A 182,396-nucleotide genomic window follows, 5' to 3' on the forward strand; every position below is an offset into this window, starting at 1 on the left:
CCGCCCTCCCCCTCTCCCGCGGAGAAGGCAGCCCGAGCATGTTACCCGCTTCCGGCCCCGGGCGCAAGGGGGCATTTTCGAAAAGCTCGGAAAAGCTCGCTCAGAACGGCCCGGGGCGAGAGGGCGTGCGGCGCGAGGAGGGCGCATCCCCGTGCCGGCGGCACGCTCCAGAAGGCGTGCGGGCGCCGTCTGGCCGACGATGCCGCGACCGTCCTGTTTTGGGCCGGGACGATCGCCCTCATTCCCTCATATACAGCAAAGCGGGACGACCGATGGTCGCCCCGCCTTCCGAGTTATGGTTGACGCTACACGTTACCGCAAGCCGCAGCTTACATCATGCCGCCCATGCCACCGCCGGCACCGGCCATAGCCGCCAGAGCCGCCGGATCCGGATCCTTCGGGATCTCGTTGATGGTGGCCTCGGTGATGAGGATGAGAGCCGCGACGGAGGCCGCAGACTGCAGAGCCGTGCGGGTGACCTTCACCGGGTCGTTGACGCCCATCTCGATCATGTTGCCGTACTCGCCGTTGGCGCAGTTCAGGCCTTCGCCCGTAGCCATGCCCTTGACGCGCTCGACTACGACGCTGCCCTCGAAGCCGGCGTTCTGCGCGATAGCGCGCATCGGAGCTTCGAGCGCCTTGCGGATGATGGCGACGCCGACCTCTTCGTCCTTGTCGGCCGCTTCCACCTTGTCGAGCGCGGGCAGAGCGCCCACCAGAGCCACGCCGCCGCCGGCGACGATGCCCTCTTCGACCGCCGCGCGGGTCGCCTGCAGGGCGTCCTCGATGCGGGACTTCTTCTCCTTGAGCTCGGACTCGGTCGCAGCGCCCACCTTGAGCACCGCCACGCCGCCGGACAGCTTCGCCAGGCGCTCCTGGAGCTTCTCGCGGTCGAAGTCGGAGTCGACGCGCTCGAGCTCGGCCTTGATCTGACCGATGCGATCGTCGATGGCCTTTTTGTCGCCGGCGCCGTCCACGATGAGGGCGGAGTCCTTCGTGACCTTGACCGTCTTGGCATGGCCCAGCATGTCGATGCGGGCGTCGGCCATGGTCATGCCGAAGTCCTTGTCGATGACCTGCGCGCCCGTGACGGCGGCGATGTCCTCGAGGATGCGCTTGCGGCGATCGCCGAAGCCGGGAGCCTTGATGGCGACGCAGTTGAACGTGCCGCGCAGCTTGTTCAGCAGGATGGTGGCCAGCGCTTCGCCCTCGACGTCCTCGGCAACGATGAACAGCGGACGACCGGACTTCATGATCTCCTCCAGCAGGGGCACCATGTCCTGGATGTTGGTGACCTTCTGGTCGGTGAGGAGGATGTAGGGATCGCTGAGGACGGCCTCCATCTTCTCCATGTCGGTGGCCATGTACGGCGAGATGTAGCCGCGCTCGTACTGCATGCCCTCGACGATGTCCATGTCGATGCCGAACGTCTGGCTCTCCTCGACGGAGATGGCGCCGTCCTTGCCCACGGCATCCATGGCCTCGGCGATCTTCTCGCCGATCTCGGCGTCGCCGGCGGAAATGGTGCCGACGTTCGCGATCTGCTCCTTGGTGGAGACGGGGGTGGCGTCGGCCTTGATGGCCTCGACCACGGCGTCGGTGGCCTTCTGGATGCCGCGACGGATGCCCAGGGCATCGGCGCCGGCGGTCACGTTGCGCAGGCCCTCGGACACGATGACGTCAGCCAGCAGCGTGGCCGTCGTGGTGCCGTCGCCGGCGACGTCGTTCGTCTTCACGGCCACTTCGCGAACCAGCTGGGCGCCCATGTTCTCGATGGGGTCCTCGAGCTCGACTTCCTTGGCCACGGTTACGCCGTCGTTCGTGATCAGCGGAGCACCGTAGGATTTCTCCAGCGCCACGTAACGGCCCTTGGGCCCGAGCGTCACCTTGACGGCGTCGGCCAGCTTGTTGACGCCGGCAGCAAGCGCGCTGCGCGCGTCGGCTTCGAACTTAATCTCTTTAGCCATATTGCTCATATCCTTTCAACCTGACGGCTTTTCGTGGCGGCCTCCTAGCCGCTCAGAACCCGGGAGCTTTCGCACACGGCCAATAAGGCCGCTTAGCTCAAGCACCCGGAACCTTCGTGGCTATGAGCCTCACCACGAAAACCCTGCTATTACCAACGTTGAATCAACCGGCGCCTTTTATGCAAACACAGCGTAGAGGTCGTCACCGCGGAGGATCAGCACGTCCTCGCCTTCGACGTTGATCTCGGTGCCGCCGAACTTGCCGTACACGACCTTGTCGCCGACCTTCACGGGAACGGGAACGAGGTTGCCGTCCTTGTCGAGCTTGCCCTCGCCCACGGCCAGAACGGTACCGCTCTGGGGCTTTTCCTTCGCCTCCGTCGCGAGGAACAGACCCGAAGCGGTGGTCTCCTCAGCCTCGTCCTGCTTGACGATAACGCGATCACCCAGAGGTTTCAAATTCATAACGTTGCCTTCCTTTCGTCCGACGTATGCACGAACCCGTTTGTCGCATGTTCGCTATTTAACCACTCAGCAGTGGTGACTGCTAGCACTCATCGGTAACGAGTGCTAAACACTGCGTTATCATAGCATCATCAACACTGAATGCAAGGGCATTCAAAGAAATCTGAGCGCTCGTGACTGAGATTTTGCGCAATCGTCAAACGATCATCACAATTTACTCGAGTCGCCGTTTGGCATGCGGCATCAGTTCGCTTGCCACCGAACGGCTACCGGATGCCTGGCCTTACGAGGCCGCCTTCGTAGGCTCGGACAACGAGCTGGGCGCGGTCGTGGGCATCGAGTTTCGCCATGATACGGGCCAGGTGCGTTTTCACCGTGGCGGGCGAGATGAACAGCTCGGAACCTATTTCGTCATTCGTGAAACCTCGCGCAACCAGGGCGAGGATCTCGCGCTCGCGGTCGGTAAGAGTGCGTAGACCGGCCGCAACGGCTGCAGCACCGCCGAGCGAAGCCGGCCGTGCAGCGACGAACGTCTCTATAAGGCGGCGCGTGATAGAGGGCTCGATGAGTGCATCGCCCTGGGCGACGACGCGCACCGCGGAAGCGATCTCGTCGGGCTCGGCATCTTTGAGCAAAAAGCCGCTGGCCCCGGCGGCCAAAGCATCGTACACGTATTCGTCCAGATCGAACGTCGTGAGGATGAGCACATGCACGTTTTCAAGCGCGGCATCGTCGCGGATGGCGCGCGTGGCCTCGATGCCGTTCATACGCGGCATCCGAATGTCCATGAGCACCACGTCGGGATGCAGCCGCGACGCCAGTTCCACCGCTTCATGGCCATCGCGCGCCTCGCCTACCACGTCGATGCCGTCGTACGACATCAGTATGAGCTTGAAACCGCTGCGGACGAGATCTTGATCGTCCGCCACCAGCACCCGCACGCGCTCTTCCACTTACGCCTCCGCTCCCTTCATCGGCAAGCAGGCAACCACGCGGAAGCCGCCGCCGGCTCGATCGCCCGCCGAAAACGTGCCGCCCAACAGGTGCACGCGCTCGGCCATGCCGGCAATGCCGTGCCCCTCTCCGTCGACAGCCTGGGGCAGCGCGCCCGATGCGGCCGCGGACGCCGAGAGCCCGCACCCGACGCCATCGTCTTCCACCACCAAGCGCGCCCGTCCGTCCTCGACGGCCAGGCGGATGAGCGCCTTGCGCGCACCAGCATGACGCACGATGTTCGTAGCAGCCTCGCGGGCGATGCCGAACAACGCCATGTCCACGTGGGCCGGCACGTCCGCACGACAGTAGGCGGCCGCGTCGAGCGTGGTTTCGATTCCGGCGTTTCCGAGGTAGGCACGCAAATCGTCCAACCGCTCGGTGCCGGACGTCGGCGACGTTTCGGCCGCGTCATCGCCGCAGCGCAGCACGCCGATCATGCTGCGAATGTCAGCGAGCGCGCCTTTCGCAGTGGTGCGCACGGCGGAGATAGCCTCCTTCGCCGCGGCGGGATCGCGATCGATCATGCGCTCGGCAGCCGCCGCCTGAATGCTGACCGCCGACAGCGAATGCGCCGTGATGTCGTGGACTTCGCGCGCGATGCGCACGCGCTCCTCCTCCACACGCCGAGCCGCCTCTTCCTCGCGGGTGCGCTCGGCTTCGGCAGCGCGATCCTCGGTGGCCTTTACGTAGGCGCGATGCGTTCGATACGCATAGCCAGCCAAGCCGGCGGCCACCGCGAGCACAATATTCTGGAAACGCGTGAACAGCACCATGTTGGCCGTGGCGGCATGGGCATCGGTGAACAGAAGGCCGGCCACCGCTAGAAGTACCGCCGCGACCGTCTCGACACGACCGCGCTCGCTGGCGATGGTGTACAGGGCGACCACCGGGCCCACGATGGTGAGCGAGAACCCGTTGAACGCGTTCTGCAAACCCAGAAACGACACGAGGCAGAACAGGAACACGGGCCACGGGAACCTACGGCGCACGACGAGCGGCAACGTGGTGACCGCCAGCGCTACGAACACCTGCACGTTAGGCACCACGTTCACCATGCCGAGATACTGGCGCAGCGCCAGATCGGGAATCACGATGGACGAAGCGGCCAACATGAGCTGCACGCAGCCGAACAGGAACGCCGCTGCCGTTACCGCGACATCGAACCCCCAATCCTTGGGACCCATCGGTCGGTTGTTCATCAGAAAGGTATCCATGACCCCATACTACGCGACCCGCCCGAGGCGCGCCATACCCCAGCCGATGTATGTTCGCCCGATGGCGACCTTTCAACGCTCCAGAAGGTCAAGCAGTTCCTGGCGCGTGTGCACGTCGAGCTTGGAATAGATGTTGCGCACATGGCTGCGCACCGTGTTCTCGGTGACGAACAGCGCGTCGGCGATGTACGCCTTCGTCCTGCCACGTGCAAGGTAGACGAGGATCTCGGCCTCACGCTCGGTCAAGCCCCCTTCCCGGGCGACGCTTGCACAGCACGCGTCAAGCGTCGAGTCGATCTCGGGCACCGAAACCGAATCGGTTCCAACCGCGCTCTCGTTCGGCGCATCGGCAGAAGCCTCTTCGGCGCGTCGTCGCTTGCGGTCGCGCGAGAAGAACACGAGCGCCATGCACAGAGCATACAGCACCACGACGATGATCACGAGATAGCGCATCGTATGCTCGGCCTCGTCGCCCGGACCGCCGCCGGCGACCCCGGCCGCGTACCCCGACAACAGCGTCACGGCCAGGCATACGCGCGCGACGCCCATGGCCACGCCCATCAGCACGTAGGGCGATACCTTGCGCGTCTGTGCCGCCTCGGCGATAAGATAGGTGATGAGCAGCGCGACGAAGTAGTAGCTGCCGAGCAACAGCATGGAGAACACCAGGTTGTAGCGCTCGCTGAGAAACGGCAGGAACACCAGCATGGCCGCGAGCACGGGCATGACCACACGCGATACCGTGGACACCTTGGGGATGCGATGCGCAACGAACACGATGAAGCAGAACACGACGATTGCGCCCACAATGGCCGCAGCCGACACAGCTCCCGAGCCCTCGAAATCGATGGATCCCGCCAGCATGAAGCTGTTGAGCAACCCGATGACGGCTTCCAGCACGAAAAACGCCACCAGCGAGTCGCCCAACTCCAAAAACGCATCGCGATACGCGCCCCATCGAGCCCGCAAGGAAGTTTTCGAAGAAAGCGCTTCGGCAGGTTCGGCGGATACCGTTTCGGCGATCGGCCGTTCGTTATGCGTTTCCACCTCGCAGGAAGCGGCCCGCAACCGACGGCGCACGAACCACGCGCACAGACCCGAAACGAGCAGCAAAACGCAGCTCGAACGCATCTGGACGTCTCCGGGCAACGGAGATAGCACCGAGGAAACCACCACGTTCAGCAACATGCCGAGCGCAATCTGCACCACGATGGAGCTGGGCCGGCTCGCCGAGAGCACCTCGATCCAGAACAGCGACAGCATGACGCTGCCCGCACCGTACAGCAAGCCGGGAACCAGCAGCGCTAGATCAGGCGGCAGCGACAAGACCACGCCCAGCAACGCAGCGAGGTTCCCCGCCAACAACAATGCCGTCGGCAGCACGTATGGCATGGTGTTCGCCTTGAGACGCCCCGTCCAGGCAAGGGTGACAGCGACGGCCGAGCACACGATGATGGAACATGCCACCACTACGTTGAAGAACAGATCGGGCACGAACATGAAGGGCGCCTTCACGAACGCGTATGCGGAGAGGTAGACGTTCGAATTCACGCCGCGATACAATCCGAAACCCAAAATGACCACGGCTGAGTATACAGCGGGATGAGCCCACGCGCGCGACGGCTGCTTTTGTCTGTTCCCTCCCGTTTCCCTCATAGGGGCATCATACCGGAAACGTCGGAAGCGCACGAAGCAAACATGCAGGATTCCGGCCTTCCACAGCAATTTAGTCCGAAACGGACGGTGACGATTCCCCAGATCGAACGTAGGGTGAACCAGTCGTCGCTCAACCGCGACGCAAAGGAGCCATCATGCGACAACAGGGAGGAACAGTATGGAATCAGCAATGAATCGCCGCAATTTCCTGAAGGCAGCCATCGCCTCGGGTGCGGTTATCGCCGCAGGCGGCGCACTGGCAGGATGCTCGCCGAACGGCGGCTCGACCGGCGGATCCGGCGAGGCCGAACAGGTGGTTGGCACCGCCCCCGTCTCGTTCAGCGAAGAAACCGACGTTCTCATTCTGGGCACGGGCATCGCCGGCATGTCGGCAGCCATGGATCCGGTCGAAGCCGGCCATAAAGTGATGCTCGTGGACAAGCTCGACCGCGTGGGCGGAGAGAGCTTCATCGCTTGCGGCGTCATGAACGTCGTTGGATCAAAAATGCAAAAAGACGCCGGCATCGAGGGCGACCCCGAGCAAATGTGGGAGAAGTTCCTGCCCGTGCTCGAGAAAAAGGGCGAGACCGATGACATGGACTACAAGCACAACGTCTACGTCTACCAAACCGAATGGGCGAACCGCGTGGCCGCCGACTACGGTTCGGTATTCCAGCCCATCACCGACTACATGAACACGGGCGCGCCCACGTCCATGCTGTTGCCCGGCAACGGCATCGGCGACATGCAGGCGGTGCTGACGCCGCTGCAGAAGGGCTTGGAGCAGAAAGGCGCCACGTACAAGCTGAACCTGCGCGCCACGAACTTCATCGTGGACGGAGAGGGAGCGCCCATCGGCGTGCGCTTCAACGACGAGAAGAACAACAAGACCGTCGATATCCGCGCAAAGAAGATCATCGTGGCCACGGGCGGTTTCTCCTGCAACCAGGAGATGGTGTCCACGTACTTGCCCAGCCAGGCTCGCTTGGGGCCGCTGACCGTGAACTCCATGGGCGAAGGCCACCAGCTGTGCAAGGCCATCGGCGGCGTGTACACCCACATGGACATGGAAGCGAACCGCATGAGCGACCTCGCTCAGGTGACGGTGTGGGGCTACTTCTCGCCGCAGGTCCAAGTAACCCCGCAGGGCCGCCGCTTCATCAAGGAGGATCAGAGCCACGACTCGCCCGACAAGGCCGTCGAGTTGGGCTTGGGCTTCTGGTGGACCATCTTCGACGATCAAGCCATCAACAGCAGCCAGAAATGGAACGTCGAGATGAACATGAAGAGCAACGCCGACCGCCTCGTGGGCCCGTGCAACTCGCTCGATGAGCTGGCGGCAGCGATGGATGTTCCGGCCGACACGCTGAAGGCCACGTTCGAGACCTACGACGCCATGGTGGCCGCAGGCGAGGACACCGAGTTCGGCAAGAAGCTGTTCCTGCAGTCGCTTTCCGCACCGTATTACGCGATGAAGCACTTCCCGTACCGCTACAAGACGCACGGCGGCATGAAGATCACGACCGACAGCCAGTTGACGGACAAGGACGGCAATCCCATCCCCAACGTCTACTGCGCCGGTTCGACCGTGGCCGATAGCGGCAGCGATCTCTCTCCGAACGCGGGCAGCGGCCTCATCTCCGGCAAAGCCGTAGTCGAAGCGCTGAAGGCGTAAAGCATCCTGCCCCCTCCCTCAACGCCGGAAGGCTCCCGCTCCGGGAGCCTTCCGGCGCATTCTCTACCGATCTAGATATTCCAACACGGCATTCGCCGCCTCGCGGCCGCTGTTCACTTGATGGCCGAACGCGACGCCCGGCATGTTGACGGTGTACACGTTGCGGTACAGCATATTGCCGTCGTTGCCGATGGCATAGAGACCCTCGATAGGGTTGCGGCGCCCGTCCAGCACGCGATGCCGCCCGTCGGTGGTGATGCCGCCAACCGAGAAGAAGTAGTTGTACGACAGTTTTGCCAGGTAGAACGGAGGCGTCTCGATGGGCACCATGAGGCCGGCCGCCTTGCCGAAGTCGCTGTCAGCCCCCTCTCCGCACAGTTCATTGTAGCAATCGACCGCAGCCTTGAGCGCATCGGCGTCGAGGTTGAATCTTCCGGCGAGATCGGCCAAGGAATCGCTCTGGTAGATGCTGCCTCCGCCGTTAGCCTTGATCGCGTCGTAGAAGGCTTTCTTCGCATCGTCGTTTTTACCGAAAAACCGATCGAAGATGGCCTGGTCGAAAACCACGTAATTCCCCTTGTTGCCCTTACCCGGAAGGCACTGCAACGCGAGGTTGTCGTTCGCGAGGTCCTCGCGCGTGTAGCGCCGGCACGCCTCGTTCACCCACAGCACGGGGCCGCCCGAGGCGATGCCGAAATAGCCGTAGAGCGGGTTTTCAGCCGCATCGTGGAAGTCGATGGGAGGAAAAGCCTCGATAGCGTACAGGATGGACTGAGCCGAATCGGCCATGAAGCTGCATGCGCCGTTGTCCATGGCTATGCGATAGCCGTCTCCTGCAGCGTTCGGCGAGCCCACGATGCGCATGCCATCGGTGTTCCAACCCTGCTCGGCGACGATCTCCTCGTTGCCGCCGAAGCCGCCGGTTGCGAGCACCACCGCCTTCGCGCTGTACCGCACCACGCCCTCGCCTCCGTCTGCGTAGGCGCCGATCACCCTGCCGTTCTTCATGACGAGGCCGTTCACTGCGGTTTTGAGATGCAGCTGCACGCTCAGCTCTTCGAGCCGCGCCTTCATCGGCTCAACGTATCCCACAGCCGCCTTTCCGTCTTTGAACCAGTGGAACGTGGGGAATAGGCCGACGCGATAGTCGTCCACCTTGCCGGAGTACATGACGCCCTGCTCTATGCACCAGGTGATGTTGTCGGCCGACTTGCTCACAAAATCGAGCCATACATCGCCGTTTTGGCGATGCTGACCGCGCGAGAGCTCGGCTTCCATTATATCGGCGGGCTGCATGTCGATGCCTTGCTCCAGCTGCAACGTGGAATTGACGGCGAACATGCCCTCGACGAAGTTCGCATTGCCGCCCACCTGGTTGCTCTTGTCCACAAGAATGAGATTCGTTCCGTTAAGAGCCGCCTGCACGGCGCACGCCAAGCCGCTGCCGCCTGCACCCACGATAAGCAGATCGGCGTCGTAGGTCTTGTCCACCTTGCTTGGCGCCTTGCTGACGGGCACCGCGCCCCCGTTCGCGCCAGAACCGGTTCCGCCGGCGCCGCCGGGGCCGGCGTCTTGCGGCGGCGCGCAGGCGTTCAGGCCGCCCACCATCGCCGCAGCTCCGGTAACGCACGCGCCCGCCAGGAACGCGCGACGGGATATGCCCGCACCACGTTCATCCTCGCTTTCCCCGAACATAGAAGTCCTTCCATCCGCGTCTACGGCCTCTCAAGCAGCACGGATGCGCGCCGCATGCGGCTTTAGTAGGTATGGGGACATTCTGTCATGAGTCTATAGAGACGCGGTATCCGCCGCTTTGCACCTTGGCAACCCGTCGGCAACGCAAAGCGACACCCTGGGACATTAGTCAAAACGAGAAAGAGGGACAGGGTTAACGTCTCTTTAGTCAGAAGCTTGCTTCGCAGCATCTTCGTCGTCGAGTGCGGCGGCGACCGCTTTGCCCGCCAGCATGCCGAACGCGCCGTTCGACGCGAGGCCTCCGATGCTTGACGCAGCTGCCGCACCGCAACAGTAGACGTTGGGAATGACGGCGCCGACGACGCTGAGCACCTGACCGGACTGATTTGTTTTCACGCCGCCGTTGGATCTGTACCGCTGCGGCAGCTGTTTAAGCGCGTAGTAGGGACCTTCCAACTCCTCCAAGAACAACGTGCGCCCGAAATCGCCGTCCTTGCCGTCTTTCACGAAGCCGTTGTAGCGGTCGAACGTGGCGTTCAGCACGTCCGGCGAAACGCCCATGCCCTCGGCAAGCTCGTCCAGGTCGTCGAACGGCCCGATAAGACGCTTTGCGTTCTTGCTGGCCACTTCCGCAACGCTGCGCGATTGGCTGCTCTCGGTCAGCTGCTTTCCGAACACCGTCCACCAGTAGCCGCGCTCCTCCGAGAAGCAGGCGCCCGCCGCAGCGTTCGCGTCGTCCTCGCGCGCGAAACGCTTCCCCAGCGCATCCACGATGACCGTGGGGCCGAACAAGCCCCAGGCGGTCGCCTGCGGCAAGCTGCCGGTAAGCGGCGCAGCCTTGTCCATGTTCACCAGCTGACCGCCCAAAAGCGCGCACAGCTGCTGACCCTCGCCCATGGAGGCGACGGTGTAGCACCCCACGCGCTCATAATCGGGCGTATGCTCATGCACGAGCGGCTGGCTGCTGGCGAACCCGCCTGTCGCGACAACGATGCGCCGAGCCCGCACGTCGAGCACCGATGCGCCCGACCCTGCATAGAAACGCATCCCGCACGCCGCGCCGTCCTCATCCAAAATGAACGCGACCGCCCGATGGCCCGTAGAAAACGTGGCGCCTTTCGCCGTGAGGGCGTCTCGCAGCGGCATCATAATGCTCTGCATGTCACCGAGGCCGTTCTTGGGCAGCATGATAGCCGCATTCACCTTGCCGTCCACGAAGGTTTTCGGATCGGCGAACTGCGCCCCGTAATCGGATGCCAGGCGATTCGCCCATTCGGTGGCCGCGAAGAACAGGGTCTTTGCGAAATCAAGATCATCGTCGCCTGCAGCGCTCAACTCCTTTTTGCGCGCCCCCCATGCCTCGTCAACCGTCGCATTCACGCCCGCATCCTGCTGCGCAGTCGTGCCGGCGATGCGCATAACGCCGTTCGACTCGTAGCTTTCGCCGCCCAACAGATCAAGTTTCTCGACCACCATAACGGAGCGCTTCGCCTCGAGCGGATCCATGGCGGCAGACAACCCCGCTACCCCGCTGCCCACGATCAACACATCCACGTCAGCATCGAAGGCGATGGGCGGCTGCCCCATTACGCTTGATTGACCAGCGGTTTCGTTGGCTTTGTTCGTCGCCGCCAGAGGATTGTCCGGCAGCTTTCCCGCCTCACATGCGCCGAGGGTTCCGCCCACGGCCAATACCGCAGCGGACAAGCCTGCAAGTTTGAAGAACGAACGACGCTCCACGACGGACGACCTCCTTTGCGACGGAAACGGAAACGAACGGCCTCAGAGTATAGTGACGCGAAAACGTTTTGTCGTGAGGCGCCGACATGCCGTCACGCAATCTGCGCAATGGAGACTGCGAAACGAGCCCAGCGTGCCAAGGGAGGTGCCAAGGGGACGCTACTCGTAGAACGTGGCGTCGGGGCACGGGGGCTCCAAAGCTCGCTTGAATGCGGTCGCGCGCACCGTTCGCAGCACGCGCTCGACGTCGGCCGCATCGAACCCTTCGGACACCAACGCTGCGGCATCCAAGCCGCGATCCACATGCGCTTTCAACAATCGATCGAGCGTCGGGTAATCGATGCCCATGCTCTTCTCGTCTTCCTGGTCGGGTGAGAGCTCGGCGCTGGGCGGCTTTACGAACACATGCTCGGGAATAGGCGGAACCTCGCCGGCGATCTCCGCTTGTCGATTACGCCAGCGGGCGACGGCGAACACGTCGGTTTTGTACAGGCCGCCGATAGGAGCGAACGCGCCGGCCGTGTCGCCGTACAGCGTGGAATACCCCATCATGGCCTCGCTCTTGTTGCCCGTGTTCACCAGCATCCAGCCGTATGCGTTCGACAGCGCCATGAGGCACACCATGCGGCAGCGCGCTTGCGTGTTCTCGGCCGCCAGACCCGAGAGCTTGCCGCCGCACGCCTCGGCAAGCGCGGCCTCGAACGCCCGATACGGTTCCGCGATGGAGACGGTGCGCGTCCGGATTCCGAGGTTGCGAGCCAGATCGAGCGCATCGTCCACCGAGTGGTCGGTGGAGTACGGGCCCGGCATGAGCACGCCGTGCACGCGATCCGCGCCCAGCGCGTCCGCACACATCACGGCGACCAAACTCGAGTCCATGCCGCCCGACAACCCGATGACGACGTCGGAGAATCCAGCGTCGTCCATGAAGCCTTTGAGCGCGTTCACGCAGAGACGATACCGTTCGCTATTCTCCACGACTCCCTCTTCCTCCATCATCATCTCGCAGATCCACCAATATCAGCGAGAAGCGCCAAGGTGCCCGAGATCGCCCGTTTCGCCAGCTGCGCCGCGCGAAGCGCAAGTCCCTTTAGGGAAGCGTGCTTTCGCACGTGAGGGAAAGCGGAAAAGGGGCGAGATCGGGCGCATTGGCGCTTCGCAGCGTCGACTTCGTTCCGACGGCTGACAAGCCGTCGGAACTAAACGGCGCGAATGCGGTTCGCCAGCCACTCGGCCCAGGCGTCCACGCCGTCGCCTTTCGTGGCGGCGATGGGGAAGATGGGAGCCTGCGGGTTGAGCTGCGTGACCGCCGCCTCGAAGGCCTCGCGGTCGAAGTTGAACACGGGCATGGTGTCCACCTTATTGAGCACCACGGCCTCGGCGACCTGGAACACGCCGGGGTACTTGAGCGGCTTGTCGTCGCCCTCAGGCACCGACAAGATCATCACCTTGGCGTTCTCGCCCAAATCGAAGTCGGTGGGGCACACGAGGTTGCCCACGTTTTCCACGATGATGAGGTCGAGGCGCTCGAGGTCCAGCACGTCCACCGCGCGCTTGATCATGGCGCTTTCCAGGTGGCACGCTCCACCCGTGTTGATTTGCACGGCGGCGATGCCCTGCGCCTTGATCTTCTCGGCATCCACGCTGCTGGCGATGTCGCCCTCGATAACGGCGATGTTGAACTCGTCGCGCAGCGCGTCGATGGTGGCCAGGATGGTGGACGTCTTGCCCGAACCGGGGCTGGCAAGCAGGTCGAGCACGAACACGTGGTTCTCGGCGAAACGCTCGCGCAGTTCGGAGGCGATCGCATCGTTCTTCTGGAGGATAGGCTGCTTCAGATCGATTTGCATGGTTAGTCCTCGTTCTCCTCGTCATCGTCGGGAATGTCCACTTCGATGCTGTCGATTTGCAGTTCGCGACCGGCGATGAGCTCGGTGGCGAAGCTGCCGCATTCCGGGCACAGCATATGGAAACGATCGTGCTCGTATTCGGCACCGCATTCCAAGCAGCGGCTTTTCGGCTTCACCATGGTGATTTGAAGCTCGGCGTCTTCGCAAAGCGTGCCTTCCGACAGAGCCTCGAACGCGAACATGAGCGCGTCTTCGATGGCCTCGGTCATCTCTCCAACCGACAGGCTCACCTTCAGCACGCGCGTCGCACCGGCCTGTTGCGCCGATGTCGTCACTGCATCCATCACGCCCGTCATGATTCCCAATTCGTGCATGGTGCTCCTTCGTGCCCGTTCCGCCTCTATCGTTCATGCTTATAGTAGCCCAAGAGTTATTCGCGCGAAGGTATCGATGCGTCAACGGCGCGAATGACTCCTAGAAAAAGCAAAAAGGCCCGTCGATCTCGACGGGCCTTCACCATCAGAATAAGGCTACTTCGATTTCTTGGCCTTCTTGATGCCGAGCTCGGCAGCGCGTTCCTCCGCCTCTTCCGCGTCAAGCTCCTCGTTCTGCTTCTTGATGCGGTTTCGCAGGACGACGCGGGCGATGAGCAAGCTGCCTTCGTACAGCACCAGCAACGCCGCGAACATGAGCAGCATGGTGATCGGCGAAGCGTCCGGCGTGGCCATAGCCGAGACGACCATGAGCACGACGTACACCGTGCGCCAGCTGCCGCGCAGCTTCTTGTACGGGACGATGTCGAAGATGACGAGGTAGAACACGATGAGCGGTAGCTCGAACGCAAAGCCGAAGCCCAGCTCGAACTTGATGATCATGTCGATATAGGTCGACGCTCGCGGCACCACTTCACCCAGACCTGCAGCCTGATCCGTCAGCCACTGAAACGCGGGATCGAGAATAATGAGATAGCAGAAGATCGTGCCGAATATAAACAAGCTCACGGCCGCGGCAAACGTGGGAACGAACCACTTGCGCTCGCTCGGCTTGAGCGCCGGCAGAAAGAACGCAAGAATCTGCCATAGGATAACGGGAGAACAAGCAACGACCGAGGTCCAGATCGATATCTTGAAACGAGTCGCAAACGCCTCGAACGGATCGAGCACGATCGTGCCCGCCAACAAACCATCGGTACCCTCCGGCAGATACGGAGAAATCGGCTGAAGCAAGAACTGGCTGATAATAGGCGTTGCCATGTAGAACACGACTACGGCGATGGCAAGGCAAGCGATGATGCGCACCAGGCGCATGCGGAGCTCGCCCAGGTGATCGAATAGGGGCATTCGTGCCGGTCCGACGGGCATGGCTTACTCCCCCTTCTCGTTCTTGTTGGCCTTGGCGGCCGCTTCGGCGGCTGCCTTCCTGTTCGCCGCGCGCGTTGCAGCGGCCTTCTTCGCCGCGGCAGAGCGTGCGGCAGCCTTCTCGGCATCGGTCTTGGCCGTAGGCTTCGCAGCGCTCTTGGAAGCGGCGGCGGCTTTCGCAGCCGTCGGCTTGGTAGCCGGCTTCTTAGCGGCGGGTTTCGTGCCGTACAGCTCGTCGGGCGACGGCTTCGGCTTCGCGGCGGTCGACTCAGGCTTGGCGGCCGGCTTCGCAGTCTCCGCAGCCTTCGGCTCTTCCGGCTTGGCGAACGATCCGTCGGGCTTGGCCACCGGCTTGGCAGCAGCGGCGGTCGCCGTAGCGGCTGCGGCCGTCGTCGCAGTCGTTTCGGCAGCACCGGCCTTCTCGGCTTCGGCGGCCTTCTTGGCTGCGCGCTCCTTGTCGTAGCGAGCCTTGCGCTCGGAGAAGCTCTCGGTCTTCTCCTCCTTGTCGTCTTTGCCGATCTCGCCGACCTTCGACAGCGCCTCCAGCGGGTTCTTGAACGGCTCATCGGACGTAGGGTCGTAGACCTCCGTCTTGAGCACCTTGTTCATTTCTTCCTGTGCGCTTCTGAACTTGTTGATAGCCTTGCCCAGCGTCTTAGCCATAGCAGGCAGCTTGTCGGGTCCGAAGATCAAAAACCCGAACAGCAGAATGAGGAATAGCTCGAATCCACCTATACCAAACAAAGCAAACCCCTTTGTGCGGTTACTCTACTCTCGACTCCGCGCCCCGTGCGCGGCAACGATTCATAGTATCACAAACACTCCCCGTCGACCCGAACGAGATAGCTCTACAGAAAAAGCATGACGGATTCTCACACGGGAAACGCGAAGGGCGTCCGCAAGCGGGAGACGCTGCGAACGCCCTTCGTCATCGGGCGGAAGCTAGGAGCCGTTCCCCAGGAAGGCGAGGGCTACGGTGGGGATGCCCAAAGCCAGCACGAGGATGACGCACACGACGATGGTGAATATCTTCTTCGTGCGCGCGGCCGCCTCGCGACGCTCCTTTTCCTTGCGCTCTCGCTCCTGAGCAGCGCGGATGCGCTCGCTTTTCTGCTGTGCCGTTAACTTCTGGTTCGTTCCCATAGATTACAACCTCAACTTACCGCGGATTTCGATGATGCGGGCGATGTTCCTGGCAACCTCGACGCCCACGTTCCATTTGTTCTTCTCGTACAGCGCGGTGCCGTTCACCATGGTCATGAGGATGTCGGCGCCGCTGCAGGTGTTGACCACGGCCGAAACCGGATCGGTGGTGGGCGTCTGATGCGATCCGGACAGATCGACCGCGATGATGTCGGCCAGCTTGCCTATTTCCAGGGAGCCGATCTTGTCGTCCAGCTTGAGCGCGCGAGCGCCGCCGATGGTGGCCATCTCCAGCATGGTGGCCGAATCCAGGAACTCGCCCACGTTCACCGCGCGCTGCACCAGCATACCGATGCGCATCTCGGTGAGCATGTCGGTGGAGTCGGTTGCGGCCGGCGAGTCGGTTCCCATGCCCAAGCGCAGGCCGGCGCGCATGAACTCGTTGATGGGAGCCACGCCCATGCCCAGCTGCGCGTTGCAGCGCGGGCACACGGCCACGGCTACATCGTACTCTTTCAGCTTCTGCACGTCTTTGTCATCCACGTGCACGCAGTGGATGGCCAGCACGTTGTCGGACTCGAACGCGCCCCAGTTCAAAGCGTAGCGCACGGGCGTCGTGCCGGTGGGCAGCCACGGCGGGATCTCCACGAAGCCGCGCTTCTGGTCCATCGTGTGCACCGAGAACGGCGACGAGCCGTACTTGATGAAGTTGTACTCTTCGCGGTTGCCGGCCACGTGCATGGCGACAGGCACGTTCTCGCGCCGAGCGAATTCGGACACCTTCGAGAACATGGACGGATGGCAGGCATACATAGCCGCGGGAGCCACGCCGATGGTGATGCGGTCGCCGTCAACCTCTTCGCGCCAATGCATGATGTCGTTCTCGGCGATGCGCATGGCGTAGTCGACGCGGCGCTTGTCCATGGCACCCACCTCGCGGTAGATGACGCTGCGCATGCCCAGCTTCTGCGTGGCGGTGCATGCAGCGCCGGTGGCAGTGATATCGGCGACGCAGGTAATGCCGCTGGACAGCGCTTCAAGACCCCCGAGGATAGCGGAGTCGTACCAGTCGCTCACGTCCATCTTTGCGCTTTTCTCCAACATGGACGTGACCCACGTGGTATAGGGCACATCGTGCACGATGCCGCGCATCACGGAGTTCTCGAGGTGCGTGTGCAGGTCGACGAGGCCCGGCATGATAGCCGCCTGGCCGAAATCGACCACTTCTTCGTCGGGATAGCGCAGCTTGAGCATCTCGGCCGTGCCGATGTCGCGGATGACGTTGTCGCGGACAAGCACCGCGCCCTTCTGAAACGGCTCGGACGTGATGGGAAGAATGTATTGTGCGCACAAAAGCATGTCTGTCCCGCCAATCTCTTAGAATAATCGCATGATGAGTATGATAGCATTCCCGACCCGCTCTTCGGGGAAAGCACACAGGGGAATCGGCAGGCGCATGGGCGGAGTCGCTTGCTCGCGCATTGCCGCCGCCCCCGCTACGCCCGCGCGGCCAGCAGCGGGGTAATCTCGCCTTGCGCGAGCAACGTGATGCCGCGGGTGGCACGGGAAACGGTGGTGTACAGGCGACGGCGCGACAGCGGGTCGTCGGGAAACGCGCGCTCGCTGGCGTCGGGGACGATGACGTGGTCGAACTCCAGTCCCTTCGCCAGCTTGAGTGGCACCAGCACTACGCCGCTGGCGGGCAGCGTGGCGGCCGCGTCGATGAGCGCGGGAGCCGCGTCCCCCAGCTTCTTCCGCAGCAGCTTGGCCTGATGCTTCTGCGGCACCACCACGGCAGTGAGGCCGTCGTCGCCGACCGCTTGAGCAAGAACGCGCCGCAACTCACGGTCGTAATCCTGCTCGCTTGCGCACGCGATGATCTCCGGCGCGGTGTCGGCGCGCTGGATGGACGAGATGCTCAGGCGCTCGTCATCGTCCAGCAGGCTGGCGAACAGCTGCGTGATCTCGGGGGTGGAGCGGTAGCTGGTCATGAGGCGGCACTCCTCCAGCGGGCCGCGCACCTCCCGGAACAGCGCGCGCACCTGGTCGAACGTGGCGGTGCCCGGAGCGATGGCCTGGTTCTGATCGCCCAGCAACAGGAAGTGCGCGCGCTTGAAGTAGCGCGCCAGCACGGCCAGCTGGGCCACCGTGTAGTCCTGCACCTCGTCGATCATCACGTACTTCGCATCTGCGTTGCCGAGGCCCGTCAGCGCCATCTTGAGGTACAGCCACTCGACCGGAACGAGGTTCTCCACGCCCAGAAGGCGCATGCCGATGCGGTCGATGCGCAGCCAGTCGTCGTTCTCGACGGCTCGGCGCGCGTCGGCGAACCGCAAATCGACGTACTGCTGCGCCACTTCGCGCACCTGGCTCTCGTCGTGCGGGTCGAACGTTTCGCGGAACAGCTCCACCTGCTGGTCGAGGGTAAGCATCGAGATCTCGTCGAGCACTTTGTCCGAGGCCGCCAGCTGCTTCAAGCGGCTGTCCAGACGCCGCAGCAGCTCCTCGCGCATGAGCGTGACCAGGTGGGGGCCAGCAGGGATGTTTCTGAACTTGGCCGCTACTTGGAGGATTTGTCCAACCGTGACCAGGCGCTCGCCGTTGCAGTGGATCTCCTTGAAATCATGCTGGTCGAACGAGAACGTCGCGCACGCTTCGTCGATGCGCTCGAACGCGTCCAGCGACGCAGGCGCCTGTCCGCCGGACCGTTCGGGCGGCATGAGGCCTCGCAGGAACTCATCCCACGTGAGGCATTCGGGATTGCGCTCCCCCAGGTCGGGAAGCACGCCTTCAATGTAGCGCTCGAACACCGGGTTCGGCGTGATGAGGAACACCTCGCTGGGATCGAGGCTCTCGCGCTGCTGGTAGAACAGATACGCGATGCGCTGCATGAGCACCGACGTCTTCCCGCTGCCGGCGATGCCGTTCACCAGCAAGGTGGGCGCGTCCGCGTGGCGGATGACCTGGTTCTGCTCTTTCTGGATGGTGGCGGTGATGGCCTGCATCTGCGCCGTGCGGCGCTTCGACAGCGACGCCAGCAGCATGGCGTCTTGGATGGCGACGGTCGTGTCGAAGTAGGCGTTCAGCCGATCGGCTTCGATGTCGAACTGGCGGCGCAGCTTGAGATCGACGCGGATGGTGCGGCCGTTGGCCTCGTAGGACGTGGGGCCGTTCTCCTGGTTGTAGTACACCTCGGCCACCGGCGAGCGCCAGTCCACCACAAGGCGGCGGTAGTTCTCGTCGGCGATGCCGGCGGTGCCGATGTAGAGCTCCTTCGGCTCCTGCCCAGGCTTCATCTGCAGAACCACCTTGGCGAAATAAGGTTGCTTGAGCAGCACCTGGATGCTGGTCAGCTTTTCCGCATCGACGGTTTGCGCCAGGTTGTACGCGTCGATGACGCGGTTCACCGTGGCGAAGTCGGCATAGGTTTCCATGGCGTCGGCGTAGCTGGCCAGGTTCACCGACAGCTCGTCGACCATGGCCAGCTTGTCGGCGGCCGCGTCTTTGCTGTTAGCCTCCATCTTCGCCAGCAGATCGCGACCCATGGTCTGCAGCTTGGCATAGGTTTCGGTCAGATGCTGCTGCTCTTCTTCGAATACGGGGTCGAATTCCTGATCGAGTTCGGGAGTTTCATGCTCGTGTTCCAAAGGTGCTCCTCAATCTCCTTCGTGGGCTCGGGAGATTATACGCTCGCCCTGCGGAAAAAAGGAGCCTGTTCTCGCCAGGTTCCTTTCCTGTATAATAAAGACGCGCCCGAGAGGCGCACCCTTCCAATCTTTCCTGATCAACGGAGCATCACCTGTGAGCATCGATACCGCTACCGGCAAGGAAGCGCCCGCGGACATCTCGTCCGAACGCGTGAAAGACATCTTCTCCACCATCGCGAAAAAATACGAGCGGTTCAACGCCGTCTCCAGCTTCGGCGCGTACAAGACATGGCTGGCGGGCATGATGCGCCAGGCGCCCATCGACGAGAACGCCGACGTGCTGGACATCGCAGGCGGCACCGGCGATGTGACGTTCACCGTGGCGCGCGCGAAGCATCCGCGCCATATCCAGTGCACCGATCTCGTGGACGAGATGCTGGACGTGGCCCGCATGCACTATGCGGACGGCAAGGCCGAGGGCGTACCGGTTGACTTCGAGGTGGTGGATGCACAGCATATCCCCTATGCCGACGAGTCGTACGACGCCATCACCATGGCGTACGGCATCCGCAACATGCCCGAGCGCGACCAGGCGCTTTCCGAAATGTTCCGCGTGCTCAAGCCCGGCGGAGCGCTGGTGTGCCTGGAGTTCTCAACGCCGCCGAACGCCGTATGGCGCGCGCTGTACGGCTTCTACCTCAAGCACCTCATCCCCTTCTGGGGCGGCCTGATCACGGGCGACCGCGAGGGCTTCGTGTACCTGTCGCGCTCCATCAAGGCCTTCCCTAACCAGCAAGGCCTGGCAGCCATGATGGAGAAAGCCGGGTTCGAGGATGTGACCTGGAAAAACTATACCGGCGGCATCGCCGCCGTCCACGTGGCGAAAAAGCCGAAGGCGTAGACGCGGAATCGCCGCAGGCTCCCCTATCAGGATTCCACCTCGGAAACAAGACTTACAAACAAATGTTCTGCTTGATAAAATGAACTCGTACACGAGCCAGTGCAAGCGCTGCGCATAAGCACAGTCCGAAGAGGCGAAGGTGTTTCCCTTCCGCCTGACGCAACGCTTGCAAGATCCTCGCAGCCAGGGAACGAGGGGGCCGACTTAGGAACTCGCGCCCGCAAGGTAGGAAGATATATGGCACGTATCATGCATGAACGCGTACCGCTTGCCGTAATCGAAGGAGGTGAGAACATGGCAGAATTTCAACCTGATCCGTTTTTAACGTCCCTTGGGATGTCGGTCGACCAGCAACGTGCATATGATGCGTACTGCGATGCGATTGTAGACGCCTCGGAAGCCGAGATGAAGCGCACGGGGGTTACGTACACCCTCGACGAGGTCTTCGAACATGCACACGAGGAAGTCGAGCGCCTTAAGCGTGAATATCCCCGAGAAGATTGGGGGCGGCCATGTTCCCAGTAAGAACCACCGCTCGCTTCGATGTGAACATTCGGCGGATAACGCAGAACTTGTACTTTTCAGGGATCGAAGATCCCGACCAAGGCTTGAAAACAAGTCTTGTCGCCGCGCTCGTCAATGTGCGCACGTTCCCGGAAGCCTATCCTCGCACGGGCAAGGCAAGGCGACGCTTCGTCTTCGAATTCCGTTCGATTCCCCACGTGGTATTGTACGCATTCGACGGCGAGCTGGTCGTGCTGCACGATATCCACTTCGCCCGTTCGGCGCAAACGGCACACTGGCTGAGCGAGTGATCGGACGCAGTGTTCCTTCACGGCTCTGCTCGCGGAGGAACACTGCGTGACTTTAACCGACGATCTCTGCGACGGACTTGATGTCGGCTATGCGGAACAGGCGCTGCGTGGCGCCCTTCGCGCCGAACGGGGCGGGACACTCGATGAGCACCCATTCGTCGTCGGAGTCGAGGATGATACCGCGTCCTTGCGTTGACGGAGACTCGTCAGCAAAAATGCGCCCTGGCGCCCAGAGAGTGAACGCACACGCGCAACCGTGCAACTTGCGAAGCTGGGAGGCGACGAACACGGCGTTCCCCTTCTGCTCGCGCTCGAAGCGATCGGATACGCTCTCTTTCGAGGAATCGTTTTTCTTGGGCAGCCTGCTCAAAACGAAGCCGAGCTGCACGATGACGATAACCAGCAAAAGCTCCGTCACGAGATCGCCTCCTCGCACGTTGCCGCATGCGGACTATCATCCTCGTTCGGCCAAGCCAGTACGCTGTCGATGATATCGATGTCGATAAGGCGCACTGCGGTTTCCTTCTTCGACCAGGGCGCACCGCCGCCCAGCTCGTGTTCGACGCGCAGCCAACCATCGCTGACATCGAGCACGCGCGCTTTCTCGGGCATCGAAACCGCTTTGAAGATGTCGATTTCATCATGCGTATACCGATAGCAGATGCGGCATTGCTTGCCTTCCAGATGGCGGAGCACATGCAGGTCACGCGGCTTTCCAGCGGCCTGATCGGGATCGGCCACTACCACTTCCACCTCGTCGGCCACCAGATCGTCCAGGCTCACGCCGCACAGACGGGCGAGATCGGCCGCCTTGTCGAGCGACGGAGCACCCTGATCGCATTCCCAATTGGAAACGGTCTGCCGCGTCACGCCCAGCGCGGACGCCACCTCCTGCTGGCTCATCCCCCGCTTCTTCCGCAGCTTCATAAGCTTCTCGCCCACCATGCGCTATCCCTTTCCCAGCGATTCCATCGGGTACCATTCTCGCTGATCAGGGGCTTGCATTGAAGCAAATATTCCCGACATTTCGTCAAATTCGCTTGGCGGGACAAGCTCCTCGTCCCGTTTAATGGGCGGCATCACCATGCACATGACGAAAACCCGAGAATCCGACTCCCCGTTTAACGCATAATGCCGGATCGCGTTCTACGACCTCGCCTCCGGTGAAGGCATCGGCTGGAAAGATCCGCGCCGTCGCGTTCCCGACGCAGACGGGGGGGGCGTTCCCGCACGCCGACCCTTCCCTTGGCGAAAACACGTTCTGATGACGGTTTTGGTAGGGAAACCACCGGATCGGGTTCCCTTTCACCCGATCCGCGGAACGTTTTCCCAGTTCGAGAAACCTAAGCGGATGTCCGCAGGGGATTTTCTCTACCAAAACCGTCATCAGAACGTGTTTTGGTAGGAAGCTGGCGCGGCTCCGGGGGCGAGGAGCCTCTTCCGAGGATTATGCGCCACCCGGGGAGTCGGAATCGAGAAATCGAAAAGCGCCAAATCGCGCCAAATCGCGCCAAATCGCGCCAAATCGCGCCAAATGTTGTTATACTGAGTTTCCTCTGAATCACTCGGAAAGGGCGCCCATGGACGAAGCAGAATTGCGCAGCGACCTCGCAACCGGAGAGACCCCCTCCATCGAGTTCAAACGCTGCGGAAACTCGGTTGGAAGAGACACGTTCGAGACCATCTGCTCTTTCGCGAACAGCTTCGGGGGCAGCATCTACCTGGGAGTAGAAGACGATGGAAACGCAATCGGAATCCCCGAAGAGAATATCGTGCCCGTGAAAAGGAACGTGACCAACGTGGTTCACAATCCGAACGTTTTCGACCCGCCGGCCACCCTTGAGTTCGAAGACATCGTTTTCGAGGGCTCGTCGCTTGTTCGGATATGGATTCCTCCCAGTCCGTCGATCCACCGATACAAAGGGAGGATATTCGAGCGCATCGAGGACGCCGACGTTGTCGTGAGCACCGAAAGCCAGCTTACGGCTTTGTGCGTACGCAAGCAGAACATCTACACCGAGCAGCGGGTGTTCCCGTATGTGGAAGCAAGTGATTTGCGCATGGATTTGCTTCCCGCCATCCGAACGATGGCCACGGGAAAACGAACCCGACACCCTTGGAACGGCATGACCGACGAAGACCTCTTGCATTCGGCAGGGCTTTTCGGCAAGAACTTCGTCACGGGCGAAAAAGGATTCAACCTTGCAGCCGTCTTGTTGTTGGGCGATGCCGACGTCATTCGGTCGCTGTGCCCTTCCTATAAAACGGATGCCGTTGTCAGGATAAGCGACCAGGATCGATACGACGATCGCGTCATCGTCACAAGCAATCTGATAGAAGCCTTCGACCAACTCACCGGCTTTTGCACGAAACATCTGCCGGATCGGTTCCACCTTGAAGGCTCCGTTCGCGTGAGCCCTCGCGACATCATCGTTCGCGAGGTAATCTCGAACATGCTCGTGCATCGCGAATACACGAGCCCATTTCCTGCAAAACTCATCATCGACAATGAAAGGTTGCGCACGGAAAATGCAAGTCGCGCCCCTTTCATGGGTCGAATCACGCTGAGCGATTTCAATCCTATCCCAAAGAACCCCCTGATAGGCGCATTCTTCAACAACATCGGGCTGGCGGAAGAGCTGGGTTCCGGCACACGGAACCTGTACAAATACACCAAAGTCTACTCTGGGGCGGAACCGGTTCTCAACGAGGGGGCGATTTTCACAACGACGGTCCCCCTGCACGTCGAGAACGTCGAACCCGTCGCGGAGCGTCCTCACGATATGCTTTCTCTTGCAAGACAAATCGCCTTGGATCGTGGATATGCAACGGTTTCCGATCTCGAGCGCAAGGGAGTCGCCCGCAGAACCGCTCAGCGCGAACTGGCAGCACTCGCCCAACAGGGGACGCTGCAAGCGAAAGGAAACGGTCGGGCCCGAAAATATTTCCTGCCTTAAAACCCTATTCGACGATCGACCGAAAGAAGAAGAAGAAGAAGAAGAGAGAGAGGGGGGGGTCGTAAGCTCGAAGCGCTCCTATTCCACGCGCATCATGCGATACCCTACCCCTACGTGGGTTTGGATGTAGCGAGGGTTCGCAGGATCGGGCTCGATCTTCTTGCGAAGCGTGGCCATGAACACGCGAAGCGACGAGCGATCGGACGCGAGTATGGTGCCCCACACCTCTTTGAGCAGGTAGTTGTGCGTGAGTACCTTGCCGGTATTGCGCGCCAGCAGACAGAGGAGCTTGTATTCGAACGGCGTGAGGTGAATCTCCTCGTCGTCGCGCCACACGCTGCCTGCCGCATAATCGATGCGGAGGCTCCCGTTGCGGTAGACGGCTTCGTCCGCATCCCCCTTCATCGCTCGCTCCCGATCCAATCGGCGCAGCGCCACGCGCACGCGAGCCAGCAGCTCCTCGACTGAGAACGGTTTCACCAGGTAATCGTCCGCTCCGGCATCGAGCGCTTCCACTTTGTCGGCATCCTCCAAACGCGCCGATAGCACGATGACCGGCAGCGACGACCACCCGCGCAGCGTGCGAATGACCTCCACCCCGTCTCCGTCGGGCAAACCGAGATCGAGGATAGCCAGATCGGGCGGCTGCGACGACAGTTCGAGCAGCGCCTGCGACGCCGTACGGGCTTCCCGGTACGCATATCCGTGCAAATCGAGCGTGGTCGTCACAAGGCGCCGCACCGCCGCGTCGTCCTCTACCACCAGTATCCGGTACCCATCAGCCACGCGCTTCCTCCGTCGATCGCGCCACCACGTCCCCGGCCTCCACCGCTGCCAGCGTGAACGAGAACTCGCTACCGTGCGGGTTCACATTGCGCACGTCTAAAGTGCCGCCGTGCACTTCGACGATGGAACGGCATAGCGACAAGCCCAAGCCCATGCCGCGCTTGAAATCGCCGCTCTTTCCGCCCCGCCGGCCGGTGGAGCCATTGTAGAACATGTCGAAGATATGCTTGCGATCTTCCTCGGAAATGCCCGGGCCTTCGTCGGCAACCGCGATGCGCACCCGCGGACGATCGTGCTCCACGACCCGCCGCGCGCTCACGACTATGCGCCCGTCGGCCGGCGTGTACGATACCGCGTTGTTCACCAGGTTGATGATCACCTGCACGATCAAACGCGCATCCATGTCGGCCATAAGCAGCTCGTCTTCCAACTCCACGTCGACGCGGCGTCTCCCAGCGCGGCGATCGACGTGCTGGAGAGCCTCCCTCACGACATCCGCCACCAGCTCGGGCTGTTCGGCCAGCTGCAGCGTGCCGTTGTCGATACGCGTGATGGACAGCAGGTTCTCCACGAGCGTGACCAGCCAGCACGCGTCGTCGTGGATGTCGCGGTACAAGTGCTCCTTCTGCTGCGCCGACAGCGCGCCGCGATCGTGCAAAAGCATGTCCGCATCGCCCGAAATGCTGGTCAACGGTGTACGCAGGTCGTGCGAGATGGTGCGCAGCAGATTCGCCCGCAGCGTTTCCTTCTCCATGCGCATCTCCATGCGCCGCCTATCCTCGGCGAAGACGATCTGCTCGGTAGTCTGGCCGCATTCGTCCAGGATGGCCAGCAAAAGGTTCTTCTCGAAAGCCCCGAAGTCCTCCTCCCCGTCGATGTCGTCCATCGCGATGCCGGCTACTCCGAACACAGCGTCCTTCGAATGGATGGGCAGGTACAGGCATTGCGAATCGGCGAGCGTGTCGGTAGTGGCTCCGGCACGCTCGTTGTTCGCCGCAGACCATGCGGCGACCGCGGACTCTTCGGGCGATGCGAGCGCGCAGGCACCGGCATCGCCGCCCAGCGTCCCAGGGACGTCGTGCACCACGGGCTTCGCAAGACGACCGTCGATGCCCAAGCGGTACATGACCACCGGGCGGTTCAGCAGCTTGATGACCTGCTCGGCCGCAAGCCGGAAGCACTCGTCCGCATTGCGGGCACCCTGCAGCTTTCGGCTGGATTCCAGCAGCACTTCCATGCGATACGCACGGCGCGCGGTGCTCTCGGCCTGACGCTTCATGCGGATGGCCAGCGATGATGCAGCGAATGTGCCCACGAGCAGAAACGCGAAGATGATGGGATAGTTCAGCCCTACCGCATGAAGCGTGAACCGCGGGATGGTGAAAAAGAAGTTGTATGCAAACACGCTGCCCATCGACACGAACAGCGCATAGAAGAAGCCGTCGGCGCGCGTAGCGATGAGCAGAGCCACGATGAGGTAGAGCATGAGCACGACGGAACCGGCCAACCCAAGGGAATAGATGGCCAGTCCGATAGCCGTGGCGATGGCGACCGACGCGAGCGCACGCCAAACGTCAGCGCCTGTCAGGCGAAACCCTGTGGCTTCGGACAGCCGGCCATATTGCGCAGGCAAGTCCTTCGTCGGCACGACGTCGACCACGGCCCCATGCGCGAGCTTCATCAGCCGGCTCACCAGGCTCTCGCGCAGCAGGGAACGCACCGACAGGCCACCCGTGGCGTTGCCCACCACGATATGAGTCGCGCCGGCCGTCACCGCGTACTGCGCCAGCTGCTGGGCTATATCGTCACCGAACAGCGTGACTACGTGCGCACCCAGCTCTTCGGCCAGATCGATGTTGGCGCGCAGTCGTCCGCGCTGGTCGGAATCGAACTTCTTGCTCTGCGACGACTCGACCACCACCGCAGTGAGCGCCCCATGGTAGGACTCCGCCATATTCGCAGCGGCCCGGATGGCTTTCACGTTGCCCGTATTGTGCGTTACGTACACCAGCACGTCCTCGCCGGCCTCCACGCGCGCGCCCGCCTCGGTGCATTCGGCCTTGCGCGTCAGCCGATCGGCCATGCGGCGCAGCGCGATCTCGCGCAACGCCGCCAGGTTCTTCCGGGAGAAGAAGTTGCCGAGCGCCGTGCGGGCGCGATCGGGAAGGTATATCTTTCCTGCCTCCAAGCGCTCGATCAGATCGTCTGGCTCGATATCGACGAGCTCGACCGATGCAGCCTGGTCGAAGATACGGTCGGGAATGCGCTCGGCTACGCTCACGTGCGTGATGGCGGCGATCTTGTCATTGAGCCCTTCGAGGTGCTGGACGTTCACGGTGGTGAACACGTTGATGCCTGCGCGCAGCAGCTCCTCGACGTCCTGGTAGCGCTTCCGATGCCGACAACCCGGGGCGTTCGTGTGGGCCAATTCGTCCACCAGCACGATCTGGGGATGGCGCGCCAGCACGGCGTCCAGGTCGAACTCGCGCAGAGAGATGCCTCTATGCTGAACCGTCGATGGGGAGATCTGCTCCAGTCCGTCGACAAGCGCCATCGTATCGGCCCGCGTGTGGGGTTCGACGTAACCGACGACCACGTCGAACCCCTTTTCCAGCACGGCGTGGGCCTCCTCGAGCATGGCGTAGGTCTTACCCACGCCCGCCGCATAGCCGAAGAATATCTTGAGCTTGCCGCGCGTATCGCCCTCGGCAGCCTCCTCCTCGACGATTTGCCGCAGGATCGCATCGGGGTCGCGCCTTGCTTCGTAGTCCATAATCACACTCGCAGTCGTATCGGTGCCGCCATCATAGCACGCCGTCGAGCATCAGGTTCACTTTCAGCACGTTCACGCGCGCATCCCCCAGAAAACCGAACTGGGGCTGCTCGGTGCATTGCTTGATGATGTCGCGGATCTCGGACGCGCTCTTGCCGGTTGTCCTCGCCAAACGGTCCACCTGGTATTCGGCGGCAGCCGGCGAGATGTGCGGATCGAACCCGCTGCCGGAGTTCGTCACGAGGTCGCTGGGGATGGGCTTGTTCCCCATCTCGGGATGAGCCGCGCGGATCTGCTCGACGCGATCCTGCACCGCCGTCGCGAACTCGTCGCCCGCAGGGCTGAGATTGGACGGGGCGTACCACAGCACGTCGTTTCCCTCGGCATCGGTGAACGTGCTCGTGCTGGGGTTCATGGCGCGGCCCCAAAGGTGCTTCTCGTCGGTGAACCGCTGGCCCACCAGCTCGCTTCCGTACTTCGTTCCGTCGACTTCGATGATGGAGCCGTTCGCCTGGTGCGGAAAGAAAAGCTGCGCCAAACCCGTGCACGCCGCCGTGTAGATCACGCCGCACAGCACCGTGGTGACGAGGAAGAACAACGCCGCACTTCCCCAGGTCTTCGCTTGGTTTCCCAATTTGAACGTCATGATGGATCCTTTCCTTCCTACGCGACGCCCAGCGCCGTCAGGCCCATGTCCAGCAGTTTGATGGCGGCGAACGGCAAGACGATGCCGCCCAGGCCGTACACGGCCAGGTTGCGCTTGAGCAGGCTCTGGGACGTGGCCTCGCGGTACTTCGCGCCTTTAAGAGCCAACGGGATGAGCGCCACGATGATGAGCGCGTTGTATATGACGGCCGCCAAGATGGCGGTGGTGGGGCTGGTCAGGCGCATGATGTTGAGCGCCTCGAGCGCGGGGTACAACGGCACGAACAACGCCGGGATGATGGCGAAGTACTTCGCCACGTCGTTGGCGATGGAGAACGTGGTCAGGCTGCCGCGCGTCATGAGCAGCTGCTTGCCGATGCGCACGATGTCGATGAGCTTCGTGGGGCTGGAATCGAGGTCCACCATGTTGCCGGCCTCTTTCGCCGCCTGGGTGCCGCTGTTCATGGCCACGGCCACGTCGGCCTGCGCGAGCGCCGGCGCGTCGTTCGTGCCGTCGCCCGTCATGGCCACCATGTGTCCCTCGGCCTGGTACTGCCGGATGGCGGCAAGCTTCGTCTCGGGCGTGGCCTCGGCGATGAAATCGTCCACGCCGGCCTCGGCGGCGATGGCGGCGGCCGTCAGCGGGTTGTCGCCCGTGATCATGACGGTTTTGATGCCCATCGTGCGCAAGTCGGCGAAATTCTCCTTGATGCCATGCTTGACGATGTCCTTCAGATAGACGACGCCCAGAATACGATGATCGCGAGCAACAAGCAGCGGAGTGCCGCCTGCGCGCGAGACATGCTCAACCGCCGCGGCGCACTGAGCGCTGTACGTGCCGCCGCACGACTCCACATAACTCTTGACGGCATCGGCCGCCCCCTTCCGAATCTCGTGGCCCTCGAAGTCCACGCCGCTCATGCGCGTCTGCGCCGTGAACGGGATGGTCGTCATGCCCGACCCTTCCAGCACGCGGGCGCGGATGCCGAACAGCTCCTTCGCCAGCACCACGATGCTGCGGCCCTCCGGCGTCTCGTCGGTGAGGCTTGCCAGTTGCGCCGCGTCGGCAACCTCGCGCTCGCTTGCGCCGTCGACCGGGATGAACTCGGCCGCCTGGCGGTTGCCCAGCGTGATGGTGCCCGTCTTGTCCAGCAGCAGCACGTCCACGTCGCCCGCCGCCTCCACGGCGCGGCCGCTCATGGCCAGCACGTTCGCCTGGTTGAGGCGGCTCATGCCGGCGATGCCGATGGCGCTGAGCAGCGCGCCGATGGTGGTAGGCGCCAAACACACGAACAGCGCGACGAGCGAGGCGATGGTGGTGGGGTTCGCGATGCCCTCCTGGCTGGCGCCGAACCTGCTGAACGCGAACAGCGACACGGACACGACCAAGAACACGATGGTCAGCGCGATGAGCAGGATCTCGAGCGCGATCTCGTTCGGCGTCTTCTTACGCGCGGCCGATTCCACCATGGCGATCATCTGGTCGAGGAAGCTGTGACCGGCATCGGCCGTCACGCGCACCACCAGCCAGTCGGACAGCACTGTGGTGCCTCCGGTGACGGCCGAGCGATCGCCGCCGGCCTCGCGGATGACCGGGGCGGACTCGCCCGTGATGGCGCTTTCGTCAACCGACGCAGCTCCCATGACTATTTCGCCGTCGGCGGGAATCTGCTCGTTCGCCGCAACGTAGAACAGGTCCTTCTTCTTGAGGACGGCCGAACTCACCTCCTCGGCGTTGAGCCGGAAGAACTCGGCCGGGTCGTCCGCATGGGTGCCTTTGGCCACGAGGCCTTCGTTCAACTTGTGGGCATCGATGTCGCGCTTCGCGGCGCGCAACGAGTCGGCTTGAGCTTTGCCGCGTCCCTCGGCGAGCGCCTCCGCGAAGTTCGCGAACAGCACCGTGAGCCACAGAACCGCCGATACGGCGAAGATGAAAGCGGGATGCGCATCGGCGATGCCGAACAGCGACAGCGCGAACAGGCCGAGCGTCAGGATAGCCGAAATATACACCATGAGCATGACCGGGTTCTTCGCCTGCTCGCGCGGCGTGAGCTTCGCGAACGAGTCGATCACGGCGCGCTTGGCCAACGCGCTCATCGACGCCTTGCGCCCGGCGAGCTTGCCACCTTGCGGGCTTGCGCCCATAGGAGTTTCGTTCATTGCAGTAGTCGTCATCTTTCTTTCGCCCGCCTTCCTAGAGCACCATCATCAGCTGTTCGGCCACGGGACCCAGCGCAAGCGCGGGGAACATCGTGAGCGCGCCGATCAGCAGCACCATGAGCACGAGCAGGAACACGAACAGCGCATTGCTGGTGGACAGCGTGCCGGCACTCGTCGCCACCTTGGGACGCACGGCCAGGCTGCCGGCCAGCACGCACACCGCCGCGATGGGGATGAAGCGGTTCGCCAGCATCTCGAATCCCAACACCAGGTTGATCAGAGGCGTGTTGCCGTTGAATCCCGCGAAGGCCGAACCGTTGTTGCCTCCTGCGGACGTGGCCGCGTACAGCACTTCCGAGAACCCGTGCACGCCGGGATTGTTCAGGCTGTTCGCCGTTGCCGGGTCGAGGCTCATGATGCCCGCGCCGACTAGGATGAGCAGCGGCGTGGTGATGCACAGGATCACGGCCATGCGCATCTCCTTCGGGCCGATTTTCTTGCCCAGGTACTCGGGCGTGCGGCCCACCATGAGCCCGGCGATGAACACCGTGAGGATGACGAAGCCCAGCATGCCGTACAAGCCGCAGCCGACGCCTCCGAACACCACCTCTCCCAGCGCCATCAACACGATGGGCACCATGCCGCCGATAGGCGTGAAGCTGTCGTGCATGGCGTTGACCGAACCGTTCGAGGCGGCCGTGGTGAACGCGGCCCACAGCGACGAGTCGGTCACGCCGAAGCGCGTCTCCTTGCCTTCCATGTTGCCGCCGGATTGCCCGCTGGCGCCCATGTACACCTGCCCGTCGGCCGCCAGCTGGGGCGTGCCCATCTGCTCGAACACCGCGATGGCCACGAGCGCGCCTACCAGCAAGATGAACATGGCCGCGAACACGGCGCGCCCCTGGCGGCGATCCATGACGAAGCGGCCGAAGCTGAACACGCACGCCACGGGGATGAGCAGCAGCGACAGGCATTGCACCAGGTTGGTGAGGGGCGTGGGGTTCTCGAGCGCGCTAGCCGAGTTCACGCCGTTGTAGCCGCCGCCGTTCGTGCCCAGCTGCTTGATGGCGACCTGGCTGGCCTGCGGGCCCATCGGCACTGTCGCCTGGTCGATGGTTTCCACGGCGGCCGGATCGTCGGCATCGACGATGCTGCCATCAGCGGTCACGCCGACCGGCTCCAGCAGCTGCACCGTCTCGTACTCGTTGAAATTCTGCGGCGAGCCCTGCTGCACGTCGATCATCGTCACCACAAGCGACAGCGGGATGAGCACGAACAGCACCGCGCGCGTCACATCGACCCAGAAGTTTCCGAGGCCCGGATTCCCTTCGCTCACGATGCCGCGGAACAGCGCGAACAAAACGCCCAAGCCCACGGCGGGCGTGACGAAGTTCTGCACCGTCAGGCCGATCGCCTGGGAGAAGTAGCTGAGCGCGCTCTCGCCGCTGTACGCCTGCCAGTTCGTGTTCGTCACGAAGCTGACGGCGGTGTTGAACGCGAGATCCCAGGACATCCCGGGAATCCCTTCGGGGTTGAGCGGCAACAGGCCTTGCAGCATGAGAATGGCGAACAGCCCGACCAGGCAGATCGCCGAAAACGCGAACGCACTCACAAGGTAGCGCTTCCACCCCATGTCCTCGGACTTGTCTACGCGGATGCAGCGGTAGACCGCGTTCTCCACCGGAACCAGCACCCGCGAGAGCACGGTCTTCTGACCGGCCATGACCTTGTTGAGGTACGCGCTCAGCGGGATGGCCAAAGCCACCAGCAGCGCCAGGTACACGCCGTATTCGAACAGCTCGTCTATCACCGTTCGTCACCGCCCCTGAGAAGCTTGTAGAACAGGTAGAGCGCAAGGAAGATGCTCAACCCTCCTACGAAGCCTGCTACGAATTCCATCTCGATCCTTTCCTATCGGTCCTTTTGCGTGGCGGCGCATACGACAGCACCGCCACGAACCCAGCATAGGAAGAACCGCATGAGCGCGGCGTAAAGATGGAGGATGCGGGCGTTAAGATGAGGTTAAGACGGAGGTCGGCCGGGAGGGGCCGCGCGCCAGTCCGGGGGGGGTCGGGGAGGCCGCGCCAGTCGGGGGGGGCGCCAGCCGAGGGGGCCGGCCGCCGCGTTCGGCCCGAACGGGCTCGCGCCGGCATCGCCCGCAGAAGGCCGGGAAGCGGGGCGGCAGAGAACGCACGCTATGCACGATTATCGGGGCCTGCCGACGGAGGCGAGGAGGGAAACCCCAGGTCGGAAGAAATGGCGAGGGAGAAGAATCGTGCATAGCGCGCATTCTCTTCCATGCGCAGGGAAACGATCCGTCGCAGGGCGCTCGCCGGCGCGGGTCCCATCCTGCGCCCCCCCTCCAACGCGTACGGATGTTTCACGTGAAACATCCCGGCTGACCGGGATGCGCGCCGCCCCACGAGCCGGACGGGCGGCACGACGGCAGCCAAGGACCGGGGATTGGGAACCCGCGCGCCAACCGGGGGGTTGCTCCCTGATGTTCGTCGAAACGCGACACGGGAAGGATATCAAGGCGGAACGTGGGAAGAAAACGGGCTCCCGGGAGCGCCCTACGATGCCGTGATCTCGGTTCCCATCTGGGCTCCGTTGAGGGGCTGGGTAGGATCGTCCAGGCTGAAGGTCGATATCTCCACCGCGACGGGGTAGGTTCCCGCCTCCAGCGGGCGGTTCAGGCGAATCTCGGGAACGGCCTTGCCCGGCGGCACCAGCTCGGACTCGTAGAGCACCTCGCCGGAGTCCTTGAGCTTCACGGCGAACTTCATGTAGCAGGGGTTGCCCTCGGTGTTGACGAGGGGCACCTCCACGGTGTCGGAGCCCGCCTCCATGGTCCAGGCCGAGTACGTGGGCACGCGTATGCGGCCCCGCTCGGAGCCGTCGGGGTTGTCGTAGCCCGGGATGGAGTAGTCGACCGCCGCAGGATCCACCACAGGACCCGGCGCGGGCCTCAGGAGGAGGAACGCCGCAGCGGCGGCGAGGACGAGCGCGAGGAGGACGAGGACGACGGCGAGGATACGCCGGCGGCGCCTGCGTCGCCGCACGGTCTCAAGGGCTTCTTGCAGCAAGGTGGTTCCGCCTTTCCGGCTCGGTGGACAGGGCGCCCCCGGGGAGCCGGGGGGCGCTGGCGCGAGCCCCCGTCGGCGCGCTGGCGCTGCAGGGGACTCGAGGGCCCGCCGCGTCAGCGGCGGCGGCCCCGGGGCGCGTCGAGCCTAGGCGCCCGTCGTGTCCTCGTAGCTGAAGGTGAGGGTGTCGGTGTGCGCGCCGCCCTCCTTGGCGTCGCCCGTGCGCTTGGCTACGCCCGCCGCTGAGGGGTTGGTCTTGTCGAACGTGCCGATCGCGGCCTTGGCCGTGACCGTCTTGTCGAACTTGGCCTTGGTCACCCCGGCGCCCGTGTAGGCGATCTCGTAGTCGACCGGGTCCTCGGTGCCCTTCTGGAGCTGGAAGCCGTTGGCCGACTCCAGGTAGAGCTTCGCGCCGCCCGCCGGCAGCTTATCGATCTGGCCGACCGAGCCGCCGGGGGTCGTGTTGTACAGGTTCACCGACGCGTCCACGGTCGTGTCCTTGTTGGTGCCGAAGGGGATGGAGGTCGGGATCTCGAAGCCCCAGCCGTTGGTGCCGGGCACCTGCTGGGAGGACGAGTAGGTCACGCTCGTGGTGCCGCTCTGGTTCACGGCGAACGCCGGAACGGCGGTCCCGACGGTCAGGGCGGCGGCGCACGCCGTCGCCAGGAGCACACGTCCCATGTTGCGGTTCATCTTGACATCCATATTCTTCCTCTCTCTCGCGCGCCCTCGGGCGCGCACTGCTTGCTTGCTTCCGGGGTCGGCCTTCGGCCGGCCCTTCCTTCTATGTCCACGCGCTCTCGCGCGAGAAGGACCTCAAGCGGGCGCTCAGCGCCCGTCGTCGTCCATCGAGCCCGCCCCCTCGACCCGGCCCGGCGGCCCCTCAAGGGGCGAGGTTCCAGAGCCGTCGGCCGCCTCCGGACCGGACGGGCCGGCGGCTGCCGGGACCGGGGCGTTCGCGCGTCGGGCGAGGGCGGCCGCCGCCAGGGCGGACAGCGTCGCCAGGGCGAGCGCGAGCGGCGCGGCCCAGGGCAGCGCGTCGCCCGTGCGCGTCAGGCCGCCGACCCAGGCGGCCGGCCCGCCCGCGACCGGGGGCGCCCCGCCGGCGAACGCGGCCTCCACCCCGCCCGCCGCCTCCTCGGCCGAGAGCGAGAGCGAGCCGTCCGCAGCCGGGGAGGCATCGCGGCCGCCGACGCGCAAGGACGCGAGATAGGCCCCCTCGTCGGGCACGGCCCGCAGCGAGAGCTCGCCGCCCTCGGGGGCCTCGGCGAGGACGGTCCCGCCGCGCACGGAGAGCGCGACGGAGCCGGACGCGTCGACGAGTTCCAACCGCCCGGGGCCGGCTGCCGACAAGGGGACGGCGAGGGAGCGCGGAGCGTACTCGACGAGCGCGGTGCCCGAGCGCCCCTCGGCATGGGCGCGCGGCGCACCCGGCGCCGCCGGAGCGGCGAGGGCGAGGGCGAGCACGGCGAGGGCGAGGACGGCCGCGCGGGCCGGCCGCAGCGGGCGCGGGGCGATCACGGCGCCACCTCCCTGGTCGTCGCGGACACGATGTCGACCCGGAACTCCATGGTCCCGGAGTAGCGGGCGTTGGCGAGGAACGAGCCGACCGGGTCGACGCTCCTCAGGGAGAACGACCCGCTGCCGGCGGCCGGATCGTGCGGGTCGATCACCATGAGCGGCGCGGGCGCGGAGCCGTCCCCGGGGTCGTAGACCGTGCCCGAGGCGTCGAGCACCTCGAAGCCCCGAGCCCCTCCGCCTCCGGGGAGCGAGAGCGACAGCAGCGGCGCGCCCGCGGAGGGCCTCGTCACCGACACCCGGTAGGCCTGGCCGACCGGCCAGGTCGCGCCCGGCAGCTCGGGGGCGGCGGCCACGACCACGCTGTGGTCGCCCGCCGGGGCGGCGGGGTCCGAGGGCTCGGACCAGACCCTGTCGCCGTAGGGCTCCAGGGACAGGGAGCTCGGAATGGAGAGGAAGCCCAGGAGGGCCGGGTCGTCCGCGCCGTAGTCGACCGCCTTCCACTGCGCGAACAGCGTCAGCGCGCCGCCGTCGGCGGGGGCCGGGTCGGGCGTGGAGATCGGAGTGCCGGCGGCGAAGTAGTTGGAGCCCTGCTTGCGGTCGCCGACGGCGAGGTCCGGCGAGGTCGTCCAGCCGTCGAACTCGTAGCCGCCCATCGTGAACGCGTTCCCGGGCAGGTCGGCGGGCGCGCCGTAGGACAGGCTCCCGACGGGGTCCATCGTCCCCGACACGTAGGCGGTGTTGCGGACGATCTTGTCCGGATCGGCCGGGTCGGGCATGCCAAGGCGCCCGTCCTTCGCCACCATGGCGTCCCAGCCGTCGTCGAAGGACACGGAGTAGGAGTTCGCGATCCAGCGGTTCGAGTACGAGGGGTTCTCTCCCGCGTTGACGACGACGTCCTTGGGGACGACGGGCGCCTTGTCCCCGCTGCTCTTCCTCCATCCGGACTTCCTTGCCGCGTCGTAGGCCTGGGGGTCGGTGTGGTAGCCGGGCCTGTCGAGGCCGTAGTTCGGCACGCCGTGCAGGATCTCTTGGGGCGAGGAGCCGGAGGGCACCCACTGGAGGTGGGAGTCCCTGCGGTCGGAGTAGCCCTCGTCGTTGTAGAAAAGGAACTCGCAGGGAACGCCCTCCTCCACCTCGCCGAGGATCATGCTGCCGGCGGACACGGGGGTCGAGCTCCCCTGGCGGTATACGTTCATGCCGTAGGAGAACCGCGTGCCCGAGGCTCTGAGCGAATCATCCTTGAACGTCGCCCTCCCGCTGGTCTGCCAGTCGGTGTTGCTCGGATCCTCCGTGGAGCCGTCCACGAGCTTGAGGGCGACCGAGATCAGGTGAGAGACGGGGATGCCGTAGCCGGACTCGAGCGCGTCGAGGCGCACGTCGCCCACCGTATCGCTGGTGCCCTCGTACATCGCCGTGCCCTTGGGGAGCGTCTGGTCGGCCAGCACGTTCGCGCCGACGCCCGTGTCAAGCGCCGCGTTGTTCGGCAGCTCCAGGTAGGGGATGTGGTTGCCCGCGAAAGCTTTCTCGCCCACGGAGCGCAGCGTGGAGGGCAGCCTCACGTCCGAGATGTTCGCGTTCTCGAAGGCGCTCGCGCCGATCGTCTGGACCCGGTACTTGTCGAGGGGCAGGTAGCCCATGGGTTGGCCGGTCTGCGGATCCGGCAACGCGCCGAGGTTCGTGCCCTTGAAGGCGCGCGCGCCGATCTTGACGTTGAGGATCACCCCGCCGGCGCTGACCGCCTCGGGCATCTTGATGATCGAGAGCGCGACGCAATTCTCGAACGCGCCAGCGCCGAGCGTGACGGTCGCCGACGGCACCCCGCTGTAGGAGCCCTCCCCCATCATGACCGATTTCAGCGACGTGCAGCCCTTGAAGGCGTTCTCCCCGATTGCGGGATCGCTCGCGGAGCCGTCCGCCAAGGAGGTCTGCCCGAAGTCGATGCCCCCGAGGGAGATGCAATCCTGGAAGGCGCCGGCCCCGACGCGCGTGAACTTGCTGTTCGCAGGGATGACGACCTCCTTCAAGCCCGCCAGGCCCTTGAACGCGTCGCCGGGGATGAACCCCCAGAACTTCGAGATGATCACCTTCGTCACGCCCGGGTTGCCCGAGATCACGCCCCTCGCGGGGGCTGGGACGTTCTCGTCCTCGAAGGAGAACTCACCCGTCAGACTGTTGTCCGCGAACGCGTAGTCGGCCATGCCGAACCTCACCCCCTGGGTGAGGGGGTTGATCTTTATCTTGTTATTCTGGAAGCAGCTGCTGCCCAAGACGATCTTGTCGACCGTCGTGTTCAGGAAAGACACCTTCGTGATCAGATTGTTCTGGAACGCCGAAGCTCCCACCGAGTCCAGGGTCACCGGGAACGTGAGCGCGCCGCCGATCATGTTGCCTTTGAACGCGTCGACGCCGACCGTGGCGAGCTTCGTGTTCTCGAGGCCGAGAAGGGAGGTGAGCTTCGGGGCCAGGCTGACGCCATCCCTCGTGCCGCCGGCGAACGCGCTCTCGTTCACCCCTTTGAGGGATGACGGCAGCGCGAGCTCGCCCGCGAGCTTCTTGCAGTTGTAAAACGCCTTCGAGCCCACGGTCTCGAAGGCGGGGGGAAGGACAAGGCTCGTGATCTCCCCGCAGCTGACGAAGGCATTCGGGCCGATCGTGGTGAGGCTCGTGCACTTGGACAGGTCGATGACGCCCTTCGGTCCTCGCTGCTCGTATTCGTTCTGCATCTGAAAGGCGCTCGTCGATATGGTCTGCAGGTTGGTCGCCTGGGAGAAGTCGATGTTGCACTTCAGGTTCGAGTACGTGTTCTGGACCGAGCTCCCGCGGGCGATCTCGACGACCTTCTTGCCCGCGGGGCTGGTCGCCGGCACGTGTACCGTGTCGGTCGGCTGAACGGAGCCGGAAAAGCCGGTTATCTTGCAGGTGGTAGCGTCGATGTCGGTGAACGTCCACGAAAAGTTCAACGGATCGTCGTTCGCGCGCGGGTCGGCGCCGAGGGGACCGTCGAGCTGCGGCGCGGGGGCGCCCACGAGGGGGCCGTCCGCCTCGGAGCGCTGCGCGGCATCCTCCTGGACGGCGTCGGACGCGCCGGGGCCGAGCACGTCGGGCCGGCCGGCGTCGGGATCGGGCATGCCGGGGCCGGGGGCCGCGGCATCGGAGCCGGCTTCGGGAGCGGGCGCGGCCGGGGCGGCGGGCTCCGGGGACCGCGCGGTCTCGGCGGCGATCGGGACGATCGGAGCCGCCTGGGCCCGCGCGGCCGGAATCGGGGAGGCGTCGGCCTCCCCGGCGGGCGCGGGGGCCGGCCACAGGGCGACGGCCACGAGCGCGGCGCACGCGACGCGGGCGACGGCCCGCGCCGCGCGGCCCCTGGACGTGCTTCGTTTACGCTGCGTTCTATCCATTTCCACACTCCTGCGGGTCATGTCGGTTCGGTGCGCCCCCGCTCGAGGCAGAGGGCGCGCTCAGCCCCCCCCCCCGTCGCGAAGGAGGCCCTCGAAGGCTTCGGCGTCGAGCGGGGGCGAGCACAGGTAGCCTTGGAGCAGGTCGGCGCCCGCCTCCTCCAGGAACCGCGCCTGCGAGGCGTCTTCGACGCCCTCGGCCACCACGACCATCCCCAGCTCGTGGACGAGCCGCACCGCGGCGCCCACGACGACCGCGCCGCACCCTGGATCTGCGCGGAGGAGCGACGCGTCGAGCTTGACGACGTCCACCGGCGCGCCCTCGAGGGCGGACAGCGACGTGGAGGCGGTGCCGAAGTCGTCGACGGCCACGGAGAACCCCGCCGCCTGCAGGCGCATGAGCGCGCAGCGCAGCTGGTCGGGATCGAGCCTCCAGGCCTCCTCGGACACTTCGAGGTGCAGCAGGCAGGCCGGAAGCCTCCGCTCGCGCAGCAGCGCCTCGAGGCGCCGCGCGAGGAGGGGGTCGAGAAGCGTCGAGCGCGCCAGGTTCGCCGACACGGGAACCACGGGGAGATCGGCGTCTATCCAGGCGCGCAGGCAGTCGAGGGCGAGCGAGACGATGTGGAGGTCGTGGGCGGGGGCCAGGCCGGCCTCCTCCAGGAGCGGCACGTAGGCGCCCGGGCCGGGCGCGCCCCAGCGCGAAAGCGCCTCGGCGCCGGCGAGGCGCCCCGAGGGGCACTCGAAGACGGGCTGGAAGGCGGGGCGCAGGTCGTCCGAGGCCATGGCGGCGTCGAGGCCCTCGAGGGCGTCCTGGTAGAGCAGGGCCTCCTCCAGCATGGCCGGGCTGAAGCGGCGCACGCGCGGGCCGCGCCGCTCGGACTTGGCCGCGCGCAGGGCGAGCAGGGCGCGCTCGAGCGCGTCGGCGGGGCCGGGGGCGGAGGACCCCGGGCCGGCCTCGCAGGTGCCCATGCGCACGGCGCAGCGCGCCCCGGCGGGGCCGCGCGAGAGCGCCTCGGCGAGGGCCGCCTCGTCGAGCAGGGAGCGGGGAGCGAGGACGGCGAAGCGGTCGGCGCCCACCCGGCCCGCCACCGAGCGCGGGGGCAGGGCCTGCGCGAGACTCGCGCCGAGGTAGGACAGGAGCTCGTCGCCGGCCTCGCGGCCGTAGCGGGCGTTGTAGGCCGCGAAGCGCTCAACGTCGGCGCAGACGAGGACGTAACGGGTGCGGGGGTGAGCGATCAGAAGAGCCTCGGCATGCGCGAGGAAGCCCGGGCGCGCCTCGAGGCCGGTGAGGGCGTCTCGCGCGCAGGGGGAGGCGGCCGGGGCCGCGGACGCTAGGCGCGGGCGAGGCTCAGAGGAAGCCCCCCCCCCCCCCCGAGTTTTTTCGTTTTCCCACGTCAACGGCAAAGTAAAGCAGTGTAAATTCTAAGTGGGAAGCTCCTTGGACATCAGATGAACATAAGGGGCTGCAGACGTTTGAAAGCCTACCGATCACGTTAAAAAACAGTCCGTTTTGATGGATTTCGGTACATATTCTCAGTCAATTTTTACATTTTCCTTTACTTTCCTCACCGACGGCTGGCATAATAGTCAGTCGCTTTACACGAAATTCTTTCCTGTTTCTTTTCGCGCAATGCCAACGAATCAGAAAGCGGCTCGAGTCAAGCGCAATGCACGCCGCAGGAGCGGGTGCGACCGAAAAGCGCGCATCGAGCGCGCACGAAGAGAAACGGAAACGAATAATGCAGAATTTCGCCGACCTCGGCTTGTCCGAGGCTGCCCTTGCCGCCGTCGAACGCCTGGGCTACGAGAACCCCACCCCTGTGCAGCTGCAGGCCATCCCGTTGGTCCTGGAAGGCCGCGACCTCATCGCAGCCGCCAGCACCGGCACGGGTAAGACCGCCGCGTTCCTGCTGCCCATCCTGAGCACCCTGCCGCGCGGCAAGAGGGGCAAGCGCGCGCCCCGCGTGCTGGTGGTCAGCCCCACCCGTGAGCTGGCGCAGCAGATCTCGCAGACATGCATGCAGATCACCCGCAAGACGGGGCACTACGTGACCACCGTGTTCGGCGGTACGCCCTACGGCCCCCAGATCAACGAGATCCGACGCGGCACCGACGTGCTCATCGCCACGCCCGGCCGCCTGAACGACCTCATGAACAAAGGCGTCGTCGACCTCGGCGGCATCAAGTCCCTCGTGCTGGACGAAGCGGACCGCATGCTTGACATGGGCTTCCTGCCCGCCGTCACCACCATCGTAGACGCCACCCCCGCCGATCGCCAGACGCTGCTCTTCTCGGCCACGATCGACCATTCCATCCAGAAGAACCTGGGCTCGCTGCTGAACGACCCGGCCGTCGTGGAAATCGCCCGCAACGGCGAGACCGCCCAGACGGTCGAGCAGTTCATGATGCCCATCGCCAATTTCAAGAAGCCCGAGCTTCTGCAGGCGCTGCTGGAGGAGAAGGGCTCCGACCGCGTGATCGTGTTCGCGCGCACGAAGAACCGCACCGAGGATTGCGCCGAGGCACTGTGCGACGCAGGTTACCGTGCCGAATCCATCCACTCGGACAAGTCGCAAGGCCAGCGCAAGCGCGCCCTCGACAACTTCCGTCGCGGCCGCACGTCAATCCTCGTGGCGACCGACGTGCTGGCGCGCGGCATCGACGTGCCCGACGTGGACCACGTCATCAACTTCGACCTGCCCGACATGCCCGAGGACTACGTGCACCGCATCGGCCGCACGGGCCGCGCCGGAGAACAGGGCTTCGCGGTCTCGTTCGTCACGCGCGAGTCGCGCCGCACGATGAGCGACATCGAGAAGCTCATCGGCAAGAACGTACCCCTCATGGAGCTCGAGACCTACGAGCTGGACATGACCGTGCTGGAAAAGGGCAAGAAGGGCGCTCCGAAAAAGGGCGGCTACAAGGGCAACAAAGGCTCCGGACGCCCCGCGGGCGCCAAGCGCTCCGACAAGCGCGGCGGCGAGAAGCGCGACTTCGAGCGCCGTTCGGACAGCCGCGCCGAGGGCCGCTCGGACAACCGCCCCGGGCGCGGCAAGCGCGCCGAGGGCAAGCGATCCTTCGACGGCGCCGCCAAGCCCGACGGCCCGCGCAGCAACAACATGGATCACGCGAAGCGCCGCCTCGAAATGAACGAGAAGAAGCGCGAGAAGTCCGCTCCGAACGCGAAGGGCGCCGCCAAGCAGAACGGCTCCAAGAAGAAGGCGGGCGTCGGCGGCTACAACTACAGCAGGTTCGCGAACAACTAAGGCGCACTCGGGGCGAGCTGATCCGACTTCGTATCTCCCATATATATAGGTAAGCGCCGCGCATCGTTTCAAGATGCGCGGCGCTTCTTCGTTTCCGAAAGGGAACCTCTTCCTAGACGATGCGCTCAGGATGCGCGTACACGTTGAAGACGTCGCGCTTGGCGAATCCGACTAGCGTGACGCCCCAACGCTGGGCCAGACGCATCGACAAGCTTGTGGGCGCACCGGGAGACGCAACAACAGGGCAGCCGAGACGAATCACCTTCACGATGATCTCGCGCGGCACCCGGCCGCTGAATAGGAGCATCTTATCCGACGCATCCACCCCGTTCAAGAAGCACCAGCCGACCAGCTTGTCCAAAGCACTGTGGCGCCCGATATCCTCGAACCATGCAACCACCCCGCACTGGTCGACCAGAACCGCGCTGTGCACGCCGCCCGTGCGCCGAAACAGCAGCGAGCGGTCCTCCAGAAGAGCCATGCGCTCGACCACCTGAGCCGCTTGCAGCGTGAGATCGGACTCCATCGGCAAGAACCCTTCCGCATCGCACGAGGGATCTCCGCCGTCACCACGCTCGAACACTCCGGAAATCACCACCCCGCCGTCGCGCAGCGTTTCGACGTGTCGGCGACGTCGACGCGAAGCCCCGGCAACATCGACACGCACCGACACCGCACCCGAATCCAGATCGACGTCTATAGCGCTCACCTGCTCAGGATCCGTGACAACACCCGCCAAGAACAAGTTGCCTGCGACCAGCTCGCGCACATCCCAAGGCGAACATGTCGTGTCGCACTGCCGTGCGCCGTTCACGAACACGGTCAACTCCGCCTCCTGGATGACCGAATCGTCCCGCTTCGAAAAGCGCGCGTCTTCGTACCGCACGATAGGCATATGCGTGCATGCCGAAACCTTGGACTCCGTATCGACAAGGGCAAACGAACGGCTGCGGATCATGGAGCACCTCTTTTCAACCGATCGCATTCGCAACTCCGAGCGGGCGGCGCCCCGAAAAGGCCGCCGCCCGGAGAGGGAGGGAAGGCGAGATCAGGCATTCACCTTGTTGGGAAGGTACCAAACCGAAGGATTCGCCCCTTCGTCGGGAAGCAGCTGGAAGCCGGCGGCGGATTCGGCCTGCTTTTTCAGCGTTTCCAAGTCGCCGAACACGCGCGCGCCAGCCGGACATGCAGCCACGCACGCCTGAGGCTCGTTGCCGCCTGCATCGATACGATCGACGCAGAAGGTGCACTTGTCAACGCGCCCCTGCGGCATGGCGGTATACATGACGGCTTCGTACTCGTTAAGCTCGGACCCGAAATAGCCGTCCTCGTTCTCGCGGTAATAGCGCGCGCCGTAGGGGCAAGCCATGATGCAGGATTTGCAGCCGATGCACTTCTCCTTGTCCACCACCACGATGCCGTCTTCGCGTTTGTAAGTAGCGCCCTCGGTCGGACACGCCTCGACGCAAGGCGGATTCTCGCAATGCATGCACAGCATGGGGACGATATGCATCGTTGCGTCTGGATACTCGCCCTCAAACTCTCGCTTGACATGGGAGCGCGTTATACCCGGAGGGGTTCCATGCGCCTCCTTACACGCTACGGCGCATGCGTGGCATCCCACGCATTTCTTCAGATCGATCAGCATTCCGTAAGCCATGGTTCACTCCTCCCTTTATGCGATCTTCTCAAGCTTGACGCGAATGCACTGGTCGAACGCCGAGCACACATGATCCATGCGGTCAGGGGTCTGACCGGGAACCAGATGCACAACGGGAACGCCCTTGTCCTTCGCAATGGGCATATAGGCCGACTTCGAACCCCAGTGCCCGCCGATGACGGCCACGCATTCGGAATGCACGCCCTCGGACGTAGCCAGCACGCCCTCCACCGATACGCCGTCGACCGTGACAAGCCTCACCTTATCACCGCTGGCGAACCCTTTCGCCCGAGCCGTAGCGGCGTTGATCTCAATGGTGTAGCCGTAAGGGTTCTCTTCATTGATCTCGTTGATCCAGGGGTTCTCCATGAGCCACGAGTCGGTGTTGATCGCATCGGTGTAATACACGGGGAGGATGTCGAAGCCAGGATCGGTCACCTCATACCCGCAGCCGGGCTTCCAATCGGGAAGAGCCTGGTAGTCGTCGACCTCCCACGGAATGCCCAGCTCGGCGACCTTGGCCTCCACCTTGCTCTTCGCCTCCAACAGGAAGTCGAAGTACAGCGGCACGCGGCCAGGTTCACCGTTTGCCCAGATGTACACTTCGTCAACGGTGCGAGGATGATCGTACACAGCATGCTCTTTCAGCCATGCGAAGTCGTGCTCTTCGTCGATGTTGGATTTTAAGATGGAATCGGCGAAAGCCTCTACGTCGAGCTTCTGGTCCATGGGTACCGAATACTCGTCCTTCACGCGGAACATGCCGTTAAGCGTGGCGATGAATTCGGCGTTCTTTCCGGCGCGACTTGCCAATTCTGCGAACAGCTGCCAGCTGGAAGGCGCGCCGTCCTTCGGCTCGACGACCTTCTGCCACACGGGAACGGTCCACGGATTTTCCAAACCGCCGATGACACGATGGTTGCCTGCTGCATGCGGCAGCGGCTCGGTGCGCTCCAGATAGCAGCATTCGGGCAAGATCACATCGTAGAAATAGGACGACTCGTTCAGAAACATATCGATGCCTACAACGTACTCGTAATTCTTGAAGATTTCAGCCTGTTCGTCGTAGTTGCCCCACCATTTGATGGGATTGCATGCATAGCAGAGAGCGACCTCGGCGGCCTGCGTGCGATACAGGTCGGGATGAGCCTGGGCAATGTGCTCGAAGTGGTTGTCGTCGGACATGGGCTGGAGTTCCATCATGCCCATGGTCGTAGGCGTGTAATCGCCTTCGTACACCTTTTTATAGTAAGAGTTCGGGAATGCAAGCAGCAGACCGGCGCAGTCGATGAGCCCCTCGGGCTCCCATAAACCGGGGCGCCACGACATGGTCGGGTTGTCGTCGGCCCAGCCGTTGCAGATGGGATCGAAACCGCAGAAGCCGCCGACGGAGTTCGTCGAACCGATGAGGTTGTTCAGGCTGAACACGGCCCAGCAGCTATGGAAAGCGTGCTTATGGCGCGTGATGCCGGAAAACGCGTCGACGGCAGCAGGGCGATAAGGCAACGTCACGCCGTCGATCTCGGTGGTCTGGCCGATGCAGGCCGCTTCGCCAAGCTCTTTGGCAACCTGGCGGATAGTGGCCGCGGGAACCGTGGTTATGCTCTCCTGGTACTCGGGCGTGTAGGTCTTCAGATGCTCTTTATACAGGGTGAATCCTGTCGAGCACTGCCTGCCGTCCACCTCGAACGTACCCTCGAGTTGGGGGGCGCTGCACCGATCGTAAGGCTTCGCCTCGCCGTCGGAATCCATGTACAGCGAATGCCCTGTCTTCTCGTCGAAGACGATGCGCTTGGTATCCAGGTCGACCAGAGAAGGGCCGTTGGTACGATTCGCAAGGAACTCGATGTCGATGAGGTTTTCCTCGTGAACGAGCACGTACGCGATGGCAAGCGCCGCAGCGGCATCGGTGCCGGGGCGAATAGGCACCCAGAGATCGGCTTTCTCTCCCGCAGCGCCCATATGCGGATCGAACACCACGTGGCGCAAACCGTTCTTGCGACGCTCAGCGAAAGGCTCGACGGTCATGTTGTATCCATGACGGGTAGCCGTGCCCGCATTGGTGCCGAACTGGACGACGTAGTTGCAGTTGACATAGTCGGGACGCGCATTGCCCGTCCCCGTGAACAGGTATTCTATCTGATGGACCCCGGCTCCGCAGATATCGGAGCAGCTGCCTTCGGCGTTGCCGTAGATCACGCCGAGTGCCGTATGGCGCACCAGAGAGCCGATCTGGCTAGCCACCATGGACATGCCGGTGACGGCGTGCGGGCCGCTGCGCTCGATAGCCGCCTTCATGTGCTCGTCCACCAACCCGTAGGCCTCGTCCCAGCTGATCTCCTCCCAACCCGGATCCTCGTCGAAGCCCTTCTTGGGATTCGTGCGCTTCAGAGGCTTGGTGATGCGGTTGGGATCGTAGAGTTGCATGATGCCCGACGCGCCCTTGCCGCATATATGCCCGCGGCCGATGGAGCTGTCGGGATTGCCCGTCAGTTCTACCACAACGCCGTCGATGACATGCGCTTTAATGGAGCAGTTGTTGAAGCACATGTTGCAGGTAGTGGGGATCCACTCGCCCGCTTTCGGATCGTAGGCCGTTTTCTCGACCCCCGCCGTATGCTCGGACTCCTTTTCGGCGCCTGGCGCGCAACCGACGATACCGCCCGCTAGCCCTACGCCGAGCGCAGTCGCCCCCGCGCCCGCCACAAAACCCCTTCGGCTGATTCCCATGCCGTTCTCGCTCATGGTGCTACCCCCTTCAGCTCGTCTACGAGGGCACCCGCAACTTCAGCGGCTGTCCCCTCCGACACCGCTTAGTGTCTGCTGTCAAGGTACTCTATAGTTCTATGACAGTCAATCACTTTAATTATCCTATCTTGAGCATGAAGAAGAGTGTGCGTAGCCCCGCTGCCTGCGCGCATCGGCCATGGAAATGCTGGACCAAGCGACGGCCCAGGCAGCATACGCGATTCGAAGCAGATGCTTCATGAAACATCTGCGCTAGTTTCGCCCTACTTCAAGAAGCTGTCGATATTGTTGAACGCTTCGCCGAACGCGCTCGGGGCAATGACGAGACCGCCCTTCTCTTTGACGCTCTCATAGATGAGGTTCATCGTGCGAAGTTGGAGCGCCTTGTCGTTGCGATCGTAGACAGCCGCCGCATCGACAAACATCTCGGAGATGTCTTTTTCGATTTCTGCGAGCAAGAGTCGCGCGTTGCGCTCGCGCTCCGCCTGCGCTTCCTTGGACATGGCATCCTGCAGCTCTTTGGGAATAGCGATGTCGCGGATCTCCACCGATACGACCGAGATGCCCCACGAACGCGTCTTTTCGTCGAGGATATCCTTGATCTCACCGTCCAGCTGCTCTCGCCGCGTGGCAACTTCGGCCAGATTGATGCGCCCCACCGCATCACGCAGCGCTGTTTGCGCGGCCCACCAAATGGCCGACGCGTAGTCCTCTACCTCGACGCAGGCGTCTTTGGGATTCCACACCATCCAGAACAGCACGGCATCGATATCGAGCGGCACAAGGTCGGCGGTCAACGCCTCCTCCGCCGTGAACGGCGTGGTGATCATGCGCTGGTCAATGTGCGCAGTAGCATGTTCTACCACGGGAACGACGAAATAAAGCCCAGGGCCAGCAATGCGGTTGAAGTTGCCTAAACGCAGCACCACGACACGCTCCCACTGCGGCGCAATACGAATGCTGAACGCGGCCACCGCGCCAGCCATCACCGCGACGATAACCACCGTCGAGGTAAGCATGCTCCAAAGCGCAGCGAGAATGGCACCCGCAACGATAAGGAATACCGATGCCGCAAAAATGTATACGCTGTTGCGCGAGGTTTTCCGCCCGACGGGCGCAACCATACCTTTCGGCCGGACGGCCGACTCCACGCGCTTTTCTTCGTTTCGCTTCGATTTGCTTCGCATGATGGCTCCCCCGTTGCCCCAACCCCTTGGCCCGCGCCCCTAAGCTCCGCCCCCTAACAGCAATATCTGTTCGCTCACCAGGTCATGGATATCCTCGGATGTCAAACCCTTAGCAAGAGCCTGCTGGACGAAATCGATTGCAAGCGCCTCGACGTCTTGGCCGACAGCCGACAGATCGACATCCTTGAGGTCAGACACATACGTGCCACGTCCGCGCTTCGTGAAGATGTAGCCGTCACGCTCGAGATCCTGATACACTTTGTTGATGGTGTTGTAGTTCACACCCAATTGAACGGAAAGCTCGCGTACGGAAGGGAGACGCTCGCCACGTTCGTACTTTCCTGAAGTGATGAGGAACACGAGCCGCTTTCGAATCTGAATCCACAGAGGGACGCCGCTTCTTTCGTCCACTTGGAACGAACCCATGGCGTCGAACGCTACTTCTCTTTCGATAGTCTTCTCAATCATAGTGATTGTCATAGTATCACATATCGCAATGACAGACTGGCTACATCCAGAACGATAGCAGACTCATGTCGACGAGACAGAAGCGCTCGGCGGCCACGAGAAGGGAGAACCGCAGGCAGATGCCTCCGAGCAGCGTGCTCGCAGCCCCCACGACGAACAGTGAAGGGTTGGGCGAACGCAGGCATTCGACATCCACCGATAGCGGCACCACGATCCCCGCCAACACGACACCCAACCAAAACAGCATTGCAGAATGTCCCGATAGCAACTCAGCAGCCGAATGAGCGGCAGCTTCGTCGCCCATGAGCGAAACGACGATGAACGCCGCAATGGCGATAGCCTCGATCGCAACGAGAACCGCATCGAGCCGAAGCAGACTAGCGAAACCCCCGATCGTTTCATCGCGCGAAAACCTGAAGAAGCCTATGATCGTCAGCACGGCAGCTCCGGTTGCCAACGCCGACGCGACGAACACGATCGGCACAAGCGGTGAGTTGAGAAACGGCACGGCCGGATAGAGCGAGAGAAACACGCCGGCATACAGCACCACGAACAGAGCCAGCAAAGCGGCGAAGACACTGACCACGGTTTCGGCAACGCGCAAACCCGGCCCATCATCCGCGAACCCCATTAAAAACGCCGCGAACGCCGTCGCGCAGAACAACGCAAGTGCCCACGCCCCCGCTGAAAGCAGACTGCCGGACGGGGTAAGGAACAATCGGAAAGCCTGATCGGGAGCCCCTAAATCGAGCGTGAGAAACACCGTTCCGAGCGCGACGAGTACCGGGCCAGCCAGCAAACCCGCATCCGTCACCGCGCTGGCGCCGCGCAGCCACGATCGATTGCTGACGCGCAGTGCAAAGTCCACGAACGAACCGAGCAGAAATGCACCCCCTCCCGCACCCGCAAGAAACAGATACCACGCGATATACGAACTGACCATGACGAGCGCGCTCCCCTCGGCGATCGATGACCCCCTGCGCCCATTGTACGCCATCCGCACGGCAGACCTCAACGAAACGGAAAAGCGACGAAGAGCCGCACGGGTGCCACCTCGTCGCAGTAAAGAACCGGGCCGCAAGATGCGACCCGGTTCTTTACTGCGCGTCCACGTCGATGGGCGCGTTTTCCGCGTCACCCTTGCGGTGCTTGCGATCGCGCCACCAGCGGGACAGGCTATGCACGAGCCACTCCACTACGGGAATGGTGAGAAAGGCCACCCAGGCGGGATGCGGCTGGTTCAGCACGAACGCCATCCAGCAGAACCAGGCCACCACCGCGATGGGATACGCGCCCGACACCAGCGGCGCGAGGCGCTTGCGCCCGATGGCGTGACCCACCATGTAGTACAAGGGAATGGTCAGGAACAGAAACAACCCCATGGCCCACGCGCTGTTCAAAATGCCCAGCAGCAGGTACACGACGATGACCACGAGCGGATACGGGAACTTCACCCACGACTTCTCGAACTCGCGTAGGTAGTGCTTGCGCACGGGAATAGACTTCCCCACTTCGTCACCGTACTTGGCGCGAGCATCGTCGATGCTGTCGAAGCGCTCGCCCCGCACGGTGTAGCCGCACGGCTCGTACCAACGCTCTTCGCGATCCCATCCGTGATGGTACCGTGCATGCGCGTCCTGCCAGCTGTCGAACTGCTCGCCGTTAATGACCACCTTGGCGCCGTCGATGACCACATCATCGTCGCCTGCGCTGTTGCCGGGGCTCTTCACGTGCACGCCGTCCCAACCCACGTGCACTTCCTCGCCCTTCTTGGCGTCTTTCACGTGCACGCCGTCGCGCCACGACACGTGCACGTACTCGTCTCCGTCCTCCACGTGAATCCCGCCGGGACCGATGTGCACCTTGCCCTTCTTGCCGGACGATGCGGCTTCGGTTCCGCCCGACGCATCGGAGGCCGCAGCCACATCGGCGGGCGCTGGCGGGGGATCTGCAGGGGAAGCCGTCGCAGTCTCCTGCTCGGCCTGGCGCTTAGCGGCGCGATCGGCCGCCTCGAACGTGACGTCGTCGCGAATCTCTTCGTCGACGTACAGCAGATCGTCCAGCGACAGACCGTACAGCTGAGCCAGCGCGATGAGGTTGTCGGTGTCGGGGGACGACTCGGAGCGCTCCCACTTCGACACGGCCTGCCGCGACACGCCCAGACGCGCGGCGAGCGCCTCCTGCGAAAGCCCCGCCTGCTTGCGGCGCTCGGCCAAGCGTTGCGCGATCTCTACGTTCATGGTGTGCTGCCTTTCTCGTTTCGTCCATAGTAGCGTACCGAAAAGACTACGGTTGCGAGGAAGCGAGCGCGACCTATTTCAGTTGGAATTTTCCGCAATTATTGGTTGCGGAACGTTTGAACTGGGAAAAGAGAAGCTCCCCGGCGCTACAGCTTGCGCTTGCTGATGTCGAAGACCACCCATACCGACAGCACGGCCGCCCCCAGGTAGCCGAAGAACGCGAGCACCGGCACACCCAGCAGACGAGGCTCCATCGACGACAGCGACAGCATGCTCGATCCGATGAACAGCCCGGCTATGATGATGCCGATGGTCAGACGGTTGATGATCTTGGCCAGCTTCGACAGCGGCGCCTCGCTGCCCAGCACCTCCATGTTCATCTTCAGCTGGCCGCGCGTGAGCATCTTGAGCGTTTCGCCGGAATACCGTGCCGCGTCGAGCGCGCCGTGCGACGACGAGCGCAGCGCGAGAGCCAGATCCTGCATGGCCTGCACAAGCTCGTCGCCCTGGTTCTTCGAGCGCTGGATATGGGCGTTGATGATGGACACGACGTTTTGGTTCGGGATGAACGGCGCGATGGTACCCTCCAGCGTGACGATGCCGCGCGACACGCTGGTGATGGAAGACGGCAGCGTCACCTTGCACGACCGCGTGAGCATGAGGATGTCGTTCAGGAACGCTCCGATGTCGATATCGGCCACATCGCACGAGCCGTAATCGTTCAATAGCAGGTCGAGGTCGGCCAAAAAGCGCGTATGGTCGATAACCGAATTGTCCTTCGCGATGGCAAAGGACAATAGCGCATCCTTGAGCTCGGACGAGCTCTCCATGCCAACCGCCTGGATGATATTGCCGAATCCGGCGCGATCGCGCGGCGACAAACGACCCATGATGCCGAGGTCGATGTAGACGATCTTGCCGCTGCGAACGAGAAGGTTTCCCGGATGCGGGTCGGCATGGAAGAACCCGTGATCGAGGATCTGCGAGGCGTAGTTGTCGAGGATCTTCTCGCCGATCTCCTCGAGGTCGTAGCCCGCATTCCGCAGACGGTCGGTCGCCAGGATGGGAATGCCGTCGATGTATTCCATGACCAGCACGTACTCGCCGCACAGCTCGGTATGCACTTTCGGGCAATCGATGAAGGCGACGCCCTTGTTCAGGCGCGCGAATTCCTCGAGGTTAGCGGCTTCGCGCTGGAAGTCCGTCTCCTCGAGGAACGTGGCCCACAGCTCTTCCACCACGTCGCGCAAGTCGAGCATCTGCTCGTCCTTCATGAAACGCGCAGCGTAGCGCGCCACCATGCGCATGATATCGATATCCTGGGCCATCGTGGTCTTCACGCCGGGGCGTTGGATCTTCACGGCCACGATCTCGCCCGTGACAAGGCGCGCCTTGTGCACCTGGGCCAGCGAGGCGCTTCCCAGCGGCGTGGGATCGATGGCGTCGAACACGTCGCCCTGCGCGTCGCCGTAGATGTCGTCGAGCGCCTCGAGGATGGCCTCGAACGGCAGCGGGTCGCACTCCATCTGCAGCTTCGCCAGTTCGTCGCAGTACGCCTTCGGCAAAATCTCCGAGCGCGTAGACAGCGTTTGGCCGATCTTCACGAAGCTGGGGCCCAGGTCCTCCAGCATGGCGCGAAAGGCCTCGGGCGTGAAACCCTTCAGGAAGTGGTGCTTCCGCAGGATATCGGATATTTCCTTGAGGCGCCGCGTGCGTGTCTTCCGATTCAGATGGAACCGATCCTCGGGATCGACCTCCGAACCGGAGCTGAAAAAATAGCGCAGCAGCGTGTTCTCCGGCATGGACGGGCAGCTCGCAGCCGTGCGCTAGGCGCCCGGCGTTTGCGGCGCGGCAGCCGAAGCCGCCTCGTTGTCGACGGACACCGCGGAAGCGTCGCCCACTTCAGCCTCGGAAGCCGACTTCGCGTTCGCCTTCTCGGCGAACTCGGCAGCCTTGGCGACGAACGCCGCACGCTCCTCCGGCGTCATGGCGGCCATGCGAGCCTCCAGCACGTCGTAGCGCACGCTTGCAGCCACGTCTTCCGCCTTATGCTTCAATTCGGTGTTGATCTGCTTGCCCTGATCCACGGTGAGCTCGCCTTTGGAGATGAGCTGATCAACCAGATCCTTGGTTTTTTCGCCGGTTATGGCCATCGCGCCGATGCCGGCCAGGAAGATGTCTTTGAATCCGTCGCTGAGGGTAGCCATACGAGCCTCCTATGCTTGCGATTCACCGTCCGCGACGCGGACGGCCTCTGCATCCATGATGCACCAAATCGACGAAAAGGGCAATGCTCGCAACGCGAGCATGAGCGAAGCCGTCAAAGGAAGGTTGCCGCTTGTTCGCCTTGCGACCGCCCCGCCGAGGTCGACGGGGCGGCAGGCTTCGACCGGAGTCGGCCGATCGTCAGCCGCGCGTCATATGCGGCGGCCTGCGTCCGATGTCGGAGCGATACAGCTCGCTCAGCAGCTGCGCAACGCTCGCCTCGCTCGTCGAGCTCCCGCCTTTCGCGACGCGATCTTCGTCGCGAGCGGACGCCTCGGCCATGCCGAGCTGCTTCATCAGATTCTTCGCTTCGTCATTGGACAAGGGTTTCGATGCCATCAGACATGCACGCTCCTCCCGTATGGCGACAAGCTGTCAAGGCAGTTGTTACTACCTTAGTACTATAAAGAAGGATCGCGGGATGACGGGCGAGCAACCAACAATCGGTTAGACGTGGCCAGACGAAAGGAACGTTTCGCGGAAGCTTCGCTCACAGACGGCAGAAACGAAGCGGCGAGCGGAGACCGTCCGCTCGCCGTTCAGGATGCGAACAGGGGAACCGCATGCAGAAAAGACGCTTTAGGCCGCGCGCTCGGAAGCGAAAGACCGGCGCTCGGAAGGCGCAAGGTGGGACAGCTCCACTCCCGCCAGGGACGATTGAGCGCCGAACTCCGCGCCTTCGAACCACCCTTCCTCCAACGCGAGCGCATGCTCGGCCTGCGGTGCGAGCGAAGCCGCAGGCGCGCTTTGGCGACCCTCCACCCATGTGGCGGCTACGACGCTTGCCACGATGACCACGGCGCCAGCCATACCAGCCGCAGAAAGCGCTTCGCCCAGCAGCATGAACGAGAACGCCGCAGTGAACACGGGCTCGCCTGTGAGCAGCAGCGACACGGTGGAGGACGGCAACTCCGTCAGCGCCACGTTCTGCAGCATGAAGGTGAGGCAGGTGCTGAGCAGCGCCAGAAAGGCGATAGTGCCCCAGGCTACGGGCTGCACGGCCGCCACGTTCACGGGTGGCTCGAAAACCAGCGCGCACGCAAGAGCCACGACGAACGAGGCGACTATCTGCGTTCCCGCCACCGTGGTGGCGTCCAGCTGCTCCAAGCCGCGCTCGCCGAACACGAGCGCGCCGGCCAACGCCACGGAGGACAGCAGCGCGAGGATCTCGCCCAAGCCGAACGAAGGAGCTCCCCCGTTGCTGCACAAGAGGTAGAGCCCGACCACGACCGCCGCCTGGAACGGCAGGAAGGCCAGCGGATAACGACGGCGGTTCACCAGGCACGACAACAGCGGCGCGAACACCACGGGCAACGCCACGAGGAAGCCCACGTTGGTGGCCGTGGTCAAGTCGAGCGCTACATTGCAGGTGAGATACGCCAGCGCCATGCAAAGCGCTGCGGGCATCCAGGCGCCGATACGCGCGCCCTTTAGCTGGCGCACGATGCGCGGGCCGAAGAAGATCGCGAACACGAGCGCGGCCAAGCCGAACCTGATGGCGAGGCACCACATGGGCGTGATGCTCTCGTACGCCATCTTCGTGATAGCGTTACCCGATCCGAAGATAACGGTCTGCAGCACGACGCACGCGACATAGGGCCAGCGCTTGCTACGAGTTTTCACGGGGTGCCTCCTTTCGATCCGCAGCTTGCACGGCGCTCGGCAGCGCAAGACTCTCACGTCCCGCCCTCGCGGAACTTCACTGGATGATGTTCTAGGGTTGCTGGCACATGGTATGGGTTCTCCTGATAAAAGTAAAATGAGATTATCTTTTTAAGATTTTAAGAGTTTCTTGTTATTCCTTTTCAAGCTCCGTATAGTGACATACATCGAAGAACGGTGTGAAGATATTGTGAGCAAGAGAAGGAGCGATCTGTGGGCAACCAGAAATACGATGCGTTCCTAAAGGTGGCTGAAACGGGCAGTTTCAAACAGGCCGCCCACGACCTAGGATACACCCAGGCCGGCATCAGCTACCTCGTGATCACGCTCGAACGAGAACTGGACGTGCCGCTGTTCGTGCGCGACTACGGCGGCGCGCACCTCACCTCGGACGGCGCCGATCTGCTTCCCTGGGTGCAGAACGTGTGCAACAGCGAGCGCCAGCTGGAGATGCGCCTCGCCGAGCTCAAGCACCTCGAAAGCGGCATCGTGCGCGTGGCGGCGTTCACGAGCACCGCCATCCAATGGTTCCCCGGTATCGCGAAGCGCTTTCTCGCACAGCATCCAGGCATCGACTTGCAACTGATCTGCGTCGACGACGAAGATGCACTGGAAGAGGCCGTGTGGCGCGGCGACGCTGACTGCGGTTTCTTCGTCTACCCCATCAAGCACGACCTGCACGCCGTCCCGCTGCGGAAGGATCCGCTCCTCGTGGTGCTGCCGCCCGACCATCCTCTGGCCGACGCGCCGTTCGTGCCGCGCGAGGCGCTGGCGGAAGAGCCGTACATCCGCCTGGAAAGCGGCACGTCGTCGGAAATGGAAACGCTGTTCCGAGCGAACGACGTGGAGCCCAACGTGCGGTTCACCATCGACAGCGACTATGCGGTGATGAGCATGGTCAGCGCGGGACTCGGATTCAGCGTGCTGGCCGACCTCATCCTGCGCGATGCGCCGTTTCCCCTGGCCGTCAAGCAGCCCGAAGTGGAAACAAGCCGCGAGATAGCCATAGCGCTGCGCTCGCTGGAAACAGCTTCAACGGCTACGCGCGCGTTCTTGGACGCAACGCAAGCCTGGATAGCCGATACGTACGAGGAGTGAAAGGACTGCCATCCTGAGCGAAGGCGGCAGGCTGTCATCCTGAGCAGCCAGATCAGGATGGCAACTTGCTAGCAGCCAAGCAGCGGCGGAACGTCCGTGCCGTGGGCGCACACGTAAGTAGGACGCTCCGCTTCAAGCACGATCTGAGGGAACATACCCCATAGCGCCGCCGCGGTGGCGCAGCCCGCACCGCTTCCTGACTGCATGTCGAAGGGACTGTCGCCCACGTACAGGCACGTCTGAGGAGCCAGCCCCAGCCGTTCGCAGCCGTGCGCCACGGGACCGGGATGGGGCTTGTGCTCCGGCCAGTCGTCGGAGCCGATGAGGAAGTCGAAGTATCCGGTCAGGCCGAACAGGTCGAGGCCCCGCATGGCCACCTCGTGTCGTTTCGACGTGACCACGGCCAGCGGCAAACCCGCTTCCTTGAGGCGTTCGAGCATGGGCACGGTGCCTTCGAACAGCCTGATCATGTCGTCGTGTACCTCGGCATTGTATTCCCGGTACACACGGCACAGCTCCTCGTGCACGGCCGGATCATCCGTGAAATCCCACATCTGGGTGTTGAGGGGCTGTCCCACCTTGGCCATGAGACGCTCGTCGGGGATAGCCTCGCGCAGCACCGTGCGCGCCGTGTAGCGAAACGTGGCGAGCAGCAGATCGTGCGTGTCGAGCAAGGTCCCGTCCAGGTCGAACAGAACGGCTTGCATATCGTGTGATACCATACCATCCTTCATTTCCGTTATGTGATTCGCGCGAAGCGCGAACAAGAACTCGCAGGTTGGCGCAGTAAGTCAGCGAGAGGCGCCCTGACGCCCGAGATCGCGGGGAGGGCGAGGGCGAAGCGTACTTCGGTACGCGAGTCCTCGACCTCGCCACGAGATCGGGTGCCAGGGCGCATCGCAGCGTCGGCCGGTTCCGCGTGCCGTCAGGCACGCGGAACACCCCTACTCGAACAGGCCGCCGAACAGGGAAAGCTCGGAGCCCCAGACCTTGGCGTTGCGCTGGGAGAACGCCAGCGCGTCGGTGAGGGCCGCCAGCGGGATGTCGCGGCGAGCGCCCGTGCTGCGGCGCTTGATCTCCACCTTCTGCTCGGCCAGGCCGCGCTTGCCCACGATGACCTGCAGCGGCCAGCCGATGAGGTCGGCATCGGCGAACTTCACGCCGGCGCGCTCCTTGCGGTCGTCGATGACCACCTCGAGGCCCAGCTTCGCCAGGTCGCTCGCCAGCTTCTCGGCCGCGGGCTGCACCTCGTCGTCGCCCACCGTCAGCGGGATGACGCACACGTGCGCGGGCGCCACCGTGAGCGGCCACATGATGCCGTTCTCGTCGTTGTGCTGCTCCACGATGGCAGCCATGGTGCGCGAGATGCCCACGCCGTAGCAGCCCATGAGGAACGGCTGCTCGGAGCCGTCTTCCGCCATGAACGTGGCGCCCATGGCCTTCGAGTACTTGTCGCCCAGCTGGAACACCTGCGACACCTCGATGCCGCGCGCGCCGTCCAGCGGCAGCCCGCACGACGGGCAGCTGTCGCCCGGCTGCACGATGCACAGGTCGGCCCACTCGTCCACCTGGAAGTCCTCGCCCAGACGCGCGCCCACGTAGTGGTAGCCGTCCTCGTTGGCGCCCACAACCCACTTCGGCACGGCCTGCAGGCTGCGCGCCGCGATGACGTAGGCTTCCTCGGGCAAACCGACGGGGCCCATCGAGCCCTTGTGCAGGCCGAAGGCTTCCATGTCCTCGTCGGTGAGCAGCGTGAAGCCGCCGGCCACGCGCGCCGCCTTCAGCTCGTTGAGCTCGTGGTCGCCGGGAATGAACATGACCACCAGCTTGCCCTCGTCGTTCTTTCCGGACAGAGCCTTCACCGTGGAGGACTCGGGGATGTCCAAGAACGCGGCCAGTTCGGCGATGGTGTGCACGCCAGGCGTGGCGACCTTCTCCATCGGCACGTCGTAGACGGTGGGGCGCGCCAGGCAGTCGCCGGCTTCGGTGTTGGCCGCGTAACCGCAGGTGCAGTGCACGAGCTCGGCTTCGCCCGCTTCGGCGAGCGCCATGAACTCGCAGGTCACGCTGCCGCCGATCTGGCCGGGGTCGGCCTCGACGGGACGGTAGTCCATGCCCATGCGGTCGCAGATGCGCCCGTACGCCTCGCTCATGTCGTCGTAGGTCTTCTGCAACGACTCCTGGTCGGCGTGGAAGCTGTAGGCGTCCTTCATGATGAACTCGCGGCTGCGCAGCAGCCCGAAGCGCGGGCGGATCTCGTCGCGGAACTTCACCTGGATCTGGTACAGCGACAGCGGCAGCTCCTTGTAGGAGCGCAGCTCGTTGCGCACGAGGGAGGTGATGAGCTCCTCGTGGGTGGGCCCGAGGCAGAACTCGCGGTCGTGACGGTCGACGAGGCGCATGAGCTCGGGGCCGTAGTCGTTCCAGCGGCCGCTCTCGTGCCACAGCTCGCCGGGCTGCAGCGCCGGCATCATGATCTCCTGCGCGCCGATGCCGTCCATCTCCTCGCGCACGATGTTCTCCACCTTGGCCAGCACGCGCTTGCCCAGCGGCAGGAAGGTGTACACGCCCGAAGCCGTCTTGCGGATGAAGCCCGCGCGCAAAAGCAGCCTGTGGCTGGCGATCTCCGCGTCGGCGGGATCCTCCTTGAGCGTGGGCGCGTACAGCTGGCTCATGCGCATGATATTCACGTTCGTCATAGCTTTCCTATCTCCTCCATCAAAGCGTCCACGATGGCGCTCTCCTCCACCTTGCGGACGACGTTTCCCTTCGAGAACACCACGCCCGAACCGACCCCGCACGCTACGCCGATGTCGGCGTCGGCGGCTTCGCCCGGGCCGTTCACCACGCAGCCCATGACGGCCACCTTGAGCGGCTTGTCGAGGTTCGCGATGCGTCCCTCCACCTCGCGCGCCAGCCCGATGAGGTCCACCTGGCAACGGCCGCATGTGGGGCAGCTGATGAGCTCTGGAGCGCGTCGGCGCAGGTCGAGCGCTGAAAGCAGCGTCCAGCACGCGCGGATCTCCTGCACGGGGTCGTCTGTGAGCGAGATGCGCAGCGTGTCGCCGATGCCCTCTTCCAGCAGGATCCCCAAACCGCAGGCGCTTTTGATGGCGCCTTGGAAGGTGGTGCCGGCCTCGGTGACGCCGATATGCAGCGGCACGTGGGGCAGCTCCTTACTGAGCAGGCGGTACGTGCGCACGGTAGTCATCACGTCGTGAGCCTTCGCGCTGACCACGAGTTCGTGGAAGCCGCGACCCTCGCAGTAGCGCACGTAGTCGACGGCCGAGCGTGCCAGCTTCTCCGATTGCGAGAGATCGTCGCGTGCAGCCAACTCGTTGTCGAGCGAGCCCGCGTTCACCCCGATGCGGATGGGGATGCCCGCCTCGCCCGCCGCGTCCAGCACGGCATCGGTTTTGGCCAGGCCCCCGATGTTGCCGGGATTGATGCGCAGCTTCGCCGCGCCGCGTTTGGCGGCCTCGATGGCGATGTTCGCATCGAAGTGGATGTCGGCGACCACCGGCAAAGGCGACCGCTCGCATACAGCCTGGAACACGTCGAGGCTTGAGCGGTGCGGGATGGCCATGCGCACGATCTCGCAGCCCGCTTGCGCGAGCGCGTCGATCTGCGCGAGGTTCGCCGCGACGTCGGTCGCCGGGGCGTTCAGCATGGACTGCACGACGACGGGCGCGCCGCCGCCGAGCGGCACGGAGCCCACCGACACCCGGCGGGTAGCCTCGCTAGGTTTGGCATGCGTTGCCACAAGAGCCTCCCGTTCTCCATCCCCCACCGCGTGCAGGCGCGGTGCTGGAACAGCGTCTCAACAGCCCGCAGGCTGCACGCGCCCAAGCGCGTCGCCGGCTATTTTACCTCTGATTACCCGGTTTCCGGCCAAATGCACAGGGATTTCGCGGGCGGGCGCACGACAACGAACGCACGCGAGGGCGCGGGAGGGAAAACGAGCGAACGAGTCGCACGCGCCGACGCGCCATCGAACCACCCGAACCGCACTGGAGGGCGCGTGCAGCGAAAAACGCCCGAATCTCCCAAGTTCGCGAGTTATGCGCACCTCCGTCATCCCGGAACGACCGTTTCGGGCGCAGTCGAGCGTTTCCGCTCAAGAAAACGCCAGGTCAGAAGTTTTCTTTGACTTACTTCGGTCACGCAGTCCGGTTTCGAAGTGCACATAACTCGTGGACATGGTGCTTTTCGAGCGATTTCGATGACGGAAGCGCGCGCAAGTCAAGGACTTGCGCCCCGACCGCAACGCCGAACGGTTCGCGAGCGCTGCGCACGCTGGCGCGGGCAGCGCGCTCTAACCGCCGAAACCCGCACCCGAGATGATGCGCTGGATATCCTGGTTCGCCATGAACAGGAAAAAACCGATGAACAGGATCATGCCGGCCGCGCTCAGGTAGTTGAGCGCGCGCATGGTCACGACCTTGCGCGAGATCTTCTGGAACACCTCGATGACGAAGCGGCCGCCGTCGAGCGGCGGGATGGGCAGCAGGTTCATAATGCCGAGCGACACCGAGATGGAAGCCACGAACGAGATGGCGCTCGCCAACCCCAGATCGACCGCCTGCTTCGACATGGCGGCGATCCCGATGACCGACGTCGAGTTCTGCACGACCTCGCCCGCCGTCGACGGATTGAACAGCCCCGCGATAAGCTGCACCACCATGCCGATGTACATGAAGCCCATCTGGATCGCATCGAGCGGGTTGACGTTGACGTGCCGGATGTCGCCCGCGCTGGTCTGAACGTCCACGCCGATGAGCGAGAACAACACGACGAACAGCAGGACCGCGAACAGCAGGTTCACGGCCACGCCGGCCACGAGGATGACCGAGCGCTTCCAGAACGGCAGGCTGCGGTACTGCTGCTTGTACTCGCTTTCGAACAGCGCATGCGCGTCTTCCACCGGGCGCGCCTGCCCCAGCTCGTAAGCGACGGCTCCTGCGGCTACCTGCTTCTTGCTCGGCTTGACCACGGGGGCGCGGTACGTGTTGTACTTGTCTTGCTTGGTGGGGCCGGCGATGCTGCCCCATTCGACGAGCTCGTCGAGCGCCTCGTACGCCTCGTCATCGGTGATGCCGCAGTCGCGGGCGATGTCTTCCATGTTCGCGGTTCCGCGGCGGTAGAGCGCGGCCAGCACGGGCTCGAGGTGCGGGCTCATCTCGCCCGGCTCCATCCCGCACACCTTCGCGTAGCCGCCCAGCAGAAACGGCGTGACGCCGAACTTCGTGCCCCATTTCGTGAAGCCAATGTTGGGACCGGGAAGCCCCAGCATGAACTCGGTCACGCGCACGCCGAACGCACGCGCCGCCAGATAGTGACCGCCTTCGTGGATGAACACGAGAAAGCCCAAGATGAGCGTGGCGTAGACGATCATGAGAACAATATCCATAAACTCGGTTCCCTTTCGGTCGCGAGGAATGCTTCTTTCGTGCTCTCATTATAAAGAGAAGGGCGAGCGGCACGGGCGCTGCGAACCGATGTGCGAAAAAACTACAAGGGCTGCGCGATGCGCGCACGATGCGAGAGCGTTTGCACGATTTGCGGAGGCTCGGCGGGCGTACGGCGCACACGGTCCGCAAGCCCGTCGCGCACGCACGCTGGGACCGCGTTGGATTCGTTGGCAAAGCGCGTGCAATCCGCGTTGGAAACAGGGGCACGCCACGTGGAAAACGCGCTGGAACCGCGTTGGATTCGCACCAGATCCGAGAGGAATTCCCGCTAGACCCACGCCAACAAAACGTAAGATGGCGTCGTTACAATGGAAGAGCGGGCCCGCGCAAACGAAACAACGAACCGGAGGAGCCTTTGGAGAGGATTGCCATGCCAGAAATTTGCACCTTTTACGGCATCAGGATCACTATCAATTGGGAGAAGAACGCTCCGCACCACAAGGCGCACTTCCATGCTTCCTACGGAGGCTTCGAGGCGGTATACTCAACGGAGGGAGAGCTGCTTGCGGGCAAGCTTCCTCCTCGACAAGCGAAGCTCGTTGTTGCATGGGCTGCTTTGCACAAGTCCGAGCTTGACGACAATTGGTACCTTGCAAGCTCGAACGGAACCTGTTTTCGCATTGACCCGCTGATCTGAGGAGGGCGCAATGGAGTGGCATCTCGACAAGAAGATCATCGACTTCGGCTTCGACGACGAAGATACGATCGTCATCGACTGGAACGACGGCAGAAGAAGCGCGTTCGACCCGTATCCCTACATGAAGGGCGCCATGGAGAAGCTGCTGGACGAAGACTACCTGAAATTGGCGTACCTCACCGGTTACGGGCGGAGCATCGCGTGGCCCGGCAACCTGGACTTCGGCGTGCAGCTTCTCTACGAAGCGTCCGTTACCGATAGCTCCGAAACGCCTTTGCCGCCACGAGGCCCGCACATGCGATGGAGCCCCGAGGCGCTCATCGTCCGCCTTAAGTTTGCCGAGGACGGCAAGATCCTGGTCGATTGGAGCGACGGAACCGTCCGCGAGTTCGACGCATGGAACCATGCGAACGACGACGACATCGAAAAGTTCGTCGATCCGACCTACCTTGCGCAAGCGCGCGTCACACCCGAGAGGGATGCCATCGTCTGGCCCGACGGCGAACGCTTCGATGCCAAGACGCTCTACGAGCGCTCGGCCGTCGTGGGCTTCGAACCCTCGGCGAAGCATCTCGCGCGCGGAGCCCTTCGCTAGCGCACGTTCCTGCGCGCTTCCGCTCGCGCCCAGGCGTCGAGTTCTTCCAGCTGGTCGAGGCTTTCCACGCGTTGGACGCCTTGGCGCTCGTGAGCGTCCATGACGGCCTCGACGCACGCGGCGATCCCCAGGTAGCTGCCCTCTTCGGCGAGGAAGGCGGCGACGGCCACCTCGTTCGCGGCGTTCATCACGCAGGGCAGCGTGCCGCCGCGCTCGCCGGCCGCGCGAGCCAGCGCCAGGCAACGGAACGTGTCGGTGTCGGGAGCGGCGAATTCGAGGGTACCCAGCTTCGTGAAGTCGAGCGGCTCGACCGGCGCGTCCCAGCGCTCAGGGTACGACAGCGCGAACTGGATGGGGATGCGCATGTCGGTGGTGCCCAGATGGGCCTTCACGCTGCCGTCCGAGTACTCCACCATGGAGTGGATGGCGCTCTGCGGCTGCACGACCACGCTGATGCGATCGTAGGACATGGCGAACAGGTGGTGCGCCTCGATGACCTCGAGACCCTTGTTCATCAGCGTGGACGAGTCGATGGATATCTTCGCGCCCATGTTCCACGTGGGGTGCGCGAGCGCCTGAGCGGGCGTGATATCGGCCAGGTCGGCTCGCGTGCGGCCGCGGAACGGTCCGCCCGACGCCGTCACCCACAAGCGCGACACCTCGCGCGGGTCTTCGCCCAGAAGGCACTGGTAGATGGCGCCGTGCTCGGAATCGATGGGCATGAGGCGCCCCGGCTCGGCGGCCATCGGCATGATGAGGTCGCCGCCCACCACGAGCGACTCCTTGTTCGCGAGCGCCAGCACCTTGCCAGCTGCGAGCGTCTCGTAGCTGGCGCGCAGGCCGGCCGCGCCCACCAGCGCGTTCACCACGATGTCGGCCTCGGGCAGGCGCACGAGGCCCACCACGGCGTCGGCACCGAACCCGAGCGACCCTTCGCCGCCCGCGTTGTGACGCGCCACGGCCTCGGCCAGCGACGACGGCGCGCTCGCTGGCTGCTGCGTGCCTCCGTGCGATCCGCTCAGGATGGCGTTTCGCAGCTCGTCGGCAATCGGCTGCTCAGCCAGGCGCTCGTCGCCCACCGCGAGGTGGCGCACGCCGAACTCGCGCGCTTGCGCCAGCAGCTCGCCCGTGCGCGTGCCCACGGCGAGGCCCACCACCTCCAGCTTGTCCGCATGGCGACGCACAACGTCCAGCGTCTGCGTGCCGATGGAGCCCGTGGAGCCCAAGACCACTATGCGTTTCATGCACGCCTCCTAGAAACAGGTCGAACGTAAACCGTCGGTAGGGTTGGCTGCGGCGCCCGAGGCCTGCCGCCGTCAGATCAGCGGAACCGGGAACGGGATGCAGCCGAAACCCAAAAGCAGTATCGCCGAGGTCACCGCCACCAAGAACAGCGAGTCGCAGCGATCCAGCAGGCCGCCGTGACCCGGCATGATGGTGCCAGAGTCCTTGAAGCCGGAATTGCGCTTGATGCGGCTCTCGGCCAAGTCGCCCAGCACGCCCATCAGCCCGCTGATGAGCCCGAACGCCATCGCTTGCGGGATGGACATCGTCACGCCGGGAATGAGGGTCATCAAGCACCAGAACGCGGCCGATCCCACGAGCCCCGCAATGAACCCCTCCCAGCTCTTCTTCGGCGAGGTGCGCGGCGCCAGCTTGTGCTTGCCGAACTTGCTTCCCACCAGATAGGCGAACGAATCGTTCGCCCATACGCTGAGGAAGATGCCCAGCGCCAGCACGCCGCCCCATGGCTGGGGCAGCGCCGTGCGGACGACCACGAGCCCCGACAGCAGCATGCCGCAGTACGCAGCTCCGAAGAAGCTCACGCCCACGTCGGGCACGCGCGCCCGCATCCAGAACACGTACCACACGATCAGCGCCAACAGCAACGCGAGGCTCACGTACAGCGCACCGTTCAGCCCCAGCAGAAACACGCTGAGCGGGTACAGCATGGCCGCGATGATGCCGAGCATCTCGTTGGGCAGCTTCGCGTCCGAACGCAGCATATAGTAGAACTCGCCCGCCGTGATGCCCGCCGTAGCCACCAGGAACGCCACGGTGGTCCAGTCGCTGACGAGGATGCACAAAACCGACAGCGCCACATACACGAATCCCGTGCGGAAACGCACTTGCAAGTCGGTGGCGTTCTTCAGCTTCTCGGGCGTCTTCTCATAGGCGAAATCCTTGATGCGCCCCGTGCGCGAGCGGTCATCTTCCGCCTCAGCCTTTTCGTCGGGCCGCGGCGCCACCTATTTCACCGCCCCGAACCGGCGATCGCGCGACTGGAACTCCAGCAGCGCGCGCAAGAACTCGTAACGGTCGAAGTCCGGCCACAGCGTCTCGGTGCACACGAACTCGGAATAGGCGATCTGCCACAGCAGGAAGTTCGACACGCGCATCTCGCCGCTGGTTCGGATGAGCAGGTCGGGGTCGGGGATGTCCGCGGTGTACAAATGGCGAGACAGCGTCGCCTCACTTAAAGGCTCGGGTTCGCGGCCCTCGCGCAACGCGGCATGCGCGCCGTCCATGTAGGACCGCATAGCGTCGAGCAGCTCCACGCGGCCGCCGTAGTTCACGGCCACGACCAGCGTCATCCCGTCGTTGTCCTTCGTCTTCTCCCACGCCTTCGCGAAGGCGTCGCGCGTCTTCTTGGGCAGCTCGTCGGTGCGCCCGATGGTCATCACGCGCACGTGCTCTTCGTGCAGGCCGTCCACCTCGGCCAGCATCGTGGTGGCGAACAGGTTCATGAGGCCGATGACCTCGTCCTGCGGGCGCTTCCAGTTCTCGGACGAGAACGAGTAGATGGTCAGGTAGCGCACGCCCACGTCGGACGCGCAGCGGATGGTTTCGCGCACTGCCTCGATACCGGCCTTATGGCCGAACAGGCGGTTCTTCCCCCGCTCTTTCGCCCAGCGGCCGTTGCCGTCCATGATGACGGCCACATGCTGCGGCACCGCCGCAGCATCGAGCTGCGACGGATCGAGATCCGCCGGGGGGTTCGGGAATATGTAGTCAAGCGGTTTGTTCAAGGCTACCTCACAAAAGACGAGAAGCCGACGGCCTCATGGCCGCCGGCTTCGGAGATTTAATTCGGCTTCGCCGAATTAAATCTCCATGACCTCGGCTTCCTTCTTCTTGAACGCCTCGTCGACTTCGGCGATGTACTTGTCGGTGAGCTTCTGCACCTCCGCCTGGCCGCGGCGCTCGTCGTCCTCGGGAAGGCTGTCTTCCTTGACGGCGCGCTCGATGGCGCTGTTGGCATCGCGGCGGGCGTTGCGCACGGCTACGCGGGCTTCCTCTGCGTAGCCCTTACACTGCTTCACCAGCTCGCGGCGGCGCTCCTCGGTGAGCGCGGGGAACGGCAGGCGGATGACTGAGCCGTCGTTCGACGGCGTCACGCCCAGGTCGCTCTGGAGGATGGCATGCTCGATGGCGCCCAGCACGCCTTTGTCCCACGGCTCGATGACCAGCATGTGCGCGTCGGGCGTCTTGACGCCCGCCATCTGGTTCACCGGGGTGGGCACGCCGTAGTAGTCCACCCTGATGCGATCGAGCACCATGGCGTTCGCGCGCCCGGTGCGAACGGAGGCGAATGCGTCGCCCAGCGAGCCCAGCGCCTTCTCCATGCGCTCTTCGGCCTGCATCATAATATCGTCGATCATCCCGGTTCCTTTCACCCTGCGTTTCGCAACGCGTCCGCCGCCGACGGAGGCGGGTGCGCGCGTTTTCGTTATTCTACTGCGATTCTACCGTGGTTCCCACGTCTTCGCCCTTCAAAGCGCGCGAAATGTTGCCTTTAACGGTAAGGTCGAACACGATCATGGGAACGTCGTTGTCCATGCACAGCGACGTAGCCGTGGAATCCATGACGTTGAGCCCCTTGGAGAGCACCTCCATGTAGCTAACGCGGTCGTAGCGCTTGGCATCGGGGTTCTTCTTGGGGTCGCTGTCGTACACGCCGTCCACCTTCGTGGCCTTCATCAGCACGTCCACGTCCAGCTCGCAGGCGCGCAGCGCCGCGGTGGTGTCGGTGGTGAAGTACGGGTTGCCCGTGCCGGCGGCCAAGATGACCACGCGACCCTTCTCCATGTGGCGGATGGCGCGTCGGCGGATATAGGGCTCGGACACTTCCTGCATGTTGATGGCGCTCTGCACGCGCGAGAAGATGCCGTGGCGCTCGAAGGCATCCTGCAAGGCCAGCGCGTTCATCACCGTGGCCAGCATGCCGATGTAGTCGGCCTGCGCGCGATCCATGCCCTCGGCCGAACCGGCCAAGCCGCGGAAGATGTTGCCGCCGCCCACGACCACGGCCATCTGCACGCCGGCGCGCACGATTTCGGCGATCTGATCGGCAAGGTCGTCCACCACCTTCGGATCGATGCCGTAGCCGACGTCGCCCGCCAGCGCCTCGCCGGACAACTTGAGCAGCACGCGATCGTAGCGGTATCCTTCAGACATAAGCCTTATCCTCTCGGTGGTCGTTCATATAGGTTGCTCTAACCGTTCATCTTACCCGAAAATGAAAACGACCGCGCCCTGCTCGCACGCGTTTTCCGGCATTTCACGCAAAGGACAGACGACAACGCGGGGCGCACCGGAAGCTCTAGAAGGCGGCGGACAGCGCGTTCGCTAGCGCCGCGCGCAGGCGACGGCGGCCGTGAACGACCGGCCGATCAGCTCTTCGGCGATGTCGGTGCCGTCAGGTTCGACGGGGCGCTCGCGCTCGAAAGAGCACAAGGAGAAGCCAGCGCGATCCACGGCGATGCGGGCGAATTCGGCTTGAGAGCGAGCGGCGCCGAACACGTTGCCCGCGCACGCAAACGCCTGCATGGCGGCGGTCGGAAGCGGCTCGTCCGCGAACACGCCCGCATGGTAGAGGAAGCCGTCCGGCGCAAGGACGCGCGCCGTCTCGCGCAGCGCCCCTTCGAGATCCCATGCCAGGTTCAGCACGCTGTTCACGATCACGACGTCGAACGACGCGTCCTCCACGCCCGCCGCGCGCAGGCCCTCGAAGCACCCCCGCGCGAACGCAAGCCGCTCGGCCCACGCGGCGCCCTCCGCGCGCGCGGCCGCGGCCGTCGCCTCCGCGCGGGCCACGCAAGCGGCGGAAGGGTCGACGCCCAGCACGAACCCGTCCGGCCCCACCCGATCAGCCAGCTTGTACGCGCCCTTGCCGTTGCGGCATCCCAGGTCCAGCACGCGCATGCCGCGCAGATCCTCGGGCAGGAGCATCTCGCACCTGCCGCTGTACCCGTCGCGCGGCATCTCCGCGTAGTGGGCCTCCGCATGCCGAAGCTCGAGTTCGTCCATGTTCGCTCCTTCCCTTCCGACCGTCGCCCCGCGCGCACGGCCCTCAGCGCGCGGCGACGGCCTGCGGCCAGCGGCCTTTTGCGATAGACGGTCGACGCTACCCCGATCTAGCGCAATTCTAACGCGGTTCTTACGCAAATTTGGCGCGGAACCAACGCAGATCCAACGCGTTTTCCATGCGGTTTCCACATCTCGTTACGCCTGGTAAACAGCATCGTCTCCCGGTCGATGAGGCTGAATCCCCCATGTTATTTTTCACTTCATGGATATCTATCTGAGTCATAGTTCGTCGCTGACGTTCTGGTCGTCTTTCGAAATCAGCTCGGGTGCGCTCGCGCGCTGTCAGGACTCCAGAAGCCCTTCCTGGAGAAAAGACGAACCGCTGCCCTCAGAATGCAAGGTCACCGAACTCCTGATCCGCGAGCTTGCCAGAATGCCGGAGCTCGAGGGCATCGCGCTCCCCCTGCACGTCATCGTGCCGAGCCAAGCGGCACGCAGCAGATGCGGGAAAGTCGCCTGCCACGTGAGCTCCGCAATGTTTCCCAGAGGATCGTTCGTACGCATCGCCCGCAACGTGCTTGCAAGCTCGCCCGAGCTCTGCTTCGTGCAAATGGCTTCGGAGCTGTCGCTTCCCGCGCTGATCAGGCTTGGATTCGAGTTGTGCGGCACATATGGAGTGGCAACGGTTGGAAAAGCGGACTTCCGGTTCGAGCGCCCCTTCACCACTCCCGCCCGCCTCGCGCGCTTCCTGGACAAAGCCGCGAACATGCCGGGAACCGTCAAAGCCCGAAAAGCCCTCAAGCACCTCGTCGCAGGCTCCGCCTCCCCGATGGAAACGACCATGGCCATGCTGCTCTGCCTCCCGCTCCGCATGGGCGGGTACGCGCTTCCCCAACCGCGTATGAACCACGCCGTGAACCCTCGAGGGCGATCGAGGCTCGCAGTCGATGACAAATGCTACTATTGTGATTTGATCTGGCCGAACGCGAACATCGCGCTTGAATACGACGGCCGCGAGCACCATGGAACCGTCAACAAGATGGCCGACGACGCGACACGGCGCAACAACCTGCTCGACCGCGGCGTCTCCGTCTTGACCGTCACAACAAGAACGGTCCGAAACCTCATCGAGCTCGATCATATCGCACGCACCCTGTCGAGGCAGCTCGGGTTCCGTCCGCGATGCGACCAGCAAGCGTGGCGCACCAAACAGCACGAGCTGCACGGCGAACTGCTGGGCTCCTCCTTCATGACGGTTGCCATGTGAGGGGAAAATCCCCGTCTGATGGTAAAAACGAAACGGTTGGGCAATCTCGAACCCTAGGAAAAGCGCGCCCGAGAGCGACGCGTGAAAGCAAACGGAGCATAACCCCAGGTGGCGGAAAAATCGATCGGCGAAGACGGTCCGGCCGAATTACCCAACCGATCGATTTCTACCGCACAGGGCGAAAAAGTGCGACACGCGCGCAAGAGCGCCGCTAAGAGACGGGAAAGACGAGGGCGACAGGACGCGCAGAAGCGCGAAGGCAGAGCAAAGGCGGGGGAGGCGCTGCAGGGAAAAGATGACAGGGACGAAAGATGCCGCAGGGACGCGCAGAAGCGCGAAGTCGCGGATCCAACGCGCGAAGGGCCGCATCTTGCTCGATGCGGCCCTTCGGCTAGGAGAGGGGATGGTGCGTGTCGCGCAGGCTAGGCAGCGTCCTGCTGGGAGCTGCCGGAGCCGCCGCCGAACAGGCGCTCGAGCATAGACTCCTGCGCGCTGTTCTGCTGGGTCGACGCGCTCTGGGAGCTTTCATCGGAGCCGAGCGTGACCTCGACTTGCTTGGTCTCGCCGTTGCGGTTCACGTCGAGCGTCACCTTGTCGCCCGGGTTCTTGGAGCGCACGTCCAGCATGAGGTCGCTGGCGGATGCGACGTCCTTGCCGTCGAACTTCGTGACGATGTCGCCCTCCTGCAAGCCGGCTTCGGCCGCGCCGGAGCCTTCGCTGACGGCCGCCACGTAGGCGCCTTCGTCAACGGACAGGCCGTAGCGCTTGGCGTTCTGCGCGTTCACGGTGGAGAGGGACACGCCGAGCTGCGCATGGGTCGGGGTCTTGCCGTCGATGATCTGCTGGGCGAGGTTCACCGCGTAGTTCACCGGGATGGCGAAGCCGACGCCGGAGTAGTTGCCGGAGTACGACGTGATCAGCGTGTTGATGCCGATGAGCTTGCCGTCCGCGTCGACGAGCGCGCCGCCGGAGTTACCGGGGTTGATAGCGGCGTCAGTCTGGATCATATTCGGGTAGATGGTGGATTCGCCCGTGCTGTTGCCGTACTGATCGGTGGAGGCGTTCACGATCTGAGAACGGCTCGTGGCCGACACGATGCCGGTGGCAACGGACTGCTCGAGGCCGAACGGGCTGCCGATGGTCATGACCCACTCGCCGATGACGAGCTTGTCGGAGTCGCCGATCTCGATGGGCGTAAGGCCGCTGGCATCCTTGGCCTTGATGACCGCGACGTCGGAGCTGGGATCGCTGCCCACGACCTCGGCGTCGTAGGTCTCGCCCGCGATGGTGACCTTGTACGCGCTGCCGCCTTCTACGACGTGGTTGTTCGTGATGATGTAGCCGTCGGCGGTGAGCACGACGCCGCTTCCCAGCGAGGACTTCGTCAGCGTGCCGGCTTCAGATCCGTTGCCGGCCCCAAAACCGTACATGCCGCCCGCATTGGACTGGTTCGTGTACACATCGATGGCGGCCACGGAGGGAAGCGCCTTCTGCGCGACAGCCTCTGCCAGCGTCTGGTCGGACTCGGCGTCGGTAGCGTTGATGCTGCCGGAGTTTTGCGAACCCAGCTGCGTCGCAGACGAAGAGGATCCGGAATCGTTACCGCCCGCAGTGGCTTGCCAGATGCCGAAGCCGCCCAAACCGATGGCGCAGGCGACGGCGGCACCGCAGAAGGCGAGCAGGAACGTGCGTCCGCCGTGCGACTTCTTCTCGACGGTCACTCCTCCTGCCGGATGCTGCGGGTGCTGAGGCTGCTGATAGTACTGCTGTTGCTGCTGATAATAAGGCTGCTGCCCCATGGGGGCGGCATGCTGGGCATGCTCGTCGCCCTGCGTCGGCGGCACGGGGCCGTTGCCGGGGGTGCTGCCATGCGTATCGGTCATGTGCTTCACGCTCCTTCGATTCGTGCTGGTCTATGATCGCCAAGCTTTTCATTTTTGAATGCCGTCACCTTAGCACGCTCCTTCCCAGATCAGAGACGCTTGCGAGCAAATGTCACCTTTGCGTCATGGAATTACACCATTTGGTGTACGGAACGCAACCGAGTTGTACACCCGCAGGCGCACGCGAGCGACGCATGCCGCCCGAACAGCCGATTTTCCGAAGAACTTTGCTACGCGAAGCAGGCGGCGCATGTAAGATACGAACGAACAACGATGCCGTCGGAGGAGATCGCATGGCTGAATCGCCGCGACCGCGCCGCAGCGCGGGAACATGGTTCCAATCCCTGTACGTCCGCGTGCTGTTGCGGTTGCTGCCGCATCTGATCAACGTCTTCAAGCACGTGTCGCCCAAGATCCGCGCGGAGGTTGATTACCTCGAGCCGGGCTATACGTTCATGTTATCCGTGAACGGGACGGATCTGGCGTGCGCATGCCGCCGCACCGCATCCGGCTCGTTCAAGCGCGTTCCTCCCGCCGCCATCGCCTCGGACGTGGAGCCCGGCAGCGGCCTGGCCAGCGCCGACGCGCAGGCCTTCACCGTCGACTACGTCATCGCGTTCCGGTCGCTGGCCTATGCGTTCGCCTGCTTCACCGGCGGCGTGACGCTGAAGGCGGCGCTCGCGCAGCGTGCGTTCTCCACGCGCGGGCCCAACAACACGGGCGTGGCCCTCACCTATATGTTCACGGCGCTGCTGAAGCTGTTCTTCGGTTGGCGCGCCGCGTACCGCACGCCGAAGCCGCTCGCACCGTCCGCCCCGCGCGCCTAGCGCTATCCAACCTGCAAGGAGAAGCCCATGCAAGGATTCGAATTCTGTTGCCCCACGAAAATCGTCTGTGGCGCGCATGCGCTGGACAAGCTGCCCGACGAGGTGGCCGACCGCGGCATGAAGCACCCGCTGGTGATGACCGACGCGGGCCTCGTGAAGCTGGGCGTGGCCGCGAAGCTGACCGGCGTGTTGGATGCCGCCGACGTGCCCTACGAGGTGTTCGACCAGGTGCCTCCCGACTCGTCGATGGACGTGGTAAACGAGGTGGCGCGCCTGTACGCCGAACGCGGCTGCGACGGGTTCGTGGCCATCGGCGGCGGCTCGGTCATCGATACGACGAAGGGCGCGGCCGCGTCGCTGGCCTGCGAGGGCGTGGACTTCGCCACGCTGCAAGGCTCGGAGATTCTGAAGGCCGACCTGCCGCCGTTCATCGCCGTGCCCACGACGGCCGGCACCGGCAGCGAGGTGACGCTGGTCGCCGTGGTGGCCGACACGCACAAGCATGCGAAGCTGTCGTTCACCTCGTACAAGCTGGTGCCGCACGTGGCCATCCTCGACCCCGCGCTCACCTCGTCGCTGCCGCCGAAGCTGACGGCCACCACCGGCATGGACGCGCTCACCCACGCCGTCGAGGCGCACACGTCCATCCAGAAGAACCCCGTGTCCGACGCGTTCGCCGCGAAGGCGGTCGAGCTGATCGCGGCGAACCTGCCCACGGCCTGCCGCAACGGCGCCGACACCGAAGCGCGCACCAGCCTGGCGCTGGCTTCGCTTATGGCGGGCGCGGCGTTCTCGAACGCCATGGTGGGCATCGTGCACGCCATCGGCCACTCGCTGGGCGGCCTCTGCCGCATCCCGCACGGCCAGGCCATGATGATGCTGCTCCCCCACTGCGTGCGGTTCAACCTGGATCGAGGCATCCACGCCGGACTCTACGGCCAGCTGCTGGACGTCCTCGCGCCCGCTCGCGCCGCGGCCTTGGGCGCCGGCGCGGCGCCGGAAGCGCTCGATCGCGCGTTCCTCGACGAGCTGACCGCCTTGAACGACCTGTTCCACCGCGAGTACGGCGTGCCGCTCACGCTGTCCGAGCTGGGCGTGTCGCGCGACGACCTGCCCGCCGTGGCCAAGCAGGCGCGCTACGACGGCGCCGCGCTGTACAACGAGACCGAGATCACGCTGGAGGACGCGATGGCCGTCCTTGAAGCCGCCTACTAAAGCAAGCGAAGGAGCCCGCATGACCGCCACCCCCTCCTACGAGAGCATCGCCGACGTCGAGGCCGCCGCGCAGAAGATGCGCGACTTCTTCCTGACCGGCGCCACGCTGGACGTCGACTACCGCCGCCAGGCGCTCGCGAAACTGAAGGCGTACCTCAAGGCGAATGAAGAGCGCATCCTGTCCGCGCTGACCGCCGACCTCGGCAAAGCCCCTTTCGAAGGCTACGCCACCGAGCTGGGCCTCGTCTACGACGAGATCAACACCTGCCTCAAGCACCTGAACAGCTGGTCGAAGCCGCGCCGCGTGCCCACCCCCATCGTGCACTTCCATTCCACGTCGAAGGTGCACCCCAGCCCCTTGGGCGTGGTGCTGGTGCTGAGCCCCTGGAACTACCCCGTGCAGCTGGCGCTCGTGCCCATGGTGGACGCCATCGCGGCCGGCAACTGCGTGGCGCTCAAGCCCTCGCGCACGTCGAAGCACACGAGCGAGCTCTTGCTCGATATCCTGTCAAACGTGTTCCCGCCCGAGTTCGTCTGCGGCTTCCCCGGCTCCGGCGCGATGAACGACTGGCTGCTGGAGGTGCGCTGGGACCAGATATTCTTCACCGGCAGCCCGAACGTGGGCCATGCCATCATGGAGGCGGCGGCGAAGCACCTCACGCCCGTGGTGCTGGAGCTGGGCGGCAAGAGTCCCTGCATCGTGGACGAAACGGCGAACGTGAAGCGCGCAGCGCAGCGCGTGGCCTGGGGCAAGGGCATCAACTGCGGGCAGACGTGCGTCGCGCCCGACTACTTTCTCGTGCACGAGCGCGTGGCGGACGACTTCGTGCGGCAGCTGGACGCGTGCTTCCACCAGTATTACGGCGAGGACATCCTCGCGTGCGACGAATGGCCGCACATGATCAGCCAACGCCACTTCGAACGCGTGATGGGGCTGATCGAACATCGCAACCCGGATGCCACGGTGGCGTTCGGCGGGCGCGGCGACGCAGGCACGCTGCGCATCGAGCCCACGTGCCTGCGCGGCGTGACGCTGGACGACCCCGTCATGAACGAGGAGATATTCGGACCGGTGCTGCCGGTCATCACGTACAAGACGCTGGACGAGGCGTTCGCCATCGTGCGCACGTTCGAGAAACCCCTGGCCACGTACGTGTTCAGCGACGACAAAGCCGTGCAGCAGCGTGTGATCCGCGAGCTGCCGTTCGGAGGCGCCACCGTCAACGACGTGGTCATCCACCTGGCGAACAACCACATGGGCTTCGGCGGCGTGGGCAACTCCGGCATGGGCGCCTACCACGGCAAGGTGGGCTTCGACTGCTTCACGCACTACAAGTCGACGCTGAAGAAGGGCACCTGGATCGAGATGCCCATCCGCAACCCCCCGTTCGGCGACAAGATCAAGCTGCTGCGCATGTTGATGCGCTAAACGCGCCCCACGCAACCGGCTATGCGCGACGCACGGCGTAGCCGGTTGCGATTTCCGTACGCTCCTTCTTGCACAAGGGTATAAAATTTTAAGTAAACCATGAGGATTATATCAGTTTGAACGAGACCTCATCCATGCAGATTTTCATGATTGTCACTTCCCAGAAAGGAGTGATCGATATGAGAGCAGGATTTATCGGAGCGGGGAAAGTAGGATTTTCCCTTGGAAAATACCTGAAGGAAAACGGCGTAGAGATTACGGGTTACTTCAGCAAATCACCGGAATCAGCTAAATCAGCAGCAGATTTTACTAACACAAAACTATATAAGAGTATAGAGAATATCTTAAGTGACAGTGATACCCTGTTTATTACTGTGCCTGATGGACAGATAAGCAAAGTATGGGATTATATGAAGAATCTGGATATTAAAAATAAAAATATTTGTCATTGCAGCGGTTCGATTTCATCAACCGTTTTTTTTGATGGTGAAAACCTCGGTGCAAATATCTATTCGGTACATCCCCTATATGCAATAAGTGATAAGTGCGAATCATGGAAACACTTGAATAAGGCTTATTTTACTGTGGAGGGTTCGGCAGAGAATCTAGATGAGATTAAGAGTATCTTTGAGCGAGCAGGAAATAAGGTAATCGCAATGGGAGCGGAAAATAAATCTCTTTACCACTGCGGTGCAGTAGTTGTAAGCAATCTCGTAAACGGACTTTTTCAAGTGGGGGCTGAAATGCTTGTAAAATGCGGCTTTGATAAAAAAGATGCAAAGAAAGCCTTAGTGCCTTTGTTTACTGGAAATGCCGACACATTGGCAGAAAAAGGGGTTGCGGCTGCCCTCACAGGTCCTGTTGAGCGAAATGATTTGTCGACTATCACAAAACACATTGAAGCTATTAAGGCAGCATGGATAAACGAGTCTGAGGAAAAGGTGGGATATGAGATGATATATCTTTTGCTTTCAGAAAAGCTTCTCAGTATTGCACAGGAAAAACATTTAGACAGTGACTATTTGAAGATGACGGAGGTAATTAAAAATGAAAAACACAGTATCCACTTTTAAAGAACAGAAGGTTAAGGGCGATAAGATTACAATGCTGACAGCCTATGACTATTCGACAGCTAAATTGATGGACCAGTCAGGTATTAACGGTATTCTCGTTGGAGATTCTCTTGGCATGGTTATGCTCGGATACGAAAATACTTTGCCGGTAACAATGGAAGATATGATTCACCATACAAGAGCAGTTACAAGAGGTGCCAAAGATGCCTTAGTAGTTGGAGATATGCCGTTTATGTCATATCAAGTTTCAGTTGAAGAGGCCATGTATAACGCAGGAAGACTTATGAAAGAAGGAAGATGTCAAGCAGTAAAGCTAGAAGGTGGAGCCTCTGTTTGTCCACAGATTAAAGCTATTACAGCTGCTTCAATTCCTGTTATGGCACATATTGGACTTACACCTCAGTCAGTGAACGTTTTTGGAGGCTTTAAAGTTCAGGGAAAAAGTGAAGAGGGAGCAAAGAAACTCATTGAAGAGGCAAAAGCTGTTGAAGAAGCAGGAGCATTTGCGATTGTTTTGGAATGCGTACCTGCAAAATTAGCGGAAATTATTTCTGAAAGCATTAATATTCCTACAATAGGAATAGGTGCAGGATCTGGCTGCGATGGACAGATTCTCGTTTATCAGGACATGCTTGGAATGGTCTCTGACTTTACACCTAAATTCGTAAAACAATTCGCAAAGGTAGGAGATGTAATGAAAGAAGCCTTTGCTGCATATATAGAAGAAACTAAACAGGGAAGCTTTCCAGCACCTGAACACACATTTAAAATTTCAGAAGATGTAATTAACAAGTTATATTAGGAGATAGAACGATGAAAATAGTAAAAACCGTAGATGAAGTGAGAGTTATAGTCAAAGAATGGAAGAAAGAAGGTCTTACAGTAGGTCTTGTTCCTACTATGGGATTTTTGCACGAAGGACATAAGAGTTTAATTACAAGGGCTGTTTCAGAAAACGATAGAGTTGTTGTCAGTGATTTTGTAAATCCGACTCAATTTGGAGTAGGGGAAGATTTGGAAAGCTATCCGAGGGATTTGGAAAGGGATACTATGCTATGTGAGGAGGCAGGTGCTAATTTAATATTTAATCCTGAGCCGGAAAATATGTATTTTGACGATTTTTCAACATATGTAAACATAGAAAGTCTTTCAGAGGAACTTTGTGGAAAATCACGACCAATACATTTCAGGGGTGTAGGCACAGTAGTATCTAAACTTTTTAATATTGTAAATCCCGACAGAGCTTACTTTGGTCAAAAGGATGCACAGCAGCTTGCGATTATAAAAAGAATGGTTAGAGATTTGAACTTTGATATCGAAATTGTGGGCTGCCCTATAGTTAGAGAAGAGGATGGTCTTGCAAAGAGTTCAAGAAATACATATCTAAGCAAAGATGAGAGAAAGGCGGCACTAATTTTAAGCAAAGCAGTTAAGCTCGGAGAAGATATGGCAAAAGCAGGAGAAAAAGATACAGATAAAATTGTATCAGAAATGATTAAGCTTATTGAAACTGAGCCTATGGCGAAAATAGATTATGTTCAGGCTGTAGACGCTGTTTCAGTTAAACCGGTCAAGGAGATGACAGCACCAGTACTAGTTGCCATGGCAGTTTATATCGGCAAAACCAGATTGATTGACAACTTTATTTACGAAGGTTAAACGGGGGTTAAATATGACATTTGAAATGTTAAAGGGGAAGATACACAGAGCTACAGTAGTTCAAGCAGAACTTGATTATGTAGGAAGCATCACTGTAGACGAAGACTTACTTGACAGTGCCGGAATTTTGGAGTATGAAAAGGTAAGTATCGTAGATATAAATAATGGGAACAGATTTGAGACATACACAATTGCAGGAGAAAGAGGCAGCGGAATGATATGTCTCAATGGAGCTGCTGCAAGATGTGTTCAGACAGGTGATAAGATAATCATAATGTGCTATGCACAGATGACTCCAGAAGAGGTAAAGAAAAATCCACCTAAAGTAGTATTTGTAGATGAGGATAACAAAATATCAAGAGTCGCAAGATACGAAAAACATGGTAAGCTATAAGACATGTAATTTGCAAATAAAAAAGGGCATTTCGGTAATTAAAAAATGTAAAAGGTGAAGAATATGTCATCTGCCCTCGTTGTGAGCAAGAAGTTTATAAAGAAGTAATAATTTATCCATTTTGTAACTTTGGCATAATGGCATGGCTTGAAGGAGAAAATGATGAAAATAGCAAACCAGTGAAAGATAAATCTAAGTAAAATCTCAGCTTAACAATTTAATATCTATATTTACAAAGCAGTTGGTCTTATGATTGACTGCTTTTAAAAAAGACACCGTTTAGGTGTGAGGTCTTTTTAGTGTTATTTATAGTCATATCAAGGCTCGTTTAATTATGGTAAATTCGTGGTAAAATGAGTGCTTTTCTATACTTCAAAATATTTGAAAGTATAGTGTTTATACGGATAATCAAAAATTAGATATAAAATTTGTTATAAATATATAACAAATTTTGCTAGGAGGCACGTATGGTTATGCAAGCCGCTTTGCCCCAGATCAGGCCCATCAGCGATCTGCGCACTCGTTTGAACGATATCGAGAACCTCGCTCGCGAGTCGCGCGAGCCCATCATCATGACGAAAAACGGCACCGCCTCGCTCATCGTCATCGATAGCGACGCTTATGACGAGCATCTGCATCACGAGCGCGCCGTGCGCAAGCTGCGCGAAGCCGAGATAGAAGAGAAGTATCGACCCGCCGCCGTCTCGTACGACGAAGTGAAGGCGCGCGTGGATCAGCTCATCGAAGCAGCGGAGCATCTCGGTGCGCACGATTGAGTTCAGGCCGCGGGCCAGCGTCGATCTCGATGGCATCCTCGTATACATCGCACTTACATTGAAGTCGCCGCAAGCCGCTCGAAATACCGCCGATGCCATCTTCGCCGCAATCGAGAGAGCCGCCGAGCTTCCCGAACTCGGCCAACCGTTCTTCGACGAAGATCTCGATCATCAGGGGTATCGCCGCGTACTCGTGAAGCGCTACTGGATCTATTACACCTACGATGCCCATACGCTTACCGTGCGTCGCGTGTTCCACACGATGCAAGACACCGACTGCTACGGGTTCGAGCTGCTGGACGACTGATCGCATCCGAAGCACGCGCCGCTCGCGCTGCGACGGGCGCAAGCGCGAATGCAAAGAACGCGACACCTTCAGAAACGGCGCCCTTAGCCTGCCACGCCCTGCTTGATGGTCTCCTGCAACCGAGCCAGGTGATCCTCGTCCTCGATCCACTGGTGGCTCAGCGTGCCCAGAGGCAAGTCGAAGCCGCACGCCTCCAACGCCGCAGCAACCTCGTCGGGACCGTTGGTCCCCCAACCGTAGGAACCGAACGGGATGCCCACGCGCCCCTCCCAGCCTGCTTTCGGCGAGAGGCCCTTGAGGTAGCACAAAAACGCGGCAACCGTGGGCATCATGCCGTTGTTCAGCGTTGGCGACCCTACGGCTACGAACTTCGCCGATAAAAGATCGGTCATGATGTCCGAGATATGGTTCGCCTTGAGGTCGAACAGCCGGGTGGGCACGCCGCACTCGATGAACGCCTCCACGATTTCGAGCGCCATGTCCTCGGTGGTGTGCCACATGGAATCGTACACGACGATAGCGCTGTCATCGGGGGCGAGCGAACTCCACCGCCCGTACTCCCCCAGGATCTCGGCCACATGGCTGCGCCAGATGACGCCGTGGCTGGGAGCGATCATGTCGACCTCGCACCCTTCGAACGACTTGAGCGCCTTTTGAACATGGCGCGAGTACGGCATGACGATGTTGGCGTAGTATTTCTTCGCCTGCGCCAGCACCTCGGGCAGGCCCACCTCGTCGTCGAAGTGCTTCGACGACGCGAAATGCTGGCCGAACGCGTCGTTGGAGAACAGGATGCGGTCGTATTCGGAATACGTGGCCATATTGTCGGGCCAGTGCACCATCATGGTCTGAGTGAAGGAAAGCGTTCGCTTGCCGATGCGCAGGGTATCGCCCGTCTTGACCGGCACGTAGCCGCGGTCGCCGTAATGGGCGGTCAAACCGTTCACACCGTGAGGACCGCTGGCGTAAATTTTCGCACGCGGAGCGAGGTAGGAAATGGCAGGAACCGCGCCGGAGTGATCTTGCTCTACGTGGTTGACGATGACGTGCTCGATACAGGCCGGATCGACCACCTCGCTGATACGCTCGATAAGTTCGCCGGCGAAAGCCGGTTTGCAGGTATCGATAAGGGTCACCTGCTCGTCCATGATAAGGTAGGCGTTGTACGTGGAACCGCGATCCGTCGTGTATCCGTGGAAGTTACGCTCGTTCCAATCGATGCCGCCCACCCAGTACACGTCGGGCTTCACCTTCACCGCATGCAGCATGGCCGCTCCTATCGTTCGCCGCCCCTCCCCCGACGGGGAGGGGCTCTCGTCTCTCGGCTGAAATGTTATCACATGGAAAGCAATTGCCGAGAGCTACCTCTTCTCCACCGGCACCTGGATCTCGGTGAGCCACTCCGATTCGGGAATGCCGCTCCATGATCGCAGCGATGCGGCATGCACGCCTTGAGTAACATGAGGAGGTTTTGCGACTCGTGAAACAATTCGTCAACGACTGACGTGTTTGAAGCGAAGGGCTTTCTCACGAATTTCTTTCAGGTTGTTTTCAACATCCGCCGATAAGCTAGAAGCAGGCCGACCCAAGAGAAAGGTGCGAGCATGGCTGCACAATCGCCCCGCAGACGCGCCTCGCGCATTCGAACCGCCGCCTACCGACGCCGGCTGTTCGCCCGTCAGACAAATCCGCTCGCCAGCCGCGAGCGCCCGATTTTCAGGCGAAGGCGCGGACGCTGGACCGCCGCACGCCTGTGCTTTTTCGGCGCGGCAGCGTTGTTGGCGGGCGCGGTTTCGTTTTCCATGCTGTCGTTTCCCCCGGCCGCAGCCGATATAGACGCAGAGAAGCGCGCGGCGCAGGACGTTGCTTCGTTGCAAGAAGACGTCTCGCATCCGCAACGCTCCGCCTCCCTGGAGGTGCCCGCCCTAGCGCAGAACCCCGAGCTGCCCACTGGCTGCGAGTCGGTGGCGCTAACGAACGCGCTGCTATCGCTCGGGTTCAACCTGGGAAAAACGGATATCGCCGACAACTGGCTTCCTTTGAGCGAAGACGACTTCGTGACGGCGTTCATGGGCGACCCGCATTCGACCGACGGCCACAGCTGCATGGCCCCGGCAATCGTCCGAACCGCCGACGCCTATCTGGCCGCGCAAGGATCTTCCCTGGAGGCGACCGACATAACCGGCTCGTCGCTCGACCAAGTACTCGATCAAGTGGCCGGCGGCAACCCCGTCATCGCCTGGTGCACCATAGGGCTGGAGCCGCCCGGCGCCGCCTACCGGACGGCGCGCGAAAACGGCCGCACCTACCGTCTATACGCGAACAGCCACTGCGTGGTGGTGAGCGGCTACGATTTGAACGAAGGCCTCGTGCTGGTCAGCGACTCGCTGGCCGGCCAGGTGAGCTACGATCTCCAGCAGTTCGCCGTTCGCTACTACGAACTGGGCGCGCAAGCCGTGGTCATCGAATAAGCGGCCGCGCGAACGCTCGCCTATTCATGCGCCCTGCGCAGCGCGGCGATCTCTTCGGCGTAGCCTGCGAGATCCGGGTTGGGGGTCTCCAGGTAGAACGGCAGGTCGCGCAGCTTCGGATGGTTCGTCACGGCGGCCAGGGCTTTGAAGCCGATCTCGCCTTCGCCGATGCGGGCGTGGCGGTCCTTGTGCGAACCGCGGGCATTCATGCTGTCGTTGAGGTGGATGGCATGCAAACGGTCGAGCCCGATCACACGGTCGAACTCCTCCAGCACGCCGTCGAGGTCGCCCACGATGTCGTAGCCCGCATCCCACACGTGGCACGTGTCCAGGCACACGCCCACGTGGCTCTCCAGCTCCACCTGCGCGATGATGGCCGCCAGCTCCTCGAACGTGCCGCCGATCTCGCTGCCTTTCCCCGCCATCGTCTCCAATAGCAACGTGGTGGTCTGATGCGGCAGCAGGCTCTGGTTCAGCGCGTCGGCGATCTTGGCGATGGCAACCTCGCACGGCTGGCCGACAGCGCTGCCGGGATGCATGTTGTACAGCTGATGCGGCGTCTCCTCCATACGGCCGAGGTCCTCGGCCAGCACCATGAGCGCGAAATCGCGCGTCTGCTGCTTGTCGGAGGCGGGGTTCAGCGTGTAAGGCGCGTGCGCCAGGATGCGCTCGATGCCATGCTCGGGCGCATAGGCGGCAAAGGCCGCGATGTCTTTCGGGTCGATGGCCTTCGCACGGCCGCCGCGCGGGTTGCGCGTGAAGAACTGGAACGTGTTGGCGTCGATGGACACGGCGTCCTTCGCCATGTGGAGATAGCCCTTCGCGCTTGAGAGGTGGCAGCCGATGGTGAACATGCCCGCATCCTTTCCGATGGTTTAATCGTGACGCACATAGTAGCATATAGGAGCGCCGGACCGAACGGCTCGTGTGCAATGTCGCAGGTTCTACGCGTTCGCGCGAGCCCGGTGGCATCCGATGGTGAACATGTGGCGAGATCCTTCCGATCAGGGAGCTTTCCCGCCATCGTAGCGCCCGGCCGTCGCCGCGCGGCACCGGCGAGCGTCGCTGAACCCACTTGTTGGAAGGCCGTTGAAGAACCGTGCAGCCGAGCGCAATCCGACCGAGCGGCGGCGAAGCGGCCGTACAGTCTGCGATAGCGTCGGTCGTCTGCAAGGTTCGCCCGACGCGCGCGGCAAGCCGCCGAAAACCCCGCGTTGACGCCCCCCCCCCCCCGGACGATCTATACTGGAAGGCGAGAGAGCCGCTGAAAGGGAGCGAACCGAAAGGACGCATCATGAAGAAGGGCTACATCGCCGTCGGCGTTCTGTTCGCTATCGACGTCGCCGTGACGGCGGCGTTCGTGGCGATCACGCCCGACCAGGTGCCGGTCCATTTCACGGGCGGCGAGATCGACCGCATCGGCAGCAGGTTCGAAAGCTTCACCGCGCCCGCTCTCGCGCTTGCGTTCGGCCTGTTCATGATGTTGCTTACGAGGTTCGGCGACGAAGGCAACCGCGCAACCATGATGAAGCTGACCGTCGGCATGCAGGCGATCTTCATCGCCGTGACGGTGTTCGCATCCCTGAACATCCTGTCGCACGACGTTTCGGATATCTCCCTCGGCGCTCCCGACGCCGGCATGTCGAAGATCGCCGCTTTCGTCATCGGCGCCACGCTGCTGTTCCTCGGCTACCTCATGCCCAAAGCGACCCGCAACTCGGCCTTCGGCGTTCGCCTGCCGTGGACCCAGAAAAGCGATGCCGCGTGGCAGAAAGGCCAGCGCTTCGGCGCGCGCACGTCCATCCCCGCCGGCATCCTCATGATCGTCTGCGGCATCCTCTTCGACGGCGATCTCGCATTCGCCGCCACCATGGTCGTTTTCGCAGCCTGGGCGCTCATCAGCATCATCGGCTCGTACTTCGTGTGCAAGGACATCGATGACTGAGCAGTTGGCGAATCTCCACCGTTTGTTCGAGAGCTTTCCGCTCAGGCCCATACACACATCGCCGCTTATCCACAAAGCAAACGACTACTATCACTGGAGCTACGAAGACCGGCGATACCTTTTCAACCGAATGTTCGCCTTTATACGGCACTGCCCCATTTCCTACCGCACCTTCATCGTCGAAAAGCGCCTATGGGAAGACAACTATCAGCTCACCGGTCGTTTAGCACGCGACCTCCACGCGTTTCGCGGGAAGCGGTTCGCCGGCTAGCGAACCGCTTCCGCAGCCGTTACAGCAGCACCCCCAGGGCCACGGCGATCGCAACGAGCGCGAGGGATCCCGCCATCGCGGCCACGTCGGCTGCGACGAATGGGTACTCCTTGTAGCCGCTCGCCGCGGTGCGCAGGTTGAAGCCGCGCACCTCCGCGGCGATGGCGGCGCTGTTGGTCTTGCGCACCGACGACACCAAAAGCGGCACGCACAGCGGCACCATCAGGCGCACCTTCCGCACGATGCCGCCCGCGTCGAACTCCACGCCGCGCGCCGTCTGCGCTTCCATGATGCCCTTCATGTCGTTCATGAACATCGGGATGAAATGGATGGTGGACGTGAAGGTGAACGCGTACTTGTACGGCACGTGCAGCACCTTCACCACGGCATTCGTGATGTCGTTCATCTTGGTGACGTAGAACACGAGGAACAGCGGGATGGCGGCAGCCACGAGGCGCACCACCGTGGTCAACGCCGCCAGCAGACTGCCCGTGCCGACGTAGCCCCACGGCAGCTCTACCAGCACCGCGCCGCTGGGCGTCGTGATCACCTGCACTACTGCCAAGATCAGCGAGAACGCGAACACCGCCTTCGCCAGACCGATGGCGGGCCTCACCATGCCGCACGTCGCGGCCAGCGCGAAGCCTGCCGCCAGCAGCACGGCCAAGAACGCGAGGTTGCTGGAGCAGAAGCACGCGAGCGCGAACGCCGCGGCCGCCGCCAGCTTGGCCACCGGGTTCATGCGATGCAGCGGACTGGTGCCGGGCACGTATTCCAGAAACGAGCTCATGCGCACACGCTCCTTTCGCTCATCCGAACTTCCTCCATGACGGCCGCGGCCATCTCGTCCACCGTGTTGGCGCGGCCGACGGGCCCGTCCGCGAGGCGCGGGATCTCGCGGCCCAGCTCAAGCGACAACTCCACGATCTGCGGCGGGACGAGCGAGGCGCGCTCGAGCGTTTCGCGGTTGCGCAGCACGTCGAACGTGGGAGCGTCGTCCACCACCTCGCCGCCGCTCATCACGATGCAACGCGCCGCGTAATCGGCCACCACCTCCATATCGTGGCACACCATGACCACCGTGGTGCCTCGCTCGTGGATGCGACGGATGATGTCCATGACCTTCACGCACTCGCAATAGTCCAGGCCGGTGGTCGGCTCGTCGAGCACCACCACCGGCGGCGCGAGCACCACGATGGACGCCAACGCCAACAGCTGGCGGGCGCCGCGGTTCAACAGGAACGGGTCGTCGTCGGGGTCGAAGGCGAACTCTTCGACGATCGCGTCGACGCGCGAGTCGGCGTCCGGCCCGTCCAGCCCCAGCGCTTTGAAGCCGAACAGCAGCTCCTCGCGCACCGTGTTGCAGCAGATCTGGCTGTCGGGATTCTGGAACAAAAAGCCCACGCGGCGGGCCAGCTCGCTGGTGCGCAGGTCGCTCGTGGGCACGTCATCGATGAGCACCTGGCCGGCATCGGGTTTGAGCAGACCGTTCATCAGGCGCATCGTGGTGGACTTCCCCGCCCCGTTCGTGCCGACGAACGCGACGAACTCGCCGTCGCGGATGGTGAAGCTCACGCCTTTCAGGATGGGAGCCGACCCGTCGTAGGACGCGTGCACGTCGCGGAACTCGATCATGCGAGCACCTCCTTCAACGCCTCGCGCGCCTCGCGCACGTTGCGGACGGGCGCGCCGGCGTACAGGCCTTCAGCGCGCAGGCGGTTCATGAGCGTGGTCGAACGCGGGCAGTTCACGCCGATGGCTTTCAGCTCGTCCGAATGTTCCAGCACCTGCGCGGGGGCGTCGGCGAAGCGTATCTTCCCCTCGTCGACGATGACCAGCATATCGGCGTACTGGGACAACAGCGCGATCTTCTGCTCCACCACCACGACGGTGGCGCCGTGCTCGCGCGCATAGCGCGCCAAGAGGTCGAACACAGTGCGCGAACTCAGAGGATCGAGTTCGGCGGTAGGCTCGTCCAGCACGAGCACCCGCGGGTTCAGCGCTAGGACGGATGCGATGGCCACCTTCTGCTTCTGCCCGCCCGACAGCGACGAGATCACGCGGTCGCGCACCTCGGAGATGCCCATGTCGGCCAGCGCCTGCGCCACGCGATCCTCGATCTGGTCGCGGGGCACGCCGAAGTTCTCCAGGCCGTACAGGATCTCGTCCTCCACGACCGACGTGACGAACTGGCTGTCGACGTCCTGGCAGACGCTGCCCACCAGCCGCGACACGTCGGTGAGCGCGACTTCGCAGGTGTCCAGCCCGTCGACGACGACGGAGCCGTAGAAGTCGCCCGGATAGCAATGCGGGATGATGCCGTTCAGCGCGTAGGTCAGCGTGGATTTGCCCGAGCCGGCCGCCCCGGTGATCCCGACGAACGCGCCGTCGGGAATGTCGAGGTTTATGCCGCTGACCACCGGGCGGTCGCCCTCGCGGTACCGGAACGTGAAGTCGCGTATCTTGATCATGAAAGAGTCTTTCTGGGGTCGCAGGTTGGCGTAGTGAGTCAGCGAGGCGGGCTGTTTCGCCGTTCGGAGAACGGCGAAACCCTAGCGCTTCAGCACCTTCTTCAGCGGCATGGCCAGGACTTGGACGAGGATGCAGTTGAACGTGGCGGTGCCGAAGACGATGGCGGCGTACGTGGCCAGGGCCACCATGACGTCGCCGCCCGTGGACACCACGTTGATGTAGACGGACAGCAGGGCGAAGGTGCCGCCGGACACCACCGTGGAGACGAACGTGTTCACCAGCGGGTTGAGGTCGAGCTTGCCGCCGATGCGCAGGGGCACCTTGATCAGCAAGCCGCAGGCGAGCGCGCCCAGGACCTCGGAGGGGATGTTCAGAAGCGGCGTAGCGTTCAACAGGGGGATCTGGCAGATGAGGCCGGCCAGCAGGCCGATGACCAGGGCCTGTCCCAGCTTCGGACGGGTCAGGATGATGGCCAGGCAGTACATCGCGATGATGAAGTTCGGCTTCATGCCCATCGACGAGAGCAGCGAGCCCACCGTCAGCTTGAGCACCGCGCCCGCGGCCAGCAGCACGGCGATGAGGATGAGGTCCTGCGTGGACAGGCCCGCCCTGCTCGGCGCCGCCGCCACTTCGCGCTTGCGCGGCGCTGACGCCTCGCCTGCCGTCGCCGTTTGCGTCGCAACCTCGCGCTTGATCTGCTGTTCCATGTTCCTCAATCCTCTCTTGGCGGAGTCCCCGCCGGTCGCGTGCCCCTCCCGGGGCGTCTGGTTTGCCGGCACGAACTTCGCGGACGAGGATCACTCCGCGCAATCAACCTCATGGCCTCGGCGCTGTGCGCCCCCGCAATGAAAAAGACCTGTCCTTCTCATCGAAGGACAGGTCTTGTAAACCTGCGGTGCCACCTTCACAGTTGATTCCGCGATGCAGAACCCTCTCACGAACATGCCAACACATGTTCTGCCCTTAACGCAGGCTCACGGTCCAGATACTCGGTCAGCCCGGCCGCTTGCGCGCCGCGCCTTCCTTTCCCCTTTCCCTCGGCGATCCATTTACCATCCAGCTTACTGCGGGAATCCCAGCTGCGCCCGCTCTCTGTGAGTGCTCATGACGGCTTGACCTTCGCCTCATCGGTTTCAAGGTATTAAGTTGTGGCGCAAACTATAGCACAGTGTTAGGAAAAGCTGTCAAGAAGTTTTTCACAGCATCCGTCGGACGTGTCCGGCGTGCCAAAGGGACGGGTGTCTTGACACACGCCCCTTTGGCACCATTCCCTTGATACCATCAAAGCGTGTCAAATCACCCGTCCCCTTGACACGCCTTGTCGCCGGCCGACAGGTACGCGGCGACAAGGCGGCGCGTTTCGGCCGCCGACGGCTCCAAATCGCCGCACACGGTCAGCATTGAGCGAGTGCGGGCGAGGCCGATAGCGGTCGACGACGCCACAAGCGCCTCCTCCTCCACCGAGCGATCCGTCAGCATACGCCGTTCGGGGCACTCGGCTAAATGCGCGCGCAAAGCGTCGGCCATGGAGCGCTGAATAGCCAATATGTCGCGCTGACCTTGAAAGAACAGCTGAGGCATGGAGCGCAGCGCTTCGCGTCGCAGGTTCACAATGCCCTCGTCCACGCCCGAAGCGGCGCCCGTTCCCACTACGCCGACCAACACGTCGAGGTAGCAGGCTTCGCTATGCTCTTCGAGGATGCGAACCAGCTGTTCGTCGTCGGGAAACGAGTCCAGACGACCCATGATGGCGGCCGCTTTCGATGGGAAGTAGTTGAAGAACGTCTTCTTGGAGATCTCGGCACGGGCGCAGATGTCCTCTACCGTCACGCCGTCGTAGCCCCGTTCGATGACCAGCTCTAACGCCGCTCGCTCCACCGAAAGCCTGGCTTTGAGCTTCTTACGATACCGCAGGCCTTCCGCCGACGGCTTTGTCTGTTCCACGTTGCGCGCACCCTTTCATCGCCGCGATGTGCCGTTTCGGTGCAGGGTACCACAACTTTACTGCCGAGCACTTTTCATCTACCGAATGAATATTTATACTGAGTGTAAATCACGTCAACCGCATGACAACGGGCGTCTTTGAAGTCGGGTTAGCTGCAAGCTCCCCTTCAAAGGCGTTTTTGTTCGCAGCGCACATTCGGAAGGAACAGGTATATGGGTTTAACGCGCAAGCAGATCGTCATGCTGGCCGTGCTGGTGTTCGGCACGTTCGTGACGGTTCTGAACCAGACCGTCGTCGCCCCGGCGCTGCCGTCGGTCATGACCGAGATGAGCGTCGACGCCTCCATGGCGCAGTGGCTCACCACCGGCTTCACGCTGGTGAACGCCATCATGATCCCCATCACGGCTTTCTTGACGGACCGCTTCACCACCAAGCGGCTCTTCCTCGTGTCCATGGTTATCTTCACGTTGGGCAGCTTCCTTGCGGGCTGGGGTCCCAGCTTCGTCGTGCTGCTGCTGGGCCGGCTCGTGCAGGCCGCCGGCGCGGGCATCCTCATGCCCCTTGTGATGACGGTGCTCATGTGGACGTTCCCCGTGGACAAGCGCGGTACGGCCATGGGCCTGTTCGGCATCGTCATCGCGTTCGGCCCCGCCATCGGCCCCACCGTGGCGGGCGTCATCATCGACCGCTACACCTGGCACGATATGTTCTACATCATCACCGCGCTGTCGGCCGTCGTAGTGCTTATCGGCGCGTTCGTGCTGCAGAAGGGCGGCGAAACGAAGAAGGACGTCACGCTCGACGTGCCCTCCGTCATCCTGTCGTCGCTGGGTTTCGGCGGCCTATTGTACGGCCTGTCCACCATCGGCTCCTACGGCCTGCGTGCCGACGCTATCGCCGGCACGCTCGTTGGCGCGGTAGCGCTCGTGTTCTTCTTCCGACGCCAGCTGAAGATGGAGAAGCCCATGCTGCAGGTGCGCGTGCTGCAGAACCGCAAGTTCCTCATCGCCACGATCATTGGCATGTTGGTGCAAGGCGCGCTTTTGGCTGCAGGCATCTTGGTGCCTATCTACCTGCAGTCGCTCATGGGCTACTCCGCCACCGTGTCCGGCCTCGTGTTGCTGCCCGGCGCCATCATCATGGGTGCCATGGGGCCCATCGCCGGCCGTCTGTTCGACAAGCACGGACCGCGCGTGCTGGCGCTCGTGGGCATGGGCGTGCTCACGCTGACTACGTTCTGCTTCGCATTCCTGAGCACCGAAACCGGCATCATCACCTTGACCCTTCTGTACACCGTGCGCCTGTTCTCGCTGTCGCTGGTGAACATGCCCATCACCACCTGGGGCATGAACGCGCTCGACAACGAGCTGGTGAACCACGGCACTTCGGTGAACAACACGTTCCGCCAAGTGGCGGGCTCGCTGGGCACCGCCATCATCGTTTCGGCCTCCACTATCGCCACGAACATGAGCTCCCGGACGATGACTCCCACGCAAGCCAGCATCTTCGGCATCGACGTGGCGTTCGCCCTAGCCGGCGCGCTGTGCCTCGTCGGCTTCGTCATGGTCGTGGCGCTGGTGAAGAACAAACCGGGCGAGGCCGCCGAGAAGGATCGGGACAACTCCCGCCGCACGGTGCTGGAGTCCATCATGAAGCGCGACGTGTACACGCTGCCCGCCAACGCCACCATGGCCGAAGCCATGCAGGTGCTGGTGGACCGGCACATCAGCGCCGCCCCGCTGGTAGACGAACAGGGCAAGGCCGTGGGCTTCGTATCCGACGGCGATATCATGCGCTACCTGTCGAAGCGATCGCAGATGCTGATGGACCCCGTGGTCATGATCATGCAGACCGTGGACGCCGACGGCGGCAACCAGGACTTCGCCCGCAAGCTCGACGAGCTCATGGGCATGCCGGCGAAGAGCATCGGCGCGAAGGGCATCATCGGCGTGGACGTGCATGCCGACCTTCCCGAAGTGTGTCGCGTGTTGGGCGAGAACCACTTGAAGAAGGTGCCCGTGCTGGACGAGGGCCAGGTGGTGGGCGTGATCAACCGCTCCGACATCACGCACTACTCCATGCAGCAGTACCTGGCCGAGCGCGACGCCGAAGCGGCGTCGAAACTGGAGCGCTCCGAGGAAGCCGCCGCGCTCCCCGACGACGAAGCGATGGCATCGTCCATCTAACGCGCCCTTCCCTTTTCGCTCCCCTGAGACGGCAGCCGCTTGGCTGCCGTCTTTTTTCGCAGCGCATCCCACCGCTTTCGCAGCGGTCGCCTACAGACTCCCCTTGCATGCTAGCATCTGAGCGTTAACCTGCCCGAAGGGAACTCCCATGAGAAAACGCCTGATCGCTCTTGCTACCGCCCTCGCATTCGCCTGCCTGTTCGACCCAAACGTCGCATTCGCGAGCGCTGTTCCCGTCACCATCGAAATCGGCGCCGACGGCGCGCCGATCGGCACGTCGGGAGAAGGCTGGACGTACGCCGACGGCAAGCTCACGCTTGGCGCGGGGCACGCGTTCACGTTCACGGGCCACGCGCTCAACGTCTCGAGCGAGAACCTCCTTCGGAACAAGGGCGTCATCGAGGACGGCACGTTCGTCGATGCGTCGCAGACGTCCGGTTTCGCCGTGCGCAACGAAGCGGGCGGCGTGATCAGGGGCGGCGCGTTCACCGCAAGCATCGGAAACGCGGGCATCATCGCAGGTGGAACCTTCAACAGCGACCCGAACGATCCCACAAAATCGTACGTGAGCACCTCCTCCGGCACCATCACGGGCGGCACGTTCGACTGCATGGTCATGGGGATGAGAAGCGGCGCGATCGAGGACGGCACGTTCAACGAGTCCGTGAACATATTCAAAGGCTTCGCCATCAACGGCGGAACGTTCAACGGAGAGGTGAACAGCGGCAACAGCTCCAACCTCGGCGGCTCCATCTGCGGAGGCACGTTCAACGGCCGCATGCAGAATCAGGGAACCATCGAGGACGGCGTGTTCCACGGAACCGTGCAAAACGCATCCAACAACGCCGGCGCCGGCGCCATCGCGGGAGGCACGTTCAACGGCTACGTGAACAACTACGACGGCGCCGTGATTTCGAGCGGCACGTTCAACGACGGCGGCGAAAACAACAACGTGACCAACGACGGCACGATACGCGGCGGCGAGTTCAACATCGGAGTGGACAACGGCGGAGCCATCGAAGGTCAGGGCGTATTCAACGCATACGTGCAGAACGGATACATGAGGTTCGATCCCGACGAGAACCGATCCTGCACCATCAAAGGCGGCACGTTCAACTCGGATGAAATAGACAACTTCGGAACCATCGAAGGCGGTACGTTCAGCGGCAAGATTCTCAGCAGGGGCGTCATCGCGGGCGGCGCGTTCTCCTCCACCAGCTCCGTGACAAGCAACGACGAAGACACCACCACCGGCGGCGGCACCATATCCGGCGGCACGTTCGACGGCACCGTAACCAACGGCGATCCCGACCCCGACTACAACAACGCCGTCCTGACGGGCGGCACGTTCAACGGCAGCGTGACGAACCACGGAACCATCGCAGGCGGCACGTTCCTTAGCGACGTGACCAACCGAGGCGTCATCGAAGGCGGTATCTTCGAGAACGTCATCAGCGACCAGGGCGGCACCGTGACCTCGTGCGCGTATCCGCTGCGCGCGAACCTGACCGGGCTGTCCATTGCCGCGGTACCCAGCGCAATGCCGAAGAACACGGCTGCAGGCTTCCCGGCGGAACCGTCCGCCGCGTTGACCGCCGCGTTCGAGAAGGACGGCGCAGATGCGAACCTCTACCAGCTGAGCGCGAACGAAGGCTACCTGCTGCCCGACGCGATCGACGTGCGCTGCGGGGCGGCCGACGGGCAAACGCTCGCACTGGCCGCGGGCACCGATTACACGTACGACCCGGCCACCGGCGCGATCGCGATCAAGAAGAGCGTCGTCACCGGGCCGTTGCTCCTCGCGGCGCAGGGCGCGGCGGCTCCCACGCCCCCGGTTCCCCCAACGCCGGACACGCCGGCGCCCGCTCCGGAACCCGAGACTCCAGCACCGAAGCCGGAGTCGAAGCCCGATGCGCCCAAGCCCTTGCCAAGCACGACCGACTCCAAGCAGGCACCGGCGAACGCCGCCGCACTCGCCGCGACGGGCGATGCGCCCCTGCCGCAAATTGCGCTGGGCATCGCGCTTCTCGCCGGCGGCGTAACGCTGACCTGCGCGATCGCCATGCAGATCACGCGGAAAAAGCGGAGCAACCGCTCGTAGCCAACGAGAGAGGGCACCGGCAACGGACAGGGCACGTCGAGCGCCAGCACGGCGGGTCCTTGCACGAAACGCGTCCTTTTTTGCACAAAAAGACGCGACGTTTGATATTTCGCGGTCGCAGCTTGCAGCAGCAATTCGAGCAGCCGAAGAAAACAGCAGGTCAAGGAAGCGCGCTTCCCAACAAGGGAGCGCGCTTTCGTTTTGTCGCGCCTTTTCTCAGCCCCGTGCGTCAAACGTCGCATCTTTTTGTGCACCGCAGGGGAAATCTCCTGCACAACCGCCATCGGCAGACAACGCAACGGGGATCGCCGCTAACAGCGAACGGCGCGGAACGCAAGAAAAACGAGTCGCCCGCTTGGGCTATCCGGCCGCTCGGGCCAGCATCTCGCGCGCGTGCGCAAGCGATGTCTCGGTAGCATCGCCCGACAGCATGCGCGCGATTTCGGCGGGACGCTCGCTTTCGGGCAGCTGCCGCAGGTCGGTTTCGGGCATGGCCCCCTCGTCCCCCGCAGCCTTGCGCACCACGTAGTGCGCCTGGCCTCGGACGGCCACCTGCGCGAGGTGCGTGACGACGATCACCTGGTGCGTGCGCGCCAAATCGGCCAGCACGTCGGCCAGCGCCACGGCGGTCGAACCTCCCACGCCCGCATCCACCTCGTCGAACACAAGCGTGTCCACGTCGTCGACCTCGCCCAGCACCACCTTCACGGCCAGCATGACGCGGCTGACCTCGCCGCCCGATGCGATGCGCGCGAGCGGACGCGCCTGCATGCCGGCGCCAGGTCGGAACAGGAACTCCACGGCCTGCGGGCCCGCCTTCGTCCACTGAACGCGCTCGAGCGGTGCGAGGTCGCACACCAGCTGCGCCCCGCCCATTTCCAGGCGATCCATCTGCGCCGTCACGGCTTCGGCGAACCGCGGGGCGGCCTCGGCGCGCGCGTCGGCCAGCGCGGACGCCGCCTGCGCGAGCGCCTCTTCGGCCAGGTCGAGCTCCCGCTGCGCCGCGCGTTCGCGCTCGGCGGCATCGTCCACGAGCGATACGAGGTCGGCCGCTTCGGCGCGACGCGCCAGCACGTCTTCCATGCGCGGACCGTACGTGCGCAGGAGCCCTTGCAGCGAAGCCATGCGCTCTTGCTGCTGCGCCAGCGTCTCGGGGTCGAACTCCACGCCCTCGCGGTAGTCGCGCGTCTCGCGCGCCATGTCCTCCAACACGTAGCCCGCCTCGCGCAACGCGTCGGCGAACTCGCCCAGCTTGGCATCGTAACGCGCCGCACCGTCGAGCGCCGCCACCGCGCTGCCCAGCGCGTCGATGGCCCCCTGCTCGCCCGCAAGCGCCTCATGCGCCCCGTTCGCAGCGACAGCCAATGCCTCAGCATGCTCCACGCGGGCGAGGTCGTCCAGCAGCTCGTCGTACTCGCCCTCGCGCGGATCCACCGCGTCGATGCGCTGCAGCACGAAGCGCGCCTCGTCGAGCTTGGCCGAGGACGCCTCGCCCGCCTCGCGCACGCGCGTCAGCTCGGCCGCCGCCGCGTTCGCCGTCGCGAACGCCTCCTCGTAGGCGGTGCGCGCCTGTACCACCGCGTCGCCCGCCCAGGCATCGAGCATACGAACATGTTGGGACGTTTTCATGAGCTGCTGGTGCTCGTGCTGACCGCACAAGTCGATGGTGGGAGCAATGGCGCGAGCCAGCTCGCCGACGCTGGCCATGCGGCCGTCGATGGACACGCGCGAACGCCCGTCCGAGGTTACGCGGCGCATGGCGACCAGCTCGACGGGAACGCCGTCGTCCGCCTCCCCGCTTTCAACCGCGTCAGCGGAAGACCGGCCCGCAAGATCGTCGGAAGACGCAAAGCCGGAAAAGACGGCGCCGTAGAACCTCCCCGACACGGAGAGGGCTTCCTCGCCGTCGCGGACGGCGTCTTTGTCGGCGCGCGCACCCATGAGCAGCTTCAACGCCGAGAGCAGCGCCGTCTTGCCCGCGCCCGTCTCGCCCGTGAGCACGGTCAGCCCGCGCGCCGGCACCAGCGTCGCCTCGCGGATCAGCGCCAGGTTCTCAACTTGGATCTCGTCGATCATCGCGCACCTCTTACAGCCTCGTTCGTTCCAGAGCCATCAAGTATAGCAGCGCGAGGGCGCGCCGCCGAAGCGGATTCGCCCAGTCGCTCAAACCGCTTAAACCTAGCGCAGGGTCCACGCCTTTCCGACGCGCGTTACGCGCCGTGGCTCACAGCGCGAACCGCTCCTTCGCGCTCGTCGGCTTGGCCTGGGCGCGATGATGCTCCATGAGGTACGCCACGCAGTCGGTGCGGTTGCAAGCGCGCAAAAGCTCGATCTGCCGATCGAACGAGGCATCGTCGATAAAACCGGCCTTGACCAGAGCTTCCACCATGTTCCGATCTCCCTCGCGCGCGATGCGCTCCTGGGCCTCGCGCCCGTAGCCCCGCAGGTGCGACACCAGAACCGAGCGCATGTCGTCGGCGAGCCGGTAGGGTACGGCCAGCCGGTGCAGCAGCGCGCCCAAACGATCGGGCAGGTTTTTCCCCGACCGCAGAAGCTCGTCGTAGCGCCCGAAGTCGAACGGAACGCCGTCGGAGGCGTCCGTCAGAAAGCAGGTGAGCAGCTGATCGGCCGACACGTGCACGATCGCCCCCACGTGCGACAGGCGGCACACCGCGTACTCGAAGCTGCCCTCCCCGACCGAGCGCACGCTCGCCGGGATAAGCACGGGCCCCTCCAGCTTACGCGACCAGAAGCAGTGCGCGCCGATGGAAACCAGCCCTTCGGGAAGGATCAGGCGCTTCGTGCCGCGGCATGCGTTGTCGCGTTCGATGATGCGCACGGTTTCGGGTACCACCACCGAGGCCGGCGCGAACGGCAGGGCCCTTACGCCGATGCGCACGAGCGGCCGCCCTTCCACCTGTCGCGGAAGCGCCAGCACGTCGCTCGCGCTGGCCGACACGTAACCCACGGTGGAGCCCGCTTCCCCCGAGGCCGCGAACTCCGTGGCCGCCTCGGCAGCCGCCGCAGCGGGCGAAAGCGCGCAGACGTCGGCATCGTCTGCAACCTCGTCTTTGCCGCGCACGGCCACGGCGCGCACCGCAGCCTGCTCGGCGAAGCGCCGCGACACCGATATCGGCTTCGGCGGCCCCGCTACCAGCACCGCGCCCTCCGCGTCGAAGTCGTACCAGCATCCTTCCAACTCGACGGCTGCCGGCCCCGCCAGACGGACGCCGCGCTTGCGAAGCGCGCGGTACGCGGGAGCCTCGACCGGGCAGCGCCAGACCGCGTCGTCCCAGCTGCGAGAGTCAACGCGCGCAAGCGCCGCCGAGCAGTCCACCACCGCAGGGGGCTCGCAACCGTCCGCAAACGCCGACGAAGCCACGCGCTCCACCCCATCGGGCAGGCTCACGCGCTCGCCGTACGGAGAGGCCAAGAACACGAGCTCCCGTCCGCCGTCCGAAAACAGGTTGCCCTCGCGCGCCAGATAGCGCGCGTTTCCGGCATCCACCGAATACTCCCGGCGCGCCAACCGCGGCGAGACTCCCGCCAAATCGCAGCGCTGCTCTCCTAGCTGGCTTACGCCGCGCCCGATATGGATCCGCTGCGCCGACATCGCTGCGAACGCGTTCGCAGCGATATGCTCCACCGTGTCGGGCACCACCAGAAGCAGCACCCCCACGCCCTGCACGAAGCGGCGCGCGAACGCTTCCACGGCCACGCGCACCACGGGGATCCCGTCCACGTACGCGGGCAGCAGAACCGCCAAATCGTCGCTCTGCCCCACCGCCGCAGCGAATCTCCGCAGATCGAACGCGGTCAGGGCATATCCGCCGGGCACCTGCCGCACCCCCACGGCTCCGCGGAGCCCTTCCTCCATACGAGCGCGCGGCGTCTCCTGCGCGTCGGCGGCATCGCGTTCGGCCGCCTGGGCAAGCAGCTCGTCGAACTCGCCCATCCACAGCGCGCCTGCGGAATACAGATCCCCCTCGCGACCCGCACCGCCCGCGACGTCGCCGGCTTCCCCTTCGGCAGCCCAGGCCCGATAAGCCGGAAGCTGCGGAGACCACACTTCGCCCTCCACCGCCCGCGCAGCCTCGACAACCTCCACATCGCGCGCGTCGAGGCGCACCGGATTCTTGATCGCATGATCAAGCAATTCTTCGATCGGCGCATGAGCACCATGATAGACCAGCGTGTTCTCCATCATAGTATTGTGCTACCTCCCAAAAACCTCTCGGCAACGAGCCTGTTTACCCTTGGCTTCCCCCATGCTACACTGCGGGAAGCGACGAAGGCAAGAGCCGCCGCGAAGCAAGCACGCGCTTCGCGCACGCACATTCGTTCAAAGGAGCATCATGGCCGTCGAAGCCGTCGAGCCGCTTGCCCGCCAAGCGCTCGACCTTGCGAAAAACGCGCTGCTCGTGAACCTGCGCTTCATGAACGCTGCGTTCGCGCGCCTGCGCCCTTTCCCCGTGCGCGATGCCACGCTGGCCACTGACGGCCTTCACATCCGCTTCGACCCCGCAACGCTCGCGCGCCTCTACGCCGCGGAACCGGCCGAACTCACTCGCGCCTATCTGCACATCGTGCTGCACAACGTGTTCCTGCACCTCTACCCCGGCCCGCACGTGGACGTTGCGCGCTGGGACGCCGCATGCGACATCGTCGTGGAACGCACCATCTCCGAACTCGACCTGCCCGCCACCCGCACCGCTCGCGCCGAGCGCCAGCGCGCGACCCTCGCGCGCATCGACGCGGCGCTGCCGCTGGCAACCGCAGAAACCGTGTACCGGTACCTGCAGGATGAGGGGCTCGACGATGCCGAGCTGGCCGATCTGCGCGCACCGTTCTACATGGACGACCATGAGCCCTGGTACCGCCTCGCAGCCGCAGAGGAGGCCCGCAAAACGAATTCGGAAGAGGGCGAACGCGATGAGGGGGCGGACGCGCAGGACGGAGCCGCGTCGGCCCAATCCGCCACGAGCGGAACCGACATGGAGATGCCGTCCGATGCCGACCAGGCGAAGCCGAACCACAAGTCGCACCAGGCGGTCAGCCAGGACGACATCGTGCAGAAAGAGGCTCCCGAACAGGTAGGACGCTCCATCGACGACCGCTTCGCCGACACGGTGAACCTAGATCGGTCCAAGGAGCAGTGGAAGAGCGCGGCCTACGAGATGGGCGTGCAGCTTGACGCCTACGCGAAGCTGTGGGGCGTCGAGGGCGCGAACCTTGCCATGAACCTGCGCGCCGTGACGCGCGAGAAGCAGGACTATCGCGAGTTCCTGCGCAAGTTCGCCCGGATGGGCGAGCAGATCCGCGTGAACGACGACGAGTTCGACTACGTTTATTACTGCTACGGGCTCAAGCGCTACGGCAACCTCCCGCTCATCGAGCCGTTGGAATACGTGGAAGAGCGGCGCATCCGCGACTTCGTCATCGCCATCGACACCTCGGCCTCCACCAAGGACGGCCTCGTGCGCCGTTTCATCGAGAAGACGTACGCCATCCTCAGCCAAGAGACCAGCTTCTTCGCCGACATGAACGTGCTCATCGTGCAATGCGACGCCGCCATCACGGACGTCGCGCGCATCTCGAACCTGCGCGATCTGGACGACTACCTGGACGGCCTCGAGATCAAAGGATTGGGCGGCACGGACTTCCGCCCCGTGTTCGCCTACGTGGACGACGCCGTGGAGCGCGGCGACCTCGTGAACCTGGGCGGCCTCATCTACTTCACCGACGGGCAGGGAACCTATCCCGCCCGCAAGCCCGATTACGACACCGCGTTCGTCTTCGTCGACGACGCCTCGGCCGCCGCGAGTCCGAACGTCCCTGCGTGGGCCATGAAAGTGGAGCTCGACGAAACCGTCGTATTGGAAGAAATGTCAGCAATGGAGGAACAGGGTTTCCGTGGCGAGTCGCATAGCCACGAAGCGCCGAGGAGCTTGAGCTAGCGAACAATCCGGTGAATTGTTCGCAAACACATTTCCCGGCCGAGCGGCCGGGTCGTGTGCGAAAGCGACGAGGGGGTGAGCGGCTAGGCGGCCGCCACGGAAAGCCGTCAGGAGGAATCATGGACATCCGTCAGGCAAAGCAGCAGATCAAAAACGCCATGCTGGCGTACTTTTCGAAGGACGAGTTCGGCAACTACCGTCTGCCCACCGAACGGCAGCGCCCCGTGTTCCTGCTGGGCGCGCCCGGCATCGGGAAGACGGCCATCATGGAGCAGATCGCCCAGGACCTCGACGTGGGGTTCGTGTCGTATTCGATGACGCACCACACGCGCCAAAGCGCGCTCGGCTTGCCGTTCATCGCGAAGAAGACGTACGACGGCGTGGAATACGACGTGTCCGAATACACGATGAGCGAGATCATCGCCGCCGTGTACGACGCGATGGAGGCCACCGGCAAGCACGAGGGCATCCTGTTCCTCGACGAGATCAACTGCGTGTCGGAAACGCTGACGCCCGCGATGCTGCAGTTTTTGCAGTACAAGATCTTCGGACGCCACCGCGTGCCTGACGGATGGATCGTGGTTACGGCCGGCAACCCGCCCGAGTACAACCGCACGGCGCACGATTTCGACATCGCCACCTGGGACCGCCTCAAGCGCATCGACGTGGAGCCTGATTTCGCCGCCTGGCGCGACTTCGCCGTGGAGACGGGCGTGCACCCCGCCGTGCTCACGTACCTCGACATCGAGCGCGATCACTTCTACCGCGTGGAGACCACCGTGGACGGCAAGTCGTTCGTCACGGCGCGCGGCTGGGACGACCTCTCCGCCATGATGAAGCTGTACGAGGAGCAGGACATCCCGGTGGACGAGCTGCTGATCGGCCAGTACGTGCAGAACGGTGAGATTGCGAAGCGCTTCAGCGTGTACTACGACCTGTTCACGAAGTACCGCGCCGACTACCAGATCGAACGCATACTGGAAGGCTCCGCGGAACAGAGCGTGGTCGAACGCGCCCGCGAGGCGGCGTTCGACGAACGGGTATCGCTCATGGGACTGATCACGGACGCCTTGGGCGGACGGTTGCGCGACGCCGTGATGGAAGAGCGCGCGGTGGAGTTCGCGCACGGACGGCTGGCGGCGATGCGGGATGCGCTGACCGTCGACGACGCGAACGCGCTGCCCCTCCTGCGCGAAGAAGCCGCCTCGCTCCAAGCACGCTTGGACACCGAGCGCAAAGCGGGCCTGCTGTCGGACGAGAAGTACGTGGCCTACCAGCGCGCGCTTGCGCTGATCGACCGCGCGCTGCGCTGCGACGCTGCGGGCGGCGGGGTGCCGTTCTCGCAGGTGAAAGCTTTGTTCGGGGAAATGGTCGATGCGCTGGACGCGCGCATCGCGGCCGTGTCGAGCGCTTTGGACAACGCCTTCCGCTTCGTGGAGGACGCGTTCCGCAATGGCCAGGAGATGCTGCTGCTGGTCACCGACCTGTCCGTGAACCGCTACGGCATGGCCTTCATCAACGACCACGGCTGCGAGCGCTACTTCGCTCACAACGAAGACCTCCTGTTCTACGAACGCGGCGCCGACCTGGCCGACCGCATCAACCGATTGGATCTGACGGAAGACGAGGCTTGATAAACGAACTGATGTTCTGTATAATGAAGCGCATCGTATTCACTGGTTGGGTGCTACCCTAACTTTCCCGCAAAGGACAGCCGCCTTCTCGAAAGGAGGCTGTCCATGGCGCAGATCTACGATCCTTCCCCGGACGAAGCCGTCTATCAATCGGTTCGCACCGCACTCGAAACCGCGCGCACGAAAGCGGCGGCGGCAGTCAACGACGCGATGGTTTCCGCATATTGGGAGATCGGCCGGCAAATCGTCGAAGCGCAGGGCGACCGCGCCGAATACGGCCAGCATCTGATGGAATACCTGTCCGAACGGCTGACAGCCGAATTCGGAAAGGGGTTCACGGAACGAAATCTTCAAGCTATGCGGCAATTCTATCAAGCTTTCCCAATTCCGCACACACTGTGTGCGGAATTGAGTTGGTCTCATTATCGCCTGATCATACGCATAGATGATCCCGTCCGTCGCGACTTCTACGTGCGCTCCGCCGTCGAAGAGCGCTGGACGGTACGACAACTCGACCGGCAGATCCACTCGTTCTACTACGAACGGCTTTTGGCCACTCGCGCAGAAGGAAAAGACGAGGTTCGACAAGAGATCCAGAACCTCGAGCCGCCAACTAAAGCCGACGGCATCCTCAAAGACCCCTACGTGCTCGACTTCCTCGATCTGAACGGCAACTCGAACTACCTGGAAACGGATTTAGAGCAAGCGCTCATGGACAAACTCCAGCAATTTCTATTGGAGTTGGGGAAGGGGTTCTCGTTCGTCGCGCGCCAGCAGCGAGTCAGCGCCGATGGCGACCACTACTACATCGACCTCGTGTTCTATCACTACGTCCTCAAATGCTTCGTCCTGATCGACCTGAAAACCGGGAAGCTCACGCCCCAGGATGTCGGGCAGATGGACTTCTACGTTCGCCTGTTCGACGACCAATGCACCCAGCCTGACGACAATCCAACCATCGGCATCGTCCTCTGCGCGAATCGCAACGAGGCGGTAGCCAAGTATTCCGTCCTCGCCGATAAGAAGGGGATCTTCGCATCGCAGTACGTGCTCTGCCTGCCAACCGAGGAGGAGCTGTCGCAAGCCTTAGAAGCAACCTGCCTGCTCGCAAGCGAAGAAGAATAACCACGCTCCGGCGAAGCATCTTCGCTCGTAAAACACGCGTTGGGAGCCGAGGCGTGTTTTACGAGCGAAGATGCCGCCCCGCCGCCGCGAATGGCGACGGGGCGCACGTTCCTATGCGCAGTACGCCTTGATGGCGTCGCGGAGGAATTCCGCAGCACCGGGGGCGACGGCCTCGTAGTAGGCCTTGAAGCGGTCGTCGGCCACGTACATCTCGGCTAGGCCGAGGTGCGCGGCCTTCGAATACGTTCCGTCTTTCCAGAATTTGCACAGCCATTGGCGGTGCAGGTCGGCCGCGCGGTGCGCGTCCTCGCCCGTCGGGTCGCCCGCGGCCATCGCTGCCACCAGCGCATCCTTGACGCCCTGCTCCAACTCCTGGGTTCGGCGGTACTGCTCGACGCTCATGCCCATGAGCTTCGCGTTGCTCGCATCGGCCGCATCGTCGCCCCAACGCTCGCGCACCTCCTTGCCGTAGCGCTGCTCGTTCTCGTCCACGAGGCCTTGCTTGAACGCCTCGAACTTCTCTTCGTCTTCCATGGTTGCAGAACCTTCCATACAGGCGAGCGTCTTCTCCACGCTCGCGATCAATCCGTCCAATCGCCGCTTGCGCGCATGCAGCTCGCGCAGGTGGCCGGCCAGCGCGTCGCGCGCATCGAACGCGGGGTCGTCCAGCAAACGCCCGATGGCAGCAAGCGGCATGCCGCATTCCCGGTACAGCAGCACCTGATGCAGCCGGTCGACTTCGGCCGCGCCGTAGCGCCGGTACCCGTTGTTGGCGCGCTGCGCGGGCACCAGCCCCAGATCGTCGTAATGATGCAGCGTGCGCACCGTGCATCCCGACAGCTCGGCCAACTCGTGCACCGTGTACCCGACGCCCGTCCGTTCCCGTTCCATGCGCGCCTCCTTTCCTGCGTGCAACCAGCGTACACCCTCACGTTACGTGAGGGTCAACAGACGCGTGCAATTTTTTTCGACCGGATTGAGGTTGCGCGGCGCTCCCCTCGCCAGACGTTATTCGAAAGAAGGGCATGCGCTGATCGAAGTGGACAAACAGTACTAATGTTTCACGTGATACATTCCGATTCGGGCTCGCTTACCGCATGCGGCCCATGCGCAGACGCAGCACGCCCTTGGGACATACGTCGGCACAGGCGGCGCACTGGATGCATTCGGCGTCGGCGACGGCACCGCCGGCCAGGAGGTCTTGCACCGGCAGGCTCATCGGACACGCGCGGTCGCACTTCCCGCAGCCGATGCAGCCATTCGGATCGGCCTCGATGCGCAGTTGCGGAACCCGCAGCGCCGAACCCAGTTTCTCGCCCAATACCATGAACGGCGCCATCCAGCAGATGCAGTGGCACATGGCGCGACGCCCCAAGAGCAGATTGGGAACGAAGAACAGCGCCACGATGCCGAAATAGATAGGCAATCCCAAAGGGCTGTTCATAGACACGCCGCCCGGTATGCCGTACAACGGGTCGACCGTCGTGAAACCACCGGCGATCCATGCGCACGCTACGATGGAGCACACCCACGGCACCCAGATCACATACTTGACGCGCGCCCTCCACCCCAGTTTCGCGGGCTTGCCTACGGCGGTCGCCTCAAGCTCCTGCAGGCCGCCCGCCGGGCACAACCACCCGCACCACGCGCGACGCAGCACGATAGCCGACAAGAACTGCAGGCAGAACACGAGCATGCTGGCAGCCACCGCCCCTTCCAAGGCGCCCTCGATGATCAGCGCCGGCGAGAAGTAGAAGATGATGACCGGGAACAGCAGAAACGACACGAGCAGGGCCAGCCTCCGCGCGTTCTGCCGCTTCCTTCCCCGTTCGCGCCGCGCACGTACCTCGTCGGCCGAGCGCGCTGCCGACCCGCGCACCTCGTCGGCCGACCGCGCGGCTACACGTCCTCGCCCGCCTCGCATCGGACCATTCGGCTCCCCCGCTCGCGTCTCGGCCGAGGCGGCATCATGCAACATACGTTCTGAAACACCCGATGCTTCACGTGAAGCATCGCTCGCACAACTTCTCTCCGACTCCTCCATGGTTTCCCTCATCTCACCAACGTCAGCAGACCCGTGAAGGCCTCGTTCAAGCGTTCGCCCAGTTCCTCGTCGGAAAATTGCGCGCCCGCAACCAGCATGGCCGCCATACCGTGGGTGTACACGATCATGTGCAGGTACAGCGCGCGCGCCGCCGCGGGCGACAGATGCCCCAGCTCCTCGATGCATTGCTGCACGCCGTTGATGGCCACGCTCTCGTACACTTCCGCGAAGCTCGTCGCCTCCATGTGCGGAGATAGGTACAGGAATTGGAACAAATGACGCTCCGTGCGCGCAAGGCGCAGATGCGACAACCCATTCGCCTCGAACGCATTACGGCCGTCGTCCACATGCTCGCGGTTGTACGCCGCGACCCACGCGCGCGCATGGTCGTACAGTGCGTGCACGAGTCCTCGCATGTCGCCGAACAAGCTGTAGATCGGCTGCACCGAGCAGCCCGCCCGCTCGGCCACCGTCCGTGCGCTCAGCGCCGTTTCTCCCCTCTCTCGCAGCAAGCCCAGTGCAGCATCGAGCACCGTCTCGCGCCCCACTTTCTGCTCCGGCATCCTCACCCTCCCGTATATTACAACCGTTATATAACGTTTGTAATATACGGTATGTCAACAGCACCGTCAAGAGATGCGACGAATCCCGGCAACACCTTCCTTTCATCTTCGTGACGGCGCATCGTCGGGCAAAGCACGGCTCGCCATCGAAACCCCCCTGCGAAATTCCACACGCACGAGGGGTCCTACAATCGGCGCTGAAATCGTTCGCATACGAAAGGAGTTCCATCCATGAAGAACGTTGAGGAGCGACGCAACCGCACTATCGCTCGCGAGGCAAACCACCATGCAACCATGCGCGCGCCGCATATCGACAAGACGGCCATCAGTCCGTACGACGACTACTGCGACGGATACGGCATGCCCGGCGCCTACGGCAACGGCTACGTGTCCGTGCTGAAGGTTTCGGCAGGCACGGTGGAGAAGACCAACGACGAGCTGGTCGACCGCATCGTCACGTACGACAAGGCCGAGGCCGCCGATGCGTACGTCGGCCAGATCAACATGCTGACCGCCTCGTCGTTCTGCGGCATGGCCGGCCAGGTGTGGGGCTACGACCTCGCCCGCCACGACTCGGTCGACAACGGCAAGAGCAAGCCGCTGTTCACCGAGAAGCAGTGGAACGGCCGCGAGCTGGAAGTGTACGACGCCGCCCCGCTGCTGAGCGCAGGCGTGGAGCTGTTCGGCACCGAGCAGAACCGCCGCTACCATCCCATTCCGGGCGCGCACACCATCTGCGCGAACAAGGGCGTCGTCGCCTACCGCCCGAAGACCGACCGCCCGCTCAAGGAGGGCGAAGGCTACGGCGTGTGGTCCTTCATCGCCATCTCCCTTTCCGCCGATCGCGACTTCGCGGCCGACCTGTTCATCGAGGATGCCGGCGTGTGGACCGAGAACGACAACGAAGAGGACATGATCGCGTTCCTCGAGCAGCATCGCAAAGCTATCGTCTGGTCCGTCGTCGAGTGCGGCCGCGACCAGAACGTGCTGTTCGACCGCACCTACGTGGGCTTCGCTCACCGCATGATGAAGCCGGGCGAGATCGGCAACGCCATCACGGTGGGTCCCTACGTCACGCTGGCCCGCAACGCCGTGCCCGCTACCGGATTCGCCTCGCTCAACGACCTGCACCTGTCCGACTGGCTCAAGCAAATGGACTTCGAGCCGCTCACGGACATCGCGTAACCGACGGTATCCCCCTGATCGAGCCGTCCAGGCAACCCCCGGGCGGCTCGATCACGTTTAGACAAGGACTGGAAACATGGCAGACAAAACCGCTTCCGGTTCCGGCGGATCATCAGCCCAGGACAGCTCGAAAAAAGTTGGCCTGATCGGCCTGGTAGGCATCGTCATCAGCGCCATGATCGGCGGAGGCATCTACAACCTCCCCCAGAACATGGCCGCAGACGCCTCCGCAGGAGCCATCATCATCGCCTGGGTCGTCACCGGCATCGGCATCTGGTTCATCGCGAACACGTTCCGCATCCTGTCGGCCGCGCGACCCGAGCTCACGAACGGCCTGTACACGTACGCCGAGAAAGGCTTCGGCAAGCTGATCGGTTTCTTCGTGGCGTACGGCTACTGGATTTGCAACTGCTTCGCGCTTGTTGCCTACTCAGTGCTCGTCATGGCCACGCTGAACTACTTCGTGCCCGACTTCACGGGCGGCAATAACATTCCGTCCATCATCGGCGGCTCCATCATCACGTGGATCATGTACCTGCTGGCCCTGCGCGGCGCGAAGTCCACGAGCTTCCTGAACATCATCGGCACCATCGGCAAGCTGCTGCCCGTGATCATCTTCATCCTGGCCGTTGCCACCGTGTTCAAGTTCTCGGTGTTCATGGAAGGCTTCTGGGGCATGAAAGACGGCGTGGCATTGACCTTGGACTTCAGCAACGTCATGCCTCAGGTTTCGTCCACGATGCTGGTCACGCTGTGGCTGTTCCTGGGCATCGAGGGCGCCGTGGTCGTATCGGGCAAGGCGAAATCGCAGGCTGCAGTGCGCAAAGCAACCACCATCGGCTTCCTCGTCACGCTGGCGCTCTACATCGTCGTGTCGCTTCTGCCCCTCGGCGTGTACTCGCAAGCGGAAGTCGGCAGCATGGCCGACCCGTCTATGGCGGCCATCATGCTGAAGTCGTTCGGAAAATGGGGCGAGATCATGGTGAACGCCGGCGTGATCGTCTCGGTGCTGAGCTCCTGGCTCGTCTGGATGCTCATGCTGGGCGAGATGCCGCTGGCCGCCTCCAAAAGCGGCATCTTCCCCAAAATGTTCGTGAAGGAGAACAAGAACGGCTCGCCGTCCACATCCCTTCTGTGGACCACTATCGTCGTGCAGGTGGTGCTCATCATCTCGTTCTTCATAGGCAACAACGCCTGGACCACGATGATCAGCATCACCAGCGTCATGGCGCTTCCGTGCTACTTCTTCTGCACGATGTTCCTGTTCAAGATCGCCGTCAAGAAGGAGTACCCGTCCGGCATCTTCGCCAGCCGCGGCATGGCCGTGTTCACGGGCGCGGCCGGTTCGCTGTACGGACTGTGGCTTATCTACGCGGCCGGCCTGAACTACCTCATGGTGGCCTGCATCGTGTACGCCATCGGCCTGCCGCTGTACATCGTGGGCGTGCGCCAGCACGACCGACAGGCGAAGCTGTTCGAGAAGCGGTCGGACAAGGTCATCCTGGCCGTGGTGCTGGCGCTCGGCATCGCCGGCCTTATCTACTCGGTCATCACGTTCGGAAACATACATATCTAGAGCGCGCACGATTGCGATCGTCGCGAAGCCCGAGGCCGCTTTCGGCCCCGGGCTTTTTTGGTCGTCTTGCACATCAGACCCGATTCGTCGAAAACGCTGCGGCTTTACCTTCCCTTTACACGGGCTTTACCGAATCTTAAGCGGTCTGAATATCCTCCATCGATCGGTGTACGACCCGAGGATTCCCCTGCGAATACGCCATGCTGTTCACATTGGAAACCGAAAGGGAGTCATCCGTGAAGGGCTTTACCGAACTCATCGTCAACTCCGTCCGCGGGTTCTGCATGGCCCTGGCCGACAGCGTGCCCGGGGTGTCGGGCGGTACCGTCGCCTTCCTGCTGGGCTTTTACGACCGGTTCATCGGCTCGCTGGACGACCTGTTCCACGGCGCGAGGGCTGCGCGCTTCGCAGCCGTGCGCTTCCTGCTGAAGCTGGGCGCAGGTTGGGCGATCGGGTTCGGGCTGTCGGCGCTCGTGCTGACCAGTTTCTTCGATACGCACATCTACGAGGTCAGCTCGCTGTTCATGGGATTCATCGTGTTCGCCATCCCCATCGTCGTGCGCGAGGAGCTGGACGCATTGCGTAAACGGCTGCCGTACCTCGCGTTCGCCGTCGTGGGCGTCGCATTCGTCGTGGCAGTGACGCTGCTGAGCCCCGTGAGCGGAGAGGGCATCGACGTTGCGGCGAAGAGCCTCGACCTCGGCCTGGTGGCGTACGTGTTCCTGGCGGCGATGGCGGCCATCTCCGCAATGGTGCTGCCGGGCATATCGGGCTCCACGCTGCTGCTGATCTTCGGGCTGTACGTGCCCATCATGGGTGCGGTGCGCGCGACGATGGGGCTCGATCTGTCCTACCTGCCTATCCTGATGGTGTTCGCGGCGGGCATCGCATGCGGCATGCTTCTGTTCGTCCGACTCATCAGAATGTGCCTCGAGCGCTTCCGCTCGCAGACCATCTACGCCATCATCGGCATGATGCTGGGGTCGCTGTTCTCCATCACGCAAGGGCCGCTCACGCTGAGCGAGCCGCAGCCGGCCATGAGCCTCGACACGTTCAGCATCGCGTTCTTCCTCATCGGCGGCGCCGTGGTCGGCGGGCTCCAGCTGCTCAGGTCGCGCTTGGAGGAACCCGCCGAGGGCTAACGCGCTACGACGCCCGCATCGGACAGCCGCAACGCGGCATGGAAGTCGATGCCGGGAAGGCTCGCCGGCTTCGCCATGCTAGCTCGCCGCTTGGACAGCTTCGCGCAAACGCGCGAGATCATCGTCATCGGGATGGCTCGCCGCTTCGTCGAAGTTCTCGATGAGCTGATGCATGCGCGCAGCCTGCTCGGGCTTGGCCTCGGCGGTTTGCGCGTAGCGGGCGCGAACGCTGGCGGGCATGCGGCCCTGGCACATGAACGTGCCCGCGATCCGCGCCGATTCGGGCAGATGCACCGCCACGCGCGCCATGACGCCCGCGAAGTACGTCTCGTCGGCTCCGAACCCGGCCGTCCCGAACAGGAACACGTCCTTGTCCGCGAGCGAGGCCAGAACCTCGGCCAACTCGTCGCCGCAATCGCCACGGTTCGTCCAGAACCCTGCGTACACGCGGTCGGCCTGCGCGACGGCGGCGCGATCCACCTCGTCCACCCGACCGAACGCAAGGCGCCCTTCGCTCGGCAGCGCGGCGGCCACCGCCCGCGCCAATGCCTCGGTATTCCCGGTGCGGCTGTCGTACACGATCGCGTAGCTCATAAGCGTTCCTTCCCTACATGCCTCGGCGCGGGCGCCGCATTCGAATCAGCTTGTTATACGCCCGTCCGACCCCGCTGTAAACCCCGTTATACTGAAACGAGAGAATCCAACGGGCGCAAGCGCCCTGCAAGCGAGGAGGCTTCTATGCGAGCGGTGGTTCAGCGCGTGTCGAACGCGCGGGTAGATATCGACGGCGCGACGGCGGGCAGCATCGGGCGCGGGCTGCTCATCCTGCTAGGCGTGGGTCACGACGACAGCGAGGAGCAGGCCGAACGCCTCTGGAGCAAGATCGCGCGCCTGCGCATCTTCGAGGACGCCGAGGGCAAGACGAACCTGTCGCTAGCCGACGTGGGCGGCGAAGTGCTGGTCGTGTCGCAGTTCACCCTGTTCGCGAACTGCAGACGAGGCAACCGCCCCTCGTTCACCGAGGCGGGCGCGCCCGACGAGGCGAACCGGCTGTACGAATGGTTCGTCGAACGCGCGCGCCGCGACGTGCCTCGCGTGGAAACGGGGCGCTTCGGCGCTTACATGGACGTGAGCCTGACCAACGACGGTCCGTTCACGCTGTGGCTCGACACCGACGCGCTCTAGCGCGACGATGCGACGATGCTCCGGCGCGCTGTCGCGCTAGAGCAGCGCCCGCTCCCACTCGACCTCTTTGAAGCCGACCAGCACGAAGTCGTCGCCCACCACCAGCGGGCGCTTCACCATCATGCCGTTCTCGGCCAACAGCGCGTAGGCGTCCGCGTCGCTCATGCCGGCATCCAGCAGGGCCTTTACGTTGCGCTCGCGGTACAGCATGCCGCCGGTGTTGAAGAAACGGCGCAGCGGCAGTCCGCTTTTCGCATGCCAAGCGGCCAGCTCGTCGGACGTCGGGTTGTCCTCCACGATGTGGCGGTCAGCGTACGCCACGCCGTGCGCGTCGAGCCACGCCTTAGCCTTCTTGCAAGTGGAGCACTTCGGATATTCGATGAACAGCACGTCCGCCATGGGTTTCTCCTTCGCGTTGCAGCCTTCGTATCCCGCTCATCATACCAGAGCGGCCTCAAGCAGCCGCAAAGCGAAGCGAACGGGCGCCGCATGCCTCGGCGGCGGAATGTCTCAAGTGAAACATTCGCTCGCTTCGATCCTGCCGGAAACGGCGAAGGACGTCCGAGGCGAAGCAGACGCGCACGTCGATCAAACGTACAAATGTTTCACGTGAAACATCGTAACCGCCTTCGGTTGCAAAAGGGTCATCGTTCGCGCAGGCTCGGCTTGGTATACTGAAGGCATACAGACGGAAAGGCGGCTCATGATCTTCTACTTCACCGGCACCGGCAATTCGCTCGCGGCGGCGCAGACCATCGCGCGCGCAACGGACGACCTGCTCGTCGACATCGGCGCGGCCTACAAGTACAAGGACTTCGACTTCACGCTCGCGCAAGGCGAGCAGCTGGGCTTCGTCTTCCCCGTCTACAACTACACCACGCCGCCCATCATCGATGCGTTCCTCAAGCGAGCCCGCTTCCGCACGGGCAACAAGGAAACCTTCACGCCCGACTATTGCTTCGCCGTGATCAGCTGCGGCGCGTTCGTGGGCAGCACGGCGCGCGTCTTCGGCAAGCGCCTGTTGGACGCGCAGGGCATCAACCTCGACGCCTCGTTCAGCGTGAAATCGGTGGGCAACTGCACATACCTGTACGCGCCCGCCCAAGGCGAGAAGCGCAAGCGCCTGCTTGCCGGCGCGGAACTTGCCGCGCGCGAGACGGCAAATCGCATCGCAGCCCGCGAGCACGTGCGCGCCGAGCACCGCAATCCCCTAGGCATCGTGCTGTCCAAGTTCACCGAAAAGGACGAGAAGCCGCGATCCACCTCGGAGTTCTTCGCGCTGCCCACCTGCATCAGCTGCGGCCAGTGCGCCGACCTCTGCCCCACCAACACCATCACGATCATCGAAGGCGCGCCCCGCTGGGCCGAGCTGGGCTGCACGCAGTGCCTCGCCTGCCTGCACCGCTGCCCCGTGAACGCCATCCAGTACGGTGCGAAGACCGAGCGTCGCGGCCGCTACGTCAACCCCGTCCTCGCGAAAGCTCCCAAGCGCGCATAACGCTCCTCCCTAGCCTCGTTCAAGCAATTCCTTGAACGACCGCTCTCCCCAGCCGTCGGGCGCCTCAAGCGTCGTCGAACGGATAAGCTCCCGCAGTTCCGCCTTTCGCTCAGGCGTCAATGCACGATGCCCGCTCCTTAGGTCTTCAAGCGAGGGGAAAGCTTTCGGAAGCTCTTCGTTGTCGATGACGGCAACCATGACACGCTCCTTTCGCTTCATCGAGCATAGATGCGCAATACCGTATTACGTCAATGACGGCAGTTGATCGCATGCGCTGTCTTGACGCTTCCGTATCTATTGTTTATAGTGTGCATATCGGGTATATACACTCTACACGTTACGGAGTGGACGATGCCCGGCCGGAGGGGACGAGGAACGTGCTTGGCCTCTCCCGGCGCGAAGCGGGACGCCGCGACGCGCCACCCGAGCGCAGGGGGACGCCCCGGCGCTCGCGCACGAAACCACGAAAGGGAGCCTGAGTTGGACATCATCATCTCGAATGCGAGCGACAAGCCCATCTACGACCAGATCGTCTCGCAGATGAAGGCCCTCATCCTGACGGGTGAGCTGGGCGAAGGGCAGCAGCTGCCCTCCATCCGAGCACTGGCCGGCGACCTGCGCATCAGCGTCATCACGACCAAGCGCGCGTACGCCGAGCTGGAGCTCCAAGGCTTCATCGAGACGGTGCCCGGCAAGGGCAGCTTCGTGGCCGGCGGCAACCTCGAGCTTCTTCGCGAGGAGCGCCTTCGGCACATCGAGGAGCTGCTCGTCCAGGCCGTCGACGAAGCGCGCGGCGCGAACGTCGGCATCCCGGAGCTCCATGACATGCTCGACCTCATCGCAGAAAGTGACGACTGATGAACGACCTCCTCCGCATACGCAGCTTGTCGAAGCACTATGACGGCTTCGACCTCCGAAACGTCGACCTCACCGTGCCCGCCGGAAGCGTCGTCGGCTTCATCGGCTCGAACGGCGCCGGCAAGACGACCACCATCAAGGCCATCCTCGGCCTCATATACCCCGATGCCGGCTCCATCGAGCTGCTCGGCCAAAACGTCGGCGAACATGCCGGCAGCAAGGCGATCAAGGACGCCAAGCAACGCACGGGCGTGGTGTTCGACACCTGCTCGTTCCCCGAGGAGATGACCGTCGCCTCGGTGGGCAAGCTCATGTCGTACAGCTACGACTCCTGGAGCCCTGCCGACTTCGAGCAGCGCCTGGCACAGTTCCAGCTGCCTAAGAGCAAGACGGTGAAGGACCTCTCCCGCGGCATGAGCATGAAGCTGTCGCTGGCTTGCGCGCTGGCACACGACCCCGACCTGCTGATCCTCGACGAGGCCACCGCCGGGCTCGACCCGCTCGCCCGCGAGGAAGCGCTCAACATCCTGCGCGGCTACATGCGCGATGAGCGCCACGGCATCCTCATGTCCAGCCACATCACGAGCGACCTCGAGAAGATCGCCGATTACATTGTGTGCATCGACGCCGGTCGCATCGTGTTCGCCGTCGAGAAGGACACGATCACCGATCTGGCCGGCATCGCGCACTGCCGCGCGACCGACTACGAGCGCATCGCCGAGAGCGGCTTCTTCGCCCCCGGCGAGCTGCGCAGCATGCGCCACCCCTACGGCATCGACGTACTGGCTCCCGACCGTTTCGCGTTCGCCGAGAACTTCAAGAACATCGCCGTCGACAAGGCCGATATCGATGTCTACATGGGCATGATGCTGAAAGGAGAGGTCCGATGAAAGCCATGATCATGTCCGATCTTCTGATCGCGAAGAAATACCTGCTGCAACAGCTGGGCGTCTCCATCGCCGTGGGCATCTTCATAACCGTCATGATAGGCAACCTCTACGTCGCCGCTCCCATGGTGGGCGTGATGATCCCCTTCTCGCTGACCATCACCATCCTCGCACTTGACGAACGCGCCAACTGGCAGCAGTTCCGTCTGGCTTTGCCCATGTCGCGATCGAACGTGATCGCAGGCCGCTACGTCAGCTTCGCGCTGTTGGCGCTGCTGGGCATCGCGGCAGGCCTGCTGGTGACGCTCGTGATGGTCGCCGTCGCGCAGATCGCCCCCGGCGTTCCCCAGCTAGCCGACCTCATGGGGAACTTCTCGTGGCAGACCATGCTCTTCGCGTCCGTCGCCGGATTGGCCATCATCTTGGTCATGCTGTCCGTCACGATGCCCTTGTTCTCGCGGTTCGGCATGACGAAGGGCGTCCGCTACCTGCCGCTGCTCATCATAATCGGCGTGTTCTTCGCGTTCCAGCTCGACGGCAACGGGCCGCCGCCCGAGTTCGTCGCGAACGTGCTGAACCTGTTGGAGTCGCCCGCGGGCACCATCGCCATCGCTGCCGGAGTTCTTGCGATCACGGCCGCCGTCTACGCGATCTCAGCCGTAATCTCCACCAAGCTGTACCAGAAGCGCGAGCTCTAGCGGACGGAAAAGGAGCGCCCCATGAAGACCATGATGCTTGCCGATTTCCTCGCTTTGGCGAAATCGCTGCCGAAGAACGTGGCGCTGTGGGCGCTCCTTGCAACGGGCATATGCCTGGCAGCGGGGAACGCGACTCCCATCATCCTGCTCACCGGCTTCCCCATGTCCCACATGGTGCTCATGCCCATGCTGCTGCGCGACCAGCGGCGCGATTGGGTCGCCTTTCGCCAGGCTTTGCCGCTTTCGCGAGCAAACGTAGTGGCGGGACGCTACGCAAGCATCGCCGTCGTCGTCGCCGGATGCGTCGCTCTCGGCGTCGCAGCGTATACGACCGCTTGCATCGTCAACGCCGTTGTGCCGGGGCTTCCGCTTGTCCGCCATTTCGCCGTAGGCTTCGACGCTGCGGGCGTCGTATCGTTCGCGGCCGGCACGTTCGCCCTCACCATCGCCATGTTCAGCGTGCTGCTGCCGTTCATGTTCGCCGACAGCCACCGCAAGCTCGCCAGCTACATCCCCTTCGCCTTCATGCTCGCCCTCATGGGCTGGATCTACATATTCCGCTCCATGAACTTCGACGCGTTTCTTCCCCTCGTGGGCCGGATCGTCGTCGCCGCGCAGTCGCTGGGCGGCGCGCTCGTCGTGGGAGGATGCGTCACGGCGGCGGCGCTCGCCTTGTACGTCGTATCGGAGCGCGCGGCGGTTCGCGGGTACGCGACGCGCGACCTCTAGCCCATCTGAACCAGATCGGCCAGCGTCACGTTGTCCACGTAATCCTCGATGGCCTGGTCGAGCCCACGCCAGAAATTGATGGCCACGCACTGATCGCGGCGCGGACACGCCTCCGCGCCGTCTTCGAGGCATGACACCGGCGCGCAGCTGCCCTCGGTGGCGCGCAAGACGTCTCCCGCAGTGATCTGATCAGCCGGACGCGCCAACAGATACCCGCCGCTCACGCCGCGCACGCTTTTGAGAACGCCCGCCTTCACCAGCGCCCCGCCCAGCTGTTCGAGGTATTTGACGGACAGATCCTCCCGCTCGGCCGCTTGCCGCATGGTGACCAGCGCGCCGGCTTCCCCTTGTCGTGCGATGTCGATCATGAGCCGCAACGCATAGCGTCCCCGTGTCGATATCATCATGTTCGTCGCACCGTCCTTCGATGGTGTTACCGGCCTTGCCGCACGCGACGGCCGCACCCTTCTCGTTCGTGTCGTTTTCAAAAGTATAGCCCATCGTTTACCTGATAGAACACGCCTTTCTTGCAGGAATGTAAGGATGGGGCAAGCGGTCGGTAAGGCGGCGTTAAGAACCGCTTGGTATAACGTAGTGGGGAGTTTTCCTCTACAGAAAGGTGGAAACCATGAAAGGAACGGCGCATCGTGCATCGACGGCGCATCCAGCCATCACGTTCATCGGGCGCCTCGCCCTGGCGGCGCTCATCCTCGTCGTGCTCGTGGAAGTGTACTTTCTTGCACGCGGGTTCAACCTGTACCGCGAAGCGATCGAGGAAGCCGGCCTCGACGAGATGGCCGCATCCATCCAGAGCAGCGAGTCGTTCACGCCCATCGACGAGCTGCCGGACCTGTACCTGCAGGCCGTCGTGGCCGTGGAGGATCATCGGTTCTACGCCCATCCCGGCTTCGATGCCATCGCCACGGCGCGCGCCCTCGTGAACGACCTCAAAGCGGGCGCCATCGTGGAAGGCGGCAGCACCATCACCCAGCAGCTGGCGAAGAACCAGTACTTCACCCAAGAGCAGACCGTCGAGCGCAAGATAGCCGAAGTGTTCATGGCGCTGACGATGGAGCAGCACTTCTCGAAGCGCACTATCCTGGAGCTATACGTGAACTCCATCTACTTCGGCGACGGCTACGAGGGCATCGGCAGTGCGAGCTGGGGTTATTTCGGCAAAGCCCCCAGCGCGCTCGATGCCGACGAATGCACGCTGCTGGCCGGCATCCCGAACGCGCCGAGCGTGTACGCGCTGTCTCAGAACCCTGGCCTCGCGCGCGAGCGCCAGCAGGAAGTGTTGCGGAAGCTCGTATCCTACGACTACCTCGGGCAGGACGCAGCACAGCACATTCTGGGAAACCTGCGCGCGCTGGCCGCATGACGCGCCGTCCCATCGATCCGCTCGCGCCGAACACCGCGTCAGAGCGGTGCACGCCTTGCATGCAGGTTCTGTAGTCGTCGTAGCGCCGACGGGTTCGCGCGCACGGACGACGGGGGCTTTGGTAGGATAAACCGCATGAAACGATTCAAAACCACCGTTGCAGCCGCCCTGACCGCCGTCGCCCTGCTGGGATCGCTCGGCTTCACGGCGGCATGCGGCCCCGAAGATGCAGCGGAGCCCGCGGCGCAGGCATACGTGAGCCCCTACGATTGGAGCGGACTCGAACGTTCGGGCGACCGCCTGGCTTTCCGCGAGAACGGCGAGGTGCGCTCCCAGTTAGGCGTGGACGTGTCCGACCATCAAGGCGCCATCGACTGGAGCGCTGTGGCGAGCGACGGCGTGGACTTCGCCTTCGTGCGCGTGGGCAACCGCGGCTACACCGAGGGCGCGCTGTACGCCGATACCCGATACGCCGAGAATATCGACAATGCGACGAGCGCGGGCCTCGATGTGGGCGCGTACTTCTTCTCGCAAGCCGTCAGCGTCGAAGAGGCGCGCGAAGAAGCCGAGTTCGTGCTGCGGCTGCTGGCCGGCCGTTACCTGGCGCTGCCCGTGGCGTACGACCACGAGCCCGTCGCCGACGGCGCGGGTCGTGCGAACAACATGGACCGCGAAACGCTCACCGCGTGCGCGCGGGCGTTCTGCGAACGCCTCGAGCAGGGCGGCTACGAGACGATGATCTACGGCAACAGCGGCGATATGGCGCGCTACGACCGCGCAGATCTGGGCGGGCGTCCCGTCTGGTTCGCCGAGTACGACGCTGCCGAGCCGCACGCGCAGTTCGACTTCGCCATCTGGCAGTACACCAACGGCGGTTCCGTGGCCGGCATCGGCACCGCCGTCGACCTCAACCTTCTGCTGCCGCCCGCGAAGTAAAACCCGCCCTTGGCACGTTCATCGGTTCGTGATACACTGGCCGTCACTTTTCGCTCGAAATCATGAGGAGCATGCTCGATGGCTGGTCGCCTTTTCCGCTAAATCGCTCAGTCGATTTGCGATTCATCCCCGCGCCGCGCGTTCGCGCAACGCATAGTTGCCGCTTCGGCGGCCTTCTTCCATCTAGAATTGGTAGCGCAACCGCGTTCGCTACCTCACACTGACGTTCATCCGACCATCTCGTTCTATAGGAGCTATCCATGACTGCATCGACCGCGCCCCTGAGCGCAGCCGGTCGCGAGCTGCCGAAGCGCTGGCTTGCGATCATCGCCACCATCTGGGGCGGACAAGCCGCTTCCATGATCACCAGCTACGCCGCGGGATACGCCGTGGTGTGGTACATCACCGAGACTACGGGCAGCGCCATCATGCTGGCCGCGGCCGCCATCTGCGCGTATCTGCCGCAAGGACTGCTGTCGCCCTTCGGCGGCGTCATCGCCGACAAGCACAACCGCAAGACGGTCATGATCGTGGCCGACCTCTCGGTGGGCATCGTGTCGCTGGGGCTGGGCATCGTCATCCTGTTCGGGCAGGTATCGTTTCCGCTGCTCATGATCCTCGTCATCGTGCGCAGCATCGGACAGGCCTTCCACGGCCCCGCCATGATGGCCGCCATGCCGCTGCTCGTGCCCGAGAAGCACCTGCTGCGCATCAACACGCTCGACCAGCTGCTCATGTCCGTCGCGTCCATCGGCGCCCCCGCGTTCGGCATCTTCCTGTACACCACCATCGGGTTCCACTCCGTGATGTTCCTCGACTTCGCCGGAGCACTCGTGGCCGTGGCGGGGCTTGCGCTGGCGAAGATCCCCACCGTCGCCGATGAGACCGCCGAGAACCAGCACGTGCTGGCGAACCTTCGCGACGGCTGGAAAGCGCTGTCGGCAACCCGCGGGCTCGTCATCCTCATCGCCGGCATCACCATCGGCATGATGGCGTTCGCCCCGCTGGGCGCCATCTTCCCGCTTATGACGTACGACCACTTCGGCGGTGACGGCTACATGGCGTCCGTCGTGGAAGCCGCGTTCGGCGTAGGGATGATCGCGGGGTCCATCGTGCTCATGGCCTGGGGCGGCGGCAAGCGCCTGGCCGGACTCATCGCGGTGGCCTCCCTCATCGTGGGTGTCACCACCACGGCGTGCGGATTCCTCGCCCCCACCATGTTCTGGGCGTTCGTAGCGTTGTGCGCCGTCATGGCACTGGCATGCTCCTGGTTCAACGGACCGCTGATCACGCTCATCCAGCGCAACGTGCCCGAGGAGAAGACGGGCCGCGCGCTGGGCCTGGCCATGGCCGCCATGGGACTGGCCTCCCCCGTGGGCATCGCCATCGGCGGCGTGGCCGCCGAAGCTATGGGCGTAGCAGCGTTTTTCGTGGCGGACGGCCTCGTATGCATTGCGCTGGGACTGACCGTGTACCTGTTCAAGAGCGTGCGCGCCCTCGATCATGACGAGCCGCACGTCCTGCGCGACAGCGCGGCCGAGGCGAACGCGGAGATCGGAGCAGTCTCGGAAGAGGGCTAGCGGCTCTCTTTTGCTCGAGACATCGAAACGGGGGCTGTCCGACACTGTCGAGCAGCCCCCGTTTTCGCCGAGTTAGGGAGGGTTGGCGTTTGGTGCAGCTTTACGGCTTCATGCCGGAGCCGCCCTGCACCATGATGGTGTCGCCCGTTACGAACGAGGCATCGGGACTGGCCAGGAACACGCACACGCGTCCTACGTCCTTCTCCGCGTCGCCGAAGCGTCCGAGCGGGATCGCCTTCACGTTCTTCTCGTACATCTCGGGCTCGCGCTCGCGCCATTCCTCGAGCGCCTTCGTCATGACGATGGGGCATACGATGTTCACGTTGATGTTGTCGGGACCCCACTCCGATGCGGCCACGCGGCTCATGCCCCGGATGCCCTCTTTCGCCGCAGCGTAGGAGCTCTGTCCTGGATTGCCGCCGATGCCCGCGCCGGAAGCGAAGTTGATGACGGATCCCGCCGTCTCCTTCAGGTAAGGGTAGGCATGCTTCATGTAGAAGAACGTCGCGTACAGGCCGGATCGAACCGCCAGGTCGAAGTCCTCCTCCGAATGCTGGACCAGCGTCAATCCCGACGCCGATGCCTGCGCGTTGTTGATCAGGACGTCGATGCGCCCGCCGAAGTGCTCGGCGCCCGCTTCGACCGCCGCCCGCACCTCCTCTTCCACCGATCCGTTCGCGAGAATCGTGAACACTTCGGAGCCGAAATCGCGCTCAAGCTCCTCCTTTGCCGCTTCCAGACCGCCGGGGAACAGGTCGGTGAGGATGAACTTCGCACCCTCGGTGGCGAATGCGCGCTCGATACCCCGAGCGATACCGCCGCCACCGCCGGTGATCAGCACCACCTTGTCCTTCAAGCCCATGTCCATGCTTTCTCCTTCGATTCGCCTGCACAGCCTGCCCCGTATGGTACCGTGGCGCGCATGCGGGCATGCTATCGCGCCCTGAGAACTCAAAGACGTGTTCGGCCAGCGGCTTTTCCACCCGAAGCGATCGCGTCGAGCGGCGCGCTTCACGCGACGAGCGGCCTCTCGGGCAACCTCACGACCTTCGGGCGCTGCCGTATGCGGCGTTCTTTCGATTGCCGTACGCGCTGCCTTTGCGGGCGTTCTTCTTGAGATCCTTCAACACGTCGTCCTCGCTGCCGCCCTCCACCTGGACGCGCAGCTTGACCACCTGGTCGCGCAGGCGGGCGGCTTCCTCGAAGTCCATGCTTTGGGATGCCGAGGCCATGTCGTCCTCCATCGACTGGATGATGCGCAGCACCTCTTCGCGCGACAGCTCGGCAAGCTCCTTGTTCACCTGCTCGGCCGTGGTGCCGCCCATCTCGTCGGTGACGTAGCTCATGATGTCGTTGATGGCCTTGCGGATGGTCTGCGGCTCGATGCCGTGCTCCTCGTTATACTTCATCTGGATGGCGCGGCGGCGCTTCGTCTCGTCGATGGCCAGCGCCATGGAATCCGTCATCTTGTCGGCATACATGATCACTTGACCCGAAACGTTTCGCGCCGCACGCCCGATGGTCTGGATGAGCGAGCGGTGGTTGCGCAGGAAACCTTCCTTGTCGGCATCCAAGATGGCGACGAGCGATACCTCCGGCAGGTCCAGGCCCTCGCGCAAAAGGTTGATGCCCACCAGCACGTCGAACTCGCCGCGGCGCAAATCGCGCAGGATCTCGACGCGCTCGAGCGTGGCGATGTCGGAGTGCATGTAGCGAGCCTTCACTCCCTGGTCCAGCAGGTGATCCGTCAAGTCCTCGGCCATCTTCTTCGTCAGCGTGGTGATGAGCACGCGCTCATCGCGCGCAGCTCGCTCCTTCGACTCGTCGATGATGTCGTCGATCTGCGATGCCGAGCCGCGCACGATGATCTCGGGATCCAGCAGGCCGGTGGGGCGGATGATCTGCTCCACCTGCTGCTGCGACACCTTCTGCTCGTAGTCGCCCGGCGTGGCCGACACGTACACGAACTGCGGGATGCGATCCTCGAACTCGTCGAAGCGCAGCGGACGGTTGTCCAGGCAGCTGGGCAGACGGAAGCCGTGCTCGGCCAATGTGATCTTGCGCGAGCGGTCGCCCTCGTGCATGCCGCGGATCTGCGGAACCGTCACGTGGCTCTCGTCGATGATGCAGAAGAAGTCTTTCGGGAAATAGTCGATCAGCGTGTAGGGCGGCTCTCCCGGCTCGCGTCCGTCCATGTGGCGCGAGTAATTCTCGATGCCCGAGCAGAAGTTCATCGTCTCCAGCATCTCGAGGTCGTAGTTCACGCGCATCTCGAGGCGCTGCGCCTCCAGCAGCTTGCCTTCCTCCTTGAACTGCTGCAAGCGCTCGCGCAGTTCGTCGCGGATGGTGCCCAGCGCGCGATCCATCTTCGGACGCGCGGTCACGTAGTGGGAGGCCGGCCAGATAGGCAGAGCCTCGAACTCGCTCAGCACTTCGCCCGTCACGTTGTCGATCTCGGTGATGGACTCGATCTCGTCGCCCCAGAACTCGATGCGGATCGGATGGTCGGCGTAAGGCGGGAACACATCGAGCGCATCGCCGCGCACGCGGAACGTGCCGCGCTTCTGCTCGTAGTCGTTGCGGTCGTACTGGATATCGATGAGCTCATGGATGACCTGGTCGCGATCCATGTCCTTCTGCTTGTCCACGAACACGGCCATGCCGGCGTAGTCCATCGGGCTGCCAATGCCGTAGATGCACGACACCGACGCCACCACGATGCAATCGCGCCGCGACAGCAAAGCCGACGTGGCCGCATGACGCAGTTTCTCCACCTCTTCGTTGATGGACGCGTCCTTCTCGATGAACGTGTCCGACGAGGGCACGTACGCCTCGGGCTGGTAGTAATCGTAGTACGACACGAAGTACACCACGGCGTTGTCAGGAAAGAACTCCTTCAGCTCGCTGGCCAGCTGCGCCGCCAGCGTCTTGTTCGGAGCCATGACCAGCGTGGGCTTCTGCACGGCCTCGATGACCTTCGCCATGGTGAACGTCTTGCCGGAACCGGTGACGCCCAGCAGGTTCTGATAGCGCAAGCCCTCCTTGACGCCGGTCGCCAGCTTCTCGATGGCCTGCGGCTGATCGCCCGCCGGCTCGTACGGAGACACCACTTTGAACGGCGTGGAGGCAAGACGAACCTCGGGCAGCTTGCCCTCCATCTCGATGCCTTCGATATTGGAAAGATGAGCCATGCTGCTCCTTCCGAACAACAGCGGAGCACCGACGCGTCGGAGCCGCGCAACGTAAAACTTCGCAGGAAATCCAGTGTATCACAGCATCTGTAACATGAACAGATGTTCGTTAGTAAACGGTTACGAAGCGGAGGGCAACGCACGCCCCGAGCCTAGCTCTCCGCCCTCCAACCCGTCGGCTGCGCTCGACCGAAGCAGCAGCGAGAGCTGCTCTCGCGCCGCCCGGTTCAAATTGCTGCCCGAACGAGCTTTAAAGGAGTCGAATTCGACCCCTTTAAAGCTTGGATTGTACAGGGTTTCCCAAAGACCCAGATATTCGATAACATCGTGAGTCCTCATCCAATTCTTTATCACATCTTTCGGCTTGGGGCTTTTATAGCGCGCAATATCGGTAAGCGAAACGTAATCAGCATAGGCATCGCCTTTATAAAACGTCACTTCGATACCTTGCGCGTTGATCGTCGCACGATCAGACATACGGCATGCACCTCTCTTTATCTGTTCCGATGATCTGAGAGGATCCTGCGGATCTTGCAAGCATGGTACGGGCGGCGCGGAACAGCCGCCGCCTCTATGGGCATCCGGCCGAGCACGCAGACCGGCAAGCACTTGCACTGGTTCTTTTATGATGCTAGCATCATATCACAGATTTACAAACATATGTTCGTAAATTTTCAGTATTGTAGCGAGTTCGATAACCGCGACAGCCACACGGCAATGGTATACTCTGACGCCGTCGCTCACGCATACGGAGCGCGCACCCGTTCGATAGCAGAAGGATCGACCGTGACCAACGCCTTGAAGAACATACCCGGCCTGGCCGTATGCCTCGCCCTCGCATTGCCGTGCTGGTTCGTCGGACAGCGGTTCCCCATCATCGGCGCGCCCGTGTTCGCCATCCTGGCCGGCATGGCTATCGCCGTGTTCTGGAAGCAGCCCACGCGCGGCCGCGTGCAGACCGGCATCGCGTTCAGCGGCAAGAAGGTGCTGCAGGCTGCCGTCGTGCTGCTGGGCTTCGGGCTGAACCTCGCGCAGATCGCCCAGGTGGGCATGATGTCGCTGCCCATCATCGGCTCCACCATCGCCACCGCGCTCATCACAGCGTTTTTGCTGCACAAAGTGCTGCGCATGCCCTCGGAGATCTCGACGCTCATCGGGGTGGGCTCGTCCATCTGCGGCGGTTTGGCCATCGCGGCCACCGCGCCCGTCATCAAGGCGCACGACAAGGACGTTGCCCAGGCCATCTCGGTCATCTTCCTGTTCAACGTGCTGGCCGCCCTTATCTTCCCCTCGCTGGGCAACGCGCTGGGCATGAGCAACGAAGGCTTCGGCCTGTTCGCCGGCACCGCCGTGAACGACACTTCGTCGGTGACGGCAGCCGCCGCGGCATGGGACGGCATGCATCCCGGCTCGAACGCGCTCGACCAGGCCACTATCGTGAAGCTCACCCGCACGCTGGCCATCATCCCCATCACGCTGGTGCTGGGCATCTGGGTGGCGCGTCGCGAAAGCCGCGACCCCATCGCGCTCGAAGCGCAGGGGCACAGCGTGGTGAAGCCCGCAGGCAAGCTGGGAGGCTTCAGCCTGCGTCGCGCGCTGCCCGTGTTCATCCTGCTGTTCCTGGCCGCGTCCGTCATCACCACGATAGCAGTGTCCGCCGGCATCGACGCGGCCGTGTTCGAGCCGCTCAAAACGCTGTCGAAGTTCTTCATCGTGATGGCCATGGCCGCCATCGGCCTGAACACCGACATCGTGCATCTCGTGAAGTCGGGCGGCAAGCCCATCCTCATGGGCCTCTGCTGCTGGGTGGCCATCGCCGCCGTCAGCCTGGGAATGCAGCACGTCTTGGGATTGTGGTAGCAGCCACCGCTGACGTCGCACGGGATCCTTCGACTCCGGCGCTTCGCGCCTCCGCTCAGGATGACAACGCCCTCAACAACGAAAACAGGCTCCGGCCAAGAACCGAAGCCCGCAGCTTTACCAGGGACGGGTCGTGGGCGAGGGGTCTGATACGAGTTCCACACGAGCCGAACAGCCCAGCGGGCTGTTCGTGCGAGCAGGACTGTCTGAGTTGCAGACCCCTCGCCCACGACCCGTCCCCGCAGGTTGAACGCGAGGACCTACAGGTCCTTGGAATACTCTCCCCACCAGGCCAGCACCTTGTTGCGCATCTCCTCGGGAGTGCCGTCGTTGTTGAACACCACGTCGGACGCCTCGATGCGATCCGCGTCGGTGATCTGCTGGGCGATGCGACGACGCACGTCGGTCTCGTCCCAACCGCTCTTCACCGCACGCTCGATACGCAGGTCGATGGGCGCGAGCACGGCGATCACCACGTCGGCGTCGTAGGCGAGCGACGTCTGGCGGTTCTTGAACACCGAATGCTCCACCACGACGGCCTTGTGGCCTTCAGCCTCCAGCTCGGCCACGCGGTCGGTGAACGCCTCTTCGATGCGCGGCAGCGTGATGCGGTTGAGCTTGCGCGTCTCGGCCGGACTCACGAACGCCTTGGCAGCCAGTGCGCGGCGGTCGATCTCGCCGTCGGCTCCCAGGATGTCCTCGCCGAACGTTTCCACGAGCTCGGACTTCACCGTGTCCCACAGAAGGACGTCGTGGCCCACTTGGTCGAGATCGATGTTCGGCAAACCTTGCTCGACCAGCGCCTTGCGGGCCGTGGACTTGCCGGCTCCCATGCCGCCGATGATGAACAGCTTCTTCATGCGTGCACTACCTCCTCAATCATGCCGCCTCCCAATACGGTGTCGCCGTCGTAGAGAACGGCGTATTGGCCCGGCGCCGTGGTTGGCTGCGGACTCCGCAGCGCGAGCGATACGCGCTGGTCGTCTTCCGGTTCTATGATACACGCACACGGGCGGCTCCGGTAGCGAAGTTTCACCATCGCGTCGTACGATTCTCCAAGCGCTGGATAAGCCTGCCAGTTCATCCCGCCCACCACGACGGAGCCGATGAGCGTCTCGTCGGCAAAACCCACCACGAGTTCGCGGGTTTCGACGCGCTTCTCCACCACGTAGTACGGCTCGGGGCCTGCCACGCCGATGCCCTTGCGCTGTCCCACCGTGTAGTTCGCCAGCCCCTCGTGGCAGCCGAGCACATTCCCCATGCGATCCACAATGTCCCCAGGCGCGTCTTCCACGCCACGCGCGCGCAGAAACGGACGGTAGTCGCCCTCGATGAAGCAGTTGTCTTGGCTTTCGGCCTTCTCGGCCACGACCAGGCCCAGATCGGCCGCGATCACACGCACCTCCGCCTTCGTCATGGCCCCCAGCGGCAACACGAGGCGCGCCAGCTGCTCCTGGCTCAACAGCGAAAGCATGTAGCTTTGGTCCTTGCGCGCATCCAGGGCTCGCTTCACCACGAAGCGCCCCGAATCGGACAGGCGGGCAATGCGCGCGTAGTGGCCCGTGGCGATGCGGTCGCACCCCAGTTCGTCGGCTACCCGCACGAGCGCGGGCATCTTGCACCGCGCGTTGCAACCCACGCACGGACTAGGCGTGAGGCCCGCCGCGTACGACGAGACGAACGGCTCCACCACGCAGCGTTCGAACTCCCCCACGCACCCCGGCGCCTCGTGGCGGATGCCCAACTGGGAGCACACGGCCGCCGCATCGGCCGCCGCGCGCTCGGTGGCAGCGTTGTCGCGAAAGCGGCACGTGACGCCCACCACCTCGTACCCGGCGCGCATGAGCAGCGCCGCAGAAACCGCGCTGTCCACCCCACCGCTCATTCCGAGCGCAATGCGCCCGCTCGCATTCATTTCCGGCACTCCTCCTGTCGCCCCGATGCGCTCATCGGGAAATCGCGTCTTTCTGCGATTATCCCACGGCGATAGAAGATCGAGTAGACGATCCGACCTCTTAACACACGATCGCCGAAGCCTTGCTTCAGCGCTTCGTTGAATGGCGTATGAAGAATCTCTCACCCTCTTTATGTTGCGGACGAGATGTAGAAACATTGTTATACTGGCAATTCGCGCCCGAGGGGCGCGAAGAATCGAAGGGAGGGCAAGGCTCGCATGTCGGGGACGAAATCACGCTATATTCCCGCACTCGACGGACTGCGCGCGTTCGCCGTCCTCGCCGTTATCGCCTACCATCTTGGGATGCAATGGGCTCCTGGAGGCCTGTTGGGCGTCACGGTGTTCTTCGTGCTGTCGGGCTATCTCATAACCAGCCTGCTGCTCATCGAGTGGGACAACACCGAAACCATCAACCTGCCGCAATTCTGGCTGCGACGGGTGCGACGGCTCATGCCGGCCATCGTGCTGGTCATCGTATGCACCGCCGCACTCTGCGCCTTGCTCGACCACAGCCTGCTCACGAAGCTGCGCGACGACATGTGGGCCGCGCTGCTCTGGGTGACGAACTGGTGGTACATCTTCCAAGATGCTTCTTATTTCGACGCGCTGGGCGCTCCCTCGCCGCTCACCCACTTCTGGTCGCTCGCCATCGAAGAGCAGTTCTACCTCGTCTGGCCGGTCGTGCTGCTGGTCGCCCACAAAACGGGCGTGAAGCGCACCACCATGCGCAATGCCACGCTGATCGTCGCCCTCTTGTCGGCGCTGGAGATGGCGCTGCTGTACAACCCGCTGGACGACCCGAGCCGCGTGTACTACGGCACCGACACCCGCGCGTTCTCGCTGCTTATCGGCGCATGGCTGGCGTTCGTGTGGCCCTCGCACATGCTGGGAGCCCAGAAGAGCGTGCACCTTACGAAGCAGGTGCGCAACGTCCTGGACGGCGTGGGAATCGTCGCGCTCGTCGCCCTGCTGGGCCTCATCGTGTTCGTGGACGGCTTCTCGCCGTTCCTCTACCGCGGCGGCATCCTGCTGGCCTCCGTGCTCACCGCCGTCGTCATCGCGGTGATGGTGCATCCTGCGAGCCTGCTCGGGCGCTTCGCCGGAACGAAGCCGCTTGTATGGATAGGCCTGCGTTCGTACGGCATCTACTTGTGGCACTACCCGCTGTTCCTGCTCATGAACCCGCGCAACTTCACGGGCGAGACGCCGTGGTGGATGTATCTCGTGCAGGTGGCCGTCGTGTTCGCCTGCGCCGCGTTCTCGTACCGCTTCGTGGAGAACCCCTTGCGCAAGGGGGCCATCGGAGCGTTCGCGAAAGGCGTGCGCTCGAAAGAAATCGATCCGCCCGCATGGCTCAAGCACCACGTCGTTCCCGTCCTAGCGGGGTCGGCCGTGACCATCGTGGCCGTGATCGGCCTTATCGTGGTGCCTCCCACCTCCGCCATCGGCGCCGCCGACCTGCTGAAGGACGAGCAGGCCCACACCTCGCAGATGCCCGAGCTGCCCGTCGACGACGCAGCGGCCGAGTCGCCCAAGCTCGACGTGCTTATGATCGGCGATTCGGTCTCGGTGCGCGCCATCCCCCAGTTCGAGGAGACGTTCCCCTACGGCGCGATCGACGCCGCCGTGAACCGCCAGCTGTACGCCGGCCAGGAGACGTTCGACTACTATAACGACCAGGATATCGTGGGAGGCGTGGTGGTGTTCGCCCTCGGCACGAACGGAGCGGCCACCGACGAGCAGATCGACGAACTCGTGGCAGCGACCGGACCCGGCCGCCAGGTGTTCTTCGTGAACACCCGCAGCCCGCAATCGTGGGTAGGCCAGACCAACGGCGCCATGTTCGACGCGGTCGACCGCCACGACAACGTACACGTGATCGACTGGTACACCGCCAGCGCCGGCCACGACGAGTACTTCGACGGAGACGGCACCCATCTCACCGAGGAGGGCGCGCGAGCCTACATAGGCCTCGTCCACGATGCCGTCGCACCGCTGCTGCCCGTCCACGCCGAAAGCGACGAAGCCGCCGTGGTCAAGTCGCCGCTCGAACTGGCTGCCGACAACGCACAGAAAGCCTCCTCCGACACCGTGCGCGCGCTCGCCGCGAACGCGGCGAGCAATCTAAAGCCCCGAGAGTAACCCTCGCCGCCAGCCTGAAGCATCTTCGAAAGGCGCTTATACCCTTCCCGTTTCGTAATCGGACTTGTACAATGCGAAAGCGGCAATGTACAAACGATGGGAATCCTGCTACGCAGGCCCACGCGAACAACGAGGGGGTTTCTACATGCTAGACAAGTTCTTTAAGATATCCGAGCGAGGCAGCACTGTCTCCAACGAAGTCATTGGCGGCCTGACGACGTTTCTCGCCATGGCGTACATCATCGCGGTGAATCCGGCGATGATGGAGGCGGCGGGAATCCCGTTCAACGCCGCACTGACCGCGACCTGTTTCGGCGCCGCCATCATGACGGTCGCGATGGGCCTGTTCGCGAACCGTCCCATCGCGCTCGCCTCCGGGATGGGCATCAACGCCATCGTCGCCTATTCGCTGTGCCTCGGCCTCGGCGTGGACTGGCGCGTGGCCATGGCCGTCGTGTTCCTGGAAGGCATCCTCATCTTGCTGCTGGTGCTTTGCGGCTTGCGTAAAGCCGTCATGGATGCCATCCCCGTATCTCTCAGACGCGCCATCGGCATCGGCATCGGTTTGTTCATCGCATTCATCGGGCTGAAGGGCGGTGGATTCATCGCCGCCGACGAATCCACGTTCCTTGCGCTGGGCGATCTCACCAGCCCGACCGCCATTGTGGCCGCCATCTCCATCATCGTGGCCGTGGTGCTCACCGCCGTCAATCTCAAAGGCGCCCTGCTGATCTCCATCGTGGCGGCCACTATCATCGGCATTCCGATGGGCGTGACTCCTCCTGTCACCGACTTCTCGTTCGCGCCCGACTTCTCCGCATTCGCAGCTCCGTTCCAAGTCACGCCCGAGGGCACGCTGGCCATCGCGCAGGTCATCGTGCAGCCCGTGCTACTGCTGTTCGTATTCAGCCTGCTCATGAGCGACTTCTTCGACACCATGGGAACTGTGGTGGCCGTAGGCAGCCGCGCTGGCTTCGTGGACAAGAAAGGCGATGTCGAAGACGTGCAGCCTATCCTCATCGTGGATTCGGCCGCGGCGGCAGCCGGCGGCTTCATCGGGGCGAGCTCCATCACGTCGTTCGTGGAATCCGTCTCCGGCGCGGCAGCCGGTGCCCGCACCGGCCTGTCGAACATCGTCATCGGCATCGCGTTCGTGGCTTGCGCGTTCCTCGCGCCGGTTATCGGCATGGTAACCAGCTCGGCCACCTGCGGAGCCCTTGTGGTGGTGGGATACCTCATGATGACCGAGATCGGCGAAATCGATTGGAGCGACATCGCTTCTGCATTCCCGGCATTCCTTACCATCGTGGGCATCCCCATGACGTACTCCATCGCCAACGGCATCGGCTTGGGCTTCATCTCCTACTGCATCATCAAGGTTGCCCAAGGCAAGTTCCGCGACGTGAAGCCCCTTATGTGGGTAGCCGCCCTAGCGTTTTTGGCTTCGTTCATCTTCGCATAGAAGCGTCTGCGTTCAGAAAAGAGCCGGCACTTGCGTCGTCGGCTCCAATAGCAAAAGAAGGCCGGTCTTGCGACCGGCCTTCTCATATACGCGTTATGGACGCTTAGGCTATTCGGCAGCCTCGGGAGCGGCGGCTTCCTCGGCGGGAGCGTCAGCCTTCTCGGCCTTCTTCTTGGCCGGCTTCTCCTCAACCTGGATGGACTCGTCCACTTCGATCTCGAAGCCCAGGTCGGCCGCGGCGGCCTTCATGGACAGGGAGATGCGGCGACGCTCGGGGTTGATCTCCATGACCTTCACCTTCACCTCGTCGCCGGCCTTCACGACCTGAGCCGGGGTGTCGATGTGGCGCATGGCCATCTCGGAGATGTGCACCAGACCCTCGATGGACTGGCCCAGCTCGATGAACGCGCCGAACGGCACGATCTTCGTCACCTTGCCGTCGACGATGGTGCCCACCGGGTAGCTCTCGACGAGCTTGACCCACGGATCCTCCGTCGTCTGCTTGAGGCCGAGCGAGATGCGCTCGCGCTGCAGATCGACGTCCAGAACCTCGACCTCCACCTCGTCGCCGACCTTGACGACCTCGGAGGGATGGTTGACGTGGTTCCAGGACAGCTCGGAGATGTGCACGAGGCCGTCGATGCCGCCGAGGTCGACGAACGCGCCGAAGTCGACGATCGAGGAAACGGTGCCCTTGAGGCGCATGCCCTTCGACAGCTTCGCGAGGATCTCGGCGCGCTCGTTCTTGCGGCCTTCCTCAAGCAGCACGCGGCGGGACAGCACGACGTTGTTGCGGTTGCGGTCCATCTCGATGACGCGGGCTTCGATCTCGGTGCCCAGGTACATGTCGAGATCCTTGACGCGACGAAGGTCGACCAGCGATGCCGGCAGGAAGCCGCGCAGGCCGATATCGAGGATGAGGCCGCCCTTGACGACTTCGATAACCTCGCCCGTGACCACTTCGCCGGCCTTGAACTTCTCTTCGACGCGAATCCAAGCACGCTCGTACTCGGCACGCTTCTTGGAGAGGATCAGGCGACCGTCCTTGTCCTCCTTCTGGAGCACGAGGGCTTCGATCTTCTCGCCCAGCTCGACGATGTCGGACGGATCGGCATCCTTGCGGATGGACAGCTCGCGCGACGGGATGACGCCCTCGCTCTTGAAGCCGATGTCGACGAGCACCTCGTCGTGCTCGATCTTGACGACCGTGCCGTCGACCAGATCGCCCTCGTCGAACTCGGTCAGCGTGCCGTCGATCATCGCGTTCATCTGCTCATCGGAGATGTCTTCGAAGTCGATGACGGACGTGTTTTTGATGTCGGTCAAAACGGACCCCTTTCAATTCCTACCAATCGGGGACCCTTCGTCATGATTACTTGCTACTTCACCATGTTCGCTTGTGCAAGAAACTTGCCCGTGCAGCGGTGTAACAAACATGTCTCGGGGGCCTACATTACCGTATGCTTACAGCTTCCGTGCTATAAGCCATAGTAGTATAGCACAGCGGCACCCGGCCGCTGTGCTCATTTTAACGAACCCTCACGATAATTTCGACTCTCTCCGCACGGCAGAAAAGGCTCGATCAGTTCTCGGCACTGGCCTTGCAGTGGGCGCACACACCGTCGAAAATGATCTCGTGATGCTCGATGGTGAAGCCGTGCGCATCGGAAACCTGCGATACGATATCGTCCTGATAGGGCATGTCGATGTCGAACACGCCGCCGCATATGCGGCACTTCGCATGGTAGTGCGGCTTGTTGAGGAAATCGTAGCGGTCGGCGCCGTTGGGAACTTCAACCCGCAGCACCTCCCCGCGGTTCGCCAGCACGCCGAGGTTGCGGTACACCGTGGCACGCGAAATATTGGGGTGGCGCGCGCGCACCACCTCGTACACGTCTGCCGAGGTGGGATGGTTATGCAGTGATTGCACCGCCTCCAAGACGAGCGCTCTCTGAATAGTGTTGCGCGTCGTGGCGCGCTCTGCTTTTTCCGTAGCCATAATAGTCCTGCCGTTCGCATATCTAACCCATACTATTGATTAATTAGGATTATATATCATTAGTATGGAAAGACAAGCACGCGCCCCGAGCGGCCGCCGTGCTCCCGCGAACGTCCACAAACCGGCCCGATTCGGCCGATTGCCCGGCGCTTACGATGCGCTCGCCAGAAACGGCCGGTTCGGCTATGCGGGATCACGAAAACCACTGCCGCGAAGGGGATCCCGGCCCTGAGGCGCCGAGAAGCGACGGGCGGCCAGCAGGCCGCCCCTACGGAGCCGTCACGCATTGCGACGTAGGGGCGGTCAGCCCCGCATCTTCTGCACGGCATCCTCTCCGGTTTCCCCGGTGCGGATGCGCACGACGTCTTCCACGGGGAAGACGAATATCTTGCCGTCGCCCACTTCCCCGGTTCGCGCCGTAGCGCGGATGAGGTCGACGAGCGGGCCCACCTCGCCGTCGTCCACCACCAGTTCGAACTTCACCTTCGGGATCATGTTCAGCATGACCTCGGTGCCACGGTAGTACTCCTTCCACCCGTGCTGCTTGCCGCAGCCCTGCACCTGCGAGATGGTCATGCCCGACACCTGCGCGGCGAACAGTGCCTCCTTGAGCGGCTCCAGCTTCTCAGGCCGCACGATGGCCGTGATCTTCTTCATAGTCGCACTCCTTCTTTAGTCGAGGCCCACGTAGGCCGGGTACGCGCTCTCACCGTGCGCGGCCACGTCGAGGCCTTGCGCTTCCTCGGCCTCGCTCACGCGCAGGCTGCCCTTGAAGCACGCCTTCACGGCGAAGCCCAGCACCACGTCGAGCACGCCCACGAACACCACGGTCACGAGGATGCCCAGCACCTGAGCGCCCAGCAGCGTGGGATCTCCCGTGTAGACGAGGCCGCCGAAGTCGGTCCACGACAGCTCCGGCACGCAGAACAAGCCGGTCAGCACGCCGCCCGTGACGCCGCCGACGGCATGGATGCCGAAGGCGTCGAGCGCGTCGTCGTAGCCCAGCTTCCGCTTGAGAAACGACACGGCGAAGTAGCACACGGGCGACACGACGAGGCCCATGACCACCGCGGCCCACGGCTCCACGAAGCCCGCCGCCGACGTGATCACCACGAGGCCCGCCACCAAACCGGTCGCCGCGCCCACGAGCGTGGGCTTGCCTGCGCGCACGCGCTCGATGAGCATCCAGGACACGAGCGCCGCGCCCGACGCCGCCACCGTGTTCGCCAGCGCGAGCGCCGCCACGCCGTCGGGGGCGAACTCGGAGCCCGCGTTGAAGCCGAACCATCCGAACCACAGAAGCGTCGCGCCCAGCGCCACGAACGGCACGTTGTGGGGACGGTAGCTCACCATGCCGAACCCGCGCCTCTTGCCCGCGATCAGGCAGAGAATGAGCCCCGTGAGGCCGGACGAGATGTGCACCACGTCGCCGCCCGCGAAGTCGAGCGCGCCGATGGTGTCGCCCACGAGGCTGCCTTCGCCGCCCCACACCATGTGGGCGAGCGGCGGGTACACCACGACGGTCCATACGGCCACGAACGCGCACACCGCGCCGAACTTCATGCGACCGGCCACCGCGCCGGTGATGATGGCCGTGGTGATCATGCAAAACGCCAGTTGGAACACCACGTCGGCCATCGCGGGATACGCGTCGTGACTCAGCGCTTCGGGCGCCTCGCTCACGATGCCGGCCACAAGTCCTTGCAGGCCGATCTGATCGAAGCCCCCGAAGAACGGAATCGAGCCGTCGCCGCCGTAGGCGAACGACCAGCCGCACACCGTCCATGTGACGCCGACGATGCCGATCACCGCAAACGACATGATCATCGTGTTCACGACGTTCTTGCGACGGCTCAAACCCCCGTAGAAGAACGCCAGGCCGGGCGTCATCAGAAAGACGAGCATCGCGCAAACCAGCATGAAGCCCGTCGATCCTGCGTCGAACATACGCATCTACCTCCTTATCGTCGTGCTGCTTGTCGAGAACATATTCGATGATCCCATGCTTTGACCTGGCATTGCGCCGCGGCGAGCACTGTTAACACGCTGGGAAAGGTCTTGTAACAAACACGAAGCGCCCGCGTTACAATAGGGAAACACGCACGACCGCCATCCGCGAAAGGTTGCAGTTCCATGAGCATCGCATTCGACCCCGTCCGCACCGCCGACGACCGACAGCGCCTCGCCGCGCTGGCCGACGAGATATGGCACGAGTACTGGCCCTCCCTCATCGGCGACGCGCAGACCGACTACATGGTGGAGAACTTCCAAAGCCTGGAAGCCATCGAGCGCGACATGCGCGAGCACGCCTACGAATATTGGTTCATGCGCGCCGAAGACGACGGGCGCATCGCGGGGTACACGGGCGGGCGCGTGGAGCCCGAGACGAACCGCTTCTTCATCTCGAAGGTGTATCTGCGCGCCGAGGAGCGCGGCAAGGGATTCGCCTCGCGGGCCATCGCCTTCTACGAGCGCCTCTGCCTCGAACGCGGGCTGGACGCGATGTACCTCACGGTGAACAAGCAGAACGACCTGGGCATCCGCGCCTATCTCGGCAAGGGCTTCGAAACCATCGACGCGGTGGAAACCGATATCGGCAACGGCTTCGTCATGGACGACTACATCATGGAGAAGCACGTCGAGCGCTAGCGAACGGCGCGCCGAGCGCGCAGGTTCGCGAACTCGCGCGGCCCCTGCGGACACGAGCGTCCTGCCACCGCCTCGCTTCCGCGCGCACCCCGACCTACCGTTGTCGGCATCCGTGCGCGAACCCGCCGCGCCCCCATCTGCTTCAGCAACGTTTCGGTCGCGCCCCTCGAATCTGGCACGAATTCACGGTTCGGGCACGAATCTGCATCTATTTTGCCGAGCGCATGGCAAGTGCAACAGCATAATGCCAGGTCATGAGTTTTCCGAGTCCTAAACCTTCTGCCCAAACCGTGAATTCGTGCCAAAATCGATGAGCTTGACTGCGACGAACCGGAAAAACGAAAGACACTCCGGTAGCGGCGAGTCACCTTCAACCCTACGTTTAGTCTCCCGAATAGGACGAACGTCGAACTTTGCACGAGGTATGATCGACGTACCGGCAAAGGACTCGAGAAAGGGTGCGATCGTATGGGAAAGTTCGTGATCAAGACCACCGACGCGGGATGCCACTTCGTGCTGAAGGCCGACAACGGCGAGGTCATCGCCACGTCGCAGGTGTACACGACGAAGGATTCCTGCAAGAAGGGCATCGAGAGCGTCAAGAAGAACGCGCCCGAAGCCGAAGTGGTGGAAGAGGACTAACGCATGAAAGCGACCCCCGATCCGGGGGTCGCAGCATTTCCGGGCGGCAAACCAAAGCCCCGCCCGATCGAACGCCTACATGAACATCAGAAACAGGTGCGTGAACGCGAAAGCCAGCAAACCGCAGCCGGGGAAGGTAAGCACCCAGGTGAGCACCATCCTGCCGGCCAGACCCCACTTCACCGTGCGGATGCTCTTCTCGGCTCCTACGCCCATGATGGCGGTGGTCTTCGTGTGCGTGGTGGACACGGGCATGCCGGTGAACGTGGCCAGACCGATGCAGAAGCAAGCCGACAGGCACGCAGCGAAGCCCTGATACTGCTCCATCTTCACCATGTTCATGCCCACGGACTTGATGATCTTCTTGCCGCCCACCGCCGTGCCCAAAGCCATGGTGGCAGACACGAGGATGATCAGCCAGAACGGGAACTCGACGTTCGCGTCCACCGCGCCGCTCATACCGATCATGATACCCAGCATGCACAACGACATGAACTTCTGGCCGTCCTGCGCCCCATGGAGCACGGCCACGCCCGCGCCCGAGATGATCTGCGCCCATTTGAAGAACGAGTTCGCCTTCGCGCGCGAAGCGCGGCAGCACAGCTTCTTGATGAGCCTGGTGAACAGCCAGCCAGTTCCGAAGCCCAGGAATGTGGAGATGACCAGGCCGTAGACGACCTTCACCCACTCGTCGCCGTTCACGCCCGTCAGGCCGCCCTGCAGGGCGATGGCCGCGCCGGTGATGCCGGCGATGAGCGAGTGGCTTTGAGAGGTGGGGATGCCGAAGTACCACGCAGTCACACCCCAGACGATGATGGCCACCATGGCCGCCGCGAGCGCGATGAGGGCGGCTTGGTTGTCGCCGCCGAAGTCGACCATCTTGAAGATGGTGAGCGCCACAGCCGACGACACCATCGTGATGGCGGCCAACCCCACGAAGTTGCATACCGCCGCCATCGCAATGGCGGGACCGGGTCTCATAGCCTTCGTGCCCACCACGGTGGCGATGGCGTTGGGGGCGTCGGTAGCCCCGTTCACCACGGTGGCGCCCAGCGTCAGGACGACGATGAGGGCGAGCACCGGGTCGCCCATGAGCGCCGCGGCGAACGCTCCCAGATCATAGCTCATGCCGGTTTCCTCCGAACCCGAACGTTGAAGACAAAGCACTCGGAGCAATGATAGGGATGCAATGTCAGGATCAGGCAACGGAAAGATCAAGTTTAGGTAAAATCGCTTGTCACACGCGCGCGAAGGATGCGCCGAATGTAGAGAAAAAGCGCCGGCTGCACAATTGCAGCCGGCGCCTTCATGCCAAGAACGATCGTTTTTACCGCGCGAGACGCTCCTGCACGGAAGCGGCGATGCCTTCGGCGTCCAAGCCCAGGTCGTGCAACAGCTGGTTCGTGGAACCCTGGGGCACGAACGTGTCGGGGATGCCCAACGTCAGCGCGGGGACCGCGAGGCCTTGACGCGCCAGCTCGCCCAGCACGGCCTCGCCTACGCCACCGGAGATGATGCCGCCCTCCACCGTCACGACGAGCTTCGTTTGCGCCGCACGGGCTATTTCTTCCGCATCGAGCGGCTTGACCCAGCGCATGTCCACCACGCGCGCCTCGATGCCGCTCTCGGACAGCAGCTCGGCCGCCGCTTCGGCGCGCGGCACCATACGCCCGAACGCAAGGATGGCCACGTCGTCGCCTTCGCGAACCACGCGTGCCTTCCCCTCTTCCAAAACCTGCGGCTCGTCGGGCAAGGCTACGCCCTCGGCCGCTCCGCGCGGGTAGCGGATGGCGAAAGGCCCGCCCAGCGCGAGCGCGGTATGCAGCGCATGCACGAGCTCGGCCTCGTTGGAAGGAGCCAGCATCCTCATATGCGGGATCATGCGCATGTAGGCGAGGTCGAACATGCCATGGTGCGTCGGGCCGTCCTCGCCCACGATGCCGGCGCGGTCTATGGCGAACACAACGTCGAGATCCGGCAGCGCGTTGTTGATGATGACCTGATCGATGGCTCGCTGCAAGAACGTGGAGTAGATGGCCACGACCGGCTTCTTGCCGCCCGTCGCCAAGCCGCTGGCCAGGCCCACCGCGTGCTCCTCGGCGATGCCGGCGTCCACGAACCGATCGGAGAACTCTTCGGCGAACGCGTCCAAGCCGGTACCGCCCTTCATGGCGGCCGTGATGGCCACGATACGCTCGTCGCGTCGCGCTTCGGCGGCCAGCGCCTTGCCGAACACGCTCGTGTACGACGGCGCCGATGCCGCTTTCTTCTTCACATCCCCCGTCGCGATATCGAACGGCGCGATACCGTGGAACTTCTCAGGGTTCTGGACCGCCGGCGCGTATCCCGCGCCCTTGCGCGTGACCACGTGCACGAGCACGGGAACGTCGGTGTTCATCACGGACGCCAACGTCTCTTTGAGCAGGCCGATATCATGACCGTCTATGGGCGCCGTGCACAGGATGCCCAGCTGTTCGAAAATCATCGAGCGCGGGATGACGAACTGCTTCATCGACTCCTTCACGTTGCGTCCGAAGTTCGCAAGCGCGCTGCCGAAAGCCCCGCTGCTCTCGAGCGCCTCCTGCACGGAGTCGCGGGTTTGGCGATACTGAGGCGTGGCTCGCATGTAACCGAGGTGCTTCATGAGCGCGCCCACGTTGCGCGAGATGGACATCTCGTTATCGTTGAGGATGATCACCATGGGCGTCTGCGCCTGGCCGATGTGGTTGAGCGCTTCGAACGCCATACCGCCCGACAGGGCCGCGTCGCCGATGACGGCCACGATCTTCTCGTCGCCGCCCGAGAGTTCGCGCGCCTGCGCCAGACCGAGCGCCACCGACAGCGAGTCGGACGCATGACCCGACGGATGCACGTCGTAGGGGCTCTCGTCGGGCTTCGGAAACCCGGACAGGCCGCCGTAGGTGCGCAACGTGCCGAAATCATCGAGGCGGCCGGTGATCAGCTTATGCGCATAAGCCTGGTGCCCAACGTCGAACACGATCTTGTCGTGCGGGCAATCGAGCATGCTGTGCAAGGCCAGGATGATCTCCACCGCGCCCAACGATGACGCAACGTGACCGCCGGTTTGAGAAGCCGTCGTCACGATCTCCTCGCGCACCTCCTGCGCCAGAATGGACAGCTCTTCGTTCGTGAGCAGTTTCAGATCGGCAGGGGACGACACCATATCGAGAATACGATTATCCATATGCATCCTTCAACAGGGGCTACGCCGAAACCGGCGCACCCGTCTCCTGCGCAGACGCCTCGTCGGACGACTCGGCAGACCGCTCGCCCGCTTCCTCGACGCCCTGCTGCGCTTCGATGTTCTCCTCGAGCAAATCGCTGGCGCGAAGCCCGAGTCCTACCGCTTCCTCGTACAAGGCGAGCGCAGCGTCAAGCTCCAGCTCGTCGCTGCTCACCGCGTCGACGATTTCATCGAGGCGGGACTTTACCGCCTCGAAGCTATCATACGACTCAAGCGCCATAGGAGGAGGCTCCTTCCGGCGACTCGCCCTCCTGCTCCGGCGACCCGCACTTCTGAGCCGCGAGGGGCTCGCTTTCGGGTTCCGCGATTTCGTTCTCCCGCATCGCCAGAGGCTCTTCGTTGCCAGCGGCATCCGCATCGCAAGAAGAAGGGGCATCGGCCTCCTGGCCCTCCTCCCCCTCCAGCATCTTGGCGATACGACCCAGAATGCCGTTGACGAAGCGATGGGATTCGTCTTCCCCACCGAAGTCCTTCGCCAGCTCAACCGCCTCGTTGATGGTGACCGAGGTGGGCACGTCGTCGATGTACATCATCTCGAACGTGGCCAACCGCAGAATCGAGCGGTCGACGATGGGCATGCGGGCCAACGACCAGTTCTCGGACGTGGCGGCAAGGTGGTTGTCGATAGCGATGCGATGCGACTCCACGCCTCGCACCAGCATCAACGCGTATTCGGGCAGCGGACCGTCTTCTTCCAGGCGACGGTCGCCCTCGGCGATTGCCGCGGGCGACTCGTCGGTTATCTCGCTGGTGTACAGCACTTGGAGCGCGGCACGGCGCGCGCTGGTTCGTTCATGTCGTTTAGCAGCCATATAGATTCTTAAAGCCTCCGGACGCTTAGCGGGCGAACTGCATGCCGTCGATGTACACGTCCACAGAGCCTACCGGAATGCCAACCTGGCTGGTCACCGCGTCGGAGATAGCCTGACGGATATTGGCGGCGAGGTCGGGCAGCACATAGCCGTAGTACACGTCCACGCGAATGGAGATGTGCAGCTTGTCCTCCTCGTCCACCGTGATGTCGATGCCCTGAGTGGAGGGCTTGCTGCCGAACACGGAGCGCAGGCCGCTCGTGGTGGACGGGCCGATGCAGGCCACGCCCTCCACTTCGTTGGCCGCGATGGACACGATGGTTTCGACGACGCCCGGCGCAAGCGCCATGCCGTCGACGTTAAGCTCTGTCATAGTACGTCTCCCATCTGGGTTTCGATGAAGTCGGTGGTCACATCGCCCGAGCAGAACATCGCGTTATCGAGCACACGGCGATGGAAGGCGATCGTGGTTTCGATGCCCTCGATCACGAACTCGTCGAGGGCGCGGCGGCCGCGCGCAAGCGCTTCCTCGCGATCCTGGCCGTATACCACGAGTTTCGCCACCAGCGAATCGTAGTACGGCGAGATGCGCGAACCCGTGCGCACGTAGCTTTCCACGCGCACGCCGGGGCCGGCCGGGGCTTCGAATTTCGTGATGGTGCCAGGGCACGGGCGGAAGCCGTGCTGCGGATCTTCCGCGTTGATGCGGAACTCGATGGCATGGCCCGCAGGCGAGAACGGCGCACGGTGGGCGCAGCTCATGGGCTCGCCAGAAGCGATGCGCAGCTGCTCTTTGATGATGTCGGTGCCGGTGATCTGCTCGGTCACCGGGTGCTCCACCTGCACGCGCGTGTTCATCTCCATGAAGTAGAACGACCCGCGCTCGTCGAGCAAGAACTCGATGGTTCCAGCGTTTTTGTAGTTCACGGCGCGCACGGCCTTGATGGCCGCCACGCCCATGGCGCGGCGCAGATCCTCGGTCAGGGCCGGCGAGGGCGCTTCCTCGATGAGCTTCTGATGACGACGCTGCACGGAGCAGTCGCGCTCGCACAGGGCGACGTTGTTTCCGAAGTCGTCGGCCAGCACCTGGATCTCCACGTGGCGCGGACGCAGCACGAGCTTCTCCAGGTACACGCCGTCGTTGCCGAACGCTGCCCCGGCCTCGGTGCGCGCGGCCTGGTACTGAGCCTCAAGATCGGCCGGGTCGTGCACTTCGCGCATGCCCTTGCCGCCGCCGCCCGCCGTGGCCTTGATGAGCACCGGATAGCCCACGCTGTCGGCGAACGCCTTGGCCTCGGCCGCCGTCTCGATGCAGCCGTCGGAGCCGGGAACGGTGGGCACGCCGCACGCTTTCATCGTCTCGCGCGCGGAGCTCTTGTCGCCCATGCGCTCGATGCACTCGGGAGCCGGGCCGATGAACACGAGATCGTTATCGGCGCAGGCGCGGGCGAAGTCGGCGTTCTCGGCGAGGAAGCCGTAGCCGGGATGCACGGCTTCCGCGCCGGTGGTTTTCGCCGCGGCGATGATGTTGGCCATGATGAGGTAGCTCTTGTTCGCCTGAGCGGGGCCGATGCACACGGCCTCGTCGGCGTACTGCACGGGATAGGTGTCGGCGTCCTCGGTCGAGTAGACCGCGACCGTCTTCACGCCCAGCTCCTTGCAGGCGCGCATGATGCGCAGCGCCACCTCGCCGCGGTTCGCGATGAGAATCTTGTTAAACATTATGCTGTCTCCGGAGCCGGAGCCGGGGCACCGTGGGGCTCGATGTAGAACAGCACCGTGCCGAACTCGACGGGCGTGGCGTCCTCGAGGCACACCTCGCGGACGGTGCCCATCTCCTCGGCGGCGATCTCGTTCATGAGCTTCATGGCCTCGACGATGCACAGCGTCTGGTTGGCGGCAACCTCGTCCCCCACCTGCACGAACGGCGGTTCGCCGGGTGCCGGGGAGGTATAGAACGTGCCCACCATGGGAGCCGTGACGGCGTACCAATCGCTCGGACGCTCCACGTCGTCGGCAGCGGCTGCCGGAGCGGCGGCGGGAGCCGGAGCCACGGCGGCAACCGGCGCGGCCGCAGCGGCCACGGCAGCGGCCTCGGCCGACATCGTTCCCGGCATGCGTACGGCGATGCGGGTGCCCTCTTCCTCAACTACGATCTCGCCGACGCCGCTTTCCTCGGCGACGCGAACCAGCTCGCGAATCTGATTGATGTCCACGTAATCGTCCTCCTTGGTGTGGCTCGACTCCTGCTCCATGAGGAAATCGACCTTCTCCGATGTGCGGTGCTTGCTCAGGAACGTGCGCGCCTCGTTCGGGAACAGGGCGTACATGAGCACGTCCTCCTCGCTCTTCGCGAGGTCGCCGATCTCTTCTTCAACCTGAGCGTAGGTGGTGGTGACCAGCGAACCGGGCGCCACGTCGGGCGGCAGCATTTCGGAGTTGCCCACGACCTTCGCCACGATGTCCTTGTCCATGCGGCCCGGAGCCTTGCCGTAGTAGCCGCAGATGTAGTCCTTCATCTCCTTGGACACGACGCTCCAGCGCTTGCCGGTGAGCACGTTGAACACAGCCTGCGTGCCCACGATCTGCGACAACGGCGTGACGAGCGGCGGATAGCCCACCTCGGCACGCACCTTCGGAATCTCGCGCATCACCTCGGGCAGGCGATCGGCGGCGTTCTGGATCTCAAGCTGCGACACGAGGTTCGACATCATGCCGCCCGGCACCTGGTGCGAGTACACCTGCATGTGCGTGAGCGACGAGACGCCGCGCTTGTAGTGTCCGCGCTTGCGCATGTCTTCCCAGTATTCGGCGATCTCGAACAGGAGGTCGAGGTCGAGGCCGGTGTCGTAGCGGCTCTCCTGGAGCGCAGCCACGATCATCTCGACGGCCGGATGCGAGTTGCCGAACGCCAGCGGCGCATGAGCCGTGTCGGCGATGGCGGCTCCGGCTTCGGCGGCTTTGAGGATGTTGGCGGGCGCCATGCCGCCGACGTAATGGCAGTGGATGTGCAACGGCAAACCGATTTCGGCGTTGAACGCCTTCACCATGCGCTCGGTGCGGTAGGGCGTGAGCATGCCCGCCATGTCCTTGATGCAGATGGAGTCGGCACCGAGGTCCTTGAGCTTCTGACCGTAGTCGAGGAAGCTGTCCAGCGTGTGCACGGGCGACATCGTGTAGGAGATGGCGCCTTCGAAGTGACCGCCGCATTCCTTGATGGCTTCGGCGTTGTCGACGACGTTGCGGATGTCGTTGAGCGCGTCGAACACGCGGAAGACATGCACGCCATTGCGCTTCGCGGCCTTGATGAAGTGATTGCAGATGTCACGCGAATAATGCTTGTACCCCACGAGGTTCTGGCCGCGAGACAGCATGGCAAGCGGCGTGTTCGGCGTCTGCGCCTTGATGGATCGCAGCCGCTCCCACGGGTTCTCGTCGAGGAAACGCATGCACGTGTCGAACGTCGCACCGCCCCACGCCTCGATGGCCCAGTACCCGACACGGTCCATTTTAGGCAGGATCGGCAGCATGTCGCCGATCTGCATACGCGTGGCCCAGAGGCTTTGCTGGCCGTCACGGATGGTGGTATCCATGATCTGAAGCCTTGGCATGAACTCACACCCCCTTCGGTTTGCAGTTAGTCAAAGATCGAAACAAGAATTATAGAGTAACCCCTTGCCGCGATAGCCATGACCGGGGAAATTCACCGACAAGCAACAGATTTCGAGCGGCGGGAGGCCGAGGCGGCCATACGTATGCAGCACGCTCATCAAAAAGACGCTGCATTGTAATCGCTGGATGACGGCTTGGGTTTTGCGCGCCGTTACGCTTTCTGTATGAGCGAGATGAGCAAAAACGAGAAGATGGCGCGCAAGGATCCCCTTGTCCAGCGCCTGTCTGCCGACTTGGGCAGCCGGCTTCTCGAAGTGCGCACCTCCGAAGGACTCTCCCAAACCACCTTGGCCGAGATGGTGGGCACGAAGCATCCTCGCATCAGCAACCTCGAAGGCGGCCTCGTGGACGTGCGCCTCTCCGACATCGTGAAGCTGGCCCGCGCCCTCGACGTGAACCCCGGCGAGCTGCTCGATCTCGCCGCTTACAAGCTGGAGGACTATCCCCTCCCCCTGCCCGACAACCACGCGCGTATGTAGACGAACAAAACGAGGGCGCCCGTCGGGCGCCCTCGTTTCCATTGAGCCGAGTCGGGGTTTCGCGCTTGCTACACGCGCTTGATGAAACGGCCGTCGCGGGTGTCGATCTGCAGGACGTCGCCGATCTCGACGAACGTGGGAACCTGCACTTCGACGCCGGTCTCCAGCGTGGCGGGCTTCGTCGTGTTAGTGGCCGTGTCGCCCTTGAAGCCGGGCTCGGTGTGCGTGACCTCGAGCTCGACGAACATCTGGGGCTCGATGCTGATCAGCTCGTCGCCAGCGTACAGCAGCGACGCCTCGTCGTTCTCCTTGAGCCACTTCGCGGCATCGCCGACGGTTTCGGTCGAGATGGCCATCTGCTCGAACGTGTCGTTGTCCATGAAGTTGAAATCGGCACCGTCGTTGTAGAGGTACTGCAGCTTCTTCGTCTCGAGACGCACGGATTCCACCTTGACGCCGGCGTTGAACGTGTTGTCGATGATGCGGCCGGTCTTGATGTCGCGCAGCTTCGTGCGGACGAAGGCGCTGCCCTTGCCGGGCTTCACATGCTGGAACTCGACGATGGTGCACAGCTTGCCGTTAAACTCGATGCACATGCCGTTCTTGAAATCGGCGGTAGAGATAGCCATACTCGGTAATCCTTTCGTTCACGGGCGATCCGCTGCGCGCCGCGGGGCCCGATCAGCGTTCAAACCGGTACATTATAACGTGTCGGGCAAACCTTGCGTGCGCACATCAACCGTATCAGAAAAAAATCAGGGCGAACCGACGGGACGGACGCGAAACCGTAACGCGTGCCGAGGTGCTGGGCGCAAAACGGCACCCATGACAATTTCCGGACGCATTTGTTGGATGCAGCGCCCCATTGGCCCCGCAAAAGCCCAGATGGCGAAAATCGTGAGGCTTTCACCGCCCGATTTTCGCTCTCTGAATTGTCATGGGTGCCGTTTTGCGCCCAGAAATCCACCGCCCGGGCGGAGAACCGGCTACAGGATCACCGGATCGTGGGTTGATCGGGTGAAGACCTCGAAGCCGTCGGGCGTGATCACGCCGAAATCTTCCAGGCGCATGCCGAATTCGCCCGGCAGGTAGATGCCCGGCTCGACCGTCACCACGTTACCCGGCACGAGGGGCTGCTCGTTGCGCGGCGACAGCGCGGGCTGCTCGTGGATGTCGATACCCACGCCGTGGCCCAAGCTGTGGCCCATCTTGCCGGCGAAACCCGCGTCCGCGAGCGCGCGCTCGGCCAGCTCGTGCATGACCTTGCCCGTCACGCCCGGCTTGAGCGCGGCTTCCACCTGCTCGTTCGCGCTGCGGATGGCCGCGTAGGCATCGCGCATCTTCTGGGACGGCTGGCCCAGGAACACCGTGCGCGTCATGTCCGAGCAGTACCCGTGCGCCCGTGCGCCGAAATCGAGCACGACGCATTGACCCGCCTCGAGCACCGTCTGGCCAGGAATGGCATGGGGGCTCGCGCCGTTCGCGCCCGCGGCTACGATGGACGGGAACGCAAGGCCCTCGGCGCCGTGGCGACGCATGAAGTCCTCCAGCTCGATCTGCACCTCGCGCTCGGTCATGCCGGGACGCATGTACCCCACGATGTGCGCGAACGCGGCGTCGGTGACGACCTGAGCCGCCTTCATGCGCGCGATCTCCTGCACGTCTTTCACGGCGCGCAGGTTCACGATGGAGTCGGATGTTTCGCGCAACTGCGGACGCGCGGGAGCCTCCGCGAAGGCGGCTTCGAGCGCGCGAAAGCCGGCGAGCGTCATGGAGTCCTCGATGCCGAGCGCGATGGCTTCGGCCCCGTCCGACGGCTGGTCGACGTGGCGGGCGGCGAAGGTTTCGGCGACGAACTTCGCGTGGGTGACCCGTGCGTCGTCGACCGCGACCGCTCCTTCGCGGGCAGCAGCCGCGCGCGCCGCCTCGCTATAGCGCGAGTCGGTGTGCAGCACGGCATCGTGCGGCGTGACCAGCAGCGCGTGCGCGTCCTCGTCGTCGAACACGCCGTCGAACGCGGTGAGCCAGGCGATGTTCGAGGTGTCGCGCACGAAGAACGCGCCCATGCCCGCATCGGCGCAGGCGGCGCGGAGACGATCGAGGCGAGGCCCGGCAGCCGCAGCGAGCGCGGCGCTATCGGGCGAGCAGCACATCGACGGCCTCCTTGTAGCCCTCTTTGCCCTTGCCCTTGATCTGCGCCACGCATACCGGCGCGATGACCGAGATGCGGCGGAACTCCTCGCGCGCGGAAATATCGGATAGATGCACCTCCACCGTGGGCACGTCGATGGACGACACGGCGTCGCGCAGCGCGTACGAGTAGTGCGTGTGCGCACCGGGATTGTAGACGATGCCGTCGTACGCGCCGCGCGCCTCGTGCAACTTGTCGATGAGCGCGCCCTCATGGTTGCTTTGGAAGCAGTCGACGCTCGCACCCCGCTCGGCCGCGTATTCCGTCACCTCGCGCTCGATGTCGGCAAGCGTCACCGTGCCGTACACGTCGGGCTCGCGGACTCCCAGCAAATTGAGGTTCGGCCCGTTCAACACCAGAATCTTCTTCATAATCGGCTTCCTCCCCTATGCCTTCGAGCGAGCCCAAGCGTTCAGGTGGTCGAGGATGGTGGCGTCGTCGACGTCGGCGAGCTGCCAGGAACCCACGTCGCGGGGCAGCACGAAGCGCACCTGGCCGCGACGGGCCTTCTTGTCGCGCTTCATGGCCTCCAGCATGGCCTCCGGCTCGGCCGACCAGTCGAGGGCGGGCAGGCCCAGCTGGTCGAGCAGGCTGTCCTGCGTCTCGACCAAATCGAGCGGCGCGTCCACCAGCGACACGGCCATGCGCGCGGCGAAGCGCATGCCCTCGGCCACGGCCGCGCCGTGCGAGAACGCGCCGTACCCCGCCAGCGATTCGACCGCATGTCCCAACGTGTGGCCGTAGTTCAGGCACTCGCGCACGCCCTTGCTCTCGGACTTGTCGGCGGCCACCACGTCGGCCTTGAACACCACCGAGCGCGCGATGGCCTCCTCTACTACCACCTCGTCGCGCGCCGCCAGCGCGCCCGCCGCGTCGACCAGCCAGAAGAAGAAGTCGTCCGAGTCGATGACCGCGGACTTCGCTATCTCCGCGCAGCCGCAGGCCCACTCGCGTTCGTCGAGCGTGGCCAGCGTGGCCGTGTCGGCGCACACGTACGCCGGCTGTTTGAACGCGCCCACGAGGTTCTTGCCGGCCGCCAGGTTGACGCCGGTCTTGCCGCCCACCGACGAGTCCACCATAGATAGCAGCGTCGTGGGAACCTGCACCACCGGCACGCCGCGCATATAGGTTGCGGCAACGAACCCGGCGAGGTCGCCCACCACGCCGCCGCCGAGCGCCACCACCACGCAGTCGCGGCCGAGCGCAAGGCTGGCCATGGCCTCCCATATCTCTCCCGCCACCTCGACAGACTTCGAGCCTTCGCCCGCCGGCACGGCGATGTCGCTCACGCGGAACCCGGCTTGCGCGAGCGCTTCCTTCGCGTCGGCGCGGTACAGCGGCGCAACGTTCTCGTCGGTGACGACGAGCGCGCGGTCCGACTCGGCGAACGCCGGCAGCTTGCGCAGATGCGCGCCCAGATTCGCCAGCACGCCGCCGCCGATGCGCACGTCGTAGGCTTCTTCGCCGGGGATGTTGACGATCACTTTCGTTGCAGGCACAGGATGCCCTCCTTCTCGAGCGCGCTCTGCACTTCGCGCGCGATGGTAGCCACGTTCTTGCCGGCGGTGTCGATGGTGAGGTCAGCCACGTCGGCGTACAGGGGCAGGCGCTCCTCGGACGTCTTGCGCGCGGCATCGAGGTCCTGGAACAAAGGGCGCGTGGAGGTGTCGCTGATGCGCGACTTCGCCTCGTCGGCCGTGACCTTCAGGTACACGACGAACCCCGCATCGCGCAGGATGGCGCGGTTCTCATCGCGCTTCACCACGCCGCCGCCGCACGACACGAGCAGCGGCTCCTTGCCGGCCAGCTCGCGCAGCACGTCCGTCTCGATGGCGCGGAAGCCGTCCTCGCCCGCCTGCGCGAAGATCTCCTTCACGCGCTTGCCCTCGCGGCGCTCGAGGTACGTGTCCATGTCCACCGAGGCCACGCCGCAGGTGCGCGCCAGCCGTCGCGCGACCGACGTCTTCCCCGCGCCCATGAATCCCACGAAGAACACGGGGCGCGCAAGCTCCCCCACCACGCGAGGTCGTCTCGAAGCCTCGTGCCTCATCGCGCCATCGTCCTGAGCCGCTGGCGGTACGCTTTCACGGCCGCCTTGATGTCGGCCATGTTATCGCGCCCGAACTTCTCGAGGTACGCCTCGGCCAGCACGAACGACACCTCGCTCTCGGCCACCACGGCGCAGGCGGGCACGGCGCACGTGTCGCTGCGCTCCTTCGACGCCTCTTCGACTTCCAACGTGTCGAGGTTCACCGTCTCGAGCGGCGTCATGAGCGTGGGAATGGGCTTCATGGCCGCACTCACGATGAGGGGCATGCCCGTGGTCATGCCGCCTTCGAGGCCGCCCGCATTGTTCGACGTGCGCACGAAGCCGGCCTGCTTGTCCAGCGCGATGGGGTCGTGCACCTCGGAGCCCACGCGCCGTGCCGCTTCGAAGCCCAGGCCGAACTCGACGCCCTTGATGGCGGGGATGGAGAACAGGGCAGCACCCAAACGCGAGGTCAGACGATCGCCTGCCGAGGCGTAGCCGCCCACGCCCGGCACGAGCCCCGTCACCACGACGCGGAACGTGCCGCCCAGGCTCTCGCCCGCGTCTTTCGCGCGGTCGATCTCGGCCTTCATAGCCTCCGTCGCCTGTTCGTCGGGACAGCGCACCTCGCTCGTCTCGATAGCAAGCGGCTTGTAGTCGGGAGCGTTCATGAACGCGTCGTCCTCTTCGAAGGACGCGCTTCCGATGGACGTGACGTACGAGAACACCTCCACGCCCAGGTCGGCCAAGAACTCGCGCGCGATGCCGGCCGCCGCCACGCGCGCAGCTGTCTCGCGGGCGCTTGCGCGCTCGAGGATGTTGCGGCAGTCGGACGTGTCGGTTTTGAGCGCCCCCACGAGGTCGGCGTGGCCGGGGCGTGGCGTGACCTCGCGGGCGAGGTCGGACGGAGCCTCGCCGAACGCGGCCATGCGATCGGTCCAGTTCTCCCAGTCCCGGTTGCGCACCACGAGCGCGATAGGAGTTCCCAGCGTGCGGCCGAAGCGCACGCCGGAGACGACCTCCACGGTATCGCGCTCGATACGTTGGCGGCCGCCGCGCCCGTAACCGGACTGACGACGAGAAAGGTCGGTGTTGATTTGCGATTCGGAGATCTTCAAGCCCGCGGGCACGCCTTCGACGATGGCCGTCAGGCACGGACCGTGGCTCTCGCCTGCTGTTAGGTATCGCATAGTCTGTCGCTTTCCGCGCTGATACGAATGGTTCGCATCGTATTGTACCCTACCGTTCAGGCAAGGCTAGCAAAAAGCAGGTCGCACGCCGCATCCGCATCGAATGAGTCATCAACCCCATCCCTATGGCTCACGTACTCGTCATCCTGAGCGAGCGCAGCATTCGACAGTCCAGTGGACTGTCGAACTCCCGAGCACGCGAAGCGAGCGCAGGGAGGCTCCGCGAAGCGGGGACGCGAAGGATGCCGTACGGTGCCAACCGAGACGCTTCCAGCTGGCGCCTCACGGGATCCTTCGACTCCGCGCTACGCGCTCCGCTCAGGATGACGAAGCAACCAGTCGGTTCCGTTCAGGATGACGGAAGTCTACAGGTCGAATCCTGCCGCTTCCGCCATCAAGGCGAACAGCTCGTCGTCAGACAGGGCGACGTCGACCTCGGCGAGGTCGCACACGGCGTGCACGGTGGCCACTGCCTGCGCTACCAGCATCCCGGCGCCGTCGTGCACCGTGCATCCCGCTTCGCGCGCGGCGCGCACGAGCGCCGTCTCGCCGTGGCCGTATACCGCGTCGAACACGGTCTGGCCCGCGCTCAGAAGCCCGACGTCGAACGGCGAGCCGTCGCCCTCGTTCATGCCGAGCGGCGTCGCGTTCACCACGAGATCGGCGGCGGCCAGCGCCTTCGTGGACGTGGTGTAGCTGCCGAACTTGAACGTGGTGCGCTCGTAAGCCGTGCGGAAGCTGCGATGGTGCGCCTGCGCTGCCGGCAGGTCCACCGTGGCATTTGCCAACAGGCCGAACCGCTCGACGTAGCCTTCGAGCACCTTGCGGGAGCGCTCCTTGTCGCGCCCGACCAGCATGGCCACGTCCGCCCCGGCGATGGCGCATGCGTGCAGGATGGACAGCGCCGTGGGGCCCGTGCCGCACACGGCCACGCGCTTGCCTGCGAAGCAAAAGCCCGTGCGCTCCAAGTACGCCACGCAGCCCTGGCCGTCGGTGTTGAAGCCGATGAGCGCGTCACCCTTCTTCACCAGCACGTTCGCGCCCTGGGCGAGCTTCGCCGTGGCAGCCTTCGCCGTGGCGGCCTCGAACGCGAGCGGCTTGTACGGCGTGGTGATGTTGATGGACAGGAAGCCGCGCGCCTCCACGAACGAGCGCGCCTCTTCCTCGGTCGCGCAATCAGCCAAACCGTAGCGCCACGGCAATCCTAAGCGCTCGTACACGGCGTTGTACATCGCGGGCGACGAAGAGTGCGCAATGGGATGTCCCAAGAGGTACAGGCTCTCGGCCGGCCGTTCGGCTTGCGTGTCGGTCATAACGATCCTTTCGCTCGCTCGTTCACATCAGACGCCCTGCGCGTCGGGTTCCTCATCCTCGCAGGGGACGGCGTTCTGCGACGTCGATGCGGCGCCCTCCGGCTTACGCTCGCCCATGACGACGCGCTCGAAGTTGCGCAGCAGCAGCGTATGGGGCAGATCCTGCTCCACCAGCGGAGCCAGCAGATACGCCTTCATGCCCAGAAAATGCGCGCCCATGACGTCGGTGACCAGCTGATCGCCGATGACCACCGTCTCGGAACGCTTCGCTCCCAGCTTGCGCAAAGCCATGAGGAACGCGGGCGGCAACGGCTTGACGGCCTTCGCCACGATGGGCAGCGAAAGACGGTTCGCCAGCTGGTACACCCCTTCGTGCCAGTTGTTGGACACAAGGCAGAACGTAATGCCCGCGTCGCGCGCCTTCGCCAGCCAGAACCCCACGTCACGCGGCACTTCGTGGGTGTCACGCGTGAGGATGGTGTTGTCCACGTCCAGCAGCACGTTGCGAAAGCCCAGCGCCAGCAGGTCGCGGTCGATATCGATGCGCGAGATGCGCGCAAAGTAGCGGTCGGGTTCGAGAAAAGACATGGCGTTGTCGCTAACGGCCTAGGAGAACGTCTGCTGATGCTCTTCGTACGTTTCGCTGAAGTAGTACTGCATCGTACCGCCTTCATCAGGCGCGAAGTAGAAGAAGAAGTAGTTCGTCTGCGCAGGGTTGCACACGGCTTGCAGGCAATCGAGACCCGGCGAGCAGATGGGCGTGGGAGGCAGACCCGTGTTCGTGTAGGTGTTGAACGGCGTTGGATTCTTGATATCCTCGGGGGTGGGGTCGTGACCCAGCTCGTAAGCCGTGGTCGCATCGCTTTGCAGGAAGCCGTAGTTCGGATCGCCGAAGTTGTTCAGGCGGTTGTAGAACACCGAGGCCACCTGGGCGCGGATCTGCTCGTCGCCCGACGACTCGCGCTCAACGATGGAAGCCAGCTTCACGGCATCGTAGATGGTGAGGCCCTGGCTTTGCGGGTAGGACCAATCGAGCCCCGACGTCTCGGTCTTGAACTGGTCGAGCATCATGCGCACTACCGACTCGGCCGTGGCATCGTCGCCGATCTCGTACGTTTTCGGGAACAGGAAGCCTTCCAGGCTGTTCGTGCCCGCGTCGGCCAGGAAGTCGTAGTCGGCCGCGTATGCGCTGGCATCCGACGCAGCGGCCGTGAACGCGTCCGCCGTGATGTGATTCTCGGTGAAGGTTGCCACGCTCTGGGCAACGGCCTCGAGCGTGCTGCCTTCGGGGATGGTGAGCGCGTTCGCCACCGGACCGGCCGTCAGCTGGTTGATGATGGCGTCGAGCGACATACCGCCCGCGAATGTGTAGGTACCGGGCTTGAGCTGGGAATCAACGCCCATCTCGTTGACGCGCTTCGTGAAGTCTCCCGCATTGGAAACCAGACGGGCTTCCGCAAGCTGCTCTCCGACGACCTTGGCACCAGCACCTTCGGCCACCGTGATCGTGGCCTCCTGACCCTCGGCCAGAAGCTCGACCGATTGCGCGGAACAGCTGTTGAACAGGGTGAGCGCGCCCCACGCCAAACCTCCGACGACGAGAACGGCCAAAACGGCGGCGACTATAGCAGGAGCCTTGCTTTTCTTCGGGCGGATATAGCTGGTATCGTACGTACGGAACTGGCGCTCGCCCCGGGCATGAGCCGAGCGAGCTGCATGGTTCGGACGCTGAGAATAGGTGACTTGCTTCCTGTGCTGGGGCATGGAACTGATCCTCTTCTTCCATCAAGCCTCACGGCGCGCGTCAAGCCACGCCTGCAAAAACAAACTTGCGGCTATCATATCTATTTTGCCGCGCATGGCCTTCTCGGTCATGCCCTTTTCACGCAAACTCCGTTTGGCTTCCTGCGAACTTAACCGCTCATCAGCGAATTCGTAAGGGATGCCGCAGGCGTCGGATATGGTTTTCGCCGCTTTCCGAATGCGCGCGGCCTGAGGCCCCTCCGCGCCCGCCATGGTGTAGGGAAGTCCGCACAGCAGCAGCTCCGGCTCCCAATCCTCAAGCGCTCGCTGGAACGGCTTCGCGCAGTTCAGCACTTCCGAGGCGGGCAGCACGGCCACCGGAGAAGCCACCCGTTCCCCCGGATCGCTCACCGCAACCCCCACGCGCGTCTCCCCAATATCCAAAGCCATAATTCGCATGATGAGCCCTTTCATGTTACCGGCGGATACGCGCGGCTTTCCGCTTTCAGCTTATTGTACGTCAATGCGGCAACCTGGCGAAGAGCGCAAGCATGCTCGCAACCTCTTTTGAGAAAATCGCACGGTCGATAGACGGCGACTTGTCGTCGAGGTGCGAGAATATGGCAAAAATTTTGAGCTAGGTGAATGTGGGACGCCAGAAGACCGTCTTTGCATCGTAACTTGTGCGCAAAACACCTGGTCGGTTTTCTCACACGCTCGCTTTTAGCCAAGTTAGATATATGTAACTTTTACCTACCTCGAAATTCTTGCCAAAATCAGCCCGCCAAACGACCGAATAGGATTTCTCGATCCGTTTCGCACGCCCCAGGTTGACGAAGACGACAAGACGGTCACGCGCGTCACGAAGAGGCAAGCGAGGCAGCATGATCACTCCCCAGGATGAAAAAAGGGCTTCTCCGATTCACGGAGAAGCCGCCGAAAAAGACGCCCCGCAGGTTGAAGCGCCGCTCGCAGAGCCGGTGCCCCCAGCGGAAGAACCGCCTCGGGCGCCGTGCCGAGGGGTGCGCCGCGAGATTTCCCCTTCGGGGACTTGTCACGCTTCGCTTCGCGGCGCCGCACCCGTCGAGCCGAAACGTCCTGTGGACGTTTCGAGCGAGCTCAGGACCGCCTGGGCGCCGCACCCCTCGGCACGGCGCCCAGCCAACAACCCTACAGCAGCATGTCGCGCGCAGCCTGAAGGGCCGCATCGATGCCCGAGGCGTCTTTGCCGCCGGCCTGCGCCATGGCGGCCTTTCCGCCGCCGCCGCCCTTGATGTTCCCCGAGATCGCCTTGATGACGGCGCCTGCGTCGAAGCCCGCCTCCACCGCCTCCGGCGTGCCGGCCGCCAACAGCGTGGGCTTGCCGTCTTTCTCCGTGGCCAGCACCGCGGCGCCCGGCTGGCCCAAACGCGTGCGCAGCACGTCCCACATGTTGCGCATCTGACCCGCATCGGCCTCCGGCATGCGGCCGAACACTACCGGATAGCCCGCAGCGCTCGTCTGCGCGGTCTCGAGCAAGGCGTTGATGCCGTCGTCGGCCACGGCCTCGCGCCCACGCTTCAACTTCGTCTGCAGGTCTTTCAAGGTCTTCATGTTCGATGCCGTGCGCTCGCTCACGTCGAACAGGGGCACGCGCAAAGACTCGGCCGCCTCCTTGAGCTCAGCCTCCACGCGATTCATGTACGCAAGCGCGTCGAAGCTGGTCACGGCTTCGATACGACGCAGGTTCGCGCCCACGCTGGTCTCGGAGGTTATCTTAACGAAGCCTATTTCGCTCGTAGCCGAAACGTGGGTACCGCCGCACAGCTCCTGCGAAAAGCCCTCGATGTCGAGCACGCGCACGAACTCGCCGTACTTCTCGCCGAACAGCGCCATGACGCCGGCTTCGCGTGCCGATGCGAGCGACGTCTCGTAGGCGCGCACGGGATGATTCTCCATGATCTTCTGGTTCGCCAGGCGCTCCACCTCGGCGATCTGTTCGGCCGTCATGGCCTCGAAGTGGGTGAAGTCGAAGCGCAGACGGCTGTCGGCGACGTAGCTGCCCGCTTGCTTCACATGGTCGCCCAGCACCTCGCGCAGCGCCCAATGCAGGATGTGCGTAGCGGTGTGGTTGCGGCGGATACGCTCGCGGCGCGGCACGTCGATGGCGGCATGCACGGCATCGCCCGCGCTCAAGCGACCGCTCTCCACCTTCACGGTGTGCGCGATCAGGCCCTTCTCGGGCTCCTTCGTGTCCAGGACCGCCACGATGGCATCGTCCTTCGCAAGCACGCCGGCGTCGCCGATCTGGCCGCCCTTCTCAGCGTAGAAGGGCGTAGCGTCCAACACTACGCGACCCTCGTCGCCCGCCTCCAGCACATCCACCTGCACGCCGTCTTTCACAAGCGCCAGCACGCGCGCTTCGGCGTCGTTCTTCGTATAGCCGAGGAATTCGGTGGGGCCCACGGCCTCGAGGATCTCGTTCATCACGCCGCCATAGGTGGACCAGGCCGCCTCGGCGTCCTTCGTATTGGCAGCGCGAGCGCGCTCGCGCTGCTCGTCCATGCAGCGGCCGAAGCCTTCCATATCAACTTCGATGCCGCGCTCGTCGCACAGCTCTCGCGTGACCTCCACGGGGAAGCCGTACGTATCGTGCAGCGTGAACGCGCGGTCGCCCGGCAGCACCTCGCCCTCGAGCTCGGCCAGCGCCTCGTCGAGGAACGCGCGGCCCTGGCGCAGGTTTGCGCCGAAGCGCTCTTCCTCGGACAGGATGACGCGCCGCGTGAGCTCGCGGTTCTCCACGATCTCGGGGTACACGTGACCCATGAGGTTCACGATCTCGTCGACGTAATCGTTGAGGAACGGCTTGTCGAGGCCCAGCAGATGGCCCTTCATCACGGCGCGACGCAGCAGACGGCGCAGCACATAGCCGCGGCCTTCGTTGGAGGGCAGGATGCCGTCGGCGATCATGAATGCCACGGCACGGCTGTGATCGGCCATGATGCGCAGCGATAGGTCGATGGCCGCGTCCTCGCCGTACGTCGTTCCGGTCAGCTTCTCGCCCACCGCCACGAGGCTGCGCAGCACGTCCGTCTCGTAATTGGACTGGACGCCCTGCAGGATGGCCGCGATGCGCTCGAGGCCCATGCCGGTGTCGATGTTCTTCTTCGGAAGGGGCACGAACGTGCCGTCTTCCTGTCCGTCGTACTGGGTGAACACGAGGTTCCAGTACTCCAGGAAGCGGTCGCAGTCGCAACCAGGCGCGCAGTCGGGGCTGCCGCAGCCGAAGTCCTCGCCCTGATCGAAGTAGATCTCCGAGCAGGGGCCGCAGGGGCCCGTAGGCCCGGCACGCCAGAAGTTGTCATCCTCGCCCAGGCGCGAGATATGGTCGTCGGGCACGCCCAGCTTCTTCCAGATCTCGATGGTCTCGTCGTCGTCGAGATACACGGTGAAGTACAGGCGCTCGGCCGGCAGGCCCAGCACCTCGGTGGAGAATTCGTACGCCCACGCGCACATCTCCTCCTTGAAGTATTCGCCGAAGCTGAAGTTGCCCAACATCTCGAAGAAGCTCTGGTGACGGCCCGTGGTGCCGATGATGTCGATGTCGTTCGTGCGCACGCACTTCTGCACCGTCGTCGTGCCGATGTAGGGGGCTTCGAGGTGCTTCTGCTGCAGGAAATACGGCTTGAACTGCACCATGCCGGCGCTCGTCAGCAACAACGACGGGTCGTCGGGAATGAGCGATGACGAGGGCCAGCGCTTGCAGCCCTTCTCCTCAAAAAAGCTCAGGTACTTCTCGCGGATCTCCGCGCTGGTCATGTACTTCATAGTCGCGTCTTTCTATCTCCTCGGGGGCCGCCTCGCACGACCCGCTGCTCCACTAACGACGTGCGCCCGCACGCCCCCACGCGCTCAGGCCAACAAAGCCCGATCAACGCTTCTTACGATGCTGCGCCTTCTGATCGGCCTCGGCCTTGCGCTGCTCGACGCGCTCGAACGCCGCCGAGATGTCGGGATGCGGCGACGTGGCATCGGCGATGGGATCGAGCGTGCCGTCCGAGGCGGTGGTGCCTTGGAAGAACACGCCGTCTGCGCTTACCAGCTGCCGCCCCGTGCGCTTTTCGAAATAATACACGAAAACCGACTTCGCAACCGCGACGGCGGGAATGGAAGCCAACATACCCACAAGCGAGCCCGTGAAGCCGCTCATAGCGCCGCCTATAGCGGAGCCCGCCATCAAAGCGATGAGGGTGAGCGCCGGATGAACGTCCACCGAGTTCGCCATGATCTTCGGCGAAATAAACGTATAGACGATCTGCTGGATGGCGATGGTGCCGCCGAGCGCGATGACCGCGATCCAGGGGCTGACGAACACGCCCACGATGGCCGCAAGCGCACCGCCGAGCCACGGGCCCACGATGGGGATGATGTTCAACAGGCCGGCGATGCCGCCGAGCGCCGCGTAGTTCGGGATGCCGATGGCGCCGAACAGAACGACGCAGCCCACGCCGATGATGGCGCACTGCAAAAGCGTGCCCTTGATGTAGCCGCCCATGACGCGCGTGAACGTGACGTGCAGCATTTCCAGATCCTCGTGGCGCTTCGGGTTGACGAGGCGCATGCATTCGCGTCCAAGCTGCGGAAGCTCCATGAGGATCCAGAAAGCCACCACCAGCGCAAACCCGAGCGCAACGAACGTGTTGACCAGACCCGTCCCGATGGCGACCACGCCGTTGGCGCTATCGCGGGCGAACGTCGAAGCCCATGAGACGATGGCGTCCAGCGCATTGTTGATCCACGTTTGTACCGTGTCGTTCTGAAGCACGTCGGCGTAGCGCGTGTACAGGTCGTTGCCCCACCCGGCGATGGTCTGAACGTAGCCCGGAATGCTCTCGATGAGGTTGGTGAACTGGTCGCCCACGCCGAACGCCGGCGAGAACATGAGAAGCCCCACCAAAGCCAGAACAACGAACATCAGGACGTAGGCGATCGTCGTGCCGGCCACGCGTGGAACGCCCAGTTTCTCCAGCTTGTTCACCGGTCCTCGCAGGCAGAATACGATGACGATGGACCAGATGACGATGCCGATAGGCACGCTCAAAATATTGAACAGGTAAACGAGAACGCCCGTGAGCAGAATGCCGCCCACGATCGTCCAGACTATGAGAAAGCTTCGCTTCGCTTTGTCGGTTTTCGTCGCTTCGGAGCTGGGAGTCTCCACCGAGTCGCCCTTTCGTGCCGTGTATGCTGTCGTTACTTGCCCTGGTTCGCTTTTTCGTCTGCGTCGTACGTGAAGTACTGCTGCGCAGCTGCGGCATCGGCGTTCGCGGCGGTAGCCACGGCATCGGCCATGGTGGCGGCGACTTCGGACGTCTTATCGGCGGCGACGCGCTTGGCTTCGGCCTTCTCGTCTCGCTCGGCACGCTGCTCGGCGCGTTGCTCGCGCTGGTCGGCAACGGCCTCCTTCGCGGCCGCGACCGAGGTGGTCACCACGCCCTTGACGACGTCGGCGGTCGAAACGGGCACTTCGGTGCCGTGTCCGTTCGCACCATGGGAGGCGGAGCGCTCGGCTTTCGCCTGGCCGAGGGCAACCGACTCGTCGCTGGCGCGGCGCGACTTGAACGCGTTGCGCACGCGCGAGGTCACGTTGTTCACCAATTCCACCGGAGCGTTGGTCACCGTGTCCACCGCTTCGACGGCCGAGGCCACCGAGTCGGTGATTTCGTTCACGTCTTCGAGAATCTGATCGACGCGCATGATCTCGAGGTTGGCGGCATCGACCGTCAGCGACACACGCTCCACCAGCGGATCCACCTTCGCCGCGACGGGCTCGAGCGACGCCGTGATACGCTCCACGCTTGCCAGCGTAGGCTCGACCTGCTTCTGCAGATCGTCGACCGTCTTGCGTGTCTTGCGCACGGTCATGACAAGCTCGATGACGAGCCACACCAGCACCGCGCCCACGATCACATAGACCACCGGCAACGCTATGCTGAGAATTTCGCTGATATCCACCGTATGCCTCCTGTTTCCGAAGCCATTACTATAGCACGAGCACCTCGGATGATATACAGGCCGAGGTCAACTTTTCACCCTGCTTCCACAGGAGTAGACAATCGGTTACCTTCCGCGCGACGTGGGGTTTTCTCCGGAATCCAGACGGTCTCGCGCGAACGTGTCGCTGCGGTAGGCCTCCCAACCGCGATCGCTCGACCGGTAGAAGCAGCCGCGCTCCAAACCGTCGGGCAGGTAGCGCTGGCTCACCCAGCCGCTGGGGTAGCTGTGCGGATACTTGTACTCGCCGTAGTTCTCGGATCCGGGGCGGTGCCGATCGCGCAGATGGTCGGGCACGTTGCGAGACGGCCCGTTGCGCACCTCGTTCAGCGCGGCATCGATGCCCGCCTCCGCCGCGTTGCTCTTGGGCGCGAGCGCCAGGTAGATGGCAGCCTGCGCCAGGTTGATGCGGCACTCGGGATAGCCGATGACCTCGGCCGACTTGAACGCGGCCTCAGCGATGAGCAGCGCCTGCGGATCGGCGTTGCCGATATCCTCCGACGCAGCGATGAACATGCGGCGCGCGATGAACTTCGGGTCTTCTCCCCCATCGATCATGCGGGCGAGCCAGTACAGCGCGGCATCGGGGTCGCTGCCGCGCATGGACTTGATGAACGCCGAGATGACGTCGTAGTGCATGTCCTTGTTCTTGTCGTAGGGCAGCGAGCGATGCGGCGTGGCCGCGCGCACGTTGTCCTCGGTGATCTTCGCGGGCTTCTTCGAGGTGCCGGGCTGCACCATACCGGCGGCAAGCTCCAACGTGGTGAGCGCCGCGCGCCCGTCGCCGCCCGCCAGCAGCACGATGGCGTCGCGCGCTTTGGCATCCAACCGATAGCGGCCGCCCAGGCCGCGCTCGTCGACCAGCGCACGCTCCACGAGGCTGACGATCTCCTCGTCGGACAGCCCGTGCAGCTCCACCACGCGCGAGCGGCTGATCAGCGCCGAGTTAACCTCGAAGAAGGGGTTCTCCGTTGTGGCTCCCACCAGCACCAGCACGCGATCCTCCACGGCGTGCAGCAGCGCGTCCTGCTGGCTGCGGTTGAAGCGGTGGATCTCGTCGACGAACAGGATGGTGCGCAAACCGAACGCCGACAGGCGCTTGTCGGCGGCATCGATTTCGCGGCGCAGATCCGAAACCGTGCCGCCGATGGCCGACACCTCCACGAACGTAGCCTTCGTCGTCTCGGCGATGACGTGCGCGAGCGAGGTCTTGCCCGTGCCCGCCGGGCCGAACAGGATGACCGAGCTCAACTGGTCCTGCTCGATGGCGTTGCGCAGCCACGAGCCGGGGCCCACCGCCTCGTCCTGGCCGACCACTTCCTCGAGCGTGCGCGGACGCATGCGCACTGCCAAGGGCGCCACTTCCGACTTCCGCTCGTTTTCCATTTCGGTAAATAAGGTATCCATGCCATATATCGTATCATGCGAACGCTTGTTTGCCTAGCGGACGTTGCATTGTCGCCCGAAAAACTCGGAATCGCGCCCGAAAACGAGGCCTTCGGGCGACAACGCACTCCCGTCCTCGCATTCCGTCGCTCGATCCGCAGCCGCTCGGCATGTAGAAGACCGGGTTGTGTAATCGGCGAAACAACCGGATGTCAAGTCTTTATTTTAACGATGCTACCCATATACTCAAAAGCAGGTCCTGCCCTCGTAGCCATACTTTGCGATGGACCGATGCTGATACATGAGGGAGCTCAAGATCGCGTGTGAAATGGGGATTCGTGTCCGTTGACACGAAAGCCAGGAAGCGGGCTGCGAGCACCCACCTTTTAAGGTGGGTTCATCCTTCTGGCCGGGGGTAGGGCTTCATCGAACTTCTTCGCCGCAGCACCAATCGAGCGTCGAGCGAATCATCTCATGACCGTAGCAGAAAAAGGAATCCAGCTCCCCTTGCATCATATACCGGTGCGTGCGGGTGTAGTGGAGGAGAATGCGCCCGAAAATCCCCAGCGTATGATACTCGGACAGGCAAGCCACCATCTCTTCGGACATATTGCGTCCGTGCAGCATGATGCGAATATCCTGGGCGATCGCAGGCCGATACAGGGCAAGCAGATAGTCGAACAACCGGAAATGATCACTGCTGGCGAACAAATGCCGATAGTATTCTCGTCGACTTTGCAGATAGTCACCGAGCGCCTTGAAGAACAGCTTCTGGCTCTCGAACGTCCCGCCGTCATCCACTTGCACATAAAACGGCATCTGGGGAAACGGGTCGTGCAAACCTTTGTCCGGCACCAGGAGCGACGAGGGGGCGAACCCACCCCGCACGAGCAAAGCGCTTACGTTGGTGCGGTATATCCACGCGATGAGCGACTCCACCGTCTCGAAATAATTGTAGAATGTCTTTCTACTGATGCCCGTTTCGCGGGCAATATCAACCACAGTGACACGGCGCAAACCGTTCCCTTCAGCGACCAAGCCCATAAACGACTCAGCGATAAGCTCGCAGGTCGCACACCGCGCCGCGGCTTTCCCATCTGAATAGCTGTCTCCGGAAAATGCAAAACTCCTCTGGGAGTCGAACATGCGATGGCTCCCTCCCTGCACATCGCACGTCCCTCCCCCGACATCCCAGCACGCATCCTGCTCCAGGGCGGATGAGGAGGCGCACTCCGCCCTTCCGGCACGACCCGGAAACCGCTGACAAGGCCTCGTCCTCTGGAACATACACAGTCTTTCATGCTCGACAGACACCCCGAGCGCATCCCCGGTCAACCCGAGCGTCAACCGGGGAAAGAGATGCCAACAGCTTACTTCTTCTTCACAACTTCACGGAAATCGACACCGTAGTCTTCCAGCAGCTTTTGCACGCCCGCGCGGGCTGAGGCGGCAATACCGGCGCCCGGATGCGAGCAGCATCCCAGGAAGTACAGGTTGTCGATAGCGCCGTGGTACTCATGACCCTTGCCAGCAAACGGACGCATGTCGTACATCTGGCTGGGCTGCAGGCCGATCTGGCCAATGTCGCCGCACACCATGGCATGATCCCACTGCTCGTACTCGAGCGGGGTGAGACTCCAGTGGCCAACGACATCGTCATCGGTGATGTTGGTGGTCATGCCCTTAAAGAAATCCCACACCTGACGCTCAAGCTCTTCTTTGTGCGTGACCCAATTCTGCGGATCGCCCCACAGGCGGTACGGAGCGTACTGGTAGATATTGACTACGCTATGGCCTTCGGGGCAGCGCGTTTCGTCCAGCAGCGACGGAATGGTGATCAAGGGCAGACGAGGACTAAACTCCCCCAGCGGGTAGTTGCTGAATGTTTGCAGGTATTCCTTTTCGTACGGAGCCGCTTCGATGCAAAACGCCTCGAGCACTTCCGGACCCGCTTTGAACTCAGGGATCTTCTTGAGCGCAAAGGACTGGTTGAGCGCACCGAAGTCAGCATGCTTCAAACGGGCAACGGCACGCGCCTCGTCTTCAGGAGCGGCGTCCCCCAGCATGGCGTACACTTGCTTGATGTTGATGCAGCTGACAACTCCCTGATCAGCCTCGAAGATCCTGCCGTCGAGGATACGCACACGCTTCGCTTCGCCGTTCTCGACATATAAAGCACTGGCTTCCGCATTCAAGAACAGATCAGCTCCCTCGTCTTTACAGCAGCAGCACAGCGCATCGATGAAGCTCTTGCTGCCGCCCTTGGGGAACGGTGCACCGGGATACTCGTGGTTCACCTTGCCGTTGATGCAGTACAGATCAGGATTGTGGATGTTGGAGGTGAAGTACAGAAGCGATGCGGTGCCGATTTCACGCGGGTCGATCATCATCTCAGTACACCAGCGGGTGAACGTGACGCGCACCTCTTCGGACTCGAACCACTCTTCGACAATCTGCTGCGCCGAGGAGTTCAGCACGCGCTGGAACTCACGGCCTTCGGGGCTTTGGTACATCACGTTCATCATGGTGCCGTACGGCGGCGGGGGTGCCTGCGCGCCAACGTGCGCGACGGACATCATCTCGGACATGTACTTGTTGAACTTGCGGTACGTCTCGGCATCCTTTTCCGAAAACTGGGCAATGTTCTCGCAAGCCTTGTCCATGTCGGGATCCATGACCAACGCCGTGTTGTCGGGAAAAATCGAACAGAACAGGGATTTGGTTGAGACGTACTCAAGCCCGTATTTCTCGATGAGCCCCAATTCATCCTCACGTACGATAGGCGTACGGGCGATCATGCTGTGGATCATGCCGCCCAAGTCGCTGATGTAGCCAGGCGCGCACACTTCCCCCGAACGCGTGCCTCCCCCGAACTCATCGTTTGCTTCAAGGCAGCAGACCCTGAAGCCGGCTTTCGCCAGATAGGCCGTTGTCAGCAGACCGTTGTGGCCGCCGCCCAGGACAACGAAATCATAGTGCTCGGACATAATCTTCACCCTTCCTCTCGTCGGGCGTCGACACTTCGCGTAGCATACGTCGACGACTTCTGGTTCAGTTATACGCCGGTATCGATCCGTCGCTCAAGAGACACTTCGACCTGAGTGGGGTCACGCTTCCCAGCAGATGCGCACCAGCGTAAAACCTACGAGCGAAACACATTTGAAGCAAATGTTTCACCTGATGAATACGGGTATTAGAAAAGTCAAGCCGTATGCGTCGAACATGCCCACTTCAACGGGAATGGGGATGCGCCCGGCCTCACGACCGCCCCTCAGCTCGAGCAAGCTCGTCGCGCGCCTCTTTGTAACGCGCGTACCCTGCGGAGACCTTTGTCTTGCTGGCAAGCGTCAATGCCACCAATACGACGATGGTGGTGCCACATGCGGGCCACAAAGGCTCCATGCCCAGAGGGTTGCCTGCGAAATGCCACACGGCAGCGACGATGCCTCCCAGCAACATGGACCAAAACGCAGCCGTACTGGACACGCGCGGCCACACCATGGATACCAACAACACGATTCCCACAACCGAGCGTATCTGAAACGCAGCGTACAGTTGACCCAGGATGGATGACGCATTGAGCCCGAGCCATGTGGCCACGATACCGAGCAGCACCACCATCAAGCGCGAGAACGCCAAACGCTGGCGATCGGTGCTCTGAGGCCGCACGACGGCGTACAGATCCTGCGTCAGCGTGTTGGAGATAAACAGCAGGGCTGCCGGCGCAGACGACCAGATGGCAGCGGCGATGGACATGGACACAACACCGGCGACAACGGGACCTTGAGCGTTCGACATGGCAAACAGAATGCCATTGGGCGACGCATCGGGCATGGCAACCATACCGCACATGCCGATAATCGCAGGAAGCGTGGCGAACGGAATGACGATGACGGCAGCTCCCCATGCGCCAACGGCCATATCGCGTGCCGAACGCGCGGAAATGGTAGCCGTCACCATGGTGGCCGCCGCGATGAAGCTGATGCCTATGCCGATGGCGTTTGCCAAGGTTGACCAGATGTCGGGCTGGAGCAGGTCGAAGTAGCTGCTCGGCAGCTGCTCGTATAGCGCTCCCAAGCCTCCGACCATGTCGAGGCTACCCGAGGTCGCCGCTATCAGTCCGCCGTACATGACCACCATGTGCGCGATGTTCATGATGGCCAGACCTTTCATGCCCCCTAGCAGCGTGACCGCGACGAAGAGCGCCGACACGAACCAAGCGACCGGAGTGGGATCCAGACCCACCATTGGCGCAATGAGTGCCGCTGCGCTGATAGGTTGAGAAGAATACAAGAAACAGTACGTCACCACTATGATGACCAACATCACGGTCCGGCATCGCTGGTCGAACATGAACTTGAAAGCCTCGGGTACCGAGAGGATGTCGTACTTACGGTGCATTGCCCGGTAGAAACGGGCGGCGAACACGATGAAAACGATCATGCCGATGGACATGCCCCAGTTCACCCACACGGCCGATATGCCGGTGGTGAATCCAGTAGCCGCCTTGCCGATGGTAGCCGCTCCGGCCATCATCTCGGCGAAGAGCAACGGGATGATCATGAACCACACAAGATTGCCCTGAGCAGTCAGGAATTGACGGGATGAAGACGATCCGCGCGTCGCCACGACAACGCCAATGATCACGGTTATGGCAATGTAGGCAACGAGCATGATAAGCGGGAGACTCATACAAGTTCCTTTCGCGAGAAGGGCCCCGGCTCGGACAAACCAAGCGGGGCCCTGAAACGATATGCATCAACGCATCGATGCAGGGGAGGTCAGCACAGGCCCATCGCCATCCACAGCGGGATGCTCCCCATCATTGCCACGATCGAAATGACGGCGTACGCGTAAGCGGACTTCTTGAATTCTTTGATAGTAACGTATTCGTTGCCGGCAACGCCAAGGGTGCCGATGACGAACGGGTTCATGAATGAATTGAACCAGATGTTGCCACCGATATACTCGACGAAGCCAAGAATGAACAGCGAGATTCCCGCGTCAGGAAGCAGCGGACCAAAGATGGAGAACAGAATGATCAAGCACGGTCCCTGGGCGGGAATGAACGCTCGCAAAACCCACGTGATGATCAACAGAACAGGGACGAAGATCCATACATTGCTGATCACCGGGCTGACGATCGGGCCGAGCACGGTGGCAATCCAGGCACTCACTCCAAGCGGGCTCATGAAACCAGCGATGCTGATGATTGCGCCGATGAACATGATCAGACCCCAAGGGATGCGCGTTTGGAAATCGCTCGGCTTCAAAATGCCGAACGCGCACAGCACGATACCGCCAAGCAGAGCCACCATGCCGGCGTCGAAGAAGTTGCCGATCCACAGGACGAGGCAGACGGCGATGACGACAAGCGCAACCCACTCTTCCTTCTTCATCTTTCCCAGTTCCTTGTACTTGTCGGAGAAGTAGCTCGCGGGAAGGTTCAGTTTTTCTTTCGGGCGACAGAACACCATGCAGAAGATATACGTACCGACAAGCAAAAGGATAAGCCAGACCCACGTCATGGAGAGATAGCCCACCCATGAAAACGACAACCCGATGACACCCAACATGAACGCCACATTAGCGCTGCCGGTCAAAAAGGCATGCGAACCGATATACGGAGGTATGAACACGGCGGTTAGCAAACCGAGCGCGGGACCGCTCTTCTTTTCATAGCCAACCTGCTTGGTCATCTCGGTTGCCATCGGAACAAGCAGGTTGGTCTTCGCGTTATTTGAAGGAATGAGTGGGCTGATCACCAAACCGGCGGCCATGAGCGACAATACCTGGCCACGGTAGTTCTTAGGAAAGACGGACAGCATCTTCAACGCCAAACGGGTCAGTAAACCCGAATTCTCAATAGCGGCGGCAAACGTGAAGACGGCGATCATGAGCCAGACGATGCTGCCTCCGAACGCCGAGAACACCTCGGCGACCGTACCCACTCGAAAGGCCACCATGAGCGCGAGAGCGCCCAAGCAAGCCGCCCACGAGGGCACGGCGTTCGATATGAGCGCCACCAGCATACCCACGAAAATACCGAGATACGTCATACCGACGCTGTCAAGTCCCTCCGGTGGCGGTATATGCGCAATTACCACACCCACCGCGATTGACACCACGAGCAAAACGAGGTTCTTCCTACTGAATTCTTTCATGGTTTCCCCTTTTTTCAATTGGGAGAGCGGTCGCTTTCCCCTATGCAACCCCACGCGAGAAAGCAGAAGCTCAGATACCGATCATGCGCTTACCGGGATTCGGCGGCCTCGGCCTTCAAGCGCTTCTTGCGAGCCTTCAACGCCGCAGGCATCTTTTTCGCAAAAGCCATGATGGCTTTCTTGTTGGCCATGATGACCGGCCAACCGTTGGCTATCGCCTCGGGAGTGACCAGCACGTTCATGCGCATGCTGTCGAGCGCTTTTGCGTCCAGAATCAGATTGCCGTTCTCAAAGTTCATCTTGAAAATTTCAACCATCGGGCTGCCGGTCTCGGTCAGCATCATGAGCGATGGCTGCTTCGGTGCTTTAGGCATGGGATCACGCTCCTTGCAAGAGGCGACCGGAAACCGGCCGCCTCCGTGTATAGATCGAATGATGGCGATTACTTCTTCAAAACGTCGCGGAAGTCCACGCCGTAGTCCTCGAGGATCTGGAACGCGCCAGGACGCGCGCCAGCCGCGATACCGCCACCGGGATGGCCGCAGCAGCCGATGAAGTATAGATTGTCGATGTCGCCGTGATAGGTGTGGCCCTTGCCGGGGAACGGGCGCATATCGTACATCTGACTGGGCTGCAGGCCGATCATGCCCAGGTCGCCTTCCTTCATGGCCGGGTTCCACGTCTCGTACTCAAGCGGCGTGAGGCCCCATCGACCGATAATGTCGTCGTCGGTGATGTTCGTGGTCTGGCTCTTGAAGAACTCCCACACCTCGTCCTTGAGTTCATCGCCGTGAGTCTCCCAGTTCTTGGGGTCGCCCCACAAGTTGTACGGAGCGTAGCTGTACAGGTTGACCACGCTGTGGCCCTCGGGGCAGCGCGTGGGATCCCATAGCGAAGGAATGGTGACCAGCGGCAAACGCGGATTGAAGCCGCCCAGGCGGTAGTTGCTGAACGTCTCCAGGTACTCCTTCTCCTCTGGAGCGAACTCGATACAGTATGCGTCGAGAACCTCGGGGCCCGCCTTGAATTCGGGGATCTTCTTGAGCGCGAAGGACTGATTGAGCGCAGCAAAGTCGGCTTGTTTCAAGCGACGTACGTAACGGGCCTCTTCAACCGGAGCGTCGGCGCCCATCATCTCGTAGACATCCTTGATGTTGATAGTGCTGATAACCGCGTTCTTGGCGATGAACTCGTCACCGTTCTTCGTACGGACACTCTTGATTTCGCCACCCTCAACAGTGACGTCGTTGACCCAAGCGTTCGCGAATAGATCAGCGCCGTTATCGGAACAGCAAGCCTTCAACGCTTCGACGAACTTCACGCTACCGCCCATGGGGAAGGGCGGGGCGTAGGTGGGATTGTGGACGCGACCCGTGAAGTACAGAAGCGTCGCCGTGCCGATGGCGCGCGGGTCGATCATCATCTCGGTACACCAGCGGGTGAACGTGACGCGCACCTCTTCGGACTCGAACCACTCTTCGACGATCTGCTGAGCCGAGGAGTTCAGCACGCGCTGGAACTCACGGCCTTCGGGGCTCATGTACATGACGTTCATCATGGTGCCGTACGGAGGCGGAGCGCTCTGAGACCCGATGCCCGCCACGGCCAGCATGTTGACCATGTACTCGTGGAACTCAGGATAGATCTCCGCGTCGTGCTTGGAGAACTTGCCGATGGCCTCGCAAGCCTTGTCGATGTCGTGGTGCATGACCAAGCTGGTCTGATCGGGGAAAATGGAGCAGAACAGCGCTTTCGCATGAGCGTATTCGAAACCGTACTTCGAGAACAGGCCCAACTCGTCTTCCGTCACGATGGGCGTAGCGGAGATCATGTTGTGGACCATGCCGCCAAGCTCGGATACGTAACCAGGCGCCGTAACTTCGCCTGATCGGGTAGATCCGCCGAACTCGTCATTGGCTTCAAGGCAGCAGACCTTAAAACCGGCTTTCGACAGATAAGCCGTGGTGATGAGGCCGTTGTGACCGCCTCCCAAGACAACGAAATCGTACGTAGATGCCATGGTACTTCCTCCTTGTGGATAGTGTGACCATACCTTGCATAACGCTCTTGGATCCCGGGATGCCTCCGTTATAGAGCCGAAGAGGCAACTCGGCAATCTCCCAGTTTTCGAAAAACGAGGAAACTCGGCTACCCCATTCTGAGAAAATCGTGGAGCAGCTCGCCCCCCATGCAAACTTCAGAATCATCGAAAGGAAGGAAGGAGAACGGCGGGGCGATAGGGCCAGAGGTCATATGCGCCTCACGAGAAACGCCGAAACAGCAGGAACCCCAATGGAGAATCCACGTTTCGTTGATTTTGGATTGCCAAAAACGACGTTTTGCGTCATGTGGGGTATGTTCAATTTCCTCAGCGACGAGGTACAAAGTTGGTGCAATATCGAGTTGGTAGAGCTTCGAGCAGGAGGGATGACAGCATGGCAAAGGCACCCTTAAAACGAAGGATCGCCGACGCATTCATGATCTTGGTTCCGCAAGCCCCGACGCGACGCGTAACGGTGGCCGAGCTGACCCGCTACCTCGACATCGACCGCAAAACGTTTTACAACCACTTCGACAACATCGACAACCTCATGATTTGGATATATCGCGACTATCTGGCGACCATGCTCGGAAACCCCGTCTTCGACGAATGGGAGAAGACGACCCCACATCCCGACAAATTTGATCCGTACTCCGACATGCCCTTCTATGCACGCAACCTGCAGGACGGAACGCTCTGCCAGGGAGAATACTTCAAGCGCATGGCGTATCATTGGGAGAACCACCGGCAATATTACTCAATCGTGTTTTCAACTTCCTGCTACGTGAACCTCGTAGACTATATCATCGACCTGTTTTTGCCGGAATTCCGCAAGGACGTCGATCTCTATCGCGCCGACCGCGAGATGCCGGATATCGTAGCTGACTTTCTCGCCGAATATCACGTTATGGGCGTGTTCGGACGTCTGCGCTACCACTTCACACAAACAAACAAATTCATCATGCAAGACGAGTTGGAACCATTCTGGAACTACGCCCATATCATGCTGCGCGAAAGCGTCGACAGCTGCTACGAGCCAGTTGAACGCCGCGGTTTAGGAAAACTGCTTTCGTCGGCAAAACACGTCGAACGTTACAGTGGCTTCGCCTGCAGATGCCGCAAACACTAGATGCAAAAAACATCGCCATCGAGACGTACGCGTCGATGGCGATGTGAGGGCTTCGGCAAGCTGCTGCACAGAGGCTCCAAATTTTGCAGCGTACACCCGGACCCGACCAAAACACTTTTTCGCCTCTGAGCTATCCGCGTCGATCATTTAACCAGAATCGTCACGCACAAACTCAGATCGGATGCGCAGCCGACAGCGGAGGTGCGCCATTCGTCATGAAGCCTTCATATGCGCGGCTCGTTCGTCTCGGCTCTGCCGACAAGGCGCAACCGGATGGCGAGCAGCACTTCGCCACCTGTGCGCGCACCGCGTCGACCCCTCTCGAGAATTGGACAATCAGACTTAGTAATGAGTTCCATAGAACACACTATGGCGCATGGCAGCAGATACTCTTTACCCATGTCACAGAACACCCGAAAAGCCATCGGCAACCGAATCCGAGAGCTGCGCAAAAGCCAGAAGCTCTCGCAGCAGAAGCTTGCGCTGATGGTGAACGTCGAGCGCTCTTACCTGGCGAAAATCGAAGGCGGGAAGAGAAATCCCAGCCTCGAATGCATAGAGAAGATTTCCAAGGGCCTCGGCCTTTCCTTGGAAGAATTCTTCAAGGGGTTGTAGCCTCTTGGCCCGGGCAACCAGGATACTCGTCGGACAGCGCGTCCGGGCGCTTCGCGAGGAGAGCAATCTGACGCAGGAGCAGCTTGCGCTCATGACGGGTGTAGGACGGTCGTACCTCGCCAAGGTGGAGGCGGGCAACCGCAACGCCACCATCGACTTCATGGAGAAGGTCGCGCTCGGCTTGGGCGTGACGCTGGGTCAGCTGTTCGAGGGCTTGTAGGCTTCCTTTCCCATGGACGCAAGCGCATCTTCGACATCGACATAGGACGCGAGCGCCACCGCACCTCCCGCGGCCCCGTCTTCTGCGAAAGCGCCTGAAACTCGCACCCGTGCGGGAACGCCGCCGCGATTCACACACACGGTTCCGGCGAAGCCTCGCTCGCCCGCCTCGCGAGCCTCCTTGGCCAACGCACCGACGGCTCGACGCCCCTCCTCGTCGTCGCCCGTCACCAAACTGTAGCAAGCATTGGATTCGAGAGTTGTGAAAGCTTCATCCAACCTATGACGAGCGAACCCGATGCCCAGCAGCTCCATGAGCGTGCCTTCCTGCGCGACATCTCGCGCCTTCGCCCTTTCGCACTCGCCGAAGCGGTCGCCGCGAACACGTCGAGAAGGCGCTACGTCCGACGTGCTCCTGTTCTGGTAGAAACGGCGCTTATCGCGGTACATCGCCTCGTCTGCATCGAACAACGTCCTATCGATCTCGCTCGATCGCGGCGTCCATTGCGCGCCGATAGCCACCTCGCACGACGGAACTTCGTCGAACGCTTTCTGCAGCCGCCCCACAAGCGACCGAAAGCCCGCTTCGTCGGTATCCACGACCGTGGCCACGAACTCGTCACCACCCACACGGTACAGCCGCGCAACCTCTCCGAGAACGCGCTGCATCGTCTGAGCGCATGTTTGCAACAGATGGTCGCCTTCAGCATGGCCGCCGCGATCGTTGATCTCCTTCATACCGTTGACATCGAGAAAAACCGCGCCGAACGGGCGCGCCAGCTTCTCAAGGCGCCGCACGTCCTCGTTGTAGCGGTTTCGATTGTACAGCCCGGTCAGAGAATCGTGGTAGCTCATCGCCACTAGCTGGCGCTCGTTTTCGATACGCTGCAACGTCATGCTGTAGAAGTAGCACAACGTGCGCAGCAGCGGCGCGATGTCGCGGATCTGGTCGGCCGGAGGGTTGTCCATGCCGAGGAAGCCCACGAGACGCCCGTCGCGTTCGATGGGTGCGACGACCAGACTGGCGATCTCCTGCACGTGCAGCGTTTCGTACTCCCGAGGATCGACAACGCCCTTGATGGCGTCCAGATCCTCGATCAGCACGCATTCCCCCCGACCGAACAGGTCGAGCCACCGCTCGAACAAACGGTAGTCCATATCCTGAAGGCTTTCGATCTGGGAGGATATGCCGTCAGCACACCACTCGTGCGTATTGCTGAACCCCTCTCCGCGAGCCGAGAACAGATAGGAGCGCTCAGCTCCAAGCTCCTCGCCCAACCGTTCGAGCATGCGCACGGACGCACGCTCCGGATCGGTCTCGCGATACAGATCGTTAGCGATCTCGAGGATGACCTCCTCGTTGCGATGCAGGTTCCGAAAGCGCATACCCTCTTCTTTTTGATCGGTGAGGTCGAAGCCCACCTCAAGACGAACCAGCTTCCCGCCCCAGTTGATCAGACGATCGTTCAGCAGATGGCGATGGTTCGTCAAAGGGTTCGTGAATTCCCACACGTAGCTTTTCTCGACGCTGAGCAGATGATTCGTGCAGAACGGACACGGCTCATCGCGCCCTTGCAGGAATTCGTAGCACTTGAAGCCCTCCAGATCGGCATCGAGCGGCACCTTGAAAAGCCGGCGGCCCGCCTCGTTCACGTGCAGAAGCTCGTACGTCTCGATATCCGATATGTAAAACGGATCGGGATAGTTCAGATCGTCGTTGTATTCAGCCATGGAGAGCCTTCGTTCACGGTAACGGACATGCCGGCGTTTGCGCTTCGCGGTTACTGGTATTGCGTCCTAGTATAGCGATATTCTCAGTAACGTGCGCGCCCGATCGCAAGCTCCAGAAGAACGGCAGCGCCCTCCGGAGAGGGCGCAAAAAGCCGTGCATGCTCGATAGTAGACGAGAGGTCAAGCGCTGGGAAAACGCAGCACGAACGTGGTGCCCTGCCCTTCGGCGCTCTCCACCTCGATAACGCCTCCGTGGTACATAACCGCATGCTTGACGATGGCCAGACCCAGTCCCGTTCCTCCGGTTTCCTTCGAGCGGCTCTTGTCCACGCGGAAGAAGCGTTCGAACACCTTGTCGTGCAACTCGGCCGGGATGCCCGGTCCCGTGTCGCTGACGCGCACGACCGTCTGATACGCGGCGTTCGCGAGCCCGCCTTCCACGCATTCGGAGCCCACCTTCATGGTGACGAGGCCGCCTTCGTGGTTGTAGCGGATGCCGTTCTCGATGAGGTTGTACAGCATCTCCTCGGCCAACGTCTCGCTGCCCGCGATGCACGCCGACGCGCCCTCCACCCGCACGCGCACGCCCTGGTCGTCCGCGAAGCTGGACAACCTCCCGGCCACGCGCTGCGCCACCGCGTACAGGTTAATGGCCGTCGCACCGTCGTTCTCGAAGGCCGACTCGTCAAGCTTCGACAGCGTCAGCACGTCGTTGATCAGCGAGCGCATGGTCTGCGCCTCGTCGTAGATGAGCGCGGCGAACTTCTGGCGGTCGGAGGGCTGCACCATGTCGTTCTTCATGAGCTCGGCGTAGCCCGATATCACCTGCAGGGGCGTCTTCATCTCATGGCTCACGTTGCTGGAGAAATCGCGGCGCATGTTCTCGGCTTCGGCCAGCTCGCTGTTCTGCTGCTTGAGCTGGCGCTGTTGCTCGTCGATCCGGATGAGCAGCGGGTCCATCTCCTCGTATATCTCATTGTCCAAAGGGTTCGCGAAATCGAGCGCGTCGATGGGCTTCATGATCCGGCTCGTAAGTATCTTCGACAGCAGGAACACGAGCGCCACCGCCACGATGAGCGCTATGAGCACGGGCATGAGCATCTCGCTGAGGAACGATAGCAGCGAATGCCGCGTCTCGGACAGGCGCACGATACTGCCGTCGTCCAGCTTCACCGCCGCATACACGGTGTCGGTGCCCAGCGTTTCAGAGTAGCGCATGGTGACGGCCTCGCCCATGTCTGCCGCTTCCTGCACCTCGGGGCGGTCGGCGTGGTTGTCCATGGCATCGGTGTCGGCGGCGCTGTCGAACAGCACCGTGCCGTCCGCATCGATGAGCGTGTAGCGCGTCAGTCCGCTGAACTGCTCTTTCAGCGCGGGAGCGTTCTCGGACGACGGAGTGGCGTTCAGATAGCGCGCCGCATCCTGGGCACTGGCCGCAAGCTCGGTTTCAGCGTCGTGCTCGTAAGACAGGTAGTAGATGGTGGTCATCGTCACGGACAGCGCAACGATGACGGCCAACGTGAACGCGAGCACGCTCGTGAAAATCTTGCCGGACAGGCTCTTAACCTTGAAATGCGTCGGGCTCATGCGCGCGCTCACGAGGAGGGTTTGATGCAGTAGCCCACGCCGCGCACCGTACGAACGAGGGCGTCGGCCCCTTCTTGCGCCGCGGCCAGCTTCTGGCGCAGCGTCTGCACGTGCACATCCACCGTGCGCGTCTCCCCCACGTACGTCATACCCCACACGTCTTCCAGCAGTTGGCTGCGCGACAGCACGTGCCCCTGGTTCTGCAGCAGCGTGTGCAGCAGGTCGAACTCCTTGAGCGTGAGCGTGATGGGCTCGCCGCCCACCTGCACGGTGTGAGCCGACACGCATAGCTCGATAGGACCGCAAGACAGCTCGTCGTCGGCCATGACGGGAGGCGCCGACGCGCGGCGCATGAGCGCGTTCACGCGGCTGACCAGCTCCATCATGCCGAAAGGCTTGGCCAGATAGTCGTCAGCGCCGGCATCGAGGCCGCTCACCGTGTCGAACTCGGTGCCCTTGGCCGTGAGCATCATCACGGGCAGATGCTTGGTCGCCGGGTTCTCGCGCAGCATATGGAGGATCTCGAGCCCGTCGATTTCCGGCAGCATGATGTCGAGCAGCACCAACTCGGGGAGGCGCTCCTTGCACGCGGCGAAGAACTCGCCCGCCGCCGGGAAGCCCGCCGCCTCGAATCCGGCCTGCTTGAGAGCGTACACCGTGAGGTCGCGGATGTTGGTATCGTCTTCAACGTAGTAGATCATGGGTTGGTCCTTTCGGCCGGCAGCGCGCTTTCGCCGCCGTCGAACCTATTGTAAAGCAGGAGGAAAAACCACGGGCTTGCGGCAACGTCAAATTTGCGTAAAGCCGAAAGGATCCCGCACGGCGCCAGCCGGAACCCTCCTAGCTGACGCCGCACGGGATCCTTCGGCTCCGCGCCTTCGGCGCTGCGCTCAGGATGACAACGCTCTGGCCTAGCCGAACCTTCCCGCCACGTAGTCGGCGGTTCGGGGGTCGGCCGGGTTCGTGAAGATGTCGTCGGTGGAGCCGGCCTCCACCATCTCGCCCAACAGGAAGAACGCGGTCTTGTCGGACACGCGCAGCGCCTGCAGCATGTTGTGCGTCACCATGATCACCGTGTACTTGCTCTTGAGCTCGCCCACGAGATCCTCGATCTTGGCGGTGGAGATGGGGTCGAGCGCGCTGGTGGCCTCGTCCATCAGCAGCACTTCCGGGCGCACCGCCAACGCGCGCGCGATGCACAGGCGCTGCTGCTGGCCGCCGGAGAACCCGAGCGCGTTCTTCTTCAGACGATCCTTCATCTCGTCCCAGATGGCGGCGTCGCGCAGGCTCTGTTCCACGATGGCGTCCAGATCCTCGCGCTTCTTGATGCCGTGCGTGCGCGGGCCGAACGCCACGTTGTCGTACACGCTCATCGGGAAGGGGTTGGGCTGCTGAAACACCATGCCTACGCGACGGCGCAGGCTGTTCACGTCGATGGAGCGGTACGCATCCTCGCCGTCCAGCGTGATCTCGCCCTCGACGCGGCAGCCCTCCACGAGGTCGTTCATGCGGTTGAGGCTTTTCAGCAGCGTGGACTTGCCGCAGCCCGACGGGCCGATGAGCGCCGTCACCTGGTTCTCGGGGAACTGAAGGTCGATGCCCTTCAACGCATGGAAATCCTTGTAGTACAGATCGAGGTTGCGCACGCCCATCTTGACGGGCGCGTCGGCGGGCGCCTTCTCCTTGATGCGACGGTCGGCCGCCTGGCCCTGCGCCTGGGGCATATAGGTAGCCGGGGCGTTCTGGGTCGGAGCGGTTCTCTCGAGCGTGACGTTAGTCATCGGTGCCTCCCTTGTTCATCTTCTTGGCGGCGAACGTGGCCAGGAGGTTCAGAAGCACCACCATGACCAGCAGCACCACCGCCGTTGCATAGGTCTCGTTCACATGCAGGCCCTCGCTGGCCAGCGCGTACATGTGCACGGCCAGCGTGCGGGCGGAATCGAACACCGCCATGGCACCCTCACCGGCGAAATTCGGGATCTGGGCGATGGAGCCGGCCGTGAAAATGAGCGCGGCCACCTCGCCCACGCACCGGCCGAGCGCCAGTATCACACCGCCCAGAATGCCGGGCACGGCCGAAGGCAGCACGCAGCGAAACACCGTGCGCAAACGACCCGCACCCAGGCCGAAACCGCCTTCGCGGTACGCGTCGGGCACGGCCAACAGCGCCTCCTCGGTGGTGCGCATGACCACGGGCAGCACCATGATGGCCAACGTGCACGCGCCCGCCATGAGCGATAGGTTCCAGTGGAGCGCCGTCACGAAGAACAGCATGCCGAACAGGCCGTAGATGATGGACGGGATGCCCTGCAGCGTCTCGGCGGTGGTGCGCACGACAGCTACGAAACGGCTGCCGCGCGGCGCGTATTCCACCAGGTAGATGGCCGATCCCACGCCCACCGGCACCGCCATGAGCAGCGAGAGGGCCGCCATCAGCAGCGTGTTCACCAGCGCCGGCATAAGCGAGACGTTCGTGGAGTTGTACTCCCACTCGAACAGGCTGGGCGTAAGGTACGGCACGCCGTTCACCAGGATGTAGCCCACCAGGAACAGCAGCACCGCCGTGGTCAGCAGCGCGCCCAGATACACCAGCGCTCGCAGCAGCATGGAAAACACGCGGCGTGCGGCGCGATGACGCTCTTCCGCCGCTTCGAACATCGCATCGATCCGATCGCCCGGGTTGGCGGCGGGCGCCGGGGAGGCATCGGCCGATTCGTAGGCGATCGTCAGCTTGGGACTCATTATCTCATCTCACCCCGCTTCTTGATAACGTTGAACAACATGGTGATAAGCAGGATGAACACGAACAGCACCACGCCGGTGGCCACGAGCGCGCCGCGATGGAGGTCGGCCGCGTAGCCCATTTCCAACACGATGTTCGCGGTCATGGTGCGCACGCCGCTGAAGATGCTCTCGGGAATGAGGGCCTGGTTGCCGGCCACCATGATGACGGCCATGGTCTCGCCGATGGCACGGCCCACGCCCAGCACGATGCTGGCCATGATGCCGGAGGTCGCGGCCGGCACGATGACGCGGAACACCGAGCGCTCGTGATCGGCGCCCAGCGCGAGGGAGCCTTCGTAGTACTTCTTGGGAACGGCGTCCAGCGCGCTTTGCGCCACCGTGATGATAGTAGGCAGGATCATGATGCCCAAGAGCACAGACGCCGCCAGCAGCGACAGGCCGTTGCCCGTCACGTTGTCCGGCGTGTTCGCGCGAACGAACGGCACCAGGATCACCAGGCCGAAAAAGCCGTAGACGACCGACGGGATGCCGGCCAGCAGCTCGACGCCCGGCTTGAGCACGGCAGCGATCTTCCCGCTGGCGAACCGCGACAGGAAGATGGCGCACAAAAGGCCCGTGGGCACGCCCACGACCATTGCGCCGGCGGTCACGTAGATGCTGCCCACGATCATCGGGAAGATGCCGTAGATATCGTTGGCAGGACGCCACGTGGTGCCGAAGAGGAACTCGGGAAGGCCGATCTGCGCGAGGGCCGGCACGCCGTTCGCGAAGAGAAAGACGCAGATGAGAGCCACCGCGAGAACCGATATCCCCGCGGCGGCCACGAACAGCGCCTTCGCTATGCCCTCTTTGATGTGAAGTTGAGACATGCGAATCCTACTCTATCAGCCGCGGGCCTAGGCCAGCGCCTCTTCCCACGTGATCAGCTCGCCGGTATAGATGCCCTTCACCTGGTCGGAGGTGAGCCCGTCAACGGAGGCATCCGGGTTCACGATAACCGCGATGCCGTCCTGTGCGATAACCGTGGCCTTCACGCCGTTCTCGGAGTCTTTGAGCTCGCGGGAGACCATGCCGATGTCGCAGGTTCCCTCGGTGGCCATGTTCACGCCGGTGGTGGAGTCGGACTGGTTGACCTCGATGGCGACGTCGGGATTGAGAGCCTTGTACGCTTCGGCCAGCTTCTCCATGACCGGGGTCACGGACGAAGAGCCGGCGATGACGATCTTGCCGGACTTGCCGGAAGCCTTATAGGAGCCCGCGCCGTCGGCAACGGAGATGCAACCGTTCTCCTCGACCACCTTCTGACCGTCGGAACTCATGATGTAGTCGATGAAGTCCTGGGCCACGTCGGACACGCCGTCCTTCGTCACGATATTGAACGGACGGGCCACCTTGTACGTGCCGCTCTTCACGTTCTCGGCCGTAGCCTCGGCGCCGTCGATGTTGAGCGCCTTCACCGTGTTGTTCAGCGAACCGAGCGATATGTAGCCGATGGCGTTCGCGTCGCCCGCCACGGACGTCATCATGACGGACGTGGAGTTCGTGATGGCGGCCGTGGGAATGGTCAGATCAACCTTGTCCCCGTTCGCATCCTTTTCCTCGATGCCGAACAGCTCGATGAACGCACCCCGCGTGCCGGAGCCGTCCTCGCGCGAATAGACCGAGACCTTGCCGGACGGGCTGGTCGAAGCCGACGCTCCTCCGTCGGTTGCGCCGCTTTCGCCCTCGCCGCTGCCCGACGCACAGCCGAACAGCCCGAACAGCCCCAGCGCCAGAACCGCCGCACTCACCGCCATTGCCAAACGCTTCTTCATCTTCTTCCTTCCTTCGATGCGCTTTGCGAGCGCATTGCTTTCCGCTGAAACGCGGGCATCGGAGGCCCGCTGCAAGGAACATGATGAAGACGGAGCATCAGAACCGTGTCGGATGCCGGTCAAAAGTCTGTAAAGTTTCGTGAGGCCGTCTTTTTCGTGCCGGCGCTAGATCGACGCAAGACCTACGCCAGGCGTACGCTCAAACTGTGTTGGAAACACTGGCAAGAAATATGGAATCCGCGTTGGAAGCGCGTTGAAAGCGCACGAGATCGAGGAAGATCCGCGCTGGATGCGCGCCATCTGCGCGTGATACGCGGTCGTAATACTAGAAGGTACGAAGCGCAGAGGCGGCGCGGCACCACACCCCTTTCCACCCGATGTTCCCGAGCGAGGGACCGAAGGAGGGAGGTGGACGCCATGACCGTTTTGGCCTTGATAGCGGCGATCCTTGAGTTCGCTTCCAGTTTGCTGGGGTTCTTGACAGCGATAATGGAGCGGCTCCCGATCCGCAAGGACAAGGAGCCGTAACAAGAAGCCAAACCGCCGAAGCGATTCGAGAGCCGTGGGGAGTTAGCAGCTCCCTGCGGCTCGCCTCTATTATACGAACGGGCAGCGCAAAAGCAAGCTCGAACGCAACCTTCCCAGCCTCCCGCGCGCCGATTCATTCCCGGCTCTCGCGCGCCCGTCCCGCGCTTGATCAGTACACGTTGTGGATGACCTCGGCGGAGCCGAGGAGGTTCTCCACGGGCAGCGTGGAGCCGTCGTCGAGCACCACCGTGCCGTCGAAGCGGCCGAACACCTGGTGCTGGTCGGATCGGATCAGCTTGAAGTCCATCCAGTCCACACGGTCGAGCAGCGGTGTGAACACGAGGTCGAGCCGTCCCTCGTCGTCGGTCATATGCCAGGGCTGCATGAGCTGGTAGCGATCGGCCGTCTTCTTCGCGTGCGCGCCGCCCGTCTTTTGGGGGATGCCGAAGTCCACGCGGTGCAGCTTGTGCGCCGCACCGTCGATGAACACCATGTTCTCGGAAGCCGCCGACGTGTCGCCGAACCCGTAGCCCAGGTTGAGGCCGAAGCGACGACCGTCCTGCCAACCCTGCGCCACGGCCCAGTACCACGTGTTGTCGCGCGTCCATACGCCTCGCCCCCAGTCCAGCAGGCCGAACGAGTTCTCGGGGCAGAACCCGTGCACCAAAAGCCCCTTCTTGAAACTGCCCCTCGCCTGCATGGCGACGATCTTCTGGTTGTAGTAGAACGCGAGCGGGTCTTCGGCCCATGGCGTGCTGATCACCATCGAATCGCGCGGCTCCTCGTCCAGCACGGCCTCGAACGTCAGATCGTCGCCACCGTCGAAGCCCGCGAACCACACGTTGAGGCGGCGCTGGCCGCCGGCAACCTCGAAGCGGAACGATACGCGGTTGTTCTCGAAGGAGGTCACGCCCTCGGCCGAGGTGGCGGGCAGCTTGAAGCGCCCCATCGGAAACGGCGAGATCACGCTGGCCGTATGCGACGTGGCCTGCGCGAAGTCCATCACCGATGCCGAGATGAGCCCCACGTAACCCATATCGGCGACGGTCAGCGCCACAGCGAACTCGTCGTCGTTCACCAGGTAGTAGTCCCATTCTTTGATGCGGCGCTTCGGCGCCTTGATACGGTCGCGATCGTACGCGCGCAGAAGCGACGTGGCCCATCCGCATTCGGCGAGCTTGCCGTCGAGGTGGTGCAGCGGGCCTTCGGTCAAACGAGTTTCGGACATGGTTTTCATCGCCTCCTCGCTCACGATTGCTCCTCTTTCCCAAGCCGCAGCGCCCGCGCCATGCGCTTGCGGAAGCTCGGCCTCTGCTTCTGCTTGGGAGTCGGCTTCGGTTTAGGCTTCGGCTTGGTCGGCGCATGGCCGGCGGCTTCCTGCGCAGCGGCCTCTTCGGCTTCCTGCTGCGCCTCCTCCAGCACCTGCTCCGCGCGATCGGGCGCCGCCGTTCGGGTCAGCGGCGCCACGGCGCGCAGCACCGCATCGGTTGCACGGCCCGTGGTACGGCTGTCGGCCATGCTGAACGAGATGGAACCCGCATAGCCCTGCGCGGTGATCTCCGAGAACGTGAGCTTCGGCTGTTTAACCACCTTGCCGATGCCGGCCGCCGCCTCGCCGGCCTTGCGCTCGATAGCCTCGGCCACTTCGTCGAGATGCTGGCCTTCCGTGGTGACCACGATGGCCAAGCTTACTTGGTTCGTGGGCGGAAGGTGCGTGAGAGCGGTTTTGCTGATGATGGAGTTGGGGATGAGCACTTCCTCGCCCGCGCCGTTGCGTATGGTGGTGTGGCGCCAGGTGATGTCTTTCACCACGCCTGTGGACGAGCCCACCTCGATGTTGTCGCCGGGTTTGATGATGCGCAGCAGGCTGACCTGCAAACCTCCGATGAGGTTCGACAGCGTGTCCTGGAAGCCCAGCGAGATGGCGATGCCGCCGATGCCGAGCGCGGTGATGGCGGCGCTCACGTCCACGCGGAAGCAGGTGGACAGCATGATGCACACGCCGGTGATCCACACGGCTCCGCGGGCGATGTTGATGAAGATGGAGCTTGAGGGCAAATCGCGCTCTTCGTTGATGGCAAGCACGCGGCCCAGGAAGCGCCTCGTCAGACGCGCGACGACTGCCGTGATCGCCAGAATGACCACCGCCGAGATGGCCGTGGTCACCCAGTCGGTGCGCACGATAGCGTCGATGTAGTTTTGAAGCTGTTCCATGCCGTTATCCTACCATGTCGACCATACCGTCGCCAAGGAAAGGAGACGGCGCCTCACCACGATGGGGGCTTTACAGGGAAGTCTTCGTGAGTTTCCCACAAAACGATGCGACCGCGGGCCCGGGTGGCGGGAACGTCAATCAACCGTTGGTTGCGGGAGCCGCGCCACGGAAGCTGGTAGGAATGTTGCGCCTGGACGAAGGGGCCGTCCACCAGCACGTCGGTCTGGTCGAGCAGATCGCGCGCGGCCGGATCGGGGATGCCCTCCTCCAGCTGCTCGTAGCGGTAGCCCGAGTACGTCCACACGTCCAGTCCCAGCTCGCGCACTTGGCGCGCCAATGCGGCGCACGCGGCGGCCTGCTCGAACGGCTCGCCGCCCGAAATGGTGACGCCCTGCACCAGCTTGTTGGCAGCGATCTCCGCCACCACGTCGGCGATGGCGCGCACCGTGCCGCCCGCGCAGGGCTGGCTGTCGGGGTTGTGGCACCCGGGACAGCCGTGCGAGCAGCCCTGCACGAACACGGCATAGCGCAGCCCCGGCCCATCGACGATGGAATCCGGAGCCGTGCCGTAAAGACGTATAGTGTCGGGAGAGGTCACGTTCAACCTGTTACATCTGATGCTTCACGCGGTCGCCTTCTTCGGCGCGCTTGGCATCGTTGAAGCGGTCGAGGGTGCCCACGAGGTAACCGGTGATGCGGCGGATGCGCTCGAACGACTGGCCGTGCTCCGCCTCGGTGCGGCCGCACTTGGGGCACACGTCTCCGATGATGCCGTTGTAACCGCACACGGGATCGCGATCCACCGGATGGTTCACTGAACCGTAGCCGATGCCGCTCTCCTTCATGTGCCGGATGACGGCCTCGAACGCCTCGAGGTTCTCGCTGGGGTCGCCGTCCAGCTCCACGTAGGAGATATGGCCCGCATTCGTCAGCGCATGGTACGGCGCCTCGATCTCGATCTTGTCGAAGGCGCTGATGTCGTAGTACACCGGCACGTGGAAGCCGTTCGTGTAGTAGTCGCGATCGGTGATGCCGGGGATGGGCCCGTAGCGCTCACGGTCCATACGCACGAAGCGGCCGGACAGGCCTTCGGCCGGCGTGGCGATGAGGCCGTAGTTCAGCCCGCGCTCCTGCGACAGGCGGTCGAGGTAGCTGCGCATATGGCCGATGATCTCGAGGCCCAGGTTCTGCGAAGCCTTCGACTCGCCGTGGTGCTTGCCCGTCAGCGCCACCAGCGTCTCGGCCAAGCCGATAAAGCCCAGCGACAACGTGCCGTGCTTCAGCACCTCACGCTGCTCGTCGGTAGGCGCCAGCTTCTCGGAATCGATCCACACGCCCTGGCCCATGAGGAACGGTGCGTTGTACACGTGCTTGCGCGCCTGGATCTCGAAGCGCTCGTCAAGCTGCCCCACCGCCAGCGCAAGCTTCGCGTCCAAGAGGTCGAAGAACAGATCGAGGTCGCCCTTCGAGCGGATGGCCAGGCGCGGCAGGTTGATGGACGTGAAGCTGAGGTTGCCGCGGCCGGGAGCGATCTCGCGATCGGGATCGTACACGTTGCCCATGACGCGCGTACGGCAGCCCATGTAGGCGATCTCCGTCTCGGGCGTGCCCTTGTAGTACTGCGCGTTGAACGGCGCGTCGATGAAGCTGAAGTTCGGGAACAGGCGCTTCGCGGAGCAATGCATGGCCAGCTTGAACAGGTCGTAGTTCGGATCCTCGGGGTTGTAGTTCACGCCCTCCTTCACGCGGAAGATCTGCACGGGGAAGATGGGCGTCTCGCCGGAGCCGAGGCCTTCCTCGGTGGCCAGCAGCATGTTCTTCACCACCATGCGACCCTCGGGCGAGGTGTCCATGCCGTAGTTCACCGAGCTGAACGGCGTCTGCGCGCCGGCGCGGCTGTGCATGGTGTTCAGGTTGTGCACGAGCGCCTCCATGGCCTGGAACGTCGTGCGGTCGGTATCGCCCAGGGCGTTCTTAGCCGCATAGGCCACGGCCTTGTCGGCGGCCTCCTCGCTGGCGCCGACCTCCACGAGCGCCGCGCGCACGGCGGCCTCGAAGCCCTCGTCCATGGCGAGGCTGGCCCACACGCCCGTCTCCGCCTCGATGCGCGCGAGCGCGTCCTGCGCGAACGCGCGGGAGTCGTCCACGGAATCGCCCAGCAGCAGATCGACGGCTTCGGCCAGATGCTTCTTGTACAGGCGGCGGTACGTCTTGCGCACGCCCTCGGCCAGACCGTAGTCGAAGTCGCAGATAGCCTGGCCGCCGTGCTGGTCGTTCTGGTTGCTCTGGATGGCGATGCAGGCCAGCGCCGCGTAGCTGGCGATGTCGTTGGGCTCGCGCAGCACGCCGTGACCCGTGGAGAAGCCGCCCTTGAACAGCTTCTTCAGCTCGATCTGGCAGCATGTGGTAGTGAGCGTATAGAAGTCCATGTCGTGGATGTGGATGTCGCCCTCACGATGCGCTCGCGCGAACTTCGGGTCGATGACGCACATCTCATAGAACTGCTTGGCCGACTCCGAGCCGTACTTGAGCATGGTGCCCATGGCGGTGTCGGCGTCGATGTTGGCGTTCTCGCGCTTCATGTCAGAGTCCGACGCCTTCGAGAACGTGATGTCCTTGAGCGTTTGGATGAGGCGGCTGTTCACGTCGCGCGAGCGGCTGCGCTCGGCGCGGTACAGGATGTAGGACTTGGCCGTCTGCACGAAGCCGGACTCGATGAGCGTCTCCTCCACGAGGTCCTGCACGCCCTCAACCGTGGGCGCGCCCTCGATGGCGCCGCTCTCCAGCTTGTCCACCACGCGCTGCGCGATATCCTCGGCCGCCGCACGATCCTGCATGGCCCCGCATGCCTGGAAAGCGCGCTCCACCGCCTCGGCGATCTTCTCCTGCTTGAATTCCACCGTCCGGCCGTCGCGCTTCATGATGGTCTCGACCATGCTGCCAATCCTCTCTTCGAGCTTCTTCTTGCTTCGTCGTTTTCCTGCTGCGAGCTGTGGCTTCGCTTGGTTTATGCGCAGTGTTTCCACACGATCTACGCCATGTTTTCCACAATATGTAGTAGTAGGTGATGTTAGGAAAGTGAACATATAGTACTCGCGCGGCGCCCACCATGCAAGAGGTAAAACCATGGAGATTCAACGCCCACACGGGATACGGCGGGCGATTCACAGTATATCCACGGGCATGCAGGCGAACGTTGAAAGCTCGTCCGAGGCGACGCGCGCACGCGGGGAGCAGCTTCGCCAGAAGAGCACCGCGAACGACGGGCTCGCACCGATGCCCCTGCCGGTCGCTGCAGCCTCGCCCCACGCGCTATTGGACGGTGCCGTACACCTGCCCCCACGCATGCCCGCCGATAGCCGAGTTCAGCTGGTCGCATAGGCGCTGGCGCGTGTAGCTGCCGGGCGGCAGCAGGTTGACGATCTCGGCCAGGTCGTCGGGAAGATCGGCGGCCTCGGCGGCCACGACGATGTCGAGGCGGCGGAGCTTCTCCTTCGGCCCCAGCCCGAGGTACAGCGAATCCACCACATCCTGCAGCGCTCCGTAATGCGGGCTGCGCACCGTGTTAGAGCCTACCATGCTACTCCTCCACATCCGAGCGCACAACGTCGAACCCTTCGCTGGCCGCCGCGAGCGCGCCTGCATAGGCCGGCGTGGCGGCACCGGCCGCACGCAGGAACTGGGCTCCGGCCGCACGCAGCTGCACGGCCGCCCCTACCAGCACATCGGGGCAGTAATACGGGTTCTCGTGCGTAACGTCGCCTTGCTTCGGATTATGCTCGCGCACGATCAGCTGAGCCAGCACCGGCAGCCGCCCCGCCCCGCTGGCGCGGCGAGCGAACGTCACGGCCGCATCGAGCGGAGCCGCCGTGGCGAAGCCGACCACGCTGGCCTCGTAGTCCACCATGACGGCGAGCGCATCCTCGAACGTGTGCCGGCCGTCGGCCAGCATGCCGTCGGCATCCACGTCCACCGACGCGAACACCGGCGCGCCGCTCACCTGGCGCACGCCCATGAGCGCGCACTTGAGGTCGGCCGGGTTGGCGAACCCGTTGAGGAAGAACGCGTCGAACTCCTGGCCATCGCAGGCGTGGGCGGCACGGGCGTACTGGTCGCGGTTCTCGTTGAGCGAGCTTTTGCTGGCGGCATCGAGGGGGAGGCCGCACGGGCCGATCTCCACCAGCACGTGCTGGGGCTTCAGCTCGCGCGCCAGGGACAAGCCCGTGCGCACGATCTCCGCCGCGCGGTCCTCCATGCCGCGATGCGCCAGACGAGCAGGCGCGATGCCTTCCGTGTTCGCCACGAGGCACTGGGCGCCTGCCATCTTGTTGAGGCGCAGCGCATCGCGCACCGCCTCCGGCTCCACAAGGTTGGCGAATTCGAGATCGTGTTCCACGTCGAACCCTTGCCGGGCCAGTACAACGGCAACCGGCGAGGACAGCACGAGCATGTCCTTGTGAAAACGAAGCGCGATATCGGGCATGGGGAGTTCCTTTCGTCAGGTGATCCATGATACCGAAAAGAGCCCCGACATGCGACCGTCGAAATGAGCCGATGCGCTCGCGCACACCGAGACGGAAGTATCTCGCGCGAACGGCGCAGTTCGAGCGGCGGAAGGAAGGAGGATGGACGCTCGCCGACGCTTCGCGGCATTTCACAGGACGAACATGAGTCGATCACGTGTTCTTCAAGGCTTACTTTTATACTTGGTCTCGCAAACGAAAGAATCCCCTCCTTTCAGTTTGTACTGCTTTTCCCCTTACAAAGCAGTGGCGGCACCTCGGTGCCGCACATCCCCCTCCTTGTGGCCCGGTGGAGCTCCCCTCTCCCCGGGCCGATCTGTTTCTCGTACCCGCACACACCCGCTTCCGCATCATCGACCAACGCATATCATCGTAGAACATGTTACTTCAGGTCGATGCCGCTTTGAGGCAATGTCGTTCGCCAACCTTTCGCTCGCCAGATTTCTGCGGCGCGGCGCCCATCGGAAAACTTCTTTTCCTGACTCTTTTGATCCTTGTTAACGAACCGTTACTCTGCGACCCATCGTTTCACAAAACGCGCACGCCCGCATCATACGATGTGCGCGAACGACCCGTATACTAGCAGCTGTAAACGAAAGGCTCCCCTCCTTTCAGTTTGCCTCTGCTTTACCCCCTTAGAAGCAGAGCGATGCGCAAGCGTCGCATCATCCCCCTCCTTGTGGCCCGGTGGAGCTCCCCTCTCCCCGGGCCGATCTGTTTTCATGCCCCTCGCTTCGTCGAACCCGGGTTATAGGCAAGAAAGTGTGTCCAGAGCCTAATCGTAATCCATGCGATAAGGGCCGCTTGCATGCAGGTCATTCC

General features: G+C 63.0%; 162 protein-coding genes and 1 pseudogene. 48 read left to right on the top strand and 115 right to left on the bottom strand.

All coding sequences use genetic code 11. From position 1 onward, the window contains the following. Window positions 1–329 precede the first annotated feature (329 nt). From groL to GT590_RS10120, 5 genes are all read right to left on the bottom strand, one after another. Window positions 330–1,967, bottom strand: a complete 1,638-nt coding sequence (gene groL, locus GT590_RS10100; protein ID WP_009305183.1) for a chaperonin GroEL — start codon at window positions 1,965–1,967, stop codon at window positions 330–332. Between the two features lie 177 nt (window positions 1,968–2,144). Further along, a complete protein-coding gene (gene groES / locus GT590_RS10105) occupies window positions 2,145–2,432 on the bottom strand; it encodes a co-chaperone GroES (protein ID WP_009305184.1) in 288 nt (95 codons plus the stop codon). Window positions 2,433–2,698: 266 nt separating this feature from the next. Beyond that, window positions 2,699–3,385, bottom strand: a complete 687-nt coding sequence (locus GT590_RS10110; RefSeq protein WP_009305185.1) for a response regulator transcription factor — start codon at window positions 3,383–3,385, stop codon at window positions 2,699–2,701. Next, a complete protein-coding gene (locus GT590_RS10115; protein ID WP_114516499.1) occupies window positions 3,386–4,627 on the bottom strand; it encodes a sensor histidine kinase in 1,242 nt (413 codons plus the stop codon). A gap of 87 nt (window positions 4,628–4,714) precedes the next feature. Continuing rightward, entirely contained in the window at window positions 4,715–6,142 is a 1,428-nt protein-coding gene (locus tag GT590_RS10120) for a helix-turn-helix transcriptional regulator (protein ID WP_229062599.1), read from the bottom strand. 334 nt (window positions 6,143–6,476) lie between these two features. Between GT590_RS10120 and GT590_RS10125 the strand changes: the two genes are divergently transcribed. Beyond that, window positions 6,477–7,973: an FAD-dependent oxidoreductase gene (locus GT590_RS10125; protein ID WP_009305188.1), complete on the top strand. Its 1,497-nt coding sequence runs from the start codon at window positions 6,477–6,479 to the stop codon at window positions 7,971–7,973. A 63-nt stretch (window positions 7,974–8,036) separates the two neighbouring features. Here the strand turns inward: GT590_RS10125 and GT590_RS10130 are convergent, their stop codons facing one another. From GT590_RS10130 to GT590_RS10175, 10 genes are all read right to left on the bottom strand, one after another. Then, window positions 8,037–9,668: an FAD-dependent oxidoreductase gene (locus tag GT590_RS10130; RefSeq protein ID WP_009305189.1), complete on the bottom strand. Its 1,632-nt coding sequence runs from the start codon at window positions 9,666–9,668 to the stop codon at window positions 8,037–8,039. A 204-nt stretch (window positions 9,669–9,872) separates the two neighbouring features. Continuing rightward, the gene (locus tag GT590_RS10135; RefSeq protein WP_009305190.1) at window positions 9,873–11,408 is read right to left on the bottom strand and encodes an FAD-dependent oxidoreductase; all 1,536 of its coding nucleotides are present in this window, start codon (window positions 11,406–11,408) and stop codon (window positions 9,873–9,875) included. 159 nt (window positions 11,409–11,567) lie between these two features. Continuing rightward, window positions 11,568–12,410 carry an NAD(+) synthase gene (nadE, locus tag GT590_RS10140; RefSeq protein WP_009305191.1) on the bottom strand — a complete coding sequence of 281 codons (843 nt, stop codon included), beginning with the start codon at window positions 12,408–12,410 and terminating at the stop codon, window positions 11,568–11,570. Between the two features lie 197 nt (window positions 12,411–12,607). Further along, window positions 12,608–13,258, bottom strand: a complete 651-nt coding sequence (gene hypB, locus GT590_RS10145) for a hydrogenase nickel incorporation protein HypB (RefSeq protein WP_009305192.1) — start codon at window positions 13,256–13,258, stop codon at window positions 12,608–12,610. 2 nt (window positions 13,259–13,260) lie between these two features. Then, the gene (hypA, locus tag GT590_RS10150) at window positions 13,261–13,632 is read right to left on the bottom strand and encodes a hydrogenase maturation nickel metallochaperone HypA (RefSeq protein WP_009305193.1); all 372 of its coding nucleotides are present in this window, start codon (window positions 13,630–13,632) and stop codon (window positions 13,261–13,263) included. Between the two features lie 156 nt (window positions 13,633–13,788). After that, a complete protein-coding gene (gene tatC, locus GT590_RS10155; RefSeq protein ID WP_009305194.1) occupies window positions 13,789–14,619 on the bottom strand; it encodes a twin-arginine translocase subunit TatC in 831 nt (276 codons plus the stop codon). 3 nt (window positions 14,620–14,622) lie between these two features. Continuing rightward, a complete protein-coding gene (locus GT590_RS10160; protein ID WP_009609086.1) occupies window positions 14,623–15,360 on the bottom strand; it encodes a twin-arginine translocase TatA/TatE family subunit in 738 nt (245 codons plus the stop codon). Between the two features lie 198 nt (window positions 15,361–15,558). Then, window positions 15,559–15,759, bottom strand: a complete 201-nt coding sequence (locus GT590_RS10165) for a hypothetical protein (protein WP_009305196.1) — start codon at window positions 15,757–15,759, stop codon at window positions 15,559–15,561. Between the two features lie 3 nt (window positions 15,760–15,762). Then, complete coding sequence (locus GT590_RS10170) at window positions 15,763–17,118, bottom strand: amidohydrolase family protein (RefSeq protein ID WP_009305197.1); 1,356 nt, start codon at window positions 17,116–17,118, stop codon at window positions 15,763–15,765. A gap of 137 nt (window positions 17,119–17,255) precedes the next feature. Further along, window positions 17,256–19,406 (bottom strand): UvrD-helicase domain-containing protein, encoded by a 2,151-nt coding sequence (locus GT590_RS10175; protein WP_009305198.1) that lies wholly within the window; start codon window positions 19,404–19,406, stop codon window positions 17,256–17,258. A gap of 154 nt (window positions 19,407–19,560) precedes the next feature. Here GT590_RS10175 and GT590_RS10180 point away from each other — a divergent pair, with 154 nt between their 5' ends. The 3 genes from GT590_RS10180 (at window position 19,561) to GT590_RS10190 (ending at window position 21,122) form a co-directional block, all read left to right on the top strand. Further along, window positions 19,561–20,307 carry a class I SAM-dependent methyltransferase gene (locus GT590_RS10180; RefSeq protein ID WP_009305199.1) on the top strand — a complete coding sequence of 249 codons (747 nt, stop codon included), beginning with the start codon at window positions 19,561–19,563 and terminating at the stop codon, window positions 20,305–20,307. 237 nt (window positions 20,308–20,544) lie between these two features. Beyond that, window positions 20,545–20,832: a GMP synthase gene (locus tag GT590_RS10185; RefSeq protein ID WP_226844386.1), complete on the top strand. Its 288-nt coding sequence runs from the start codon at window positions 20,545–20,547 to the stop codon at window positions 20,830–20,832. Next, complete coding sequence (locus GT590_RS10190; RefSeq protein ID WP_009305201.1) at window positions 20,820–21,122, top strand: hypothetical protein; 303 nt, start codon at window positions 20,820–20,822, stop codon at window positions 21,120–21,122. The genes GT590_RS10185 and GT590_RS10190 overlap by 13 nt, the downstream gene beginning before the upstream one ends. Before the next feature lie 52 nt (window positions 21,123–21,174). On the opposite strand, the gene GT590_RS10195 is transcribed toward GT590_RS10190, so the two are convergent. Both GT590_RS10195 and GT590_RS10200 read right to left on the bottom strand, forming a co-directional pair. Beyond that, complete coding sequence (locus tag GT590_RS10195) at window positions 21,175–21,540, bottom strand: hypothetical protein (RefSeq protein ID WP_009305202.1); 366 nt, start codon at window positions 21,538–21,540, stop codon at window positions 21,175–21,177. Continuing rightward, on the bottom strand, window positions 21,537–22,067 hold the full coding sequence (locus GT590_RS10200; protein ID WP_009305203.1) for a helix-turn-helix transcriptional regulator: 531 nt from the start codon (window positions 22,065–22,067) through the stop codon (window positions 21,537–21,539). The genes GT590_RS10195 and GT590_RS10200 overlap by 4 nt, the downstream gene beginning before the upstream one ends. Window positions 22,068–22,702: 635 nt before the next feature. On the opposite strand from GT590_RS10200, the gene GT590_RS10205 reads away from it, so the two are divergent. Continuing rightward, window positions 22,703–24,079 (top strand): helix-turn-helix domain-containing protein, encoded by a 1,377-nt coding sequence (locus GT590_RS10205; protein WP_009305204.1) that lies wholly within the window; start codon window positions 22,703–22,705, stop codon window positions 24,077–24,079. A gap of 78 nt (window positions 24,080–24,157) precedes the next feature. Here the strand turns inward: GT590_RS10205 and GT590_RS10210 are convergent, their stop codons facing one another. From GT590_RS10210 to GT590_RS14820, 11 genes and pseudogenes are all read right to left on the bottom strand, one after another. Beyond that, complete coding sequence (locus GT590_RS10210) at window positions 24,158–24,865, bottom strand: response regulator (protein ID WP_009609064.1); 708 nt, start codon at window positions 24,863–24,865, stop codon at window positions 24,158–24,160. Further along, a complete protein-coding gene (locus tag GT590_RS10215) occupies window positions 24,858–27,638 on the bottom strand; it encodes a sensor histidine kinase KdpD (protein WP_009305206.1) in 2,781 nt (926 codons plus the stop codon). The genes GT590_RS10210 and GT590_RS10215 overlap by 8 nt, the downstream gene beginning before the upstream one ends. Window positions 27,639–27,669: 31 nt before the next feature. Then, entirely contained in the window at window positions 27,670–28,284 is a 615-nt protein-coding gene (gene kdpC, locus GT590_RS10220) for a K(+)-transporting ATPase subunit C (protein ID WP_114513713.1), read from the bottom strand. Between the two features lie 17 nt (window positions 28,285–28,301). Continuing rightward, window positions 28,302–30,428, bottom strand: coding sequence for a potassium-transporting ATPase subunit KdpB (gene kdpB / locus GT590_RS10225; RefSeq protein WP_161171089.1), 2,127 nt, complete (start codon window positions 30,426–30,428; stop codon window positions 28,302–28,304). Between the two features lie 49 nt (window positions 30,429–30,477). After that, window positions 30,478–32,253, bottom strand: a complete 1,776-nt coding sequence (gene kdpA, locus GT590_RS10230) for a potassium-transporting ATPase subunit KdpA (RefSeq protein ID WP_009609092.1) — start codon at window positions 32,251–32,253, stop codon at window positions 30,478–30,480. Between the two features lie 763 nt (window positions 32,254–33,016). Continuing rightward, on the bottom strand, window positions 33,017–33,529 hold the full coding sequence (locus tag GT590_RS10235; RefSeq protein ID WP_161171070.1) for a hypothetical protein: 513 nt from the start codon (window positions 33,527–33,529) through the stop codon (window positions 33,017–33,019). Between the two features lie 144 nt (window positions 33,530–33,673). Beyond that, a complete protein-coding gene (locus tag GT590_RS10240) occupies window positions 33,674–34,231 on the bottom strand; it encodes a hypothetical protein (protein WP_161171071.1) in 558 nt (185 codons plus the stop codon). Window positions 34,232–34,354: 123 nt separating this feature from the next. Further along, on the bottom strand, window positions 34,355–35,047 hold the full coding sequence (locus tag GT590_RS10245; protein ID WP_114552487.1) for a hypothetical protein: 693 nt from the start codon (window positions 35,045–35,047) through the stop codon (window positions 34,355–34,357). Next, window positions 35,044–38,445, bottom strand: coding sequence for a leucine-rich repeat domain-containing protein (locus GT590_RS10250; protein ID WP_161171072.1), 3,402 nt, complete (start codon window positions 38,443–38,445; stop codon window positions 35,044–35,046). Before GT590_RS10250 ends, GT590_RS10245 begins: the two co-directional genes overlap by 4 nt. A 60-nt stretch (window positions 38,446–38,505) precedes the next feature. Next, a complete protein-coding gene (locus tag GT590_RS14590; RefSeq protein WP_161172890.1) occupies window positions 38,506–39,300 on the bottom strand; it encodes an EAL domain-containing protein in 795 nt (264 codons plus the stop codon). Window positions 39,301–39,462: 162 nt separating this feature from the next. Further along, a pseudogene (locus tag GT590_RS14820) lies at window positions 39,463–39,846 on the bottom strand (diguanylate cyclase); the annotation flags it as partial. A gap of 335 nt (window positions 39,847–40,181) precedes the next feature. On the opposite strand from GT590_RS14820, the gene GT590_RS10260 reads away from it, so the two are divergent. Next, on the top strand, window positions 40,182–41,708 hold the full coding sequence (locus GT590_RS10260; protein WP_015761187.1) for a DEAD/DEAH box helicase: 1,527 nt from the start codon (window positions 40,182–40,184) through the stop codon (window positions 41,706–41,708). A 112-nt stretch (window positions 41,709–41,820) separates the two neighbouring features. On the opposite strand, the gene fdhD is transcribed toward GT590_RS10260, so the two are convergent. The 11 genes from fdhD to GT590_RS10315 form a co-directional block, all read right to left on the bottom strand. Then, on the bottom strand, window positions 41,821–42,666 hold the full coding sequence (gene fdhD / locus GT590_RS10265; protein ID WP_161171074.1) for a formate dehydrogenase accessory sulfurtransferase FdhD: 846 nt from the start codon (window positions 42,664–42,666) through the stop codon (window positions 41,821–41,823). Window positions 42,667–42,756: 90 nt separating this feature from the next. Further along, window positions 42,757–43,368 (bottom strand): 4Fe-4S dicluster domain-containing protein, encoded by a 612-nt coding sequence (locus GT590_RS10270; protein ID WP_057385305.1) that lies wholly within the window; start codon window positions 43,366–43,368, stop codon window positions 42,757–42,759. A gap of 15 nt (window positions 43,369–43,383) precedes the next feature. Further along, window positions 43,384–46,113 carry a molybdopterin-dependent oxidoreductase gene (locus GT590_RS10275; RefSeq protein ID WP_161171075.1) on the bottom strand — a complete coding sequence of 910 codons (2,730 nt, stop codon included), beginning with the start codon at window positions 46,111–46,113 and terminating at the stop codon, window positions 43,384–43,386. A 266-nt stretch (window positions 46,114–46,379) separates the two neighbouring features. Next, entirely contained in the window at window positions 46,380–47,303 is a 924-nt protein-coding gene (locus GT590_RS10280) for a slipin family protein (RefSeq protein ID WP_015761191.1), read from the bottom strand. Window positions 47,304–47,342: 39 nt separating this feature from the next. Continuing rightward, a complete protein-coding gene (locus GT590_RS10285; RefSeq protein ID WP_021410740.1) occupies window positions 47,343–47,771 on the bottom strand; it encodes a GntR family transcriptional regulator in 429 nt (142 codons plus the stop codon). 40 nt (window positions 47,772–47,811) lie between these two features. Beyond that, the gene (gene nrfD, locus GT590_RS10290; protein ID WP_114557928.1) at window positions 47,812–48,714 is read right to left on the bottom strand and encodes an NrfD/PsrC family molybdoenzyme membrane anchor subunit; all 903 of its coding nucleotides are present in this window, start codon (window positions 48,712–48,714) and stop codon (window positions 47,812–47,814) included. 154 nt (window positions 48,715–48,868) lie between these two features. Then, a complete protein-coding gene (locus tag GT590_RS10295; RefSeq protein WP_114556874.1) occupies window positions 48,869–50,011 on the bottom strand; it encodes a helix-turn-helix domain-containing protein in 1,143 nt (380 codons plus the stop codon). Between the two features lie 146 nt (window positions 50,012–50,157). Continuing rightward, window positions 50,158–51,813 (bottom strand): AarF/ABC1/UbiB kinase family protein, encoded by a 1,656-nt coding sequence (locus GT590_RS10300; protein WP_021410757.1) that lies wholly within the window; start codon window positions 51,811–51,813, stop codon window positions 50,158–50,160. 24 nt (window positions 51,814–51,837) lie between these two features. Further along, window positions 51,838–52,218, bottom strand: coding sequence for a phasin family protein (locus GT590_RS10305; RefSeq protein ID WP_009306562.1), 381 nt, complete (start codon window positions 52,216–52,218; stop codon window positions 51,838–51,840). Window positions 52,219–52,417: 199 nt separating this feature from the next. Beyond that, complete coding sequence (locus tag GT590_RS10310; protein ID WP_009306564.1) at window positions 52,418–52,615, bottom strand: hypothetical protein; 198 nt, start codon at window positions 52,613–52,615, stop codon at window positions 52,418–52,420. Window positions 52,616–52,855: 240 nt separating this feature from the next. Beyond that, complete coding sequence (locus GT590_RS10315; protein ID WP_009306565.1) at window positions 52,856–53,899, bottom strand: DMT family transporter; 1,044 nt, start codon at window positions 53,897–53,899, stop codon at window positions 52,856–52,858. 252 nt (window positions 53,900–54,151) lie between these two features. On the opposite strand from GT590_RS10315, the gene GT590_RS10320 reads away from it, so the two are divergent. After that, window positions 54,152–55,036, top strand: a complete 885-nt coding sequence (locus tag GT590_RS10320; RefSeq protein WP_161171076.1) for a LysR family transcriptional regulator — start codon at window positions 54,152–54,154, stop codon at window positions 55,034–55,036. Between the two features lie 68 nt (window positions 55,037–55,104). On the opposite strand, the gene GT590_RS10325 is transcribed toward GT590_RS10320, so the two are convergent. From GT590_RS10325 to GT590_RS10340, 4 genes are all read right to left on the bottom strand, one after another. Then, complete coding sequence (locus GT590_RS10325) at window positions 55,105–55,758, bottom strand: HAD family hydrolase (RefSeq protein ID WP_114551947.1); 654 nt, start codon at window positions 55,756–55,758, stop codon at window positions 55,105–55,107. A 222-nt stretch (window positions 55,759–55,980) separates the two neighbouring features. Then, entirely contained in the window at window positions 55,981–57,735 is a 1,755-nt protein-coding gene (locus tag GT590_RS10330) for a proline--tRNA ligase (protein WP_009306572.1), read from the bottom strand. Then, window positions 57,732–58,799 (bottom strand): flavodoxin-dependent (E)-4-hydroxy-3-methylbut-2-enyl-diphosphate synthase, encoded by a 1,068-nt coding sequence (gene ispG / locus GT590_RS10335; protein WP_015761201.1) that lies wholly within the window; start codon window positions 58,797–58,799, stop codon window positions 57,732–57,734. Before ispG ends, GT590_RS10330 begins: the two co-directional genes overlap by 4 nt. Before the next feature lie 552 nt (window positions 58,800–59,351). Next, window positions 59,352–60,446, bottom strand: coding sequence for a site-2 protease family protein (locus GT590_RS10340; protein ID WP_009306577.1), 1,095 nt, complete (start codon window positions 60,444–60,446; stop codon window positions 59,352–59,354). Between the two features lie 416 nt (window positions 60,447–60,862). Between GT590_RS10340 and GT590_RS10345 the strand changes: the two genes are divergently transcribed. Together GT590_RS10345 and GT590_RS10350 are read left to right on the top strand one after the other, a co-directional pair. Next, window positions 60,863–61,144 carry a DUF4160 domain-containing protein gene (locus GT590_RS10345; RefSeq protein WP_227791084.1) on the top strand — a complete coding sequence of 94 codons (282 nt, stop codon included), beginning with the start codon at window positions 60,863–60,865 and terminating at the stop codon, window positions 61,142–61,144. A 10-nt stretch (window positions 61,145–61,154) separates the two neighbouring features. After that, entirely contained in the window at window positions 61,155–61,739 is a 585-nt protein-coding gene (locus GT590_RS10350; protein WP_009306580.1) for a DUF2442 domain-containing protein, read from the top strand. On the opposite strand, the gene dxr is transcribed toward GT590_RS10350, so the two are convergent. The 6 genes from dxr to GT590_RS10380 form a co-directional block, all read right to left on the bottom strand. Next, window positions 61,736–62,983 (bottom strand): 1-deoxy-D-xylulose-5-phosphate reductoisomerase, encoded by a 1,248-nt coding sequence (dxr, locus tag GT590_RS10355; protein ID WP_009306582.1) that lies wholly within the window; start codon window positions 62,981–62,983, stop codon window positions 61,736–61,738. The genes GT590_RS10350 and dxr overlap by 4 nt on opposite strands. Window positions 62,984–63,055: 72 nt before the next feature. Next, window positions 63,056–63,988, bottom strand: coding sequence for a phosphatidate cytidylyltransferase (locus GT590_RS10360; RefSeq protein ID WP_009306584.1), 933 nt, complete (start codon window positions 63,986–63,988; stop codon window positions 63,056–63,058). Next, the gene (locus GT590_RS10365) at window positions 63,989–64,768 is read right to left on the bottom strand and encodes an isoprenyl transferase (RefSeq protein WP_009306585.1); all 780 of its coding nucleotides are present in this window, start codon (window positions 64,766–64,768) and stop codon (window positions 63,989–63,991) included. A gap of 75 nt (window positions 64,769–64,843) precedes the next feature. After that, window positions 64,844–65,401 (bottom strand): ribosome recycling factor, encoded by a 558-nt coding sequence (gene frr, locus GT590_RS10370; RefSeq protein ID WP_009306587.1) that lies wholly within the window; start codon window positions 65,399–65,401, stop codon window positions 64,844–64,846. Between the two features lie 73 nt (window positions 65,402–65,474). Continuing rightward, a complete protein-coding gene (gene pyrH / locus GT590_RS10375; RefSeq protein WP_009306589.1) occupies window positions 65,475–66,197 on the bottom strand; it encodes a UMP kinase in 723 nt (240 codons plus the stop codon). A 171-nt stretch (window positions 66,198–66,368) separates the two neighbouring features. Continuing rightward, complete coding sequence (locus GT590_RS10380; RefSeq protein WP_009609310.1) at window positions 66,369–67,049, bottom strand: methyltransferase domain-containing protein; 681 nt, start codon at window positions 67,047–67,049, stop codon at window positions 66,369–66,371. A 433-nt stretch (window positions 67,050–67,482) separates the two neighbouring features. Here GT590_RS10380 and GT590_RS10385 point away from each other — a divergent pair, with 433 nt between their 5' ends. Continuing rightward, window positions 67,483–68,316 (top strand): hypothetical protein, encoded by an 834-nt coding sequence (locus tag GT590_RS10385; RefSeq protein ID WP_227111496.1) that lies wholly within the window; start codon window positions 67,483–67,485, stop codon window positions 68,314–68,316. A gap of 422 nt (window positions 68,317–68,738) precedes the next feature. Here GT590_RS10385 and GT590_RS10390 read toward each other — a convergent pair whose 3' ends face one another. Then, a complete protein-coding gene (locus GT590_RS10390) occupies window positions 68,739–70,199 on the bottom strand; it encodes a S1C family serine protease (protein WP_009609330.1) in 1,461 nt (486 codons plus the stop codon). A gap of 293 nt (window positions 70,200–70,492) precedes the next feature. On the opposite strand from GT590_RS10390, the gene GT590_RS10395 reads away from it, so the two are divergent. From GT590_RS10395 to GT590_RS10435, 9 genes are all read left to right on the top strand, one after another. Then, window positions 70,493–71,026 (top strand): hypothetical protein, encoded by a 534-nt coding sequence (locus tag GT590_RS10395; protein WP_009609320.1) that lies wholly within the window; start codon window positions 70,493–70,495, stop codon window positions 71,024–71,026. A 27-nt stretch (window positions 71,027–71,053) separates the two neighbouring features. Continuing rightward, complete coding sequence (locus GT590_RS10400; protein WP_009306600.1) at window positions 71,054–72,241, top strand: iron-containing alcohol dehydrogenase; 1,188 nt, start codon at window positions 71,054–71,056, stop codon at window positions 72,239–72,241. A gap of 19 nt (window positions 72,242–72,260) precedes the next feature. Then, complete coding sequence (locus GT590_RS10405) at window positions 72,261–73,670, top strand: aldehyde dehydrogenase (RefSeq protein WP_009306602.1); 1,410 nt, start codon at window positions 72,261–72,263, stop codon at window positions 73,668–73,670. Between the two features lie 179 nt (window positions 73,671–73,849). Then, window positions 73,850–74,743, top strand: a complete 894-nt coding sequence (locus GT590_RS10410) for a Rossmann-like and DUF2520 domain-containing protein (RefSeq protein WP_009306604.1) — start codon at window positions 73,850–73,852, stop codon at window positions 74,741–74,743. Further along, window positions 74,718–75,545 (top strand): 3-methyl-2-oxobutanoate hydroxymethyltransferase, encoded by an 828-nt coding sequence (gene panB / locus GT590_RS10415; protein ID WP_004847068.1) that lies wholly within the window; start codon window positions 74,718–74,720, stop codon window positions 75,543–75,545. Before GT590_RS10410 ends, panB begins: the two co-directional genes overlap by 26 nt. A gap of 11 nt (window positions 75,546–75,556) precedes the next feature. Next, complete coding sequence (gene panC, locus GT590_RS10420) at window positions 75,557–76,402, top strand: pantoate--beta-alanine ligase (RefSeq protein WP_004847070.1); 846 nt, start codon at window positions 75,557–75,559, stop codon at window positions 76,400–76,402. A 13-nt stretch (window positions 76,403–76,415) separates the two neighbouring features. Further along, complete coding sequence (panD, locus tag GT590_RS10425; RefSeq protein ID WP_004847071.1) at window positions 76,416–76,796, top strand: aspartate 1-decarboxylase; 381 nt, start codon at window positions 76,416–76,418, stop codon at window positions 76,794–76,796. 467 nt (window positions 76,797–77,263) lie between these two features. Then, complete coding sequence (locus GT590_RS10430) at window positions 77,264–77,572, top strand: type II toxin-antitoxin system Phd/YefM family antitoxin (protein WP_009306606.1); 309 nt, start codon at window positions 77,264–77,266, stop codon at window positions 77,570–77,572. Continuing rightward, on the top strand, window positions 77,559–77,879 hold the full coding sequence (locus tag GT590_RS10435; RefSeq protein WP_009306607.1) for a type II toxin-antitoxin system RelE/ParE family toxin: 321 nt from the start codon (window positions 77,559–77,561) through the stop codon (window positions 77,877–77,879). Before GT590_RS10430 ends, GT590_RS10435 begins: the two co-directional genes overlap by 14 nt. Window positions 77,880–77,962: 83 nt before the next feature. Here GT590_RS10435 and GT590_RS10440 read toward each other — a convergent pair whose 3' ends face one another. Beyond that, window positions 77,963–79,147: an FprA family A-type flavoprotein gene (locus tag GT590_RS10440; protein ID WP_009306608.1), complete on the bottom strand. Its 1,185-nt coding sequence runs from the start codon at window positions 79,145–79,147 to the stop codon at window positions 77,963–77,965. A gap of 336 nt (window positions 79,148–79,483) precedes the next feature. On the opposite strand from GT590_RS10440, the gene GT590_RS10445 reads away from it, so the two are divergent. Then, on the top strand, window positions 79,484–80,350 hold the full coding sequence (locus GT590_RS10445; protein WP_009306609.1) for a C39 family peptidase: 867 nt from the start codon (window positions 79,484–79,486) through the stop codon (window positions 80,348–80,350). A gap of 20 nt (window positions 80,351–80,370) precedes the next feature. Here GT590_RS10445 and GT590_RS10450 read toward each other — a convergent pair whose 3' ends face one another. Further along, window positions 80,371–81,204, bottom strand: coding sequence for a deoxyribonuclease IV (locus GT590_RS10450; RefSeq protein WP_009306610.1), 834 nt, complete (start codon window positions 81,202–81,204; stop codon window positions 80,371–80,373). A 440-nt stretch (window positions 81,205–81,644) separates the two neighbouring features. Between GT590_RS10450 and GT590_RS10455 the strand changes: the two genes are divergently transcribed. After that, a complete protein-coding gene (locus tag GT590_RS10455) occupies window positions 81,645–82,295 on the top strand; it encodes an SdpI family protein (RefSeq protein WP_161171077.1) in 651 nt (216 codons plus the stop codon). Next, complete coding sequence (locus GT590_RS10460) at window positions 82,288–82,566, top strand: hypothetical protein (protein ID WP_035577784.1); 279 nt, start codon at window positions 82,288–82,290, stop codon at window positions 82,564–82,566. Before GT590_RS10455 ends, GT590_RS10460 begins: the two co-directional genes overlap by 8 nt. Window positions 82,567–82,585: 19 nt before the next feature. Here the strand turns inward: GT590_RS10460 and GT590_RS10465 are convergent, their stop codons facing one another. From GT590_RS10465 to GT590_RS10485, 5 genes are all read right to left on the bottom strand, one after another. Beyond that, window positions 82,586–83,356, bottom strand: coding sequence for an energy-coupling factor transporter transmembrane protein EcfT (locus tag GT590_RS10465; protein WP_021409674.1), 771 nt, complete (start codon window positions 83,354–83,356; stop codon window positions 82,586–82,588). Then, complete coding sequence (locus GT590_RS10470; protein WP_114519731.1) at window positions 83,353–84,201, bottom strand: energy-coupling factor ABC transporter ATP-binding protein; 849 nt, start codon at window positions 84,199–84,201, stop codon at window positions 83,353–83,355. Before GT590_RS10470 ends, GT590_RS10465 begins: the two co-directional genes overlap by 4 nt. Next, window positions 84,198–85,037, bottom strand: coding sequence for an energy-coupling factor ABC transporter ATP-binding protein (locus GT590_RS10475; protein ID WP_114519732.1), 840 nt, complete (start codon window positions 85,035–85,037; stop codon window positions 84,198–84,200). Before GT590_RS10475 ends, GT590_RS10470 begins: the two co-directional genes overlap by 4 nt. 81 nt (window positions 85,038–85,118) lie before the next feature. Beyond that, entirely contained in the window at window positions 85,119–85,745 is a 627-nt protein-coding gene (locus GT590_RS10480; RefSeq protein ID WP_009306615.1) for a tryptophan transporter, read from the bottom strand. A gap of 589 nt (window positions 85,746–86,334) precedes the next feature. After that, complete coding sequence (locus GT590_RS10485; protein WP_015761215.1) at window positions 86,335–86,982, bottom strand: TetR/AcrR family transcriptional regulator; 648 nt, start codon at window positions 86,980–86,982, stop codon at window positions 86,335–86,337. 213 nt (window positions 86,983–87,195) lie between these two features. On the opposite strand from GT590_RS10485, the gene GT590_RS10490 reads away from it, so the two are divergent. Together GT590_RS10490 and GT590_RS10495 are read left to right on the top strand one after the other, a co-directional pair. Then, complete coding sequence (locus GT590_RS10490; protein ID WP_114519733.1) at window positions 87,196–89,169, top strand: MDR family MFS transporter; 1,974 nt, start codon at window positions 87,196–87,198, stop codon at window positions 89,167–89,169. A gap of 148 nt (window positions 89,170–89,317) precedes the next feature. After that, window positions 89,318–91,270 carry a hypothetical protein gene (locus tag GT590_RS10495; RefSeq protein WP_161171078.1) on the top strand — a complete coding sequence of 651 codons (1,953 nt, stop codon included), beginning with the start codon at window positions 89,318–89,320 and terminating at the stop codon, window positions 91,268–91,270. Between the two features lie 360 nt (window positions 91,271–91,630). Here GT590_RS10495 and recN read toward each other — a convergent pair whose 3' ends face one another. After that, window positions 91,631–93,346 carry a DNA repair protein RecN gene (gene recN / locus GT590_RS10500; protein WP_009306619.1) on the bottom strand — a complete coding sequence of 572 codons (1,716 nt, stop codon included), beginning with the start codon at window positions 93,344–93,346 and terminating at the stop codon, window positions 91,631–91,633. A 148-nt stretch (window positions 93,347–93,494) separates the two neighbouring features. Continuing rightward, window positions 93,495–95,477 (bottom strand): leucine-rich repeat protein, encoded by a 1,983-nt coding sequence (locus GT590_RS10505; protein ID WP_009609452.1) that lies wholly within the window; start codon window positions 95,475–95,477, stop codon window positions 93,495–93,497. Between the two features lie 148 nt (window positions 95,478–95,625). Between GT590_RS10505 and GT590_RS10510 the strand changes: the two genes are divergently transcribed. The 3 genes from GT590_RS10510 (at window position 95,626) to GT590_RS10520 (ending at window position 99,986) form a co-directional block, all read left to right on the top strand. Next, window positions 95,626–97,227, top strand: coding sequence for a VWA-like domain-containing protein (locus GT590_RS10510; RefSeq protein ID WP_009306621.1), 1,602 nt, complete (start codon window positions 95,626–95,628; stop codon window positions 97,225–97,227). A gap of 119 nt (window positions 97,228–97,346) precedes the next feature. Continuing rightward, entirely contained in the window at window positions 97,347–98,861 is a 1,515-nt protein-coding gene (locus GT590_RS10515) for an ATP-binding protein (RefSeq protein WP_009306622.1), read from the top strand. A gap of 105 nt (window positions 98,862–98,966) precedes the next feature. Then, complete coding sequence (locus GT590_RS10520) at window positions 98,967–99,986, top strand: YhcG family protein (protein ID WP_009609370.1); 1,020 nt, start codon at window positions 98,967–98,969, stop codon at window positions 99,984–99,986. A gap of 111 nt (window positions 99,987–100,097) precedes the next feature. Here the strand turns inward: GT590_RS10520 and GT590_RS10525 are convergent, their stop codons facing one another. From GT590_RS10525 to GT590_RS10535, 3 genes are all read right to left on the bottom strand, one after another. Then, entirely contained in the window at window positions 100,098–100,877 is a 780-nt protein-coding gene (locus tag GT590_RS10525; protein WP_009609417.1) for a MerR family transcriptional regulator, read from the bottom strand. A gap of 199 nt (window positions 100,878–101,076) precedes the next feature. Next, window positions 101,077–101,910, bottom strand: coding sequence for a 4Fe-4S dicluster domain-containing protein (locus tag GT590_RS10530; RefSeq protein ID WP_227111434.1), 834 nt, complete (start codon window positions 101,908–101,910; stop codon window positions 101,077–101,079). Between the two features lie 128 nt (window positions 101,911–102,038). Then, a complete protein-coding gene (locus GT590_RS10535; protein ID WP_009609388.1) occupies window positions 102,039–102,593 on the bottom strand; it encodes a TetR/AcrR family transcriptional regulator in 555 nt (184 codons plus the stop codon). A gap of 231 nt (window positions 102,594–102,824) precedes the next feature. Between GT590_RS10535 and hdcA the strand changes: the two genes are divergently transcribed. The 3 genes from hdcA (at window position 102,825) to GT590_RS10550 (ending at window position 106,496) form a co-directional block, all read left to right on the top strand. Beyond that, complete coding sequence (hdcA, locus tag GT590_RS10540) at window positions 102,825–103,778, top strand: histidine decarboxylase, pyruvoyl type (protein WP_114538399.1); 954 nt, start codon at window positions 102,825–102,827, stop codon at window positions 103,776–103,778. 76 nt (window positions 103,779–103,854) lie between these two features. Next, a complete protein-coding gene (locus tag GT590_RS10545; RefSeq protein ID WP_161171079.1) occupies window positions 103,855–105,354 on the top strand; it encodes a basic amino acid/polyamine antiporter in 1,500 nt (499 codons plus the stop codon). Between the two features lie 236 nt (window positions 105,355–105,590). After that, window positions 105,591–106,496 carry a DUF368 domain-containing protein gene (locus GT590_RS10550; protein ID WP_086415056.1) on the top strand — a complete coding sequence of 302 codons (906 nt, stop codon included), beginning with the start codon at window positions 105,591–105,593 and terminating at the stop codon, window positions 106,494–106,496. A 78-nt stretch (window positions 106,497–106,574) separates the two neighbouring features. Here the strand turns inward: GT590_RS10550 and bilS are convergent, their stop codons facing one another. Continuing rightward, window positions 106,575–107,090, bottom strand: coding sequence for a flavodoxin family protein BilS (bilS, locus tag GT590_RS10555; protein ID WP_021410331.1), 516 nt, complete (start codon window positions 107,088–107,090; stop codon window positions 106,575–106,577). Between the two features lie 144 nt (window positions 107,091–107,234). Here bilS and dtd point away from each other — a divergent pair, with 144 nt between their 5' ends. Continuing rightward, window positions 107,235–107,681 carry a D-aminoacyl-tRNA deacylase gene (gene dtd, locus GT590_RS10560; RefSeq protein WP_009306631.1) on the top strand — a complete coding sequence of 149 codons (447 nt, stop codon included), beginning with the start codon at window positions 107,235–107,237 and terminating at the stop codon, window positions 107,679–107,681. A 36-nt stretch (window positions 107,682–107,717) separates the two neighbouring features. Here dtd and GT590_RS10565 read toward each other — a convergent pair whose 3' ends face one another. Further along, complete coding sequence (locus GT590_RS10565) at window positions 107,718–108,080, bottom strand: arsenate reductase family protein (RefSeq protein ID WP_009306632.1); 363 nt, start codon at window positions 108,078–108,080, stop codon at window positions 107,718–107,720. A 304-nt stretch (window positions 108,081–108,384) separates the two neighbouring features. Between GT590_RS10565 and GT590_RS10570 the strand changes: the two genes are divergently transcribed. After that, window positions 108,385–109,179: an EFR1 family ferrodoxin gene (locus tag GT590_RS10570; RefSeq protein ID WP_009306633.1), complete on the top strand. Its 795-nt coding sequence runs from the start codon at window positions 108,385–108,387 to the stop codon at window positions 109,177–109,179. Between the two features lie 9 nt (window positions 109,180–109,188). Here GT590_RS10570 and GT590_RS10575 read toward each other — a convergent pair whose 3' ends face one another. Further along, window positions 109,189–109,377, bottom strand: a complete 189-nt coding sequence (locus tag GT590_RS10575) for a hypothetical protein (protein WP_009609382.1) — start codon at window positions 109,375–109,377, stop codon at window positions 109,189–109,191. A gap of 282 nt (window positions 109,378–109,659) precedes the next feature. On the opposite strand from GT590_RS10575, the gene GT590_RS10580 reads away from it, so the two are divergent. Genes GT590_RS10580 through GT590_RS10595 form a run of 4 tightly spaced genes read left to right on the top strand, consistent with a single transcriptional unit; the run spans window position 109,660 to window position 112,351 of the window. Continuing rightward, complete coding sequence (locus tag GT590_RS10580; RefSeq protein WP_009306635.1) at window positions 109,660–110,037, top strand: GntR family transcriptional regulator; 378 nt, start codon at window positions 109,660–109,662, stop codon at window positions 110,035–110,037. Continuing rightward, on the top strand, window positions 110,037–110,927 hold the full coding sequence (locus tag GT590_RS10585) for an ABC transporter ATP-binding protein (protein ID WP_114551025.1): 891 nt from the start codon (window positions 110,037–110,039) through the stop codon (window positions 110,925–110,927). Before GT590_RS10580 ends, GT590_RS10585 begins: the two co-directional genes overlap by 1 nt. Continuing rightward, window positions 110,924–111,622 carry an ABC-2 transporter permease gene (locus tag GT590_RS10590; protein ID WP_009306637.1) on the top strand — a complete coding sequence of 233 codons (699 nt, stop codon included), beginning with the start codon at window positions 110,924–110,926 and terminating at the stop codon, window positions 111,620–111,622. The genes GT590_RS10585 and GT590_RS10590 overlap by 4 nt, the downstream gene beginning before the upstream one ends. A 21-nt stretch (window positions 111,623–111,643) precedes the next feature. Continuing rightward, window positions 111,644–112,351, top strand: a complete 708-nt coding sequence (locus tag GT590_RS10595; protein WP_009306638.1) for an ABC-2 transporter permease — start codon at window positions 111,644–111,646, stop codon at window positions 112,349–112,351. Here GT590_RS10595 and GT590_RS10600 read toward each other — a convergent pair. After that, window positions 112,348–112,758, bottom strand: a complete 411-nt coding sequence (locus GT590_RS10600; protein ID WP_009306639.1) for an Rrf2 family transcriptional regulator — start codon at window positions 112,756–112,758, stop codon at window positions 112,348–112,350. The two genes, GT590_RS10595 and GT590_RS10600, sit on opposite strands and share 4 nt — an antisense overlap. A 221-nt stretch (window positions 112,759–112,979) precedes the next feature. Between GT590_RS10600 and GT590_RS10605 the strand changes: the two genes are divergently transcribed. The 3 genes from GT590_RS10605 (at window position 112,980) to GT590_RS10615 (ending at window position 116,248) form a co-directional block, all read left to right on the top strand. Further along, window positions 112,980–113,732 carry a biosynthetic peptidoglycan transglycosylase gene (locus tag GT590_RS10605; RefSeq protein ID WP_009306640.1) on the top strand — a complete coding sequence of 251 codons (753 nt, stop codon included), beginning with the start codon at window positions 112,980–112,982 and terminating at the stop codon, window positions 113,730–113,732. A 135-nt stretch (window positions 113,733–113,867) separates the two neighbouring features. Next, window positions 113,868–114,668, top strand: a complete 801-nt coding sequence (locus tag GT590_RS10610) for a glycoside hydrolase family 25 protein (protein WP_009306641.1) — start codon at window positions 113,868–113,870, stop codon at window positions 114,666–114,668. 260 nt (window positions 114,669–114,928) lie between these two features. Further along, window positions 114,929–116,248, top strand: a complete 1,320-nt coding sequence (locus GT590_RS10615; protein ID WP_009306642.1) for an MFS transporter — start codon at window positions 114,929–114,931, stop codon at window positions 116,246–116,248. Between the two features lie 100 nt (window positions 116,249–116,348). On the opposite strand, the gene GT590_RS10620 is transcribed toward GT590_RS10615, so the two are convergent. From GT590_RS10620 to GT590_RS10630, 3 genes are all read right to left on the bottom strand, one after another. Beyond that, the gene (locus GT590_RS10620; RefSeq protein WP_009306643.1) at window positions 116,349–117,116 is read right to left on the bottom strand and encodes an SDR family NAD(P)-dependent oxidoreductase; all 768 of its coding nucleotides are present in this window, start codon (window positions 117,114–117,116) and stop codon (window positions 116,349–116,351) included. A gap of 172 nt (window positions 117,117–117,288) precedes the next feature. Beyond that, window positions 117,289–119,439 (bottom strand): excinuclease ABC subunit UvrB, encoded by a 2,151-nt coding sequence (gene uvrB, locus GT590_RS10625; RefSeq protein ID WP_009306644.1) that lies wholly within the window; start codon window positions 119,437–119,439, stop codon window positions 117,289–117,291. A 120-nt stretch (window positions 119,440–119,559) separates the two neighbouring features. Next, window positions 119,560–119,916 (bottom strand): KilA-N domain-containing protein, encoded by a 357-nt coding sequence (locus tag GT590_RS10630; protein WP_114516352.1) that lies wholly within the window; start codon window positions 119,914–119,916, stop codon window positions 119,560–119,562. Between the two features lie 309 nt (window positions 119,917–120,225). Between GT590_RS10630 and GT590_RS10635 the strand changes: the two genes are divergently transcribed. Beyond that, window positions 120,226–121,299: a YeiH family protein gene (locus GT590_RS10635; protein WP_161171080.1), complete on the top strand. Its 1,074-nt coding sequence runs from the start codon at window positions 120,226–120,228 to the stop codon at window positions 121,297–121,299. A 260-nt stretch (window positions 121,300–121,559) separates the two neighbouring features. On the opposite strand, the gene coaE is transcribed toward GT590_RS10635, so the two are convergent. Both coaE and mnmA read right to left on the bottom strand, forming a co-directional pair. Then, window positions 121,560–122,159 carry a dephospho-CoA kinase gene (gene coaE / locus GT590_RS10640; RefSeq protein ID WP_009306647.1) on the bottom strand — a complete coding sequence of 200 codons (600 nt, stop codon included), beginning with the start codon at window positions 122,157–122,159 and terminating at the stop codon, window positions 121,560–121,562. Then, a complete protein-coding gene (gene mnmA / locus GT590_RS10645; protein ID WP_114533913.1) occupies window positions 122,156–123,214 on the bottom strand; it encodes a tRNA 2-thiouridine(34) synthase MnmA in 1,059 nt (352 codons plus the stop codon). Before mnmA ends, coaE begins: the two co-directional genes overlap by 4 nt. Before the next feature lie 258 nt (window positions 123,215–123,472). Here mnmA and GT590_RS10650 point away from each other — a divergent pair, with 258 nt between their 5' ends. Both GT590_RS10650 and GT590_RS10655 read left to right on the top strand, forming a co-directional pair. Then, window positions 123,473–125,398, top strand: a complete 1,926-nt coding sequence (locus GT590_RS10650; protein ID WP_015761231.1) for an acyltransferase family protein — start codon at window positions 123,473–123,475, stop codon at window positions 125,396–125,398. A 145-nt stretch (window positions 125,399–125,543) separates the two neighbouring features. After that, a complete protein-coding gene (locus GT590_RS10655) occupies window positions 125,544–126,860 on the top strand; it encodes an NCS2 family permease (RefSeq protein ID WP_009609316.1) in 1,317 nt (438 codons plus the stop codon). 108 nt (window positions 126,861–126,968) lie between these two features. On the opposite strand, the gene rpsA is transcribed toward GT590_RS10655, so the two are convergent. From rpsA to GT590_RS10675, 4 genes are all read right to left on the bottom strand, one after another. After that, complete coding sequence (gene rpsA, locus GT590_RS10660; protein WP_009306651.1) at window positions 126,969–128,186, bottom strand: 30S ribosomal protein S1; 1,218 nt, start codon at window positions 128,184–128,186, stop codon at window positions 126,969–126,971. Between the two features lie 256 nt (window positions 128,187–128,442). Further along, the gene (locus GT590_RS10665; RefSeq protein WP_009306652.1) at window positions 128,443–128,859 is read right to left on the bottom strand and encodes a Fur family transcriptional regulator; all 417 of its coding nucleotides are present in this window, start codon (window positions 128,857–128,859) and stop codon (window positions 128,443–128,445) included. 303 nt (window positions 128,860–129,162) lie between these two features. Beyond that, window positions 129,163–129,516, bottom strand: a complete 354-nt coding sequence (locus GT590_RS10670; protein ID WP_161171081.1) for a P-II family nitrogen regulator — start codon at window positions 129,514–129,516, stop codon at window positions 129,163–129,165. A gap of 15 nt (window positions 129,517–129,531) precedes the next feature. After that, window positions 129,532–130,806, bottom strand: a complete 1,275-nt coding sequence (locus GT590_RS10675; RefSeq protein WP_161171082.1) for an ammonium transporter — start codon at window positions 130,804–130,806, stop codon at window positions 129,532–129,534. Window positions 130,807–130,992: 186 nt separating this feature from the next. On the opposite strand from GT590_RS10675, the gene GT590_RS10680 reads away from it, so the two are divergent. Both GT590_RS10680 and GT590_RS10685 read left to right on the top strand, forming a co-directional pair. Next, window positions 130,993–131,508 (top strand): GNAT family N-acetyltransferase, encoded by a 516-nt coding sequence (locus GT590_RS10680; RefSeq protein ID WP_161171083.1) that lies wholly within the window; start codon window positions 130,993–130,995, stop codon window positions 131,506–131,508. A 468-nt stretch (window positions 131,509–131,976) separates the two neighbouring features. Beyond that, complete coding sequence (locus GT590_RS10685) at window positions 131,977–132,150, top strand: YegP family protein (RefSeq protein ID WP_009306656.1); 174 nt, start codon at window positions 131,977–131,979, stop codon at window positions 132,148–132,150. A 75-nt stretch (window positions 132,151–132,225) separates the two neighbouring features. On the opposite strand, the gene GT590_RS10690 is transcribed toward GT590_RS10685, so the two are convergent. From GT590_RS10690 to accB, 7 genes are all read right to left on the bottom strand, one after another. Beyond that, window positions 132,226–133,278 carry an inorganic phosphate transporter gene (locus GT590_RS10690; RefSeq protein WP_009306657.1) on the bottom strand — a complete coding sequence of 351 codons (1,053 nt, stop codon included), beginning with the start codon at window positions 133,276–133,278 and terminating at the stop codon, window positions 132,226–132,228. Between the two features lie 199 nt (window positions 133,279–133,477). Further along, window positions 133,478–135,355 (bottom strand): 1-deoxy-D-xylulose-5-phosphate synthase, encoded by a 1,878-nt coding sequence (gene dxs, locus GT590_RS10695; RefSeq protein ID WP_161171084.1) that lies wholly within the window; start codon window positions 135,353–135,355, stop codon window positions 133,478–133,480. Window positions 135,356–135,374: 19 nt separating this feature from the next. Next, window positions 135,375–135,635, bottom strand: coding sequence for an exodeoxyribonuclease VII small subunit (locus GT590_RS10700; protein WP_114533905.1), 261 nt, complete (start codon window positions 135,633–135,635; stop codon window positions 135,375–135,377). Next, entirely contained in the window at window positions 135,625–136,227 is a 603-nt protein-coding gene (gene nusB / locus GT590_RS10705) for a transcription antitermination factor NusB (RefSeq protein ID WP_009306660.1), read from the bottom strand. Before nusB ends, GT590_RS10700 begins: the two co-directional genes overlap by 11 nt. Window positions 136,228–136,252: 25 nt before the next feature. Continuing rightward, entirely contained in the window at window positions 136,253–136,600 is a 348-nt protein-coding gene (locus GT590_RS10710; RefSeq protein ID WP_009306661.1) for an Asp23/Gls24 family envelope stress response protein, read from the bottom strand. After that, complete coding sequence (accC, locus tag GT590_RS10715) at window positions 136,597–137,949, bottom strand: acetyl-CoA carboxylase biotin carboxylase subunit (protein WP_114519745.1); 1,353 nt, start codon at window positions 137,947–137,949, stop codon at window positions 136,597–136,599. Before accC ends, GT590_RS10710 begins: the two co-directional genes overlap by 4 nt. Beyond that, a complete protein-coding gene (accB, locus tag GT590_RS10720) occupies window positions 137,949–139,838 on the bottom strand; it encodes an acetyl-CoA carboxylase biotin carboxyl carrier protein (RefSeq protein WP_009306663.1) in 1,890 nt (629 codons plus the stop codon). Before accB ends, accC begins: the two co-directional genes overlap by 1 nt. A 234-nt stretch (window positions 139,839–140,072) precedes the next feature. Here accB and GT590_RS10725 point away from each other — a divergent pair, with 234 nt between their 5' ends. Further along, window positions 140,073–140,378 carry a helix-turn-helix domain-containing protein gene (locus GT590_RS10725; RefSeq protein ID WP_009609432.1) on the top strand — a complete coding sequence of 102 codons (306 nt, stop codon included), beginning with the start codon at window positions 140,073–140,075 and terminating at the stop codon, window positions 140,376–140,378. A gap of 68 nt (window positions 140,379–140,446) precedes the next feature. Here GT590_RS10725 and efp read toward each other — a convergent pair whose 3' ends face one another. The 20 genes from efp to GT590_RS10825 form a co-directional block, all read right to left on the bottom strand. Next, the gene (gene efp, locus GT590_RS10730) at window positions 140,447–141,007 is read right to left on the bottom strand and encodes an elongation factor P (protein WP_009306665.1); all 561 of its coding nucleotides are present in this window, start codon (window positions 141,005–141,007) and stop codon (window positions 140,447–140,449) included. A 357-nt stretch (window positions 141,008–141,364) separates the two neighbouring features. Next, window positions 141,365–142,531, bottom strand: a complete 1,167-nt coding sequence (locus GT590_RS10735) for a Xaa-Pro peptidase family protein (protein ID WP_009609341.1) — start codon at window positions 142,529–142,531, stop codon at window positions 141,365–141,367. Then, a complete protein-coding gene (gene aroQ / locus GT590_RS10740; protein ID WP_009306668.1) occupies window positions 142,512–142,940 on the bottom strand; it encodes a type II 3-dehydroquinate dehydratase in 429 nt (142 codons plus the stop codon). The genes GT590_RS10735 and aroQ overlap by 20 nt, the downstream gene beginning before the upstream one ends. A 15-nt stretch (window positions 142,941–142,955) precedes the next feature. Further along, window positions 142,956–144,068, bottom strand: a complete 1,113-nt coding sequence (aroB, locus tag GT590_RS10745) for a 3-dehydroquinate synthase (RefSeq protein ID WP_009609434.1) — start codon at window positions 144,066–144,068, stop codon at window positions 142,956–142,958. After that, window positions 144,050–144,619: a shikimate kinase gene (locus GT590_RS10750; RefSeq protein ID WP_192925343.1), complete on the bottom strand. Its 570-nt coding sequence runs from the start codon at window positions 144,617–144,619 to the stop codon at window positions 144,050–144,052. The genes aroB and GT590_RS10750 overlap by 19 nt, the downstream gene beginning before the upstream one ends. After that, entirely contained in the window at window positions 144,616–145,788 is a 1,173-nt protein-coding gene (gene aroC / locus GT590_RS10755; RefSeq protein ID WP_009609385.1) for a chorismate synthase, read from the bottom strand. Before aroC ends, GT590_RS10750 begins: the two co-directional genes overlap by 4 nt. A 365-nt stretch (window positions 145,789–146,153) precedes the next feature. Beyond that, entirely contained in the window at window positions 146,154–147,101 is a 948-nt protein-coding gene (locus tag GT590_RS10760) for a shikimate dehydrogenase (protein ID WP_114516358.1), read from the bottom strand. 27 nt (window positions 147,102–147,128) lie between these two features. After that, a complete protein-coding gene (locus GT590_RS10765) occupies window positions 147,129–147,689 on the bottom strand; it encodes a YqeG family HAD IIIA-type phosphatase (RefSeq protein ID WP_114516359.1) in 561 nt (186 codons plus the stop codon). Between the two features lie 18 nt (window positions 147,690–147,707). Further along, window positions 147,708–148,865 carry an endolytic transglycosylase MltG gene (gene mltG, locus GT590_RS10770; RefSeq protein WP_114519746.1) on the bottom strand — a complete coding sequence of 386 codons (1,158 nt, stop codon included), beginning with the start codon at window positions 148,863–148,865 and terminating at the stop codon, window positions 147,708–147,710. A 21-nt stretch (window positions 148,866–148,886) separates the two neighbouring features. After that, window positions 148,887–149,303 carry a Holliday junction resolvase RuvX gene (ruvX, locus tag GT590_RS10775; protein WP_009306675.1) on the bottom strand — a complete coding sequence of 139 codons (417 nt, stop codon included), beginning with the start codon at window positions 149,301–149,303 and terminating at the stop codon, window positions 148,887–148,889. Window positions 149,304–150,014: 711 nt separating this feature from the next. Then, window positions 150,015–152,651 (bottom strand): alanine--tRNA ligase, encoded by a 2,637-nt coding sequence (alaS, locus tag GT590_RS10780; protein ID WP_114516361.1) that lies wholly within the window; start codon window positions 152,649–152,651, stop codon window positions 150,015–150,017. Between the two features lie 103 nt (window positions 152,652–152,754). Further along, entirely contained in the window at window positions 152,755–154,044 is a 1,290-nt protein-coding gene (locus tag GT590_RS10785; RefSeq protein WP_009609454.1) for an AI-2E family transporter, read from the bottom strand. Between the two features lie 32 nt (window positions 154,045–154,076). After that, on the bottom strand, window positions 154,077–154,838 hold the full coding sequence (locus GT590_RS10790) for a hypothetical protein (protein ID WP_009609342.1): 762 nt from the start codon (window positions 154,836–154,838) through the stop codon (window positions 154,077–154,079). 105 nt (window positions 154,839–154,943) lie between these two features. Continuing rightward, entirely contained in the window at window positions 154,944–156,284 is a 1,341-nt protein-coding gene (locus tag GT590_RS10795) for a replication-associated recombination protein A (RefSeq protein ID WP_009609329.1), read from the bottom strand. Window positions 156,285–156,686: 402 nt separating this feature from the next. Next, entirely contained in the window at window positions 156,687–157,409 is a 723-nt protein-coding gene (locus tag GT590_RS10800; RefSeq protein ID WP_161171085.1) for a TetR family transcriptional regulator, read from the bottom strand. Between the two features lie 224 nt (window positions 157,410–157,633). Continuing rightward, complete coding sequence (locus GT590_RS10805; protein WP_114533880.1) at window positions 157,634–159,250, bottom strand: NAD(P)/FAD-dependent oxidoreductase; 1,617 nt, start codon at window positions 159,248–159,250, stop codon at window positions 157,634–157,636. A 271-nt stretch (window positions 159,251–159,521) separates the two neighbouring features. Next, the gene (locus GT590_RS10810; RefSeq protein WP_114533878.1) at window positions 159,522–160,955 is read right to left on the bottom strand and encodes a sodium:solute symporter; all 1,434 of its coding nucleotides are present in this window, start codon (window positions 160,953–160,955) and stop codon (window positions 159,522–159,524) included. An 89-nt stretch (window positions 160,956–161,044) separates the two neighbouring features. Beyond that, window positions 161,045–162,427 carry an SLC13 family permease gene (locus tag GT590_RS10815; protein WP_114533876.1) on the bottom strand — a complete coding sequence of 461 codons (1,383 nt, stop codon included), beginning with the start codon at window positions 162,425–162,427 and terminating at the stop codon, window positions 161,045–161,047. An 89-nt stretch (window positions 162,428–162,516) separates the two neighbouring features. After that, window positions 162,517–162,771: a hypothetical protein gene (locus GT590_RS10820; protein WP_147271371.1), complete on the bottom strand. Its 255-nt coding sequence runs from the start codon at window positions 162,769–162,771 to the stop codon at window positions 162,517–162,519. Window positions 162,772–162,869: 98 nt separating this feature from the next. Next, the gene (locus tag GT590_RS10825) at window positions 162,870–164,447 is read right to left on the bottom strand and encodes an NAD(P)/FAD-dependent oxidoreductase (RefSeq protein ID WP_114533872.1); all 1,578 of its coding nucleotides are present in this window, start codon (window positions 164,445–164,447) and stop codon (window positions 162,870–162,872) included. Between the two features lie 415 nt (window positions 164,448–164,862). Here GT590_RS10825 and GT590_RS10830 point away from each other — a divergent pair, with 415 nt between their 5' ends. From GT590_RS10830 to GT590_RS10840, 3 genes are all read left to right on the top strand, one after another. After that, entirely contained in the window at window positions 164,863–165,597 is a 735-nt protein-coding gene (locus GT590_RS10830; RefSeq protein WP_147271370.1) for a hypothetical protein, read from the top strand. Window positions 165,598–165,966: 369 nt separating this feature from the next. Continuing rightward, window positions 165,967–166,212 carry a helix-turn-helix domain-containing protein gene (locus GT590_RS10835; RefSeq protein ID WP_229116991.1) on the top strand — a complete coding sequence of 82 codons (246 nt, stop codon included), beginning with the start codon at window positions 165,967–165,969 and terminating at the stop codon, window positions 166,210–166,212. Between the two features lie 4 nt (window positions 166,213–166,216). Continuing rightward, the gene (locus GT590_RS10840) at window positions 166,217–166,432 is read left to right on the top strand and encodes a helix-turn-helix domain-containing protein (protein ID WP_161171086.1); all 216 of its coding nucleotides are present in this window, start codon (window positions 166,217–166,219) and stop codon (window positions 166,430–166,432) included. Here GT590_RS10840 and GT590_RS10845 read toward each other — a convergent pair. The 13 genes from GT590_RS10845 to GT590_RS10905 all read right to left on the bottom strand — a co-directional run bounded on the left by GT590_RS10845 (window position 166,411) and on the right by GT590_RS10905 (window position 181,534). Beyond that, window positions 166,411–168,162 carry a sensor domain-containing diguanylate cyclase gene (locus GT590_RS10845; RefSeq protein WP_114516364.1) on the bottom strand — a complete coding sequence of 584 codons (1,752 nt, stop codon included), beginning with the start codon at window positions 168,160–168,162 and terminating at the stop codon, window positions 166,411–166,413. The two genes, GT590_RS10840 and GT590_RS10845, sit on opposite strands and share 22 nt — an antisense overlap. Window positions 168,163–168,342: 180 nt before the next feature. Further along, complete coding sequence (locus GT590_RS10850; RefSeq protein WP_009306683.1) at window positions 168,343–169,749, bottom strand: ATP-binding protein; 1,407 nt, start codon at window positions 169,747–169,749, stop codon at window positions 168,343–168,345. Window positions 169,750–169,757: 8 nt separating this feature from the next. Next, complete coding sequence (locus GT590_RS10855; protein WP_009306684.1) at window positions 169,758–170,450, bottom strand: response regulator transcription factor; 693 nt, start codon at window positions 170,448–170,450, stop codon at window positions 169,758–169,760. 210 nt (window positions 170,451–170,660) lie between these two features. Further along, a complete protein-coding gene (gene pstB / locus GT590_RS10860; protein WP_217309376.1) occupies window positions 170,661–171,401 on the bottom strand; it encodes a phosphate ABC transporter ATP-binding protein PstB in 741 nt (246 codons plus the stop codon). Between the two features lie 121 nt (window positions 171,402–171,522). After that, a complete protein-coding gene (gene pstA, locus GT590_RS10865; RefSeq protein WP_114516366.1) occupies window positions 171,523–172,491 on the bottom strand; it encodes a phosphate ABC transporter permease PstA in 969 nt (322 codons plus the stop codon). Next, a complete protein-coding gene (pstC, locus tag GT590_RS10870) occupies window positions 172,491–173,363 on the bottom strand; it encodes a phosphate ABC transporter permease subunit PstC (protein ID WP_114516367.1) in 873 nt (290 codons plus the stop codon). Before pstC ends, pstA begins: the two co-directional genes overlap by 1 nt. A 27-nt stretch (window positions 173,364–173,390) precedes the next feature. Beyond that, the gene (locus GT590_RS10875) at window positions 173,391–174,308 is read right to left on the bottom strand and encodes a substrate-binding domain-containing protein (RefSeq protein ID WP_114516368.1); all 918 of its coding nucleotides are present in this window, start codon (window positions 174,306–174,308) and stop codon (window positions 173,391–173,393) included. Window positions 174,309–175,005: 697 nt separating this feature from the next. Then, window positions 175,006–176,088 (bottom strand): DUF2804 domain-containing protein, encoded by a 1,083-nt coding sequence (locus GT590_RS10880; protein ID WP_114516369.1) that lies wholly within the window; start codon window positions 176,086–176,088, stop codon window positions 175,006–175,008. Next, entirely contained in the window at window positions 176,085–177,050 is a 966-nt protein-coding gene (locus GT590_RS10885; RefSeq protein ID WP_009609437.1) for a mechanosensitive ion channel family protein, read from the bottom strand. Before GT590_RS10885 ends, GT590_RS10880 begins: the two co-directional genes overlap by 4 nt. A gap of 53 nt (window positions 177,051–177,103) precedes the next feature. Beyond that, window positions 177,104–177,649 carry an anaerobic ribonucleoside-triphosphate reductase activating protein gene (gene nrdG / locus GT590_RS10890; RefSeq protein ID WP_114516376.1) on the bottom strand — a complete coding sequence of 182 codons (546 nt, stop codon included), beginning with the start codon at window positions 177,647–177,649 and terminating at the stop codon, window positions 177,104–177,106. 10 nt (window positions 177,650–177,659) lie between these two features. Further along, window positions 177,660–179,987, bottom strand: coding sequence for an anaerobic ribonucleoside triphosphate reductase (locus tag GT590_RS10895; protein ID WP_161171087.1), 2,328 nt, complete (start codon window positions 179,985–179,987; stop codon window positions 177,660–177,662). 376 nt (window positions 179,988–180,363) lie between these two features. Beyond that, window positions 180,364–180,630 (bottom strand): hypothetical protein, encoded by a 267-nt coding sequence (locus GT590_RS10900; protein ID WP_021409631.1) that lies wholly within the window; start codon window positions 180,628–180,630, stop codon window positions 180,364–180,366. Between the two features lies 1 nt (window position 180,631). Further along, window positions 180,632–181,534 (bottom strand): homocysteine S-methyltransferase family protein, encoded by a 903-nt coding sequence (locus GT590_RS10905; protein WP_161171088.1) that lies wholly within the window; start codon window positions 181,532–181,534, stop codon window positions 180,632–180,634. Between the last annotated feature and the right edge of the window lie 862 nt (window positions 181,535–182,396).

The sequence above is a fragment of the Eggerthella sp. BIOML-A1 genome, assembly GCF_009875595.1.
Lineage (GTDB): Bacteria > Actinomycetota > Coriobacteriia > Coriobacteriales > Eggerthellaceae > Eggerthella > Eggerthella lenta.

Excerpts from the sequence above, each read along its gene's own strand:
- groL (WP_009305183.1), bottom strand. The coding sequence starts at position 1,967 with ATGGCTAAAGAGATTAAGTTCGAAGCCGACGCGCGCAGCGCGCTTGCT.
- groES (WP_009305184.1), bottom strand. The coding sequence starts at position 2,432 with ATGAATTTGAAACCTCTGGGTGATCGCGTTATCGTCAAGCAGGACGAG.
- GT590_RS10115 (WP_114516499.1), bottom strand. The coding sequence starts at position 4,627 with ATGAACAACCGACCGATGGGTCCCAAGGATTGGGGGTTCGATGTCGCG.
- GT590_RS10120 (WP_229062599.1), bottom strand. The coding sequence starts at position 6,142 with ATGTTCGTGCCCGATCTGTTCTTCAACGTAGTGGTGGCATGTTCCATC.
- GT590_RS10125 (WP_009305188.1), top strand. The coding sequence starts at position 6,477 with ATGGAATCAGCAATGAATCGCCGCAATTTCCTGAAGGCAGCCATCGCC.
- GT590_RS10130 (WP_009305189.1), bottom strand. The coding sequence starts at position 9,668 with ATGTTCGGGGAAAGCGAGGATGAACGTGGTGCGGGCATATCCCGTCGC.
- nadE (WP_009305191.1), bottom strand. The coding sequence starts at position 12,410 with ATGATGATGGAGGAAGAGGGAGTCGTGGAGAATAGCGAACGGTATCGT.
- hypB (WP_009305192.1), bottom strand. The coding sequence starts at position 13,258 with ATGCAAATCGATCTGAAGCAGCCTATCCTCCAGAAGAACGATGCGATC.
- hypA (WP_009305193.1), bottom strand. The coding sequence starts at position 13,632 with ATGCACGAATTGGGAATCATGACGGGCGTGATGGATGCAGTGACGACA.
- tatC (WP_009305194.1), bottom strand. The coding sequence starts at position 14,619 with ATGCCCGTCGGACCGGCACGAATGCCCCTATTCGATCACCTGGGCGAG.
- GT590_RS10165 (WP_009305196.1), bottom strand. The coding sequence starts at position 15,759 with ATGGGAACGAACCAGAAGTTAACGGCACAGCAGAAAAGCGAGCGCATC.
- GT590_RS10170 (WP_009305197.1), bottom strand. The coding sequence starts at position 17,118 with ATGCTTTTGTGCGCACAATACATTCTTCCCATCACGTCCGAGCCGTTT.
- GT590_RS10185 (WP_226844386.1), top strand. The coding sequence starts at position 20,545 with ATGGCACGTATCATGCATGAACGCGTACCGCTTGCCGTAATCGAAGGA.
- GT590_RS10190 (WP_009305201.1), top strand. The coding sequence starts at position 20,820 with ATGTTCCCAGTAAGAACCACCGCTCGCTTCGATGTGAACATTCGGCGG.
- GT590_RS10200 (WP_009305203.1), bottom strand. The coding sequence starts at position 22,067 with ATGGTGGGCGAGAAGCTTATGAAGCTGCGGAAGAAGCGGGGGATGAGC.
- GT590_RS10205 (WP_009305204.1), top strand. The coding sequence starts at position 22,703 with ATGGACGAAGCAGAATTGCGCAGCGACCTCGCAACCGGAGAGACCCCC.
- GT590_RS10215 (WP_009305206.1), bottom strand. The coding sequence starts at position 27,638 with ATGGACTACGAAGCAAGGCGCGACCCCGATGCGATCCTGCGGCAAATC.
- kdpC (WP_114513713.1), bottom strand. The coding sequence starts at position 28,284 with ATGACGTTCAAATTGGGAAACCAAGCGAAGACCTGGGGAAGTGCGGCG.
- kdpB (WP_161171089.1), bottom strand. The coding sequence starts at position 30,428 with ATGGGCGCAAGCCCGCAAGGTGGCAAGCTCGCCGGGCGCAAGGCGTCG.
- GT590_RS10240 (WP_161171071.1), bottom strand. The coding sequence starts at position 34,231 with ATGGATGTCAAGATGAACCGCAACATGGGACGTGTGCTCCTGGCGACG.
- GT590_RS10250 (WP_161171072.1), bottom strand. The coding sequence starts at position 38,445 with ATGGATAGAACGCAGCGTAAACGAAGCACGTCCAGGGGCCGCGCGGCG.
- GT590_RS10260 (WP_015761187.1), top strand. The coding sequence starts at position 40,182 with ATGCAGAATTTCGCCGACCTCGGCTTGTCCGAGGCTGCCCTTGCCGCC.
- fdhD (WP_161171074.1), bottom strand. The coding sequence starts at position 42,666 with ATGATCCGCAGCCGTTCGTTTGCCCTTGTCGATACGGAGTCCAAGGTT.
- GT590_RS10270 (WP_057385305.1), bottom strand. The coding sequence starts at position 43,368 with ATGGCTTACGGAATGCTGATCGATCTGAAGAAATGCGTGGGATGCCAC.
- GT590_RS10275 (WP_161171075.1), bottom strand. The coding sequence starts at position 46,113 with ATGAGCGAGAACGGCATGGGAATCAGCCGAAGGGGTTTTGTGGCGGGC.
- GT590_RS10280 (WP_015761191.1), bottom strand. The coding sequence starts at position 47,303 with ATGCGAAGCAAATCGAAGCGAAACGAAGAAAAGCGCGTGGAGTCGGCC.
- GT590_RS10285 (WP_021410740.1), bottom strand. The coding sequence starts at position 47,771 with ATGATTGAGAAGACTATCGAAAGAGAAGTAGCGTTCGACGCCATGGGT.
- nrfD (WP_114557928.1), bottom strand. The coding sequence starts at position 48,714 with ATGGTCAGTTCGTATATCGCGTGGTATCTGTTTCTTGCGGGTGCGGGA.
- GT590_RS10295 (WP_114556874.1), bottom strand. The coding sequence starts at position 50,011 with ATGAACGTAGAGATCGCGCAACGCTTGGCCGAGCGCCGCAAGCAGGCG.
- GT590_RS10300 (WP_021410757.1), bottom strand. The coding sequence starts at position 51,813 with ATGCCGGAGAACACGCTGCTGCGCTATTTTTTCAGCTCCGGTTCGGAG.
- GT590_RS10305 (WP_009306562.1), bottom strand. The coding sequence starts at position 52,218 with ATGGCTACCCTCAGCGACGGATTCAAAGACATCTTCCTGGCCGGCATC.
- GT590_RS10310 (WP_009306564.1), bottom strand. The coding sequence starts at position 52,615 with ATGGCATCGAAACCCTTGTCCAATGACGAAGCGAAGAATCTGATGAAG.
- GT590_RS10325 (WP_114551947.1), bottom strand. The coding sequence starts at position 55,758 with ATGGTATCACACGATATGCAAGCCGTTCTGTTCGACCTGGACGGGACC.
- GT590_RS10330 (WP_009306572.1), bottom strand. The coding sequence starts at position 57,735 with ATGACGAACGTGAATATCATGCGCATGAGCCAGCTGTACGCGCCCACG.
- GT590_RS10340 (WP_009306577.1), bottom strand. The coding sequence starts at position 60,446 with ATGGATATTGTTCTCATGATCGTCTACGCCACGCTCATCTTGGGCTTT.
- GT590_RS10350 (WP_009306580.1), top strand. The coding sequence starts at position 61,155 with ATGGAGTGGCATCTCGACAAGAAGATCATCGACTTCGGCTTCGACGAC.
- dxr (WP_009306582.1), bottom strand. The coding sequence starts at position 62,983 with ATGAAACGCATAGTGGTCTTGGGCTCCACGGGCTCCATCGGCACGCAG.
- frr (WP_009306587.1), bottom strand. The coding sequence starts at position 65,401 with ATGATCGACGATATTATGATGCAGGCCGAAGAGCGCATGGAGAAGGCG.
- pyrH (WP_009306589.1), bottom strand. The coding sequence starts at position 66,197 with ATGTCTGAAGGATACCGCTACGATCGCGTGCTGCTCAAGTTGTCCGGC.
- GT590_RS10380 (WP_009609310.1), bottom strand. The coding sequence starts at position 67,049 with ATGGACGAACTCGAGCTTCGGCATGCGGAGGCCCACTACGCGGAGATG.
- GT590_RS10385 (WP_227111496.1), top strand. The coding sequence starts at position 67,483 with ATGCCGGAGCTCGAGGGCATCGCGCTCCCCCTGCACGTCATCGTGCCG.
- GT590_RS10390 (WP_009609330.1), bottom strand. The coding sequence starts at position 70,199 with ATGACCGATACGCATGGCAGCACCCCCGGCAACGGCCCCGTGCCGCCG.
- GT590_RS10395 (WP_009609320.1), top strand. The coding sequence starts at position 70,493 with ATGGCTGAATCGCCGCGACCGCGCCGCAGCGCGGGAACATGGTTCCAA.
- GT590_RS10400 (WP_009306600.1), top strand. The coding sequence starts at position 71,054 with ATGCAAGGATTCGAATTCTGTTGCCCCACGAAAATCGTCTGTGGCGCG.
- GT590_RS10405 (WP_009306602.1), top strand. The coding sequence starts at position 72,261 with ATGACCGCCACCCCCTCCTACGAGAGCATCGCCGACGTCGAGGCCGCC.
- GT590_RS10410 (WP_009306604.1), top strand. The coding sequence starts at position 73,850 with ATGAGAGCAGGATTTATCGGAGCGGGGAAAGTAGGATTTTCCCTTGGA.
- panB (WP_004847068.1), top strand. The coding sequence starts at position 74,718 with ATGAAAAACACAGTATCCACTTTTAAAGAACAGAAGGTTAAGGGCGAT.
- panC (WP_004847070.1), top strand. The coding sequence starts at position 75,557 with ATGAAAATAGTAAAAACCGTAGATGAAGTGAGAGTTATAGTCAAAGAA.
- panD (WP_004847071.1), top strand. The coding sequence starts at position 76,416 with ATGACATTTGAAATGTTAAAGGGGAAGATACACAGAGCTACAGTAGTT.
- GT590_RS10430 (WP_009306606.1), top strand. The coding sequence starts at position 77,264 with ATGGTTATGCAAGCCGCTTTGCCCCAGATCAGGCCCATCAGCGATCTG.
- GT590_RS10440 (WP_009306608.1), bottom strand. The coding sequence starts at position 79,147 with ATGCTGCATGCGGTGAAGGTGAAGCCCGACGTGTACTGGGTGGGCGGC.
- GT590_RS10445 (WP_009306609.1), top strand. The coding sequence starts at position 79,484 with ATGGCTGCACAATCGCCCCGCAGACGCGCCTCGCGCATTCGAACCGCC.
- GT590_RS10450 (WP_009306610.1), bottom strand. The coding sequence starts at position 81,204 with ATGTTCACCATCGGCTGCCACCTCTCAAGCGCGAAGGGCTATCTCCAC.
- GT590_RS10455 (WP_161171077.1), top strand. The coding sequence starts at position 81,645 with ATGAAGAAGGGCTACATCGCCGTCGGCGTTCTGTTCGCTATCGACGTC.
- GT590_RS10460 (WP_035577784.1), top strand. The coding sequence starts at position 82,288 with ATGACTGAGCAGTTGGCGAATCTCCACCGTTTGTTCGAGAGCTTTCCG.
- GT590_RS10465 (WP_021409674.1), bottom strand. The coding sequence starts at position 83,356 with ATGAGCTCGTTTCTGGAATACGTGCCCGGCACCAGTCCGCTGCATCGC.
- GT590_RS10470 (WP_114519731.1), bottom strand. The coding sequence starts at position 84,201 with ATGATCGAGTTCCGCGACGTGCACGCGTCCTACGACGGGTCGGCTCCC.
- GT590_RS10475 (WP_114519732.1), bottom strand. The coding sequence starts at position 85,037 with ATGATCAAGATACGCGACTTCACGTTCCGGTACCGCGAGGGCGACCGC.
- GT590_RS10480 (WP_009306615.1), bottom strand. The coding sequence starts at position 85,745 with ATGGAACAGCAGATCAAGCGCGAGGTTGCGACGCAAACGGCGACGGCA.
- GT590_RS10490 (WP_114519733.1), top strand. The coding sequence starts at position 87,196 with ATGGGTTTAACGCGCAAGCAGATCGTCATGCTGGCCGTGCTGGTGTTC.
- GT590_RS10495 (WP_161171078.1), top strand. The coding sequence starts at position 89,318 with ATGAGAAAACGCCTGATCGCTCTTGCTACCGCCCTCGCATTCGCCTGC.
- recN (WP_009306619.1), bottom strand. The coding sequence starts at position 93,346 with ATGATCGACGAGATCCAAGTTGAGAACCTGGCGCTGATCCGCGAGGCG.
- GT590_RS10505 (WP_009609452.1), bottom strand. The coding sequence starts at position 95,477 with ATGATGGAGAACACGCTGGTCTATCATGGTGCTCATGCGCCGATCGAA.
- GT590_RS10510 (WP_009306621.1), top strand. The coding sequence starts at position 95,626 with ATGGCCGTCGAAGCCGTCGAGCCGCTTGCCCGCCAAGCGCTCGACCTT.
- GT590_RS10515 (WP_009306622.1), top strand. The coding sequence starts at position 97,347 with ATGGACATCCGTCAGGCAAAGCAGCAGATCAAAAACGCCATGCTGGCG.
- GT590_RS10520 (WP_009609370.1), top strand. The coding sequence starts at position 98,967 with ATGGCGCAGATCTACGATCCTTCCCCGGACGAAGCCGTCTATCAATCG.
- GT590_RS10525 (WP_009609417.1), bottom strand. The coding sequence starts at position 100,877 with ATGGAACGGGAACGGACGGGCGTCGGGTACACGGTGCACGAGTTGGCC.
- GT590_RS10530 (WP_227111434.1), bottom strand. The coding sequence starts at position 101,910 with ATGCGAGGCGGGCGAGGACGTGTAGCCGCGCGGTCGGCCGACGAGGTG.
- GT590_RS10535 (WP_009609388.1), bottom strand. The coding sequence starts at position 102,593 with ATGCCGGAGCAGAAAGTGGGGCGCGAGACGGTGCTCGATGCTGCACTG.
- hdcA (WP_114538399.1), top strand. The coding sequence starts at position 102,825 with ATGAAGAACGTTGAGGAGCGACGCAACCGCACTATCGCTCGCGAGGCA.
- GT590_RS10545 (WP_161171079.1), top strand. The coding sequence starts at position 103,855 with ATGGCAGACAAAACCGCTTCCGGTTCCGGCGGATCATCAGCCCAGGAC.
- bilS (WP_021410331.1), bottom strand. The coding sequence starts at position 107,090 with ATGAGCTACGCGATCGTGTACGACAGCCGCACCGGGAATACCGAGGCA.
- dtd (WP_009306631.1), top strand. The coding sequence starts at position 107,235 with ATGCGAGCGGTGGTTCAGCGCGTGTCGAACGCGCGGGTAGATATCGAC.
- GT590_RS10565 (WP_009306632.1), bottom strand. The coding sequence starts at position 108,080 with ATGGCGGACGTGCTGTTCATCGAATATCCGAAGTGCTCCACTTGCAAG.
- GT590_RS10570 (WP_009306633.1), top strand. The coding sequence starts at position 108,385 with ATGATCTTCTACTTCACCGGCACCGGCAATTCGCTCGCGGCGGCGCAG.
- GT590_RS10575 (WP_009609382.1), bottom strand. The coding sequence starts at position 109,377 with ATGGTTGCCGTCATCGACAACGAAGAGCTTCCGAAAGCTTTCCCCTCG.
- GT590_RS10585 (WP_114551025.1), top strand. The coding sequence starts at position 110,037 with ATGAACGACCTCCTCCGCATACGCAGCTTGTCGAAGCACTATGACGGC.
- GT590_RS10590 (WP_009306637.1), top strand. The coding sequence starts at position 110,924 with ATGAAAGCCATGATCATGTCCGATCTTCTGATCGCGAAGAAATACCTG.
- GT590_RS10595 (WP_009306638.1), top strand. The coding sequence starts at position 111,644 with ATGAAGACCATGATGCTTGCCGATTTCCTCGCTTTGGCGAAATCGCTG.
- GT590_RS10600 (WP_009306639.1), bottom strand. The coding sequence starts at position 112,758 with ATGATGATATCGACACGGGGACGCTATGCGTTGCGGCTCATGATCGAC.
- GT590_RS10605 (WP_009306640.1), top strand. The coding sequence starts at position 112,980 with ATGAAAGGAACGGCGCATCGTGCATCGACGGCGCATCCAGCCATCACG.
- GT590_RS10610 (WP_009306641.1), top strand. The coding sequence starts at position 113,868 with ATGAAACGATTCAAAACCACCGTTGCAGCCGCCCTGACCGCCGTCGCC.
- GT590_RS10615 (WP_009306642.1), top strand. The coding sequence starts at position 114,929 with ATGACTGCATCGACCGCGCCCCTGAGCGCAGCCGGTCGCGAGCTGCCG.
- GT590_RS10620 (WP_009306643.1), bottom strand. The coding sequence starts at position 117,116 with ATGGACATGGGCTTGAAGGACAAGGTGGTGCTGATCACCGGCGGTGGC.
- uvrB (WP_009306644.1), bottom strand. The coding sequence starts at position 119,439 with ATGGCTCATCTTTCCAATATCGAAGGCATCGAGATGGAGGGCAAGCTG.
- GT590_RS10630 (WP_114516352.1), bottom strand. The coding sequence starts at position 119,916 with ATGTCTGATCGTGCGACGATCAACGCGCAAGGTATCGAAGTGACGTTT.
- coaE (WP_009306647.1), bottom strand. The coding sequence starts at position 122,159 with ATGAAGAAGCTGTTCATCATCGGCGGCATGGGAGCCGGCAAGTCCACG.
- mnmA (WP_114533913.1), bottom strand. The coding sequence starts at position 123,214 with ATGAATGCGAGCGGGCGCATTGCGCTCGGAATGAGCGGTGGGGTGGAC.
- GT590_RS10650 (WP_015761231.1), top strand. The coding sequence starts at position 123,473 with ATGTCGGGGACGAAATCACGCTATATTCCCGCACTCGACGGACTGCGC.
- GT590_RS10655 (WP_009609316.1), top strand. The coding sequence starts at position 125,544 with ATGCTAGACAAGTTCTTTAAGATATCCGAGCGAGGCAGCACTGTCTCC.
- GT590_RS10665 (WP_009306652.1), bottom strand. The coding sequence starts at position 128,859 with ATGGCTACGGAAAAAGCAGAGCGCGCCACGACGCGCAACACTATTCAG.
- GT590_RS10670 (WP_161171081.1), bottom strand. The coding sequence starts at position 129,516 with ATGAAGAAGATCACGGCCATCGTGCGGCCTGAGAAGCTGGAGCCGCTC.
- GT590_RS10675 (WP_161171082.1), bottom strand. The coding sequence starts at position 130,806 with ATGTTCGACGCAGGATCGACGGGCTTCATGCTGGTTTGCGCGATGCTC.
- GT590_RS10680 (WP_161171083.1), top strand. The coding sequence starts at position 130,993 with ATGAGCATCGCATTCGACCCCGTCCGCACCGCCGACGACCGACAGCGC.
- GT590_RS10685 (WP_009306656.1), top strand. The coding sequence starts at position 131,977 with ATGGGAAAGTTCGTGATCAAGACCACCGACGCGGGATGCCACTTCGTG.
- GT590_RS10690 (WP_009306657.1), bottom strand. The coding sequence starts at position 133,278 with ATGAGCTATGATCTGGGAGCGTTCGCCGCGGCGCTCATGGGCGACCCG.
- dxs (WP_161171084.1), bottom strand. The coding sequence starts at position 135,355 with ATGGATAATCGTATTCTCGATATGGTGTCGTCCCCTGCCGATCTGAAA.
- GT590_RS10700 (WP_114533905.1), bottom strand. The coding sequence starts at position 135,635 with ATGGCGCTTGAGTCGTATGATAGCTTCGAGGCGGTAAAGTCCCGCCTC.
- nusB (WP_009306660.1), bottom strand. The coding sequence starts at position 136,227 with ATGGCTGCTAAACGACATGAACGAACCAGCGCGCGCCGTGCCGCGCTC.
- GT590_RS10710 (WP_009306661.1), bottom strand. The coding sequence starts at position 136,600 with ATGACAGAGCTTAACGTCGACGGCATGGCGCTTGCGCCGGGCGTCGTC.
- accC (WP_114519745.1), bottom strand. The coding sequence starts at position 137,949 with ATGTTTAACAAGATTCTCATCGCGAACCGCGGCGAGGTGGCGCTGCGC.
- accB (WP_009306663.1), bottom strand. The coding sequence starts at position 139,838 with ATGCCAAGGCTTCAGATCATGGATACCACCATCCGTGACGGCCAGCAA.
- GT590_RS10725 (WP_009609432.1), top strand. The coding sequence starts at position 140,073 with ATGAGCAAAAACGAGAAGATGGCGCGCAAGGATCCCCTTGTCCAGCGC.
- efp (WP_009306665.1), bottom strand. The coding sequence starts at position 141,007 with ATGGCTATCTCTACCGCCGATTTCAAGAACGGCATGTGCATCGAGTTT.
- GT590_RS10735 (WP_009609341.1), bottom strand. The coding sequence starts at position 142,531 with ATGTGCTGCTCGCCCGATAGCGCCGCGCTCGCTGCGGCTGCCGGGCCT.
- aroQ (WP_009306668.1), bottom strand. The coding sequence starts at position 142,940 with ATGAAGAAGATTCTGGTGTTGAACGGGCCGAACCTCAATTTGCTGGGA.
- GT590_RS10750 (WP_192925343.1), bottom strand. The coding sequence starts at position 144,619 with ATGAGGCACGAGGCTTCGAGACGACCTCGCGTGGTGGGGGAGCTTGCG.
- aroC (WP_009609385.1), bottom strand. The coding sequence starts at position 145,788 with ATGCGATACCTAACAGCAGGCGAGAGCCACGGTCCGTGCCTGACGGCC.
- GT590_RS10760 (WP_114516358.1), bottom strand. The coding sequence starts at position 147,101 with ATGACCGACACGCAAGCCGAACGGCCGGCCGAGAGCCTGTACCTCTTG.
- GT590_RS10765 (WP_114516359.1), bottom strand. The coding sequence starts at position 147,689 with ATGTCTTTTCTCGAACCCGACCGCTACTTTGCGCGCATCTCGCGCATC.
- mltG (WP_114519746.1), bottom strand. The coding sequence starts at position 148,865 with ATGCCCCAGCACAGGAAGCAAGTCACCTATTCTCAGCGTCCGAACCAT.
- ruvX (WP_009306675.1), bottom strand. The coding sequence starts at position 149,303 with ATGCGAATTATGGCTTTGGATATTGGGGAGACGCGCGTGGGGGTTGCG.
- alaS (WP_114516361.1), bottom strand. The coding sequence starts at position 152,651 with ATGAAGTACATGACCAGCGCGGAGATCCGCGAGAAGTACCTGAGCTTT.
- GT590_RS10795 (WP_009609329.1), bottom strand. The coding sequence starts at position 156,284 with ATGGATACCTTATTTACCGAAATGGAAAACGAGCGGAAGTCGGAAGTG.
- GT590_RS10800 (WP_161171085.1), bottom strand. The coding sequence starts at position 157,409 with ATGTTCGACTCCCAGAGGAGTTTTGCATTTTCCGGAGACAGCTATTCA.
- GT590_RS10805 (WP_114533880.1), bottom strand. The coding sequence starts at position 159,250 with ATGTCCGAGCACTATGATTTCGTTGTCCTGGGCGGCGGCCACAACGGT.
- GT590_RS10810 (WP_114533878.1), bottom strand. The coding sequence starts at position 160,955 with ATGAGTCTCCCGCTTATCATGCTCGTTGCCTACATTGCCATAACCGTG.
- GT590_RS10815 (WP_114533876.1), bottom strand. The coding sequence starts at position 162,427 with ATGAAAGAATTCAGTAGGAAGAACCTCGTTTTGCTCGTGGTGTCAATC.
- GT590_RS10820 (WP_147271371.1), bottom strand. The coding sequence starts at position 162,771 with ATGATGCTGACCGAGACCGGCAGCCCGATGGTTGAAATTTTCAAGATG.
- GT590_RS10825 (WP_114533872.1), bottom strand. The coding sequence starts at position 164,447 with ATGGCATCTACGTACGATTTCGTTGTCTTGGGAGGCGGTCACAACGGC.
- GT590_RS10830 (WP_147271370.1), top strand. The coding sequence starts at position 164,863 with ATGGCAAAGGCACCCTTAAAACGAAGGATCGCCGACGCATTCATGATC.
- GT590_RS10835 (WP_229116991.1), top strand. The coding sequence starts at position 165,967 with ATGGCGCATGGCAGCAGATACTCTTTACCCATGTCACAGAACACCCGA.
- GT590_RS10845 (WP_114516364.1), bottom strand. The coding sequence starts at position 168,162 with ATGGCTGAATACAACGACGATCTGAACTATCCCGATCCGTTTTACATA.
- GT590_RS10850 (WP_009306683.1), bottom strand. The coding sequence starts at position 169,749 with ATGAGCCCGACGCATTTCAAGGTTAAGAGCCTGTCCGGCAAGATTTTC.
- GT590_RS10855 (WP_009306684.1), bottom strand. The coding sequence starts at position 170,450 with ATGATCTACTACGTTGAAGACGATACCAACATCCGCGACCTCACGGTG.
- pstB (WP_217309376.1), bottom strand. The coding sequence starts at position 171,401 with ATGGGCGTGCGCAACCTCGATCTGTACTACAAGGATTTCCATGCGTTG.
- pstA (WP_114516366.1), bottom strand. The coding sequence starts at position 172,491 with ATGAGTCCCAAGCTGACGATCGCCTACGAATCGGCCGATGCCTCCCCG.
- pstC (WP_114516367.1), bottom strand. The coding sequence starts at position 173,363 with ATGTCTCAACTTCACATCAAAGAGGGCATAGCGAAGGCGCTGTTCGTG.
- GT590_RS10875 (WP_114516368.1), bottom strand. The coding sequence starts at position 174,308 with ATGAAGAAGCGTTTGGCAATGGCGGTGAGTGCGGCGGTTCTGGCGCTG.
- GT590_RS10885 (WP_009609437.1), bottom strand. The coding sequence starts at position 177,050 with ATGGAACAGCTTCAAAACTACATCGACGCTATCGTGCGCACCGACTGG.
- GT590_RS10895 (WP_161171087.1), bottom strand. The coding sequence starts at position 179,987 with ATGGTCGAGACCATCATGAAGCGCGACGGCCGGACGGTGGAATTCAAG.
- GT590_RS10900 (WP_021409631.1), bottom strand. The coding sequence starts at position 180,630 with ATGGTAGGCTCTAACACGGTGCGCAGCCCGCATTACGGAGCGCTGCAG.
- GT590_RS10905 (WP_161171088.1), bottom strand. The coding sequence starts at position 181,534 with ATGCCCGATATCGCGCTTCGTTTTCACAAGGACATGCTCGTGCTGTCC.